Source organism: Vibrio algivorus, assembly GCF_030161215.1.
Taxonomy (GTDB): domain Bacteria; phylum Pseudomonadota; class Gammaproteobacteria; order Enterobacterales; family Vibrionaceae; genus Vibrio; species Vibrio algivorus.
The window spans coordinates 1-230,686 of sequence record NZ_BSPV01000008.1; the positions used below are offsets into that span (position 1 = coordinate 1).

Genomic DNA, 230,686 nt, shown 5'->3' on the forward strand with positions numbered 1-230,686 from the left:
CATCGAGTGGTTGGTATTGATTCACATCCGTCACGACGGTGACATCGCCATTTTCATTCATGGTCGGTGTCATGGTGATGTCGAGGACTGGGTTACCATCGCCATCCACACCAGTGATGGTGATCACACCATTTTCATCGGTGGTCATGTTGAAGGTGACCGGATCGCCATCGTTGATGGTGACTTCTGACATCTCATTTTGTAGGGCTGCTTTGCCCGCTTCACTTAAGCGCAGGCTAGACGGATCAATATTGTCATCTGGAGAGACTATGGTGACTGAGCTTGACCCGTGTACAGGATAGGCATTACCCACGTTTGGATTTTCTAAATCACCTTCATTGATAGTGACCTCGTCACTTACATTCGCAGCATTTTCACCATCTTCGATCTTGATAACTATCGTACCGTTGGCAGTATCACCGTCATCATCTGTCGCGGTAATACCTAAATCTAGATTTGTTATATCATCTGCATCCTGATCAAGAGGTCCTGTCACTTGAACGGTATAAGAACCATCGGTTTGAACTTCAACAGTTAAAACTGGTTCACCATTAATATCAGTAACCGTTAAAACATTACCATCAACGGTATATTCAGTTGGCTCACCATTACTGGTTAACCCTTCAAGTGATGGTTGATTTGGATCGAAAACAATAGTAGCTATTTCATCACTACCGAGATCAAGTGGTACCTGGCCATGGGTAATGGAATCAAGATCGTCCGACTCATTGACGACTGTACCAGGATCAGTACCAAATTCTTCATTGGCACCATCATTGACATCAATACCAACATTAATAGGCTCTTTGATTTCATTACCGTTGATATCCGTACCTGAAACAGGGAATTCAATATGAATATCATCCCCTTGGTTGCTCACCATACCCGCAGTGTCGCCTGAAATGTGGTCAATAGGTTGGTTAACGATTGTAGTAATAGAAACGGTTAAATCACCATTTGGTAGCGCGATGAAGTCGACATCAAACGAAACGACAATCTCACCATCTTGCATACCTGTGAAAGTATTGGTTTCTGCATCGTAACTAAATTCAACAGGTTCACCACCAGATGTGATCTCAGCATTTAATTCACTAAGTAAAGAATCTACACTTTCTTGAGGGATATAAAACGAATCAGGGTCAAGAGCATAAGTCCCTTTTTCAACGACAACAGAAGCCGTGCTTTCGGTTGGATAGCCGACACCACTGTCTAAATCCCCTTCAGTAACTTCAACATCAAGATTTATACCACCTTCAGCAATAAGAACAGCTCGTTCATCTTCTTCATCACGGTATTCACGCTCAAAACCTTCAGTATCGTATCCAGCTTTAGTTAAAACAGCGTCGTAATTATAGTCAACAGATATGAAAGAGTTATTAGCAGTGTTTCCCGCAGCTTGACCTGCAGCTGGTGCTTCTGCTTCTTGAGTTGGATCTTGTCCTGCCAAGATACTTTGTTGAATGGCTGCAATATCATCAGTTTGATTTGATTTAGAATCTTGTTCGTCCGAATTACCAAGATTCATAATATCTTGACTAGGATCTTGCTGGTTCATTACTGAGCGTTGGATATTCGCAATATCCGATTCAGTAAAATTCGCATTTTGTGCATTTTCAGCATTAATCTGAACTTGTGGTCCCAAAGTAGTCACCACAGGTCCGGTTGCATTTGGCACAATAGAAACCGTCGATTGAGAGTCATGGATATGTACTTGTTGTCCTTGCCCCGAGACAGTTGCATTCGCCCCTGGAGTCACCAATAAAACCTCATCAGGCTTCAATTGATAATTTCCGGTAACCAATACTGCTCCCTGACCAGCTTTAATGACAAAAACTGAACCATTTTCAACGTTAACGTTGGTGACATTTGAAGAAGGAATTTGATTTTCCATAGAGCACTCAATCTTATATTTATAGGAATTTGATTTTAAACCAGCAATAACAAGCTTAGACAAAGCTAAAAACATATTTCATCATATTAATGAAAAGTGCCAAATTATAGCCTTGCAATATATAGATAAAACTATTCTAAATTATATCACTCACTGTAGTTTCATTCAATTTGTTCACACTTGAGTCACTATAAAACGTGATACTTTGATGTAGAAAGAATCGTTTTAAAATCAAGTAATTCAAGAAATAATTCAACCATGAATACAGGTGACTTAAAACATAATTCCTATATGATATACTGAAACAAATACCATCAATTCATCGCAATGATTTGTCTTGCAAAATTAATGGTAAAAACAGTTAGTTATCAATATAAAATTAACTTAATACCATCTAATGGTTAACAAATTGCGCTTGCTCTTGGTAATTCAATGAAAAAAAAACTCACAACCGAACAACTCGACTTCGTCGATGACAAATCGTCAGCACTAATGCTCAGCACCACCTATACGACCAAGATTATGCTCTGGACAATCGTGGCCTTTTTCATTATTGCTGTCACCTGGGCATCTCTGACTAAACTTGATAAAGTAACCACAGGGAGCGGTAGAGTTATTCCCTCAACTCAGATGCAAGTGATACAAAACCTTGAAGGCGGCATTGTTAAACAAGTCATTGTTCGTGAAGGTCAACCAGTTAAAAAAGGCCAACGCCTACTTTTAATTGATGACACACAAGCTCGCTCTGATTTTCAAGGTAAAGCTTCTGACATTGCCAATATGCAAGCGGATCAATTTCGCTTAAAAGCACAAATTGCCGCAATTAAAATTGATAAGCAAAAAGCGAAGCAAATGAATAGTTGGGAAGATAGCGTTATTATTGATGAATCACTTGTTCCCTCTTTTGATAAAGATTTTGCCCAAAAACACCCTATCTTAGTCGCTCGCCAATTGAATGAATATCAAGGTAACGTCTCGAATCTAGAAAACCAATTATCAGTTGCAAGGCAACAAGTCACACAAAAGCAACGTGAACTAGATGAAAACCGATCTCGTTATCGCAATCTACAAAGTAGTTATAATGTAGCAAATCACGAATTTAAAATTACAGAGCCTTTAGCAAAAGATGGCGTGGTTCCTGAAATTGAATTATTAAAATTACGACGCCAGCTTATCGATACTCGCCGTGATCTGACTTCAACTAAAATGCAGATCCCTGTAGCAGAGTCAGCTGTTCATGAAGCTATATTAAAATACCTAGATATTGCTTTGAACTATCGTAGTGACAACCAAAATGAATTGAATAAGGTTAGTGCTCAATTATCTAGCCAAAGTGAATCTCAAGTTGGCTTGCAAGATAAAGTAAACCGTACCGTCGTCACTTCTCCTGTTACTGGTACTATTCAAAAGATTTATATCAATACTATCGGTGGTGTTATCCAACCAGGTATGGATCTAATCGAAATCGTACCGACAGAAGATACGTTACTGATTGAAGCGAAAATTGCTCCTCAGGATATTGGTTTCTTACACCCTGGATTACCAGCGTTAATTAAATTTACTGCCTACAATTTCTCTACCTACGGTGGTCTTGACGGTACTGTTGAAACAATCAGTGCAGACACTATACAAGATGACGAAGGTAATAGTTTCTACCAAGTTAAAATTCGAACGCATGAAAGTGTGTTAACCAGTAAAGACGGAACATCTCTACCAATTATTCCGGGTATGACAGCTTCCGCCGATATCATTACTGGCCAACGTACAGTAATGGGTTACTTATTGAAGCCAGTTTTAAAAGCCACTGATTCAGCACTAAGAGAGTAATAACTATCATCGAGTTGTCATAATGACTTCTGCAAGCTGGTTTGCACCCAAAAAATCATCCGCTCTCTCTTGGTCTATTGAAATAATTATTAAATGAGAAATGATATGACATTATATAAACAGTTATTAACTTGGAGTAGCGGAGCATTCATCGCTATATCCATAGTGTTATTTACTCTTGAATTCCAGCACACGCGTAACGATTTAATCGAGCAGCAAGCAGTTCAGTTCAATGACACATTAGATGCTGCCACTTTTGCTCTTTCACCTTATTTGCAGGGCGAGGATACAAAAGAAGCTCAGACTATTATCAAAAAGATATTTGATAACTATAACTATCAATCAGCTACTTTAGTATCAATCACATCTGGTGAATCAATTAATTTTGACTTCAAAGAGCCAAAAGATTCAGCACCTGGTTGGTTTATAACATTATCGAATATTGAACCTGCACAGAAAACGGTACAAATCACCTCTAATTGGCAGCCATTAGCCAACCTAAAAGTGATCAGTCGCCCTACTTTTGTTTATGAAAAATTGTGGAATAACACTAAATCTATTCTTTTTGCTCTAACATTTTGTGGTGTAATTCTAATTGCTGGGCTATCGCTAGTCTTTCGTCGAATTTTAATGCCATTACAGGTTATTCAAATTAGCGCTCAAAATCTTGCTAACAATAAATTTGATGAAGTGCTTGAAACCTCTAAATACCAAGAATTAAACGATGTCGTTTCAGCGTTTAATCAAATGACCAAACAACTTCGTGCACACTTTGAACAACAATCAGAAGAAGCAGACAAGCTACGTGTTCGTGCATACCAAGATCCAGTATCTGGACTTGCTAATCGAAAATACATGATGACTCAACTTGAATCTTGGATTGAAAGTGGTGCCACTGGTGGTATCGCCCTTCTCAACGTCGACCAACTGGATGAAGTGTACTCAAAAGAAGGTTATGCCCAAGGTGATGATCTGACTCGTAGTTTCGCTACATCATTAATGGAAATTTCTTCTGATGAGTTCAATATTGCTCGTCTAAACAATTCTGAGTTTATGCTATTGGCACCCAATACTTCCGATGAAGACATGTTAGAGCTTGGCCGTGCAATGCTGAATCGCGCTGCAGAACTGCAAAATGATCCGCTTGACGTTGCCCCCCTTCAAGCAGCAGTGGCTTTAGTTATGAAACATACTAACGATAGTATTTCAGAATTACTTGCTCGTGCCGATAATGGGCTTGTCCAAGCTCGTGCTAACCGTGAAGAACCAATATTCTTAGTTCCTGCAGATAGTCATGAAAACCAACCAAGTTTTGGTAAGCAACAATGGAAAGCCATTGTTGATGAAGCTATCGCAAATAAACAATTTACATTTAGTTATCAAAAAGCCATCGACAGCAATAACCAAATGATGCATCAGGAAGTTTTTGCAGCCATACAAAAAGACGATACACGATACTCAGCAGGTCAATTTCTAAGTGCACTTGAAAGCCTAGATAAAGGCCAAGACTTCGACATGCACATCATTGATGCAGTATTTGAACAAATCGATATCTACGATCCAAAATACCCAATCGCGGTTAATTTAACTCAAAGCAGTGTTAATGATACTGGCTTTATGCGCTGGCTAAACCAAAAAATGGAAGCCAACCCAGAATACGCTGATCGTGTACTCTTTGAGATTCCTGAGATTTGTTTTATAAAACAACAGGATAACACTAAGTTATTGTGTAACATTATTTCTTCACACAAGTATAGTTTTGGTATCGATAACTTTGGTCATAACTTTGGCTCAATTGGCTACCTCAATGCCTATCGCCCTGCTTATGTAAAACTGGATTTTGCCTACACAACTCAGATAGATGATAACGAAAAAGCAGATGTTGTTTTCTCCATTGCACGTACTGCGACCAATTTATCTATCACGACTATTGCTTCTCGCGTAGAAACAATGGAACAAAAAAACAAACTGATCGAGCTCGAACTTGGTGGATTCCAAGGTTTTGTTACTGAGCAAATTAATAATGTCACTGAAGGTCAGGCATAATGAATACAATAAAAGATCCGCTATTAAATTCACTCGCTTATATCAGTCGTTATTACGGCCAGGCAAACTCACCTGACGTACTCGTTGCAGGTTTACCACTTAAAGATGGCTTACTCACAGTACACTTGTTTCCTCGTGCTGCGGCAACCGCTGGCTTGAATGCTAAACTCGAACAATTACCGCTTAATGATTTACCGCCATTACTTTTACCAGTGGTTGCATTACTTAAAAATGGTGACGCATGCGTTATCCTGTCTGTCGATTACGAAAAAAACGAAGCAGAAGTCATTCTGTCACAAAACGATGACAGCACTCCAGAATGGATTCATTTAGAAGAGCTAAATAAGCAATACACTGGCCAACTGTTTTTAGTTAAAAAGAGCTTCCGTTATGACGAACGTTCACCCGAAGTTCTGAAAAATAACGATGGCCACTGGTTTTGGAGCACAATGTGGCAGTCACGTAAAATTTACCGCGACGTGTTCATTGCATCAATATTAATTAATATCTTTGCTGTAAGCGCCCCACTATTTTCACGCTTGGTATATGACAAAATTGTTCCTAACCTAGCTTACGACTCACTTTGGGTATTAGCTGTTGGTGTTTTCATCATCTTCATTTTTGATTTTATTTTGAAAATGATGCGCAGCTACTTTTTAGATGTTGCGGGGAAAAAATCAGACATCCTGATCTCTTCTAAGATCTTTAGCCATGTAATGGGAATACGCCTAGAGTCTAAACCACCTTCTGTTGGCGCTTTTGCAAGACACATGCAAGAGTTTGAATCAATTCGTGATTTTTTCACTTCAGCCAGTATCACTACCTTAATCGACCTACCCTTTGCTGTATTCTTTATGGTAGTGATTTTCCTCATTGCAGGCCCACTTGCAATTGTGCCACTAATCGGTGTTCTAATTTTAATTGGATACAGCTTTATGGTACAAAAGCCTCTACGCCGTACCATTGAAGAGGGCTCTCGCCTTGCTTCGCAAAAAAACTCAAATCTAGTTGAAAGCTTATCAGGGCTAGAAACACTAAAAATGTTCGGCGCAGAAAGCCAATATCAATACCGTTGGGAAGAAGCCGTTGCCCACATGGCAAACTGGAGCCTGAAGTCTCGCCGTTTAACAGACTCATTACAAAATGCTGCGGGTTTTGTTCAACAATTTTTGAATGTGGCCATGATCGTTGTCGGTGTTTATCTTATTGGCAATGGTGATTTAACCATGGGTGGTTTGATTGCCGCTACCATGCTAAGTGGTCGTGCCGTTAGTCCTATGATTCAAGTCGCCATGTTATCAACGCGCTATAACCAAGCAAAATCTGCGATGGGTATTATCGACAATTTAATGCAAATGCCAACTGAACAAGAATCTGGTAAGCGTTATATCCACCGCCCTATTATCAAAGGCAAGATCCAGTTTGATAATGTAAACTTCACCTACCCGAACGCAACCTCGCCTTCGTTGAAAAATATCAATCTAACAATTAATCCAGGTGAGCGCGTAGGTATTATCGGTCGTATCGGTTCAGGTAAAACGACACTAGAGCGTATATTGATGGGATTATACCAGCCGACTTCAGGCACGGTTTTAATTGATGATACTGATATTAAACAGTTACATCAGATTGATATTCGCCGTAATCTAGGTTGTGTACCACAAGATATCACTTTGTTTTACGGTAGCATCCGAGACAACATAGCACTTGGCCGCCCTCTTGCTAGTGATAAAGATATTATTCTTGCCGCTGAGCGGGCAGGCGTAACAAGCTTTACGCAAAAAGACAGTGCTGGCTTAGAAAAACAAGTAGGTGAAGGTGGTGCTGCGTTATCTGGTGGTCAGCGTCAAGCAATTGCGATTGCTCGTGCACTATTAGGTAAGCCACCCGTTATGATCATGGATGAGCCAACCAGTAGTATGGACAATCGCACTGAAATGTTCATCAAGCGACAATTACGTAACTTTAGTAAAGATGAGACACTGCTCTTAATTACTCATAAAACAAGCATGCTAGACTTAGTAGACCGTTTAATAGTAATGGAACAAGGCCAAATTATTGCCGATGGCCCTCGAGATAAAGTTTTGCAAGCGCTCCGCTCTGGGAAGTCACAAAAACCAGCACCAGCTACTGCTAAAAGAGCAGCAGCTCAAACAGGTAATAACGCACCTTCAACTTCCGAACAGGAGTCAAGCGCTGCGAAACCAAAAACACCAGGCAATATTGATGTTAAACCGACATCAAGCGCGGCTTCCAGACACACAACGGCAACGGTTCAGAAAAAGACTACGGTTCAAACAAGACCTATTTAACAAATATACAACTAATTTATTCGCATGATTTCGTCTAGACTGATAAGATTCAAACAAAATCATGCGTTTAAATTGATATATTTAACACCATCACTCAGTTAAACGGTATATAATTTGTTATAAATACCCTGTAAGATCGTGTGAATAAAAATTTTGTCCGTTTTCGGCTTTATGTAACCCTTTCCTTAGCGCTTAATTATTTAGCATTAAGAGGATGATGATGATAAAAACTCCAAAGATAAATAAATTAACCGTTTTCCTTGGTTGCCAATTAATCGCTCTGCCAACTTTCGCGCAATCTCTTGAGCAAGCGATTGCAACGGCATTAGCAACGAACCCAAACATCCAGTCAACCTACAATGAATTTATCAGCCAAAAAGAAACAAGCCGAGCATCAACAGGTAAATACTTACCATCTGTCGATCTTGAAGCTGGTGTAGGCTATGAAGATTATGACAATAGCGCTGGCTCTCAAGGCGAATATAACCCTCGTTACGCTCAAATTAGTATCCGCCAATTAATTTGGGATGGTTCTAGCACCTATAACGATATTAAAAGAACAAAAGCTGAAGCTGAATCTCAACGTTACCAACTGCTTGCCGATGCTCAGGATATGGCACTATCTACGGTTGAAGCTTATATCGATGTCATTCAAGCTCAAGAAGTGGTTACCTTATCCCAAGCCAACCATGATGTGCATATGCGCATCTATCGTGATATCAAAAGACGTACTGATTCAGGTTTAAGTTCAACTGCTGATCTCATTCAGGTTGAGGGTCGTGTAGCAAAGGCCAATACCAACCTGCTTTCCGCTCAAAGTAACCTTAATGACAAAATTACGGCATTTGTAAAAGTGGTTGGCTCTTATCCTCAAGATTTAAGAAAACCTAAAATTGATGAGACTTACGTAGCTAAGTCGTTAAATGATGCTCTTGAAAAAGCTAAAGCCAATAACCCAACGATGTATTTGGCTTACCATGATGTACAAGCAGCTCAATATCAATACGAACAAACTAAAGGCACGATGTTACCAACATTTACTGTAGAAGGTTCACAAAAATATGGTGATGAGCTAGACGCATCAGATGGTGACACAGATGAACTCAAAGTAATGCTAAAAATGAACTACAACCTATACAATGGTGGTAGTGATGCGGCAGACAGCCGTTCAGCTGCTAGCCAAATAAGCAAAGCAAAAAACATTCGTGATAACGCCTACCGCCTATTAGAAGAAAGTACTCGCTTATCATGGAGTGCGAAAGAACTGGCAGGATCGCAAGAAAAATTCCTTCAACAGCACGTAGATTCTGCAGCAAAAACCATCATTGCCTATGAAAAGCAATACAAAATCGGTAAACGAACCTTATTGGATTTATTAAACACCGAGAATGAATTATTTGAATCTCGTAAGGCTTATTTAGCCGCGCATTATTCTGGCATTGTTGCCGATTATCGCTTATTGAATTCAACAGGCTTACTTCTGAATGAATTACGTGTTGCCATCCCTGATGAATGGGCTCGTTCGTCTAAATAAGGAAATATTATGAAAGCATTGACTCTTTCTTTATTGGTTTTACTCTTGGGTGCATGTTCAAACCTAGAATCTGATCCACCGCCAATCGCCTTTCATTCAAAAGACCTGAGCGATTCTGATAATGACGGTGTGATTAACGCACGCGATTTATGTGCTAATACTCGTAAAAATGCCGTGATTGATAACAATGGTTGTCCTACAGTTGTCCATTCAGAAGAAGAAAATAAACTACACATTTTATTTGCTAATGACTCAACCGTCATTCCTGCCGCTTACGATAAGCACATTAAAAGTATGAGTAGCTTCTTGGACAAATATCCACAAACTCATATTGTCCTTAACGGTTATGCTAGCCCAGTAGGCCCAGCAGAGCACAACAAATATCTCTCTATACATAGAGCAGCGAATGTCTATAAAGCCTTGGTTGCTGCCGGCGTCAGCCCTAAGCGCATTCAAACCGTAGGTTACGGTGACAGTGATCCAATTCAAGCAACATCGAGAGAAGAAACTATGACATTAAGCCGTCGTGTTACCGCCTCAGTGGTAGGGATGGATAGCAGCGTGGTAGAAAGCTGGACTATCTATGACCAACGTAAAGACTAAGAGCGCTTTTCTCTCTTTTTCACTTACCGCGTGTCTTTTCTTCATTTTGTTAATCATTTCAGTGAGGGCTTCGGCTCTCACTGATGTTGAGCAAAAAATCATCACCTTCAGTCATGAGCATTTTGGACAACGTGCTGGCTTACGAATAAAAGCATGGTTAGAGCTCACCCATCACTTACAGAATCAATCCCTACCCCTCCAGTTATCCGAAGTAAATAACTTTTTTAATCAACTAGTGTTTATTGATGATATAAAATTATGGGGTGAAGACGATTATTGGGCAACACCGGTACAATTTCTTAATGCCGGCGGTGGTGATTGTGAAGATTTTAGTATCGCCAAATATTATACCCTGCGAGAATTAGGGGTAGATGATGAAAAATTGCGCTTAATCTATGTAAAATCGCTGACATTAAACCAATTTCATATGGTCCTTGCCTATTATGAAACACCAAGTTCAATGCCTTTAATTTTAGATAACATTGATGGCGAGATAAAACCAGCCAGTCAAAGAAGCGATCTCGTTCCTGTCTATAGTTTTAACGCAACCAACTTATGGATCACAAAGGGAGGCGTAACCGGAAGCCAATCAGTACCGGCCGGTAATGTCTCTAACTTAAGTATGTGGCAAAAATTACGTAAGCGAAGCCAGCATGACACTCATCACCCTATTATAAACTTGGATCAATGATGCTATGAGTCTATATAATAAATTTCAAATTTGGTTATCAATAACCTTCTTAATATTGACGACATCGGTTTTTGGCCTACTACTCCACTCTAGCCATACTTACCTGAAAACTCAGCAAAAGATTGAGATGACGAACATGATCAGTGCATTAAATATTGCGCTAACACCATTCATTCATAACAAAGATAAAGTGGGATTAGAGTCCGTCATTAATGCCTCTTTCGATAGTGGGTTCTACGGCTCTATCACACTTAAAATAAATGATAACAATAGCCAAATTCAACGTAAAACTCTCAACCAACAATCTGACTCACCAGAATGGTTTCAACAAATCGCACCTTTTGAAGAGCTAACAGAATCTCGCGTATTAATGGATGGTTGGATGCAAGCAGCAACCTTAACCGTCACAAATAATACGGCAACAGCTTATGACCAACTATGGGCGCTGACTTTACGCTTGCTCACCGCATTTATCATTAATTCATTACTCGCTGCAATTTCGATGATTATCATACTTAGAGTAATGTTCAAACCATTGAAAAAAATACAAAAAAGAGCTAACGAGATTAGTTTACATAAGTTTGGAGACCCGATTCCTCAAGTAAATACTCGTGAACTATCAGATGTGATACAAGCGATTAATTACATGAGTAAACACATTGAGTCTCATTATTTGCAGTCTGCAGATGAATTAAAACGCCTGCGTATGCGAGCTTATCAAGATCCAGTTACTGAGTTAAGTAATCGTGAATTTTTCATCACTAAACTTGAGCCATGGCTAACTTCTAGCACTCATGATCACTGTGGTTTGTGGTTAATGAAAGTCGATGTAATAGAAGATGCGTATAAAAACAAAGAATTTGATAAAGCCGATAGTATGGTTAAAAAACTTGCTCAGAAGTTGAATTCACTTGTTGATGAAAGAAGTACTTTTTCTCGTTTTAGTCGCTCTGAGTTTATTTTACTCGTCCCTCATTGCAATTATGAATACTTACAACAAGTATCTGAAATGGCGCTCAACCTAACTAATGAATGGCTGCCAAGTGGCTCAATAAATCACAGTTCGGCATCCATCGGTATGATGATTTTGCACGATCAAACCGATATGAAAACCGTTTTTACCCAACTTGATAATGCATTAACCCAAGCTCGACAACAAAGTGGTTTACAAACCTTCTTATTCAATAAAGATGCCATCTTACCTGAATTTACAAAGGGCAAAATTGAATGGCAGGACTTTGTTAAACAAGGAATTAAAAATCAGCAGGTAAAAATTCGACTTCAACCTGCTATTAATAAAGAGCAAGTTATCTTGCACTACGAGGCCTTTGCTTATCTTGAAGTCGACAATATTATATATACAGCCAATCATTTTATTACAGCATTAGAAGATAGTGATGTGGCCTATCAATTCGACAATCATGTATTAAAACTTGTAAGTGAACAATTGGCTTCTAACCCAAGTAAGTCACCTATTACGGTTAATATCAGTAAAGATAGTCTCCATAATGGCCAATTCGTTGTTTTCTTAACTCAAATGCTAAAAGCTAATCCTCACCTTAGTGATACCTTAGTATTTGAATTTCCGGAAATTTGCTTCACTAGGCATCTTGAAAAAACCAAAGTCATTACTCAATTACTAGTTCAACATTCGTTCAAATTTGGTATTGATAACTTCGGTCATAGTTTCAGCGCTATCGATTATCTACATCAAGTTCAGCCGACCTATGTCAAATTGGATTTTTCATATACCAACCAATTAGATGATCCGGCTAACTATGATGTTCTAGCCTCCATGACTCGTATCGCAAAAAGTTTAGAGGTTGGCATGATTGCAACTCATGTAGAAAGTTTAAAGCAAATTGAACAATTAGCTGAACTTGATATTCAATGTTTCCAAGGATTTATCACCGATAAGCTAGAGTTAAAAAGTAATTAAAAATCTAACAAATAGCAGTAAAAATAAAACTCCCTGATAAAAATATCAGGGAGTTTTAGATTTTCATGATTAAAGCTTTAGATATTAAGCGCAATTAATCATCAGCTTTTAAAACGACATCATCAATAAACACTTCTGTTTGAAGAGCAACATCGCCATTCATATCGATGTTTTCAGTGCTGCTTAGATGAGTAAGCGCATAAACTTCCAGCGTTGTATTACTGCCAGAATTAAAGGCTAATTCCACTTTACGGAAATCATTCGTATCATCACCATCAGAGTCGATATCATCATTCGTAAATGTCTTCGTTCTTACGATGTTACCAGCTAAAGAACCAACCCCCATATCTTTAACACCCAACTCAAGTACGTTTGGCGACTCATCGCCTTTCTCATCACGGTAGTAAACCGTCAAAAGATACTCGGTGTCTGGTTCAATATTTGGAATAATTTGGCTTACACCAGGTCCTGCTTGTAACGTTGAGGTTTCATTGATTGAAGGATAAAATAAACGAAGAGAACCTGGATCACCAGAAGCAGTAATATTCGTCGCTTCAACCGCCCCTAAACCTAGATCTGGCTTAGCATGCACTAACCAAGCACCACTGCTGTTACCATTTAAAGCAAAACGAGTAAATGCACCATCAGCCACTTTTCCCATAGCCGGCACTGGCGTAGTATTGACAGGTGCTTTATCCGAGTTAGAAGAACATCCGGCAAGTACCCCTGCAATAGCTAAAGCTAAGTAAATTTTTCTCATATTACATTCCCTTTCACACTAGATGAAATTGTTAACAAACCAGTCGTTTAAGCCAAATTATAGTTAACTAAAATACATTGTTCATAATTCCTGCCATTCTAGCGAAGTTTATAGAAAATATCTTCCATTATTAAACAGTTAAATTTAAATAGAAAAATATTTAACGAGTGTCCACCAAACTGACCTTGTCACCACTACAGATAAAGAACTAGGATATCTGTGATACCCTAATTACTCCAAAATATTCTTACAAGCGTTTTGAAACATAGCCACATAATTTACTTTACGGTTTTCATCAAAACCAATTGTAAGAAACGAAATAGATAAATCCACAATATAGGAAATAATTATGATTCTGAATGCATTTAACCTGGAAGGTAAAGTCGCTATTGTAACCGGATCGAATACTGGTTTAGGTCAAGCTATCGCGTTAGGTCTAGCACAAGCTGGTTGCAATATAGTTGGTGTCAATCGTAGTGCGCCAGAAAAAACAATCGATCTAATGAACGACGGTAACCATATTTTCCTTGATATCCGAGCGGATCTTCTAAAACAAGATGGCATTCCCAAAATTATTGAAAAAGCACTTGCTGAATTCGGAAAAATTGACATTTTAGTTAACAATGCGGGAATCATTCGTCGTGAAGATGCTATCGAGTTCTCAGAGCAAAATTGGGATGACGTTATGAGCGTCAATTCTAAAACAGCCTTCTTTATGTCTCAAGCAGTTGCTAAGCAGTTTATAACTCAAGGTACCGGTGGCAAGATTATCAACATCGCTTCTATGCTGTCTTTTCAAGGTGGTATCCGAGTACCTTCTTATACTGCTTCCAAAAGTGCACTTATGGGAATTACACGTGCAATGGCAAATGAATGGGCAAAATACAACATCAATGTAAACGCAATTGCCCCAGGCTACATGGCCACTAACAATACTGCTGCGCTACGTGACGACGAAAAACGCAATACCGCTATTCTTGAGCGTATTCCCGCGAATCGCTGGGGCAAGCCAGAAGATATAGCTGGGCCTTGTGTATTTTTAGCATCTGATGCTGCAAATTACATCAATGGCTATACGGTTGCTGTTGATGGAGGTTGGTTAGCTCGTTAATAACATTAAAATAATTTACTCAGTTCCTATCGGAGAATCCCCATGAAAATCGCACTAATGATGGAAAACAGCCAAGCTGGCAAAAACGCAACTATTCTTAACGAACTAACAAGTGTTGTTGAGCCTCTCGGACACACGGTCGCTAACGTAGGAATGAGAGATGAAAATGATCATCACTTAACGTATATTCACCTTGGTATTCAAGCTAGCATCCTACTTAACTCGAAAGCGGTTGATTTTGTTATTGCCGGTTGTGGTACTGGTCAAGGAGCAATGATGTCACTTAACCTACATCCAGGCGTGGTTTGTGGTTACTGTCTAGATCCATCAGATGCTTTCCTATTCAACCAAATCAACAATGGTAATGCACTTGCCTTAGCATTCGCGAAAAACTTTGGTTGGGCTGCTGAGCTTAATGCTCGTTATATCTTTGAAAAAGCATTTATGGGCCCACGTGGCGAAGGCTACCCGGTAGAGCGTAAAGAACCTCAAGTTCGTAACGCCGCTATTCTAAATGAAGTGAAAGCTGCAGTTTACAAAGAAAAATACCTCGATACATTACGTGCTATCGATCCAGAATTGGTGAAAACTGCCGTAACCGGTGAGCGCTTCCAACAATGTTTCTTTGACAACTGCCAAAATGATGAAATCAAAGCATTCGTTAAAGAGGTTTTGCATAATTAGTAGAAGCCCCTTTCTAAGAGATCTTGAATGTTCACCATCAACACATCGTTATATACGGGCTTTAATTTTCTGATATATCTAGACATAAATAACCCCCAATGTTGGTGTCCAACTATTGGGGGTCAGTTCATACTGCCTGCTGGGGCTTATTTCATTATTTGGGCGGGTGTCTACCAGATTAAATACCCAACGCTTGACCACCGCCAATTTGAACAGTTTCAGCAGTAATGAATGATGCATCTTCGCTTACTAGGAATGAAATAACAGAAGCTACTTCTTCAGGCTGGCCTAAACGACCAAGCATAATGCTGTCTTTCCAAGAAGCGAAAACTTCTGGCTTAGTGGCTTTAATTTGAGCATGGAATGGCGTATCAATAGTACCTGGAGAAACTGCATTGACACGAATACCAGCAGGAGCAAGCTCTTTAGCCAGTGCGCGAGTTAAAGTATGAACCGCGCCTTTAGAAACACCGTAGATACCAGCACCAGGGCCACCAGCATTCCAACCAGCATTTGAAGTGAAGTTGATGATTGAACCGCCTTCTGCTTTCTTCAAGAACGGAATTGCCGCACGAGAAACAAAGAATGCGCTATCAAGGTTAAGTGCCATAACAAAACGGTAGAAATCAGTTGTCATTTCTTCCATTGGACTACGACCACCAAGGCCACCAGCATTGTTAACAACAACGTCAAGTTTGCCGTATTTTTCACCAATTGCAGTAATATTTTCAGTAACCGCTTTATCATCGGTTACATCAAAACCATAGTACTCAGCTTCAATGCCTAGTTCTTTTAATTCAGCTACGCGCTCAGCGCCTTTGTCATCTTCAATACCGTTAAGAACGACAGTGTAGCCATCAGTACCAAGACGTTTTGCAACTTGAAAACCAATACCGCCTGTTGCACCAGAAATAAAAGCAATTTTTTTAGACATAGTCATACTCTCTTTAATCATCCATTTATAAATGTTGCTTGGTGAACGACAATTATCACCAAAACAGTTAATCTTATTGTATGACAAATAATGCTATTTTCAATTTTATTTATCATTGAAAGATCAAAAATGAGATCTCAGCCAAGTATACGGTTTACTAGAAAATCTCCATGATTAACTTAAAAACGTCATTCAAGTATCACTACATTGAAACGTAATACTGGCAAGCCTTACTAGTATTACACAAGGTTTATTCATAGTAACAAAGGTGATATTGAGTGAATCCCACTCCATTATTAATGTCAATTTCGTGATCTATGTTGTTTAAGTCACAGAAAGCAACTTTATCTTCCTTCATTTGATTGCTAAACCAAATCCATACCTATAGAATTACCTCACTTAGCTATATAATAATACAATTGGAGAGATATGATGACTAAACCTGTTATTGGTTTTATCGGCCTAGGCCTTATGGGCGGCAACATGGTAGAGAACCTACAAACTCGTGGCTACCAAGTAAATGTAATGGATCTTAATAAAGACGCTGTTGCAGCTGTTCTAGCTCGTGGTAACGCGGCAGAAGCATCATCTGGTAAAGAACTTGCTGAAAAAAGCGACATCGTAATGCTTTGCCTAACAACGTCTGAAGTTGTAGAAAAAGTAGTATACGGTGAAACAGGTATCCTAGCGGGTATGTCTGAAGGCAAAACGCTAATCGACTTTGGTACTTCTATTCCTGCTTCTACTAAGAAGATTGGTGCTGATCTTGCGGCTAAAGGCGCAGGTATGATCGATGCTCCTCTTGGTCGTACTCCAGCTCACGCTAAAGATGGTCTACTAAACATCATGGCAGCTGGCGATATGGAAACATTCAACAAAGTGAAACCTGTTCTTGATGATCAAGGTGAAAACGTATTCCACTTAGGTGCTCTAGGTTCTGGCCACGTTACTAAGCTTGTGAACAACTTCATGGGTATGACTACTGTTGCAACTATGTCTCAAGCATTCGCAGTGGCAAAACAAGCCGGTGTTGACGGTCAGCAATTATTCGACATCATGTCAGCTGGCCCATCTAACTCTCCATTCATGCAATTCTGTAAGTTCTACGCAGTAGACGGCGAAGAAAAACTAGGTTTCTCTGTTGCAAACGCAAACAAAGACCTTGGTTACTTCCTTGCACTATGTGAAGAGTTAGGTACTGAGTCTCTAATCGCTCAAGGTACTTCTACAAGCCTACAAGCAGCTGTTGATGCTGGTCTTGGCCAAAATGATGTGCCAGTTATCTTTGATTACTTCATGGGTTTGAAAAAGTAATCAATTCATAACGCAATAGCTTGATAACACATTTAAGCTGCAATATAAGCGATTATATTGCAGCTTTTTTATGCACCAAGTAACGGTAGGTGCTTACGTTGTTGATAGGTTAACGCTAACTCGAAACAATGCTTAATGGCTGGCTCGGGTAATGGTTTTAATAATGACAACACTATTGCTCGGTTTCCTTGAAACTCCAGTACTTCACCATACAACTCTCGAAATGTATCAATTAACTTAGTTTGGCAATGAAAGAAAAGGTAATAATGATTGGGTGATTTTAGTTTCCAATCCATTCTTATCGGCGTTCCCATTTCGGTACAGTAGCTTGGCTCACCCCATTTAAGAGACTCCTCCACCTCACCTAACTCGAGTTCAGAAGCCACTTTAAAGACAAGTGTTCTCAACTCCTCTAACCGAAATCGAGCACTCTCAGGATACTCTTCAAAACATTCTTTAATTAGTTTGTTCACTTGTTTCCCTAAATATCCAAATAACTTCACGGTGCGAGTTTCAGATTTACCACCCGATCTTTAAGTAAGAAGAGTCTATACCTAAGTAACTTGAGTATATACCCAAGTTACTTCAAGATGCAGAATTCAGAGCTATCATCCAAGCTCTTAGACAAGGAAGACTTATGCGGAATGTAAACACCTTTCAATTAAATCTAACACTGGCTAAGAGCTTGGATGAAGCTCCCAAAAGGCAAGTTTAAACAAGTTTTATGCGGCGTTAAATTGAACAGAGATAGAATCACTATGATCATATTCAATTTGCCTTGCCTAAAACTTGTTTTAATCTTGCTGAAACTCGCATCTTGAGGTTACTGGGGTATAGACGTAAAAAAGCACTGAACGGTAAACCGAACAGTGCCCTTCTTTCTAATGGGTATTAATCAGCTAGTAGCTAAATTATTTACCTGTGTATGTACCGTGCGATTTTTCTAGTTTATAGAATGTTGCTTGAACATAATCATCTAAATCGCCAGAGATGTTTTGATTATATACGCCAGCTTTAAAGTACATGTACTTACCACCCACATCATAACCACTTTCACTCATGTCAACGACTTGTTGTACGTCTTCTTTACCGTCACGCTTAACAGTAACCGTTAGAGTATTACCTTTAACTTCAATGCGGTAAGTGAATTTTTCACCTAAAGCAATACCATCATCACCAATTTCGCCCGTCATGCCACCTACAAGGTCATAGAACGCATCAGTACCTTTTAATGTATTTTCATGAGCAAAGTAAACTGTACCTGTGTTGTGGTTTGGTAGTTTACGGTAGTACAAACGAATTGGCTCATCATCTTGGTCATGGATCTGACCAATGATAAAGCGCCCTACTTGGCCTGCTTCACCTGTAGTGGTTGTGTGATCGACTTTTAATGTTGCTTCAAGTACACCATCAACGCCGCCGGCTGCTTTTTGATCTTCAACCGGTGCTGAGCTAAATACCCAGTTATTTTTGTTTACACCTTTAGTTGAAATTGATTGATCACCTTTACGTAGCATTTCGCGCATTTCAGTACGTGCGTACTTAGTATTCTTCGAAGTACGTACACCTTTAATGAAGGTTTTAAATACTAAACCACCATCATCCGCTGTGTAGAATACATCTGGGTGTTCATAACCGTTGGCTAAGTTCCACTCTGAAACATCATCAGGGCGACCGTTGCCATCATGGTCAAATGGTTGAGATAGGTACCATTCGGTTAAGTCAAAGTTTTGGCTTGGCTTATTGCCCGCTTTTGGCGTTGCTGGCAAACCTGTAGGCGCAGATAGTGCACTTCTTGTGTCACATTTAACCGTAGTGTCACATGGGTAAACCGCCGGCGCACCGAAGTTTCCTTTACGTAAATCTTTACGTGCTTCTTTCTGTGCCGCTGCATCTGCCGCCATTTGAGCGATCATTGCTTGTTCTGCTTTAACTACATCATCTGTAATTACTTCTGACGTAGGGCAAGAGTTCAATGAACAGTTGACTGCTGCAAATTCTGTTACACTGTTCCAGTCATTGCTACTGTTACCGTGACCAACATATTTAACATAGCGAGCTTTTACAGGTTCAAAATCAAAACGTTCTAAACCAACTACACGGCCTGAACTTTCTTGACCTTCCAAAACTGGTGACCAAGTTTTTCCATCAACACTGACAAGAACATCAAATTTGGTTACACGCTCGTTACCTTTACTGAAAGCCGCGCGCACAGCATCAAATTCATGTACCGAGCCGTAATCAAACATCGCCCACTCACCGTCACCATTTGCAGACCAACGAGTCGTAATATCTTGGTCAAAAAGACGATCAGGACCATTACCATCATGGCTACTTGCTTCAATGGCAGTAGGCGTCAAAATTGCAACACGCGGGCCTTCTTGTTTTGCTGCCATTTCCGCGGCTTTTTGAGCATCGGCGCCATTAGATGAACAGCCCATTGCTAATACAACAGATGAAGCTAGCAAGCTTTTTAGAAAAATATGTTTCATCTCTATATCACCTATAAAATGAGGTTAAAAAATCAAAGGTTTATCAATTAAATTTTTATTTACTAAATGAATCAAACAACACCATTCTTTCATAATCTTATAATACAAATAAGCGGGTAAATATAAAAACGAGACCAAGATCAGCTATTGCAAACGATTTAAACTTAAAATTTTGGATTAGATCTTAAAATTGATAAACGAAGGAAAAAATCACTCCTAAGCAAGCTCAAGATACAAACGTCAGCAAGAGTAAAACAAGCTTTAAGCCAGGAAGATTTGAGTAGGAATGGTATACACCTTTCAAACAAATCTGACGTAGTGTAAAGACTTGGATGAAGCTCCAGAAGGACAAGTTAAAGTAACTTGGGTATAAGCTGATATGTTATCCAAATGCATTGCCTCCCACTGGCACCGTTTGCTTATTAAAAATTTCTTCAAGTTTAATTTCATGCTCTCGATGACCAAAAATGTTCACTATTTGAGCAAGATAAAGTTCCGCACAAGATATCGCATCTATTAATGCATTGTGAGCAGGGTAAGCCGGTAAATGATGCTTTAACCTAACATCCGTTAACTGATAGCTGCATGTTTCAGGGTGCTGAATATAAGTTAAACATTTCTCGATTTTTAGGGTATCAATCCACACAATTGGTAGCTGAGCAATACCAAACTTTTGTTGTACATAGTGATCAATAAATTGCTTTTCCACCACCGCACCATGAACCAACACTACTTTGCCGCGCATCATTTCAAAAAGCTTATCCATGGTTTGGTCGAGTTCATGCCCACCTTCGAGCATTTCAGGCACAATATGATTGATGACGGCACTTTCTGAACTAATACCATCTGAACGGTTTAGGTAAACATGCCTTGCCATTTCGACATCAATTTTTGACTTATACAGTGGAACCGTACCAATACTCAGAATCGAGCTTTTCAAAGGATTCAACCCTGTTGTTTCAAAATCAAGCGCCAAATAATGCAAAGAATCAATCGGGGTGCCCAGTTTAGGAACTGGATAAGAAAGTAGCTGACGTAAACCATCTGGCCATTGCTCATTAATAGAAATACGTTTGCGAGCATCTTCAATTTTGGTCAAAGGGTGACCAAATAACTGCGACTTTATATTCTCAAACATCTATTTGCCTTATTGGATTATAAAAACATTCATCTTCATTAAACGAACAAAAAGCCAGCGGGTCAATTCGCTGGCTTTCGATTGTTATAAAGAAATATGACTTTCTTTATCGCTTAGAGTAGTAACTTACGATTTAGAATCTGCTTCAATTTGAGCATCTTCTACTTTGTTGTCTACAGCTTTCACAAGCAATAGACCAACACCTAGTACAATCGCACCACAAAGAACAAACACGAAGCGTCCCCATAGTGGGTTTGGAATAACGAACATTGCCATGACACCGATACCTGCAACACTGATTAGTGTGCCTAGCATACGACGCTGTTTGTTATCTAGGTTTTGTTGTTCTGCACTTTCGTTTACTAACGGTGTTGCAAGGTTAGTAAAGAATAGGTCAACGTCTTTCTCACGGTGTGGAGCCAGTTTCTTATAAAACAGCGTTGATAGCATGAAGAAACCACCCGTGAATACAATGTGACCAATCAAGCCAATTGCAACTTTCAAGTCAGACCATTCACGCTTAGTTAGCTCTTCTAGACCGAACCATGCTGATACGTGGTCTGCAGTGATAACGAAACCTACGTAGTAAGAAACGAAGCCACCGACAACTAGCGTACCCCAACCTGCCCAGTCTGGAGTCTTACGGATGAAGAAGCCAAGGAATGCTGGAATCGTCATTGGGAAGCCGATTAACGCACCAACATACATCATTGTGTCAAATAAGCTTAGACCTTTCAGCGAGTTGATGAAAAGTGCAACCATAATAATCGCTAGACCAAAGAAAGTAGACGTGATTTTAGAAACCAATACTAATTCTTTTTCTGATGCACCTTTACGCAGTACTGCTTGGTAGAAGTTTTTAACAAAGATACCAGAGTTACGGTTCAGACCTGAATCCATAGAAGACATGGTCGCAGCAAACATTGCAGCAATCAGTAGGCCAACCATACCGATAGGCATGTATTCTTGTACGAAATACAGGTAAGCGAAGTCAGCCGCTTTACTACCTGCTTCAGGGTATTGTGCAGCTAAGTCTACACCTTGACCTGCGATGAACCAGCTAGGCATGAACCAAATAATTGGTCCCATAGTCATCAAGATACACGCTAGAAGCGCCGCTTTACGTGCGTTTTTAGAATCTTTTGCCGCAAGGTAACGGTAAGAGTTAAGCATGTTGTTAGTAATGCTGAACTGCTTCACGAAGATGAAGAATGCCCAGATACCAAAGATGCTTACATAGTTAAGGTCACCACCTGTCATGAAAGAATCGGTTGGGAAGTTGTTCACGATGTTAGTCACACCGCCACCTTGAATCATTGCAACAACCGCAGCAGTAACTGTTACCGCCATGATAATAACCATTTGCATGAAGTCAGATGCGATAACCGCCCAAGAACCACCAGTTACTGACATGATAAGTACTACCAGACCAGTTAGGATGATTGTTGTATTCATATCAAAGCCGAAGATACCAGAAGCAATGATTGCTAGACCATTCAACCAGATACCTGCCGAGATAACACTGTTCGGCATGCTTGACCAAGTAAACACTTGCTCATTACCACGACCAAAGCGCATACGAATGGCTTCAATTACCGTAATAACGCGTAATTGACGGAATTTCGGAGCGAAGTAAACGTAGTTCATTAAGTAGCCAAATGCGTTGGCAATAAAGATAATTGCTACTGCAAAACCATCGTTATAAGCTTTACCTGCTGCACCCGTAAAGGTCCATGCACTAAACTGTGTCATAAATGCCGTAGCACCAACCATCCACCAGAGCATGTTACCACCCCCACGGAAGTAGTCACTGGTGTTGCTAGTAAATGTACGGAACATCCATCCAATTGCGATTAAGAAGAGGAAGTAGATTCCGACAATGGCAGTATTTAAATCAAGTTCCATCGTGATATCCTTTTTTTGTAATTTTGATTTCCAGAACAATATAACCAACAAAAAATCTATTTGTAGTACAATATTGCCATTGCGTGACCTTCATCGACTTTCGCCCCTCCGATTTTGTATGACAAGTGATCTAAGTCAATAAAATCATTTCATCCTTACTTACAAATCCTTACTTTTAAATAGGCATATCTCACGAACCTATTTGATATAACCACTTATATAAGAACCCTTCCATCTCTCTCATAACCTTATGAAATATGAGCCTTTAAATATAATTATTCCTAATCATTAGAGCGATTATTTAGAAATACTAGCGTTCAAATATCATGCAAGATTTTTAAAATGATCAAGGACACACTTTTTTAAATTGGATAACCAAGGACGTTATTGAATAGTAAAAATTTCTACCGCCTCACATTAAGTAATACAATAATAAATTAAGTTATCTACATATTGATTTGAAAGGTACTTCCATTCCTTCGTCAATTTTCCTTATCTGAAGGCTTGGATGATAGTTCTAAATTCTGCATCTTGAGGTCACTTAGATATAAAATGAATAAAGGAGTCTTAACATGAAAAAGATAGTATTAGGTTTAGCCGTGAGTTCATTATTAATGGGTTGTGCATCGACTTCTGATGACACCGCATCAAGCGCAACAACCTCCGCTCAAACTGGCAGCTTAATTCAAGATGGTCAACTTACAGACTTTAGAGCAAATAGTGGCAGTAGTGATATTTGGGTAAAACATGCAGACAAAAGCGCTGGCCTTGGTGATGTTGGTAGCTCAAAAGACACAGCCTTTGATGATGAAGGCTCAGCTCGCATACGTTTTGTGAGTGCTAATGATGACTTCACTGCAACTCCTGGCTTAACACAACAAATATCAGGCTTAGCTAAAAACACGGACTACACCCTTTCTTTCTATTATTACGACAACAAAGGTAATAACTCTCCAAGTGAAGTTGAAGTGGGTTTAAAAGATTCAACTGGAAAAATTATTGCCTCTAAAACCGTACATGCACGTGATGTAGCACAAAACCCTTCTGGCAGCGTAAAGAGTGGTTTTAAGTTAACTACCCTAGATTTCAATTCTGGTAGTAATACAAATGCACAAGTCTTCTTATATATGTCCATCACCGATCCAAGCCAAATTGATAAAAATGGTGATATAGGTAAACAAACTGAAGTTCGTGTGGATGAATTCAAAATCACCAAAAAATAAGTATTTCATTAAATTCTTAATGAAGAATCTTCCATAAATCCTTATAGAATCAAGGCCATACAACTGGAAAGTAAAATTGTAGAGCCTTATTTTCATCAAAATAAAACCATTAATTTGTTTATTTAGATCACACTTTTCGATCTAACCACCTTAAAAATATGAACTATTTAAAATAAGTCGATCTGTTTCACATACACCAGCTTATAACTTATTTATATTGTATTTGTATTATTTAAGTTCAATAACACAAATAAAGAAATGAGAATGTTCTTCCTTTTGCGATAACTTTGTTGGCTCATTTCACAGTGACACAATTAAAAACCATAACTACACAGGACGTTGGATATGTTCAAATTAAATAAAGTTTTACTTGCCACTACTGCCGCTCTACTTGCTACGACAGCAGTTAATGTAAATGCTGCTTCTGTTGATATTCGCCATGAATACAAACATGACACTGAATCGAATAACAACCGTATCAAAATTGGTGGTAGTACTAAGACTGACCTAGGTACTCACTACTATAGTGTTGAAATGAAATTCAATGGCCGTGATGGTACTTATGGTTTTGATGATTTAGAGCGTGGCGATTCAGAAGTTGTTTATGAATTTAAACACTATGTAACAGACAAGTTCTACGTACAACCAGGTATGCCGATCACTATGGGTGAAGAGCGTGTCACCTATAAACCACAGCTACGTATTGGCTATGATTTTGATTCTGGTATCACAACTAAATTACGCTACCGCCATGAGTTCCGCGACTTTACTTCATCAAAAGAGAATGGTGAAACATGGCAGAAAAGTAAAGTGACTGCAAACCTAGATTACACATGGAACAATATGATCCAATTTGGTTTTGAAGCTAACTATGAAAAAGCGCATGAAGGCGATAACTGGATTTTGTACGATAACAAAACTTGGAACTACGATTACAACCTAAAAATCGGTTACAAAAACGAAAGCAACTGGCGTCCGTATGTTGAGTTCGGTAACGTAAGTGAAAGTAGTAAAACAGATGCTCGTCAGCTACGTAGCCGTGTAGGTCTTACTTATAGCTTCTAATCATTCTTAGAGACTGCACAATATTTAAAGCCAGACATTGAGTCTGGCTTTTTAGTATCTAATAACATGCTAAGTTTATTGTTTAATAAATGACATTAGAGAAACAACCCTATCCCACTTCCTCTTCATTAGCCCTCGACCCATGAACTTAACGGTCAAGGGAAAGTTGCGTGGGTAACTAAATAATATATACCCAAGTAACTTCAAGATGCGAGTTTCAGCAAGAATAAAACAAGCTGTAGGCAAGGCAAATTGAATATGATCATAGTGATTCTATCTCTGTTCAATTTAACGCAGCATAAAGCTTGTTTTAACTTGCCCTTCGGGAGCTTCATTCAAACCTTTATGCCGCGTCAGATTGGTTTGAAAGGTGTTTACATTCCTTCGCCAATCTTCCTTGCCTAAAGGGTTGAATGGTAGCTCTGAATCCTGCATCTTGAAGTCACTTGGGTATAAGGCGGGTATAAATTAAGCGTACGAATAAAATAGCGTACGCTTAATTTGAGGTATTATTTTTAATTATGATCAGTAGATAACGAATAGAAAGTTGCTTGAACGTAATCACTATCATCACTGGTATTATTTTGGTTGTACACGCCTGCTTTAAAATACATATATTGCTCTGCATCATCATAGCCGCTACCGTGCATATCAATGGTTTTGCTCACATAAGTCTTATCTAAGCGAACAATAGTGACCGTTAACTTATCCCCAACCACTTTAATTTGATAACTAAATTTCTCGTTTAATTCGATACCATTAGACGGATTACTTGCAGAATCACTTCTACTACCGATGATTTCATACCAATATTCACTACCATTTCGAGTTTCGTGAGCAAAATATATCGAGCCTTTAGAATTATTAGGTAATTTGCGGTAATACAAACGAATAGGTTCATCATCATTGGCATGTATTTGACCAACAATTACTCGACCAATTTGATATTTATCACCTGCCGTAGTGACATGGTTAACGGCTAAGGTTGCGTTTAAAACGCCATCTACCCCACCTGCTTTAGCTTGCGCTGAGCTTGGCGCAGATGAAAATACCCAATTATTTTTATTGACACCTTGAGTCTTAATACTCGTATCACCGGCGCGAAGCATACCTCGTAACTCTGTTCGAGTGTAACTAGTGTTAGTTGAAGTTTTGGGTGCATTAACCCCAACTTTAAATACCATACCGCCATCATCTGCGGTATAGAATATATCTTCTACTTGATAACCATTTTGTAGTTCTTTTTCATAAATACTGTCAGATTTACCATTATTATCTAAGTCAATCGGCACGCCTAGATACCACCGACTTAAATCAAAGTTATTGGATGGTGGTAACATTGGATTTAAATTAAAACTACTCGATGGTAGTACTAATGAATCAAAATCAGGCTTCCCTTCATTGCTATCGTTTTCTTCATCGGTAACGTTACTATCTGAAGAACTATTACTAGAGTCGGATGAAGAAGAGCCCCCACCACACCCAGCTAAAATAGCGGATATAGATAACATTAACGCTGTTTGTCTCAACCATGGCTTCATTGGTATTTCCTTTATGAAAGATCACACTAAAATGCCTCTACGGGCAATAGCGAATCTATTTAATAACATTCAATAATAATCTTTCAAAACCAGAATTTATCATACAAAAAGATCACCATAATGTGATATTAATAACATAAATCTCAATATTAACCTTGTTCAGATCATAACTAATTAATATTTGACACAGATCACCAAAAAAACAAAATAATCATTAAAAATCAACCACTTGATAATTAAATACCATCCTCACATTTATATTATTTCATCTTGTAAATTTATTTATCTTCAATGTAGATCACGAATTCAACATCAATATCAAGAAACATTTGTATTATTAAATTATAACATTCAAAATTATAAACACATTAATCAATAAGTGATGAAATCAAAGATAGAAAAAACATTTTTGACACAAGCATGACTTAACGCATTACGTAAACGATTCCGAAAAAACTATTTTAAAGGACCAGGAAAACAGAAAGGTTCGACTAACTATTAGGATGATAATTATGAAATTAAAACCAATTGTACCTCTAATGTCATTGATATTTGCTGCCACACTTACAGGTTGTAACCTTGATGGTTCTAGTAGAGATTCAGACAGCTCTAGTGGCGGTGATAGCTCTGGTGGTGGTTCTGTCGTTGAAACATCCCCTTTAGCTGGCGGTTATTGGGAGATTGGATCTGATGGTACTGCTACCCTTAGCAATAAGGCAACAACATACGCGGCTGGTGACGATTTACCTAATGTTTATACATTTATAAATGGTGCACAATTTTATTATGATGATGATGCGACTCCAGGTACATATACAGTAATCGAAGGTAAGTATACTGATGACCTTGATGCCGGCACATTTTCATTCACTTATTACGGTACAGCGCCAAGCGGTGAAGATGTAACAGGTTCGTATACTGTTACTGATGGAGTATTAACCATTGATGGTGGTAATGCAGGTATTTTAACAGGCTCTAATCATAAAGATGATACTACAGTTACTACAGCCGTTACTGCAGCAAACGAAAGTCAAGGGATTGTTGTACCAAATCAATCGGCTCGAATTATAGATACAAACCTCGGTGGTACAACGGATGATAATGGAGAATTGAGGGTTAAGTTTTCTGATAGCGCAATTGATATAAACCCAATATCAGAAGGCGCTGTAAAGGTTGATATTTTACAAAAACTACAAACTGTTGATATTGGAACCAATGACGTTGATAATTCAATAAATATTGTAATGTACGGCTCAAATACATCTAATGGTAATCAACGTGGTGAGATAATTCTAACCAGTGGTGGCGACGTTAAATATCGTAAAAAGGACAAAAATCAAGAAACTGTCGGTACATATACTCGTGGGGAAAAATTAAGCATTGAAGCAACTTGGTCTGCTGGTGATTTTTCCTTTACCATTAATGGCGTAGATTATACAGCAGGTACAGACACACCTGAGTCAGGAGAAGTTACTGTCGTAACAATTAAACTCGGTAATTCATCAAAATACTCAGAAGATGAAGTGTTGATTGATAATTTACAAATTTTATCTGGTAGCACCGTTGAATTTTCTGATGATTTTGAATCATACAGTTCTGGTGAAGTCTTAGGTGACGGTGAGAATGACCCATATAGTAGTTCTAGTGCTGAAGCAACCGTTGTTGCTGAATAATAAACACTTATTATAAATAATATCTTAACTAAAAGGACGCTCCCGCGTCCTTTTTAATACCTTATAAAAACTCTAAAATTAACAACCTCAACTACTGATAATTAAAACCAATTTTATCCGCAGTTGAGGCTAACGATTCTTGATTTAATACCCCACCGAACCAAAGCGAAGTTTCGCTGCGTCTTGCAAATCAGCAATAATCCTAAACGCATCTTTTAAGTGCTGGCGTTCAAAGCTACCGAAGTTATTCGGGTCAATGTAACTATCTGGAGCTAAACCATGTTTTAGCTGCTGTAATTGGTGGTTATAACGAAACTGAGCGATAAAATGATATGAACCTATAATATTCTTATAGGCATCCTCACTTAAGATACCTGCCTCTTTCGCTGCTGCAAAACGACTTTCAGTATTCGATGAATCACACTCAACGGCTAAACCATAAATACGCGCTAAATCGATAATTAAATTAATTGCGTACTTTTTAATATTCAGAACTTTGGTTTGTTCACCATTCTTTTCTAATACAAAGCTATTAAAAATCCCTAACGGCGGATTGGTATTCACTGCATCTCGAACCAATGCTGGCAAGAAACTATTATTTTGTTTAATATTTTTATGCATTTCATCGCGTAGTATTTTGGTAAATTCGCCATTACCATAAATCGAACGAATTTCTAAAAATACACTAATATTCAATAAGCATTCATATTCAGGGTTACTCACCCACTTCTTATAGTATTCTTTCCATACTGATAATGGTTGGCACCACTTCGGCGTAGCTGCCATATATTTACCAGTACACAGAGGGTAACCACAGCGATCTAGACCATTTGATACATAAGCACCTAAATGTCTGAAATAAATTTTATCGCTATCGGTCGCGTCATCTGAAAGCACTAACGCAGTATCTTGATCTGACGTGATATTCAACTCATTACGAGCATGAGATCCCGCACTAATCCAGTTGAAATCACAAGGCGGCTCACCAAGCTTATCAATAGCAATTTGAATTAAACGGCGCGTATAAGCATCCATGATCATCGACATCACTTTGCCAATGATTTCAGAGGATACTTTGCCTTCCACTAGGGCTTCAAAAATGGCTTGGCGTTCCAATGTGAGTTGGGATAACTCAGACACACTGTTGGTATATTTAATCTTTTCGATTAAAAATATGGCTTGCATACGGTGATTTTGTACCAAGTGAGTAGTGGTCAATAACCCCACAGCTTGACCATCTTTCACCACAGGAATATTACGAATGTTGTATTCCATCATCATAGAGGCTGCTTCTAGAATCAAAGCATCTGGGCTTAACACCAATGGATTCGGTGTCATTACCGTTTTGATAGGATCTTGCAACGGTGCTTCTAGTGCAATCACGCGCTTGGTCATATCACGATCGGTAATCAAACCGACAATATTGCCATTTTCATACACAACCGCACACGAACAACGTTTTACAATTCGCATTTCATGAGCCACATCTTTAATCGACATGTTGGCATTAACGACGGCAATCACACCACTTGCGACATCCCCCACTCGTTTTATAAACAAACCTTTATCTTTATTCGACCACACCACATCATGAGCGGTAGTTAAACGGACATCGGCTTGAGAGGCAAAGTACTCTGCATATTCAGGCTTACGTTCAAACAAACGTAGTAGTGCCGAATGAGGAATTAAGTAAAGTAATGAATTTTCTAGTGCGGCGGCAGTATAACGATTATCTTCGCTTGTCGTTTCGCCAAGGAAAGTAAAACCAAAGATGTCGTCTCGGCCTAAGCGAGAGCGCAATTGACCATCTAACTTTCTTTGCTCCATTGCACCTGTTCGCACAATGTAGAGGTATTTTTCAGATGGGTCACCACATGGGTCAATGACTTCACCACAGCTGACATAAGTAATTTGAACAATACTCGCAAGCTCTCTAATAACATCCGCAGATAGGTTATTAAAAGGCTCTATGGTCGATATATATTGTTCTATATTGGCAAGAAGTGAGTCATTCATAGATACCCTCTATTTTATATTATTGTAGTATTTAACTAATTACTGAATTATATACCTATAAAAAAAGCAGCGGAATCAACTTCCACTGCTTAAATGACAAAAGTTTGAACTAGAAACTTTTATACCCGTCGTACTTGAAGCTGCAACTTTGTTAGCAGCCTTAATCCCCTATCTTTTTATAAAGAAAGCCATCGATCAGCCATGCTCATAGGGTCTTATTACAACTCCAATTGCTTTGGATATTGATAAAAATACGAATTTCTTAGTTTAACTCTGGCAAACGGTGTTTAGATTCTTGCAAGTGGTTTGCTGAACAAGCTCTCGCTTTATCCGCATTACCCGCCATGATAGCTTCGTAGATATCACGGTGTTCTTGCAAACATAGCCCACCTTTTTGCGATGAGTGTACAATGAAGTTTTTGTACATCGTCATCAAAATATTACCAAATGGTAGGTAGAAATCATTACCCGTTGAGTTAAAAATCAAGTTATGAAAATGCATATCTACTGCTGTCCATTCTGCCTGATCAAAAAACTCTTCTTCTGCTTTAGCTGCGACATCACACATTCTTTGGAAGGTTTCAGATAACTCAATTCGTTGTTCAACAGTAGCATTTTGCGCAGCAAGCGCGCAGGCTTCTGGCTCAATCGCACGGCGTAAACCTAAGAACTGATGAAAGAAGATCTCACTATCAATAATGCCATCCATCCACTCAATTAGCTGTGGATCAAGAAAGTTCCAATTAGCACGAGCGACGACACGAGTACCAATCTTAGGGCGCGACTCTAATAAGCATTTTGAAGTAAGTAGCTTAACCGCTTCACGAAGTGCGGTGCGGCTTACGCCAAACTGCTCACACAAAGCCATTTCACCAGGAATAATTGAACCTTGTGGTAATTTCCCAGACAAAATGCCACGTGCGATTTCACGTGCAACTTGCACATGCAAACTACGCTTAGAGCCTGAAATTGAATTAAATTCATTCGTCATCATAATTCTTCTTATATAGATTCTTGTCTTATTTATGGACATTGTATCACTATAACGCCCCTGCTCCAGTATTTAAAAACAAGCTTTAGGTGATATACGTCACTTATTTATAGATAGTCACCTTATTCTCAAAATATTGTCCTTTCATCACTTTCGATCAAGCTCACATTATTCGCCAATAATAAGCAAATAAGTACCTCATAAATTGACGCAATTTAGTAATATTGTATTATTAATACTCTTGGGGTACTAAATATTCGCTTTATCTGTAGTGTTCTCAAGATGCCTACTTTATTTGTCTTTTACTTTTAAAGTGGTGATATTTTATCGCTCGAGTAATTTGACACGTTGGAATTCGTTATATTGCCAGTGCTTTACTGGCTTTTTTCCATTTTGAGAGAGACCTAATGACCGAAGAAAGTTTCAGTTTCACCCCTATGACCTATCGGCTTAATGTCTATATCGCTCAACAAATTGCTAGCCAAATTATCTGTGGCCAACTGCCTGTCGGGTCAAAGTTGCCTAATGAATTAGATTTATGCCAACGATTTGGTGTCAGTCGTACCGCGTTAAGAGAGTCGATCAAATTATTAGCGTCTAAAGGTTTAATTACTTCTAAACCTAAAGTGGGAACTTTTATCCAACCACGTAAATACTGGCAGTTTTTAGATCGCCAATTACTTGAATGGCTCAAAGACAGTGAAGATCCTCAACATTTTTTAAAACAATTCTTAGGCTTACGTAAATCGATTGAACCTGCTGCTTGTGCATTTAGTGCTGAATTTGCGACTGAAGAACAGCGTGATCGTTTAACGACACACTTCAATGCAATGGAAAAAGCGAGTAAAAATAAAGATGCCGATGCTTGGACGTTAGCCGATCTGAATTTTCACGCTTTGATTTTCCAATCAACCTCCAATGACTTTTTTACCCCTTTTGGTAATGTGTTAACCACGGTTTATCAATGTTTCTTTAACCATACCTCGGTAAGAGGACATTTTTGTATTAAAGAGCATCGTGCGGTTTATCAAGCCATTATGGACAAAGACCCAGAAGCTGCCAGAATGGCTTCTAATATCTTATTGAAAAATAACCACGAGTTGCTGTCGCTCAACCCTGCGTAGCCGACTCTTTGCCGTTTAAGCATCTAGTTTAAGCGTCCATTAAAAAAGCTCATTTCATACTGACATGAAATGAGCTTTTTAGTATTTGAAACCTCTCGTTTTTAAGAGCTAACTTCCCAACAGAAATTTATTGTCCATTCGAAATAATAGTCTCCTCCGTCACTTGTCTTATCGCCAAACGGCTTTTATACAGGTGATTGCCTGCCCACAAGATCAAGCCGCCTATCACAATGAAAGTTAGCATATCGTAACCGGTTTCAAATATGACACCGACTAAAATAATCAGCGCACCTAATACTTGCGATAATCGCCCTAAATAAGCACCTTGTTTACCGTCAACCAATGCTTCTTCTTGCGCACTAATGGGTGTAGCAAGGTTATGATAAAACAGTTGTAATTCTTGCTTACGCACACCTTGAGGCTCTTTATAGAACAGAGAAGATAAAGCAAAGAAACCACCGGAAATTACAATTTGTGCCACCAGCATCGCCACAACCGTTAAATCAACACTTTCACGATGAGTAAAGGCATCTGCACTAAATAACGGCAACAACCAATTCACATCGAACACAAACTGCATAAAGCATGATACTAGCAGTCCTACAACCAAGGTTGCCCAAGCAGACCAATCAGGGGTTTTAACAAACACTAATGCCAACAATGATGGAATCACCAAAGGCATTTGCAGTAATGCGCCAAATAGCATCATTAAATCAAAGAAGCTGTATTCTTTTATCGAAGCAAACAACAAGGCTGCCCCAATTGAGATTACCCCATTAAATAAGGTAGAAATCTTACTCATACGCATTTGCTGAGTTTCGGTTGCCTCAGGATTAATCACCGATTGATACACATTACGGACAAAGATCCCTGCATTCCGGTTCAATGCAGTGGTCATTGGCGCAATCGTCGCGGCAATCATCGCGGCGAGCACTAAGCCAAGTACTCCTTGCGGCATATAGTTTTGGATAAAGAACAAATACGCAGCATTGTTAGCGCTTGCACCTAGATTAGGATAAAAAGTTTGTAAATCGACGTGCATGGTTGCCGTCACCCAAGGTGGAATAAACCACATGATTGGGCCAATCACAAACATTAAACCTGCCACCCAAGCTGCTTTTCTAGCTTCTTTTTCATTAACGGTGACGAGGAAACGGTAGCACGACATCGCATTGTTAGTACCCATGGTTTGTTTGGCCATAATAAATACCACCCACACCACAAATATCTGCCAGTAATTGATATCGGTTCCCATAAAAGATGGAATTTCAGATTTCTCAATTAATTCAACCGGACCACCAATATAAATTAACGCGTAAGCACCTACGGTTAAGGTAATTGCCATGAGCAAAACCAATTGGATAACATTGGTTGCAGACACTGTCCAAGAGCCACCACTCACGGCAATAAAGGTCACTAATATACCAACGCCAATAATAGTGATATATAAATCGATATGAAAAACTGCGGCAACAAAGATAGCTAAACCATTAAGCCAAATTGCTGCTGAAATGGTGGTTAAAGGAAATTGCAACCAGGTAAATACTTGTTCCGATGTTTTACCAAAACGTTTACGGATCACTTCCATTGCAGTATCAACACGTAATTTTCGATAACGGGATGCAAAGTACATGGCCGCCACAAAGAAGCCTAAGGCATTACCCCAGAATAGAAACAGTACTGCTAAGCCATCTTCATACGCTTTAGCTGCTGCTCCTGTGAATGTCCAAGCAGAAAATTGCGTCATAAAGGCGGTAGCCCCTGCCATCCACCACATCATGGCACCACCACCGCGAATAAAGCCAGAAGAGGTTTTAGCAAAACGTTTAAATATAAAAGCGGCAACGATAATAAAAACAAAATAGCCTGCAATGATCGAAATATCTAAACTATCCATTGTCGAAAAATACCTCATAGTAAACAGAAAAAACCGGAATACCCAATACCTAGAGACCAAGGTATATAGACATTCCGGCTTAAGTAAGTTGATTTAGAGCTCCGTTGCCCTTAAGAACAACTTATAACTGAGCCGTTGCTCCCGTCCATTGGTATTGTACGCCGTTGAATTCAACTTTGTGCTCACCTTCTGGATTCGGCTTATTAGAAATCGCAAATACGTACTTCTTACCGGTCGTCAAACTGATTTCAACGACAGTCCCCGTCGCGTTATGGCCAATAACCTGAACGGCTTCAACCAATCCGCGAGCACCAACAGAAGCTTCGATGGATTCATTAAAGTAACCATGCGTTTCGAGTACTGAAGCAAACACATGATCTTTGGCTTTTTGACGCAAGATCAAAGTAGGCTCTGAGCGTAAGTTGAAATCAGGGTCATTAGCACCAGTGCGTGCAAAGATCACTTGACTGCCTGTTGGTGCTGCAGAGACTAGGCTGTAGTAGCTAGAATCATGTAACCAACTAACTAATGAGCTACCTTCCACATTACCTGAAGCCACGTTCCACAGGTGCTGATAACCATCTGAATCACCTAATGGACGCAACTTGCTTTCCGTTTGGTAGTCAAAATCGGTTCGAATGATTTGTCCTTTATGGTGGTAAGGCAGATCGTATTCATGTTCCGTCTCTGCAGTAATACGGTATACGTCAATCACAAGTGGTTTTTCAAATTCTTCTAGCTCAGGCAGTAATACGCTACGTTGCATATCAACACCTTCGTAGTACTCAGAAATAGTACCGCTCATCGCTTGGAATTTTTGATCTTCGGTTAAGAAAAAGTGCTTCTGACCGAATTTAGATTCCGCTAAAGCCGTATTGAAGTTATTTTGCGTTTTTTGGTCAACGACAACTGTGTTATGTGCCACAGTTTGCTTACAGTAAGACTTATTTTCTGGAATATAACGACCACCAAATTTTGGCTCAACGTTTACCCAACGACCAAACCCATAATCATGCAGCACTTCATTACCACGGTTAAACACACTTAGATGTAAGCCATCGTAATGACCATGATCTAATGCTGAATGATATTGGTGATCGGAACCATGTTGACCAAACCAAATTAGTGCCATGGTGTCATCATCTTTAACATCACGATGACGAAGAATACTCACACCGCCTTTCTCACCTTGTGGGCCATCTGTCATAAACAAGCTGCCCCAGTTGAAAGGTTTGATGTCATCTGCTGCTTCAACGGCTTGAGATAGAGTAAGACCTGCTTTATGTACCCAGACATTTTGTTGGTGACTGGCCATACCCAACAATACTTCAGTTTGCTCATAGCGGTGGTAACACACAGACGTTGCCATGATCACACCTTCATCATTAATACTGATGGTTTTTGATGAATCATTAAGCGCAGGTAGAGTGCCATCTGGAAAAGCGGTTTTAAATACTGCGTATGACGTCGTTTTGATCACTGAATCGTTAAATTCATAAATGCCCAACTCTGGCTGACGACGCTCAATTGCTTCGGCAAACAAGTAAATTGGACGCAATGAGAAGCGGTGATAGTACGGACCTTCCATATAGTAGCCATCTGGCGAGAACAACTGATCCAGTTGAGCCAAGAAGCCACCGCTCACTTTATCAAGCTTCAAACCGTATAGTGCTTTATCAACAGATTCTTGGTCATTGATGGCGTAACCACAAATACCTACTGCCGCAACGGCCCATAGACCGTGGTTGTGCACAATGTCAAAGTCATGACCGTAAGTCACTACAAACATGTGGATCATGTGTTTGAACAGGTCATCTTCAATCTGACGTTTTTGCGACTCTTCAAGCGTGTGGTAAACACAGCTATATGCACATGATGAGTACAGCATCCACATATTTTCATTCAATGTTTGGTGGAACAGTTTACCTGGAGGGTTACTGTCGCGGCTTACATTGCTTTCAAGTGTTGGATACACAGTAGCGTAAGCTGTTAGTAGTTCAACAATGTAGTCACGGTATTTTTGCTCACCAGTAATCAGAAATAAGCGGCCTGCTAAGTCCATATGAATATAGTTTTGCTTGTGACGATTATGCTCATAACCACCACCTTCACCATGTCCTGGCACTTCAATACCCACATTTGCCATATATGCATCTGTTTGAGCAATATCGCGAGCCAGTGCATTACCTAGCAGAGTATCTTTACCTAACTCTTTTGCCAGTTCAGCCGCTTCTTCAAAATTCATTAATAATGGTTGGTAATTCATGATTCTTTCCTACTTCTTAAATCTGGATGGATGATTTGGCTTATTTCACTTGTACTTCTAATGAATAGAAGCCATTCCATTGATAAGTTTTGTCATCGACTGAAATTTGATGCACAGTGGTATCTGTCGCGGCTAATTGATTGCTTACCATAAAAGTAACCACCGATTGTTGCGTTTCAATTTGAATCACAGATCCAACCTCATTATGGGCAATCACACGTACGTCTTGAACTTGACCACGAGCATTCACTGATTGTTCAAACTCTTCGTTAAAGTAACCATGCGTTTCTAAGACTGATGCAAATAAGCTTGATTGGCCTTTAGCACGTAAGATAAAGGCAGGCTCACTACGTAAGTTAAAACTTGGATCATTAGCGCCAGTACGTGTGAAAATGACTTCACCATCATTGTTCGAACTCGTACCTAACCAAGTGTAGTAAGTATTATTTTGTAGCCAACTGACTAAAGCACTGCCTTTAACTTCTCCACTTGCCACATTCCATAGATGTTGATAACCGAAGTTGTCACCTAGTGTGTCAAGCTCTTGGTGGGCTTGATAATCAAAATTAGTACGAACAATTTGACCTTGATATTGGTGTGAGTAGTCAAACTGATGTGTTTTGTTATCTTCTGCCGTTAAGCGGTATAAATCGAGCAGCAATGGTGCTTCTAGTTCATCCAGTTTTAGCATGAACACACTACGCTGCATGTCGAAATCTTGGTAATGATCATTGGCAAAAGCGCTCATACCATTCACTTTTGCATCTTCTACTTTAAAGAAATGCGGCAAGCCATGAACCGTATCTGCTTCATCAATTGAGAAGTTATTTTGGCATTTCTCATCAATCGTCACAGCGTTATGTGCAATGGTTTGACGGGCATAAGATTTATTCTCATCAAGGTAGCGGCCACCGAACTTAGGTTCAACATTAACCCAACGGCAGAAACCATATTCACGTAACACTTCTTGACCACGGTTAAAATAACTAATACCTAAAGTATCAAAGTGACCATGATCCATACCATGTTGGCCATAGTTCATCACTAATTGGAAGACATCTTTGGTTTCATCTTGCATACGGATAAAACCTTGTGCACCGTTATGACCCGCTGGGCCTTCATTTAACTCCACACTTGGGAAAAATGGTAAACCAATATCATCAGGACGCTCATTTTGTGCTTTTTCAAACGCACGAGATAACTCTAGACCACACGCATGCATCCATACTTGGTTTTGAATTTTCGCCATACCAAGCAAGTTATCATCTAAACCGTAGTGCTTGCTGTATAAGCTCACCGCGACTTGTACGCCCATATCGGTAATGCCCATTGTATGAGATGAATCATTTAACGCTGGAAACTCACCATTTGGATAAGCGGTAGCTAAAAGTGTTTGAACCGTATTACCAATCACTTTGTCTTTAAAGTTATAAATATCTAGCTCAGGCATGTGACGGTGTAAAACTTCTGCAAACACACATAGAGGACGAATCGCAAAGCGGTGGTAGTAAGGACCTTCCATGTAGTAACCAGAAGGGGCAAATAATTTAGAGATTTGCGCTAAGAAACCACACTCACCCATTTCTTTTTTGCCAGCGTTAAAGTTATCTAGACCAAATACGGCCATTTCTAGATACTCACGTTTATCAATAGCTAAACCACAAATACCTACCGCGGCAACGGCCCACATACCGTGGTTATGAATACGGTCAAAATCATGGCCATATTTCACGGTAAACATATCAAGCATAGGTAGGAATAAATTGCTTTCTACATGATTACGCTCAGTAAGCGACATAAATCCTTTCACACAAGAATACGCCAAGCTCGAATACATTAGCCACATGTGTTCATTTAAGATCTGGTGGAATAAACGACCCGTTGGGTTGGTGTTTTTTTGAATATGGAAATCGAATTGCAAGTATTTGTCAGCATAGATAGTTAATAGTTCAGCTACAAAACGAGCGTATTTTTCTTCTTTAGTTACTAGATAAAGACGACCAGCAAGGTTCATAAAGTTATAGTTTTGCTTATGGCGATTGTGTTCATAACCACCCGCTTCACCATGCCCAGGTACGTCGTAGCCCAGTGTCATAAAGGCATCAACATCTTTTTTAATGGTCGCAATAGTGTTACCCATCAAACTGTCACGGCCGACTTCTTTCTGTAACGCTTTCACTTCTGCAGTGTTAAGCAATACAGCTGATACTTCATTTTTCATCTTAAACCTCAAGCGACAATACAAATCTAATTAAATCAATTACACCAAAAGTAATACAATAAGGCTTGAATTTCATCTTTGTTTTTACTAAACGAAGATATGAGTCACATTTATAAACAACGATAACCCTGTGGTTTATCTAGCCTCAAACCTTGATAATTCATGCGTAATCCTATTTTTAATCGTAGCGTTATAAGAATTTATTTGACTTAGGTCACGAACATTTAGGCTTATTGTATTACAAATTGATTTTTGCGCTATGATGTACCCATTAATTGAAATCGAAATGAATAAAAAAATTATATTGGAGAGGACACATGAGCATATTCTCAAGCAACTTTTTTAAGTTTGACGAAAACGAGTGGGAAGTTTTAGGTGGCGGTATTAAGCGTAAGATTGTTGGCTATACTGATGACCTTATGGCCGTTTATGTTCACTTCGAAAAAGGTGCCGTTGGTGAACCTCATAGCCATGAAATCCATGACCAAATTGGTTATGTTGCTGAAGGCAGCTTTGAAGCAGAAATTGATGGTGTTAAACAAGTGCTGAAAAAAGGTGATGCATACCTTGCTCGCAAACACTTTATGCACGGTGCCGTTGCTCTTGAAGAGGGCAGCGTATTACTGGATGTATTCTCTCCAGTACGTGAAGATTTCTTAAAATAACAGCTTGGATTAGGTGAACAAATGACAACATTCAATATTGCAGTCATTGGCGAATGTATGATTGAACTGCAAAAATCAGGCGAATTCCTAACGCAAAAATTTGGTGGTGATACGCTTAATACTGCGTTGTATCTTGCTCGCCTAACCAAACACACTGCGATTAAAACAAGCTACATTACCGCGCTTGGTCGTGAAGGCTTTAGCCAAAACATGATTGATAGCTGGTCAGAAGAAGCGATTAATACGCAACACATTCTTCGTTTTGAAAACAAGCAACCCGGTATGTACTACATCGAAACCGATGACACTGGTGAGCGTAGTTTCTATTACTGGCGTAATGATGCCGCGGCAAAATACATGTTTGACCAAGCGGAGAGCGCTCAACTGATCGAAACATTATCAACCTTCGATGCAGTCTATTTAAGTGGGATCACACTCGCTATTTTGACTGAGCAAGGTCGTGAGCAGTTATTCACATTACTTAGCAAATTGAAAGCTAATGGCAGCAAAGTTATTTTTGATAATAACTTCCGTCCAAAATTGTGGGCATCGGTTGAAGAAGCTCAACAAGCGTATCTTAAAACACTATCGTTCTGTGATATTGCCTTATTAACATTCGATGATGAACAAGATCTCTTTGGTGACGACAATATCGAACAATGTATTGCTCGTACTCAAGGTCAAGGCGTTAAAGAGATTGCGATTAAACGTGGCAGCAAAGATTGTGTTGTTGTAGAAGAAGATAGCATTCAATACGTTGCGACAAAACCGGTTGATAACGTGGTGGACACGACTGCCGCAGGTGACTCATTCAGTGCTGGCTATTTAGCTAAGCGTTTAAATGGTTACAGCGCAAAAGACTCTGCCCTATCAGGTCATAAAGTAGCAGGCACCGTTATCCAACATCAAGGCGCGATTATTCCAAGTGAGGCAATGCCTGATATCGGCTTATAAATATACTCTTCGTATTTGAAGCTGCAACGTCAATTATTTTGAGTATATAAGAACGCTATTTATAAAAGATCGGTTGAATAAAAAACCAATCTATAAAATTTAAGGATTTGAAAATGTCTAAATTAGATCAACAACTTGCTGACTTAAAAGTCATTCCAGTGATTGCATTGAACAAAGTTGAACATGCCCTTCCTCTGGCGAAAGCATTAATGGAAAACGGCATGCCTTGCGCAGAAATTACTTTTCGTACTGAAGCCGCAGTCGGCGCAATTAAAGCCATGCGTGAAGCCTACCCTGAAATGCTAATTGGTGCAGGTACGATTTTAACACCTGAACAAGTTGACCAAGCAATAGATGCTGGTGTTGATTTCATTGTAAGCCCAGGCTTAAACCCAACAACGGTTAAATACTGTCAACAAAAGAACATGCCAATCGTTCCGGGTGTTAACAACCCAAGCCTAGTTGAGCAAGCAATGGAACTGGGTCTTAAAACCGTTAAGTTCTTCCCAGCTGAGCCATCTGGTGGCGTTGGTATGTTGAAAGCATTAACTGCGGTTTACCCAGTGAAATTTATGCCAACTGGCGGTGTTAGTTTATCAAACATTGATGACTACCTATCTATTCCAGCTGTACTGGCATGTGGCGGTACTTGGATGGTTCCTACATCTCTTATTGATAACGAGCAATGGGATGAACTAGGTGCATTAGTTAAAGATGCTGTAGCCAAAGTTAACTAGTTTAAATATACCCAAATAACTGGGTATAAAAGTAATTGTATTTCCTAAGTACTAGAAGCTTATCATTCTCACCCCGAATGATTTTTTGCCCTGACTCCCCTGTCGGGGCTTTTTTTATCCACTTTATTATAATTCATTCATTCGAATCGACGATCTTTTTACCAACTGACATGGTACCACGACTTTCTTATACTCCATCGAGTCGGATGATTTATCTAATCGATTTAGTAACAAGGTTGCTGATTCAACACCGAGTTGATAAGAGTTTTGTTGGATAACACTAATTGGCACTTTAAACATATCTACCATTGGAATTTCATCAAATCCCAAAATAGAAACCTGTTGGGGGATCTCAATTTGATATTCACCGAGTACTTTAAGTAAATCTACGGTAATTGCCAGATGTTGGGTAAAGAATGCGGTTGGCGGATTCTTTACATGTAGCTGCTCAATAGGAGAAATCTCAAAGCCGGCTTTACGGTCCCAAATATTAAGGAGTTCCTTTTCGAAAGGAATCTGATGTGCCTTCAAGGCTTCCAGATAGCCTAAATAACGCTCTTTTCTTGATACACTTGATTCAAAATCTTGAGTCATAAAGCCAATACGTTTATGGCCTAATTTAATTAAATGCTCTGTAGCTTGTCTAGCCGCTTGTTTAAAATCCGATAACACTATATCTGTTTGGCAATGTTGATACTCTAATTGGAATTGAACAACAGGGTAACCACTGGATGTGTACTGATTAATTAAATCGGAATTTTTACCGGTTGAAGTAATAATAATACCATCAACACACATTTGTCTTAATGCCAACAATGACCGCTTTTCAATTTCTTCATCAAAATCAGTGTTATAAATTAAAACGTTGTAACCCGCTTGCTTACAGAAATCATCAATCCCACGCAAAACTCGACTGGTATTAAAGCCCGTAATATCTCGTACAATCACACCGATCGTTTTGGTTTTATCGCTTTTTAAACTTCGTGCAATTGGATTCGGCACATAATTGAGTTCTTCCACCGCCATACGGATCTTTTCTTTTGTCTTTTCAGACATATGGCTATAGCGACCATTTAAGTATTGGGAAACCGTACTTTTCGATACCTTGGCCTGATTTGCCACATCAATCATTCTAATTTTAGTCATTATTATTTTTTGTTAACTGGATCAACTTGGTTATTTGACATCCTATCTGGATCCTTTACCCTAATCAAGTAAACCGGTTTACCAAATCGATTTGGTAAATTAAAAGATATCTTCTATTATCATCACAGCTCACGAGGTAAGTAATGAATATTCAAGACATTAAAGTATTTGTTTGCAGTCCAGGAAGAAACTTCGTTACCGTAAAAGTCATCACTGAAGATGGCACTTACGGTTTAGGCGATGCAACAGTCAATGGACGCGAGTTAGCGGTTGCCACCTATCTAGAAGAACACGTTGTTCCTTGCCTAATTGGCCGTGATGCACACAGTATTGAAGATATTTGGCAATACCTATATCAAGGTGTGTATTGGCGGCGAGGTCCGATTACTATGGCTGCAATTGCTGCGATTGATATGGCATTGTGGGATATAAAAGGCAAAGTCTCTGGCTTACCTGTTTATCAATTATTGGGTGGTAAATGCCGTACTGGTGTCAATTTGTATGCCCATGCCAATGGCGAAAATATTGACGACACATTAGATAAGGTCCAAGAGTGTATCGACCAAGGCTTTAAAGCGGTCAGACTTCAATCCGCCATTCCTGGATTGTCTGAAACCTACGGGGTACTAGGCGATAAAAAAGATTATTTCGAACTGCAAGGCAATCGCCCTTTACCACCAGAACAAGAATGGTCAACAGCAAAATATTTCAAACTCATTCCTGAATTATTCAAAAAAGCTCGCGAGCGTTTTGGGAATCAAGTTCACTTCTTACACGATGTCCATAGCCGACTCACGCCTATCGAATCTGCTAAATTAGGTAAGATGCTAGAAAAATATAACCTGTTATTTTTGGAAGATGCTTCGATTGCCGAAAACCAAGAAAACTACAAACTTATCCGCCATCACACCACAACACCTCTGGCTTTAGGTGAGACTTATAACACCATTTGGGACTGTAAAGACTTACTGCAAAATCAATTGATTGATTATATCCGTGTCGCCGCAACACATGCTGGAGGAATTACTGGTGTGAAAAAGATCTCTGACTTTGCAGCAGTTTACAATGTTCGTACCGCTCCCCATGGTGCCCCGGATCTTTCTCCGATTTGTTTTGCAGCACACATGCACTTAAATATTTCAACCCATAACTTTGGTATTCAAGAATTCGTTGGGTTTGGTAATGAAGAATCAAAAACCATTTTTAAGCATGGAATGACTCTCGAAAATGGCATGGTCTTAATTGATGATGCTCCAGGATTAGGTGTTGATTTTGATGAAACCAAAGCCTCAGAGTTTCCTTATAAACGTTCATATTTGCCTGTCAGCCGTTTAGAAGATGGCACTTTATGGCATTGGTAATTTTTAACCTGCATTGTAATCAAACTAAATACATCTATTACGTAGAATATTAGAGGGCACCATGAGAAAAAAACTGAAAGTATTGGTATTCGGTACCGGATTTGCTGGACAAGGTCATGCGCAAGCTTTTCGTGATGCTGGTGCTGAAGTAGTAGGCATTGTTGGCCGCACCCCAAAAATTGTTGAAGACGTCGCGAAAAAAATTAACGTGCCTTACTTTGGTACCGATTGGAAACAAGCATTAGAAACTTGCCAACCGGATATTGTGTCGATTGCAACGCCAGGTGGCGCTCATGTGGAGCCTATCAAGCAAGCTATCCAATTTGGCTGCCATGTCTTTTGCGATAAGCCATTAACGGAAGGCGGTGATTCGGCGCAAGAGTTGTATCGATTGGCCGAAGAAAAACAAGTGAAAACGGCTTTTGCGGCAAGCTTCCGTTATATGCCACACATCATGCAAGCTAAAGAATTAGTGGCTCAAGGCTACATTGGTGAGCCTCGTGAAGTTGAGTGTATTTCGCACTTTAATCTCGACCCTTACATTCCTTTTGGCTGGTCACATACCATCGAAAATGGCGGTGGTCGTTTAAATAATAACTTCACTCACTTAATGTCGATTGTCACCTCGGTAGTTGGTGAAAACATTTTAGCGGTACAAGGCGAAGTCCGTAACGATATGCCGAAAGCGCCAGTGGTTTCAGGGGTACATAATTTTACCGAACGTCGTAACTTCATTCCAAAAGACATCAATGATCCAAACCTAGAATGGAAAGACTGTAATGTAGAGTGGTCTTATACGATATTAATGAAGATTGAAAGCCGACTCCCTGCTGCTCAACCGGTTTCTGTTCTATTCAAACATGGAGGCTTAACTCCACGCTTTAATGAAGACCATATTGTTTTCCACGGCAGCAAAGGATCGATTTACATCAAAGGTCACTATGGTAATGGCCCACTGTATCTATGGGGTGAAAACAAAGAATGGGTAGAAGTTGAATTGCCACAACATATTGCGGATGAACTGCCTAAAATCGAAGATGATACCCAAAGAAGTTGGACTCACTTAGCGAAACAATTAGTGCAGGATTTACAAGGCGAAAACGTAGAACCGTATCAAGGTTTTAAAGAAGGCGCGGAGTACCAACAAATCATCGACCACATTCGTAAAAATGATCGTTGGTTAGATTTGAACTAAAATCCATTTCTTAAGATAAATCATAAGCAAAAAAAGCCCCACGATAATGTGGGGCAAAGTACTTCAACCTATAAGAGCAAATCAGTGGAGCATAGGATTAAAAATCTTCTATTGATCAAGCGTTAACTTGTAGAAACTTACTTTTGTGTAATCACCAGCCTCTATACCATTATTAGTACATTGAGATGAGCCTGTATTACATTGATTGTATGCACCTGCTTTAAAGTACATCCAATCTTGCGCGTAGCTAGTGTCTTTCGCTTCACCTGGGTATGGCTTGCTTAAATCAACATCAAAAGTTTTAACGATTTCAGTTGGCTCACCAATATTCTTTTTGAAGGTTAAGTGCATAACATTGTTTTCAACATTAACATCGTAAGAGAAGACTTCTCCTAATGCGATACCATCTTCTGGTGATGGATCAGACTGTTTTAAACGATTATGACCAAATACATCGTGTTTGATGTCTTTACGGTCCGCTTTACTTTCTGGATTTGTTTCATAATTCCAAGAAAGTGAGCCTAGATCATGGTTCGGCAATTTACGGTAAATAATCTTTAATGGTTCATTATTTGAGCCATGAATTTGGCCAATAACTACCGCATGTGCGCCAGATTTTGAATCATTACCACTGGTGCTCACCCAATCCACTTTTAACACTGCTGATAAATGACCACCAATGGCGCCGTACTCTTTGGCATTATCATTAGCAGCAATCGCAAAGTTATTGTCTGGTGCTTTATACTCTTCTCCTAGCATCGCACGCAATTCCGTACGAGCATTCTTACTATTTGGAGTTGTTACAGCATGGTTTGGCACGCTAAATACCATCGCGCCAGATTCTGGATCAGTAAAGAACCAATCTGGATGTGAAAATGGTGGAACATGGTTATTTAATTGTTCTTTTGATAATTCCATCGTCTTACCTTGACGCTCTGGCTTATCATCTGGGTACGGTAAGTTAATCTTCCACTTAGATAAGTCAAAGTTTTCAGCTGGCGCTTTATTTACATCAAGCTGCTTAATTAATTCTGCTTGGGTTGCAGTCGGAACAGCCATGGTTGCCGATGTAGAATTGGATTGTTCCGCCGTCGAACAGCCCGCCAATAAACCTGCAACAACCAATCCTAAATATACTTTTTTCATTTTAGATACATTCCCCTGAATTTTTAGATAATAAATGCGTCACTAATGCAAAAACTATAACCTAATATTGTATTACTTAATGTGAGGTAAGTAGATTTCTAACACCTTCTTCCTGCTACAAGCGACTGAAAAAGCAAGGGAGTTTATCTAAAATAATCGCTAAAGCCTTAATTTATCTAACATCGACACAACTAACACCGCACCAATTAATCATACAAATAAGTTCATTTTTGTGATCTTTCTCAGAAATTAGACGAGTAAAAAATAAGAGCTTACCCGTAAGTAAGCTCTTAATTACTTAATTTCCTACAGCCTAATAGCTTTCATTTTAATCACTATTATTAGTGGCTATAATTATCATGAGTATTGTTTAGCTCATAGAAAGTAGCTTTCGCATAATCATCATCATCACTCGTGTTATCTTGTAAGTAAATGCCAGCTTTAAAGTACATGTAGTTACTTGCATCATCATAACCACTACCACTCATATCAACCGTTTCCTTAGCTAATTGAGTACCATTTTGGCTGATAGTCACAATTAATGAGTCACCGGTAACTTTAATAGAATAAGAGAACTGCTCATTTAATTCGATACCACTCGATGGATTACTGGTGGAATTCAAGTCACCGTTTGAACTCACCATTGAACCTAATAAGTTGTACCATGTTTCATCCCCCCCATCAGATTTTGAGGTTTCATGTGCAAAGTAAATAGCACCTTTGCTGTTACCTGGAAGTTTATGATAGTAAAGGCGAATTGGTTCATTACTTTTCGCATGAATTTGCCCTACGACTAAACGGCCAACTTGCTTATCATCAGATGATGTTGTGGTAACATGATTTACGGCTAATGTTGCTTTCAACTCACCATCAATTCCACCAAAATCAGATTGCTCACTCGAAGAAATACTTGAGAACGCCCAATTATTCTCTGTACCACTGGTCGATTTTGAAGTATCACCACGACGTAACATTTCACGCAGTTCAGTGCGAACATATTTAGTGTTTTCTGAAGTTTTATAACCTTTCACAGGCGTGTAGAAGACCATTCCACCATCTGACCCAGTATAGAAAAAATCATCTTCATAACTTGCGGCTAATTCATTTTCTTTAATGGATGTCGCGTAGCCATCACCTTCATCTAAAGGAATACTTAGATACCAGTCTAATAAATCAAAATTGCTTGAAGGTGCTTTACTTGCATCTAAGTCAAAATTCGAACCTGAATCAGTACCAGAATCCGTTCCAGAGCCAGATCCAGTATCATCACCAAATGCTTGAACTTCCATGATGTTAGTCCAATCACTACCAGCCGTATTATCAAACACTTTAATTCGAACCCAACGAGCTTGAACCTCATCAAAGTCATACGTTTCTAATTGTGCAGACGTTCCTGAACTATTTCCTGAATACACTTTAGTCCAAGAATTACTTGAATCATCAGCGAGCGTACGAATTTCAAATCGGTTACTTAATTGATCGCCTCTGCCCCAAGCAATTTTTACATAGTTAAGGCTCTTAACTTCCCCAAGATCAAGCACCAAATTAACCTCGCTGCCAGAATCATAAGCCGCCCACCGCGACTCCCATTGGGTTGTACCATCAATCGCTTTAGATGCAGGGTAATTACTATGAGCACCTCCCCAATCTGAAGCTTCCACAATATTGAGTTTTGCTGCATTGGCAGCTGAGCTAAGCGTAATTAATGCTGCTAATGAACTTATTTTTGCTATTTTTCCAAATGACTTCATTCTATTCACCATTTATAAATATTATTGTGAATATTGATATTTCAATTACAACTTAAATATTGGTCCATCAATATTTATCCTTTGCTATATCTATCGAGCAAAGAAGCAACCAATTTTGATACATACTCATTTTGGCTTGCTCAAATAAAATAGCAGCCAATAATTTACTTGCTCACATCAAGATCACAGTTTAAATAATTTAATACTACAAAATAGAACTATCAGTAATAATGAATATTAGGTTTGAGATATAAAAAAACCATCACAACCATTACTTACATAGTGTATTCAACCCAATAAAAAACAATAAAACCATTGTGGAATAATTCATTTCAGTACTAATTTAACCCAGATCACAAATGTGACTAAATGTAAGATGCCGGTCAAATTCTGAACTCTTATTTATTGTATTACAAAATTACATAACTAAACTGAATATCAAACTACAACATAATAAGGACGTTACATGAAAAAGCTGATTTTACCTCTTGCTATCGCGGCCCTCTTTACTAACTTTTCTGCTTCAGCAAAAACCTTAACTCTTGGCCATGCAATGTCACTAGACAATGCAGCCCATAAAGGCATGGTTATCTTTGCAGATAAAGTAAAAGAGAAATCGAACGGAGATCTTACCGTCAAAATCTTCCCAAATGCGCAGCTTGGTTCAGAGCGTGATCAAGCAGAACAAGTTGTGACGGGTGCGATAGATATGGCAAAGATCAATGGTTCACTAGCGGAGTCATTCGAGCCAACATTTAAAGTTATCTCTATTCCATTCCTATTTAATAGTCCAGAACACATGCGTTCGTTCATGCGTAGTGACTCTGCCGAAGAATTACTTCAATCAAGTAAAGGTAAGGGTTTCATTGGCTTAACGTTTTATGATTCAGGTTCACGTAGCTTCTATGCAAAAAAACCCATTAAAACTCCTGAAGACCTTGCTGGTTTAAAAATTCGCGTCCCTGAGTCTCCAACCATGATGAAAATGATCAGCTTACTTGGTGCTAAGGCTACGCCACTTCCATTTACAGAAGTGTATACCGGCTTACAACAAGGTGTTATTGATGCGGCGGAAAACAACGTTTCTAGCTTAGTTGAAATGCGTCACAGTGAAGTTGCCAAATTCTACTCAATGGACCAACACACCATGAGCCCTGATTTGATCATTATCTCTGAAAACACTTGGGCAAATCTAAGTGAAGAAGAGCGTAAAATCATGAAAGAAGCGGCGGCTGAATCTCTAGAAGAAGAAATTAAAATCTGGGATCAAACAGAAAATGCCAACGTTGAAAAAGCCAAAAAAATGGGCGTAACGTTTGTTGAAGTCGATAAAGCAAAATTCCAAGAGAAAGTAAAACCTATGCTGGATGATGCGAAGAAAGATCCAAAACTTAGTTACTTCATCGATAAAATCCAAGCGATTAAATAACTCAACATCGTACTTTTATCATGTTTGCTCAATTGAAACGTTAATTTCAATCGAGCAAACAGCTTTTGATAGCATTAAGGAACGCATATGTTTGTTCTGCTTAAAAACTTAAGATCCTACCTAGATAAATCCATATTAATCTTTTGCGGTTTTGCATTACTGGCTTTAGTTGTAACGGTGACTTGGCAAGTATTTAGTCGATATATATTAAATGATCCAAGTTCATTTACTGATGAATTATCCCGATATTTAATGATTTGGTTAGGTCTCCTGGGTGCCAGTTATTTATTTGGTAAAAGAGGACATTTAGCAATCACATTGTTAGCGGATAATATTCCACCAAAAATGAACACCGCTCTTCAACTTTTTATTAATCTTCTTGCTTTATCTTTTGTTTCCCTTGCCATGTTAAAAGGTGGCTGGGCGTTAATTGGCCGTACTATGCAGCAATTTTCTCCTGCTTTACAAATCCCAATGGCCTATGTGTATTTTATTTTACCCTTGTCCGGCGTTCTAATTGTTTTCTATTTAATACTCAACATTTTAGAACCTTTTATTAAAGAATCTCACTAAGGTCACGTGAATATGGATATTTCTGTTGGTTTTTGGCTGTTATGCCTGTTTTTAACCATGATTGCGCTCAGTGTGCCGATTGCGATTGCAATTGCGATGTCTTCACTGGTGATCATGTACACCATTCTTCCTTTTGATGTTGCTTCAATGACCGCAGGGCAAAAGATTGTCACAGGGGTCGATAGCTTTAGTTTACTTGCTATTCCATTCTTTATTCTGGCAGGCAATATAATGAACCGAGGTGGTATTGCTGGCCGGTTAATAAATTTTGCTAAATTGTTAGTTGGCCGCCTTCCTGGCTCTCTTGCTCATGTTAATATTTTATCCAATATGATGTTCGGTGCAGTATCTGGTTCAGCGGTTGCGGCAGCTGCAGCGGTAGGTAAAACACTTGCACCTGAAATGAAAAAAGAAGGTTATGACAAGGCTTATTCGACAGCTGTTAACGTGGCCTCTTGTCCTGCGGGTCTACTCATTCCACCAAGTAATTCATTAATTGTCTTTTCAGTGGTCAGTGGTGGTACTTCAGTTGCCGCTTTATTTATTGCCGGTTACGTTCCAGGCATATTAATGGGATTAAGCTGCATGATTGTTGCTTACATTATTGCTAAGCGTAAAGGTTATGACAAACATGCTGTCGAGCGTCACACCTTAAAACAAATCGCATCAATTGTGTGGCAAGCAATACCTAGTTTAGGTCTAATCTTCGTGGTTATCGGCGGCATCATTGGGGGGGTATTTACAGCAACTGAAGGCGCGTGTATCGCCGTTCTTTACTCTTTTATTCTATCATTGTGTTATCGCACGATCAGTTGGCAAGATATTAAGCAAATCAGCATTGAGACCACAGAAATCACAGGCATCATGTTGTTTATTATCGGTGCTTCTACCATCATGTCTTGGGCAATGGCGTTCACTGGCTTACCTGGAATGATCAGTGATTGGATGTTATCGATTTCTGACAATCCGATCATCATATTCTTACTGATGAATTTGATTCTATTGATTGTTGGTATGTTTATGGATTTAACACCCGCACTATTAATTTTTACCCCGATCTTTATGCCAATCGCAGCACAACTTGGTATGGACCCGATTCATTTTGCCATGATGATTATCTTTAACTTATGTATTGGTATTGCCACCCCACCTGTTGGCACCGCTTTATTCGTCGGTTGCAGTGTCAGTGGTGTCAAAATTGAAAAAGTGATTCGAGCCATTCTTCCATTCTGTGGCGTGCTAATTATCACCTTATTGCTGATTACATTTATTCCAGCATTAAGCTTATTCTTACCTAAATTCTTTGGATTAATTCATTAATAATTAAAGTGTTATTAAAATTATCCCTAATGAAATATATGCCTAAGTAACTTCAAGATACGAGTTTCAGGATCTTGACGTTACTTGGGTATAAGCCCGGGAGAATAAAAAGTTTTAAAAAGTGATCTTGCGCTTCTTTCCCCTCTGTAATATGTGACAAAACTCACCATGATTTCTTTTGTATTATTATAAGATTTTAATGTCTAGTCATTCATTAGATATCAATACTCAAGAACAAAAAACAATTAAAAACATAACGTTAAATAAGGATAGAAAATGTTAAAAAAATTCCTCTGCATGTCGGTTATCCTAGGCTGCTCAGCAAACGCAATGGCGCAAGCCGCTCCAGTACCAGCTGACAAGTTTGACATGATGAACTGGAAAATTACCGTTCCAGAAGATAGAGATAAAAACGGTAAGATTGATGAAATTGAAGGTGTAGCGATGTTCAGCTACTCAAACCCGGACTATTTCTTTTTAGATGACGATGGCAACATGGTTTTCCAAGTTCAAAATAAAGCTATCACAACATCTGGCTCATCAAACGCTCGTTCAGAACTACGCCAAATGCTACGTGGCACCGATCTTACTATCGATGTCAAAGCTCCAGCAAATAACTTCGCTTTAGCATCTCATCCCAAAGCAAAAGAATATGGTGCTGTTGGTGGTAAATTAGAAGCAACCTTAAAAGTAAACCATGTTGCTACTCATGCTAATCAACCAAATAAACTTCCTGCCTATTCAGTGGTTGTTGGACAAATTCATGCCAACAAAGATCCTAAACTAATGGAAGCAAACACTGGCTTTGGCTATGGTAATGAACCTTTAAAAATCTTCTACAAAAAATGGCCAGATCATGATAAAGGTTCTGTATTCTTTAACTACGAGCGCAACTTAGCAAAAGATGATCCAAACCGTATCGATATTGCCTACCCAGTTTGGGGCAATACTTGGGAAAACAAAGATGATCCTAAAGATGCTGGTGTAGCACTTGGGGAAGAGTTTAGTTATGTAGTGGATGTTGAAGGTAACATCATGCACTTAACTTTCACTTCGAAAAACCACAAGACCGTTGAATATAAAATCGACCTATCTAAAAACCTGAAGCCTGACGGCACAGTTGATGAGAAAGATAATCCACGTGGTTACGCAGAAGATTCTTTCTACTTTAAAGCCGGTGCTTATGGCCAATGTAGTGTGAAAGATGATGAAGGTTTCTGGTCTCCAGGTTGTGCAGGTACAGGTGACTTCGCAACTGACGTGAAGAATGGCGACTACAACAGTGTGACATTCTCTAAGTTAGAATTAACATCGCATAAAAAATAGCGACTATTAACAAACTTAAGTAGTCAATAATCAATACAAAAATGGCAAAGACTCATCACGTGTCTTTGCCATTTTTTATGGTGATACATTCACTATTGCTGAACTATTCTAAACGAGGTAAGCCAATTTTACCCTCTTCATTTCAACTAAAAAGCACCGATATTTAACATATTAAACATCGATACTTTTTTGAATGTTTAACTTTCATTACCTTTCTGGTTAATGATTATATTGATCTGGGGAATGATGATTTCCGTCAATCAATTGATCATCAACCTGTGGGCTATCCATACCATGCTCCATCCCCTTACCACCATGGTCATCAAATACCGCATGTTTATCATGCTTATCATGTGCTTCATCTGCTAATGGATTAGCGAAATGATCTAAGCCTTCATGGGCAAGCACATCATGGACATGATCCGCCAACGGGTTATGGTCAAACTTTTGGTCTAGTAAGGATGCATCATGCTCGGCCTTAACCTCCGCTTTATCAGCATGATTTGCACCTACCATTTTAAGATAACTATCCACTGGCGTATTAACATGTCCATGTGCCTCATCAGCATTATGTTGAGGGTTATGAACCATCGAATCATCTACATTTTCCACGACTAAGTGCTGTGGTTGACTGTGATCATTTAATGTGTGTTTATCTTCCGTCACATGGTGTTTAGGCTGTAATAAGTCCATATATAAGCTTGCTGCATCACTTATTCCTTCATGAGAACTGGCTGGATGATCAGCTGGCGCATCAGTGGAATCTAATGTCGCAGTAAACGATGATGTTTCTGTGGTATCTGGAACATCATGACTCGTTGATGATGGTGGCGTAAATGCTAGCTCATGTTCACGAGGATCACCTGAAATTGTATATTTTACATCATGTGATTTCAGATCGAATTGTTGATAAATAACACGACCAGCAAGCACATCATCATAGGTAAATGAACCTTTATCGTGAATTGGTGTTTCATGACCTTGAGCATCTTGTAATACAAACTGCCCCCCATCATCTTTATTACTCCCATCATGTGCTGGAGCGGTAACTAAAGTAATGGTTGTACCTTTATCAGTACTCGTCAAACCAAAATCAGCTAATGCCATTATATGCTCAACAGGCTGAGTGGCATCTACCGTAGAAGCTAAATGAACCCCTCCCTGTGCAGATTCATGTACAACTGTTGGGACACCACTTTCATCTGCACCATGAATAGTAACAGTGATCTTATGCGGTGTACCATCTGCCGAATGGACGGTCACAGAGTCGGTTCGAGTCTCTCCTGCACTCAACTTCTGGATTTCAGGGTTATCATTGTCTGCAATATACATCCACTCCCCTTGATCTAAAATCATGAATGAACCAAAACCATGATCACCTTTAATATCGATTTGTGATTGGAAGTGAGCTTCACCAGTATCTGCATCAGCAACATCTAAATGTCCGTGTGCGGATAAGGTGTTAGATACTGCTGCGGCATTAATGTTAAGATCTTCTGTGATGGAACCACTATCCGTACCTGTAATTATCGCCGCATCATTAGTCCCAGTCAGATGGAAGGTAATCGCATGCGTTTGTGTACGACTTTCCCCAGAAGAATCAGTACAAGTAATAGGTATAACAATATCCAGTTTCTCACCTGCCGCTAAATAATTATAAGCTGGATCTGAAGGATCAAATGTATAGGAACCATCAGTAGGGTCAAATGTAAAACCAGCAACTTGAGGCTGTGCTGGGTCTAACGATAAGGTAACCGTATCACCATCATCCGCATCCAAAGCATGTAACTGACCAGAAGCAATATTGTCACTTTCATCTAGAGTATAACTGTCTGTACCAAGCAAATAAGGATGGTCATTCGTTCCCGTAATATCAATGGTTAATGTGCTATGACTCGTGCCACCTTCTCCATCCGTTACCGATACAGGAATGGAAATAGTTTCTGATACGCCTTTTGCTAAATGCTGATAACTAGCATGACTCGGGTCAAAACTCCATGAGCCATCGGAATTTAATGTAAAGCCATCTACTGCTTGTGATGCTGTGTAAGTTAAATGCTGGTTAGCACCTGTATCAAAATCATTAGCTTGTAGATGCCCAGTAACCATGGCTGCATCTTCAGTAACTGAAATCGACGGTATCGCAGTAAAAACAGGGATATCATTAGTACCGGTAATGGTAATGGTTAAAATTTGTTGTGCGGTATTACCAGCAGCATCGGTGACTTCATAAGTATACGAGTCAGTCACCGTTTGGCCTGTAGGTATTGCTTGTACTGCTGGATTAAGATTATTTAAATCAAAGGTATACGAACCATCTGCTTGCAAATGCAAAGTACCGTAAGTGCCAATTTTATCACCCGCATTAGTGACCGTTAGCCCTTGCTCATCATTGGTTAATACATTGCCATGAGTAACCCCTGCCGCTTGGTCCTCAGTGGCGGTATCGGTATCTGAAGCAGTCGTAGCATCAGTATCTACCGCGTAACTCGTACTTAATCTATTAACACCACTAGCATTGCCTGCATTATCATGTGCAGCGAAACTCGCACTGTATGCATGATTTGCCGCTAACTCACTGCCAGGGATATCAATACTAAATGCACCACTCGAATCCACCGAGCCTTGATAATCTTTACCACCTAAGTGAATTGTCATCAAGTCTCCTGAAACAAAGTCTTGGCCAAGCACACCTCCAACACGACCTGTAACCGCAACAGTACCGGTGGATTCTGCGGCATTAATCACATTATCAGAAGTAATCTGATCAAACATCAACGGAGGCATTGGACGATCTGTGTCTAAGCTAATTGTTAAAGGTGAGGAAGTAACACTATTACCCTGCGTATCGGTTACCACCGCGGTGATGTCATGGTGACCATTTGCAGTCAATTCATGCGCAGCATCCGTAGTTAACGTCCAAGTGCTACCCGATACTTTAGTTGCCATCCCTAATGAGGTAGAGCCATCAAACACTTCAACTTGTGTTACATCAGAATCAATCCCTGTTAAAGTGAAGGTTGGTGTCGTGTCGCTCGTTAAGTTATCACTATGGTTACTACCCGAATCACTAGCATCAACTAAATCAACCGTTGGGACGGTAATGCCCGTATCCACTGTCACAACCATGCCAGAAGAATCTATCCCTGTTGCCGCTGAAGGTGCTGTCGCCGTTGCCGTCAACGAATGCGCATCACCGCTATTGCTACCACTTAATGCAGATGTAGTGACTGAATAATCTCCATTTACATCACTGGTTGTGGTCGCAACCACTGTTGTGCCATCTTTAATTTCCACCACCGAAAACGGTATATCAGTATGTCCTGTAATCGTTGGCGTGGTATCACTGGTAATTAAATCAGTTTTATCACCGCTGTTACTTGCAGGATCGAGTGATATGGTCACTGCATTGGTAGGTGGCGTTATCGTTGGTAACGTTGGCATTGCATCAGTTACAGTTGGTGGAGTCTGTACTTGTGCAGCCACTACGGGTGGATTACCTGATGTAGTCGCCGCTGTCACCGTTGCTGTTGGGTCAAATTGAATGAACTGACTCATCGCCGCACCACTAGAATCCGTGACGACCACTTCAAAAACTTCATGCCCAGAATAAATACCCGTTGCGGGATCGAATGCCATGCCCACCGCACTACTATGAGGGGCATAGGTATAAGCACCGCTTACTGTATCAATGGTTAAATCCCCAAATTGGCCATGTACAACGGTGGTATGCGCAGTACTGTCAACAACACCATTTGGTGAAGAGTATGTCAGTACATCACCCACATCCACATCTGAACCGACAAGTGTGCCCGTAATATGTGTCGTTTGAGTGATAGTTAATGTTGGCGCATCATTGGTATTATCCACTGTTAGCGCAAAGCTGGTGCTAACCCGTGCCCCCTGACTATCCGTCGCGGTAACGGTAATCGGGAGTTTGCCCACATCGGCATTGCTTGGTGTGCCACTAAAGGTGCCCGTTGCCGCATCAAAATGCAGCCAACTTGGTAACCCTGTCGCTGACAGCGTTAAGTGATCACCATTATCCAAATCGTTAAAAGTATCCGATGGCAGTGCAAAACTAAAGGCCGTATCTTCCGTGGCACTTTGGGCGGTAACCGTATGCGTGATCGTTGGCGCATCATTGGTACCGACAACATGAACCGTGACCACTTGTTGCACCACACCACCGTGACCATCTGAAGCTTGAACAGTAAAAGGTAAATCAACCGTCTCATGCTCTGCTAATGATCTAGCTATACCTCCGCTACCGCCTCCACGGAAAAACCATCGCCCATCATCACTGATAATAAAAGTACCATAAGTACTCTTACCTGGATTAAGCGATCCTGTTGGATTCACTATTTCCCATTTAGGTTGATCATTAGTGTCAATATCTGTCGCCACTAATTGCCCTTGAATCAGAGTAGAGCCATGAAGCCTCGCTAATAGCGTGTTTTCAATAACTCCACCAGGAGCGATAACCGGCGCATCATTGGTGCCGGTAATATCAATCACTAACTGTTGAGTATCGGTTCCACCATGTCCATCACTGACCGTGATAGGAATTGATACCATTTCTGAAGCACCTGCTGCAATATGTTGATACGCAGCATGGCTAGGGTCAAAATCCCAAGTACCGTCACTGTTTAACGTAAAACCATCAACAGCATTCGCAACCGAATACGTTAAATGTTGAGCATCGCCCACATCTGGGTCCGTTGCTTGCAATTGCCCACTCGCATGGGCACCATCTTCGGTGACGGCTACTGTCGATATTGGCGTTAACACCGGCGCATCATTGGTATTATTGACCGTCAGAGCAAAACTGGTACTGACTTGTGCACCGTGGCTATCCGTCGCAATAACAGTAATCGGGAGCTTACCCACATCAGCATTGGTTGGCGTGCCACTAAAGGTGCTCGTTGCCGCATCAAAATGCAACCAGCTTGGCAACCCTGTCGCTGACAGCGTTAAGTGGTCACCATTATCAACATCTTTAAAGGTATCTAATGGAAGTGCAAAACTAAAGGCCGTATCTTCCGTGGCAGTTTGTGATACAACAGTGTGAGTAAGCGTTGGTGCGTCATTAGTATTATTGACCGTCAGAGCAAAACTAGTACTGACTTGCGCACCATGACTATCCGTCGCGGTAACGGTAATCGGGAGTTTGCCCACATCGGCATTGCTTGGTGTGCCACTAAAGGTGCTCGTTGCCGCATCAAAATGAAGCCAGCTTGGCAACCCTGTCGCTGACAGCGTTAAGTGATCACCATTATCGATATCATTAAAGGTATCCGATGGAAGTGCAAAACTAAAGGCCGTATCTTCCGTTGCAGTTTGTGAAACAACAGTGTGAGTAAGCGTTGGCGCATCATTGGCGCCATGAATTGTCACGACAATTTTATGACTCGTACCATCCACAGTTGTCACAGTAATAGAATCGGTATGGGAATCGTTTGCACCCAACTCTTGAATTTTAGGATCATCATTATTTGCTGTGTAAATCCAGAACCCTGAAGGAGTGATTGAAAAATCACCAAAACCATTGTCGCCGACTACACCAGTTTGATCCTGAAAATGAGCTTCATTTGAATCCACATCAGTAACCGCTAAACGCCCTTGTATCGTTAACTCATGGATACTTGGGTCTGTAGCGTTTGGGGTGACATGTTGATCTTCTGTTATAGAGCCATGCTCAGTTCCACTGATCACCGGTGCATCATTGGTGCCGGTAATATTAATCACTAACTGTTGAGTATCGGTTCCTCCATATCCATCACTGACCGTGATAGGAATAGATATCGTTTCTGAAGCACCTGCTGCAATATGTTGATAAGCAGCATGGCTAGGGTCAAAATCCCAAGTGCCGTCATTATTTAACGTAAAACCATCAACAGCATTCGCAACCGAATACATTAAATGTTGAGCATCGCCCACATCTGGGTCCGTTGCTTGCAATTGCCCACTCGCATGGGCACCATCCTCTGTAACGGTCACTATAGATATTGGAGATATAATCGGAGCATCATTGATATTGTTAACCGTCAAAGCAAAACTTGCCTCTACGTGCGCACCATAACTATCGGTTGCGGTAACCGTAATCGGAAGTTTACCAGCAACATCTGAATTGGTTGGCGTGCCACTAAAAGTGCCCGTTGCCGCATCAAAATGCAACCAACTTGGCATGCCTGTTGCAGAAAGCGTTAAGTGATCGCCATGATCGACATCAATGAATGTGTCTGCCGGCAAAGTGAAAGTGAACGGCGAATCTTGATTCGTCGTTTGCTCAGCAATCGGCAGAACCCCCTGGCTATGGCTAACAACGGTTGGAGCATTATTAACCCCCGTAATATGGATGGTTAGTGTTTGTGTTGTGCTTCCACCATGACCATCGCTTACTTTAAAATGGAAGGTTTCTGTTGCCTGCTCACCTTCCGATAATGCTGTCGCATCAGTACTACCAATACGATATACCCATTGGCCTGACGGAGATAAAGCAATATGTCCGTACTCACCTATATTTGGAGCAGAATGTGTTGATATGATTTCCCATTTAAGAGCATCACCAGTATCCACATCCGTCGCTGTCAACTGACCTCTCACTAAAGATAGTGAAGTAAGCCCTGTATCTTCATCAAAACCATGACCACCATCAACCATTGTTGAGCTCACCACAGGATTGTCATTGGTGCCGGTAATATTAATCACTAACTGTTGAGTATCGGTTCCACCATGTCCATCACTGACCATCACAGGAATCGACACGGTTTCTGAAATACCAGCGGCAATATGTTGATACGCAGCATGACTAGGATCAAAATCCCAAGTGCCGTCATTATTTAACGTAAAACCATCAACAGCATTCGCAACGGAATACGTTAAATGTTGAGCATCGCCCACATCTGGGTCCGTTGATTGCAATTGTCCACTCGCATGAGCACCATCTTCAGTGACCGCCACTGTCGATAGGGGCGTTAACACCGGCGCATCATTAGTATTATTGACCGTCAGAACAAAACTGGTACTGACTTGTGCACCGTGGCTATCCGTCGCAGTAACCGTAATCGGGAGCTTACCCACATCAGCATTGGTTGGCGTGCCACTAAAGGTGCCCGTTGCGGCATCAAAATGCAGCCAGTTTGGTAACCCAGTCGCAGAAAGCGTTAAGTGATCACCATTATCGATATCATTAAAGGTATCCGATGAAAGTGCAAAACTAAAAGCCGTATCTTCCGTGGCGCTTTGGGCTACAACCGTGTGAGTGACCGTTGGAACATCATTGGTGCCCGTCACATGAATGACTAAGTCTTGGGTGCTGCTTGCCCCCTGATCGTCGGTGACCGTCACCGGGATGGTCACATCTTGCGACGATCCTGCCGCTAAATGGGCATAACTGGCGTGGTTTGCATCAAAACTATAACTGCCATCGGCATGTAAACTAAAGCCATCCACTGGCTGCGCAATACTGAAGGTCGCGGTGGCATGATCATCCACATCGCTGGAAGTAATGGTGCCGCTGACCGTACTGCCTTCCGCCACGGTTTTGGCACTGATGTTGGTAATAACCGGTGCATCATTGGTGCCGGTAATCGTGATGGTCAAGGTTTGGGTGGCCGTGCCCCCCGCGCCATCGGTCACCGTCACTGGAACCGTCACAACTTGCGTATCGCCGGCAGCAATATGCTGATACGCCTGAACGCTCGCATCTAATGTGTAGCGGCCATCGGCCTGTAAGGTAAAGCCGGCCGGCAGCGTCCCCGTGGCCGCGTAGGTCGCACTGTCACCGGTATCGATATCGGTTGAACCTAATTGACCCGTTACCTTGGTGTCTTCATTACCGTGGTTAACCAAAGTTGCTGAGGTAAAGGTTGGGTCATCATTAGTACCATGTATTGTCACAATAATTTTATGAGTCGTACCATCCGCAGCTTTAACATCAATAGAATCAGTTCTCGTATCAGTGACACCCAACTCTTGGAGTTTAGGATCATCATTATTCGCAGAATACCCCCAATGCCCTTGCTGTGTAATGAAAAATGTACCAAAACCATTATCACCAAGTATAGGTCTTTGAAATACAAAATGATCTTCACCTGAATCAATATCTGTTATGTCTAAATGTCCTTGTATTTTTAGCTCATGAATACTTGGATCTTTAGGATTCGAAAATACATTTTGATCTTCCGTTATAGAGCCATGATCGGTGCCCGCAATCACGGGCGCGTCATTGGTGCCCGTCACATGAATGATTAAATCTTGGGTGCTGCTCGCCCCCTGATCGTCGGTGACCGTCACCGGAATCGTCACATCTTGCGACGATCCTGCCGCTAAATGGGCATAACTGGCGTGGTTTGCATCAAAGGTATAACTGCCATCGGCATGTAAACTAAAGCCATCCACTGGCTGCGCAATACTGAAGGTTGCGGTGGCATGATCATCCACATCGCTGGAAGTAATGATGCCGCTGACCGTACTGCCTTCTGCCACGGTTTTGGCACTGATGTCGGTAATAACCGGTGCATCATTGGTGCCGGTAATCGTAATGGTCAAGGTTTGGGTGGCCGTGCCCCCCGCACCATCGGTCACGGTCACTGGAATGGTGATGTCTTGGGAATGGCCTGCCTCTAGGTGCTGATACGCCTGAACGCTCGCATCTAATGTGTAGCGGCCATCGGCCTGTAAGGTAAAGCCGGCCGGCAGTGTCCCCGTGGCCGCGTAGGTCGCACTGTCACCGATATCGGTGTCCGTTGAGCCCAATTGCCCCGTCACACTCGTGTCTTCGTCGCCACTTTGTGTCAACGTCGCAGTGGTAAAGACGGGCGCGTCATTGGTGCCATTGACGGTGACGGTAATGGTGTGCGCGGTGCCATCGGCTGAGGTGACCGTAAAGGTATCGGTCAGTGAGTTCGTGGTGCCGCTTGGGCTTTCGCCCAACGCTTGCACCTCGGCATTGCTGTTATCTAAATGGTAGGTCCACGCGCCGCTGGCATCAATGTCTAACTGGCCGTGATTTCCTGTCCCCGTGATGCCACTGGCGGCGGTAAAGTGAGCTTCACCCGCATCCGCATCGCGGATGGTTAAGGTGCCCGACGCCGTTTGTTGACTCTCTTCTTGCGCCGTACCCGTATCGGTGCCCGCAATCACGGGCGCGTCATTGGTGCCCGTCACATGAATAACTAAGTCTTGTGTACTGCTCGCCCCCTGATCATCGGTGACCGTCACCGGGATGGTCACATCTTGCGACGACCCTGCCGCTAAATGGGCATAACTGGCGTGGTTTGCATCAAAGCTATAACTGCCATCGGCATTTAAACTAAAGCCATCCACTGGTTGCGCAATACTGAAGGTTGCGGTGGCATGATCATCCACATCACTGGAAGTAATGGTGCCGCTGACCGTACTGCCTTCCGCCACGGTTTTGGCACTGATGTCGGTAATAACCGGTGCATCATTGGTGCCGGTAATCGTGATGGTCAAGGTTTGGGTGGCCGTGCCCCCCGCACCATCGGTCACGGTCACTGGAATGGTGATGTCTTGGGAATGGCCTGCCTCTAGGTGCTGATACGCCTGAACGCTCGCATCTAATGTGTAGCGGCCATCGGCCTGTAAGGTAAAGCCGGCCGGCAGTGTCCCCGTGGCCGCGTAGGTCGCACTGTCACCGATATCGGTGTCCGTTGAGCCCAATTGCCCCGTCACACTCGCGTCTTCGTCGCCACTTTGTGTCAACGTCGCGGTGGTAAAGACGGGCGCGTCATTGGTGCCATTGACGGTGACGGTAATGGTGTGCGCGGTGCCATCGGTTGAGGTGACCGTAAAGGTATCGGTCAGTGAGTTCGTGGTGCCGCTTGGGCTTTCGCCCAACGCTTGCACCTCGGCATTGCTGTTATCTAAATGGTAGGTCCACGCGCCGCTGGCATCAATGTCTAAGGTTCCATGATTACCGCTGCCTGTGGTACCACTTACCGCAATAAAGTGATCTTCGCCCGCATCGGCATCACTGATAGTCAAAGTGCCGCTGGCGGTTAATTGACTCTCTTCTTGCACGCTGCCGCTATCAACGCCACTGATCACAGGCACATCATTGGTGCCGGTAATATTAATCACTAACTGCTGAGTATCGGTTCCACCATGCCCATCACTCACCGTCACAGGAATCGACACTGTTTCTGAAATACCAGCGGCAATATGTTGATACGCAGCATGGCTAGGATCAAAATCCCAAGTGCCGTCACTGTTTAACCTAAAACCATCAACGGCATTCGCAATTGAATACGTTAAATGCTGAGCATCGCCTACATCTGGATCTGTCGCTTGTAATTGTCCTGCCGCATGTGCGCCATCTTCTGTAACAGTCACTATAGATATTGGAGATATAACCGGCGCATCATTGATATTGTTTACCGTCAAAGCAAAACTTGCCTCTACGTGCGCACCATGAGTATCGGTTGCTGTAACCGTAATCGGAAGTTTGCCGGCAACATCTGAATTAGTTGGCGTACCACTAAAGGTGCCCGTTGTGGCATCAAAGTGTAGCCAGCTTGGCAACCCTGTTGCTGAAAGGGTTAAATGATCTCCATGATCGACATCATTGAATGTACCTGGTGGTAAAGTGAAAGTGAACGACGAGTCTTGAGTCGTCGTTTGCTCAGCAATCGGTAGCCCTCCCTGGCTATGGGTAACAACAATTGGAGCATTATTTATACCCGTGACATGAATAATAAGTGTTTGTATAGTGCTTCCACCATGGCCATCACTTACTTTTAAATGAAAGGTTTCCGTTACTTGTTCACCTTCCTCTAATGCTGTCGCAGCAGCACTACCAACACGATATACCCATTGACCTGACGGAGCTAAAGCAATATGTCCATAATCACCATAATGAGGATCTGAATGAGTGCTTGATGGCATAAGTTCCCAACTCAGTTTATCTCCCGTATCTATATCAGTTGCAGTTAGCTGCCCTTTCACTAAAGAGGCCGGTAAGTTTCTTAGAATAGTATCAGTGCCATGACCTCCATCTACTATTGCTGAGCTCACCACAGGATTATCATTGGTGCCGGTAATCGTAATCTCTAATGTTTCTGTCGACGTATTACCTGCTACATCCGTTACTTCATAAGTGTATATATCGGTTGTTGTTTGACCATCAGGCAATGCTTGAATACTTGGATGTTGATTATTTAAATCATACGTATAAGTGCCGTCAGCATGCATGTGCACTGTACCGAAAGCTCCTTGTAAATCCCCAGCCTTTACAACCATTCCTGATTCATCATTGCCCAATACATTACCAATGCTCGCAACACCAGCAGTTTGATCTTCTGTCGCCGTACCAGTATCCGCTACCGTTGTCGCGCCGGTATCAATTGTCACATCTAATGTTGGGGATAATATAGGAGTTGCACCCGCGACACCGGGAGCGGTCGCTTCTGCGTGTAGGTGATGTAGTTGCCCTGCTTCTGTACCACCAAGCACTGAAGTAGCAACAGCGTAATCGCCTTTATCATCGGCAATCACAGTGCCGACTTTGGTGGTACCGTCAAAAATATTCACTGTTGAGAACGGAATATCCACATGTCCGGTGATCATTGGAGTCGTTACCGATGTGATGTCATCACTATTCGTTCCCGTACCTCCATACGTATCACTGGTACTTGCCAAGTCAATAGTGAGAGAAGCCGTTGGTGGCGCTGTTAATATTAGCGGGGTCGTTGATGGTGTGGTTAGTGTAATAGTCGGGGGAGTTGGTGCTCCTAGTATTATCGTAACCGGTGCATTAGGCGTTGTCACCGTAGGTCCGGCTACCGTTGCACTCACATCAAAGGTAATATATTTAGTATCCGTACCACCATGGCCATCAGTTACTTGTACTTCAAACACGTCGTGACCAGTGTATTGACCAGTATTATGGTTATACGACATCCCTTTAACTGTACCTGGCGTTTGCGTATAAGTGTAATCACCCGTCGATGGATCGATACTCAAATGACCATACAATCCTATACTTTGTGTTGTGGAAAAAGTATGTGTATCGGTCGTATCAACGTCAGTTTCAGTTAACTTACCTGTCACCAAATTAGCCGCATTCGGTGTCACTGTTAGCACAGGAGCATCATTGGTACCTGTAATACTCACAACGACATCATGAGTCGTGGCACCATCTTTCGATAAAACATGAACTGTATCGGTAATTTTCTCACCAGAAGCTAATGATTGGATGCTTTGCAGGGTGTCATCAACACTATAATGCCAATGCCCTTGCTCATCGATTGTAAACTCACCATATTTACCCATTGCTGTCTGAGCATGGAAATACGCATCCCCTTGGTCAACATCAATAATATCTAGTTTGCCTTGAGCATTAAGGTGATGGGCCGTATCAATGTGTTGGTCTTCAGTTAATGGCTGGCTATCAACACCAGAAATAATTGCCTTATCTTCATCACCTTTAATAGTGATAGAGATTTGATGAGAGTCACCATTAACTAGATGAATGGTAAAAGACTCATGTAAAGTTGTCGTACTCTTAAGCGCTTGAACCGCTTGTTGACCATTATTAACACTGTACTCCCAGTGACCATTAGCATCTATTTCTAAAGTGCCATATTGGCCAGATAATGTTTCAACCACAACTCGGGTATCCGTTGGAGCTGTCGCAGCAATGTTCAAATTACCTGTCGCGTGTAACTCACCCGCTTGAACATTATGGTCTTCTATAAGAATGGCATTATCGGCACCAGAAATCGTAACTTTTGCAATCTGGTTATGACCTTGAGTAATGGTTAATTGCTGTTGATGTACTTCACCTTTATGGGTCGCATGAATGGTAAATTGTTGAGATTGGCCCGCAAGCGAATTAACTGAAGGAATAAAGGTAAATGCACCTGTAGGCGCTAATCTAAATACTCCAAAACTACTGACATGGTTCTCAGCTATACTATAAGTAACATCAGGTTCACCCGTTGTTGGAATTATTTTCCCTACCAAAGGCTGTGGTTCTTGCGTTAGATTTGTTTCATTTCCTGCCACTGGGGTATTGATTTGCTCTTTACTAACAACAGTATCTACTTCAACTTCTACCTCAGTGTTTGGCGACAAATTATTCACAAAAGCCGCTTGTGACCATGATTTATCAGCTACATCATCATTTTTAGTCTTACTAGCAATTCTATCATCTGCATTACCACGCAATGCTTCTGCTTTTAACCGTTGAGCATTTTTATCTAATTTCTTTATTGCCTCTTTACTCGGCTGCTCTTTTTTATTTTCTGATTTATTCTTTTTGCGATCTTCCATGATGTACCTCTATAAATCTCAGTCACGATCTTTTAAACATCGATAACTGGTTATCTTTCACCAAAAGCAGTAGTTATATTTGTATATACAGGCTTCCATAAATATTCAAATACTGTTTTTTCACCTGTCACAATATCTGCTTCACCGGTCATCCCAGGAATCAATTTAAATTTATCAGGATTATCAAAATAATATGGATGAGCAATTGAAATTCGGACTTTGTAGTACACCCCTCCACGTTCATCAGCATCAGTCGTTGGAGAGACTTTTTCTACAATACCTTCAAGAGAACCATATCGACTGTAATCAAATGCATCAATTTTAATCCGTACTGTTTGACCAATATGAATAAAACCTACATCTCTAGGGGATAATTTCGATTCCATAATGGCTGTTTTAGTCGTCGGTACAATGATAGCAACCGTTCCGCCCGGCTGAATAACACTACCTTCATTGGTAGTTGGAATGGATTGAACAATACCATCGACGGGTGCTCTAACAGTATTGTCCTCTAGATCAAAATTAGATGACCGTAGGCGCGCTTCTGTTGTAATTAACTCAGTTTGAGCTTCGGTACGTCTTTCACTTACATCTGATTTATAATCCGTTTTCTTCTCTTTAAGTTGCTCATCTAAATGAACCAATGTTTTTTCTAAAACAGATTTTTTCCCTAATAACGATGTCAATTCTCGCGTATAAGAAGCTAATTTTTGTTCCTGATTATTCCTTTCCATTTCAGAAATTGCTTGTCGGCTAGTTGTTGAGGCCATCAAATTCAACATATGACGTGAGTGAGCAATTTGAGAGCGTAATGTGGGTAATTCATTATTAATACTGTTGATCTCTTCTTGAGTTTTCCGGATTTCAGCTTGAGAAACAGACACTAATGATGCTTCTTTTTCTAACATTTCCTGAAAAGCTTGCTCATGAGTTTTAACTAGGCTAGGAAATACCTCAACGAAGGCCGAGAAATCAGGTTGTCTTTCTGATAAAAAAGCATTGTAACGCTCAATTCTTAAAATAAAGTTGGCTCGCTTCGCTTCTAATTCATCTTTTAGTGACTGACTATCAACCGATACAAAATTCACCAAAGCCTGACCTTTATTGACAACATCCCCTTCTGCAACCAAAACAGATGAAATCGTACCACCATGTTTATTTTGGATGACTTGCTTATGTCCAAGAGGGACAATTTGACCATGGGTTTTGGCTATTTCATTGACATTAGTAAAGATAGACCAAATGAAAAGACTAAAAGTGGCTAAGCAAATAACCAATATGGTGGCTTTAATAATTTTACGTTCTGTTGGTGCTTCTATAGCACTAGAAAATTCAAAATCAGGCCAGATTTCCGGTGCACTGTTTTTCTTCTCATTCATGAGTAACATCCATATCAATTTCCGTTGCGGATTCAGGCTTTATTGCAGGGCCCGCGTACACTAAATTTCCTTTATCTAACACGACGACTTTATCTGCCATCGAAATCAATTCCGGATCATGAGTCGTAAATACCATCGTTTTACTACCTTTAAGTGTAGTAATTAATTCTTTAAAATAGTTTTTAGTTCCAGCCGGGCAACTCGATAGTGGCTCATCCATAAGCCAATAATTAGCATCTTTTAATATTAAGCGTGCCAAACTAATAGTACTCGCATCTATGGAACGCATCAGAAGATCATAATCACTAAAATATGGTGCATTTATATCGCCATTAACACTATAAAGTAGGGGTTGAGCGCCTGCTTTTAATAAGGCTTGTTTCACCTCTTCATCTGTCGCCTCTGGTTTCACAGTACGAACATTATCCGCTAAGCTTCCAACCACTAAGTCAGTCTCAGCTGGTGAATAAGAAACCCAACGACGAAACACCTGTGGGTCATATTGTCGAATGTTTTTACCATTAACCGTAATATATCCACCTTGTGGCTCTAATACGCCAAGCAAAGAAAGTAATGCACTTGTTTTTCCACATCCATTAGGACCAATAATCGCAACAACTTCACCTGCTTCAATATCAAAACTTACACCAGATAAAGCCGGTTGAGCTTCAGCGTTATAACGTAAAGTAAGTTGCTTAATACTCACAGAAGGAGAAACATCGACATTAGGAATATCAAGCCTTAATTCATTATTCTCCGTATTCACCATCATAAAACTATCAAATTGACGGATGGCATTTCCCAACATGGTAAATTTCAAAGAAGATGAAAAAACCATTTGAGCAGGGCCTGTAATTCGCCAAATTAACATCACACAGGCAATTAGTGCTCCTGGTGAAATGTCTTGTTCAAGGACCAAAAAAACCCCTACAAAAATCGTAATAAGTGCAGTTAGCATACTCATCATTTGACCAACAGCTGCATTCAAACCATTCCGTTTTGCAAATAAAAAGTTTTGTCGACTATTCTCTTGATTCATACGTTGAAGCCCTTTCACCCAACCATGAATACTGCCACCTGATTTTAATAACAACACATTCTTAGATAACTCAATCATCACATCTTGATATTGATTCGATACCGTTGGCAAAGCATTATTGGTATAACGAGTCACCAGTTTCATGATGATAAAATTTAATAACAACATACAAATTGGTACGAGCACTAACCAACCACTTAATAGTGCAATGGCGATTAAAACAACCAGCGTAAAGGGTAAGTCGATTAAAGCTGTCCCCGTAGGACCAATTAAAATTGAACGTACTTTTTCAGCATTTTTCATGCGGTTAATATGGTTAACCATGCCAACACGGCTCAGTAGCATTAATGACATCGACATCAAACGATGGAAGGTTAAGTTTGATAAATCCCTTGAGAATCGGTTTCCTACTGAAGTTAAGATATAAGCTCGGTATAACTGACAGATGAGATAAATAATAACCGCTAAAGCAGCACCAACGGCAATTGGGATAATAATATTTGAATTTTGAGCACCAATAACACGGTCATAAACTGCCATGGTAAACAGAGGAATACTCAGACCTGTCAGTGAAATAAATAAACTTAAGAAAAAAACGGGACGATACCATTTAGAGCGTTTACTCATTTCTCTCGAAAATGCTTTTAAATTTAACTGTTTTGATGGCAATCGCTCAATAAATACAGCCATCGCATTTACATCCAGATCAGCCAGCTCACATTTTATCCACTTTTGAGTATTTACAGAAAAGCATTGCAAATCATCATTACGGCGCCGATATAACTGAGTTCCACCCGAGCGCCCAATCAAAATAAATGGGTATGGCGTATCTTGGACATTTTGTCGAGTAACATGGTCTGTCACATATCCCACATCATACTTTTTCAGCTGTTCAACAAGCCCTAACGCATCCAAAGTATCTAATTCTGGGTTAGCTTTGACATTCTTCTCTTGAGCATTTAATCCTAATTCTTTAAGCCAAAACTGCAGGACCACTTTAAGATTCTCACTTGAATCTCTACCACCTAATGATGACTTGGAATGATTTGACATAGTTGCATCAGCCATTGCATTCACTTCTATTTTGTTATCTTTAGATTCCATCGGCATCTTACTGATCCTCTGTCCGTTCTATAGTGCAATGTCCATCCCAATCAATTGAAATATGACAGTTACATGCCTCAATCAGCTTTTCAGAATAAGAAGCTACAATAATCGTCATGAATTGACGTTGCTCTAATAACACTTGAATCATTCGTTGCTGGCAATCCAAATCTAACGACAATTGAGGTTGCTCTAATAACAAAATTGATGGTTTTTGAACTAAGGCTCTCACCATAGCAATTAACTTAATGGTTCCTTTGTTAAATATCTCAGTACCACTTTCCGTTATTTCAGTTTGATAACCCGCGGCTAAGTCACCTATAGAAGCAGATAAACCCAGTTGCTCTGCTAAAACAACTGCCTCATTCTCTAATTCTGGGTGAAATAGCGTTAAGTTATCTAACACGGTACCTGCAAATAATGTGGGCCATGACGGTACATAAATGACAGCAGAGCTATAATCTTGGTAATGATATTCATGGATATCCTTTCCACCAATGAATAGTTGCCCTTCTTCGGCTTGCTTTAGCCCCCCAATAGAAGCCACAAACAAACTTGCAAAAGTTAAAGGATCAGAATGCAAAGAAACGAGATCATTGGCTTTAATTTCAAGTTCATCAATATCAAGTTTTGCAACGGTCTCATACGATTTATAATTCTTAAAACAAATTGGACCTGAAGGGAAAGATTGATCATCCAGTAAATCAACATTTCCTTTGAATGGTACTTCTGGAAGATCCATTAATTCTTGAACTTCTTTTCTTGCTACATCTGTTACCGCTAAACGGTTATATAACCCAATTAAAGAACTAAGCGGAGCAACAGCTCTACCCGCTAAAATGGAACATGCTGTTAACCCACCAGTCGTTAAATCACCTGCTAATACTGACAAACTCCCCACCAAAATAAGCGTTAATGTCGTACCTTGAGAAGCAAGCCCAATAAAAAGTTGCAACTTGGCGGCTAACCAATCCGCATGTTGTTGAGCTTGAGCATATTGATAATTAGATTGACGATAAGATGAAGATATTTGGCTTTCTTGTGCTAATGCTTTCTCTGTAGTTAAACCTGAAAACACTTTGATAAACACACGAGAGCGCTGACTTTCTGTTAATGACAAACCATAAGTGACTGTTTTTAGTTGGCGACCTATGTATAAAACGATCAGGCCAACGATCAACCACACCATAATAGGGATAAGAACTAAGCTTCCGCCGATATAGGCAATTAAGCCGATAAAAACCAGCGCAAATGGAAGGTCAACTAACGAAATCATGAACTGACCAGAATAAGCATCCCGCATATGACCAATTGCGGTAAATCCATTATAGATGCGGCCAATACCCATCTGAGCTATATGCTTATAGTCTCCTTTAAAGAGAGCATAAACACTTTTCTCTACCGTTTTTTGTTCAAAATTTGCAGCCGAAGAAGCTAATAACCAACTGCGCATATAACGTAAAAATGCTTCCACAATAATGGCAAGAGCCACACCAATTGCAAGTACCATAGCCGTCCCATAACTTTGATTAGGGAGAATGCGGTCATAGATTTGTAGCAACGCGAAAGGTAAAGCCAGTGATAATAAGTTAATAAACGTTGAACTTAACACTAGCTCAGAAAAATGAGGTACTTTGATGAATGACTTATTAATCTGCACGGTATTATTTGACCTTCTGTCTATACCCTAAAACAAGCATGGTATTGGTATCGTCCCTGAATAAGTTAATATTATTCCAACTTATAGAAAATGTTAAACTTTTTGTACGATAAAAGCCCCCTACATTTAAGCAATGTGATGTCTAACCTCTGAAATAGTCTACACTTTTTATAATCAACCTCCATTTAACTCTTCATCCTCGTTAACAAATAGACCAAGAACTATTGACCCAATAAATCTGAATTTAATAACCAATTAAGTCACAAATAACAACTAACATAGATAAATCCAGTTAAACGAGCTTTAAAATCGATGTTTATAAACATTTAATGAAGGGGGAAATAGAATCATTGCATGGCTCATTTAGAAGTATCTGGCAGACAAATCTAACACTTTCATAGCTTCAAACGAAAATACCCACTTTGATAACTAAACATCAAAATGGGCATTATTTTTACTAAATCAGCTTTATAGATTAATTGTACGCACCACTTGCATAGTGCAACTCATAACTGTGGCTGTAAATTTCAAGAATATTACCAAACGGATCTTCCATGTAGATCATGCGGTAAGGCTTTTCACCAGGGTAGTAGTAACGTGGTGCTTTCATACGTTTTTTACCACCAGCAGCAACAATTCGTTCCGCTAAACCTTCCACATCTGGGTCTTGTACACAGAAATGGAATACGCCGGTTTTCCAATATTCAAAATTATCTTCAGGATTTTCTTGGTTTTTAAACTCAAAAAGCTCAACTCCCACTCGGTCACCCGTTGACATATGTGCTATACGAAAACGCTCCCAACCTGCGCCAAATACATCAGTACACATCTCACCGATAGCAGAGTCATCTTCAACCACATCCGTTGGCTCCATAATCAAATACCAACCCAGTACTTCGGTATAGAATTTAACCGCAGCTTCAATGTCTGGTACAGAAATCCCAATGTGAGAAAACGTTCTTGGGTATGTTTTATTTTCCATTGTATTACCTCATTTATTTCATCGTGTGTGCTTGCTTAAGGTAAAGATTAATCAAGTCGGTTTACTTTTAAAAATTATCAATTATTCTTATTTTAATAATTATTTGTTATTGAAGGCTCAGCATCATGTTAAACCCAGTATGGCTACACACTTTTAAAACCTTAGTCGATGTTGGTCACTTTACTAAAACCAGTGACAAACTTTTTATGACACAGCCAGGTGTGAGCCAACATATTCAAAAGCTTGAAGCGGCATGTGGACATAACCTACTGATCCGATACAACAAAACATTTGAATTAACCGAACAAGGACGACAAGTTTACAATTATGCTCAACAGTTACTTATCAATGAAAATGCATTATTAGATTCTCTAAATATCGATGACCCATACCAAGGAGAAATCAAATTGGCATGTTCTGGCTCTTTAGCACTGTCTTTATTTCCAAAGCTGCTCGAACTCCAAAAACAAAATCCAACACTTGTCGTGCATTTAGAAGTAGCTCCTAACCATAAAATTTTGAATGAGGTACAAAGCAGCAATATTGATTTAGGTATCGTCACTCACAAGCCACAAGAAAGCTTCTTTGAGATAGATAAACTCGGTGTTGAGTCATTGTGCCTTGTATTACCGAAGGATCACCAAAACAAACCGATTACCGCAGCACAACTGAGCTCATTAGGTATGATACGCCACCCAGATGCGGATCATTACTTATCACTCTATTTGCATCGATGTGGTGAGAAAAATTGGCAAGATATTGAAATTGAAAAAATTAAGACCGTAAGCTACATCAATCAACTTAGCCAAATTTTACTCCCTATCGCTAAAGGAATGGGATTCACTGTGTTACCCCAAAGTGCTGTAGACAGCTTCTATTTAGCCGATGAGGTTACGATACATAATCCAACAAACAGAGTAACTGAATCTCTATATTGCATAGGAAAACGGCACAAACAAAAACCAAAGCGAATCACTATGATTCTTGAACATTTACAGCAATGGATAAGTGACTAACGCAAAAATAGGCTTAATAGTTGGTTACCTATTCACTACCTTTGTTGATCTGCTCAACTTCAAGCTCATTTTTAGTTTGGGAGACATTTGATCTCTAGCCCAGGGATCGCCCCGTTAACGATTGGGGGGGGGGGGACACTAAAAGATTATTTCATCGAAGAAAGTATATTATGGATTTCTGATAAAGAATATATAAAAGGCGATAATAGCCGATTGATAATATTGCCAAGCATAGCAATAGATATTTTGAAGCAATACATTCAATACCTTGAAAACCTCAATAAAAACTCAGTCCCTGAACAACATAATACTAAGACCAAAATTAAGAGCATTTTAGATGGAGATGAGCATCTATTTTTCTTTTTTACTCATGTCGACCAACTAGAAAGCTTTAAACCTAAGTACATTTGGAATGTGCAAATGCCACTCGGTGAAGTAAAATTACTTCAGGCAAACTGGGGAAAACACCAAATCAAGACATATCTCCACACTTATGGCATTCCTACCGAATACATTGCAGCTTGGATGGGACATTCTCTAGGTAAGTTACTCTTACACGGCCATTTTAGATCATTATCTAATGACGGCCCTCAATTGATAGTAAAAACATTACTACCATTTTTTATCATTATATTTGGCGTCTTAATGCTAGTAATATACATACCTGAAATTTCAATGTCTCTTCCACAACTCATGGGATTGATAAAATAAAATCCCACATAATGGGAATAATAAGAACCAAATATATAGATTCATCACAATATTATATTTTACTTTTTGTTACCTTTCACATAAATGTAAGAGGTAACTATGTCTAATAACCAAGCATTAAATAAAGCTATAGCTGTCATTGATGCAGTAGCAAATGGTAACTGCCAATTAAAATCTATTTGTACAGAAACTGGGCTTCCCAAATCAACCGTTCATCGAATCTTACAAGGATTAATTGAAGCAAGGTATATTCGGGAAGTCAAAGGTATAGGCATAGTTCTTGGTACTAAAATGATTCAACTAGGAAACCGGGCTCAAAAAGACATGCCCTTAAAAGAAATCGCTCACCCTATTTTGTGTAAGTTAGCTGAAGAAACCAAGGATACAGTCCATCTTGGCATCAAGGATGAAGATCATATTTTTTACCTAGACAAAATTTCTGGCTATCGCGCCATTGAGTTAAGGTCGAGAATTGGAGATCGTCTACCTCTTGCTGCTACAGGTATTGGTAAGTCGCTGATGATTGACATGCCAAAGACTGAGTGGTTACGCCTGATAAGAAAAGAAACACACTTAGATGTAAATGCTATGATTGAACGTATGGAGTCTTATTCAAAATATGACTATAGCTTTGACTTAGAAGACAATGAAGAACTGGTTCGATGTGTCGCAGTTCCTGTTCGTAATAAATACCAAAATATAATAGCGGCTATATCTGTCACTAGCATTAAACCTTATATGCCTGATGAACGCATGGAAGAATTAATCCCTCTTCTGCAACAGTACAGTCAGCTTATTTCTCAGAAGTTAAACTAAAAAAGGTTAATGAAAAGTCCAAAAATTTTTGGACTTTTCACGATTCTATATTACTTACATTTTTTAAATTCAGCTACGAATTTCTTAGCCCGTTGCCTGATTTCATCGTCACTTAAATCAGGCGTATAAAGTGAAGAGCCTAAACCGAAACCTTGAGCACCAATTTTTATTAGTGGCCTCATGCTTTCCTCAGTTGGATTAATGCCTCCTACAGGAAAACATAATGTTTCCGGTGGAAGTACCGATTTGAGCGCTTTAAATCCATCTATTCCTACTTGACTAATAGGAAAAAGTTTCAATCCTGTAGCCCCTGAAGCTAACGCTGCAAAGGCTTCGGTCGGCGTAACCACACCAGGAAAAGTTACACAATTTGCCGCAGTAGAGAGTTTAACGACTTCTTCATTATAGTTTGGTGTTACAATCAAATTTGCGCCTGTTTCAATTACTGCTTCGGCTTTCTCTAGCGTCGTAACAGTTCCTGCTCCTATTAAATAATGCGGTCCAAATTTTTCAACTAAACTTGCAATACTCACTAATGCATCAGGGCTATTAAGTGGTACTTCAATCATGGTAAAACCTTCATCGATTAAAATTTGCGTTACTCGTACTGCATCTTGAGGTTTAACCCCACGAATAATTGCCATCAAAGGTAGGTGTTCATCTAGATTAAATTTACTCTTTCCCATTTTCTACTTCCTGTTTAATATTTAACATACCTGCTAAAAATGTTTCATCTCCATTTATCATTTCACTATTTATCGATAATATTTTACAGGCTTGATAATAGCATTCGCATAATTTATCACTACCGACCAAGTAAACACTTGAATTTGAAATATTGTTAAACTCCTGACCAATAAGTATTCCTGATAAATAATCAAAAACTTCATTTTCTTCAATATTGTTGAACAATCGATGCGTCCTTGCATTGAAGAGTTTATTGGTTAAATTACCATTTTGGCTTTCTAAAACTCCACGCTTAAAAGCTGCTTCTGATTCTATTTGCGTAGGGAGTCCTCGTCCTAATATTGAATGCTGACTCAGCAATGAGAATAACTCTCCAGTCATATAAGTTTTAAATTCTTGAATGCATCCTTGTTTTATTTTTACATGCTTGCTATGAGTACCAGGGAAAATAGCAAAAGATTCAGTGTCATTAAGCAAAATATCCAAACCAAAAATTTGGACTTCTTCTCCTCGCATCACATCGTAATTATCCAGATCGCTCACGATATTTACACCTGGGATCACAGTTGCCATAGCTCCCCAAGGGAGTCTAAAAGACTTACTCCCCTCAACTAAATCATCTAAACTAGCAGGAGCTTGAACATAAGGTACTTCAATCCACCCTTGTGCCGAACCGACCATTCCCGCCATGAAAATAGGTAACTGTTGGTACTGACCTATCCACTGTAGCAGTACCTGCTCTAGTTCTTGCGCAAAGTTTCCTTTCTCAACTTGTAGTAAACCTAGTTTTTTCTCAATTTTATCGACTAATTTCCCTTCTTCATTCATCGCAAAGGCACGAAAATTTGTAGTTCCCCAATCAATAATTAACCAATTCACATCTTTCATTACCAAGCTCCCGTAAACTAATTAACTTTATATTGATTTAGAATTTCACGATTAACTTCAACACCAATTCCAGGTTGTGAAGGTATCTGAACTTTACCTTCAATCATTTTAATCCCATCGAAGATTAAATCTTTGCGGAATGGGTGTGAAGATTGGTCGAACTCCAACATAGGTTCAATAGGATTTAGTGATAGAGGAGTTGGTGGTAAAGATGCCATAAATTGTAAAGAAGCCGCAATACCAATTCCAGAACCCCAGACATGGGGAATCATCATGGTTTGACTTGCTTGTGCCAGAGCCGCTATTTTCTTTCCTTCAGTTATACCGCCCGAAGAACATAAATCTGGTTGAATAATATCCAACGCTCGATCTTGCAACCAAGGTTGATACCCCATTTTGCCAAAGACTTGCTCACCAGCTGCAATATAGGTTGCTGACATGTTTTTTATTTGTTGATAACCAACAAGATCTTCAGGTGCAAGTAATTCTTCCAGAAAATATAGGTTCAAATCTTCAGTGTGTTTTATAATACGGCGGGCAACTGCAGTATTATAAGCAGCATTCGCATCTGCCATAATTCTAACGTTATCACCGACTGCCTCTCGAATTGCACGCATGAATTTAATGTCTTCTTCGGCACCAAAACCTATTTTAAGTTTAAAGGCACTAAATCCAGACTCTACATAGCGATGCGCTTCTTCGATACTAGCCTCTGGATATTTTGCATTGGCAACACGGTAAAACCCCGTTGCATATGGCATAACTTCATTTCGGAATGCCCCACCAATTAATTTATGAATTGGTTGATTTAATGCTTTACCTAATATGTCCCATAGCGCGATATCCACACCACTAATAGCATTAACCGCGGCCCCTCCTTGTCCATAAGGACGAGTTATGTTGTACATTTCCTCCCATAGCACCTCGACATCAAATGGATCACGACCAAGTAGTATTGGCTTGAATACCTTTTCAATGAAAGCCGCGGCAATATGAGGTGATTGAAGCCCATGGCATAAAGATTCTCCCCAACCACTGATTCCATCATCTGTAATAATTTCAACAATTAAAGAACTTCGATTTGTGACCCAACCTTGTGAAAAGTAAAAGGGTTTATCTAAAGAAACAGAAATTGGATAAACAACTACATTTTTAATGTTCAAAATTTACCCTTAATATCTTTCAACCATTATTTAATAACTAACTCTAATCCTCCTCCTTTTTAATAAGAGAAACAATCTAGTCGAAGAAAGTTCCCATAAGATGGAACTTTAATTATCTAGAACAAAAAATAGATCATTATCACAAAAATAATTTTCACTTTTAATAATACTTAATCCACTTTCTACTAAATGGAATTTTCTATGTCCCCATATTTGTATATTAATGGCCAGTTAGTTAATAGCCACCAACAAAAGACAATATTTAATCCAGCTACTGATGAAAAAATATCATCTATTTATATCGCTGATAAAACCATTGCAGATCAAGCTTTAAATTGTGCTAAAGATGCAGAGTTTAATTGGGGGAGATTATCCATAAACAAACGTATAATTTGGATGAGAAAACTAAGATCTGAGTTTATTAAACAAGAGGAGTATTTAAGAAATTGTGTCCACCAAGAAACAGGGAAAACCTGGAAAGATACATTAGAAGATTTTCAATTATTAATCGACAGCATGGAATTTTATTCCAAAATATCCTCAGATTATTTAGCAACGGAGACTGTTATAGATGATACACATTCACATGCTATTATCAAAATACCTGTTGGGACCTGTATTGCTTATTTAGCTTGGAATTTTCCTTTGCTTAATATTGGCTATAAACTGGCACCAGCAATGGCAAGTGGATGCCCAATAATCATTAAGCCATCAATCCAAACCCCTCTGTCAGCTTATGCTGTAGGAGAAATATGTCATTCAATAGGGTTACCTAAAGGCGCGGTACAAATTCTTGCTGGTGATGATATAGAACTAGGAAATCATATGTCATCTTCAACTATTCCAGCGATGCTGACATTGATCGGCTCTACCAATACAGGTTTAAAAGTCATTGAAAAAAGTACAACTTCAATTAAACACTTTTCAATGGAGCTAGGTGGTGATGCACCATTTATTATTCTTGATGATGCCAACCAAGAACTTGCTGCAGATATTTTACACAGCATAAAATTTACCAATGCTGGTCAAACTTGTGTTTCAGCAAATAGAGTTTTTGTCGCAGACTCTATCTTAGAGAGTTTTATAGAAAAAGTTTTACAACGACTCAATACTATTAAATTAGGTTGGCATAGAGATAGCGATGCAACTATGGGGGCTCTTATTAATAAAACAGCAAGAAATCGCATTCATGAACTTGTTGTTGATGCTTTAAATAAGGGGGCAACATGCCTATCTGGGGGGGATTTTTCACCAGAAGAAACAGGATCTTTTTACCCTCCAACTTTATTAGTAAACGTGACAGCTGACATGAAAATTTACCAACAAGAAATTTTCGGTCCTGTTATTGCTATATCTTCTTTTAAGAACATACAAGAAGCCATTAATAAAGCTAACATGACCAAATCTGGCCTAGCCTCTTATATATTTACAAATGATAGTTCAATTCAAAAAGTAATGACTGATGAATTAGACTTTGGTGAAGTTCATGTAAATGGGATTAAATATTCTATTGAACTTCCTCATACAGGAATAAAACAATCAGGCATAGGTTGTGATTGTTCTAAATATTCTTTAAACGATTTTACTGCTCTAAAAAGAATTAGTACCCCTTTATAATAAAATATTAACTTGAGGTCTTACAATGTTAACCAACAATACATCTAGTCTCCAAAATCGGAGTAAAACGACTAAAAAACGATATTTCATCGTGTTCTTACTCTTTATCACTGTCATTATTAATTATCTAGATCGTGCCAACCTTTCTATTGCAGCTCCTGAAATGATGAAAGAACTAGGCATCACAAATCAAGAATTAGGTTGGATATTTTCAGCTTGGGGTTGGGCTTATGCTGCTTTGCAAGTTCCGTGTGGCTGGCTAGTTGATCGCTATAAACCCAAAGTATTATTAACCATTTTCCTTGGATTATGGTCGATAGCAACGTTTGCCATAGGATCTGCACATACATTCTTTGTGATCGCTGGCCTTCGCTTCATTGTTGGTATGCTAGAAGCCCCTAGTTACCCAATTAATAATCGCGTAGTCACCGCTTGGGTACCTGAGAGTGAAAGAGCATCTTCGATTGCCATATATACATCAGGCCAATTTATTGGGCTTGCATTACTGACTCCTGTATTAGCCTGGATTATGACACACTGGGGCTGGTCCGCTGTATTTGAAGTTACAGGGGGCATTGGTCTTATTTGGGCAGTAGTCTGGTACTTCAAATATGATGAACCTACTGATTATAAAGGTATATCGGAAGCAGAACTAAAACTTCTAAAAGATAATGGAGCGGAACCAGAATTAGGCAATAATGTTGATAGCAGCTCAAACGATTTCTTTAAAGACTTTCTGTTTCTGATTACCCGAAGAAAATTCATCGGTGTGTGCATCGGTCAATTTGCCCTTGGTAACGCAACCATATTCTTCCTCACATGGTTCCCTACTTACCTCGTCGAGTACCATGGAATGGACTTTATTAAAGCAGGGTTCATGGCTTCACTACCCTTCCTATGTGGCTGTATCGGGGTATTATCTTCAGGTTTCTTCTCTGATTACTTATTACGCAAAGGGTGTTCGTTAGCAACTTCCAGAAAGACTCCTATTATCTCTGGCTTGATTTTAACATCTGCCATTATTGGTGCTGAGTTCTTCCAAGATCCACTAGCTGTAACAGTTTTTATGTCTATTGCTTTCTTTGCTACTGGCTTAGCATCCATTACTTGGTCATTAGTTTCTTCTATCGCGCCAAAACGTTTGATAGGTTTAACTGGTGGTACGTTTAATCTAGTTGGAGGAATATCGGCAATCGTTGGCCCAGTGGTAATTGGTTACTTATCAGCTGGATCCGACAGCTTTATGGCCCCTCTCATCTATATTTCCAGTGTCAGTATTATCGGTGCTCTCTCTTACATACTTATTGTGGGGAAAGTTGAACGTATTGAAGATTATAAATAGTTAATAAGTGGTATATAAAATGAAAATTTCAGACATTAAAACTTATATAGTTCAATCCGGTATTCGTGATTTTTTAATTGTTAAAATTGAAACCGATGAAGGCATCTTTGGCTGGGGTGAATCAGGCTTTTCAAGCCGAGAAAGAGTCGTCGTCGAAATGGTGAAATCTTTGGCAAAAAGCCTTATCGGACAAGATCCTATGAATATTGGCCGAATTTGGCAAGAGTGCTATCGTTCACATTACTTTGAAGGGAGTAGAGTAACAACAGCCGCTATCTCCGCTATAGATATTGCTTTACATGATATCAAAGGAAAAGCTCTTGGGGTTCCTGTCTATCAATTACTAGGTGGAAAACAAAGAAATCAAGTTAAAGCATTTGCCACCGTTCCTAATTGTGACACCGAAAAAGATGCCATTCAGATGGCATTAAAGTTCAAAGAATTAGGATGGGACTGCATTCGCTTTGTTGCTGCTGGCATAGATCATGCTATTCAGAAGAACTGTATGGTCTGGGAGCCAAGAAAATCTATTGCAGAAACAATTTCTTTGCTTATCAATGCTCGTGAACAACTGGGGAATGAGATTATTATTGGTCTAGAATATCATTCTCGCCTCAGCGTTGCAGAAGCCGCTAGCTTCTGTCAAAAATTACCACAAGGTACATTAGACTTCGTTGAAGAAATTATTCGTGATGAAACGCCCGAAGCCTATCAAGCATTACGTCAATTAACTGACATCCCTTTTGCTATAGGGGAAGAATTTTCATCTAAGTGGCAATTTTTACCTTATATTGAAAATGATATTCTGCAATTTAACCGACTAGATATTTGTAATGTAGGAGGCTTCACTGAAGCACTAAAAGTTGCCGGTTGGAGTGAAGCTCATTATATAGATTTGCTATTGCATAACCCACTAGGCCCAATATGCACTGCCGCATCTATTCACTTAGCCGCAGCTATACCTAACTTCAGTCATATTGAATGTAGCGCCTCACCATTAAATAATAGTGTTTATGGCTATAAAGACTCTGACATCTTCACCTTACAGCCTAAGTTAATTACAAATGCTTACGAAGTTCCTGAACAGCCCGGGTTAGGCATTGAAGTTAACGAGGACAAGTTAATGTCAGCCAGCATTGCTGACTGGGAAGCTCCTCATATTTATCGTACTGATGGAAGCGTACAAAACTGGTAACTATTACTCAAGAAGTGGTATGCATTAATAACTAATTCATTTGTCCTTATTGTTATATGTAGTCGTCTATCGCGACCTTTTTCTAAGTTAGTTTGTACTAGTTTTACTCAATCAATTTTTTGGTGTTTCAATCTGCATAGTGAAAATGCCATGATCTGGAACGGTAAGATCAATGAAATTGGATATAGTTTACAAACTGGTGATCTAGTGATTATTCTGAATTTGGTAAACCAATTATTTCGTCACTGTAGTGACATCAATATTTAATTAATGGGAATGTTGTATGAAATGTTATCAGATGTACGTTGATGGGCAATGGATCAACGCGAAAAACGGTAAACTTGATCAAGTATTAAACCCGTCAACGGAAGAAATCATAGCACAAATTCAAGATGGTGATGCAAACGATGCTGAGTTTGTACTATCAGTGGCTAAGAAAGCCCAAGACAGTTGGAAGCGTAGACCTGCTCGTGAACGTGCAGAACTTTTACGCAAGTTTGCACAAGAAATCCGCAATCAACGTGAATTTTTAGCTGAATTGTTAGTTAAAGAACAAGGTAAGTTGTATAAAGTTGCTTTAAGCGAAGTCAATGTAGCTGCTTCATTCATTGACTATGCTTGTGATTGGGCACGCCAAATGGATGGTGACATTGTCCAGTCTGATAATGCAAATGAGCATATTTGGATTCAAAAAATCCCTCGAGGTGTGGTGGTTGCAATTACAGCTTGGAACTTTCCATTGGCTTTAGCAGGTCGCAAGATTGGTCCTGCTTTAGTAGCAGGTAATTCTATAGTCGTAAAACCGACGTCTGAAACGCCTTTAGCTACTTTGGAACTTGGCTACATTGCTGAAAAAGTGGGCATTCCTGCTGGTGTTTTAAACATAGTCACTGGTGGTGGAGCTAGTCTTGGCGGAGCTTTAACTGCGAACCCTATCACCAATATGGTGACGATGACGGGTAGTACACCAGTTGGTCAACAAATTATCAAGGCCTCAGCAAACAACATGGCCCATGTTCAGTTAGAGCTGGGTGGTAAAGCGCCATTTATTGTGATGGATGATGCAGATCTTGAGCAAGCTGCGGCTGCGGCATTACATTCACGCTTTGATAACTGTGGTCAAGTTTGTACTTGTAATGAACGCATGTATGTTCATAACAGTATTTATGATGATTTTATGTATATTTTTATGGAAAAAGTGAAAGCGATTAAAGTGGGTTGCCCAATGCTTGCAGATTCAGATATGGGTCCTAAAGTTAATGCTCGTGAGCTTGAACACATGGAAAAACTAGTTGGTCAGGCCCTAGAAGAGGGAGCAACGCTGGCCCATGGCGGTAAACGTTTAACTGAGGGAAAATTTGAGCGTGGTTATTGGTTTGAACCAACGGTTTTAACTAATGTTAAACAAAATATGACAATTGTGCATGAAGAAGCTTTTGGCCCGATTTTACCCGTGATTAAATTTGACACTTTCGAAGAAGTGATTGGTTATGCTAATGATAGTGAATACGGCCTAGCAACCATGATTTTTACGCAAAATATTAAAAATGTGCACCGCTTAACTCATGAACTTGAGTGTGGTGAAATCTACGTAAACCGAGGACATGGAGAACAACATCAAGGTTTCCACAATGGTTATAAGCTAAGTGGCACAGGTGGGGAAGATGGTAAGTATGGCTTTGAGCAATACTTAGAAAAGAAAACTTTCTATGTGAATTTTGGTTAGCCATCACTAAGCTCTAATTAACCTGAGCTGCGGATAAGAAATGAACTAAATGCCCAAGTCGCGATCAGATCGTTTGTCGAGAACTATCAATCGCAAGGACTTGGGCATGATTAATTTAGAAGCTATTTATACTGATGTCGATGATTTTTGTTTACTTTTTATTCCTCAATGGGAAGCCCACTTAATTGAATCAGGGCTTAAGCAACGAAGAAGGCCTTCTAAGTTAAGCGAAGTGATGACGATTGTCATCAGTCTGGATACCGTGATTTCAAAACTTCTATATAAATCATGTCATTAAATATTGGAATAAATATTTTCCCTCCCTCGTAAGCTACACAAGAATGCTCAAATTACTGCAATCTGTACTTGTGCCGTTAAGCTCTTTTCTTACTCAAAGGAAATCAAAACCGACTGGTATCGCCTTTATTGATTCAACAAAACTACAAGTTTGTCATAACTTACGAATCCCTCGACATCAGGTTTTTGACGGCATTGCTGAACGAGGACATGGAAGTATGGGATGGTTTTATGGATTCAAATTACACCTCATCATTAATGATGAAGGTGGCATTCTCGCAGTTAAAGTTACTGCAGGTAATGTTGATGATAGAACTCCTGTCAGTGATATGTGCAGAGATTTATGGGGAAATCTCTACGGAGATAAGGGCTATGTATCTGCAAAGTTGCATAATGAATTAGCTCAAAAGGATATTAATTTTATCACTGGCTCTAGGAAAAACATGAAACCCAAAGCTATGAAACTATGGGATAAGTTAATGTTACGAAAGCGCTTTATTATTGAAACCGTGTTTGACCAATTAAAAAACATCTCCCAGATAGAGCATACTAGGCACAGAAGCTGTATTAGCTTTATGGTAAATTTAATCGCAGGATTAATTGCTTATAGTTTTCAAGAAAAAAGCCGAGTATTAAAGTTACTCGGCTAGAAAAGCAATTTCTTATGCAGATCTGAGGTTAATTAATTTATAGCGACCGGAAGCCTAATTGGTTTCCGTTTTTTTGCTTTAAGCATTGGCTTAAGTAAGACAAACTCTTTTGATGGTGCTAATACTGTGGCATTATGTTCAATAAAGTACTGTCTAGTTTTTTGATTATCCGCAATCTCTATTTATCCTTATAATTGTTAATATGTTAATAATAATTGTAAATGACTCTAACAGAACACCGCCTATAGAACCGACCCAAAAATTATTAATTAGCCATACGATTGACCCCAACATTAAACCAAAGCGCATCATAATCCCGGTAAAGAAAAATAAAGCGACTGTACTAATCACCGTTGATAAAATAGGTAACCAGTCCATTAGTGATTCTGCAACGAAAAACCCAACAAAAACTGATACAACAATAAAGAACAGCGCTACATATTTCGATAATATTTTTAAGGAAATTAAAGTTCTAACTGTTGAAATAGCAGCCATTAGACATGCAGTATAAGAATCTAACATTATATAATGAACAGACCTAAAAGCAGTAGAAGTAGCCATTAATACTTTAAGAGAAACATCCTTTTTTTGGTAGAAACTAAACAACCCAAAGAACAAACTACAGTAGCCAAGAATTTGTGCAATATTAAAAATCTCAGTCATAAGGTCGTATGTCCTTTATAATTATAGCTCTCAATACAGATAGAGTGTCTAAACTGCATTGTAAAAATTAGTAAGATTACACCTACTACCATAGAAGTATTATGAAACACTATTATAATACAATAAAGGTTTTAAATTGGATCAATTTAAAACCTTTATACATTCATTAATCAATTACTTTATCGTAAAATACTTGATACACCCTTAACCAAACTGGCAAGTTCATCCCATTGATTATTATCAATTAAGTCATTCGGAACCATCCAGGTACCACCACATGCGAAAACTTTAGGAATAGACAGATAATCATGAATATTTTTAGGTGTTACACCACCAGTTGGCATGAATGTCACAGGATAAACTGCGGTTAAGGCCTTTAACATATTAACTCCACCAGATGGTTCTGCAGGGAAAAACTTCAATGTTTTTAACCCTAACTCCATTGCTTCCTCAACTAAACTAGGGTTATTAACACCAGGTATAATCTCAATACCACGTTGTTGGCAATATTTTACAATCGTAGGATTCAATCCTGGACTCACAATAAAATCAACACCAGCATCAATTGCAAGATCCACTTGTTTTTTATTTAAAACAGTACCTGCACCAATCAGCATTGAGGGAAAAGCATCTCGCATATTTTTCATTGCTAATGCGGCATCTTCAGTTCTAAATGTAACTTCAGCACAAGGTAAGCCGTTATCAATTAAAATCTCTGCTAATTTTACAGCTTTAGTAGCATCTTTTATAGCAATAACAGGAATCACTTTAATTTCTGATAATTGCTTACATAAATTAATCATTGCTCGTGTCCTTATAATAATGGCATAGCATTCGTAGGAATAATTGCACCAGGATATTGAATAACAGTTCCTGCTAGTAAATGGCCTGCAAGCGCTGATTCTTGTGGTGTTCCCCCGGTTAAACGCTTAGCTAAATACCCTGCACTAAAAGAATCTCCCGCGGCTGTAGTATCAACGACAGACAATATTAGATTTGCAGGAACTTCAATAAAATCTTCATCCTGTGTAACAACAAAGCAAGCTTCTGCACCACGTTTCACTACAATTTCACCAACCCCTAATTGCTGAGTCCGTTCTATTGATTGTTGTTCATTAGTATCACCATAAAGTGACTCTTCATCATCATAAGTCAAAAATGCAATATCAGTTAATGAAAGAATTCTTTCATAAACTTCTTGAGTTTGTAATTTAGATACCCATAGTGTTGGTCGATAATTATTATCAAAAGCAATTTTTCCATCGCCTTTTTTATATATAGTTAAAGCTTCAAATAAAATATCTAAGCAATCTTCCGGCAAGATCGCTAAACTTATCCCACTTAAATATAAGAAATCTGATTGCGATAATAAGTTTGCTAGCTTTTCAGGTGTATACTCTCTGATCCAAAATCTAGCAGCCGCATCATTACGCCAATAATAGAAGCTTCTTTCTCCATCTGGTGATGTTTCTATTGCATACATACCGGGCAATTTTGTATCAGAAATATAAATAGATGACGTTGTTATTCCTTCTTTTTTCCACGAATCAATCATACTACGACTAAATGGGTCTCTTCCCATACCTGTTAAATAATTAATATTCACATTTAAGTCTTTAGTCTGACGAGCAAGATACAAAGCTGTATTCAAGGTATCTCCTCCAAAACTTTGTTTATAGAGTTCACCTGATTTTTGTAACTCGACCATACACTCACCAATGACCGCAACACTTTTAACTTTCATAATTATCTCACTTTTTAACCATAATAATTTACATTCAACTTTATCGACGTTCTTGATTAATACTTAATTAAAATAAAAAAAGCACCTGAATTTCAAAGTATAACGAAATCACAAGGTGCTTATTGATAGGTTATTACCCCCTGAAAATTAATTAATTGGGACTTTAACAATTGCTTTTTTAATCTTCAACGTGTCATTAACTTTACATAATGGGCGGTGTAATTCTCTTGGTGGGAAAATTGCGAACTCATTAGAAGAAAGTTCAATAAAGTTTTCAGAACTTACCTCATCAATAAAAGCAACATCATTTTTTAATTTATGATCAGTCTCTGGTTTTTGTAGCGAGTGACCAATGATTTCTTTGCCTTCTAACAATATTTGAACATCCATATATTTATCATGGTATTCACATTTACAATCACTTAATGGCTTCGTTTCAGCATAAGTGATAATCACAAATGATTCTGGCATTGATAATTCAATTTTACCCATTTCACCTTTATCAGCCAAAGCCATAGCTTCTTCAATTAAAGCCACAATAGGTTGATCAACACATTGTAATAATTCTAAACGCTCTACACTTCCACTAATCATATTAACTCACCAAATAATCGTAAACACCAGGGGCAACTGGAATACCATTTTCATCACAATCTTTAGCATATTGTACTTGAGGATCATTCGGAGCTAACACGCTTTCTCGACCAGGAACAGGTTTTACCGCTCTTAGCTCGGTCACCATCTGTAACATCATAGTTGCAAATAAAGCATTACCTAATTTATTCGGATCAATAACAATAACAAGAGAGGCAAGTTTACGCATTTTATCGTAATCGCCGTACATACGAACGATATGATTTGAGAAGTTTGCTCCCATTAATACACCAGTTAAAGCATCGATAGACAAGGCAATACCAGAACCTTTATGCCCACCAAATGGCAAAAGATTTTCCACTTTATTAGGATCTGTTGTCTCATTCCCATCTTTATCAATTGCTAAGCCAGTACCAATTTTGGAACCTGTTTCTTTTGCATGTAATAGCTTGCCAAATGCTGTAGCACTTGTGGCAAAGTCAACAATCATCGGCTCCGAGCCTTCAACAGGAAAACCAAATGCAAGTGGGTTGGTGCCCAAGAAGCGCTCTGCACCACCATATGGTGCAACACATGTGTCTGTTTGTGTCATGGCAATGGCAATCAGACCTTGAGATGTAGCTTGCTCTACAAAGTAAGAAAGAGCTCCACAATGTGATGTATTCTTTACACTAACAAAGCCAACACCAGTTTCTTTTGCTAATTCGATACCGTGATCAGTAGCGGCAATTAAAGCTGAATGCCCCATTCCATCATCAGAATCAAATATAGCAACAGACGGTGAAATTTGTTCAATAAAGAAATTTGGGGCTTTATTTAATCCACCTGCATTCAATCGTGTACAGTAATGCTCTACTCGCATCACACCATGTGAATGTACTCCTGTACGGTCAGCATGAATCAGCACATCCGCTACTTCATCGCACGTTTTTTCATCTAAACCTGCATTGCTTAATTTTGAAATTACCAGTGATTTTAAGCGGATTGCATCTATACGTTTCATTGACATTTTATTATCCTCTTAAAAATTAATTACGCCTTTAATCATTTCTTTATTATTTACAACTTCAGTGCTATAAATATTACCAATCGTTTCGAAATCAAAGGATTTATTAATCATCATATCTGCGGATATTTTTTTATCAGCCATTAGGCCCAACACAGTTTCAAAATCATCAATGGTTGCATTTCGACTACTTAGTAATGTTGTTTCTTTTTTATGGAACGTTGGATCATCTAACTCTAAATTACCAATATATAAACCAATGAAAACAATCTTTCCACCATGTCTAATCAATTCAACCGATTTAGACATTGAGTGTTTATTACCCGTTGCATCCATTACCGTATCAGCAAGAACACCACCAAACATTTCACTTAAATTATCAACGTAATTATCTTCCATTGGGTTAATCGATTTAACTCCAACACTTGTTTCAATATGAGCTCTACGAGAAGCATCAATATCAGCCACGACTACATTTGCGCCTTCAGCCTTTGCAATGGCAGCTGCGGCTAAACCAATAGGACCAGCACCAACAACAAGTACATTTTCATCGTTTTTAATATCTGCACGACGCGATGCATGTGCACTAATTGCAAAACACTCGACTACTGAAGCAGCTGAAGAATCAACACCTTTTGGAACTTTCACTAAGTTGTTTTCTTTTACTGCAAGATATTCTGAAAACCCACCATCTTGGTGTACACCATAAAGAGAAACACTTTCACAACAATTCGTTCTGCCATCATGACAGGCAGGGCATTCGCCACAAGGTACACAAGGAATCACAACATAACGTTCACCTTGTTCAATCTTTGAACATTCCTCACCTAAATGCGCTGCAGTACCGCAAATCTCGTGCCCTAAAACGCGCGGATAGCTAAAGAATGGTTGATTACCTGTGTATGCATGAATATCAGTTCCGCAAATGCCAACAGAGTTAATTTTTAGCAAGACCTCATCAGGAGCTGCTTTTGGTTGACTACGTTCTACATATTCAATTTTATTTGGCTCAGTTAAGATAAGTGTTTTCATTATTTTGTCTCCAATAAAGTATTTAATAAGCCTTCCGCACCACTTTCTTCAATAGTCATAAACATATTACGGATGACTTCCAACAACTCATTATTTTCAATTAAAGATTTAGGGAAAATATCTTCTAAATTAATCAATTTATTAAACTTTTCCTCTGCACTTTGCGCATCATTTAATGTCAATTTTATTTTTTCTTGTAATGGATCAATAAATTTTTCATTTTGGGAAACATATTGCATCCAAGCCGCAATCATTGCTGGTGTATATTTGGCTATTTTCCCACGATTAAATAATTCAAGAATTGGTTCAATTCCTCTCTGTACTATTTTTTGAGAGCTATCTTGAATAATCTGTGCTGTCATATGACGTACATTTTCATTACTAAAACGATGCAGCAATAAATCAGCGTATTTTTCCAAATTCTCATTTAATTTTGGAGATAAAGATGCAGCTTGATCTTCAATCATCATTTTTCTTACAACTGCCCGCAATTTGGAATGCTGCATTGTTTCGAAAATATAAGTAATTCCCATCAATTGACTCATGCATGAAAGAAACGTATGAGAACCATTAAGCATCCTTAGTTTCATTTCTTCGTAAATAGCAACATCATTCGTAAATGTCGCACCAGCTAAGTGCCAGTCTGGTTTTTCACCTACAAATTGATCTTCAATAACCCATTGACGAAACTCTTCACAAACAATACCAGTCAAATCTCTTCTACCCGTTTCTGATTCAATTAAATCTAATGATTCTTCAGTAATAGCGGGAACAATACGGTCAACCATACTTGATGGGAATTTGACTTCATCTCTTATAAATTTAGCTAACTCAGGGTCTAATTCCGTCGAGAAATCCATAATAGCATCAGCTAATAAAACGCCATTTTCAGAAATATTGTCACACGATAGAATAGTAAATGGCTTTAAGCCCAATTCCCTTCTACGCTTAATTGCAAGCGTCAACAGACCAATAGCTGATTTTGGTGTATCAATGCTATTCAAATCATATTGAATCAACTCATTCTGCATATCTAGCTTTCTAGTTTGCATGTTGGCACAATAACCTTTTTCAGTAATAGTTAACGTAACCACATTAACTGAGCTTTGACATAACATATCAATTGCAGGTTGAATACCCTCTTTCGGTGCATGAACTGCTTCCGTAATAGTTCTAACAAGACGAGAAGTAGTTTGTTCAGCACTCGTTTCAACGACTGTAAAATTATTCGAATAATCAATCATGTAATCAGTTATAGTGGAATCACCAAATAAATTAATTTCACCAATACCCCAAGTCGCTTTACCATCTTGAGCAAGTTTTTCATTCATTAAATCGTTATAAACTGCTTGATGCCCACGATGAAATGCACCGAATCCAATATGGACAATCCGAGTATCCATTTCACTTTTGTCATACGTTGTTTGTAAAATCATTTTCAAGCCTTCATTATCAATGACCAATGCATAATTTATACACCTGTGGAGCACAAATTTCCACACAAAAACCAACCAAAATATATAAATTGGTAAACCAAAAAACTCAACGCAAGTCAAGGCACTGATTTTTAAGTGAAAAATAAAAAAACAAGTTATCAGGAATTATGAAGTTTGTGATCAAACACTAACAATCATTGGTTTTTTGGTTGACCGAAAATAAAGGTAAGAGTAAATTCCAACTATTAAAGTTACCATTTGATAAAAGTTTCTCTTGCTTGCCTTTTGTTTCTGTTCTTCATGAAAAGGTCAACCAATTAATCACTTATGAACAAAATACATTATTTAAAAGGGTAATAAATGAATACTCACATTAAACGTATTGATACCAAGCTCTTTCATGTTCCTTTAGCAGAAGTTTTAACTGATGCTAAACATGGAGATCACACTCACTTCGAATTAATCACCACAACCATCACATTAGAAGACGGCTCTCAAGGTACCGGTTATACCTATACTGGTGGAAAAGGCGGATTTGCGATAAAAGCGATGATCGATCATGATTTAGCTGAAATATTAAAAGGTAAAGATGCATGCAATATTGAAGATATCTTTGATTTTATGGAATGGCATTTACATTATGTTGGTCGTGGGGGAGTAGCATCATTTGCAGTCTCAGCTATCGATATTGCTTTATGGGACTTAAAAGGCAAGAGAGAAAATCTACCTTTATGGAAAATGGCGGGAGGTAAGGACAATACTTGTAAAGCATACTGTGGAGGGATTGACCTTGCCTTCCCGTTACCTAAATTATTAAACAGCATTCAAGGCTATCTAGATTCAGGCTTTAATGCAGTTAAAATAAAAATTGGTCAAAAAGATCTCAATGCAGACATTGCTCGTATTAAAGCAGTACGCGAGTTAATTGGTCCCGACATTACTTTTATGATAGATGCCAACTATTCATTAAGCGTCAAAGATGCTATTTGGTTATCTAAACAAGTTGAGCAATATGATATCACTTGGTTTGAAGAGCCAACTCTTCCTGATAACTATAAAGGCTTTGCTGAAATTGCAGACAATACTTCAATCCCACTCGCAATGGGGGAAAATTTACATACCATTCATGAATTCGGATACGCTGTTGAACAAGCAAAACTTGGATATTGCCAACCAGATGCTTCAAATTGCTGTGGTATCACGGGTTGGTTGCAAGCAGCAGACCTTTTAACTCAACATAAAATTCCAGTTTGTAGCCATGGAATGCAAGAGTTACATGTTAGCTTAGTATCCGCTTACGAGAAAGGCTGGCTAGAAGTTCATAGCTTTCCAATTGACCAATACACAACTCGTCCTTTAGTTGTAAATAACTTTAGAGCAGTCGCATCTGATGAGCCTGGAATTGGCGTCACTTTTGATTGGGGTAAGCTCAACGAATATGAAGTTAAATAATTGATGAACACAATGCCGAAACTCATTATATTTCGGCATTACCATCCTCAAAAACCCACCTATTTCACACCTTTAAACAAAAAAAAGTGTAGAATACTAATTTAATATCCACCCAAAAAAGCCACGAAAACTATGTCTACAATTAAAGACGTCGCAAAAGAAGCAAATGTTTCAATTGCAACCGTTTCTCGAGTCATCAATAAATCGCCTAAAGCAAGTAAAGCTTCGATTGAATCTGTTACATTAGCGATGAAGAAATTGGGTTATAGACCGAATGCGGCTGCGAGAGCTTTAGTCAGTCAATCAACTCAAACCATGGGTGTTCTGGTTGGTGATGTATCAGATCCTTTCTTTGGTTCAATGGTAAAAGCAATTGATACCATTGCATGCCAAAAAGGCAAACATTTACTCATTGGTAATGGGTATCACTCCGCAAAAAAAGAAAGAGAAGTTATTGAGTTACTGATAAATAATCGTTGTGAATCTCTTGTAATACATAGCAAAAGCTTAAGTAGTGAAGAATTACTAAGTTTTGCAAGGGAAGCGCCTGGCATGGTTCTAATTAATCGATTTATTCCAGAAATATCAGACCGATGTATTGCCTTAGATAACCACCGTGGCTCATACCTTGCGACTGAGCTATTGGTTAAGAATGGTCATAAACATATCGGTTATATTTGTTCTAATCATGACATAGAAGATACCCACCAACGTAAAGCTGGCTATCTACAAGCGTTACAAGATAACGACCTCATTGCTTCAGAAACTTATATTGAATATGGGAGTCCCGATGAAGAAGGTGGTGAGCGTGCAATGACGAACCTTTTAGCAAAAGGGTTACCCATAACAGCAATTGCTGCATATAATGATCACATGGCTGCTGGTACATTGTCTGTATTAGAAGAAAATAATTTCACCATTCCAACTGATATATCAATAATTGGTTTTGATAACAGTCTAATTTCTAAATATTTAAACCCTAAACTGACCACCGTTCGATATCCCATTCAAATGATGGCAGAAAAAGCTGCTTGTTTAGCATTAAAATTAGCCAATAACATAGAAGCCAAACCTGATACAACAATTTTTGCTCCCACACTTGTTAAGCGATCATCCGTTAGAAATATCACGTAACCATTTACCCTGACTAATCAGCCTTTATATTCTTACTATAAAGGCGATCACATCGTTTAATGTCTATTTAAAGTCCAACATTTGTTCACAAAAACTAAATGTCATTACTACCGCTTGTATGTGCCTTCCATTAGATCAAAGTCACACGTTGAATTGTAAACGTATTCATCGATCACATAAATAGATTCTATTTTAGAACATCATTTTATATGTATATACATTAAAATTGTTTAAAATATATTCAGGATTAAATATTATGAAGAGATCGTTTACACTATCAGTTATCACATTAGCTTTACTAGGCTGTAATGGCTCAGGAGAAAGTAATAACAAGGATTCCTCAGGAGCAACCACTAACAACAAAAAGGTATCTACTAGTTCTCCTGGCTCGCAAGCGATGACCAGAATTACCGATATTTCTCGTTTCGGTTATGAAAGTCAAAGCTATGATCCTACTAACCTTGCTGACTTACCTGTTCCGGCATATGCTGGTGAAAATATGGAATGGCAACAAAAGAATGATCTATCCGATGATTTTGAATATACCTTTCCTGCAACCACAAATCGCTCTAATTTTGGTGGGGAAGAAAATAACAAATGGTATAATTTTTATCATCAGGAATGGGATGGTCCAGGCGCAACATATTGGCAAGAAGATCATGTCGCAGTTCAAAATGGAAATCTAGAAATAAGTGTCTCTCGCAATAGTCGAACGGATAAGCAAAATAAACCCGGCGTCACTGCTGGTTGCATATCTTCCCATCAACAAGTTCAATATCCTGTCTTTGTAGAAGCAAGTGTTAGCTTAGCTGATATCTCACTAGCTTCTGCTGTATGGCTATTAAGTCCCGATGACACGCAAGAAATTGATATTCTGGAAGCTTATGCCGGTGCAGCTAATGGGAACGATTACTTCTCTAAAATGATTCACTTGAGTCATCACTCTTTTATTCGTTCACCATTCCAGGATTATCAACCAAGAGATGAAAACAGTTGGTGGAAAAGTGACATAAGTGGTTATAACACCTGGGGAGAATATGGCTGGAACGGCGGCGCTCGCCAATACATTCAAATTGGTGTTAACTGGGTTAATCCTTTCCATTTTGAATACTATATTAATGGTGAATTAGTCAGGGTTGTTTACAATAATGCCTTTGCAACTAAGCAATATGGTGAATGGGTATACTCATACCCTAAAGTTGATAGTAATAATGAATTAATTATAGACGGTTATCAAAGTGTCGATGTCTATGCAACAAGTACCAATGATTTTGACTTTGATACATTAAAGTCAGCAAGTGACCTATCACCTGCATCAGTCATTGATCCACTCAACTATCAAGATGGTAAAGGTTTCTATAAACCAGCCGATATTATAATCAATATGGAACTGCAATCTTGGTGGATTAATGATCCAACTGATGCAGAACTAGCTGATACTAGTGGTAAAAATAAAACATTAGTCGACTGGGTTCGAGTATTTAAACCTATCGAAACATAGTTTATAGCATTGCCCTCAATGTACTTGAGGGCTGCTTATTATAAAGAGTAAATTTATAAAAGTTCTTCTTTTTATTTTAGTGATAGAGACAATTTGTAGTTATCAATAAAAGATCTTGCGTTTCTACAAATCTCTTCATCAGTAAGTTCCGGCTTGTATAAAGAATCACCTGACGCACCAAGTCCAAGATATGGTTTCATACTTTCTACCGTTGGATTAATCCCACCAACAGGAAAACAAGCTGTTTCATTTGGAATCACTGATTTCAATGCCTTAAAACCATTTAACCCTATAATAGATATGGGTAAAAACTTTAATCCTGTAGCTCCAGCCGCCAAAGCTGAAAACGCTTCTGTGGGTGTCACAACACTGGGAAGAGTTACACACCCCGCTTCTACGCAAATCTTAATAACTTCTTCATTGACATTAGGAGTCACAACCAAACTTGCACCAACTTGAATGACATCCTTCGCTAAGGACGCCGTAGTCACAGTACCAGCTCCAACTAAATAATCTTCACCGAATTCATTAACTAAAAGTTTTATACTTTCTAATGCATCAGGGCTATTTAATGTGTAAACATCCCTTTTTTAGTGACACTCAAAATTAGAGTTTTCTCGTTGCTGTGATTTGACCAAGTATTCCCACGAGGTTAAATCATCCAATGGGTCATGTGGCCGTTCATGGTTATATTCGTTTAACCAATTTTCTGTTAATTCACGAACTTCATTTAATGTTTTAAAGACATACATATTCAAAATGGCATCACGGTATGTTCTGTTAAAGCGTTCTATATATGAGTTCTGTGTTGGTTTCCCTGGTTTAATAAACTCGAGCTCAACACCGTTGAGCTCAGCCCAATCAGCTAATTGGGAATACCCTCATTTGATTCGCATGGACGGTAGTGTTCAAAATTGGTAAATCTATTATTCACCAGCTCTGGAGAGCTATACTTCCAGAGCTCTTTTTCTCCCTATAAATTCATATATAAATATAAAACTCACAACAATTCGGAATTAAACTACAAAAACCCTACACTCACCCAACAGATCACACATAATTGGATTACCAAAATACATAAAAATATCACTAATGATCAACTCTTTATAAAGAATAAATTGAAACTAAGAAAGTGAAAAAATCCTACCGCCTCTCATTACGTGCAAAAACAGAATGTGATCCAGCAAACAAAAAGCAACACTCCATACCAAAATAATAAATTGGTATTATAAGTGTGATTGTAATCACGACACGTATGAGTGTTTGTTTGCTAACTTCTAGAACCATTCATTTATTAAATAATTTAACTGGCCATACATAGATTTAGTGATACATAAAGGGGCAATATGAAAGTCAATTATAATAACAACCCTAGAGACTCTAGGACATATGATACCGAGCGATTACGAGATGAGTACCTAACGGAAACGATGTTCAAAGAGGATGATATTGTTTCTGTATATAGTCATATTGACCGAATTGTTATTTTAGGTGTATTACCAAAAAATGAAGATTTAGAACTTGACAGGTTTATAAATAGTAAAGATTTTGGCGTGGATTTCTTTCTACAGCGTCGTGAGTTCGGACTAATAAACTTAGGTGGAAAAGCGCAAATAAAAACTAAAAGCGAATCTTATGATTTAGATTACTTAGATGGACTATATTTAGGAATGTCTACTGAAAATGTGGAGTTTTGTTCATTAGATATTAACAATCCGGCACTACTCTATTGCATTAGCGCACCAGCCCATCATAAATATCCTTCTCGCATCATTAAACAATCGGAAGCTAATTATATTGTTCTTGGCGTTCAAGTGCATTCAAATGAACGTATTATCCGTCAATACCTTCATCCAGAGGTATTACCAACATGTCAATTATCAATGGGTGTCACTTGCTTAAAAGAAGGCAGTGTATGGAATACGATGCCTCCACATACTCATGAGCGTCGCATGGAAGCTTACTTCTATTTTGACGTAAAACCTCAACAAGTTGTATTTCATATGATGGGAGAACCAGAAGAAACACGTCACGTTGTCATGAGAAATCATCAAATGATTTTATCACCAAGTTGGTCTATTCACTCAGGCTGTGGTACTCAAAATTATAGTTTTATTTGGGGTATGTTGGGTGAAAATCAAACTTTCGATGATATGGATTTTGTTGATATGAATACCATTAAATAAATCAAATTTCATACCATAACGGAGTATATCAATGAAACATTTAAAATTATTACCTCTTACTATCGCTTTAACCGGAGCGCTTGGCTTTCTATCATCAGCCCAAGCAGCAACTGAAATTAAAGCCGCATTTAACCAGTCTGATAAACATCCTCAATATCGCGCGCTTGCAGAATTTGGTAAGAAATTTGAATCTGAAACTGATGGCCGCTATAAAGTGTCTATTTTTCCTAATGAACTTTTAGGTGATCAACGTGCATCTTTAGAATTAGTTCAAAATGGTGCGATCCAAATGGCAATTGTCGCTAATCCATTGGTTGAAAACTACAACAAAAATTTCAGCGTCATTGGTTTACCTTATGTATACACCGGCTATAACCATCAAGAAAAAGTATTCACATCGGGCGTTTTAGACGATCTATTCCAAGAAACAACCAAAATGGGTTTCGAAATTGTCGCAGCCTACACTGGTGGCGCACGCTCAGTCTATTCAAAAGCCGGTCCCGTAAATACAATTGCTGACATGAAAGGTAAAAAGATTCGGGTCATGCAGTCAGACACTATGATCAAAACTTTAGAGTGTATGGGTGGCCAAGGCGTTCCGATGGGTCAAGGTGAAGTTTACTCAGCTATTCAACAAGGTGTTCTTGATGGCGCTGAAAATAGTGAAATTACTTATTACGATTTAAAACAATATGAAGTGGCAGGTTATTACTCTGCAACACAGCATTTAATGGTTCCTGATTTGGTAGTAGCAAGCACGACATTTTTAGACAGTATGCCAAAAGAAGATCGCGACCTATTTAAAAAGCTAGCAAAAGATAGCGTGAAGTCAGAATTTAAATTATGGAAAGATCAGATCAAGGTGTCGATAGAAGCAGCCAAAGCAAAAGGCGCTAAATTTAATACCGTGGATATCCAACCGTTTGTAGACAGTTGTAAACCATTACAAAATGAGCTGATCAAAACACCTCAACAAAAACAAATATTCGAAAAAATCACATCTTTACAATAAGTCCATCATTAGGGTCAGGACATAACTGACCCTCTTTTTCTGGGACAACAACATGAACAAAAATTTCAACACTTTGATTCAGCGATTAGATAGGCTCAAAAACACCATTGATCAGTGCGTCTCATGGTTCCTGATCTCTATAGTGGGTAGCATGACGATACTTGTAACCTATCAAGTCATTGTTCGATACATTTTCAATAGTCCAAGTGCATTTAGTGAAGTACTGTCTCGCTATCTTTTTATTTGGCTTATTTTATTTGGAGCTGCTTATGTTTTTGGTCTAAGAGAGCATATGGCAATCACTTTCATCAAAGAAAAATTTAATAAAAAAACTCGAATAATTATTGAAATGGTCATCGAACTCGTCACTGTTATTTTTGCTTATACCGTAATGATATCCGGCGGCTATAGCAGCGCAGCTCGCCAAATGTGGCAAATTGACTCAGCTCTACAGATCCCAATGGGGACTATTTATTCTGCAATCCCCATATCCGGTGGTTTGATCTTTTTTTATTTTATATTCAATGAAATGAAATTACTGAATACTCTGCTTAATGATAAGGAAGTAGTATAATGGATTTAACATTGATGGCCTCACTGGTCATGTTCATCGGAGTATTTTTGTTACTGGTCTTAGGCGCGCCCATTGCCATTGCCGTCGGAATATCCTCATTTGCAGCTATGACTTGTATTTTGCCTTACCAGGGAGCATTGACAACTTCCGCACAACGTATGTTTGTTGGATTAGACTCATTTGCCTTATTAGCAATTCCATTTTTTATATTAGCGGGCAATATTATGAATAATGGCGGGATCGCTATACGTCTCATTAATTTTTCTAAAATAATTAGTAATTTTTTTCCGGCTCCCCTAGCTCAAACCAATGTAGTATCAAACATGTTATTTGGCTCCATCAGTGGTTCCGGAGTAGCTTCTTGTGCTGCTGTTGGCGGTGTTATGGCACCCATTCAAAAAAAAGAAGGTTACGATCCAAAATTTACTACCGCAGTAAATATTGCCTCTGCCCCAACAGGGATGTTAATCCCTCCATCTAACGCTTTAATTGTTTATGCAACGGTAGCTGGTTCTGTATCCGTTTCTGCGTTATTTATCGGTGGTTATGTTCCTGGAATTTTATGGGGGCTAGGAATTATGGTTGTCGCCGCTATTATGGGTAAACGTCTTGGCTATGTGGGTAAAAGCTCGCTATCACTCAAAGAGTGTGTCGAAATTACAATAGCAGCATTACCTAGTTTATCTCTAATTGTAGTTGTCATTGGTGGCATTCTTGGTGGAATATTTACTGCAACCGAAGCTTCAGCAATTGCAGTAATGTACTCAATGATGCTCGGCTTTGGTTATCGACAACTAAAATTAAGCGATTTGCCTATTATTTTTTTAAATACAGCCAAAATGACTGCTATTGTCATCTTTATGATTGGCACCTCTTCAATCATGTCTTGGGTGATGGCCTTCACCCAAATACCAAGCATGATCGCTGATGGCTTATTACTACTCACTGATAACCCTATTTTGATATTACTCATTATCAATGTTGTTTTATTGTTTATCGGTACATTTATGGATCCCACACCTGCGGTATTAATTTTCACCCCTATATTTTTACCTATTTGTATGGATTTAGGAATGGATCCAATTCAGTTTGGTATTTTAATGATCTTCAACTTATCGTTGGGCACCATTACTCCACCTGTCGGTCCAATACTTTTTACTGGCTGTAAAGTTAGTGGCATTGGGATTGATTCCATTATTAAACCGCTAATCCCATTCTTCATCGTTATTTTTATGATTTTAATGCTAGTGACGTACGTCCCCGCTATTTCGATGGCTCTTCCTACCGCATTTGGGCTAGTTATGTGAAATTGTTGCCTGAAAAGTAAGAATGTCGCTGTTATTATCTAAAGTTAGGATTATAAATTTAATAATTAATCTCAGCACAAATAAACAATAAACTAAATGCCCAGGCCGCAATTTGATCGTTTATCTAGAACTATCAATTGCAAAAACTTGGGCATGATTAATTTAAAAGCTATCAAGAACGGCAATCTCTGCTAGAGCAATATGAATCGGCGCATTTATCACAGAAGTTATCCTGCTAACGCTACGGCCCCTGAAAGCCAAGATATCACTGATATGCAGCGATGGTTAGTAAGCGCATCATTGTAATGATCCAGTTTTTGTGGAGACTTTCTAAGCCACTTTTTGCATTTTTTGGTATTTTTCATGCGGTGTTAAGTAGTTCATGCCGCTATGTATTCGTTTATAGCTGTAAAAGCGTATGTAACTCTCAACTTCAGTGACAATTGACTGGTGATTAATAAAGCTTAATCCATTCAAATGTTCTGATTTTAAAGAACGGAAAAACGTTTCATTACTGCATTATCCCAACAACACCCGCGTCTGCTCATGCTTTGTGTGATATTCAACGCCTGTAGCCGCTGCCGATAAACTCGCCAACTAAAATGAACCCTTGATCCGAATGCACAAGTAAATGACTTGTGTTGGTCTGCCGTTTTTGGATTGCGGAATTCAAAGCCGCTAAGGTTAAGTTAGTATCAGGTGAGCGTGATAATGAATACCCAACCACCTCTTTTGTCGCGAGATCTAATACGCAAGCCAGATAATCTAGCGAGTTGTTTTTCCAAATCTTGTATACGTTGCTGCTCTGGCGTTAATGCCGTTTTATTTGTAGGTGTTATGCTTAACATTTCTTCTTTACATTGTCGCTTCCATCGAACAACTGCCGATGAGTAAGCACCATTGATTTCTTGAATTTGTTGGCTGGAGTAACCATCTTCAACCATCACCTTGGCATACTCAAGCTTTTGCTGAGTTGTGATTTGCACTCGTTGTTTTGATGACATATTTGTTCCCCTATAAGGGGGAATCATTATAAGGCCTAAATACTCTCCAAGTGAACCGTATCACTACAGAAAAAGGAACCGCAGTGTCAACAATAGTGACTCCTTTCAAGAGTCCCTAAAAGAAAATGGTGTTAAAGATTGTATGAGCAGTGTAGATAATGTTATCACAAAACGATTTTTTAGAAGTTTAAAATCTGAGCGAGTCAATTATCGGCATTATAACACTCAACATCAAGCCATACGCAGCATCAAGTCATAAGTGACATTATTGATAGATTTACGGCAATAGTTCTATCAATAAACACAAATAATTTATAGTAGTATTAATTCACACTAGAGATGATCATGCTTACAAGAAAATAGGGAAATTCAACCAATACCAATAAGTGTCAACTTGATAGGTAAATTTACCAGACCAAATGGCGCGATTTTATTGTGAGTAAAATATTAACTGTGGACAATTCCAATTGACCACAGTTAGTATTTATAAATTGCTTTAATATCATATACTAATACAAAAAATAACTTTCTATTTATATTAGTAATTACATTTCTCGTATTTCATCAACATAATCTTTAGCCCAAGAATATTTCTTATACATATTTTCGTATAAAGGTTCCATTGCTTTCTGATTCCACGCAGTGAATTCTTTAGATGGAGTTAACACTTCAACACCATGGTCAATAAAATATTGTTTTGTTTTTTCATTATCCTGCACCACTAAATCCCATGATTCTTGGCTATAATGCGCCGCTGCATCAAGAACAATTTTCTTTTGCTCCTCATTAAGGTTGTCAAAGAATTTTTTATTCATCCCTAAGTTTAAGGCTGTAAACATGTGATTAGATTCAATAATATACTTTTGAACCTCATAAAAACCTTGCGCCTTAATTAAACTCATTGGATTTTCCTGAGCGTCAACAACACCTTGTTCAAGAGCTGTAAAAACTTCTGTGAACGCCATTGTTTGAGCATTAACACCTAATAATTTAGACATTTCGACAAATGTAGATACATTCGGAATTCGCATACGAACTCCTTTATAATCTTCTGGTTTCTCAATTTTTTTATTTGAAGAAATAACTCGGAATCCAGATGCTGAGTAAGCCAAATGCTTCACCCCATAATCACTAAATACATCTGCTATTTCCATACCCACATTGGAGTCTAAAACCTTTCGAGCATGATCATAATCACGAATTAAAAAAGGTGTTTCAGTGAAACCAAGTCTAGGATCCAAATTCTGCATCAAAGAACCAAATAAAATAACTTCGATGGTTCCATTTCTTACGCCATTAATCATTTGTTCTTCGGAGCCTAACTGAGCATTAGGAAATATTTTAACGTCAATTTTCCCTTGTGATTTTTCTTCAATTTCTTTTTCAAAATGCTGTAATGCTATGTGTTGTGGATGTTGTTCATTAAAGTAATGCGCCACTTTAATAGTTGTTGTGTCATCCCCCCAGAATGCTTGTGCAGATATAGAGGATAAAGCAACACTTGAAGCTATAAATGTTTTTTTTAAAAGTTTCATATTGATTTCCTTGTTTAACCTAATAACTCTATTGGGTAAGTTATAATTTTAGGGAATAAAATTAGCAGTAACATAACTATTACATGCACTAATAAAAATGGTGCAATTCCTTTTGCTAGCTCTCCTATTTTAATATTTGAAATACTTGCTCCAACATAAAGAACGGTTCCAATTGGTGGGGTTATTAAACCAATACTTAGATTGATAACCATTAATACACCAAAATAAATAGGGTCAATACCATAAGATATGACAACCGGTAATAATACTGGAGCAAATATTAGAATAGCTGGGATTAAGTCCATCACGCAGCCAACGAGTAGTAAGAAGATCATAATAATTAAGAGAATTATCATTGGTGATGATGAAATATCTCTTAAAATTGCAACTAATTCTTGAGGGATTTGTGCTATCGTAATGGCATATGCAGATACCATTGCAGAAGCTGCAATAAACATCACAATACCTGTCGTTTTAGTAGTTGAAATGAAAATGCTCATCAAATCTTTCAGTTTTAATTCTTTATAAAAGAAAGAAATTATTGTGGCATAAATTGCAGCAACAACACCGGCTTCTGTTGGTGTGAAAATGCCACCTCTCAAACCCACAATGATAATGACCGGTAACATTAAAGCCCAGAATGCACTCAGAAAGGCTTTACCACGCTCGCCCCATGTTTTTCTATCAAAAACAGCAATCTCTGTATCACGGTATAAGTATCGCCACATAAACCATAAGCCTAGGCACATTAGTAAGCCTGCTGGAGCACCTCCGATAAACATTTTAGTGATACTGACACCACCAATAACACCAAATACAATCATTGGAATTGATGGTGGAATTACCATCGCAATAATACCTACAGCACAAATAATTCCGGTAGAAGAACGCGCTGAATACCCTTTCGACATCATCATTGGAATTAAGATAGCACCTAATGCTGCTGTATCAGCGACAGCAGATCCCGACAAGCCAGCAAAAATTAAGCCCGCGATGATAGCAACATAACCTAAACCACCTTTAATGTGGCCAACCAAAGATAAAGAAAAATCAACAATACGCTTGGAGACTCCTCCTTGCTTCATAATTTCGCCAGTTAAAATAAAGAAAGGTATCGCCATCAATGAGAAGTTATTTGCACCATTAATAAAATACTCGGCCATAATTTGATGGTCGTACAATCCCATAGTCGCAAGCATAATTGCAGCAGAGCCTAACATGGCAATTGCAACGGGCGTTCCACTAAATAAAAGTAGAAATAAAGAGATTAAGAAAAGCCAAATCATGAGTTGACTCCTTTTTTAGAAAATATAGATGCAATAATTGTTAATAAAAGAATTGAACATGCAACAACCCCAGCAATATAGATAATAGGCGTAGGAATGCCGGTAGAAGGGAGACCCTGATCTTTAGTTAAAATAATCAGCTTTGAACCACCTATAATCACTGAAATCAAAACAAATACTGTTATTAGTCTTTGAAATAAAAAGACAACATTACCTATTACACCACTTAACCTTGAAGTCACAATATCAACTTGTAAATGATCCCTATCTCTATTTGCAATCATAATTCCTAAAAAAACGACCCACACGAACGCGATTCTTGCGATCTCTTCAGACCATGGAAGGCCAGAATCAAAAAAGTATCTTAATAAGACATTCATAAAAACTAAGGTAACCATAATTAACATTGAGATTATGGAAATACCATTTATTAACCTGTTTATTATATTTTTCATATCACACTATCCATCCTAAGCAGTGAAGTTATGGCAAGTTCAGCTACAATATTCGGACCAGTCTAATAGCCCTATAGATTGTTAATCAATAAACCCAAACCATACTAAGGCATCACACCTATGAATAATAATTACACCTTTAATTTTCCTGAGCAATAGGTCAACATGCACGGTGTATTAATTCTGTTACCTGTACATCAATAAAACAAAATTGGACAACCAATTTAGTGACTTAGATCAACCTAAATGGTTCGGGGAGGGATGAAAGAAATGTATGGATCAAGAATTTAATAGACGATATCAGAGAGCATAAAGTTCCTCTCTTTAATTTGCATATTAAAGAGAGGAACTTTACATATTGATAACTATTTATTTTTACGACGTAATAAGCCCATTATTGTCAACATTAATAATCCAATCCCACCCAAGCTACCGCCGCCTGTACGAAGATTGGACTCAAAAGTACCACCAGCATCTGTGTCACCAGCATCTGTGTCACCAGCATCTGTGTCACCAGCATCTGTGTCACCAGAATCTGTGTCACCAGTATCGCCTAGATTACAACCAGACCCCACTGTTGAACTTCCATCAGACAAACGCAGGTTATCAATAAAAACTTCGACATCATTCACTGTTCCGGCATTACCAAAGTCAATAACTGATATATCAGATAAATCTATTGAGCCTGTATTATTTCCATCTACATATGAAAGATCGATGGAATAAACATCTGTTGTATTGGCGTTAATTGTCATCCAATGCCACGCATCGTTATCATTACTATCTATCAGTTTTATAAGCAGTTCAGCTGTTTCAGATGAAGTATTAATCGCATCAAAAGAAATATGAGTTACTTGGCTAGCATCTATTGGCGATGATAACGTCAGCTTCATAGGATTCCATTGATTAGTAGAGTCATAATTGACTTTGAGCGACTTTTCTCCATTTGTACATTGATCCAGACTAATAATATTGGATATATTACTGGTTGAATCAACAACATCACCAGCACTAAAAACTTCAAATGATTCGAATGGAGACTGTGCCAAAGCCTGCCCGCTAATAATACTTAAACCTATCGCGAATGATAAAGTTTGCTTTTTCATAAAACCGTCCTTATGTTTTATATCTATATGAGAATTCAGCCCTTTCTATCAAAAGGGCTGGTTTAATATTTATTTTGAAAAGCGTTGTTGATATAAATTAATATTCACCTGTTTGGCTGCTTCAACTAACTCTTCATATGGTTGATCGGCAATAGTGACAAAACCAATGTTATAGTTTTCACCGTCCCAAGCTCGACCTGTTGCTGGTGAGTCAAGATATTGGAACCAATGTGCGCCAACAAAATATGGGTTATCAATTACAGACTCCATATAATGGGTATACATATTGGCTCGCTCAGACTGGCTAGCAGCACTGACAATGCCACCATGATATAATCCAGAATCAGTTGAACCAAAGTGGAACTCACCAATCATGCTAGGCATATCCAATTCAGCTAAGAACTGTTGGAAATGTGCTTTTGTATTATCTGTAATATCGTTGGCATAAAGGTTATAACTCATTACATCAACGTATTTAGCTGCTGCTCTTGCTATTTCAGGTGTTAGCCCCCAATCAGAAAAGCGTGCGCCTAAGTATAAGTGGTGAGGTAATACTCTTTTGATTTCTTTTTTTACAATAGAGAAATATCGCTCACCTAATATTTGTAGAAGTTCAGAATAATCTGTTTTCATACCAGGTTTTAATTTTTCTCTATAATCAAAAGACTTTTCAAACTCTCCCCAAGAACCAATATCAGTCGACCAAGCATTATTTAAAGCCGCAATGGTTTTATATTTAGATTTCAAATGTGTCGTAAACGCTTTTTTGACATAGCTTTCCTTGGCATCGTAGCTCAATGCATTAATGATTAACCCATAATGGTTAGCTTCATTCATGACATTTCCCCAGCTGATTTCATTGTCGACAAACGTTCCAACTAACCAAGGATCATTATCACTGACTTTACTTGCAACCCGTTCTGCCATTTTTCGAGTACTTTCTTGAAACTTTGGATCAAATGGATCATGAATAGGCCCCCAGTAGTCATTGCCAGTGCTAATTCTTTGATAATCACCCGTAATCCAACCATGGGCTTCATAAGCAACTTTCCCATTGTCGTAAAACATTGGATCAATCCAATTGCCCAATGTTGTAAAGCCCCAATCTCGCATTCTTTCTAATGTGACATCTTTCCATATTCTCATCGTTTCTTCTTTCGAAATGTCATATTTACGCATTAAATTTGCTCGATAAAAGCTGAAAACCTCTCCTTTTTTTAACGCACCCGAATGCACATAGGTCGCATAATCGTAATTACTAGCTAACGGATCATCCTCTTCTGGTAACCAAGTAAACATAGAATGTCGCAGTTCAGATGGTACAAAACGGCCACTACGCTCATCAGGATTCTCATAATCAACGCCTGTAATCGTCACAGTGTCATCCATTCGAACATTATCTAAGCCTGTCATAAAAAATAAATGCCCTTCAGGATCAACGAGTGACCATTTTCCATCGACTTTTTCTGTTCGGAAAAAGCCAGTTGCCTCTAATTTTGGTCCATCTTTCCATCCACCAAATTTACTTCGGTCGGCCAGTAGTTTGGCGGTTTTCAGGCTTTCTAAGTCCTTTTTTCCTTGTTTTTTCAACTCATCTATTGAATGAATTTTTTCGGGCCAATCTGCATGGGTAGACTGACCAAATTCATCAACGAGACCTGCATATCGAGTAGCATCCGCATTTAAATTAGGAATTAGGCGGACAGAATCTAGAATAATACGAGTGTCTTTTGTTGGATTTTGTAAATAAAGTTGGATTGATTTGATATTAGAAAGGTTTAACTCTGTTTCACCCCACCCATAGCTAATTTTTTGGGCATTATAGGATTTTTTAGGCGGCTCACTTCTCATACCCGAAACTAACTTTCCGCTTAACTGAGACAATGACATATAGTAGGTATTCATTTCGTGGGGTGCGAGAGTCATATATGCTGACATACTATCTGTCACACCATCCGCCGTGCCACCCCAGTTTTTATTTTCAGCCTGATCTACACGAACAAACATTTGAATAGGTTCATTCGTCGGATTTTCAATATCAAATGCTAGGTTAAAATCTTGTTCTTTTGACCAATCCCATTTATCTTTTGGTGCTAACGTAAGGTTTGGATACGCATTCTCTGATGAATATTGCACCTCTATTCCTTGTCCTTCCGCTGTATCTACTGTTTTAACACTGGTTGACACACTGCGTTCAGATATATAACTCGCTTCACCACTATCAAAATCAGTAATGACTTTCACTGTAGGCACAGGGCCAACATCAATGATTTGTTCTTTAGCTGAAATAAAGTCACCCGTTGCATCAATTAATTCAAAATTATCAAGCACAACTGTTTGTGCATCTATTGGGCCTTGAACAAACACTTGCAATTCAACTAATTTCCGTAAATCTAGCTGGTCTCCATCCCAATAGTTATTTAATTTTCGCTTTCCACCGTTAAATAACATCTCAACGGTTTCCGTTTCGCCCGCAGGGATACTGATAGCATAATTTAACTGATTAGTTTGTGCTCCCAATGAGCCAATATTATCTACAACTTTAAATATAATATTTGCTGAAGTATCACTTGGATTTGTTACATCTACCTTAAAACTACCTTTGGAATTCCAATTCCAAATACCTTCACTAGGTACTATTTTTATATTAGGCCAAAACTTAAATTTATTAACTTCAGAGACTTCATCAAAACTAATTTTTAAAGCATTTGAACCTGCGGTAACACCTTGATCCATTATTTTTTCTACTTTGGCATGAGAAACGGCAATATTGTTAAAAAAAGAATCCGATTCAAAGTCAGGGAGTGAGACAGGGATATTATCACCATCAACGGTTTGTGTTTCTGGCGCTTTAGTGTGTTGACATCCATAAGTTGTCATTAACACACTAGCCAACATAATAGCTATATATGATTTTTTCATTATGGGCTACCTCTATTAGTTATAAATATCAGCAACCTACAAACCTCATGTCAAAGGTTGCTGATCTACATCAAAATGGGAAAACGTTACCACCAAGCTTCGAATTGAACGCCAAATGATAAAGCATCGGAGCTCCCCATTGGAATATCACCATCAATAGCCCAACGGTCATAGACTTTTGATTCAACATTCATATCTGCATAGGTTGCATATAAACGAATGACAGGTCGATCCCAAAAACTGCCTCCAATGTGTAAATTTTGAGCCAAAGTCACTTTATAACCATCATTGGTGCCATCATCTGATTTATTAACTCCTTTTAAATCAACAAATTCATAACCAGTTTCAATTTCTGTTGACGTTCTCTCATTCCAAACATATGTCCCACGGACAACAAATGTATTCCAATTTGATTCATATAGTTGTGTCCCTGCACGCGCTCGAGCTTCTTCATCAAATTTTGCATTTTCATGTTGTGCAATATAGTTTAATCGAACAGAGTCTGTGAGCTCTTTATAACCTTGGAAAAACGCACCGAATTGGTCAGTCGCAAGCGCTTCCCATGAGCCTCGTGTTAATGATCCTGTAGCATTACGACTATACCGAACAAATAACTCGTCCCAATTTGTCCAATCACCATAACGTAACTTAGCCGCAGCTTGGTAGCCATCAGGGTTCATATCTTTATAAGTACCATTACCTGATGGATGTTCTTCATCTCGATTCGGCCCCATATATGTTCCGTAATTAGCATAAAGGTTAAGTGATAGATTTTCGGCTAATACGATGTCACGTAATGAAGTACTAAATGCGATCATTTCACCAGAGTCATCATCACCACCAGCTGGACCTGCTCCATTGGCACCTTCATCATATAAATTACGAGTCACCCCTAAATAAAGGTTACCAATTCCTATATCAATGTTATCTATACCAAAACCAGCACCATCGCTTGATAACGGCTGTGAGTCAGTTAAAAAGGTTTCTACACGCCCATAATAGCGCTTACCAGCCCAAAATGTTGCAGAAGGATTAGTTGAAATAACACCATCTGCAACCACATAGAACTCATCTAAAGCCAATTCTGTACCATAAACAATGTTAGCGTTTACACCCCAGTTCATATCATTTTTAGCTGCGTAACCATAATCAAAATGCATCTCGACCCAATTTGATTCATTCCCTAAACGACCAGCTGAAGTATCAGTATAAGTATTACCTGGTAAACGAAATACATTACTTCCTGTATTTGCCCAGTCATATGCCGTTTTATTTAAAACAGGATCATTTGTAATACCAATACCTGCTTTAGCATAACCATGGTAATTCATTCCTTCTTCAATTGCCGCGTTAGCCGAAAGCGATAATAATAAAGAGGCACTCAATATAGAGTATCTAAACTGCTTGTTCATTATATTTCCTTATTTAAATGTGGTTATTTATTATTCATTGCCAATATATTCATTTAAAAAATAACAAATTGTTCATATTAAATTAGTGATATATTTAACATTTTGATTAAGGTTAACCAGGACAGGTGTAAACGTTTAACATAAAAAGGAGAAAGAAACCAATAAGTACTTAATAAACAATAATTTGCATAAAAAACGTAAACATAATGAATTTTCATAAATGTGCGGCAAATCACCAATTGGTTAATAAATGATAATTAACATGTAAATCAATTTGCAGATTGGCCGTTCTTAGTTTACGTTGACTTAATCTTTTGTAGAGGTGTGTAAAGATGTCAGAAATTAAAAAACTCAGTTTAGCTTCGCAACGTGCAATTGACCGCGGTTATGATAACCGTGGCCCAGAGTGGCTAATAGAATTTGAGGTCGAAGAATTAAAAGGTGATTTCGCTTTTGAGGAAGGCGTCATTCGTCGTGATCCTTCTGCCGTCATTCAAGTTGATGAGCATTACCACTGTTGGTATACCAAAGGTAAAGGGGAAACCAAAGGTTTTACTGGTAACCCTGATGATAAAGTTTTTCCATGGGATCAAACCGAAGTATGGCATGCAACATCATCAGATGGGTACGTATGGAAAGAGCAAGGATCCGCAATTCAACCAGGTCAACCCGGTCGTTATGATGATCGAGCTGTTTTCACACCAGAGGTACTTGCTCATGATGGTAAATATTATTTAGTTTATCAAACAGTGCAAGCACCATATACCAATCGTCAATTTGAAGAAATTGCTATCGCTTGGGCTGATTCTCCATATGGACCTTGGAATACATCTGATGCGCCAATTTTAAGCCCTGAAAAAGATGGAGAATGGGAAGGCGATGAAGACAACCGATTCCATATAAAATCGAAAGGCAGTTTTGATAGCCACAAAGTACATGATCCTTGCCTCATGTATTTTAACAATAAATTTTATCTTTATTATAAAGGTGAAACCATGGGTGAAGAAATGAACATGGGTGGCCGTGAAATTAAGCATGGCGTAGCTATTGCAGATAATATACTCGGCCCTTATATCAAGTCAGAGTTCAACCCAATTTCAAACTCTGGTCACGAAGTCGCAATATGGCATCAAAACAACGGTATAGCGTCATTGATCACGACAGATGGGCCTGAAAAAAACACCATTCAATGGGCATCAGATGGTATCAATTTTCAAATTATGGCCCATATCAAAGGCGCACCTGAAGCTTTAGGTATCTTTCGCAACCTAGAAGAAGGCAAGTTGCCTGATCCAGGTCTGGAATGGGGTCTCTGCCATAAATATGATAACTCTTGGAATTGGAACTTTATTTGTCGCTATCGCATCAAACGCCAAATTTTAAATGCGGGTACCTTCCAAAACAGTAATTAATTGGTTAGTTAAAACCTCACTGTTTGTTCACCACCTAGGTATATCAGTGAGGTTATCTTCTCCACATTGAAAAGGTTTTCATATTAATCATGAGAACCTTTTTTATTTATAGCTCTTTCGCTTCTTAGAGGATTTAACGATGAACTCACTAGATCAGCAAGCCAGCCGCTATCAGTCATTATTTAATCATAATTGGCAATTTCAACTCAATGAGATTCCACAAGAATCTGCATGGGAAGAAATTCAACTACCTCACGACTGGAGCATTAAGCAGGACTTTAATCCAGAGTGTGATGGTGCAACTGGTTATTTACCGGGAGGAATAGGCTGGTATAGAAAAGACTTTGATAACCCTCTTTTTAATATGCAGCGCAAGGCTTTTTTAGTGTTTGATGGCATTTATAATCATGCCACAATTAGGCTCAACCAACAGGAATTACACTATCAGGCTTATGGATATGCCCCTTTTGTACTCGATATTACCGACTATTTACAAGCTAATAACCAATTAGAAATCCAAGTCGATCGTCGTCGATTTATTGATAGTCGTTGGTATACCGGTTCTGGTATTTATCGTAATGTTGAACTAATTACAACCCAAGATATCTATATCCCAATTTGGGAAAACCAGTTATGCTCAACAGTCATTGATGCAAATACAGCCTTAATACAGCAAAGCTTACAACTCCAGAATGATCAGCCAGGAAATGTAGCACTCAAGATAGATACTAGTGTCTTTTGGGAGAACAATTTAGTAGCTAATAAGCAACAACAAGTAACTTTAGCCCAAGGTTCCCACTCCATTATGTTAGACCTACTACTCAACACACCTAAACTTTGGTCCCCAAGTTCACCCTCTCTGTACCAAGTCCAAACTCGTGTGTATCAAGGCAATATAATAGTTGATGAGGTTCAAACCAATATCGGTATTCGAGATATTCATTTTTGTGCTGATACTGGTTTTTATCTCAATGGCCAATCAATGAAGATCAAAGGAGTGTGTTTACACCATGATGGTGGACTTGTCGGGGCCGCAGTCCCTAGAGAAGTTTGGATACGCCGACTAACCAAACTCAAGAAAGCTGGTGTTAATGCAATTCGTATCGCACATAATCCAGCCTCTGTTGAACTTCTAGAACTCTGTGATCAACTTGGTTTCTTAGTCCAAGATGAATTTTTTGATGAATGGGATTACCCTAAAGATAAACGTTTCAATATGGGTAATCAGCATGACGATTTTGAATCACAAGGCTATAGCTTTGATTTTCAAATTAATGCTGAACGAGATTTGAAAAATACATTAAAAAGTCACTTCAACCATCCTTGTATTTTTATGTGGAGTATCGGTAATGAGGTTGAATGGACATATCCAAGAAATGTACAAGCAACAGGATTTTTTGATGCTAAATGGGATGGTAACTACTTCTGGAGCCTACCCCCTCATACTCCACAAGAAATCAAACAAGCTCTGAGTGACTTACCTCAGCATCAATACGATATTGGTCAAACCGCAAACAAGCTGTCTCAGTGGGTTAAAGAATTGGACACCACTCGGCCTGTCACCGCCAACTGTATTCTTCCTTCCGCCAGCTACTTATCCGGTTATGCAGATGCACTTGATGTTATTGGTTTTAGCTACCGTCGTGTTATATATGACTACGGTCATGAGAACTACCCTAAGCTGCCTATTATCGGGAACGAAAACCTACCTCAATGGCATGAATGGAAAGCAGTATTAGATCGTCCACATGTCGCAGGGCTATTTTTATGGACAGGCATTAATTATATGGGAGAAAGCCATAATCAATGGCCAATGCGCACCACAAACAGTGGTTTACTGGACGCAGCAGGCTTTGAAAAGCAATCCTACTACTTATTCCAATCATTATGGACTGAACAACCTATGGTGCATATTTCAACCCAACAAGCGAGTAAAACTGACTTCATTATTGATCCTTCCACTTGTAGCGCTAAAGCTACTGATCCCAACGCATGGAAACAAGCCCTTTGGGTATGGGAAGAACGAAATCAACATTGGAATTACTCACAAGATGAATGGATAATTGTTGAAGTTCTGTCTAACTGCGAACAAGTGGAACTGTGGTTGAACAATCGCTGTATTGGTCAACAGTATCTGCCTGAACAAGAAGACCGTTTTTTCCGTTGGGCTCTTCCTTTCCATAATGGACAATTAATCGCAAAAGGCTTCAATGAGGGACAAATCGTTACTCAAGAATTTATTTCAACCAGTAATGAGGCAACTCAAATACAAATTATAGATGAATCCACTCATAACTCTAATCTGAAACAACTGGTTATACAGTTAGCAGATCAAGATAATAACCCTGTTAGACATCAAGAAAAAAACATCAAAGTAAGCACAACATGCGGCAAGATCATAGGGGTAGATAACGGCTCAGCCTCAAGTATTCAACCTCATAAGATTCATACATCGAAAGAACAATGCATCACGACTCACCAAGGAAGAGCCTTAATCATTATAGAAATGGAGGCCACACACTCCAATCTTGAACTTACCGTTGAACTTGATGGTACAAAAAAAGTACTCTTTTTGTAGTTCAAATCCACCGGTCATTCATCCCCAAAAAAGCATCACCATTTCTGGTGATGCTCTATATTTTTGCATTATGAATCGATATTTTACGAACGACTTAACGCTAGTTCAATTTCTTCAATACTCTTGTTCTTAGTCTCAGGTAATAAGAAGAACAAGACCACTAAACCTATCAATGAAAAGCCTGCATAAGATAAAAATGTATTTGCTGCCCCCATATTCGCCAGTTGCCATGGGAAGAATTGTTGAATTAAGTAACTTGCAATACTAGTCACTAATGCACACATAGGAATCGCAGCACTACGTACTGAATTCGGGAATATTTCAGAAAACAACACCCACATAATTGGACCAATAGAAATATGGAAAGCGGCAATAAACGCTAATATACCGATTAGTACTAATACAGGGCTTATATGGATAGAAGCCTCAATAATAGTTGCTTCGACTTTCTTCAACGTTGACGTATCTAAAACACTTGAAAGTGCCTGTTTAAATTCAGTATCTTTCTCAAAAGACTGATTGATTAATGGCTCTAATGGTGCCGTATCCATAACTGTAGATAAACTTTGTACTGATTTTTCTGTCACCATATAACTTGCATTATTAAAACCATACCAACACATCGTATGACTAATCACTGCTGCAGTTAACCCAAGAACAATAAGTGGTTTTCTACCTACTTTATCAATGAACAAGATAGCAAATAGTGTAAAAATAAAGCTGACAATACCAACGTATGTCGCTTGCTGGAATGCAGCATTACCACTGAAACCAATTTGTTCGAACACTGTAGGTGCATAGAACAAAATTGCATTCATCCCTGTAATCCCCTGCACAATTGCGATTGTCACTCCAATTAAGACCATTTTACGCATACGTGTAGAGAACAAAGCATGAATCTGATGTAAATACTTTGGTTGAGAAAAGTTTTCAATACGAGAACGAATATCTCTATATATAGCACTGCTCTCTTCTTCGTTTTGGTAAAGCTCAACTAGAATAGCTTTAGCTTTTGCATCTTGATCTTTGGAAATCAACCAACGAGGGGACTGCGGAACTTTAAACAATAAGATAAACCAAATTAGTGCGGGAATAATTTCTGTCGCAAACATTGTACGCCAAATATTCGCCTCAGAAAAAAACAAGCTTCCTTCCGAAAGATTTGAGACTAAAAAATAATTGATAAAGTATGTAGAAGATAACCCCAACACAATACTTAGTTGATTGGCTGAAACTAACTTACCACGAACTCTATCTGGAGAAATTTCACCAATATACATAGAAGCAATAGATAATGAACAGAATGCTAAACCACCAATAAACCGTGCAGCAGTAAGCATTTCAAAAGAAGTAGAAAGCGCTGAGCCAATAGCTGAAAATAAATACAATCCAGCAATACCTATCAATGTATGTTTGCGACCAAATTTATCACTCAACTTACCTGCAATTAAAAGAGCGATAATCGCCCCTAAACTTGGTGCACTAACGACAACACCTAGTTGCATATTAGTTAAATCAAACTCAGCACTGATATACCGAACAGTTCCCGAAACCACTGCTGCATCTAAACCAAAAACAAAACCGCCTAATGCGACAATTAACGCATAAGTTACTGCTTTCGAATATTGTGTATTCATTTTATTTACCATTTAGTTAAACGATTACACTAACAATACCCTAATTGGAAAACCAATTTGTAAATTTGGATCACACATTAATGAAGGCAATCAAATTTCATCAACTTATTTAAAGAATTATAAATTGTTTGTTAATTTCATACCTTAGAAATAAAAATAGAGACCGAAGCCCCTATTTACAACAAATTCAATGGCTTATTGTTCACCTCAAATTACCATACCGTCTTTGGTATAAGCTTCTATTTACTTCTTTTGCCGCTTCCACCAATGGTTTATAAGGTGTGTCGGTAACTGTCACAAAACCAACATTATAATTTTCACCATCCCATGCACGTCCAGTTACAGGCGAATCCATGTATTGGAACCAATGGGCTCCTATAAAGTACGGATTTGCGATAATACTTTCCATATAATGCTTATATGCATCAGCACGACCTTGTTGATCATCTGCACTCACAATCCCTGGATGGAATAAGCCTGAATCAAGCGCTCCAAAATGGAATTCACCAATAATACTTGGTTTATCTAACTCCTCTAAACGACTCCAATCTCCTTTTGATTCCAAGTCCTTGGCATAAAGATTATATGACATTACATCAACATATTTAGCGGCAGCTTTAGCTGCTTCAGGAGTGATACCCCAATCAGAAAAACGAGAGCCTAAGTTCAAATGGTGTGGCATGACTTTTCGCATCTCTCCATTCACAACTTTAAAATATTGATCAGCAAGAACAAAGAGCAGTTGACTGAGATCTTCTTTTACTGAAGAAGTATAATCGCCTGTAAAATTAAACCCTTGTGAAAACTCATCCCAAGATTTAACTTGTATCCCCCATGATTTGTTCAATTTATCAATTGAACCATATTTATCTTTTAATACCTTATCGAATGCTTTTTTAGCTGAGCTTTCGCTTTCTTTCATTTTTAGCCCAGAGACTGCAAGTGAATAATGGTTTGCATCTACCTCGGTATTCCCCCAACTTAATTCGTTATCGACAAAATAACCGATACACCACGGGTCATTTTTTACTTCATCAGCTACATTCTTTGCCATTTCTGCTACTGATTTTCGGAAGTCTGGATCAAACGGGTCATGCAATGGTCCCCAGTAATCATTACCAGTACTAATCTTTTGGTGTTTTCCTGTAATCCAACCGTGTGCCGTGTAAGGTACTTTTTTATTGCCATAGAAAGCGCTAGGCTCTGACCAATTCCCCAAAGAGGTAAAGCCCCAATCTTGCATGCGAGCTAAGGTCACATCACGCCACACATCATGAGTTTGAACTTGTGTATCAGTTCCATATTTACGTTGTAAATTCGCAGCATAAAAACTGAACACTTCACCATGTTTCAATGGTCCAGCATGTACCATTGGGTTAAAGCTATAGTTATCAGCAAGTTTGTCTTTATAATCGGGTAACCAAGTAAACATTCCATGTCGTAAATCTGATTTCACAACACGTTTATCGGTATTTTCTATATACCCACCTGTAGAAATTTCACTTGGGCGGATGATACTCGTATCAATATCTTTTGCATCAGCAAAGTCCACACCAGTAACGGTATAGCTATCATCAAGACGAATATTATCTAAACCTGTAACAAAATATAAGTAACCTTCAGGATCGACAAGAGCCCACTTATCTTCTATTTTTTCAGTACGGAAATATCCAGTCCCTTTTAATTTTGGCCCTTCTTTCCACCCTCCAAACTTACTGCGGTCAGGCATTAATGTGGCAGATTTAGCTAATGCAAGGTCTTCTTTGCCATGTTCTTTTAATTCTTGTTCGTCATAAACTTTTAATGGCCAATCTTCTTGTGTGTATTGTCCAAATTTATCAACTAAACCTACGTAGCGCTCTGTATCAGTGCTTAAATTTGGTATTAAGCGGAAGTTATCAAATTCTAACTCCGACGTCGTTGTAGGGTTCATCATGTAAAGCTGAAAACTAACGATATTAGATGGGTTTAATTGCCCTTCTCCCCAACCAAAAACAACTTGAGTCGCAGCAAAAGATTTCTTAGGTGGTTCACCTCGCATACCCGAGCTTAAACCCTCAGCTAAGTCTTTGAGTGTAAAATAATAGGTTCCATCCGAGTTCGGTGCAATTTGTACATATCCAGTTCGGCTATGTGCTGAACCATTTGATTGACCACCTAGTTTCTCATCAAGATCATCGTCAACTCGTACAAATAGTTGAACACCACTCTCACCTAAGTTTTTTGCATCAAAAGCCAATGCAGCATCACCATGATGAGACCAATCCCATACTTGACCTTTTTTATTTCCTGCTGAAAATTTAACTGTAGGATATGCATCATCGGTTGTATAAGTAACTCGCAATGCTCGCCCTGAATGGGAAGATATTGATTTGATTTTAGTCCCCGTATGTCGCTCAATCTTGGCCATATCTTCAGAATTTTCAAAATTTGCGACAGTCAATAAACTAGGGATCTCGGTTTGAATAACAGTATTTGTACGTGCTTGAGATTTAACAAAGTCTCCAGTCCCTTCAATATAATCGATTGAATGGATAATGACTTCTTGTTGTTCTATTGGACCCACTGCATAAAATTGAAATTCAGCAATATTTTTCAAGTCAAGCTCACTACCACCGCGGTAACCCTCTAATCCTCGCGCTGTACCATTAAAAAGAAAGTCAACTGTTTTAGTTTCACCAGCATCTAAATAAATAGGCAAATCTAATTGATGTGCTTCTGCCCCCATAATTCCAATACTATCTGCGACTTTCAATTCAAATCGCACCTTACGATCTCCTGGGTTTTCTAATTTAAGTTTCAGACCACCTTTATTAAGCCAATCATATGTCCCTGCAATTGGGTGAAGCTTGATATTAGGCCATTTTGAATTTGCTTCATCTTTAGAAACAGCATCAAAATGTACTTTTAAAGCATTCCCTTGCTTAGCATAAGAAGTAAACGATGTTTCTGTTTTATCCAAAAAAGCATCATCCGTTAATTCGATTGGTACACTAATACTACTTAAATCTTCTTGTTTCTCAGCTTTTGTCTCAGCATAAACTGGTGTTGAGGTCGCCGTATAACTTGTTATCAATACCCCTGATAAAACAGCTAAGGCGATAGAATCTATCTTAAAGTTCACGATAATATCCTTTTGTTTCAATAGTTATTATAGGCTTACCAATCCCAGCCCTAGAAAGGTAAACGTTTACATTATGAGTAAATAAATGAAATATTTTTGTGATCAAGTTAAAGTAATTTATTGAAAATATAGAAACTGATTTTTTTAAAAATTTTAGTTAGTATAAAAAATTTGTAATCAAGTTTTATGAACACTTAATCTTATTTATTTTTTTGAGTGAACGTGTAAACATCCCTTTTTTAGTGACACTCAAAATTAGAGTTTTCTCGTTGTTGTGATTTGACCAAGTATTCCCACGGGGTTAAATCATCCAATGAGTCACGTGGCCGTTCATGGTTATATTCGTTTAACCAATTTTCTGTTAATTCACGAACTTCATTTAATGTTTTAAAGACATACATATTCAAAATGGCATCACGGTATGTTCTGTTAAAGCGTTCTGTATATGAGTTCTATGTTGGTTTCCCTGGTTTAATAAACTCGAGCTCAACACCGCTGAGCTCAGCCCAATCAGCTAATTGGACTGAAATAAATTCAGGTCCGTTATCCATTCTTATCTTTTCTGGATAACCCCGTCACGCAATAACGCGATCAAGCACTCGAAGTACGCGAGCTGTAGGTAAGCTCAAATCGCTCTCTATTGCGAGTACTTCACGATTAAAATCATCCAATAGATTAAAAGTACGAAAACGTCGACCGCACATTAATGAATCACTCATAAAATCCATAGACCAGCACACATTAGCTTTTTCTGGTACGCAAAGTGGTTCAGGGTTTCTGTTTGGTAATCGTTTCTTACATCAACGGCGCATATTTAAATTTAATAAACGATACACGCGATGCACACGTTTATGATTCCATTTATATTGCCAACGTCTCAGCGTTTTAAATAGCTTACTAAAACCATAAGCAGGATAACGTTCAACAGCCTTTTGAAGAGCACAAATGAGTCCATCATCTCGATGAGGATTTGATTGATACCGATAAACTGAGTCGCTAATGCCAACAACTCGGCAAGCTCTGCGTAAGCTAACATTATGTGCTTTTCGCACATAATCAACGAGCTCACGGCGAACCGATGGTTTTACAGCTTTTTTCAATCACATCTTTGAGAATAGAATGGTCTAAACTCAAACCGGCATACATCTGTTTTAATCTACAGTTCTCTTCCTCAAGCTCTTTTAGCCGCTTGATATCTGAGCTTTCCATGCCACCGTATTTCGATTTCCAATTATATAATAAGTGGCGTCAGCAATACCGTATTCACGGCAAACATCCGATACTTTCCGACCTGCTTCCACTTCTTTTAAGGTCTTAACGATTTGTGATTCTGTATAACGTGACTTTTTCATAATGGTTCTCCGTTTAAGTCAGTTTAAACGCGAGAACTCTAAATGGAAATGCACCTATTTTAGGGGATGTTTACAATGTTAACTGTGGCCAAATAACTAATTTAGCAGATAGAAATAGAGAACTCTTTGACAAGGATTCCTGAAGGTTTGCTGTCACACAACATTGTACAATGCTGTGTTTCAATTCTCTGATGTATTTAGACATAAATAACCCCCAATGTTGGTTGTCCAACTATTGAGGGCCAGTTTTAAGTTTGAGATTTTTGTTTAAAATAGCGTGAATAAATACAAATAAATTAACCGAAATTCACATAGAAGGTTTTCTTCTCTAAGTATTGCTCAAAACCGTACTTACCATCCTCACCACCAGTACCACTCAATTTATAACCATTATGGAAGCCTTGATGTTGTTCGCCATGGCCACGGTTAACATAAATTTCACCACATTCAAGTTCATGAGTTAAACGATGGATATTTTTAATATTTTGAGTACAAATCATAGTCGCTAATCCATAGTCACTATCATTAGCGTATCCAATAGCTTCTTCAAAAGTATCAAACTTGATCACAGGCAGAATAGGTCCAAAAGCCTCTTCATGTACAATCGTCATCTCTTGTTTAACATTGGTAAGCACGGTTGGCTCAAACCAATAGCCTTGCGAAAACTCACCACCAGTTAAACGCTTACCGCCATAAGCTAAAGTAGCACCTTCTTCAATTGCTTGAGCAACAAGTTGCTCCATATGCTCAAGTTCTCGTGCGTTAACTTTTGGCCCCATATCAGAATCCGAATTCATGGGATTTCCCACCTTAATGCCTTTTACTTTTTCCATAAAAATCGACATGAAATCTTCATAAACGGCGGAATGAACATACATACGTTCATTACATGTACAAACTTGACCACAGTTATCAAAGCGAGAATGTAATGCTGCAGCAGCGGCTTGTTCTAAGTCAGCATCATCCATCACAATGAAAGGGGCTTTTCCACCTAACTCCAATTGCACATGAGCCATATTATTAGAAGATGCTTTAATAATTTGCTGACCAACAGGTGTACTACCTGTCATTGTCACCATATTAGTCATAGGATTGGAAGTTAACGCACCACCAAGGCTTGCCCCACCACCTGTCACAATATTAAGAACACCAGCAGGAATGCCAACTTTTTCTGCGATATAGCCCAACTCTAATGTGGCTAATGGTGTCTCAGATGTTGGCTTAACAACAATCGTATTACCAGCGACTAATGCTGGGCCAATTTTTCGGCCCGCAAGAGCTAAGGGGAAATTCCAAGCAGTGATAGCCACAACGACACCGCGTGGGATTTTCTGAATCCAGATGTGTTCATTTTCATTATCAGATTGAACAATATCACCGTCCATTTGACGAGCCCAGTCACAAGCATAATCAATAAAAGAAGCGGCAACATCAACTTCACCTAGAGCTACTTTTAACAATTTACCTTGTTCTTTAACTAAAAGATCCGCTAGAAACTCACGTTGATTACGAATTTCTTGAGCAAACTTTCTCATTAATTCCGACCTTTCACGAGCGGGCTTTCGTTTCCAACCTTGTTGAGCAGTTTTAGCCACAGATAACACAAATTCTGCATCATCAGCATCACCATCTTGTATTTGAGCGATGATTTCTTCTGTCGAAGGATTAAGAACTTGATCTAATTTGCCATTCTTTGCATTGATCCACTGACCATCAACGTACATTTGATAACATTTCATATATAGCTTCCATTAACTAATAAATCACATCACACCAATGGTGGACTAAATAAAATTGGTTTAATATATTTTACATAATTACCATACCAATTTTTCGTGAGCAACATCAAACTTTCTCCTTTATTAGGATATTATTATGATTCAAAAAAAGACTAGGCTTAACATTGATATTATTTCAAAATAATAATTAAATAGAATTATGAAAGGGAAGTAGATAATAAGGTCGCAAAGACATGCGACCTATAATCGTTGATTTTTCAATTAGTTGCTAATACATTGCCCATCTTGATTAAAGATATGGCACTTCCTAAGTTCAAACCAAAGTGGAATAGTTTCATATGCATTCACTTCTTTATCACTTGGAAGATGTACTACGAAACCTTCTTGGTATACATATTGACCAAATAAATAAGTACTATTACCTAATCGCTCAACCACCTCAGAAGTAAATTTAATGCAAACTTCTCCTTTTTCTTTCATATTTAAGTGCTCAGGACGAATACCTAACTTCAAAGTTTGACCAGCAAGCTCATCACCTAAACCAGCGAAAGGCATATCAATAACCTGATCATCTGGTAACTTAACAACCAAACTGTCAACCGTTACTCGTTGGACATTTACGTCAATAAAATTCATTTTTGGTGAACCAATAAAGCCGGCCACAAACATGTTGGTTGGTTTTTTATAAAGATCTAAAGGCGAACCGACCTGCTCAATCCTTCCATCTTTCAATACAACAATCTTATCAGCTAACGTCATAGCTTCTACCTGATCATGCGTAACATAAATCATTGTCGTATCTAATTCTTGGTGTAAGCGAGCAATTTGTAAACGCATTTCAACTCTTAACTCTGCATCTAGGTTTGATAGTGGCTCATCAAATAAAAATGCTTTAGGGTTACGAACAATCGCTCGTCCAATTGCAACACGTTGACGTTGACCACCAGATAACTCTTTAGGTCTACGTTTTAACAATTCTTCTAGCTGCAATGTTCTTGCAGCAATCTCAACTTGAGATTTAACTTTATCTTTAGCTACACCATTCATTTTCAAGCCAAAACCCATATTTTGCTCAACCGTCATATGTGGATATAACGCATAAGATTGGAATACCATTGATATTCCCCTCTCTGCAGGCTCAACATCATTAACTAAAGTGTCGCCAATATATACATCACCATCAGATATCGTTTCTAATCCCGCAATTAAGCGCAATAATGTCGATTTACCACAGCCTGATGGGCCAACGAATACCACAAACTCACCATGGTTTATTTCTAAATCAACACCATGGATTGTTTGTACTTTACCAAAGCGTTTTTTTACATTTGATAACTTTATGTCTGCCATAACTACAAGCCTTTAAAATTCAATTCCAGATAAAACTAACAACCAAAAAACAAAAACACAAGGCTATTGGTTAACCTATTAACACTATTTATATCCTATTTGTGATTTGCCGCATATAAACAAGAAATGAATAAAGACAAACTGTGTAAACGTTTTACTAGTTTGAGTTTTGTCACATTTACTAACCCAAACAACTGCTAGTCTAAATTCAAAGTTTGATAGGTTTTGTAAGAGTTCATTTTCTTATATCCATTTATCAAGCAAAAAATAAAGAGGATGAGATTGTGAGAATAGACAAACGACTATATTTTTTAATACCAGCATTATTTTTATATTTAACATTTACAATATACCCAGTTATGCAAGGTGTTTCCCTATCCATGACACAATATGCGGGTATAGGTGAGGCTAAGTGGATTGGTTTGGAAAATTATCAAGCTATATTTCAAGATCATAGATATCTACAAGTACTTAAAAATACTTTAGTTTATGGCATCACTGTGGTTATTTTTCAAAATGGTTTAGGTCTGATCTTTGCCTCTATTCTCTATAATATACCTAAAGTTCGAAATATGTTAAGAACGGCCCTTCTTGTACCATCAATGCTCTCTCTTGTGATTGCTGGTTACATTTGGCAGTACTTATACTCACCTTTAGGTGGGGGATTAAACGAATTACTCGCTTCTATTGGTCTTGGTAACTTCCAACAAGTTTGGTTAGGTGATTCACAAATAGCCATTTTTTCTGTTGCAGCTGTACACGTATGGATGTTTGTTGGTTACTCAACAGCAATATTCCTTGCAGGATACGCTGGCATTTCTTCCGAAGTAAAAGATGCGGCTCGAGTTGATGGGGTATCTCCAATCAAATCATTCTTTTATATTGATATTCCTCTACTTGCCCCTGCAATTACAGTAAATATTACCTTAGCAACTATTGGTACATTAAAGTCATTTGAATACCCATTTATTATGACTGGTGGGGGGCCAGATTATTCAACCATGACATTAGGCTTACGTATTTTTATGCTTATCTTCCAAGAGTTTAAATATGGTATGGCTGCTGCACTTTCCGTTGTAATGATTGTATTTGTTGCACTTATTACTATATTGCAAAACAGCTACTTACGCTCAAGAGAGGATAAAATATAATGAACAACATTACCTCAACTGATACTCAAAATATGGTGGGCACTACTGTGGAAAGAACTCACAAAAAGAAATTATTAACGCCGCGTAATATTAAGCAAGGTTCGTTAATTGGGCTTATGTGCCTCATTACTACAGTTATTCTATCGCCAGTTGTCTATATGATCTTTATGTCTTTCCGTAGCCGTAAAGAAATAATGTTAGAGCCTTTAGGCTTACCAACAGAATTACATTTTTCTAATTATGTAAATGTCATATCAGACATGAACTATTTTGGAACAGTAATGAATACGATTGGAATTACCGTTACGACAATTATTGCAGTAGCTATTCTTTCATCTTTAGCTGCTTATCCATTAGCTAGGATTAAAGGTAAATTAACTAATACTGCGTATATTTTCTTTATGTTAGGTATGGTGATACCACCCTTTGCTGCTCTAACTCCGTTATATTTATTTATGCGCGACCTTGGCTTATTAGATACCTATATAGGCTTAGTTATCGTCTATACTGTGGGTCATTTACCATTAGGTGTATTCTTTTACACTAGCTTTATGAAAGCTATCCCTAAAGAATTAGAAGAAGCCGCAACTTTAGATGGAGCAACATTCTTAAAGACTTATTGGTACATAATTTTTCCAATGTTGAAACCAATTACCGGCACCCTAGCGATTTTTGTCACTCTTGGTGTTTGGAATGATGTTGTAAACCCACTGTTATTTATTACTTCCGAAAGCAAATTAACCATTATGCCAGCGGTATTACGTTTCTTAGGGACCTATTCTGTTGACCCTACACAGCTATTCCCAGCAGCAGTTTTAGCCTCTTTACCGTTGCTTATCGTATTCTTTGCTCTCTCTAAACAGATCGTAAATGGCATGACTGCAGGGGCAGTTAAATAAATTAATGAAGATAACAGCAAAGTGATTTGCATATAACAATAGGACAAAAAAGATATGAATTTAAAAACTCTCTCTTTGTGTTGCGGGTTAGCGCTAACGCTAGGAACAAGCACTCTTACTTCAGCTGCCACAACTCTAGAAGTATCCAGTTGGAAAGGCGCAGGAACAGAAGTCGCTGGATTTCCGGATATTATTGCTAAATTTGAAAAAGAAAATCCTGACATAAAAGTAAAGCTTAATTACATGGCTCGTAACGATATGATCACAAGTATTCCCGCTCGTTTTCAAGCAGGAAATCCACCGGATGTTGTAATGGTCGATCGTGAATTTATCCAGCATTGGGGGGGGAATGGTCAACTTATGAAACTTAATGACCAACCCTTTATTAATCGCATAGAACCAAGCTTAAAACCCTATCTTGGTTTAGGTGACTCTGCATATTATGCCATGATGCAAGTTTCCGGTATGGGCGTTTATGTCAATGACGATTTGTTTAAAAAAGCGGGCATAACTCAATACCCTCAAACAATTGATGAGTTAACTAAGGTTTGTGGTCAATTAAAACAAAATGGAATTAAACCAATGTTATTGGCTGCCAACAATGGTAGTTGGACTCCATATGTTTATTTCTTAGCTATGGGATTAGCGAACTCTGATACACCGGATCCAGAAATGATTAATCGTTTAGTCTCTGGTGAAGAAAAATTTGCGGATAACGCTTCTTTCAAGCAGGCCTTTGAAGGGATGAAAAAGATTGTAGAAGCGGAATGTATTCAACCTAAGATCAGTGCAGGTACTGACCCTTGGTCTGTCGCACTTACGACTTTCCAATCTGGGCGAGTTGCAATGTTACCACAAGGGTTATGGAATATAGCTCCATTCCAAAAAGATGGATTACCAGAAAACTTTAGCTTGCATCCATTCCCTAGTATTAATGGCCAAAAAGCAATTGTAATGGACTATACCGGAACCGGCTGGGCTATTCCAAAAGATTCAAAGCATAAAGATGCCGCTAAAAAGTGGGTAGATTTTTGGATGCAAGATGCCAACTTATCAACTTATGTAAAAGCAGACACATCAATTACAACTCTAAAAAATGGAACCAATGGTGTGCCTTCTCTTGCCAAACCATACCTTGATGCTCGAAATGCGGGACACAAAGTAACCTTCCCTGTTGGTACCGTTGGTGTTGATTTAGGTGCAGAAATGCCAAATGACATCACTTCATTTATGTTAAATCCAAATCAAGATTACAACAAAATTCTACAGCGCTGGGATGCTCTAGCAGCGAAAGATCGTCTAAATCAAGCGCGTAAGAATAATTAGTTTAAACCCAAATAAAAAGCGGGCTTGAGAGTTCGCTTTTTATTACCTACTTGCCTATCGCTTTGCGTGTAGTTGGGCAAGTTTCTCTACAACCATATCTCACAACTTAGAATCAATTTTTTTAAACCGCACATACTTGTTTTTCTTCAGTGGTGTTAAACACTTTTTCGTGCTTATTCAAATATTGATGCCAAGTGAATTAATACAACAAAAGGATGTGTATAGATGAAACTCAAAAAACTATCGCTCTATTGTGGACTAGCTTTATCTTTCAGTAGCCCTACTTATGCTGATATAACCACTCTTGAAGTTTCAAGTTGGAAAGGAGCTGGTGCTGAAGTGGCTAACTTCCCAACAATTATTGAACGGTTTGAAAAAGCTAATCCTGACATTAAAATTAAACTTAACTACATGGCCCGCAACGATATGGTTACGAGTATCCCTGCTCGGTTCCAAGCAAGAAACCCACCAGATGTCGTCATGGTTGACCGCGAATTTATTCAGCATTGGGGAGGGAATGGCCAGTTAATACCACTTAATGATCAACCATTTCTCAATAGAATAAAACCTGAGCTTATCCCATATCTTGGTATCGATGATAAAACTTATTACGCTATGCTACAAATTTCTGGTATGGGTGTTTTTGTCAATAATACATTATTTAAAGAAGCTGGTATTTCACAATATCCACAAACTATAGAAGAGTTAACTCAAGCGTGTACAAAGTTGGATTCTCATGGTGTTCAACCTATGTTGTTAGCTGCTAATAATGGTGGATGGACTCCTTTTATTTATTTCTTGGCAATGGGCTTAGCAAACAACGATAAACCTGACCATACTCTGATTAATGATTTAATGAGTGGGAAGAAAAAGTTTTCTGAAACCCAATCATTGAAGAATGCTTTTGAAGCATTCCGAAAAATGATCGATGCCAAATGTTTCGATCCTAAAATCAGTGCAGGAACGGATCCTTGGTCAGTTGCATTAACCTCCTTTCAATCAGGCAAAGTAGCAATGCTTCCTCAAGGCTTGTGGAATATTGGCCCATTCCAAAAAGATCAATTGCCCGAAAATTTTAGCTTGCACCCATTCCCTAGCATCAATGGCACTAAGGCTATTTCATTAGATTATAATGGTCCTGGCTGGGCAATTCCAAAAGATGCAAAACACAAAGAAGCAGCAAAAAAATGGATCGATTATTGGATGCATGATAAAAACCTAAGCTTATATGTGAAAGCCGATACTTCTATTTCTACCTTGAAAAATGGCACATCTGGTATACCTCCATTAGCAAAACCTTATGAAGATGCTCGTGATGCTGGAAATTTTGTCACTTTTCCAGTAGGAACACTTTCTGTAGAGTTAGGTGCTGATATGCCAAATGATATTACTTCTTTCATGCTTAACCCAAAGCAAGATTATATGAAGATAATGCAACGTTGGGATAAAATGGTAGAAGATAAATAAGAAAATATTAAGTTATTCTCGAGCGTCAGCGCTCGAGAATAACTGAGTTAATAAATAAACTGATAAATTGTTTTATGTCTATATGGCTGACCCGGCTGTAGAAGTGTATTACTTGTTAACCACTCAGGGTGATTAGGTGAATCTGGTAAACACTGGGTCTCTAGGGCAAATCCCGAATAATTTTCATACACCGTTTCTTTTCGTCCTGGGCAATTATTTAAGAAGTTTCCCGAGTAAAACTGTAAAGCTGGTTGGGTTGTTTTAACCTTCATCACAATAGAATAATCCGATGAAGCTGCTTTGGCGACTACATTAGGGTTTATATTATTACAAAAATCAAGCAAGTATGAATGGTCATAACCACCGACTATTCTTTGTTCTGGATCAGTTAAAAAGTCTTGCCCTATTTGTTTACAGCTTCGAAAGTCTAAGCCTTTATTCTCAACAGTATCAATATAATTTAATGGTATTCCATACTCATCAGTTGGAAGAAACTTTTCAGCAAGAATCAATAATTCATGCTGGCGACAATCCATTTTCTCATTGTGCCCATCTAGGTTAAAGTAGGCATGATTCGTTAAATTAACTGGTGTAGTTTTCGTTGTAAATGCACGGTAAGCAATTTCGACTTCATTTTGTTCCGTTAGCCTATAACTTACAGATACGTCAAGCTCTCCAGGAAAACCTTGGTCCCCGTCAGGAGAAATTAACGAATAAATTACTTGAGTGGCACTTTGAAATTCAACAGACCACCTACGTTGATCAAATCCTTCTACCCCTCCATGTAGACAATATCGTTCATGGTTTTTATTTACATGATACTCAACGCCATCTATTGAAAATTTGCCATTATTGATTCTATTAGCAAACCTTCCAACAGTGGCTCCTAAATAACATTTTTGTTGATAGAATTTATCTAAAGTATCAATACCTAATAGAACTTCCCTATTGCTGTCTTCTAACGGTACTGTACAGCTGAGCCAAGTGGCACCAATATCCATGAAGGTTGCTGTCATTCCCTTATTATTTGTTAAAGTAACAAGGTTACTGACCGCTCCATCTTTTGCCTTACCTTCTTGCATTGTTTTATATAACGAATAAACTGATTTGGGGTAATTAAGTGATTTTTGTTTCATTACAACCATCTCAATTGATTAGCACCATCCATTGCTTTACAAACATAGATAGTTTCTTTTAAACCTGTCAATTTTTCATATTGAGATTCAACAGCTTGTTTCACCGCATCCACAAGAAATGGTGGAACTAAGGCGACCACACAACCACCAAAACCACCTCCAGTCATTCGAACACCACCTTGATCATTAATAACCGTTTTTACAATATCAACAATCGTATCCACTTCTGGACAAGTAATTTCAAAGTCATCTCGCATAGATACGTGTGATAACTCCATTAATGTAGATAGTCGTTGCATATCATGTGACTTAAGCGATTCAGCAGCTTCAAGCGTACGTGTATTTTCCGTAATAACATGCTTTGCGCGCTTTGCAACAACTGGATCAAGTTCGGCTTGACGCTCTATAAACTGTTCAATCGTTACATCACGTAGAGCTTTCACTCCGAAGAACTCAGCCGCTTCTTCACATTGCTGGCGGCGAGTATTGTATTCACTATCAACTAAGCCACGTTTCTTATTGGAGTTAATGATCACTATTGCCATGTCTTCAGGCATTGATACAGCTTGTGTTTTTAATGTTCGACAATCAATCAACAACGAATGGTTACGTTTACCTTCCGCAGAAATTAATTGATCCATAATCCCACAATTACAACCAACAAATTCATTTTCAGCTTGCTGACCATTCAATGCGATTTCTTGTTGAGTAATATTTAAATTATAAAGGACTTTAAATGTCTGTCCGATCACAACTTCTAAAGCTGCAGATGAGCTAAGCCCAGCACCTTGTGGAACGTTACCCGATACTGCAATATCTGCCCCCCCAAATGTATAACCTCGTTTTTGTAAGCAGTCTATGACACCACGAATATAATTGACCCACATTGTATCTTGATCAAAAACCAAAGGTTCAGAAATATCAAATTCATTAACTTGATTGTTATAATCAACAGCGATGACTCGAACAATTGTATCCTCTCGATTATTAGCCGCTACAATCGCTTGATAATCAATTGCGCATGGTAGAACAAACCCATCGTTGTAATCTGTATGTTCACCAATTAAATTCACTCGTCCAGGAGCTTGGATAATATTTCCAGCGGAATAACCAAATACGCTTTCAAAAGCACTTGATACAGCTTCAATCAGTTGTTTTGAACGTTCTGTCATACTTAAACCTTTATTTTATGGGTCAGCTTAAAAGCAACCTTTACAATTTATTAATTAAAGAGTTTTGATATCTGAGGATACTCACTCTACTTCATATTCCATTATGCTTCTTTATAGTGCTTATCACTTACTTCACGTAAACGTTCAGCGGCTTGCTCTGCCGTCAAATCACGTTGACTTTCTGCGAGCATTTCATAGCCAACCATAAATTTTTTCACTGTGGCAGAGCGCAATAATGGTGGATAGAACAAAGCATGAAGTAGCCAATGCTCGGTACTCTTATCGTCTTTTTCTAAATCATTATCGAAAAATGGTGCATAGTGCCACCCCATTGAATATGGGAATGAACATCGAAATAAATTATCATAACGAGAGGTTAATTTTTTAATCGCTATTGCTAAATCATCCCTCTGCTCATCAGTAAGATCACCCATTCTTTGAGCAGGAACTTTTGGTAATAACATCGTTTCAAAAGGCCAAGCAGCCCAATATGGAACAACCGCTATCCAAAAATCGGTCTCTAAAACCGTTCTAGAGCCATCTTTTAACTCGGCTTGGACATAATCAATCAATAAGTTTGATCCATATTGCTCATAATATTCACGTAAGTATTTATCTTTACGTTCAATCTCATTGGGTAAAAAGCTATTTGCCCAAATTTGGCCATGTGGATGTGGTTGAGAACACCCCATAACCTCACCTTTATTTTCAAAAGCCTGAACCCATAAGTAAGATTTACCTAGCTCCTCTATTTGTTCATTCCATGTATCTATAACATTTCGTATTTGTACTACTTTAAGTTCTGGTAATGTTTTACTATGATCAGGAGAAAAGCAGATAACACGGCTCAATCCTCGCACTCCTTGAGTTTTAAACAAAGGGTTATTAGACTCTGGTGCATTTGGTGAGTCAGGCATTAGTGCCGCAAAGTCATTTTGAAAAACATAAGTTCCTTTATAGTCAGGATTAGCATCCCCAGAAATTCGTGTATTAGTAGGGCATAGAAAACAGCGCTCTTCATACGGCTTAATCGAATCAATTACTGGCACTTCATCCTGACCACTCCACGGCCGCTTTGCTCTATGTGGCGAAACTAATATCCATTGACCTGTTAATGGATTATATCGGCGATGCGGGTGATCAACTGGATTAAATTCAATATTTGACGTCATGTTTTTACACCTTTAATTATTAGTCTTCATAACCATTTGGATTGCTCGATTGCCAGCGCCATGTATCAACTGTCATTTCTGCTATCGTTCGCTTTGCTACCCATCCGAGCTCTTTTTCTGCCTTTTGAGTACTTGCCCAGCACTCAGCTATGTCACCAGCACGGCGTGGTTTAACTTCATAACCTATATCATGGCCACAAGCATCAGAGAAAGCATTAACAACATCCAATACACTACTGCCGGTACCTGTCCCTAAATTGTATATATGTAAACCAGATTTATTTGATAAGTAGTTTAATGCTGCTAAGTGCCCATCAGCCAAATCTACAACGTGTATATAATCCCTAACACCAGTACCATCTTGAGTTGGGTAGTCATCACCAAAGATCGCTAACTTATCTCTGCGCCCAACCGCAACTTGCGCAATAAATGGCATTAAATTATTGGGAATACCTTGAGGATCTTCTCCCATAATTCCACTGCTATGAGCTCCTACTGGGTTGAAGTATCGTAATAACGTAATACTCCACGTACCATCCGATACAAATAGATCGCTCAAACATTGCTCAACCATGTGTTTACTACTTCCATAAGGGTTTGTTGTATTCCCAGTAGGGAAGTCTTCTGTAATCGGAACGGTTTCTGGATCACCATAAACCGTTGCAGAAGAGCTAAAAATTATCGTTTTTACATTTGCTTTTTTCATACAACGAGCAAGAACCAATGAACCATTCACATTGTTATCATAATATTCAAGGGGCTTCACTACTGATTCCCCAACAGCTTTTAAACCAGCAAAATGAATTACCGCATCAATATCATGTTTTGAAAATATTGAATCTAAAAATGCTTCATCTCGGATATCCCCATGAAAGAATAAGGGCTTACAACCTGTTAATAGTTCAATGCGATTTAAGACTTCTTGTTTACTGTTTGATTGATTATCAATAATCACGGGTTCATAACCATTTTCAATCAATTGCACACAAGTATGACTACCGATATAACCTAATCCCCCAGTCACTAAAACTTTCATTGCAATGTCCTCAATTAAGAATTTCTGAACCACAATAATAACAACCTTCATTTACTCACTTCTGTGATCTCCTCCAAATATATGTAATCGTTTCCACAGAAAATGGATAATTTAAATAATACCTTCTATAGAATTAATAAAAAACAAACAAATATTTTTCTTGATTTAAAAATAATTACTTATAATTCAAAGGTATATAATTTATGTTTTTGGAGTGTGATCTAAAGCTAATCTCATAAATCAAGGACGTAATACTATATAGGGAATGTGTAAAACGCTTACAAACATTCAAGTTATACCATATCTTAGTGAATTCAAAATAAATAAGGGATATTAAGGAGGTAGTAATGGCATTGGACAAAACACACTTTATTGAAAGAAATGGTGAAAATTACATTCCTCTTTTTGAAAAAAACATGGAAACGTTTCCAGATGGATTTAAATTTAAAAATGTCATAGCGAAAAAGAGAGATAAAGCTGTAGAAATTCACTCAAAAAGTAAAGAACATATGTATACCAGTATGGATATCATCCCAACTATGGATGAAGTCTGGGATTGGAGTCAATTAGCAAACTTTTGTTTTGCTTTTAATGCTCACAACATAGGGCGTCGCTCAAGTCAGGTGTTTATTAATATTTTTGATCATAAGGGCCAAATGCACAGCAGAAGTATAAATATTGCAGGACAGTCAAATCATACATACCTAATTGAATTAAAAGGAGAATATTTAAACGGAAAGACCAACTATTATTCTGGTTTTCGTTCCAATCCAGCGCCTTGGAAGCATGACAGTATTTACGCTACATGGATGTGGGGGGAAATGAATTTAGATCTCACTAACATCCAAAGAATAGAATTCAGTATCAATGGTAGCTTAATTGACCATACTTTACTGCTGAGCCACTTCCGACTCTTAGAAAGCCCTAAATGTAACGCTAAGTATTTAACGAATATTATTGACCAATATGGTCAAAACGCCCACTTCGAATATCCAGAAAAAATTCATTCAGACCAAGAATTAGCGCATAAAACACAAGAAGAATTAAAAGAACTATCTAAAGGATCCCTCCCCAATCGTTCACGTTTTAGTGGTTTTACAGGTAAAGGACAATATAAAGCTACAGGTTTCTTTAGAACTGAGAAAATTGATGGTAAATGGTCATTAATTGATCCTGATGGTTATCCATATTTTGCAACAGGCTTAGATATTATACGTTTAGCAAACTCATACACCATGACTGGTGTTGATTATGACCATAATACTATTCAACAACGTAATGCAGACGACCTCACACCAGAAGATTCACTTGAAAAACTTGAAGTTTCAATGGATTCTAAATCAACGGCAAAAGTTCTCAGTGCAATAAGAAGAGATTGTTTTCAATGGTTACCTAAATACGATGAACCTTTAGGGCAACATTATGCCTATATGAGAGAGTTATTTGAAGGCGCTTTAGATCAAGGTGAAACATACAGCTTTTATGCGGCTAACCTTCACCGTAAATATGGTAATAATTTCATGCAAAAATGGCGTGATGTTACTATCGATCGCATGCTCAACTGGGGCTTTTCTTCTTTGGGAAACTGGACTGCACCCGATTTTTATTCAAACAAAAAACTCCCTTTTTTCGCAAATGGATGGATTATCGGTGATTTCAAAACAGTAAGTAGTGGCGATGATTTCTGGTCTCCATTACCAGACCCTTTTGATCCATTATTCAAAGTTAGAGCTGAAGCAACAGCTAAACAAATAGAAAATGAAATCAATCAATCACCTTGGTGTGTTGGTATATTTATTGATAATGAAAAAAGTTGGGGGCGTATGGGTACCATTACTGGTCAACATGGTATTGCTATTCATACATTAACCCGTGATGCATGTGATAGCCCTACAAAAGCAGTATTTGTTAAACTGCTTCAAGATAAATATGGAAAAATTGAGGCATTAAATAAGGCTTGGTTAACCAATATTTCAAGTTGGGAATCTTTAGCAAGTGGCGTTAACAACCTTCTGCATAATGAAGCACAACTAGATGATTATGGGATGCTATTGGAAGCATATGCCACAGAATATTTCCGTATAGTTAATGACTCGTTAAAAAGAAGATTGCCAAATCACTTATACTTAGGATGTCGATTTGCCGATTGGGGTATGACTCCTGATGTAGTACGTGCTGCAGCGAAGCATTGTGATGTAATTAGTTATAATTATTATAAAGAAGGCCTACACCCAGAAGCTTGGGCATTTTTATCTGACATTGATATGCCAAGCATTATTGGTGAGTTTCATATAGGCGCAAAAGATACTGGTCTGTTTCATCCAGGATTAGTTACTGCAGATAACCAAAAAGAAAGGGGAGAAATGTACCAAGCTTATATGAACTCTGTTATTGATAATCCATACTTTGTTGGTGCACATTGGTTTCAATATATAGATTCACCGATTACAGGCCGTTCATACGATGGCGAAAACTATAACGTAGGTTTTGTTTCTATTACGGATACACCTTATGAAGATATGGTAAAAGCAGCAAAAGATGTTCACAACTCACTCTATAAACGCCGTTTTTCATGAACAGATTCAGATACTTTATGAAGTTTTCCAATTAAATTGATCATAATCAATAGTGGCTAACAAAATTAATCTTTTGTTAGCCACTTTAAATCTCACATATAATGTTAATATCGCTATATCGAATGTTAGATAGCCATATCCATAGAGAAAAAATAGTCATCTAAATCAGCTTCTACGCCATTATCTGAACTTGCAATTTTTAGTAACTCTTGTTTAGAGTTCTCAATATGTTGCCACACAGCTTGCTTTGCTTCTTCCGGTGACTTTCTTTGTAGAGCCATAAAGATTGTTTTATGATCTTGTAACCAACTCTCTTTTAATCGAGGTTCATGCAAATATTTATCATTTAACGCTTTCCAAAGGGGGTTCTCTACACGGACATTTCGCCACATTTCTGCTGCTTGATTAATTAACACTCTATTTTGTGTAGATTCAGCGATTAAACAATGAAACATACGATCCAATTCTTCAAATTTCTCACTATCACCGTTCAATTCTTGAACTTGCATATCCAGCACTCTTTTCAATTCACGTAATTCGTTAATTTTAATTTGAGAAGCAGCAAATGCAGCAATGTTAGATTCAATAATTTGACGAGCTTGCAACAATTCAAAAGGGCCAACATCGTTGTATGGAATGACCGTACGCTGCGTAATTTTTTCAGGAGAATCGATAAAGTATATCCCTGCACCTTGTTTAACAACAACTAGCCCCTTTAATTCAAGCATAATGATTGCTTCACGAATTGTCGCACGACTACTATCAAATCGTTCACTTAACTCTCTTTCAGAAGGTAGTCTTTCCCCTGCCTTAAAAACACCAGAGTATAGTAAATCTTCAATTTGTAACCCGACTTCATAGTATCTGCGTTTTGTTTTCTTTTTATCCATATCACACCTATTTAAATCAACCAATTTTGAAAAAATTGTTAAGTAGATTAATCATATCAGCAAACCAATATACACACACAAAGAAAAACAGCAAAGTTGTAACTCATTCTATAAACTTTGAAGAACATCAAATAATCATACAAATAGAAAAACTTAATATTCACAGCAGTCGTAGTTCAAACTTCACCTTGATTACAGCCGTAAAAATCACGATACACGACATAAGCAATGCTTCATTTTTGTCTCATCTGTGGCCTTGATTTCTGTAGTAAAAGCTCCGTTTTTAGTTCAACTAAAGTAGTTTGATACTAATTATAACCATCCGTCGTTGAACATCTTACAAAATATTTAGAATAAAGTTCCTAGTATTCTTGAGAGCAATATTGTTAGCCTTTATTTGAATGATGAATAAGAGGCTTGTCTTCTTGACACTTAGCTCAAGCAAGCTTAAAGCGTACTTCATCGAACTTATTTTCATCAGCATCACTCCTCAAATAAGCATCTGTTACAATGCGGCCAACATCAGTTGACCACTTACGTTTAATTAACTAATTTACAAGAGAATAAATGATTTTCTCTATACTCTTTTCTAAAGTGAACAGAATCCAAGATGTATTTCGAGCGGTTCTATGAATTCGACACTGAGTAAGAATACCAACAATACTCATAGTAACTGTTTCTAAAAACTCATGCTCACGTTGATAGTGGTGTGGCCACATAAAAGCTCTTTCTCTCAATAACCAGTAGATCTCCTGCTTGAACTCTTCAATTTCTTCGAGTGTTAATTTATCGAAATCTTGGCTTTGAATAGTATCAAAGCACAAACTAGTGCAATGAATAGCTAAAGGAGAATAATTCATCACCCCACCTCTGTCTGCAATAAGGCTTCAAAGGCAGTACCATCTCGACGCATCAAATTCGGCACGTAACGTGAGTACACTCGAAAGAGCATTGTCGCCGTAGTGTGTCCCATTTGGTTTGCAATCCACTCAGGTGACTCACCTGCCGCTAATAATAAAGTGGCATAAGTGTGCCTTGTCTGATAGGGATTCCTTGCTTTCAAGCCTGCCCTTTTTAGCGTTGGATACCAAACAGAGCGAGACACAACTTGATAATTTAATGGAAGTCCTTTCTGATTGGTAAACACAAAAGGCTGCCTTGGTTTGCACGTTGATTTTTGAGACTTTAGAGCCGCTACAACTCGTGTTGGCAAATCAATTGTACGATAGGAACTATCCGTCTTTAACGAGCCTACAACTCCACGAACAAGGCTTTGTGACACAGTGAGCCGCTTATTATCTATATCTATTTGCTTCCAAGTTAATCCATCAATTTCACTACTGCGTAAGCCAGTAAAGAAGCGAACGATATAATAATTCTTATATTCATCAGGGGCAGATTGTATGACTCTCTCAACTTCTTCAAAATTAAATGGGTCGACTTCCGTTCTCGGCACTTTTAAAGCTTTAATATTGCGCCATGGCGAAATAAACTCATATCGATCAGCGGCTTCATTAAGGATCATTCTTAACGGTGTCATTATATGATTAATCCGTGATGGGGATAGCTCCTTTCCTCTTCGTCCTTGAACTTTGGCGAGAGCAGTTCGAAAAGAAAGAATATCTTGTTTAGTGATGACGCTGATCTTCTTCTTACCAAATCTAGGTAGAATGTGATTATTCAACACCCCTTCTACGTCTACATAGTGACCAACTCGCCATTCAACTTGTTTTTCGGCAAGCCAAGTTTTACTAAACTCTTCAAATCGCGGTGAATTAGGACTTTCAAAGAATTCCTTCGCTGTCTGTTTCTTCTCATCTAGAGCACTATACTTTTTAGCATTATTACTATTTGGAAAATAAGATGAGTACTTGAAGGTTCCTATTACAATCTCTGCTTCGATTCGTTTTAACAAATTCTGTAATCGTTTATGGTTAGCAGGCGTATCAAGTAATTGAGTCTGCTCACGACACCGATTCCCAAGGTACCGAAATTGAAGCACCAATTTGTTATTTCTAACATTAATCACTCCCATAACAATTTCTCCTTATAACCCTGTAATTAAAGAATCTATTGTCATACCATTCAGCATTTCTTCTTCAACTCGCTCCCAAAGGAATAGAATTTTTCTACCGCCAAATGGACGAACATAATGCACGCCTTCAAATAAAACGGAGTCTTTCAACTGCTCTCGAATTGTACGGTCATCATATTTAATTCGCTCAGCAAGCTCTTTAGTTGTCAGATACGTCAAACTCATCGTATACTCTCCTGAAAGGTTAATTTACTCACAAGAAAGCTTAATGCTCTCCTGAAGAACAAAATGTAGCACAACAATTATCTACTGAAACCATTTTTGACCCGCAGGAGGTTATTTTTATCGAGAGGGGAACATGATTAAGTGTCATCTATCTAGAATACTAGGTGAGAAGAAACTAAAAATTGCTGACGTTTCAAGGGATACAGGTATTAACAGAGGAACCATTACTCGCTTATACAATGAAACAGCGACAAGAATTGATCTTGAAGTGGTTGATGCTCTTTGTAGCTACTTGGAAGTTTCAGTTGGAGAATTATTCGAACAAAACAAAATCGATTAGTTTTTCTAATATTGGGCTGAGGATTGCGGCTTGTCCTAAAAATCTGGCTGAAAAATAGTAGTGGCCACCAGATGGCCACCGTTTGGCCACCGAACCAATTTAGCGAGTTTGAACGGGGATAACGGAAACACAAAACCACTCAATAAAGAGTGTTAATTTTCAATGCGTTACGAGGAATTTTAACTAGAAAAGATTTGGAGCGTGCGGCGGGAATCGAACCCGCATCATCAGCTTGGAAGGCTGAGGTAATAGCCATTATACGACGCACGCTTACTAGGTAAGCTGTCTTTGGAAGACGGGAGTTACTATGCCACAACCGAGATAAAAAAAAAGCCCTTTTATGCACATTTTTGTTTAAGTGCGCACAATATAATCAATCAATTATTGTAATGGACATAAACATGGAAAACCGTATAAAAAAACAGCACTTATAAAAAGATAAGTACTGCTTTGAAATAACTTAACCACTAAATGGAAGAATATTTATTTTATTTTTTCGGCTTGTTCTGCTTCTAGCCAAACCATAAACACTCCCCACCAGAGTGACAAGATGACCGCTCCTAAGAATAAGCCTATAATTCCAGCGAACATCATACCCCCAAGGGAACCGATAACGACAATGGGCATCGGCACAACTGAGCCACGTCCCATTAAAATAGGTTTTAAGATATTATCCGCAAGGCCCGCTAATAGTCCCCATATAGTAAAGATGATGAATGAAGTCGTATCTGCCGTCATATACATATAACCAAATAATGGTAATAGAGGAAGAATAGCCGGGAGCTGGGCGATACACAATACGAGTACCAATAAACTAATTAACCCTGCAGCAGGTATATGAAAAGTAAATAATGCGGCGCTGATAATAGCACTTTGAATAAATGCAACACCGATAACGCCAACCAATACACTACGAATAATATTTGCCAACATATTCGCCCAATGCTTACCATGATCTCCGGCACTACGCTCAAACACTTGAGTCACAACATTCGAAATCGGTTGACTCGCAGCCATGAAGACACCTGCAATCACCAGTGATAATAAAAACATGATCAAGCTACCTAGCCCACTACCAAAGGTTGATAGCATTTTTGTCAGCACCATTTTAATCTGTGGCAGAAACTGAACTACCAGCTCTTTAATATGCAGCGTTAAATAGGTCAGCCCATCGAAAATTCTCTCTCCGACTAAAGGCCATTCTTTTATTGCTACATTTGGTGTCCATGCTTTTAATTCACCTGATGTCACCATATTGGTCAAATACATCAATCCGTCATAAATAGACGTTGAGATCAGCGCAAAAGGGACAATAAGGATCACAATGCTAGCAACAGTGACAATAGTTGCGGCAACGGTACGATTACTTTTTATACGAGTGGTTAAGAGATTAACAACTGGGTTCAATGCAACAGCAATGACTGCCCCCCAAAGTACCGGTAAGATAAAAGGTTGAACAATGTGGTATGTGCCCCACACCAAAATAAAGATCAAACCGATACGGATGGCAGATTCGACCATGTTATTCACAAACACGCGAGAAGCTTCATCAATGGGCTTCATAAGGATCAATTCCTCTAAATTGAATAAATATATCCATAGTAATTGGAGCCACAATAAGGCGAATGAACACCATCAACAAAGTTGCAGTCTCAACTACCAAGGGTTAAAGAAATAACTTATTAAAAATATAGGGCATTCTGCCCCTGAAAACACTTAAACGTGACTTTTTCACTCAATAATACATTTAGAAAATGCAAAACCTCTCCCCAACTTGAAATGGACAGAGTGAAAATCAAATCTAACGCAAAATCGGATACTTACGTAATAAGGTAACAAGTACTAGCATCGAAACAAAACCGATAGCAGAAGCAACGTACCCAACATTGGTTAAGCCTAGGTGGATAATCACTTTCCCACCCAATAATGCGCCCGCGCCTATACCTAAGTTAATAATGCCTGAATACATCGACATAATAACTTCAAAAGCATCGTTATCAATGTTGAATACTTTTACTTGCATGGTAACCGGAACCAGCATCAAAACGATTCCCCACACAAAGATCAGACTACTGATGCCCCATTGAGAAAGAGCCACCGCATTCAGCATCAACAAGCAGATGATCAATAAGACACCACTGACGACTAATAACTTGGTATTGTGCTGCTCACCCCATACACCAAAAATCACACTCCCCACGATCCCAGCACCGCCAAATAGTAATAGTAAAAAAGTCGTAAAGTAGCTATTAGCTTGCCCAACTTCATGCATGAAAGGTTCAATGTAACTGTAGCTAGTGTAATGAGCAGTGAAAATCAAAAAGATAAACAAATATGAACCAAGTAGTACTGGCTTTTTAAATACCGCAGACAAGCTCTTCAAACTGCCCAATGACACACTAGGTAAAGCTGGCAACAAGCGGGCTAGGATGATCATCATGGTAAAGGCAATCACGCCAATCACACCAAAGGTGGCACGCCAACCAAACCATTGACCAATCAAACGCCCAAGTGGTACGCCTAAAACCATCGCCAAAGAGGTACCTGTTGCTAATACACTCAACGCAAAAGTCTTTTTACCAACAGGTGCCACTCGAATCGCAATCGCGGCGGCAATCGACCAAAAAATCGCATGAGAAAGTGCGATGCCAATACGACTTATCACCAAGACCGGAAAGCTCCATGCCACCACAGATAAAATATGGCTGGCAGAAAACACACCAAATAAGCACAGTAGTAATGTCTTGCGTTCAACCTTACGAGTAAGCAACATTAGAGGTAGTGAAAACAACGCCACCACCCAAGCATAAATAGTCAGCATCCAGCCAACTTTCGCCGTGGTAATATCAAAACTTTGAGCAATATCGGTTAAAATACCTACAGGCACAAACTCGGTGGTATTAAAAATAAAAGCACTAAAACCCATCGCCAATACTCGTAAATATTGTTGATGGCGAGGTACTCTTTCGGTCATATTTAAGATCCTGCAGATAAAGTCGACACGTGATTTAAGTCACATATTTTAGCACTGTATTTTTTAAATAGTGTGAGGAGATGAAAAATATTTTGGCCTTTATTTTCATTATGTATTAAGGCGTATTTTTTACAAAAAATGAGCTTTATTATCACTTAACCTCATTTAGTCATAATAATGCTTATTTTAATATGTTTTTGGAATTTGGGCTTCTTGACCTAACGGAGTAACATATCACTCCTTTTGTGAATTTCTTCACATACTCATTTTACAATAAGGTCTGTTATGGCTTCGGCATTTAAAGCCACATTTCGCTCGCTAAAATTTTTTAACTACCGTCTATGGGCTATTGGCGCATTAGTCTCTAACATCGGTACATGGATGCAACGTACCGCTCAAGATTGGTTGGTATTGACAGAGTTGACTCACCATAATGCCACCGCTGTCGGTATTGTGATGTCTTTGCAATTTGGCCCACACGCATTATTGCTACCATTTTCAGGTTACATTGCCGACCAATTTGATCGTCGAAAAGTGCTGATCATCACTCAATCATTATTAGCTCTATTACCATTATTACTCGGCATTCTCACCTTAACCGGGCATATTGAACTATGGCATGTGTATATTTTCGCGTTTATTTTGGGATGTACGACAGCCATTGATGCACCTGTCAGGCAAACCTTTGTCACCGAGCTAGTCAGTGATAAAGATCTGTCCAACGCCGTCGCTCTAAACTCTACTTCGTTTAACTCAGCTCGCATGATCGGCCCCTCTTTGGCCGCATTGCTTATCGCAGGCATTGGCACTGGTTGGGTATTTATCGTTAATGCACTCTCATTTATCGGCGTAATTTTTTCTCTCTTTCATTTCAAACTTGATGAATTACATCCAAGCACACGTAGTGCCAAAGGCCCAGGAGCATTATTAAAAGGCTTCCAATATTCATGGAACCGCCCTGACCTACGTACCATTTTCTTTATGCTATTTATGATTGGCACCTTTGCGCTTAACTTCCCAATCTTCATTTCAACTATGGCAGTGAAAGTATTTGATGTTGGGGTTGGGCATTTTGGTTTATTAACCACATTAATGGCGGTAGGTTCGGTTGCAGGAGCATTATTCTCAGCCCGAAGTGAAGGGCCGAATATGCGATCTTTAGTCGTAGGTTGTACAGTGCTCACCATTGGATTCGCGGTAGCTGCGATTAGCCCCAATTATTGGCTATTTGGCGCGACACTTATGTTAATAGGTATTTCAGTGCAAACCTTCAATACATCCAGTAATAGTTTATTACAGCTAACTACCGAACCAAGCATGCGTGGCAGAGTGATTGCGATACGTATGGCAATTGCAATGGGATGTACGCCTATTGGAGCACCAATTGTTGGTTGGATAGCCGATCATTACGGCCCAAGATGGTCGCTCGCTTTAGGTGCATTAAGTAGTGCTATGGCGGCATTAATTGGTGGGTATTATTTTTATAAACAGCGTAAAAATGCAGATAAACCAAGCAAAATTTGATCCTCCGATTTTTATAAATTGAAAACCTAAAAAATCCGAGCCATTTGACTCGGATTTTTATTATTAGGGACAGGGCTTAACGGCTAAGCATCTGCGCCTTTTGGCGGCAAGAAAGCCTGTGTTTCAAGTGCATCACCTATCCACTTTTCAACTTTAACTAACGCTGAGTTTGCAGCACAGCCATTACCTAAACGTGAAGTTGGAATATCCAAAGTCAGAACATTTGGCCCACCGTTACGGCAAATACCCAATTTAGGATCAAAGTCTGGCCATGCCCCTTCATGGATACACACTGAACCTTGCTTAATGCCATCAGTCACATCAGCACCCGCTAAGACTTGGCCACGTTGGTTAAACACTCGAACAATATCACCTGTTTTAATGCCGCGTTTTGCCGCATCATCTTTGTTGATAAGGATCGGCTCTTTACCAGCAATCGCATACTCTTTACGAATATCAGCATAGTTGAACTGACTGTGTAAACGGTATGCTGAGTGCGCGGTCATTAACTGTAACTCACCTTCTTTAGCAGAACCTGTGTATTCAGTTGGTTCCAACCAAGTTGGGTGAGCTGGGCAATCTTTTAAACCGTAACCTTCCAGCGTTTTCGAGTAGATTTCAATCTTACCACTTGGCGTACCTAGTGGGTTCATTACAGGATCTTGACGGAACTCCGAGAAACGCACAAATTTGGCTGCTTCTTCATTCCACTTCATTTCTAGGTATTCATTCGCTTCCCAGAACTTGGTGAAATTAGGCATTGGCACACGTGCATTACGCCCACCTTTTTGTGCTTTCTTATAAAAATCACGCAGCCATTCCATTTCTTCGCGGCCTTCGGTATAAACGCGGCGGCCTCCCTTAAACAGATATTCAGACAGTGATGCAAACACTTCAAAATCACTTTTAGACTCACCTTGAGCTTCAACAGCTTGCCTCATTGGCGCAATAAATTGATTACTGTAATCACCAACCATCGTCATATCATTACGCTCAAAACTGGTCGTAATTGGGAATACGATATCAGCGTGTTTGGCTGCCGCCGTCCAGTAAATTTCATTAATTACCACAACATCTAATTTATTCCACGCTTTAACTAGACGATTAGTATCTTGATGTTGGGTAAAATTCGCACCACCCGATGTCCATAACATACGAACATGTGGGAAAGTACGAGTTTGACCATTGTGCTGATACTCTTTTCCTGGATTTTCCATGGCTTCAACAATACGAGCGACAGGGAATGCGTTGACCACACTACCTACATCAATACCTGCAGTAAACTTCTCATCTATAGTGGCTGTCATTGCTGGTAACACACCTGCATCACGGGCAGGATTACCACCATTTGAATAGTGGTATGAGAAGCCAAAACCGCCACCAGGTAAACCGATCTGGCCTAACATAGCGGCCAGTGTCGTGATCATCCAATGACGTTGCTCACCAAACTGTTGACGTTGAATACCCCAACCCGCCATCAGCATAGTGCGATTTTTCGAAAAAATATCCGCCAATACTTCTATTTGTTTCGCGGAAACACCTGTGATCTTTTCCGCCCAAGTAGAATCTTTAACGATACCGTCCGTTTCACCTTGAAGATATTGATTAAACTGAGCAAAACCTTGCGTATATTTGTTTAAGAAGGTTTCATCGTGTTGCTTATTTTTCACTAAGGTATGGGCGATCCCCATTGCCAACGCCACATCGGTCATTGGGTTTGGTGCGATCCATTGTGCATTTTCACCAAAAAACTCAATTGTTTCAGAGCGCATAGGATCAATAGCAATCACGGTCTTGCCCGATTTTTTCAGTTGATGGAAAAATTCTAAACCTTGACCATCCGCCGCTGTCCACGCTATTTCCAAAGTATTAAGAGGGTTCATTCCCCAAAGTACCACAACGTCAGAATGCTCCAACACTACAGGGTAAGTCGTTTGTTGCTCATACACTTCAATTGATCCCACAACATAAGGCATGATGACTTGCGCCGCCCCCGTTGAGTAATCACCTAAATATCCAACATAACCACCTGATAGCGCCATATAACGTTGAAGTAGAGTACGTGCATCATGCAAAACACCACTTGAACGCCACCCATAAGAACCCGCATAAATCGCTTCTGGGCCGTAAGTATTACGAATACGCATATGTTGCTCATGAGCGAGTTTAAGTGCTTGCTCCCAAGAGACACGAACATATTCATCTTTACCACGAACACCCGTTGGATTTTCGGGGTTCTCAAGAAACCCTTTACGGACCATTGGATAATTAACACGTGCTTTAGTATAAACTTGAGAAGGACCAGTCTGTTGCAAATGATTCACTACAGTTTGTGGCAAAGCATTCGTGGTTTCGACTAATTTACCGTCTTCCACTTTGGCTTTCAAAATACCCATTCGACCAGCCGTGATCACATAACCACGCTCAGAAATATTTGAATTGGCAGAAGCTGGCAACGGTACAATGCTACTGATCGCTAATGCTCCAGCTGAAGCACTCGCACCTTTTAAAAACCCACGACGGGAGATATTCATATTGCTCATCATTCTTACTCCTGTCCTTTCATGTCTTTCGCATGGTATTGGAAGAATTTAGTCAAAATCTCTAAATTTGCATCTGAGATATCAGTACGCGACCCCATGGTTTTTACCACTGATGGCCATGCGTTCATGGTAAAGTGATCAGCAGGGATCTTCGCGTGACAGGTAGAACAATAAACATTGTCTAAATCTTTTGCGTACTTCCACATTGGTTCGCGTGACGCTAAAACAGGACTATCAATATCACCTGTTAACGTCGCACTACGCCACTCATTACCATAATGATCTTGTTCATATTCACCCACTTTCAATGCTTTTTGACCATCTTCAGTTAAGCTTGCAAGAATGGCACGCTTACCATTATCAAAATACAGAATTTGTTCTGCACCTTTCATTTGATAGCCAGATACTGTCACTGAACGTTTCGTCCCATCAGCTTTATCAACCGTTAACGCTGTTGTTGGATTAATAGTGGCAAGATCACCCATTTTAATAGAATTCAATGCATATACTTCTTTTGCATCTGCTGGCGTATTTTTTGCTATATCAACAAGATGATCAAATTCAGATGTATCAAGCTTCATTTGTGGGGCCATATGTGCAACACCTTTGTGACAATCAATACAGGTTTGACCATCTTTTTGTGCTGCCATGTGCATTTCACGTGCACCTTTTGGCTGATCGTAAAGCTCCATCGCATCAAAACTATGGCAAGAACGACAGGTTGCAGAATCATTCGCTTTCAACTGATCCCATACCGTCTGTGCCATTTCTAAACGGTGCTCTTCATACTTTTCATCAGTATCAATTTTACCCGTCACAAACTCGTGATAAATGTCTTTAGAAGCACGAATTTTCGTCCAAAGGTAATCAACCGTGTTGTGAGTAGGAATATGACAATCGGCACATTCAGCTCTCACACCTTTACTATTACTGAAATGCACCGAACCTTGATACTCATGAAGAGGTTTTTCCATAGTGTGGCATGAGACACAGAATTCAGTGGTAGAGGTGGCATGAAGCACTGCTTGGGTCCCCCCAAAAGTGATCCAGCCAATTACCACACCGATAATCACGATGATGGCAATAGATGTTTTTTTCATAATTATTTTCCTTATTTGCCCACAAGTTGGTTTCGCGCGGTGCGAATCTACCACTAAAGGATAGGTTCAGAAAGTAAAATTTAGCAAATTGAATATTAAATTTTATTGTTAACACTTCCGATTAAGTAACTGTTCTTATTAAGGTTAATTTAATAGCCATAAAATGGATGAGTATTTACATTAATCAAACCATAAACTTTCACTTTCTATCTCAAAAATAAATATTTTAAAAACCACTAATGGGAATTTTTAACATCAATAACGTATCGAAATTGATATCGATTATTTCAACTAAGTTCTACATTGCCTCTGAATCACATTATTGTTACTTTCAGCTCTCACACATAACTGTTGGCGAAGTTACTACTATGTCTTTTCTAACCAAGCACAAATACACACTCTGCGGTATACTCGCTATCCTATTATGGAGTTCTCTCACCGCATTAATTCGTGATATCTCTGAATTATTTAGCCCAACCGCGGGTGCAGCAATGATTTACTCTGTGAGTACTGTATTTCTGTTTGTCGTAATGGGAGTTCCGCGCCTCAAGCAATTTCCAAAACAATACTTGATTGTTGGTGGCATTTTATTTGTCATTTATGAAATTTGCTTAGCCCTATCACTTGGTTTAGCTAATAGCCGTCGCCAGTCAATGGAAATGGCGATCATCAATTACCTATGGCCTGCGTTAACCATTTTGCTCAGTGTGATTGTCAGTAATAAAAAGGTGAACCCTTTGCTCTATCCAAGCATTGCGCTGGCATTTATTGGTGTCGCATGGTGTATATCGGGCGAACAACCATTATCCATAGCGCTTATCAGCCAGAATGTTATTGGTAATCCTATTCCATACCTACTCGCTTTTTCTGGCGCATTGATTTGGGCAGTCTATTGCACAATCACTAAAAAAATGAGTAATGGACAAAACCCTATTTCTCTATTTTTTATGGCAACGGCTACCTCCTTATGGATCAAATATGCCATGGGTTCAGAGCCTAGCTTAACTTTTACTTGGGAAAGCTCCGTGACGGTGTTGATAGCTGGTATAACAATCGGCTCAGGTTATGCTTTATGGAATCATGCTATTGTTGGCGGTAATATTATTTTGCTAGGTACGCTTTCCTACTTTATCCCAATCTTTGCCACGTTATTTTCTGCGGTGTACTTAGAAGTAAGTCTCAGCCACTCATTTTGGCAAGGCGTTGCATTAGTTACCTTTGCTTCTCTGATGTGTTTTTTTATTACTCGAGAAAAGCGTTCAAAACCTTTGCCTACACAAAACGCTTAGCGATAAACCGTTAATGAACTAACAATAATTAGGTGAATTTTATTCATCCAACCAAACATGTAAGGAATCACTATGTCTATTCTCGCCGATGTGCCATTTTCACTCTTAGAATTAGCACCCATGCGCCAAGACTCAACGGTTGGAGAAACACTACAAAAGAGCCTTAAATACGCACAACTAGCCGATAAGCTAGGCTATAACCGCTTTTGGCTTGCTGAACACCACAACATGGCAGGGATTGTTTGCGCAGCAACGTCAGTTTTAATTGGTTACATTGCTGGCGGCACCAACAACATCCGAGTGGGATCTGGCGGTATTATGCTTCCCAACCACCCACCACTGGTGGTTGCCGAGCAATTTGGCACATTAGAAAGTTTATATCCGGGTCGAATTGATCTTGGTTTAGGACGAGCGCCCGGTAGCGACCAAATCACCAGTCGTGCTCTTAACCGTGATGAAAAGCGTGCCGATGAATTTCCAATCGAAGTCGAAGAACTGCAAACCTTACTTGGCCCTTACAACGGCTTTAGCCAAGTTCGTGCCATGCCCGGTGAAAATACCAATGTGCCAATTTGGTTACTTGGATCAAGCTTATTTAGCGCACGCCTAGCCGCAGAAAAAGGACTACCTTATGCCTTTGCTGGCCACTTTGCTCCCCGTTTTATGCATGATGCAATAGAGCTATATCGTGCAGAATTTCAACCATCAGAAGTTCTTGATAAACCTTATGTAATGCTTGGTTTACCACTAGTCGTCGCCGAAACTGATGAAGAAGCACAATATTTATCAACGACTACGAAACAACGAGCGTTAGCGCTTATTCGTGGTAAAGAATTATGGCTACAACCACCAGTCGACAGTATGGATGAGCTATGGAATGAACAGGAAAAAGCTTATGTCGATAATTTTTTAGCTTTATCGATTACCGGAGGCCCTGCGACGGTAAAACATCGTTTAGAAATGATGATCAAACAATTAGGCATAGATGAATTTATTTTTACCAATGATTTGTATGATCATGAAAAGCGTTGCAAGGCGATAGAGATTTTAGCGGAAATTAAAAAGGCATAATAAAAATTAAGGCAGGCAATGGTTCATACATTGCCTGCTGATCTTTCGTGGTTAAGTTTTGTTCGAGACAGAACTATGACTTAATAAGCCTAGAAATATAAAGCAGTATTACCGCTCCAACAGTTGCTGTCACTAGTGATCCTATCAATCCTCCTGATGATAACCCCAACAAGCTAAAAGTGAACCCACCAACCACAGAGCCCACAATACCAATGACAATATTGCCTATTGCGCCAAAACCTGACCCTTTCATAATCTGACCGGCCAGCCAACCTGCTATCGCACCGATAATTAAAAACATAATAATATTCATAGCTACTCCTGTTGCTGAAATGATAAGTGTGCTCGTTAATAACAAGCGTAGTTGATTATCATAAAAAAAAGAGAATTTTTAAGGTGTTGTCGTCAATATCTTATAGATAATGAGAAAAGAAATAACAAGAAATTTGAAAATTGTCATCATAAGGTGGCCAAATACTTCATACATACTGGCCACCTTATGCGGTAGGAAGGCTATTGGGATTAAGCTAATTTTTGATTAAAAAAATCGACGGTTCTGCTCCACGCTAATTCCGCTTCTTCTTCCGCATAACGACCAGTTGAATCGTTATGAAAACCGTGTTGAGTATTAGGATAAATATATGCTTTGTAATCCACTTTTGCAGCTTTTAAATCTTGCTCATATTCAGCCCATGTCGCATTTACACGCTTATCTTCACTAGCAAACTGAATAACCAGTGGTGCGGTAATATTGGGGCGAATTGATTTTTCCGCAGGCGTGCCATAAAACGGTACCCCTGCGCTTAAATCATCGCCAATAGTTGCTGCAAGCATATTGGTAATATAGCCACCAAAACAGAAACCCACGGCACCTAATTTGCCATTACTGCGTTCACTCGATTTTAAAAACTGAGCAGCGGCAATAAAATCTTCTTCGATTTTGGCTTTATCTAGAGAGCTTTGCATTGAGCGACCTTCATCGTCATTGCCCGGGTAACCACCTAAACTGTAAAGTGCGTCTGGGGCAAATGCGATAAATCCAGCTTTGGCTAAACGGCGTGCCACATCTTCAATATAAGGATTCAAGCCACGGTTTTCATGGATCACCAAAACAACGGGAAGCTTTCCTTCTTTATTTTTTGGTTCCACATAATAGCCTCTCCCTTCCCCATAACCTTTAGGTGATGGAAAAGTTTTATAACTGCCTACAATTTCAGGATCGTTAAACGATACTTGTTCAGCTAACGCATAATTCGGCAACAAAGCTGAAGTCAGTGTCGTCATGGTAAAACCTAAAGCAACCAAACCGCCTAAACGTGAAAAAAATTCGCGTCGGTCAATCAGTCCGTGAGCATATTCATCATACCAATCAAATGCTTCTTGTGGGATGGGCCTTGAATCCGTCATAGCTTTACTATCCTTATCTAAATGAAAGTTGGTTGTTTCTTGCACTTTGAGAATAGAACTTATTTAGTGTTTTATCTATATCATTTACATTCAGAAAAGAATTATTTGTATGATAAAAAAAGGCACCACAATGGGTGCCAAATAAGTATAACAACTGAATTTAATTAAGAGAGTACTTGCTAGATCTTCGCACCATCGCTTACCCAATCAACCACTAATGCCCGCTCTTCATCTGTCATCTTAGTTAAATTACCAAGTGGCATAACACGAGTCTGGACTTGTGATTGAATACGTGGTGCATTAGTTTGAATTTCTTCCGGTGTATCAAGTACAACTCCCGCTGGTGCCGTTGCAAACATATTGCTGGTAGGCGTTGCTGAGTGACATTCCACACAACGGTCATTCATGATTTTTTGTACTTGAGTAAACACTGAAGCTTCCGCAACTTCGGTACTCGCTTCATTTGTACTTGCCGTTTCTGATGCGCTATCAGTCGTAGTTGCAGCTTCTTGTTGAGCAACAGGAGCACTTGGTTCAGATAAGCTAGGCATCTTGTTTGACGTCACAAATGCAAGACTGATCATACCCAATACCGCAACCGGTACTGCCCACGCAAACTTCTGACCACCATGACGAGTATTAAAATAGTGACGAACTAAAATACTGAATACTGCTAAGCAAGCCAAAATCAACCAGTTATATTCCGAGCCATACGTGCTTGGAAAGTGGTTACTGATCATAATGAACAATACTGGCAATGTTAGGTAGTTATTGTGGCGAGAACGCAATAGACCTTTGGCTGGTAGCGCAGGATCGGGTTCGGTACCATCTTCAATCGCTTTCACTAGGTTACGTTGTGCTGGCATGATAACGAAGAATACGTTACCTACCATGATAGTACCGATAATAGCACCAACATGGATGTAAGCACCACGGCCACTAAACACTTGGCTTAAACCATAAGCAGCTCCAACAAGGCAAGCAAACAGCACAATACCTAATAGCAATGGCTTTTTACCTAATGGCGAATCACACAATAAGGTATAAATGATCCACCCACCCACTAGCGAAGCGATACCAATACCAATTGCCGTACCGACACTTAGGCCAGAGCCCGGAGCAATCAGATAAATATTGGCATTAAGGTAGTACACTACACCAAGTAGTAACACACCAGTGATCCAAGTAAAGTAGGCTTCCCACTTAAACCAGTGTAGATTTTCTGGCATTTGAGGGGGCGCTAATTTGTATTTCTCTAGGTGATAAATACCACCGCCGTGAATGGCCCATAAATCACCAGACAAGCCAGTTTTTGGGTTAACACGGTTTAAGTTATTTTCTAACCATACAAAGTAAAATGACGCCCCAATCCACGCGATACCAACGATCATGTGAACCCAACGAATCGCGAGATTGAGCCATTCCGTAATATGCGGATCCATAATTTTCTCCTTAAACTGTTCCTTGTCTAGAGCATACGTAACCGGGATATGGTGAACCGGTATGCTCTTCAATAGACGGCTAAATAATCAACAACCTATTTGCGATAAATTTGTTTAATTCACACTCGGTAAATTATCCAATGACAAAATAATTTCTGTTGATTGTTCAAAGTACACTTCATCACAGTTATTGCCTTCACCAGCACGATCAATAATTAAGAATTGATCATCTGGTTGCAATGCAAGCACTGGATGGTGCCAAACCCCTTTGTGATAATTGACACCTTGACGACCATTGCTTAAAAATGCTCTCAACGCTTGTGGCTGCAAATCTTCTCCTTTCTCAGCCACCACAATTAAATATGGGTGACCAAGAAGTGGAATAAATGCTTGAGAGCCCAAAGGATGACGTTCCATCATTTGGATATTCAATGGGTACGTTAAAGGGGTTGCCTGAAAAATACTGATGATGGGTTCACCACCGTTATCTGCCACATCCACGTCTGCCATACGGTGATAGCGTCTTGTTGAGCCATTGTTGATCATAAAGTAATCGCTGACTTCTTTATCAATCACATCGCCAAAAGGTTTAAATGCCTCTTTGGTTAATGGTTCAACTTTAAGTGAAATTGCGGTGTCTACAGTCATGATATCCCTTCCGTTCTTTTATGCTCTATTGAGCCCTATTGTATTAACCTCAATACTATTCAATACCGCTAAATAGCGTTGAGTATGGGCACAGACAGTCCTCATTCCCTTTTATGATTTACATGTCTTCCGCTTTATATATTTGTTTGTTACATGTCTTGAAGCCGAAACGAAGCGATCTTATTGATCTGTGCAATCGCAGTTGCAAATTCCGTTTCTTTATCGTTGTTAATTCTCTCAGCAAATGATGCCAAGATTTGGTGACGGTTCGCCCCTTTTACCGCCATGATAAAAGGGAACTCAAAACGAGCTTTGTATCGCTCATTAAAATCGGTAAATTGTTCAAACTCTTCTGGCGTACATTGGCTAATACCCGCCCCAGCTTGCTCTGAAGTCGATGCTGCGGTTAACTCACCATTTACTGCAGCTTTGCCAGCTAAATCTGGGTGAGCATTAATAAGGTCAAGCTGCTCTTGAGGATTGGCATCTAGCATAGTTTGAGACATTGCTGTATGCAGCTTTTCAATCTGATCAAAAGAAGAATCCAGACCTTTATCAAAAGTACGCTCAGCAACCCAAGGACTGTGTTCATAAATATCAGCAAAGGTTTCGACAAATTCTGCTTTGGTCATTTGGCTTGGTTGGCAAGTTTTAAATAGAGTCACGGTTCCTTCCTTATATAATTTTATGAATACCAATTACTTAACAAGATCAGGGTGTGGATGACATTCATGCCAGTGTTTAGCGATATCTAAACGGCGGCACACCCACACCTTGTCATGCTGTTGCACATATTCCATAAAGCGTTTTAAGCCTTGAATACGACCTGGACGACCAATCAAACGACAATGCAGACCAACAGACATCATTTTTGGAGTTTCTGCACCTTCTTCATACAAGGTATCAAAGGCATCTTTTAAATATTGAAAGAATTGCTCACCAGTGTGAAAACCTTGATTAGTCGCAAAACGCATGTCATTCACATCAAGCGTATAAGGGATCACCAGTTGAGGTTTCGGGCCTTCGGTATGCCAATATGGAAGGTCATCATCATAGGCATCCGAGTCATATAAGAAACCACCTTCTTCGGCCACCAGCTTACGAGTATTTACGCCATTACGGCCAGTGTACCAACCATACGGACGTTCACCTGTGATTTCCTTAATCACATTGATCGCTTTTTGCATGTGTTCACGCTCGGTATCAATGTCAATCTTGTGGTAATCCAACCAACGGTAACCATGGCTGCAAATTTCATGCCCAGCATTTACCATTTCTTTAATGACTTCAGGATGACGCTCGGCTGCCATACCGACAACAAAAGCGGTCAGTGGGTAGTTAAATTGCTCAAACAACTTCAGAATACGCCAAACACCTGCTCGACTACCGTACTCATAAATAGATTCCATACTAATATGACGAGCATTAGGGAAAGGCTGTGCACCAATGATTTCAGAAAGAAACGCTTCTGATTCATCATCACCATGTAAGGTACAGCGTTCACCACCTTCTTCGTAGTTCAACACAAATGAAACCGCTACTCGAGCCTCGTTCGGCCACTGAGCATCAGGCAAATCTTTTCCATACCCGATTAAATTGCGTGGATACTCACTACCCATGAACTTCTCCTTTTAGTGTCATCCTTGAATACTTTATTCTTCGTACTTAAAGTTGCAGCTTTCATTCGCTCCACTGCCACTCTAATTACTTTAGGTATCATTAATCTGAATTAAATTCGTACACATTAAAAGTATACAACCTAAACCAGAAAACAGCCCTGAACATTTGTTTTATTGATTGTATACAATTATTAAAACATGGCAAATATTTTTATTCACAACATGTTAACCTGCGCACTATTTTAAGCCCAAAACAAAATTAAACTGACTTTTAAGTCAAGAATATTAAACTTTTTTTTACTAGATGATGAAAACCTACAGATTAAAAAATTTATATTTAAAATCATTAAATTATAAATATATTATGAAGTTCTCATTCACCTCAACACATGATCTAGTGCCAATTTTTTAAGCTCTCACCTTTACGGAACACAATGTTGTGTACATAATCAACTTCAAGTGATCACATTTTTATAACAAAATATTTTTCACTCACTCAGCATTAACTAACCATTTATTTTAACAATCAAGAAGCAGAGCTAATTATGGGAAAACTGACAACACATGTTTTGGATACGGCAAATGGATTGCCGGGCTGCGATATTCAGGTCGAACTCTTTCGCATCACTGAACAAGGGGCACAAAAAATCAAAACCGTCGCCACCAACTTTGATGGAAGAACCGATTCACCTTTATTAGAAGGTGCCGATTTTGAAGTGGGTAAATACGAGCTTATTTTCCACACCGCAAGCTACTTTAAGCAAAAAGGGGTAACGCTGGATGAAGTGCCATTTCTGGATGATATTTCAATCCGCTTTGGTATCAACGATCAAGACAGCCACTACCATGTGCCGCTACTTTGCTCCCCTTACAGTTTCTCAACCTATCGCGGTAGCTAATTTTCGCTGCCAACATACATTCAACATAGTGCCAGTTAGCTGTCGGCACTCGTTTAACTTGGGTAATTTATAACTTTCGCATGGAGAGCAGGATGTCCTCCAAGGCCCCCTCTACAAGGAAAAGTACAGTGGAAAATTCAAACAGCGAAACCTTAACCACAAATCAGAGCGAGCAATCCAACCAAAACTCAGGGCTACTCGAACGTTGGTTTAAACTCAAAGAACATGGCACGACCGTTAAGTCTGAAATCATTGGAGGCTTAACCACCTTTGCCACCATGGCCTACATCATATTTGTTAATCCATCGATTATGGCGACTTCTGGTATGGATGCAGGCGCGCTATTTGTGGCAACTTGTATCGGGGCAGCAATTGGCACCCTATTAATGGCATTTTATGCTAATTGGCCTGTAGGTCTGGCACCAGGTATGGGGTTGAATGCATTTTTTGCTTTTACCGTCGTTGGTGAAATGGGTTATAGCTGGCAAGTCGCACTAGGCGCAGTATTCATTTCAAGTGTGCTATTTGTTGCCATGAGTTACAGCAGCTTGCGCGAATGGATTATTGATAGTATTCCGCACAGTTTACGCTACTCAATGACCGCTGGTGTCGGACTATTCCTTGGTCTGATTGGCTTAAAAACTGCAGGTATTGTAGTCGAAAGCCCTGCAACACTAGTCTCGCTTGGCGACTTCACTCAACCTAGCGCAGTATTAGCGGCACTATGCTTTTTAATCATCAGTGTACTGAGCGAGCGTAAGATATTCGGCGCGGTATTAATTGGTATTTTCAGCGTCACCATGATTGGTTTTTTCATGGGTATCGTCGAGTACAATGGTATTTTTGATACCCCACCTAGCCTAGCACCAACCTTTATGGCTATGGATATTTCAGGTGCATTAGAAATTTCAATGATCAGCGTTATTTTGGCTTTCTTATTCGTTAACATGTTCGATACTGCTGGTACTCTAATGGGCGTAGCGCAACGTGCCAACCTGATGAATAAAAACACAGGGAAAATTAAAGATCTACGTAAAGCTTTAAAAGCAGACAGTGTGGCGAGCGTTGCTGGCGCTTGTGTAGGTTGTCCACCCGTGACCAGTTATGTAGAAAGTGCAGCAGGCGTTGAAGCTGGTGCTCGAACCGGTCTTTCCTCTGTAGTGGTTGGCTTATTGTTTATTGCGGCAATCTTTGTATCACCACTGGCCGGCATGATCCCAGGTTACGCTACTGCGGGCGCATTAATTTATGTCGCGTTTGTAATGATGAGCAGCATGCAACACATTAAGTGGAACGACTTCACCGACGCTGCCCCTGCTGCCATCACAGCATTAATGATGCCACTAACCTTCTCGATTGCTAATGGTATTGCGCTAGGCTTTATTACCTACACAGTATTAAAAGTCGCAACCGGAAAACAAAAAGATGTCTCAATTTGTATGTACGCATTAACGGCAGTCTTTGTGGCTAAATTGATTTTTATGTAAAAAGCCATACATTATTGAAACCAATTAAAGCCAGTAGTGTGGATTCCATACTACTGGCTTTTTTTATTGTTCCAAGTTGGTTTCTAACCCAATAAATCACTATCAATAGGAAAGTTTTTTTATAATTTCAAACTCCTATCCATGAAGAAATTAGCGTTCCCATGATGCAACCAAAATATATAGAAATTTAAAAGTAAGATAAGATTAATTTTAAAAACCATCGACACCTAAATCTTTTTGTAAGTGCTCTGGAATTTTAGAAACATCAATTTCCGAACCTCCTTTATTTAAAACAGGGAATTCAAAACATAATTTACAAAATATTGAATAGATTAATTTCATACCAACCACCTTTAAAATTAATTAGCTAGTTATCATTGATTATTATTAAACTTTAGAATAAGTTTAATGCCATTAATTCTTGTCACCAATGTGTTTCTACTAAACACATTGTTACCGTGAAGGAACAATTAAATGATTGATTCATATATTGAATTACTAACTTTTTCATTAGTATGTAAAACGCTATCGATCACAGAAGCGGCAAAGGAGCTAAACAAATCCAAAGCTCATGTGAGCCGTCAACTATCTAATCTAGAAAAGAGAATAGGCACGACGTTGTTTTACCGAACCACTCGGAGTCTTACATTAACTGAGAATGGATTGGCACTTAAAGATGATGCTCTTTCATTATTAAATATGTCAAAAAACCTAGACTATAAAGCCTATACAGTCTCTCAAGAAATATCAGGACGGTTTTGTATTACTATCCCAACATCGATTGCCACATCGATATTCCCACTAATCATTTTAAATTTAAAACAGCAGTTTCCTAAAATAACATTTGAAATCATTGTTAGTAATAATGTAGAACCATTGTTAGATAAAAAAATTGATATGGGGATAAGGCTTGGTATTACCAGTGATGAATTAATCGCACATAAAGTAGGTGAGTATCAAACTATTTTGGTTTCATCTAACAAGAGCGATGAGAATAAAGAAAACAAAGATTTAACTCTCATCATTGATTCTTTTTCATCTAAAGGCAGGCTTTATATAAGTAGTATAAATAAAGAAATCAACATCAATGAATTTAAAGACGTTATTTTTGTCAATGAAACCGCTACTCAGCTGTCTTTAATTCAAAATGGGCTAGGAGTTGGGTTGGTTCCTTCATTTGTACTTTCTGGTATCGGGCAGTCTAATTTATTTCGAATTCGCTCGGAGTATTGCAGCAAGCCTATCGAAGCTTATATTACTTATCCATATCAAACGCCATTACCAGAAAAACTAGCAGCTGTATCCGCTTTCCTAAGAGAGGAACTACATCGATACATGAATAACAAATAAATAACCTCAGCTGCGGATAACTAGAAGTCACTCAATACAGCACTTTAGACGTCTAACTTCGTTAAAATCAACGCAATAGGCCAGCTATTGACTTATGATTTTGCCTTGTTATCCATCCCAAATTGCAGCATTGAGAGAAAGTCATCAATCCTAGATACCTGACAGATATTTTTATCACTTTTATATCAGTGAGTTAGGTTAATTATTGTGACACTCTTATCCGAAGCTGAGGTTAAATACCAGTATGAGACGAGTGATGTCTTTCTCGAATACAACGTAAAATATCGTTTTTGTTGGCATGCTCTACCAAAAATGATTATTGCTACACTGGTGGTAGCTGAATCCTAACCAAAATCCAACCTACTTCAAACAATTTACTTATGATCTCACCCACCCACCAAAAAATTGATCCAAATCAAATTTGACCAACAAAAGCTGACGTAAGTTAACAACATGTTAATCACTTCATAAGAGGGAAGTATATGAAGCTAAAGCAATGTGAAAGGTGTTACACAGACGTATGCTTAGATGGAAAATGGTTTCATCACGATCACTTAACCACCAAAGCCTACATGCTAAAAGGTGGACTAAATCACGAAGTTGAGTTAGCCAAAATGCCGACAACAGAAGATGAACTAATCGAACTCATCAATCATTCTACTCGATTGAACTAACACCGATTCATTATGATGTTATACCCACATAACTTGAAGATGCAGAGTTCACTTGGGCATCGTTAAAAATGCTGATACAACTAAGCCAACTTAGGTATATCTAGTTGGCTTTTTTTTGTTTGCTTTAACCTTGTTGGCTTCTCTACTACCACATAATTGATAACTCACTCACCAATTTGAAATGCCATGCGAGACGCCTTATTCATAATAATATACATTAACTTTCTATTAACACATTCAAGTAAGAAATAAATCACGTGCTACAGGTTAGATATTAATCAGATAATTATTCCTATTGAGTGATTCAAAATACATTTTTCTTGCATAAAACCACACAATCATTAGTATATTTACCTAGTGACAATTAATGCAGATTGGAAGCATGACTATTCAAATTAACGCTATTGATAAGTTTTATGGCTCAAACCAAGTTTTACACAATGTAAGCTTTGAGTGTAAAGCCGGTGACACCTTAGTTTTATTGGGCCCAAGCGGAGCTGGAAAAAGCTCATTACTACGTGTTTTAAACCTATTAGAGATGCCGGATAAAGGTACGCTTTCTATTGCGAATGAATCGTTTGATTTTTCTACTCAAATTTCAGAAAAACAAGGTATGGCACTACGTAAAAAAGTCGGCATGGTCTTTCAACAATACAATCTATGGCCTCACATGAGCGTGTTAGATAATTTGATTGAAGCGCCAATTAAAGTTGCCGGCATGAATAAAGCTGAAGCAAAGAAAGAAGCGATAGAGATCTTAACCAAGCTTCAACTTGCCGATAAAGCGGATGCTTGGCCGCTGCAATTATCAGGTGGTCAACAACAACGTGTAGCCATTGCTCGTGCATTAATGATGAAACCTGACGTGTTGCTTTTTGATGAACCAACGGCTGCGCTTGATCCTGAAATCACTTCACAAGTCGTCGATATTATTAAAGAATTAAGCAAAACTGGCATCACGCAAATTATCGTGACTCATGAAGTCGATTTTGCAAAAAAAGTTGCCAGTCATTTATTATATTTAGAAAAAGGCTACGTGGTTGAACACGGTGATAAGAGCCACTTCACCAACCCACAATCTCAAGCGTTTGCTGATTATTTAAAACATTAAAACCTAATAATAAAAACATTCAACTAGTTAAAAAATCACAGATATAAATGGAGTTATACAATGAAAAAAATTCTACTTGCTAGCTTAATTGGTTTTGCTTCAACTCACGCAATCGCTCAAGACGAAATCAAATTTGCCACTGAAGCCACTTACGCCCCGTTTGAATACATGGATGACAACAACCAAATTCAAGGTTTTGATATCGATCTTGCTAAAGCATTATGTGCAGAAATTGAAGCCAAGTGTACTTTCCAAAACCAAGCGTTTGACAGCTTAATTCCAGCACTTAAATTTAAACGTTATGATGCAGCAATTTCAGCTATGGATATTACCGAAGCGCGTCTAAAGCAAGTGAGCTTTACTAATGCTTATTATGATAACGCGGCAGCTTTTGTTTCCGTGAAAGGTAAAATTGCAGACCAAGCAGGGTTAGAAGGTAAACGTGTTGGTGTTCAAAATGGTTCAACCCACCAAAGTTACCTAGTTGATCAAATGCCAGGTGTAACCGCAGTGCCTTACGCAAGCTACCAAGATGCATTTATTGATATGCAAAATGGCCGTATTGATAGCGTATTTGGTGATACCGCAGTTGTAGCAGAATGGTTTAAAAAAGAAGCTGACCTAGCTTACGTTGGTGAACCAGTTACTAACAAACAATACTTCGGTAATGGCTTCGGTATTGCGGTAAACAAAGACAATCAAGAGTTGGTAGACCAACTGAATGCAGCACTAGAAAAAGTGAAGCAAAATGGTGAATACAAAGCGATTTTTGATAAGTACTTTGCTAGCAAGTAATAAACAATCTTGAAGACTAAAGAATAGTGAATAAATGATGTTCTCAGGTTACTCTTTGGCGTTAATTGACGCTAGCTGGCTGACCATTCAGCTAGCCTTTACCAGCCTTGCTGTTGGCTTGGTGCTTTCTATGATCTTTGCAGGTGGCGAGATGTCACGCTTAAAATTGATCTCTTGGCCAACCACGGCTTTGGTAACGGTAATTCGAGGGTTACCTGAGCTTCTTGTTGTTTTGTTCATTTTCTTTGGTTCAGGACAAATTTTATTCTATATCACTGGCGAATATATCGAGATCAGCCCCTTTCTTTCAGGGGTGATCGCGTTATCGCTTATCTTTGCATCCTATGCTGCTCAAACCTTACGTGGCGCACTTAAAGCCGTCCCCAAAGGACAAGCAGAAGCAGCTACCGCTTTAGGTTTATCAAAACCACGCGCTTTTATTCGTATTGTTCTACCACAAGCGGTGCGTCATGCCCTACCCGGTTTAACCAACCAATGGCTAGTGTTATTAAAAGATACTGCGTTAGTTTCTCTGATTGGCGTAACGGATTTATTAAAGCAAGCCCAACTAACTTCTGCAGCCACACACCAAAGTTTTACTTGGTATGCAACGGCAGCTGCAATTTATCTCGTGATCACATTAATCACTCAACGTGTTATTGCCATTCTCAATAAAAAATATCAATTACAAGATGCTAATATGGGTTCAAGCAAACCTAAGAAGAAACAGCCACTAGGAGCACAATCATGAACGAACAACATGTTTGGCAACTACTTGATGGCCTACAAACTAGCATCGAATTAACTGCCGTCGCTTTATTAGTCGGTTGTACGTTGTCACTATTGATGACCATGACGTTAATTGTACGTCTACCAGTGATTCATTGGTTCAGCCGAGCTTTGATTACCTTGTTTACCGGCACGCCTTTATTAGTACAAATATTTCTTATTTACTACGGCCCCGGTCAATTTGAGTGGATTCGTGATAGCTTTTTGTGGAACTGGCTAAGCCAACCTTGGTTTTGCGCCATGTTAGCGTTAGCACTAAACACCGCAGCTTATAGCACCCAACTATTTAAAGGTGCATTTGATGCCATTCCATCTGGCCAATGGCAAGCCTGTCGCGCATTAGGTATGAACACTAAAACCACACTAGGTGTACTACTACCGTATGCCATTCGCCGTGCTATTCCAGCTTATTCCAATGAAGTGATTTTAGTATTTAAAGGTACATCGCTAGCCAGTACTATCACCATTATGGATTTAATGGGTTATGCTCAACGCATTAACGCTCAAACCTACGATACATTGACGGTATTTGGTATTGCTGGCGCATTCTACTTAATCGTCAATGGCACCTTGTCGCTGATATTCCGCAAAGTAGAACAAAAAGTACTGGCATTTGAATCACAAAGTCATTAGGGCCTGCTGACCCTAATATAATGCGAGTTTCAGCAAGATTAAAACAAGCCTTTACACTGCGTCAGATTCGTTTGAAAGGTGATTACATTCCTGTACGAATCTTTCTTGTTTAAAGGCTTGGATGATAGCTCTGAATTCTGCATCTTGAAGTTACTTGGGTATAGATTTCACTGAATAGAAAACTAATTCAACGCGACTTCAACATCCGACTCTACTTGGCACGAACATGCTAAAACAAAGCCATTATCAATTTCATCGTCAGTTAATGTAGCGGTACTAGTGCGAGTAAACGCACCTTTTACTACACGGCACTTACATGAACCACAAATACCACTACGGCATGCTGCAATCACGGGTACTTTGGCCGCTTCTAGAGCATCAATCAATGCGCTACCAATTTTCGCTTCGGCTTGAGCGCCAAACGCTGGTACAAATACGGTAGCATTACTGATCGCTTGGGCTTTATCAGCATCACTACCCAATGTTACTTCAAGATTCAGCGCAACTTCCGGCTGTTCTGATTCGGCTGGTGTGAAGCTTTCTTGATAGAAGTTATCCATATTCATGCCTAGCTCAGATAAGTTTTCTTGCATCGCCGCCATAAAGCCAATCGGGCCACATAAAAATGCGCTACGCTCTGCGATATCCGGGCAGAACTGTTTTAAAGCCGCTTGGGTTAGACGCCCTTCTAAATATTCAGAACCTTGTGCATTTTCTAACATCACATCAAAATGAAAACGTTTATGTGAGGCTGCCATTTCAAGCAATTCTTGATGGTAGATCACTTGTTCAAGTTCAGTTGCAGCATGAATAAAGTGAATATCCGTTGTGTCTGTTTTATCCGATAGCAAAGTTTTTGCCATCGACATAACCGGTGTGATCCCGCAACCTGCACTCAACAATACAATACGTTTGCCATGTGGTTGCTCTATATGAAACTCTCCGGCAGGTTTTAACACTGAAACCGTTTGACCTTCTTGTAAAGAATCAACGATATAGTTGGAAACTTTGCCATCAACAACCCGTTTGATGGTCAATTGTAATTCGCTTTGATTCGGCATTGAACTTAATGAATAGGCGCGGTATTCCGTCTTACCCTCTACCTCAATACCAAGCGTGATAAATTGACCGGGAATGAAATCAAATGTCGTTTCTGAATCCTGATTTTCTGCCACTAAGGTGACGCTAACGCAATTTGGCGTTTCCTGCCATTTACGTTGGCAAATAAAGGTCGCGGGTTGATTGTCTGGCCATTCAAATTGGTTCATTTAATTCGGTCTCTCATAAACTTTACAAATATAAACGTCATTTCGAGCAATCATGGTTGGCACCCGAAATGACGTCAATTACATAGCGCTAAAACAATTACGCGACTTTCTCGCCCAAGATTGTTTTCATATCCGCTTCAACCGTTGAGATTCCACGTAGATCAAACTTCTCTTGCATGACCGCCATTAGGTTATCGGTCAAGAACGCCGGTTTAGTTGGACCGGTGTAAATACCCTTAATACCTAGCGCAAGAAGAGTTAATAGAACCACAATCGCTTTTTGTTCGAACCAAGAAAGCACTAAAGTAAGCGGCAGATCATTCACACCACAATCAAACTCTTTCGCCAATGCAAGCGCTAATTGAATTGCTGAGTATGAGTCATTACATTGACCAACATCTAATAGACGAGGGATGCCGTTGATTTCACCGTGTTGTTCTTTATTAAAACGGAACTTACCACAAGCCAGAGTGAGAATTAGGCTGTCATCTGGCGTTTGTTTAGTGAATTCATTAAAGTAATTACGTTCTACTTTGTCACCATCACAACCACCCACTAAGAAGAAGTGACTGATGTTGCCTTGCTTCACTTGATCGATAACTGCAGGTGCCGCTTCCATCAAGGCATTACGACCAAAACCAACCGTGATCATGTGTTCAATTTCATCATGCTTGAAACCTTCTTGCGCTAATGCACATTCAATGACTTCAGAGAAATCATCACCCACAATGTGAGTCACATTTGGCCAGCCTACAATGCTACGTGTAAAGATACGGTCGTTGTATTGACCGACTTCTGGGTTTAATAGGCAGTTAGACGTCATTACGATTGCGCCAGGGAAGTTAGCAAATTCTTTTTGCTGGTTCTGCCAAGCACTGCCGTAGTTACCCACTAGGTGCGGATACTTGTTTAATTCTGGGTAACCGTGCGCTGGCAACATTTCACCATTAGTGTAAACGTTGATGCCTTTGCCTTCAGTTTGTTGCAAGATTTTTTCTAGATCATGTAAGTCATGGCCAGACACTAAGATACATTTGCCTTTTACGGGTTTAACGTTCACTTGAGTTGGTGCTGGGTGACCAAAGGTTTCTGTTTCACCACGGTCTAAAATTTCCATGATTTTGTAGTTCATCAAACCAATTTGCATAGAGCAATCAAGTAGTGCTTGAAGATCTTGAGGCTCAGAGCCTAACCAAGCCATGATTTGATGATATTCAGCAAAAATTGCTTCATCTGTTTGACCAAGTACGCGTGCATGCTCCATATAAGCTGCCGCGCCTTTTAGACCATATAGAGATAATAAACGTAATCCCATTACATCTGGATCAACCGTTTCATGACCGCGGTTTACTGCTGCAAGAGGCGCGTATTTTAATAATTCTTCACGCTCAGTTGGTAATGCAAATTGAGCCGCTGGCGTTAACTCAGGTAGTGCTTCATTGGCTAAAGTTGCCGCCGCACGTACTTTTTCTTCTAGACGTAATTTGTATGCATAAGCTTGATTTGAAAATTCAACGATACGGTCTGCATCGAAGTTCACATTGGTCAAGGTAGAGAAGAAAGCTTGAGGTGCCCACTCATCGACCTCTGTATCCACAATATTAAACTTGCGACCAAGATCCGCCCAGAAAGACACACCTTGCAATACATAGACTAAGATATCTTGCAGGTCAGATACCTCGCTGGTTTTACCACACATACCTTGAGTGTAAGAACAGCCATCTCCAACCGGTGTACGGATCGTTTGCTCACATTGAATACAAAACATAATTTAAAGCTCCAGTAATGATTAACATCATCGCCCCTATCATTTGGGACTAATAATAAATTCATTCCTGTATTGCACTTTGCATGCCAACTTTTAAAGTATTGATATATAAGTATTTAACAAAAATTTAACCATGACTCATGTTGTTATAATCACAACAGCCTGATGTAATTATAACAACAAAATTCAACTAGAGAGAATACAAGCCAAATAAGCCCTCTTACTGCACGTAAAATGAACATGCAATAAAAGAGCGATGGTTCATACCCAAGTGACTCAAGGTGCAGAATTCAGAGCTATCCTCCAAACCTTTAGGCAAAGAAGATTGACGAAGGAATGTAAACACCTTTCAAACCAATCTGACGTGGCCTTGCTTAAAGCTTGTTTTATTCTTGCTGAAACTCGCACCTTAAAGTTACTTGGGTATATATTTATGGCGTATCGGGTACTGCAATCACTTGATAATGTTCAGCTTTTAATCCCAACACTTCTGGTAGAGAAGTACCCACTGAAATAGATGACCAAGTTCCGGTCATAATTCCAATAAACATTGCGATGGAGAAACCTTCAAGCGGTGTACCACCGAGTAACCATAAGGCTGAAACAGTCAATAACGTTGTCCCTGAGGTAATCATGGTACGATTAAATGTTGCTGCTATTGCTTGATTATTAATATCAGCCGTGGCGACTTTCGGTTTCATTCTCAACAACTCACGGATACGGTCAGCAATGATGATGGAGTCATTCAACGAATAACCTAAGATAGCCAGAATAGCCGCTAAGACGGTTAAATTAAATTCCATCTGGCTTAACGCAAAAAAACCCAGTACAAACACCACATCATGCAATAATGCCACCAGCGATCCTAGCGCTAAGCGCCATTCAAATCGCACACTTAAATACACCATGATACACAACAAACAGACCAGCAAAGCCAAACTACCTTGCTCTGCCAAATCTTGACCAACTTGCGGACCAACTATACTGGTATTCAACACTTTGGTATCTGCATGCAAAGGTGCGAGTAGTGTTTCAATTGATGATACATTCTGCTGAGAGTTATCAGGAATACTGTAACGAATAATCCAACGCCCTTGCCCTTCACCAGAAACCACACTGACTTTTTGACCTAATCCGGCTTCTAATAATGGACTCAATTCACTGCTGGTGATCTGTGGGTTCAATTGAACTTCACTCACTACGCCACCAGTAAAATCTAACCCCCAGTTAAAGCCTCTTGTGGTAATGAAAAACAACGCAACACACATTAATAAAATCGAAATTACGCTAGTACCATAGCGCCATTTATTGGCATTTTTCATATTGATTAATTTGCTCATGATTAAATACTCACATTACGGCGGGTGTCTTTACCCCAAAACCAATTGATCATTGCGCGAGATGCAAAAATACCCGTAAACATACTAGTCAGTAGTCCGAGCCCTAGCGTTAAAGCAAAACCTTGTATAGGTCCATTACCGATGCAATACAACACGATAGCGGTGATCATGGTGGTAAAGTTCGCATCGAAAATTGTACTAGTAGCACTACTAAATCCATCATTTATCGACTTGGCCAAACTATTACCATCTTTTAATTTGTCACGGATCCGCTCAAAGATAAGCACGTTGGTATCTACCGCCATACCAACAGTAAGTACTAACCCTGCAATGCCGGGTAAGGTCAATACTGCGCCGGGAATCAAAGCCAGCAAGCCAAATAACATCACCATATTGGCTAATAATGCGATGTTCGCAATCCAACCTAATCGGCGATACCAAACTGCCATAAACAGCAATGTCATCCCTAAACCTAGAGCTAAGGCAGAAAAACCGTTGGTAATATTTTCAGCCCCAAGTGTTGGCCCAATCGTGCGCTCTTCTACTATGGTTACAGGCGCAGTCAATGAACCCGCTCGGAGCAGTAATGCTAAGCTTTGTGCATCTTGCATTGAACCTGCTCCAGTAATGCGGAAGTTAGACCCAAGTGCCGATTGAATGGTCGCAATACTAATGATTTTATTGGTTTGTACGACCTCACCTTTTTCGTTACGTGAATATTCGCTATACGCTGTTGCCATTGGCTTACCAATATGACGACCGGAGAAATCGGCCATCATTTTTCCACCTTGGTTGTCCAAGCTAATGTTTACTTCTGGCATCCCCATTTCACCGAAATTAGCCCGCGCATCAACAATATGTTCACCCGTTAATACTGGTGATGACTTAACGCGAACCAATTGATCATTTTGATCTGGCAAGGTTTTTCCGCCCTCAGATGGATTACTCAGTACTTCATAAAACGCCAAGCTTGCCGTTGCACCAATAACATTTTTAGCTTGAGCAGGATCTTGTACACCAGGTAATTCAATACGAATATGTTGCTCACCTTGCCTTTGTATTGATGCTTCCGTAATGCCTAATTCTTCAATTCGGCTACGCATAATCTGCAAATTTTGTTGAACCGTTAGATTACGTAACGCGACACTTTCAGCTTCCAAACGAGTTAAAGTAATCTGATTATCCTTACTGGTAACTTTCCAGTTCACGTATTGCCCATGAATAAAGTCACGTAGCTGTGATACTTGTTTCGCACTAGCAAGTGTCACAGTCAATCCATCCTGTGAAATATCACTAAATTTTGCTCGACGTAATTGGTTATCCATCAAGAAGTGACTAATCCCTTGCTGCATTTCATCTATTTGATTTTGGTAGACTGAATTCATGTCCACATCAAGCAGGAACTGCACCCCACCACGTAAATCTAACCCTAGTGAAATCGGTTTAAAACCAAGGCTAGTTAACCATTGAGGCGCATTAGCCACCGAAGCTAAAGCAACTTGAATACCATTGCCTTTTCCCTGTTGGCCTACCATCTCAAGTAATGCTTTTTTGGCCTGTGCCATTTGCTCTGGATCTGACAAGATGATCCAAGTTGTCGTTTTATCTTGCTTGATTTCTTTTAAATCAATCCCTTGTTTAGTAAGCGTTTTCTGTATATTCAATGGTTCAAATTGGACGTTATTTACCTGATTAGTTTTATTGTTCAACTCACTGCCTTGATTAATCTGCAACGCAGGAGATTCACCAAACCAAGAAGGTAAGGCACTTAATAGCATGATCGAAATGGTGACAACCAGCACCGCATATTGCCAATAAGAGTATTGGTTTAAGGTGCGTCGAACAGAGGCACGGGGTTTATGTACATTCATTTTATTTACCTGAATAGCTCATCAACACTCAATTTGAAACATCGAGCGTTTATGATTCAGCGACAAGCTCTAGTTCTTCTACGCCATATAAAGACGTAAAATAATGAAATAGAACCATCGCAAAGTAGCCGAGAAATAAAGCTATTACGGAACTAATCTTCACGCAAAATAGCCAAATAATAACGACTGTAACTTAAGCTTGAGAGTTAGGAATCACTCAAAGCAGGTTAGGCAAATAAATGAGCGTATTGTTGAGGGATATACTGTAGGTTGCTGTCTTTCCAAGCAGAAAGCCGCAATGTGTGGGAATTAATGTGCATCATCCACTGATGCTGAGGTGTAAAACGTTCAACATAATGTCGAGCACTTGAAGCAAATGACACTTCTGAAAATTCAAAAACTTTCACATAATCAGGCGTCAGTTCATCGCTGTTAAAATTACCGTGGGCGAATCTAAGAGAAAAGCCATTAACATAAATTGGATGGCTTAAATCACTCGAAGAAGTGAAATCGAGAAAATGAGATAATATAAGGCTAGATATGCTATGTGAATTCGACACAGGCAAGGATTCAACCTTGCATGTTGGAGACTCGCCTTGATCAAAAGAAATGGTATCTGACGAGATAAGTTCAAAAGAACTGGAAGCTGTCGAAAAATCAACCGGTTGTAAATGAGAGATGTGCTCAGCCTTGGCGGGAGTAATACCAACCAAGCAAAAACACAATAACAGAAACCGAATTACGCTCACATTTAGCTCTTCAGAAGTAGATTTTCCAACAGAATGGGGCTTCACAAATAAAATATCAATATGTATATCGATTTTTGATTAATTTTTTTGTATTCATCATTGAGCCCCTACTTCCATATTGTATCTATAGCCCTAACTTCTTGCCTAGCTTATACAAATTCCCACGATCAACTTGTAGAAACTTCGCAGCTTTCGCCCACACACCGTCATTTTTCTTCAAGGCATGCTCAATCAATTGTTTTTGATACGTTTCCACGGCTTGTCTTAAAGCAATAGGCTCATTGGGCATCATTAAGCTAGATTGTGAGGAGTGTTGACGCTTAGGAATATCAACAAATTCACTGGTAAAATGCTGTGGCTTAATCAATTCATCTTGATCTTGAACCGCATGGAGACCTGCACGCATCAAGGAATGTTCAAGCTCACGAACATTACCTAACCACGGCTGTTTTTCCAATAGCGTCAAAGCTCTAGGGTGAAGATGCAGGGTTTTAATCTGGAATTGACTACGAATTCGGTCGAGAATATGCCCTACTAGAACCGCAATATCTCCTTCTCTTTCACGCAGTGGTGGCACATGAATTGGGAAGACATTTAAGCGATGAAAAAGGTCAGAACGGAATCGTTGTTCTTCTACTTCTTTATGAAGGTCTCGGTTGGTAGCAGCAATGATTCGAACATCAATAAAGCTGTTGTGATCGGCCCCGACTCGTTGTACTTCCCCTTGTTGAATCACACGTAATAACTTGGCTTGCAATAAAATTGGCAGCTCACCGATTTCATCTAAAAAGATAGTACCGCCATCGGCCAATTCAAATTTACCCGCACGGTTTGAATTGGCGCCAGTAAACGCGCCTTTTACGTGACCAAACAACTCACTTTCCGCAATCGATTCTGGTAGCGCCGCACAGTTCACATACACCATGGGTTTATCACTACGACGGCTTTGCGCATGAACCTCATGGGCCACCAGCTCTTTACCAGTACCCGTTTCACCACTGATCAACACCGCATAATTTGATTGAGAAACCATCTTAATACTATTACGCAGCTGAACAATTTGTGGGCTCACTCCGACAAGCTTTCCACCTTTATCACGCGCTTCATCGATCAATAATTGATTAATCGAACGTTGCTGATGATTAGCCTTCTCAAGCGCATCAAATAAACTGATATTACGAACAATACCTGCCGCAAGAGCTGCAAATGTAGCAATGGTTTCATCGGTGACTTTTTTGAATGCGCCAGAGGCCAAGGCATCAATCGTCAATACGCCAACCAAAGCCTCCTCAACATACAAACTGCACCCCATGCAAGAATGCACATCAATACTTCCTTCATCATCTTCGCTGAGTAACCCATCAAAAGGATCGGGCAAACTTGAGTTTTCAGGAAATCGAACCGGTAGTCGGCTTTGCATGATCATCTCTAATCTTGGATTCTCATGAGGTGCAAACTTTCGTCCCAATACTGCCATTGATAAACCATTAATTGCCACCGGCACTAAATTTTGTGCATCATCTAAAATAAATAAAGCGCTCGCATCACATGGCAGTACTTGCTGCAATGCATCGAGTAACTTTTGATAATGCTGGTAAGTCGGCTGATGGGCATTAAGGTTAACGGCAATATTGAGCAAAACCTGTTCGATTGACTGGGACATGTTAACTCTCTTAACAAATTTATTATTGGGTATTATTTTCTCACTATATCAGCGATGTAAAATTAACAACACACCTTCTTAGTGAAATTTCATTAAACCTATAAAAATCAATAAATTAAAATGTGGCACGGAAAGTGCTAGGTTATTAGTAATATTCACCATATACCCAAGTAACTTCAAATTACGAGAGCACTATTGATGATAAATATCACCGACAAAAGTAAAGAAGAGAAAATCCTGCCCATTTTACGTTTGGGATTTAGACCATTCTTTTTATTCGGCAGTTTATACGCCGCGATTGCTATCGCGGTCTGGGTCTACGCATTCCAACATGGTCAACCAAGTGCCCTACAAGTTCCAGCATTATGGTGGCACGTGCATGAAATGATATTTGGCTTTGCCATGGCAATCGTCGCGGGTTTCTTATTAACCGCAGTACAAAACTGGACAGGAGTTAACGGTACTAAAGATAAACGCCTAGGCTTTGTGTTCTTACTTTGGTTATTGCCTAGATTACTATTTTGGGCTCCGGTTCCGTTGTGGTTAACCTCTTCAATTGAAGCGCTCTTTTTGGCGGTAGTTGCCTACGAAATATCGATTCGAGTGATTAAAGGAAAAGGCTATCGCAACCTGATATTTCTGCCCTTCTTTGTATTAGCGATTGCAGCGAACTATGCCAGTTATGCCACCCTTCCTTTTACAGATCAGCAAGGCATGCCACCGTTTCCAAGCATTGCGGTATGGCAAGCAATGATCTGGTGGTTCGTTTTGCTGATTTCGATTATGGGTGGACGCGTGATCCCATTCTTTACCGCACGTAAAATGCAGTTTGAAAAACCACCTGCGGTAATCTGGTTAGATGCACTGGCGAACACACCTTTAGTGATGCTGTTTATCCTCAGCTTTTTTCCGATTACCTTTAACCAAATTGGCCCTTACTTAATGGTCTTCGCCGCGGTTTTTCAAGCGATTCGATTCCTACGTTGGAAGCCTTGGACTACCTATAAAGAGCCTCTCGTTTGGTCACTACACGCCTCGTATGCTTGTATTCCAGTCGGCTTACTTTTTAAAGCATTCGCCTTATTTAACCTACTGCCTAATGGATTGTTTTTTGCCCACAACATGATTCATGTTTTTGCCATTGGTGCGATAGGTGGGGTCATTCTAGCGATGATCGCTCGCGTGACTATGGGGCATACCGGACGTGCCATTTATGAAGGCCCAAGTATGTGGCATGCGTTTTTAGCGGTGGTCGTCGCAGCGGTGATTCGTGGATTTGGGGTAGCAATTTGGCCTGAGCATTTGTTTACCTTTGTGAATATTTCCGCCGCACTGTGGATCTACGCCTTTGCTCTTTTTGTTTTTAAATTTGGCAAAATGCTTCTCACACCACGAGCAGATGGCCACCCTGGTTAACTCAACCTCAAATTGGAATAACTTAAATATCAAAAACAACAAAGCTGATAGTTATCTATCAGCTTTGTTCACGTAGTGTTAACGCTTTTTCACCACCACCGGATAACGGTTTACCCTTAATTCCTTGATGAATGTCGATGGGTTAGCATTGTGCAAGATCCACACCTTTTCTTTGGCTCGGGTCATCGCTACATAGAACAAGCGACGTTCTTCTGCATTAGGGAACACATCACCGGTAGATAACAGCGCATCATGCAAATGCTGCTGACGCTCAACCGCTGGAAATTGCCCTTCATCGACCGAGACAATTACGACATAATCCGCTTCTTGTCCTTTGCTGGCATGGCAAGTTTTAAATTCAATATCTAAATGTAGGTTGCGTTTTTGTAGCGTCTTTAAATCACTCGGCTCATGATAATGATTTCGACCTAACACCAATACTTTCTTACGTGATTTCACTTGGTTATTTAAGTCACCTAAAATTGCTTCTAGCGTATGCATTGGCGCAATCGTCACTGCTTTTTGTTTTTGTTGCTTATGACTATTCAAGGTTTTTTCTAATTGGTAAGGGTTAGCTTGAATAAAGCGATTCGCCACCTCACCAATTTGGTTATTAAAGCGATAAGTCGTATCTAGGTAGTGGTTCTGCGCATTAGGGAAACGCTTCTTAAAGCCGGTGGTTAAGTTTACATCCGCCCCTGCGAAACGATAAATCGCCTGCCAATCATCGCCGACTGCAAACAATGAACACGGTTGCTGAGTGGTGGTTTCACCCAGCTGGGTTTTGTGAACATTACCATGGCAAATACTGGTTAATAAATCTAAACGGTTCGGCGAGATATCTTGGTATTCATCGACCATCATAAAGCGCCATTGCGATTTAAATTTACCATTGCGCGCATATTGAGTTGCTTTAGAAATCATACTGTTGAAGTCGATTTGATTATCTTCTTTCAGCATTTTTTGCCACGCTTGATAACACGGCCAAGCCAACATTAATTCGCTGTTTAGCTGCGGGTAGTTCTCTAATTCAATTAAACGTTCTTGCAACTGTTTTTTCGGTAGTTGTAAAACAGAAAGTTGATCAACTTGTTGCTCTAGCCACGCCAACAATTTCGGGTTTTCAACATGCGAACCGAGTTCCACATCCCCTTTCAAAAAGGCAATTGGCCATTCAGCTAAATGCTTTTGCCAACGCTTAAAGTTGGTTTCCGTCATCCAGTGTGTTTTTAACCATTGAGAGAACCAAGCTGTCTTTTGCGCTGGCGTAGTGGCGAGGGGTGAGATTTCAACCTGACTGCCTTCAACCGATTTAATAATATCTAAACCTAATTGATGGAAGGTTTGTACTTTGATCTGAGCGCCTTGTTCAGCAAACTTTTCTTTGATGCGCTGTTGCATTTCTTTGGCAGCATCTCGACCAAATGCCACCAGTAGCATTTCTTCTGGTTTTGCTTGTCCACTCTGTAATAAATAACCTACTTTCGCCATTAAGACACTGGTTTTACCTGAGCCTGCGCCCGCAAGAATCAGAGTATGATCATCATTTAATAATACCGCACGTTGTTGGGAAGCATTAAGTGGTGAACGTTCACATTCTTGGAAGTAAGGTTTCCATTCGATCTCTTGATTGGCAAGCCAGGTTTGATTGCGCTGCTCTAATGAGGCTTTAGGGTGAGTGAGCCAACGTTTCAAACCACTCATTAAAGAAGGTGCGTGGTGCTGAAATTGCTCATCATCTTCCCATTCATTATGACTGGGGAAAATATGAATCACTTCTGGCAGAGATAGGTCTTTTTTCGACAAATCATCCGCGATGCCCTGCATCCAAAACTCAAGCGATGAATGCGTTAAATAACCCGGTTGATTGACTAGTTCTTTTAACTGCTCTAACCAACTTGGTAATAATTCTGCTAATGACTCACTTTGATTCAACTGCCAACGACGATATTCCGCCACAACCAATTGAGCAAAGTGTTGGCAATCAAGCCAAGGTAAGCCTTGAGCGAGCCATTGAATTTGTTCAGCTTCCTCTTCTTCATGAGCATGAAAGTACAAATTGCCCCAGATTAAGCCTCGCTCTACGGTAACTTCACCATTCCATGCTGCAAATGGGATCTGCAACTCATCAGTTGGCGAAGATAACGTAATACACTGATCTTTTACTTCAACTTGTTGGTATTCATCTTGAATAAAAAATTGAGCAAAACGGCTAGCGCTTAATTGCATGAACTTTCCTTATGCGATCAGTAAAGTTTTGAATAAGAGGATAGCCCAATATTCTAACGGGTTTTAGTTTGAAAGGAAGAGGGCTAGAGCCATCGCTTTTTTAAACTTACAATAAAATGAATAAAAATTCATCAGGCTGGCTCAAAACTTGCTTACAATCAAACAGAGCGAAGTTTTTTTGCTGTTATTACAACAGAATATAGTTTGCGTAGCGAAAGGCCTCTATACTCAAGTGATTGGATATAGACTATAACTTCACCTAGGACAATATCGCGCTTTATGACGAATTCGATGCAACAACTCCGACATTATTGGTCTGATAAAACCGTTAACTACTGCATTCGAATTCTTATCTCGCTTCTAGGCGTAGTATTGCCTTGTTGGTATTACGATTACTCTACTGAAATTACACCACTGATCTTAGGTATCATCGCCGCAGCTCTCGCAGAAACCGATGACAACTTCATGGGGCGAATCCGGGCGCTGATCTTAACTTTTATCTGCTTTGCGATTGCTTCATTTTCAATAGAAATTCTGTTTCCCTATCCACCATTATTTGCCATAGGCCTGTTCGCCAGCACCTTTGGTTTTATTATGCTCGGCGCGATTGGCCCACGTTATGCCAGCATTGCCTTTGGTTCATTACTGATCGCGATCTACACTATGTTGGGTTATCACTTATACGACAACATTGTCTATCAACCTACTCTCTTGTTAGCCGGTGCCGCTTGGTATTACCTACTTTCAATGTTGTGGCAAATATTTTGGCCAATGCAGCCAGTACAACAAGGCTTGGCCAATGTATTTGAAGAACTCGCTAACTACCTTGAAACGAAAAGCTCGTTATTTCACCCTGTTTCTGGTTTAACCCCACAGCCTTATCGCATCCTAGAAACTAAATTAAATTCAGCAACCGTTAATGCTTTAAACCAAGCAAAGAGCACCCTGCTCACTCGCTCCAAACGTGGACATGTTGATGGCCCAAGTGACCGTTATTTACAACTGTACTTTTTGGCGCAAGATATTCATGAACGCATCAGCTCGACCCATTACCGATATCAAGATTTAGCCGAGCATTTCTCGCGTAGTGATGTGCTGTTCCGCTTTAAGCATTTAATGCAAACTCAAGCGAAAGCCTGCCGTGAGATCTCTGAAGCATTAGAGGCAGGGAAAGCCTATAAATACGATGGCGATTCGATTTGGGCGCTAGATGAATTGCAGTTATCAATGCAATATCTAAAAGATCAAAACCGCCCAGAGTGGAAGTACCCATTAAGCCAACTTTTCTACCTATTTAATAATATGGTAACTGTAGAAAAGCAGCTATCAAACGTCAGCAACCCTGATGCGTCTAAGTTTACGCCAGAAAACACCAGCGACGAAGCCAACGACTACTCACTACACGACACAACAGCTCATACACCCAAAGTCATGTGGCAACGTATTCGTAATAACTTGAATAAAGACTCAATGCTGTTCCGACATGCACTACGTATGTCGATTGTATTAACCGTAGGTTATGGGGTGATTCAAGGATTAGGGCTAGAGCGCGGTTACTGGATCATGTTAACGAGCCTATTTGTATGCCAACCTAACTTTAGCGCCACCAGACAAAAACTTACCGCGCGAGTTATCGGTACCATTGCAGGGCTACTAGTCGGTGTACCATTATTAACCTTGTTCCCTTCACAAGAAAGCCAATTAGTCTTTTTAGTGTTATCTGGCACGCTATTTTTTGCCTTTAGAATGAATAACTACGGCTCGGCAACCGCTTTCATTACTTTACTAGTATTATTTTGTTTTAATCAATTAGGTGAAGGCTATGCAGTGATCCTACCCCGTCTTACCGATACCTTAATTGGCTGTGGTTTAGCCGTATTCGCGGTACGTTATATTCTGCCGGATTGGGAAGCCAAAAAACTTCATAGAGTGATGTCAGAAGCGGTACAAACCAATAAAGATTATCTTGGCCAGATCATTGCTCAATATCGAATTGGTAAACGCGATGATGTTAATTATCGCCTTGCACGACGTAACGCCCACACTATGGACGCATCTCTTAGCACGACCATCAGTAATATGCTAGCAGAGCCAGATAAATATAAAAAATATATTGATGAGAGCTTCCGCTTCTTAACGCTGAATCACGCCATGCTCAGCTATATTTCAGCACTCGGAGCACACCGTAAACGCATAGACGATCCTGAAACTCACCTTCTCATTTTAGAGGCTCACAAAGGGATTCACGAAAGTTTAGAGCAACTTGAGCAGCAGCTTTATTATCATAATGGTGAAATTACCTTAGATTCATTCAATAGTGAATTAGATAAAAAATTAAGCGAATGGCGAGAAGGCGATGAAGAAACCGTACGTTTGATCCTGCAACAACTACATTTAATCTACCGCATGCTGCCTGAGATGTACTCGCTAGCGAATAAGTTTTCGGTGAGATTGCCAGTGGCAGCGATTAGTGGTGATTAAAGGGATATTGAGTAGAAGCGTGCTAGCAATGATCGGGCTAGCACGTTTTTGGGCAAAAACGATTTAGAGTTATTGAGCTAAATCATTTATTAGATTAAGTGAAGTATCTTGACACCTTAAACGTTTGTTAGGTTTATTTTACATATGACATTGCTTCATCAATGGTATTTCGGCTAAACAACCTAGAACTGACATCACTTGTTTTAGAAACTTGCTTGTAATGATATATGTGAGAGTCCTTGCTACACAGCCAATTGCAGCGAGAAAATATGTCGTACTGAGCATCTTGAGACAACTCCGAAACCAACTCATGGTCACTCACAAATATCATCTGTTCAGAGTTTACAACTTTTTCTATTGTTTCGAGCTTATTACCGAGAGAACTAATTTCTTTTTTCAGTTCAGCGTCTGCTTTCTTACGTTCAATGGTTTCTTGAAGCTGAAGTCTAAGCATAGTTTCAACGTCGAAGTCTTCGGTTGACGGAACAGAAGTGTTATTTAAGCTTGGGTGCTGATATTGCCCTTTTTCCAATACTGCAGGAAGAACATCCTCTAAAACCCATTCTTGAAACTTTAGACAGGCTGGGGAGTTATCCTGCAGTACACAACCCGCAACAGCCCCGCTTTGGTTACATAGGTATTAGGGTAAGCTTGATCTAGATTCTCTGGAAGATCTGTGCGCGTATGAATTTCTCGAGGAAGCAAGTGTGTTATATGTGCTTTGAGTAGAGTGATAATACTCTTAGAGTTCTTGTCTGGGTCTAATACACTATTTTCTCTCTGTATAGCTCTTACAACGTCATACAGTGAAAAATGTAACTTTCCATCATAGGTAACAGTTCGAATACCCTCTTCTTCACCAGCTGCACTGTCGTAAGGCAGTAAAACTTCGGACAAACTCATTCACTAAACCTCATTTTATGATTCTCGTTTGATATTACATTTATCTCAATAATAGGACAAGATCGACAATGCTCATTTTAAACCTAACGCAAAGCGCACCGGCGACCTTGGCGCAGCGAAGCGGAGACAAGGGCGTCCGAGTGCCGCGTTTTGTTAGCCATCATGACTTGCTGCGCCCAAACTCTCATTTCTATCCATTATCGAAAAATATTCAGAGTATGACGAAATTTTGGTGTACGACTCCAATTTCTCAATAGTTTCTTGTGGATGCTTTAGACTGATATTTAACCAAAAAAACATTACCAGAACCGCACCGAATATGGCAGACAATGATGATAGAAAAGCACCTTTCAAGCTAAATAACACTGGAAAAAAATTGTCTAGGGAAATATTGAAACTCCCTTCAGGATTTACCGGCATAAAGCTTAATGGATATACAACCCCCAAAAAAAACAACATCGTTACTAAAATCAGCGCGTAAGTAATTTGTGGCGACGACTCGGGGTTACCTTTTATCGAATCAAGCATATCCGAAGCTAGACGCATATGATGCCTAGCCTCCCTAGCGACGCTATCGATCGCATCTCTCTCTTTTTGAAGGTTTTCTATCAAGTCCATGTTCAACGATGAGAAGTTGGGAAGCTTTTGAGGGGCAGGTTCGAGATACGCAAATCCTGGATTTAGTTTTTGGTAGGAAGCAGCGCGCTGCCTAAGTGCTTCTCGCTCGGCGTCTAGCATTGTTTTATGCCTTTCTATTGCCAAAGAAATTCTTTCAAGAATTTCCTCGCGTGGCGAAAAGTCCGAAAAATTCAATTGATCGAAATACTGTTCTGGAGAGAGGTAATCTTCGTCTTCAAAAAGCTCCTCTAGTTTTTCGTACTGTCTATTATTTGTGTGTTTGTTATACCATCTGAAATACAAGCCATCAGCAGCATCGACGGCCCTTCTGCACTTAGTCAATGTATCTCTGCACTTGTGCACTTTCTCTGAATAGGTCGACTGATTGCTAAGAATCTTGGTTATTATAAACGCACCAAATATACCTACAATGGCTGCCGATGACTGTGATAGTGAACTAAAGAACCAATTCCAATCCATAGCTAAAAAGTTCCTGCTTGATGGCTAACAATTTAATAGACGGAAAAAATCCGTATAGTCTTTCCGTCTATCATTCCATTCGTTTTTTCATTCAACAAGCTAAATAACTAAATTTATTCATAAAGTATGAACTTATCTCATATTAACTCAGCATAAAGTGCGGAAATGATCCGTATAGTTCACCAAAACCAACTCATGATGAAGAACTGTGGATTTACTCAGTACTCTTTCTAACTTAAAACTATGCAACATTATCAACATTTAACATGATGAAATATCTGGAAAAGATAATAATTGAAGTACTTGTAAGAGGACAGGTTAACTCGTAAAGGGGCATAAATAAGTTCATCACATCAACCCTGCCCTCCCTTAGCTGTAAATCTTGATGCCAAGTATTTTTCACTGGTAAAAGGAGGGAGTGATTTATGATCGCTTTATGTTTAGTGGTATACGCATAAAGAAAACAATTCCAACATTCGCTGCGTGATAAGTAGATTATAAAGTTGTTACTTCCCCCACAAAAAACCTCAACATCTCCCGGTATTGCTGTTCTGCTTTCTCTCGTTTAACTAATTGAAACCGAACCTTTGTACCCGGAGGACATTGCGCCAGCTTACTCACGCTCATTCGAGTCAGGCAGCCAATTTTAGGATAACCGCCTATGGTTTGGTGATCAGCCATTAACACAATTGGTTGGCCGTCGCTGGGGATTTGAATTGCGCCGAGTGCAATACCTTCCGAAATTAAACCTTCACCATCATATTCAACACGATCACCGGATAGCCGGTACCCCATGCGATCACTGTTTGGACTCACGGTATAAGTGCCGTTAAAAAACTGCTGTCGGGCGGTTTTAGAAAACTGTTCATATTGATAAGTAGGCAGCATATCTAGTATGCAGGGAGTCGTTGTGGCAGCTAATTCTGGATAATGTGGAATAAACTCAGTTGGGACTTGGCGTAAGAGATCATGCTCAGCTGCGCGATAAGCAATCACATCACCTTTGGTTAACGGTTCGCCTCCCCCATGTAAGCCACCAATTTCATCACGCACGACAGTAGAGCAACTATCTAGTGCTTGGTTGACTTCAAAACCATGCTGAATCGCTAAATAAGCGCGCATCCCTTGTCGGGCAGTTTTACATCTTAAAATTGAACCCGCTTCAACATAGTAACTGGCCCAAGGTTTAAGCGGTTTACCATCAAGCTCGGCGGACATATCGGCACCAGTCATCGCCATTTGTGTCGGGTGGGTAAACTCACATTGAAATAAACCGAAAGTAATCTCAATTTGCGCGGCATTCACATCATTACCAAGTAGATGATTTGCCCAGTGAAAGGCATGTTCATCCATCGGCCCACCGACTGCCGCTCCAACGCCTTGAAAGCCCATTCGTCCAGTATCTTGCAATAAACTTAATGGTCCAGCATTGATTACCCTTAATGTCATGATTTAGCCCTCTTATCCGTATCGATCTGTTCACTGGTATTAAGATCTCCACCCATATCGATAAACTGTTGTCGTGAAATGGCTTTAAAGCGAACCTGAGCACCAATATAAAACAGCGACAAGTTCTCTCGTTCAAAATCCACTAACGAGATTGGAGTACGGCCAATAATATGCCAACCACCGGGTGAGGCTTTGGGGTAAACCGCAGTTTGCTGTTCAGCTATTGCAACACTTCCTTTTGGGACTCGGGTTCGAGGGGTGCTTTTTCTTGGCATTTGTAAGCGGCTGTCTAAATTTCCTAAATAAGCAAAGCCGAGCGCAAACCCAATCGCATAGACGCGGTAACTTGTTTGACTATGTATTTCTACGACTTCCGGCCATGACAAACCACTATGAGCACAAATTTCAGCCGCATCTAACGCAACTTCTTCACCATAATAAACAGGTAATTCAATCTCTAAATGCGGTAATGGCCTGGCGGTAGAAGAAGACTGACTCAGTAATATCTCGACTTGCTGCTGAAAGTCGCTCATCCCTGTTTGTAGGATGTCGACAGTAATGAGAATCGAATGATAGGAAGGAATCGCATCCAAGATAAAATTGCCCAGCGAGTTTTGCAGGGCATAGAGGGCTTGAGTCACTTTTTCTGAGGTTTCAGCATCTATAGTGTTAGTAAAATACACCATAATGGTATTTTCGCTGATTATTTGTGTTTTCATGCGATTCCTTGCATTTTATTTGCCATCGTACAAGATCACTTACAACTTGACTGTAGCATTGGATCTTTCATAATGAATCGAATTTTAAAATTTCCGACAAGGTAGTGGTATGTCTCATTCGAAACTCAAAATTGATATTATTTCTGACGTGGTCTGCCCATGGTGCGTCATTGGGGTTCAACACCTTAAAGATGCCGTAGTGAAAAACAACTGGCAAGATCGTATCGATATTGAATGGTATCCGTTTGAGCTAAATCCAGATATGCCACCAGAAGGCGAAAATTTACGTGAACATATTGCGAGAAAATATGGCGCTTCAGCTGAAGAAAGTGAACAGAATCGCCAACGTTTAATCGAATTTGGCAAATCGGTCGGGTTTGAATTTAACTTTACCGACGAAACCCGAATCTACAATACTCGCCAATGTCACATCTTATTAGACTACGCTCACTCAGTAGGCTTACAAACTCAGCTTAAAATCGCTCTTTTCACCGCTTACTTTACAGATGGTAAAAACATTTCTGATACTGACGTATTACTGAATATCGGCGAAAAAGTTGGCCTAGAAGTCGATGAAATGCTCGCTTATCTACATGATAGCGCTGAACACGATAAACTAGATGTGATTGAAGACCAATGGCGTGAAATGGACATCTCTGGCGTGCCAACGATTGTGTTTAACAATGAAAAAGGCTTAACCGGTGCCCAAAGTGTCGAAAGCTATGAAGAAATGTTAAGGCACTATCTTGGTGAAGATTCTTCTAAAAAATAGCCTTTCTAGAACGTCACGACTATTCACTACCCCTTGAGCAAAAACGTTCAAGGGGTATTTTTTATTCTTCGCTAAGCTACTACTTTCTTTTGACGATAAAATTCATCACGCGAGTAGCAAATTTACCGTAGGGAGGAGCCATAAATTTTATAAAAGAGAAATTGGCTTGATAGAACACAGGGCGCATTTTGGAAAAGGTTAAGAATCCTTCGTAACCGTGATAATGCCCCATCCCGCTGCCACCAATACCACCGAACGGTAAATCATGCTGGGCGACATGGAATAACGCATCATTGACACTGACACCACCAGACAACACCGACTGTATATAACGATCAACTAACGCTTTATCATCACTAAATGGGTAAAAGGCTAGCGGGCGATCTCGTTGCACAATGTAATCGATGACTTCCTGTGGTTGTTGATAGGTTTTCACCATTAAAATAGGGCCAAAGGTTTCTCTTTGCGCAATGATCGTATCGTCACTAGCATCTAGAATAAGCGTTAAAGGAAATTTACGTGTCGCGGCATCAGCATCCTGTTCGCTTAAGTTGATTATCGTTGCCCCTTTGGCTTTTGCCTCTTCCACTGTATCCATCAAACGTTGGAAGGCCTTGTCATCAATAATCGATGTGAAATCTTTATGCTGAATATTTGGACAATGTTTTTTCACCCACTGTTGAGTACTCTTAATAAAATCTTCACGTTGGGTGTGATGAACAAAAACATAGTCGACATTGGTACATATTTGACCTGCATTGAATTGCTTAACAAACATGATGCGTTCAACGGCTTTAGTCATTGAATAGTTAGGATCAATAACCGCCGGAGATTTCCCCCCTAATTCAAGCGTGACTGGGGTTAGGTTTTCAGCACAGGCAGCCATCACTTTACGACCCGTTGCGCCAGACCCCGTAAACATCAAATGATCAAAAGGGAGTTTCGAAAACTCAATCCCAACAACCCCTGTTTCAGTGAAAAACTGGAGCTTTTCTGGCTTAAAATATTTTGGTGTGAGTGATTTCAATAACTCCGTTAAATGAATCGAATTTTCCGACATTTTCACCATAGCTCGATTACCCGCAGCAAAAGCCGCTGATAAGCCGGAAAAGCTTAAGTTAATCGGGAAGTTCCAAGGTACGATAAAACCCACAACCCCAACAGCTTGTGGAATCACTCGGTTTTTCGCTCCAAGATAAACGGTATGATCAACCTTACGTTTTTGAACCTTCATCCATTTTTTTAAGTGCTTAATGGTTGATGAAATATCATCTGCAACCGTGATCACTTCTGCAAATAAGGTTTCATGGTGAGATCGATTTCCATAGTCTTTATTGATTGCCTCTGAAATCGCTTCTCGGTTATCCATTAATAAACTTTTTAAGTTTTCTAAATGCGCCTTACGTTCTTGGTAGCTTTCCTGACCATGTTGATTGAATGCTTGTTTTTGCTCATACAGAGCTTGCTGTAACATGGTGCGAACAACTTGGCAACTGTCATTTGAAGACGTTTCAACTTGCTCAATGATTTGATTCATTCTCTATCCACTCCTTGATTGAATTTTTATACCATTCGTACTTGAAGCTTATATCCAATACGTATTATTACGGCTGCCACTTTGCTTTCATTTTAGCAATGGTAGTCGGCGCTATATCATGAATACTACCGTAGTTTTCTCGACATACATGGATTACCAATTCAACCTGACAGCGTTTAGCAATGTCTTGGTAGGCTTTCATTTCCCAGTGACGAACGAAGGTATTCGACACAATTACTGACTGACCTTGCTTTAAATGGCGTTCCGTTTGTTGCTGACACCATTGATGAGCTTGTTCGATCTTTAACGGGTTAAAATAATACTTTCCATCCGCTTCAACAAAATACATATCCGTTTCTAAATGTACTGAGCCTTGCTCTTGCGATAACTGCTTAGCTAAGGTGGATTTCCCCGAACCCGGCAAACCACGAATAAGCATTAATGTTTGAATATTGCTTGATTCTGACAATATATTAATCCCAACCTTCTAATTGATACTTTTCAATTAACTCATCAATATCTTCTTGAGTTGGCATTTTGCCATGATCAATCGTTTTGATCACTCTGCATGGATTACCTACTGCAATCACATTGTCTGGAATATCTTTTGTTACCACGCTGCCTGCGCCAATCACACTATTATTGCCAATGGTTACGCCACCTAACACAATCACCCCCGCACCAATCCAGACACAATCACCGATGGTAATCGGATCACCACAAGCGAACGGTTCAATACGTTCACGTAAAATAATAGGATGACTTGCTGCGCAGAGCTGTACATTGGGCGCTATCAACACATAATCACCAATAGTGACTGGTGCGATATCAAGTACCGTTAAACCGTAGTTAATAAACCCGCCTTTACCAATGGTAAAGTTTTTCCCCATATCGCATAAAAATGGCGGTTCAATATGAGTACCTTGGTAGTCATTCAAAATTTTACCAAGTAATTCTTTTCTCAGAATCTGCTCTCGTGGTCGGGAATGATTAAAGTCATAAAGCCATTCTTTGCATTGCATTTGCTGCTCGATCAATTCACTATCAATCAAAGTTTTTACGGTAAAATCATTAATGGTTTGGGACATAGTGGCCTACTAATATAGAGTCTATACCCAAGTAATTGGAGTTGCATTGAGGCGAATGAACGCCGTTAACAAAGCTGCGACTTCAAATACGAAGGGTATAACTTCAATTTGGATGAAAACGATATGGATAAACAACAAATAACCATCTGTGGCTGCGGCTGGCTTGGGCTAGCACTGGCAAAATCTCTGGTTCAGCAAGGCTTTGATGTCTATGGCACTAAACAATCTGATATCGATGCTCAAGCATTAGCTACCTTTGGCATTCAAGGCTTGCCGCTGGTTTTACCCGTAGATATAAACCAACTAGACAATCAGCAGCAAGCTGCCCTACAACAGGCTTTTGCCTCAGATCTACTAGTAATCAATGTACCACCAGGTCGTTACCCTAATAGTGCCGAAGATTTCAAACGAAAAATACAAAGCTTATCGCATATTGCAAAACAAGCCGGCACTAAAAAGATATTATTTATCAGCACCACAGGGGTTTATGCTGGCTGCCAAGGTGAAATCACCGAAGATACTCCGACTCTACCGAATACTGAATCGGGTCATGCACATGTGTGGTTAGAAAGTTGGTTAAGGGAAGAATGGCAAGATAACCTAGTCGTGTTGCGTTTATCGGGCTTAATCGGGCCAGATCGTCATCCTACTAAACATATTGTCAAACGCTATGAATCAACGAAGCAGCCTTTAGAAAATGGATTAACACCAGTAAACCTGATTCACCAATATGACATTATTAGTGCTATTTCTCATTTACTCGAGCAATGGCCTGAGCGCAAAGTATTACACCTCGCAGCTCATTCACACCCTAGCCGTTCAGAATATTATCAAGCCATGGCACAACATCTAGGCTTAACCGTTCCACAGTTTGTCGAGAACGGCGCACAAAATAAATGGATAAATGCTCAAGCAAGTTGCCAAGCGTTAAATCTCACATTGCAATATGATGAATTAATGCAATTTAAGCCTTATCAATAAGCTTACTCTAAATAACAAATCAATCTCTAAGCAGAATACAGAACTAATAAATATGCCAACTTTGATCACTTTTATTATTGCACTACTCGGTGGGTTAATCGGTTATTTAACCCATATTCCTATTGGTGAAATGCTAGGGGCAATGCTGGCCGTTTTAATCACAGGTCGCATGTATCCAAAACTTTCATTTCCCAAGCAGATGCTCACTGTTATTCAAATTGTGTTAGGCATAAGCATAGGCGCAATCATCAATATAAATGATTGGTTTGCAAGTTTGAGTATTGGGGTCTTAATTGGGCTTTTATGTTGTATGTCTAGCCAGATCGTTATTGGTTATTTTTGGCTAACCAAACGTTGTCATTGGAGTCGCTCAGAAGCTTTTCTCGGTGCGGTTCCCGGCGCTCTGGCTGCAATCATTGTAATGACTGATGCGCAAGAAAAACCCTCCTACCGCGTCATTTTTACCCACTCAATTCGACTTATCTTTTTAATGGTGCTAGCCAGTATTATTGCGCTATTTAATCAAGCAACAACCGAAGCACCTACTGAGTTACTGACTCAAGTACAAACTGCCTCTTATCTACTTTTATTTGGAATTAGTCTTGCTGCACTCGCTGCTGGAATGCTACTCGATAAAATCGGTATACCTGCACCATTTATGTTAACCGCCATGCTACTCACCGCAGGGTTAAATTCAGCATTACCCCAATACACTTATCAAGTACCAGAGCTATTCTTATTAATTTCAATGGCATTAATTGGTGGCTTTGTTGGGTTAAGAATGCAAGGAATTACACTACAAGAGACCATCGACAGTGTTCGCTCTGGTGTCATGGTGACGTTACTCAGTTGCGGTGTCACCTTAGTCATGGCACTGATCTTTAGCCAATTACTCAATATCTCCTTTTCAGTATTGGCTCTATCTTGGGTTCCGGGCAGCTTAGAGTCGATGACAGCAGTTGCAATACTACTGGGATTAGAACCGGCTTTTGTGATGATGAATCATATTATTCGCCTTACGCTTTTATACCTACTACCTGCTTTTCTTGGTGATGTATTAAAAGAAAATAAAGCCTAAATTAAGGTTTTTGATTGACTGAATACAGCGCACCAATTAAGTCGGATTGAGTGATGATGCCACACAACTTTTGTTCGCTGTCTAATACTGGAATGTGATGCAGGCCAATATCTGACAGCAAAGGTACTAATGCCACAATATGATCGGTGTCTTTCACTGCTATCACATTGGTGACCATAAGATCCTTCACTTTGTTATTCACTTCTTTACGGTGTTTGCGCTTCACTAACATACGGTTTAAATGCTTTAACAACCCAGAATAACTTGGCACCGTGAGGTTCTTCAGAAAATCGACACTGGATATCACACCAAGTAATTCACGCTCTTCATTCACCACAGGTAGCATACTGATTTTGTGTTTATGCAGTATTTTCCAAGCCGCACCTAATGGCATATCCGCCGACGCAGTGATCACATCCGCAGACATAATATCGCGGCTTAAAATTTCCCCACTACGACGTTGATAAGCGAGTTTTTGCGCTTGTTGGTAAATGGTTTCTAATTCTTCTTGGCTGACCGCCAACACACTATCAAAACTATTAATGGCTTGGCGTAAATCATCCGCTTGCAGCCCTAAACGTTTCAATGGTGTTTGATCATGATGAAGATGCACCGGATCATAATTCGTCGCAGGTTTGAGCCAGCGCTTTTTCAATATCAAACGTGATAACAACTGACTGGCAATAAAGAACACCAACACGTTTAAACAAATAGGAAGCAAAATATCCGCCCCGACTTCACTATGCTGACTGGCTAACACCGGCACTAATGCCGTCGCTGCGGCAGGTGGATGCATACATTCTAAGATGTACATCATCATCAACACACAAGCAATGGCCGTGGCAGCCAGCAATGCCAAATCAGCAATAAAAAAGCTCAAAACCAAACCAATACAAGCCGACATAATATGACCAACTAAAAACGGCCACGGCTTGGCTAACGGGCTAGAAGGTAACGCAAACAAAATAACCGAAGACGCCCCCATCGAGCCAATCAGCACCATCTTAGCATCACTACCTTGCACATACTGGCTGATAATAACCACCAAAAATAACGCACAAAACCCCGTAATAGAGACTTTAATTCTTTCGATTAAAGGAATAGCAGAAATGATTTGTCCATTGGCATGGTCAATGCCTAACTGAGATAAGAACTTGGATAATGCGCGTTGATATTGTTTGATAATAAGTTGCATTGTAAATGTATCAATTTATGAATGAGCCGCAATTGTATACATTCTTGTAACCTAAGAGCAACAATTAAACAGTAAAAGCAGACAGCAAGACCGACTCCAAAGCAATATAGACTGATGTGTTATGACAAGGGAAGGCAGGACGGAATGATGCTCACCTCTATACCGCCAGTCTTAATTCTTAAATCTCAAAAAACTCTTTATTGGAATCGTGCGTCTCTACCCATTTAACGCTTTGTCTAGCTTCAAAGTACAGTTGCAATCCGTAATAATTTAAATAGCATTGTGGACCGCCTAGGTGAGCGAAAGCATCAAAAAAGGCATCTTCTTGTTGGCATAGTGCCGGTAAGGTGAGGATCTGGTTTTTAAGTGCCCATTGGATGGATTCTACCGTTGCGACACCATCGCCAACATGAATGGCTTCTATTCGAGAGTAATCCCCGGCGAAACTGGTTTGTCTTTCAATCTCTTGTTGATCGTCAAGTTGCTGGCGAACTTCATCAAGAATCTTATCTCGTTGATAACCAATAATCGCTTTATTAAGTTTGGCAATTCTTAGCGCGTAATCGAGTTTTTCAGGCCCAAGCAGCTCAACTAAGCTCGGCAATAGCTCTTTATCTAAACGCAATGATTTGATCAGGTGTTCAATGCAAGTATTGAGCGACATATAACGCACCCCATCAAACTCGAAGCCGTAGGTTTCATCTTCACCTTCCACGGGAATGCTATCAACCGCGACAGCCCAACCTTGGTAAGAAAGTCTATCTCTCGCTATTTCATACATTTTCCACGCACTTTCACCAAAGCCACCAAGTAATGCGCCTGAGAATTCAGATTCTTGTAATTCTTGTTCCGTCCAATTTTGGCCGATAGCAAGATGATCAGAATACTTGTCCATTAGAGAACGCTTTACGTGATCTCGCACTGCCCAAATTGATGATACATCACTCGCGACTCGAACAGCCGCACATTCTTCACAAGCAGGAATGCTCATTGGTTCATGGGCTAAGAAATGAATATTTTTGGGGTTTCTAGGTAAATCGAAAGCCTTTGCAGCTGGCTCGCCACAAAACCAGCAGGTATGTCTGAAATTAAATGGAATATCGATGTAAGTATATTGAGACATAGAAAACCTTACTGACTACTGCATTAAAAAGTTGAAACGAAAAAGATAGCGTTCTAAAACGTCAAAGGGCTGAGATTATCAGCCCTTTACTTAATATCCAAGTGCGTTGACTTAGGTATTAATCTTCAAACTCTGTTGTATGTTCAGGGCGCAATTGACGCTGCACACCAAATAAGAAATTACGTAAGATTTGGTCTTTACACTCACGATAATGCTTATTGTCTGGCTTGCGGAAAAATGCACTTAGTTCATGTTTACTCAAATTGAAATCGACCAATTTTAGCGTTTCTAAAATATCTTCAGCTTTCATATTCAGTGCAATACGCAACTTCATAAAAATCATATTATTAGTTAGGCGGTTTTCAGGTTGAGGCTGTTCACCTTCTCGCTTACCACGCTTGGTATTGATGAGACCGTTAAGGAAAATTGCTAACTCTTTATCGGTACACTTTACAAAATCCGCATCTTCTTCTTTCTTTAGCCAAGCGCTTATTTGTGAACGTGAAACTTCATGGTCTGCAGCTGCGTAGATGGCAATCATCTCTGCATCTTTAAAATCAAAAGCGTAGCGAATACGGCGTAAAATGTCGTTATTAGTCAAAATCGTTCCTAAGGTTAAATATATAACCCAAGTGACTTCAAGATGCAGAATTCAGAATTATCATCCTAACCTTTAAGCAAGGAAGATTGGCGAAGGAATGTAAGCACCTTTCAAACCAATCTAACGCTGCTTAAAGCTTGTTTTATTCTTGCTGAAACTCGTATCGTGAAGTTACTTGGCTATAATAATTTCAATAAATAAGGGCTGCACATCTGGCAGCCCTAGAATACTCATTCATTTTAGCAGAGTTACAGATAGCCACCTATCTATATTCTCAGTCGAAACCTATTTCGCCGTTACAGTCACCATGACTAATTTGCCATCGACACGGACTGGACCATCTTCTTTGGCACCAAGTGTGTACTCAAAAACACCTGTTTTCATGCCACCAGCTTCACCATGAAGCATCAGCATTAACATATCCCCTGACTTAACAGGTTCCATTAAAATCGCAGTGACATCATGATTTTCACCGCTTTTCACAGGAGAATAGCCGACAACAGGACCGGGCTTCATATCTTTATCGGTTCGATGTACCACTAGCCAACCATTGGCATCAGCATGAATTTTTTTCGCGGTGACAGTACCACCAGAAACATCCTGGTCATCCCCCCAAACTTTATTATCGGCAAGCGCTAGAGGCGTAACACCCAGTAATATCGCAGCTAAACTGATCTTTTGTATAAACTGATTCATGTTCAATTCCTTGTTTCTAACAAAATGTAAAGAAACGACGGCAGACTGTTTCTCGGTAATCAGTAGACAATACGTACCACCTAGAAAGCGGTTCACTTTTTATTCAATAATTTTTCCTCTTAATAAAAAGGCTCGCTATATAACGAGCCTTCATCATCAATACTAAGTGAACTTATAAGATCCCTGTAATGGCGATTCCTAAGCCTACCCTTTGTTGATTTTGGTTATAGTCAATTAAGCTACTGCCATAACCGGCTGAATATTTGGCGTAACCACGAACTTTGCCCCAAATAGGAAAAGTTAATCCTAGCTCAGCATAGCCTTTATGGGTCGAAAAATTTTCACGGCCTAAAAATGAAAACTCTAAATCATTCCACTTATACACGCTGGTTAATTCAAAATGCCCCATAAAATCTTCAATATCTGGGTTGTCATCACCACTTGAGTCATTAGGGTCACTTTTTTCGCTTTCAGGAATACGCCACCAAGGTTGTAGCGCAATTAAGAAGTTATCTTTAGCAAAGTAAAATTGAGTATAAACACGGTTCCAGCTACGAGATAAGTTCTGTCTTTGGCCATTTGATTCATGCTCTATGCCAACTCCAAAAGCGGTGGTACCACCAAATGGTGTCCAAGCGGTTGGAGTCACATAAAAAAGCTCTGGTCGATAATTGGTTTCACGAAATGGGCGAGAAATTTCATCGGCATAAACCTGCCAGAATGACTTCAATGTCATGCCAAAAAATAATCCATCACCTTCAAACATTAAGTCTGAATAATTTAAAGGCACTTTAAAGCTAATTTGAAACTCAGCCTCTGCATGCTCAAGTCCTTCCGACCAGTCGGTACCTTCATAAGCTTTGTCATTGATATTATCGCTATAAGTAACAGGTAGAAGATAATTCAAACGGTGAGCGGTCATAACAAAAGGCTCAAAGGCCGTTTCACGTTCAGTTTCGAGACGGTTAACTGCTAAATTTTCCTGCTGATTCTTAACCGAGTCAGTTTGGGAAACCATATCCAATTGACATTCATCTCGGATATTTTGAACCGTTTTTTCCCCTTGTTGCAGTTTGATTTTATCTAATAAACATAAATCATAGGCGCTTGACACACTATCTTCTGACACTTGACGTGATTGTTCAGGATCTTCTGCCCATACCAATGGCACACAACACACATTGAACAACAAAACTTGCAGCGAATTCAGTCTCATGACTTATCCTTGTTCATTATTTGAAAACCAAATTAGCATACCAAGTTAAATTAATAATTTATATGAATGACGGCTAGTTATCACAAAAACCAAACATTATTTTGCTTATTATTAATATACCCAAGCCACTTGGGTATAGATAAATTGTGAGGTTAATCGACACAAAATTAAGGCGCTTTTACTTCGCCTGACCTTTCAGGCAAATTAAACACAATGGAATGTGATTAGGATTACCCAATGAAAAATAAAAGCTGGCTATTATTTGTTGCAGCCGCGGCAATGACTTCGGCAACGGCTTATGCTGATGTCATTATTACACCAATGGTTGGTTATACTTTAGGTGGTGAAGTCGAAGATTCTAATGGTAATGAATATGACTTAAAGGGAAGCGAAAGCTACGGCCTATCCATTGAAGTGCCCGTTGAAAATGGCCAGCTCGGACTATTCTATTCTTATCAAGATAATGAGTTGGAATCTTTAGATTATGACTCGTCAATCCAATACTTGATGATACAAAGCCGTTTAAATATGCCCATCAATAATAACGCATTAAGTTACTTAGGTGTCGGCCTTGGGGGCTCTTATACCGATGTAGACTGGGCCGATAGCAAGTATGGTTTTGCAGCAAGTATTTACGCTGGGTTGGAATACAAATTTACCGATAATTTAGCGTTAACTGGACAAATACGTTGGTTAGGTACAATCGTCGATAATGATTCACAAAGCGCCTGCTATGCAAACCAAAGTTCAAGCAATTGTTATATTAAATTTGAGTCAGACTGGATGAACCAATTCCAGTCTAACCTTGGTATGGTATTTCGTTTTTAAGGATAAGCCGGAATCTAAGCTTTATAAGCTAAGTCACCATAAATATACGTCGCATGCACCGTTCGGTCATCACCTAAGCTCATGAGTACGAATAGCTTCTCTTCTAAGGTTTTGGCTTGCTGCATGCGAAATTTCATTAAGGTGGTTGCACTTGGTTCTAGCACCACAAAATCGGCTTCTTTTCCGACTTCTAAGCTACCAATTTTATCATCAAGATATAGGGCTTTCGCACCACCTAATGTCGCTTGATAAAGAGATTTCACAGGATGTAATTTCTTTTGTTGTAGCTGCATAATTTTGTAAGCTTCACTCATGGTTTGCATCAGTGAAAATGACGTACCTGCACCCACATCAGTCCCCATTCCGACTCTAATTCCAAACTCTTCAATGCGGTTTAAATCAAATAAACCTGAGCCTAAAAATAAGTTAGACGTTGGACAAAAGGCAATCGCCGAGCCTGTATCCGACAAACGCTGACATTCGCAATCCGATAAATGAACCCCGTGCGCAAAGACCGACCTTGGGTGTAATAATCCGTGATGATCATATACATCTAAGTAGCCTTCTCGCTCTGGAAATAAAGATTTCACCCATTCAATTTCTTGTTTGTTTTCCGACAAATGAGTGTGCATGTAGACACTAGGGTATTCTTGCAGCAACTTGCCCACCATATCGAGTTGTTCTGGCGAACTGGTCGGCGCAAAACGTGGTGTAACTGCATAAGATAAACGACCATTATCATGCCACTTTTCGATCAGTTCTTTTGAATCTTGGTAGCCGCATTCTGGTGTATCCGTTAGGTAGTCTGGCGCATTACGATCCATTAATACTTTACCGGCGATCATACGTAGGTTACGACGCTTGGCTTCTTGGAAAAATACATCAACCGATTGTTTGTGGACCGTACCAAAAACTAACGCTGTCGTAGTGCCATTGGTGGCGAGTTCATCTAAAAAGATTTTCGCCACTTTAGCGGCATATTCAGGGTCTTTAAAACGCTCTTCTTCTGGAAACGTGTAGTTTTCTAACCAATCTAATAATTGTTCACCATAAGAAGCAATCATACCGGTTTGAGGATAATGAATGTGTGTATCAACAAACCCTGCTGTGATGATTTTATCTTGATAGTTAACCATCTCTAGCTCGCCATTTTGCTTAGCCAGAGTTTCAACATAATCACCTACATCGATAATCAGGCCGTTTTCAACCACCAGCAGACCGTCTTCAAAATAACGATAAGCTTGCTCGACACCCACTTCACTTGGGTCGGCAATCAGCTGAATAATAGAACTGCGATAACCTGTTTTGACTTGTGACATTCATTGATTCCTTTTCTTCAATCCTTCGCCTATTAGGTGTATACCCAAGTAACTTCAAGATGCAGAATTCACTTGGGTATATTCCTTTTTGTCGCTTAACCTGCTAAGACATTATTCTTTAATGAAAGATGATTTAACGGGCGCTTGGCTTCTAATGTTTCACCTTGATAATGAGCAATTAGCTCACCCGCCACAGAAACGGCAATTTCCGCTGGGTGCTTTCCTTTGACCATTGAAATCCCGATTGGACATTGCATTTTTTCAATCATATCTTGCTCAAAGCCACGATGGGCTAACCGCATATCAAACTTTTTGCGCTTCGTTTGAGAGCCTATCATGCCGAAATAACTAAACTTATCGTGAGTTAATATTTCACGCGCTAAATCAAAATCAAGCTGATGATTATGCGTCATCACTAAGTAGTAACTATTGACTGGCATGAGCTTAATTTCACCCACCGGATCATCACTCACTAACTTATGCACATTTGGCGCAAGTTGTGTTGGGAACTCGGCTTCACGTTCATCAATCCAAGTGATTTTAAATGGCAAGGTTTGCACAATATTCACTAACGCTTTCGCGACATGTCCAGCACCAAACAGCACTAGATGATGTTGATTAAAACCAATCGGTTCAAAGCTCAAGGTTGCCATACCGCCACAACATTGCCCTAAGCGTGCACCTAGGTTAAAGCGTTCGATATGGATTTTATTATCCGTTTGCCCATTGCCAATCTTCATCAACATTTCACGAGCCATTTGCGTGGCAAGGTGCTCTAAGTGACCGCCGCCTATCGTGGCATAAAGCTCTTTACGAGTGACGATCATCTTAGTTCCAGCATCACGAGGCACTGAGCCTTTATCTTCCAATACGGAAACCAAAATACACTCTTCACCTTGTTGCTCTAACAAGGCGAGTTGTTGGATCCAAGAGACTTGGCTAGTCGGGTTCGAATGTTCACTTCCATAACTAGACATAGCTATTTCCTTGTAATAAGCAATGAAGCCGTCATCCTAAATAGCGACGAAAGAGCGAAGTTCAGGATCTCCATCAGTAGTCGGTAGTAGTTAATCAACCAAAAACTTAAGGAGATTCCAAACAGCTCGTCCCTCGCTTTTGGAATGACGCGTTATTTATTACGAGTATCAAAAACACCATAAACTCATTTAGGCTTGTACTCGATGGCTCTCTACTAAAGCCGCTTTAACCGTAGAACTCCCCGCTCTCGCCTTCTCCATTGCCCATAGCACTCGCTCTGGTGTGGCTGGTGTATCAAGGTGTACCGTCACTCTTTCGCCTTCTTGAGCATTTTCTAATGCCACGGCATGAACGGCATCTTTAAGTGCGCTCCAGACCGACATTCCTAGCATAAACGGTGGCTCACCGACTGCTTTCGAGTTAAACACGGTATCTTCTGGGTTACTGCGGTTTTGTACAATATTGGTTCTAAAGTCAATTGGCATATCTGCAATAGCAGGAATTTTGTAACTTGCAGGGCCACTGGTCATTAAGCGCCCTTTTTCATTCCACACTAATTCTTCTGTTGTCAGCCAACCAACACCTTGTATAAAGCCACCTTCTATCTGCCCAATATCGATCGCAGGGTTTAGCGAGGCCCCTACATCATGCAAGATATCAGTACGTAGAATTTTGTATTCACCAGTTAAAGTATCGACAATGACTTCTGAACATGATGCGCCATAAGCAAAGTAATAGAATGGACGACCACGCGCTTTTTCATGATCATAGTGAATCTTTGGCGTACGGTAGAAACCGGTGCTCGACAACGAGACTTGGTTGAAATACGCCTGTTGAACAAATTCAGCAAACGGGATCAATTGATCGCGCACTTCCACGACACCATTATTGAATACCACTTCTTCTGGGGTGACTTTGTAATGATTTGCAGCAAACTCAATCAAACGTGCTTTGATCGTCATCGCAGCATTTTGCGCCGCTTTACCGTTCAAGTCGGTACCCGAGGATGCCGCCGTTGGCGAAGTATTCGGTACTTTGTCTGTATTGGTCGCAGTGATTTGAATTTGGTCGATATCAACACTGAACTCTTGTGCGACAATCTGCGCCACTTTGGTGTTCAGCCCTTGCCCCATTTCAGTGCCGCCATGGTTCAAGTGAATACTGCCATCGGTATAAATATGAATAAGTGCGCCAGCTTGGTTTAAAAACGTCGCGGTAAACGAAATACCAAATTTGACAGGCGTTAATGCAATGCCTTTCTTCAAGATTGGGCTATTGGCATTGAATTCCTCTATTTCTTTACGACGCTTTTGATATTCACTGGTTTTTTCTAGCTCTTCAGTGATTTCTAGTAAACAGTTATCTTCTACCTTTTGATAGTAGTGAGTCGTATCTCGGCCTTCTCCGCCATAATAATTTGTTTTACGAATTTCCAGCGGATCTTTACCAAGGTAATGAGCGATTTCATCCATGATGTGCTCAATGGTCATCATGCCTTGCGGACCACCAAAACCACGGTAAGCGGTATTCGAAGCAGTATTGGTTTTACAACGATTTCCCACTACTTTTGCATCGCCGAGATAATAAGCATTATCCGAGTGGAACATCGCGCGGTCGACAATAGAGTGTGATAAATCAATTGAATAACCACAATTACCTGAATTGATTAATTCTGCGCCATGAATGCGTCCATCATCATCAAAGCCAATACGGTATTGGTTATAAAATGGGTGACGTTTACCTGTCATCACCATATCATCATTACGCCATAGACGGATCTTAGTCGGCTTTTGTGTCAAACTCGCAATTACCGCGGCAATACAAGCAGGAGCATTAGCTTGAGTTTCTTTCCCCCCAAAACCGCCGCCCATACGACGCATATCCACTACCACTTTGTGCATCGCAACGCCCAGTACTTCTGCCACTACTTTTTGGATTTCGGTTGGGTTTTGCGTTGAGGTATAGACAATCACACCACCATCTTCAGCTGGCACGACACTACTGGCTTGAGTTTCTAAATAGAAATGCTCTTGACCACCAATATTCAACTCACCCTCTAATACGTGCTTGGCGGAAGCGAGCGCTGCTTGATAATCACCACGCTGTTGCACATGGGTTTCATGCACAAAGTGTTTTTTCTCAAGCGCTTCTTTAACATCCAAAATAGCGGGTAGTGATTCAAATTCAATCTCAGCTGCTAAGGCCGCTTTACGTGCGGTTTCCATATCTTTTGCTGCTACTGCAATGATAGGTTGACCATAATATTCCACTACGCCATCAGCTAATAATGGATCGCCAGGAAATACGGCGCCGATATCCAACTCACCTGGAACATCTTTACTGGTAATCGCAATCTCTACACCATCAAATTCGTAACAAGGATCAGTATTAATACTGACAATCTTGGCATGGGCTTCCGTGCTTAAACGACAATAAACATGCAGTTGATTAGGAAACTCTAAACGATCGTCAATATAGACCGCTTCACCTGATACTTGCTTATCTGCACTATCATGCTTAACAGATTTTCCCACACCTGTTTTTAGATCTTGCTTATATTGTGCGAGCAGCTCGTCGTAGCTTAATTTTGGAGAATGATTAGACATAAGACGTGACCCTCGTTTCAATGCTGTGTTGCTTAAAGTTATGACTGTTTTGCTGTGATATAACTTTAGTTTGTTGCTCTAGGAAAAAGCGTAAAAGCATGTTGCTCGCGGTTTTAGAGCGATATTCTTTACTGGCCCTAAAATCAGACAACGGCTCAAAATCTTGCGCTAACTGTTCCATAGCCGCTTCGACTGTCGTTTTATCCCATGCTTTACCTATTAAGGCTTTTTCACATAAATCTGCGCGTTTTGGTGTCGCCGCCATACCGCCAAATGCCACGCGAGCATCGATTACTACACCACTTTCAATGGTGAAATTAAACGCGCCACAGACGGCAGAAATATCATCATCAATACGTTTAGATAGCTTATACGCGCTGAAATATTGAGTGTTATTTGAATCCATTGGTTTTGGAATAATGATTTGCTCGATGAACTCGGATTCTTGCTGAACCGTCACTTTGTAATTAATAAAGTATTCATCAATGGCGACTTCTCGAATTTGCTGCCCTTTTCGTAATTTCAGACGGGCATTAAGTGCAATAAGAAGAGGGGGCGTGTCACCAATAGGAGACGCATTGGCAACATTACCCCCAATAGTGCCTTGGTTTCGCACTTGCAACGACGCAAAGCGGTGCAACAAGTGGCCAAAATCTGGGTAGTATTTTGCAAGTGTGCCGTAACAATCGCTGATCGGCATATTGGCACCAATCACGATATCTTGTTCGGTTTCACGAATGGTTTTCATATCCGCAACGCCAGTAACGTTAATCAGTGTTTCAATCTCACGGTGGAATTGCGTAACTTCTAGAGCGAGATCGGTGCCACCAGCGACCAATTTTGCTTTTGGATGACGCTCGTATAATTCAGCTAATTCATCGATAGTGGTTGGTGAAAAACTGGTTAAATTACCCAACACTAGAGGCGCGGTTTTAGATTCAATCTTCTCAAGTTTGGCGATAGTTTGTTGTTCAAGCTCGGCAAATTGATCAAGCAAAGGTTGGTCTGAACTTAACGATAAAGCGGCATCGACAATAGGACGATAACCGGTACAGCGGCAAAGGTTGCCCGCCAATGATTCCATCACATCTTCTTTATCCGCACTTGGCTTATTCTTACTCAACGCAAACATCGACATAATAAAACCCGGAGTACAGTAGCCACATTGAGAACCATGAAAGTCCACTAATGCTTGCTGTACTGGGTGAAGTGATTGTTTGTTTTTAAGATCTTCGACCGTAATTAACTGTTTACCGTGCAATGACGATACAAAGGTCAAACATGAATTAACACTACGATATTGCAACTTGCCATCGACAAGCTCACCAAGTACCACTGTACATGCGCCACAATCACCAGAGCCACACCCTTCTTTGGTGCCTGTCTTATGTAACTCGGTTCGTAGGTAATTTAACACTGTCATATTTGGTGAAATGTTAGTTTCACGCTTCAGTGTTTGATTGAGTAAAAACGTAATCAAAGTGCTTCTCCTGTACTCACTTATCGGCTATTTGCGAACGGTTTTTTATCGTACCGTTTAACCTATAGCTCACTTCCTGTAGATTGAGTATTGGATTTCTTGACTCATAGGTCAAGTTTTAGTGATCACATTTTTTAAACAATTTTGCAACACTTTGATTTTAAGATATAAAAAAACCGCTGATAAACAACGGTTTTATTAATTACTCAATTTTTGAATAGTATTACGATTCTGAAACCGTTTGATGTTGTACTTTTGAGGCATTCACCAACAACACACCAACAACCAAAACAATTGAACCACATAATAGGAACAACATACGTCCTGTCATTTCATTTGGTAGTAGTGCCATTGCTAAAACACCAAATCCAGCAGTACAGATTAATCGACCTAGCATAGAGCGTTGTTTAGTATCTAAATCATGCTGCGCTTCACCACTTGAAACCACCGGAGTGTTCCAGTTTTCGAATAGTCTTTCTACTTCAGCTTCACGCTCTGGAGTGCGTCCTCTGTAGAAAAGCATCGTTAGCAAGAAGAAACCGCCAGTAAATACAACGTGTGCTGCAAGGCTTAATGCTACTTTCAAGTCAGACCATTCACGTCCGGTCAGTGCTTGTTCTAAACCGAAGAAGTGTTCTACATCGTGTGCTTGTAATGAAATACCGAAAACCCAAGAAACGATACCGCCGACAATCAAAGTTGTCCAAGCTGACCAATCTGGTGTTTTACGAATCCACATGCCTAATAACACTGGAATCAACATTGGGAAGCCAATCAACGCACCCACATTTAACACGATATCAAATAAGCTTAAGTGACGTAATGAGTTAATAAACAAGCCAATCGCAATGATAATAAAGCCCATCACGATAGTGGTCGTTTTACTCACTACCACCAATTCTTTTTGTGAAGCATTTGGACGAAGAATCGGGCTATAGAAGTTCATCACAAAGATGCCTGCATTACGGTTTAAGCCAGAATCCATTGAAGACATTGTCGCGGCAAACATTGCTGACATAAGCAAGCCAACCATACCCGCTGGCATCATGTGTTGTACGAAAGCAAGGTAAGCTGCATCATTGCCCACAGCACCATACTCAGTGGCAAAGTTAGGCATAAATGCACCAACATACCAAGCAGGTAAGAACCAAATTACAGGGCCAATAATCATCAATACACAAGCAAGGCCAGCCGCTTTACGAGCATTTTCACTGTCTTTTGCACATAAATAACGATAAGCGTTAATCGAATTATTCATTACACCAAACTGCTTGATGAAGATGAACACTACCCAAAGAACAAAGATGCTCATGTAATTCAAGTTGTTACCAACAAAGAAATCGCCTTGGAAGTTATTTACAATGTTAGTAATACCACCACCTTGGAAGTAAGCAGCAACGGCACAAGTAATGGTTACCGCCATGATCACCAGCATTTGCATAAAGTCAGAAGCAACAACTGCCCAAGAGCCACCGGTTACAGACATAAGCATAAGAACTAAGCCTGTGACGATAATCGTTGCTTCCATTGGGATATCAAAAACTGCCGCCACAAAGATAGCCAGGCCATTTAGCCAAATACCCGCAGAAATTAAGCTATCTGGCATACCGCCCCAGGTAAAGAACTGTTCTGAAGTTTTACCAAAACGTTGACGAATAGCTTCAATTGCAGTCACTACACGAAGCTGACGGAATTTAGGCGCGAAGTACATATAGTTAACAAAGTAACCAAATGCGTTTGCTAAGAATAAGATTACGACAACAAAGCCATCGCTATAAGCGCGCCCTGCTGCTCCAGTGAAGGTCCAGGCTGAGAATTGAGTCATGAAGGCAGTAGCACCTACCATCCACCATAACATCTTACCTCCCCCCCTAAAGTAATCACTAGTAGAGGTAGTAAATGTACGGAACATCCAACCAATCGCAATTAGAAAGAGAAAATAGGCAGCAACAACAATAGTATCGACAGTCATTTCTTTTGACCTTTAAAATAATTAAATTAACTGATTGCTAGCCTACCTACTTCGCTAACCATTTTGTAGTACAAATAGCATTAAACATGATCTAGTGCATACTTTTAATGTGCGACACATCAAGAGTTAGAGATATATACATCAATAACTTACATATATATGTGAAATAGATCCCATTAAAATCAAGCGCTTATTGTATGATAAATAAAGCGAGTAAACCTTAGAAAAGATAAATGCATTGACACAAAAAAATCCGATATCAAGTGGTTTTTGATATCGGATTCAGCACAAAGTAGAAATGAAACGGGTTTATTAAAATTAGTTAAAGAACCAAGAAACTAAAATAAACGCCCCAAATAAAAAGGAAGAAATCAAGGCCAGTGAACCACCACCTACCGTATAAGCTTTATCTAGTGACGCAATCTTAAAGGTTGGTTTACGAACCTGTATCACCATAGCTAGGGGACCCCAGATAGCAAGGAAGACTAAAGTCACTCCCGCGTATTCGAGCATATTTAAAAACTTATTCGAAAATAAACCCGTTACTATCAAAGGCAAAATAAAAGTTAATACGAAAAGCACTACTGACGTGACTGTCCCTTCTTCTAATTTGGTTCTTTTTACAAGGCCAGCAATCGCATCTTTATTTTGATCAAACAATGCCATCGACACACCAAGGAATGAGGTCACTAAAGCCAAAGCAGAAAAAATAGCAATGATGGTTTTTAGTGCACCAGATGAGCCGCCAAATGCTGCGATAAGTTGTGAAATATCATCAAATTGACGAATTTCCGCGGTACCTAGGTTGCCGATAATCGCGAAAAGCCAAGTTAGGTAACAAATCAGCGGAATCACAGATCCAAGTAAAACCATATTGCGAATCTGCTTTGGTGTCGCTTCTTTGTTGTACATAACAAGCGATGGAATCACTACCATAGAAGCAAAACTAGTAAAAATAGTGGTGCTGTGTTTAACCACATCTTTCCATAAGAAATTTGGCGTTTGCTCTAGGTACTCAATATGAATATTGGTAAAAAGTGTCACCACAACAGTAACCAACATAGTGATCATCAAAATAAACAAAACACGGTTTAATATATCGATATACGATTTACCCGCGATGATTACAACCGCCATCAAAAAGGTAAATACCGTATAACAAATCGACTGAGGGACATCAAAACCGATACCCGCTAATAAGTTATGGAACAGATCACCAATACCGAGAATGTAGGCAACTAAAATACAAATTAGCAGCATATAAAAGAAGAAGTTGATGACGAATTTGCCACTGGTTCCCAAAGATAGTTGGGCAACACTATTCATGCCACCATTTTGATCGGTTTTGGTACATGCTTCTGTTAGTAATAAAGTGCCATAAGTGGTTCCCACAAAGATCACTAACATCAAAATTAAACTGACCGTAAAGCCAAATTGAGCTAATGCCATTGGAATGCCTAACATTCCGGCACCTAGTGCTGTTCCCGACAAAATCAAAGAACTACCGAATAATTTCATATTCACTGCATCGGTCCTTTTACATTGGTTAGCTTATATACCCAAGTGATTTCAAGGTACAGCACTCAGACTCAGAGCTATCATCTTGATGGTTATTTGGGTATACGACATAGCATCAACAGAGTAATCCGCTGATTTTTTTAAAAATTGAATATATAGGGTATTTTTAAGACGCGCAGTGTAACAGAATATTTTGCTTTATGAGGAAGGACTAGTGAAAATGTGGAATTAAAACCTATTTACCTGCTTAACTTTAAAATATTAGTATATGAATCTAAATTGGGAGTACAAATCAGATTTAAGCATTGCCTATTGACTTAAATTTAGAATCTATTTTCAATTAGGCCAACATTATCATTGACCTCATCAATTAAATTCATTTTGTTATATGTTTGAAAGGTACTTACATTCCTACGCGAATCTTCCTGATTTAAAAACTTGGAGGGTAGCTCTGAATTCTGCATCTTGAAGTCACTTGGGGATATATCTCAAATTACTTCAGAATTTTGTGGTAACACTAACTTTATGGATTTAGGCACAACTTCAAATCGAATATGTTTAGTCTCGATAGGCTCACCATCTAAATTAATTGGCATAGCAGACTTTGATTGCCACTCAGCCCAAGGCACACTAAACCGTTTTACATATTCCCCACTTAACTCTGGGCTAAACATTTCCTTTATTGTTTGAATCAAGCTTTCTGCGGGAGTTTCTAGCCAAGCAACCACATCCATTAAACCATCATTAATTTTTGCATTAGGGGCTAATTGTTGTCCGCCTCCGGCTTGACGCCCATTACATATCGCACTAACAATAACTCGGCCGGTTAAGGTGTGATCAGGAATGGTTAATACTCCATCATTTGGTTTGAAGTCTAAAGTTTTTAACAAACCATGAAGTGTGTATGCCCCACCACCAAGAAAGTTTTTTAATTCAACAGGAGTACTTGCCGTCACGTAAGCACCAAAACCGCCACTGGCTACATTCATAAAGTGCTCATCATTAGCTTTAATACAATCAACCGGCACGGCTTGACCATTTAACGCTAACGACAACGCTTGGGAATAATCTGCGGGAATGTTGCAAGCGGTGGCAAAATCATTAGCGGTACCAAGTGGTAGAATTGCTAATTCAGGGCGCTGAGCTTCATCGAACTTCATCATCGCATCCACGACTTCTTTCACAGAGCCATCGCCGCCGCCAATCATGATTCTCTGACAACCTTCTTGAATGGCTTCACGCACAAAACGCTCAACATCTCCCCCTTCCCAAGTCACCCTGACTTCAATAGATCCAGATTCTCTCGCTTGGAAGATCGATTGTCGCAGTAATTCAATTCCTGCTTTTTTGCCATTTAAAATAAGTCTAATATTCATATGCACCTTGATTTGTTATGAAAACAAAAATGCTTTCACGCCAGACAACATAAATTGAGCTCCCATTGCAATCACAATCACCCCCATATAACTCGTGACCATTTTCTTAACCATAGTTGGCTCTTTTTGCTCTTTAGAGAAAGCAACAAACGCCAATAGCACGAATAGAAGCACTAACATTGCAACTATAACGCCAATAACCGCAATGTAAGGAATCAGTGATTGATGGTGAGATGCCGCGACGGTAATAACCCCTGTAATGGTGCCGGGACTCGCAGCAAACAGTACTAATCCTGTCGTTTTATGGCTTGTGGAAGTGGAAAGTTGCTCTGTTGGTGGGGCTTGTGATTGTTGTGCGGAAATGATCATCTGCACACCAATCCAAATCAAAATACCACCACCAGCACACGAAAACGCTGGCAAAGAGATGCCAAACGCATGCAGTACTGATGTGCCGGCAAAGGCCGCAATCAACAAAACAATTGCAATGGTAAATGCAGCTTTAATTGCTTCTTTATACTGTTGAGGCTTGCTCTGCCCACGCGTGGCATCGGCAAACATTTGCGCACAAATGGCGGGGTTGACCAAAGCAAGTATAGTGATAATGGCTTGGGTATAGTGCTGCATAACAACCTTTAAGGAATACGGTAAGTACGACTATTTTAACCGTTGTTAGAATTAACGCCACAGCCTTTTAAGATCATTGAAGTTAAGAACTCCGCTGCTTCATCGTAATCCTTACGAGCCAATTTATTTTTATTCATCACCCGACAAATCTGCCAACCAAAGTCCGCATACGTTTGCGTCGCCGCCCAAATAGTAAACATTAAGTGGTGGGGAGAAACGGTATCCATTCTGCCCTGATCAATCCATGATTGAAACTTTGCAATGATCATTTCTGACTGCTGCTGTAATTCATCTTCAATATCTTTTGGTAAGGATTGCCCGCCAGACATCACTTCATTAGCAAATACCTTGGAGGCATAGGCATGATCGCGCGAGATAATCAGCTTGGTCTTGATGTATTCGGTTAGCGCTTCGATAGGATCATCAAGCTCTTGAATCGGCTTAGATGATTGTAGTAAAGGCACAGTCACACTTTCGAGTACCGCACGATAAAGGTTATCTTTGGAATTGTAATAATAATAGATATTTGGCTTAGGAATGTTGGCTTCTTTGGCAATGTCTGCCACTTTAGTTGCCGCGTAACCGTGTTTAGCAAAATGCTGGCTGGCCGCTTCAATAATGACGCTTTGATTTCGTTCTCTCACCTTTGCCACTTAGTCACTCCCGTCTTGTTGCCAAAATCCGTTGTGATTAGTGTTTTATCATAGCGAGCAAGAAATTCATCCTTTTTTTCCAACCAATTAACCAAAAAGAGACGTCAAGTCACTTGGGTCTAAAAAGTCCCGAGCGGCATCATTACTTCATTAATCCGTCGCACACAAAACTAAGATTAATTTTTCAGCCACTCGGGGCGCACTAAAGGAGACAAAAAGTGCGGTAAAAACTGAGTTTTTGCGGGATGAAAGGTTTATTCCCAAATATAAACCAAACATGCCAGTTCAATGCAAACACTCAGTTATAACGAAAATAGTACTGATTAATATACCTAAAGTAATTGGAGTTGCAGTGAGGCGACAAGTGAATGAGGCCCCATGAGCATAGCTCGCCTATGACTTTCTTTAATAAAGACACAGGGGGACGAATGAACGCCGTCAACAAAGCTGCAGCTTCAAGTACGAAAGGTATAGCTATTCACCACGAATATTATGCTTACCACGCGCTTCAATGGCTTTGATTAATGCAGAGTGATCCCAGTTAGAACCATCCATCTCCGCACATTCACCAAATAATTGTTGGGCGGTCGCGGTATTAGGTAGATCAAGACCTAGTTGCTCAGCACCTGTTAACGCAAGGTTTAAGTCTTTTTGGTGAAGTGAAATTCTAAAGCCTGGGTCGAACGTGCCTTTCACCATGCGCTCGCCATGTACTTCCAAAATTTTAGAGTTGGCAAAACCACCCATTAATGCACTACGTACTCGTGCAGGATCCGCTCCGGCTTTTGAAGCAAAGACAAAGGCTTCGGATACCGCTTCAATATTTAACGCAACGATGATCTGGTTAGCGACTTTACAAATTTGGCCTGCTCCATTGTCACCAACTAGCGTAATGTTTTGCCCCATCACTTCAAATAGAGGTTTTGCACGCTCAAACGCCTCCTCACTACCGCCGACCATGATGGTCAGCGTGGCATTAATAGCTCCAACTTCACCACCAGAAACTGGTGCATCAAGGTAATCTGCACCACATTCTTTAATTTGTTTTGCAAACTCTTGAGTTTCAATTGGCGCAATCGAACTCATATCAATCACGAGCTTACCTGCTGATAAACCCTGCGCAATACCATTGTCACCAAATAGAGCATCAGCAACATCTGGCGTATTTGGCACCATAGTAATAATTACATCAGCTTGTTGTGCTGCTTCTTTACCACTGTGCACAACTGTTGCACCGCCATCGACTAGTTCCTGAGGTGGCGCAATGAAATGGTCAGAAACCACAATCGAATAACCCGCTTTCTGCAAGTTAATCGCCATTGGTTTGCCCATGATACCCGTACCGATAAATGCAATTGTTGGTGTAGTCATAATCTCATCCTTAATATTAATTCTGTTTTTATATTCGAAACTTTTGAGTATGGATTGCCTCAATTAAGACAACGATGTCATCCACGACAGACCTTCTTGTGTGGTCGTCTTCGGCTTATATTCACAACCAATCCAACCGTCGTAACCAATGCTATCTAAATGGTTAAACAAGAATGGATAGTTGATCTCACCTGTGCCCGGTTCATGTCGCCCTGGGTTATCGGCTAATTGAACATGTTGAATTTGGCCAAGGTGCTCACTCAAGGTTGGTGCTAAATCACCTTCCATAATTTGCATGTGATAAATGTCGTATTGGAAATTCAAATTATCGCTGCCTACCTTTTTAATGATGTCGAGAGCTTGCTGAGTATTGGTTAAGAAAAAGCCCGGAATATCGCGAGTATTGATGGCTTCAATAATCAAGCTGATACCATTTTCTTTCAGTGCCCCGGCGGCAAAACGTAAATTGCTAACAAAGGTTTCTTCTGCTTGTTGCGCCGTCACACCATCAGGCACGATACCCGCAAGACAGTTCACTTGGTTGCAATCAAGCGCTTTGGCATATTGAATTGCTTTCGCTACCCCTTGCTGAAATTCATCAACTCGATTGGGATCAACCGCAATACCGCGATCGCCTGCTTGCCAATCACCAGCGGGTAGGTTAAATAGCACTTGCTTTAGGTGGTTAGATTCCAACACACCTTTAATCGTGCTAGCTTCAAAATCGTAAGGAAACAGATACTCTACTCCCTGAAAACCGGCTTGTGCTGCTTGTTCAAAGCGTTGTAAAAAATCCACTTCGGTAAATAACATTGATAGATTTGCCGCAAACTTAGGCATATCCTTCTCCTTTTTCTGCAACTAAAAAGAAATATTCAAGCATTGAAGAAGCTGTCAATACGGCAGCCCTTCAATGATGTATTACTGGTTAAAGGTAATCGCGGTTGGGGCGTCACCTTGCTCTCCGGCCAAGCTTTCAAACTCATTAATGCCGTCGATTTCTACACCCATTGCGATATTCGTCACACGCTCTAGAATGAATTCCACGACTACTGGTACACGGTGTTTCGCCATCAGTGCTTTGGCTTCTTCAAACGCAGCTGGCGCATCTTCAGGATTACGAACACGAATCGCTTTACAACCTAACCCTTCCACAACCGCCACATGATCCACCCCATAGCCTTCCATTTCTGGTGCGTTTTGGTTTTCAAAGGCAAGCTGTACACAGTAATCAATATCGAACTGGCGTTGCGCCTGACGAATCAAACCAAGGTAAGAGTTGTTCACCACCACATGAATATAAGGCAGGTTGAACTGAGCTCCGGCAGCCAATTCTTCGATCATAAATTGGAAATCGTAGTCACCAGAAATCGCAACAATCGGACGATTTGGATCGGCGGCGCGTACACCTAAAGCAGCTGGAATCGTCCAACCTAATGGGCCAGCTTGACCACAGTTGATCCAATGACGAGGTTTATACACATGTAAGAACTGGGCTGCGGCAATTTGCGACAAACCGATTGTGCTGACGTAACAAGTATCTTCCCCAAACGCTTTGTTCATTTCTTCATAAACACGCATTGGTTTCATTGGTACTTCTTCAAAGTGAGTTTTACGCAGCATGCTTGATTTACGCTCAATACACTCACCAACCCAGCTAGAACGATCTTTTAGCTTTCCAGAGGCCTTCATTTCTTTTGCAACTTCTAAGAACAGCGTTAATGCCGACTTCGCATCTGACACAATGCCAAGATCAGGGCAGAACACGCGCCCAATTTGCGTCGGTTCAATATCCACATGCACAAACTTACGACCTTGCGTATACACATCTACTGAACCGGTATGACGATTTGCCCAGCGGTTACCAATACCTAATACAAAATCAGACGCTAACATGGTGGCATTACCGTAACGGTGTGAAGTTTGTAGCCCTACCATGCCAGCCATAAGTTCATGGTTGTCTGGAATACTGCCCCAACCCATTAGCGTTGGAATAACCGGAACATTTAAAATCTCAGCAAGTTCTTGCAACTCAGCACTTGCCCCAGCATTAATCACGCCACCACCTGACACGATCAAAGGCTTGTCCGATTCTGTTAACATCGTCAGCGCTTTTTCTACTTGGCTGCGAGTTGCAGTTGGTTGATACGGCTCAAGCGGCTCATAAGTATCGATATCAAACTCGATTTCAGCCAACTGCACATCAATCGGTAAATCGATTAATACTGGGCCCGGACGCCCTGAACGCATGATGTGAAATGCTTGTTGGAATGCACGTGGCACTAGCGCAGGCTCTAAAACCGTGGTCGCCCATTTGGTAACTGGTTTGGCAATCGACTCAATATCTACCGCTTGGAAATCTTCTTTGTGTAAACGAGCACGAGGAGCTTGGCCGGTAATACATAAAATTGGAATCGAATCTGCAGATGCTGAATACAGGCCAGTGATCATATCGGTTCCCGCAGGGCCAGATGTTCCTATGCATACCCCAATATTTTTATCATTAGTTCGGGTATAACCTTCAGCCATATGCGAAGCACCTTCTACATGGCGTGCCAGTACATGATCAATCCCACCAATTTTTTTCATCGCTGCATAAAATGGGTTTATTGCCGCACCAGGTACACCAAATGCGATATCCACCCCTTCTCTTTTCAATACTTCCACTGCAGCTTCAATCGCTTTCATTTTAGCCATAACTCAACTTCCTTTTGATATTGTATACAATTAAAAATACATGATTCAGTCTAGGCTCGACAATTTGAATTGTGCAAATAAAAAACAAAAATATTTTCAAATAAAGTGTAAATATTGAGTTAAAGCACTGGTTATAAAGAAATTAAAACTGATCCGACCAAGTGTTGTACATTTTGTTTGAGTGCACAAAATGCTAAATAAACTTTGATCTTTTGTGAAAACGAGGATATACCTAGACAAGAAATTAAAACATTAATGTACACAATCTTGTTTAAATAAACACAAATACAAGAAATTCGTAGATAAGATTCATACCAATCAAATTAATTAGATAATTAGTAAGATTGGTATCAAAAACTCAAAATCACCCCAACGTTTTTGGGTTTACCCGTATTGACTGCTCGTACATGTTCATAAAGGAGACGATTATGCACAGCACTGAGGACCGTGAAACAGACATGCAATCCCAGCAATCGCGCGCGATTAATGTGGTTGGTGAATTATCAACAGAACAACAAAAGGCCATTCTTTCTGAACCTGCTTTAGATTTTCTGAATGCCTTAGTGACTAAATTCAGCGCGCCATTAGAGCAAGCGCTACACCTAAGACGTGAACGTCAAAAGCAATTTGATGCTGGTGAACTTCCTGATTTCCGTGAAGACACCAAAAACATTCGTGAAGATAAAAACTGGAAAGTCGCTCCGATCCCAAAAACATTGCAGGATCGTCGAGTAGAAATCACTGGCCCAGTTGATCGCAAGATGGTGATTAATGCTCTCAATTCAGGGGCAAAAATCTTCATGTGCTGTTTTGAAGATGCGTCTTCTCCGACGTGGGAGAACATGCTAGATGGGCAAGTCAATTTACGTGATGCCAATGCTGGCATCATCAGTTACTACGATGAGAAAAAAGATAAACAATATGACCTAGTTGCAGAGCCTGCACAATTATTGGCTCGCCCTCGTGGTTTGCACCTACCTGAGCGTCATATTGAATATAACGGCCAGCCAATTGCTGGTTGTTTAATGGATTTTGCTTTGTACTTCTTCCATAACTACCAAACTCGCGCTCAGCAAGGCGAAGGCGTGTACTACTACATTCCTAAGTTAGAAAGTATGGAAGAAGCCAAATGGTGGGATGATGTTTTCCGCTTTACGGAAGAGTACTTCAAGGTAGAAATTGGCACTATTCGCGCAACAGTATTAATTGAAACTCTTCCTGCGGTATTCCAAATGGAAGAGATGTTGTATGTGATGCGTGATCATATTGTGGCCATGAACTGTGGCCGCTGGGATTACATTTTCAGCTACATCAAGACATTGAAAAATCACAAAGACCGCATCTTGCCAGACCGCCATAGTGTAGGTATGGACAAACCGTTCTTGAACGCTTACAGCCAGCTATTGGTGAAAACTTGTCACGCTCGTGGCGCCTTAGCAATGGGCGGTATGTCAGCCTTTATTCCAAATTCCGATCCTGCGGTTATGCAGCAGGTACTGACCAAGGTTGAAGAAGATAAAAACCGTGAATCTTCTAACGGTCATGATGGTACTTGGGTTGCCCATCCGAAGTTAGTTGATGTGGCAATGGAGATTTTTGATAACAAATTGGGTGGGCAAGTCAATCAAATGGATTTTGACAGCAGCCATGTAGGTAACATTACTGCAGAACAATTACTCGCACCATGTGAAGGGCCACGTAATGAAGAAGGCTTACGTAAAAATATTCGTATCGCACTTTATTACATCGAAGCTTGGATCAGCGGTGTAGGTTGTGTACCAATCTACGGCCTAATGGAAGATGCAGCAACGGCAGAAATCTCTCGCGCTAGCATCTGGCAGTGGATTAAACACGGCGTAAAACTAGACGATGGCCAAGTGGTAACAGAGGAGTATTTCCGAACTCTGTTGGCAGAAGAGTTAATTACAATTAAACAAGAAGTTGGCGAGCAACGTTATGCTCAAGGACGATTTGAAGAAACGGCCAAGATGTTCGATACCTTATCGACCCAAGACGATTTTGCAGAGTTCTTGACTCTACCGAGCTACCCGCTTCTTTGTTAATAACCACAACTTACAATCACTCTCTGCTCTAATCGAGCCAAGTATGTGAGCAGGGAGTTTTTGTAAGTTATACCAATCAAATTAATTCGCTGATTAGAAATTGCGAAGCAAAATGCCGTTATCTAGGCTTTTCGCAAGCAATAATAATCAGATAAATAGTGCGATTGGTATTTATTAATAGAGGATTCTGATCATGAGTTTGACACTGCAACAAGCATTAAGTATCACCCAAGGTGCGTTTAGCACCGCATTAGACTTAAAAAGTGCTCCACTCACTGTGGCTGTTTTAGACAGTGGTGGCAAACTGGTTTCCCTACAACGGCAAGACGGCTCTAGCATGATGCGGCCAGATATTGCCATTGCAAAAGCATGGGGAGCCCTTGCATTAGGATGCTCATCTAGAAAATTGGCACAAGATGCTGATGTCCGGCCAGCTTTTATTTCAGCCATTAATGTACTGGCTCATGGTAATATGGTTCCTGTTCCAGGCGGTGTGCTAATTCGTAACGAATCAAATCTGGTTTTAGGTGCTGTAGGTATCAGTGGTGATTTATCAGATTTAGATGAAAAATGTGCTCTGGAAGGCATTTTGCATGCAAAGTTGTATTCATCTGACACTTAGATAAACTAAGGTCTATAATGTACAATCTATGGGCGTTGTTATTCTATACCCACCACTTTTCAGCAGATTAGGCCATGACTAAATTAACTAAGTTATCGAATACCAAAATTCAAGCGAAAGCCAATAATCAAACTCAAGATGATGTGGTGTACTGCCACATCTTTGATGCGATTCTAGAGCAACGCTTACCTCCTAGCACCAAACTTAATGAAGAATCGTTAAGTGAGATTTTTGGTGTTAGCCGAACTATTATTCGTCGTGCATTATTACGTCTATCTTTAGAGCAAGTCGTCGATATCAAACCTAACCGCGGCGCGACGGTTTCTGCTCCAACCATAGATGAAGCAACTCAAATTCTAAAAGCACGTGAAATTGCAGAGCTCGCGGTAACAGAACTAGCAACCGAAAACTGCAACCCTCAACAAATGCAAGTTTTACGTAATCTAGTGACTAGTGAAAACGAAGCAATTGCAAATGGCGATGTCGGTCGTGGTATTCGTTTATCCGGTGAGTTTCATATTGAGTTGGCTAAAATGGCAAAGAACGCACCGTTATTGCACTTCTTGCGCAGCCTTGTTTCTCAAACCTCGCTCTTAATTGCACAGTATGAAGGCAGTAATAACAGCAACTGTTCTCAAGATGAACACACCAACCTACTCAATGCAATTGAAGCCGGTGATAAGCAAACCGCTATTCATCTAATGGAACATCACTTACAACACATCAAAGCTAACCTAAACTTAACCGATGATGCAACTTCTAGCGATTTGCATGTCGTGTTTTCAAATGTCATTCGCTCACGTGCATAATCAAGCGTTTGCTTAGCAATATTCAATAGAATGACTAAAGGCAGAGTTTAATCACTCTGCCTTTCTGATTTTGTGGGAGAGGGATAAAGAGTCGTGTTAATGATCTTGAGCATTCTCTGAAAGTCGTTTTGGGGGGAAATTAGTTTCCGAAGATCAAACATTACCGATTCATTAATAACTGTAAGTATATAAGCTCGTTTAGCTAATTACCCGGTATCAATGGTAAAGATCAAGTTGATAAGGTTTTCTAATTTCAAAAGCATACCCCAATATGCTGACATCATTATTTGGTTAGTTTTTTATTTAGCTTTTTCTCGATGTATTCAACACAGTATTTCTCTATTCTCCATTCTTCTTGAGAAGAGATATTGATATAGTTATTATTACTCATAATCCCTTTCATCATTCCACGATATCTATTTGAAAGAACTGGAGAGCTATTAGACCAACAGTTCAATGAGTATGATAGAAAATAAAAAGCCGAATCTTTTTCTTTTCTTTCTAATAGCACTTCAAATAACCATAACGATGCATAGCCCAAATTTAACAACTTATTATATGGGTCTTTTTTAAAGATAAGATAAAAAGATTTATAGTAGCAAGTTAATGCATTGCCATATTCTTTCTTTATAGACAGGCACTTACCAACATTACCTAACTGCGTACTTTCATCATCATCAAGAATACTATTGGTATCAGTCAGCTCATTAAGATCTTTATTTTTTAGGAAGAAATCCAATGCTTTATCCACATCTTCTCTGTTCTCACTATCTCTATGAGACAAAGCAAGAGTATGGTTTATTTGATAATTATCTTCTTGTCCAGCGCGCTTCAACAAATAATTAGCTTCCTCACAAACATTTATTGCATCTCTATATTTCTTATTAAACCAAAAATCATAAGCTTTTATTTCACACAATTGAATATAGTTACTTTCTTTCTGTTCTATTATAGATGAATAACTATCAATTATGTAACTTGATAAAGCAGAGTCACCAAATTCAACACTTGACTTAGCAGTGCATTTTATTAATGCTTCAATACCTGTAATTTTTGAAATGGATTTCTTACTCCATGTAATGCTTCTAAACAACAAGTCAGAAACACGCAAATACTCTTCAATATAACCAGCTGAACACATTGATTCTTGTACATCTAGCAAACTGCTAACCGCACTTTGATAATCTTGTGCATTAATTGATAATTCAGCTTTTTTCGTAAAATTAGTGAACTCTTGAAAGCTAAGGTTTACACTTAACTTTTCCTTTAAAATTACAACCCATTTGTCATAAAACTTGACTAGATAAGATATGTATTTATTTCTTTCTGAAGGTGGGTAATTTGTGGTTACAAACTCTTTAACCAATGGATGTAATTCAATGTAATCACTATTCCTCTTTTCTACAATTAAGTTGAAGCTATATAAAGACTTTAACGCTCGTTGGTAATTTTTATAATTAAGCTCATCACGTAGAATTTCTGAGTAATCTTCTTTCGTTTCTGCTACAACTGACTCAGCTAGGGTTCTCAGCACTAACTTGTCTCGATCATGCAAAGAATTCCATACACTGCTCAAAACATTCTTTGAAAGGATTGATGTATCATTTTGATTTATTTTACTACCATTGCCTATCGATTCTAGAAAATTAACTAATGCAGACTCACCTTTTTTAGAATGCGCTATTATTAGGCTCAACCATAGAGCATGCCCTTTGGTTAAAGTAAACGATTCTTTTGCATAATTAATAATTTTTTCTTTTTTTATGCTCGAACCAGCTTTTAAAAAGTACTCAATTGTATTTTCTTCCGTTAAACCAGTTAAATTTAACTGAATAAACCTTGGTTTAGCAAATTGAATAAACGGCCGACAAGTAAATATGAACTTGGAATTATGCTCAGTTGCCATAGACATTTCAAACAGTTCTCCCACTCCATTAGTAGGCTCAAAGTTTTCTAAATCAATATAACTATCTATATTATCTAATACAAAGACCGCCTTTTTATTACCAAGCTTTCTAAAAAATATCTGTATTAACTCACTGTCAGAATGCCCAATTAGATCATTAACTGTAGAGTTAGGGCTGACATTTAATATCATTGATATTATCTTATGCTGAAACTTATGCTCTTGCTCCTTAAAGTCTTTCCATTCAGCAATGTCATAACTGTCCTCATGTTTGAGGTATTGAGATGCTAGCGCAGATTTACCCCCACCGCCAATCCCTGTAATGAAAACAACTTTAAAATAGTCAGACTTAAGAGTTTCTAGTTCTTCAACTCTACCTACCCAGCCAGTTACTTCTGGTGCAATATCACTCCCATCAATCTCTTTAGAAAGTAAAGACTCTTGTCTCTCTATTTTATCTACAGTTGCAGGTTGAGATTTAGGGTTATTAACTTCTGCTAGTTTGTCTAAAAAAATAGACAAATTATTATAATTCTTGATATTGACACATTCGATATTTGGGATTTTTTTATCTTCAAAGTTTCGAATAACACTTTGACTATCTGACACAAAAAAGTGATTAGGCCCAAATGAATTCTGTAATTCAGAAATATTATCAAATAACTCTGTTACATACGGATCCGAGAACGAAAAGCCAATAAAAAGGACATTATATGTTGAGAATATCTTTTTTAACTGAAAAGTTGAAAACCTTTCATAGCTATACAAATCCTCATACTGCGCGCTAAATATAATACAGTTATCGACTTGCTGAATATCACCATGAATCTTTAGAACAAAATTACTATTTGAATCTATCTTGCTAAGGTTATAGTCACTAGATTGTGTGACTACATTTACATCAACATTTCCTTCAATTAACTTGTCAAAATTAGTAGTGACAAATCGACTACTAATTAACCCTATTTTCTTATGGAGTTCGCTGATTTTTTTTTGAGAAAGCTTATTTTCAAAGAAATCAAATATTCTCTTTTTTTCATTTTTAACTTTATCCAACACTTCTAAAGGCTCAAGAATCCCAGAATCAAGAGCATCAATATAAGCAGATGCTTTATTTATATATTCTTTATTATGTTCAAGAAGCTCAATAACTATATCCTTCCAATTGGGCAAACCACAATTTACAGATAGACCTGCGCCAACGAAAATGACCAACTTATTATTTTTTACTGCTTCATTTAGCTCTTGAGGTACTTCAAACTTCATCTTCTTACACAGCTCTTAAGTCAAAATTGAACACATTGGCTCTATAGCCTTTATATTGTGCATTATGCTAACACAGTCTCATGTAAGTTGCGTAGATTGCCTCAATAGACTTGTGGAGTAGGCATTATTTTAGGGGATAAATACGTCCCATTAACTACTAACAAACTACATAATTAAGATATAATTTGTTCTCAAATTTTTCTCCTTCCCCAGATAAAAAATATAAACCAAATATGTAATGCTTAGACTGTGATGGAAAAATACCCTATCTCGGAATGCGGCATCAATAAGTCATTCACATCCCCCCCCCTCCTTTGGCTGTAAATCTTAATACCAAATATTTTTCATTGGTAAAGGGAGGGAGTTATTTGTGATCGCTTGTTGTTTAGTGGTATCTGCGTAAAGAAAAAACATTCCAATATTGCGCGCGTGATTAGTAGATTCCGGCTCTCGCTTAGGCTCGGTTGGAATGACGCGCTAATAATGTGCGGTGAATCTTAGGTAGATACTGCAACTACAAGCGACAAAGACTAGCTCTTCCCCTTGGTAGATGATGTCACTTGGCAGCAGAAGTCGATATAAGGGGAAGCGGGGATAGGGTTGGTTACGCCAAACTACTTTGAGGCACCAAATAAGTAACTCACATCAACCCTCCCCCCCCTCCCTTGGCTGTAAATCTTGCTGCCAAGTATTTTTCATTGGTAAAGGGAGGGAGTTATTTGTGATCGCAACCTTTTGGTCGAAGAGTTTATTACTCTCCGTGGGTTTTCATTACGTTTTTTATTATAGGTAACTTGGCATTACTTATAATGTAAACGATTTTGTAAGCGAGCTTTCAATGCACCATCAACTAAACCTGCTGCATGAACTTCTAAATCACGCCAATCTTGCTCAGTAAACGCTTGGTAGGTTTTATCAATTAAGCCTTGTTTCATTTCATCCGACACAAACGCCGCTTCTAAAGCACATAACGTAACATCTAATAATTCCACACGATTAAAGCCAAAGACCGTTTGTGCTATATGGTATTCCTTAGCGACATCTGTACCAAACAAACCCGCATCATCGGTATTAATCGACAAACGCACACCCTTTTCATACAAACGACGCAAAGGGTGATTATCGAGTTTTTGTTCAAACTCCGTGACCAAAATTCGGTTACTGGTTGGAGCAACTTCTAAGGTAATGTTTTCTGCAATCAGTTGCTCAATCAGAGCGTCATCTTTAATTGCTGCAATACCATGACCAATACGTTTTGCGCCAAACTTTAAGGCATCACGAATGCTTTCAGGGCCACGGATTTCACCTGCATGATAAGACTTAGGCAATGGGATATTGTCCACCAGCTCATGAACGTAGATGAAATCTTCAAATTCACCTGCCATCTCATTACCAGCAATATTGAAACCAGTGACAACTTCACGCGGGTTTTGCGCGATAAAGTCTACACTCAAATCAAGATGTTCTAGACTTAAATGTCGTACACCACAGCCTTGCAGACGTGTTTCTGTACCATATTCATCTTTTACTTCATTAATTGCACGTTCAATGCCATCCATAAATTCGTGGTATTTATCTGCGTTCAACGACACCGTGCCATTTTCATCTTCTTCACAACATAAATGAAAAGCAGATGTGATCATTTCACAGTAGATCATCCCTTGTTGTGCATTGCGACTCAGGTAGTCTTTCATGATCAAGTAGTAGTCATCAGCATCACGGACTAGATCAGCGACGACATCATAAGCTTTTACAAACTCACCAAAATCCGTTTCATCGTATTGATAACGGCCGTTCGGGAACTCAGCTTTATCATAAGCGCCATCGGCATAGAGAAAATCATCAGGCAATGACACTCCATGTTTTTTAGCCAAGATCAAAGCCATTTCAGGCGTTACAGAACCTTCAATATGTTCATGTAAAATTACTTTAGGAAGCGTAGTAGTCATGATGTTATCTCTATTGATTAATCTATTTTTCGCACCTTACCGTGCCATTTTATTAATGCAACTGTAGAGTATTAAAAGTTACGTACTGAAACACAGCAAACGTTTTCGGTACCGTTATTGAATATAGGTAAAAATCTAAGCTAGAGAACTTTCCTATTTTATTCCTAGGCTCATTTATCCTGTATCATAAAATAATTCTCTTCATGAACTTCATCTGCTAAGTCAAACTTACATTCAAGAAAAAAGCTCAGATGTTGCCACCTGAGCTTTCAAACAAGGGCTATTTACACTGTAAAATCAACGCTTAGATTGACGTTGTTCTGCTTTCTTCTGAAGCTTTAATTGACGCTTTTGCTCCATAAGCTTAACTGCATCACCGCCAACATGCTCTTCACCGCGTTGCTTTGCCAATTGAACTTGTTTTTCTCGTTCACGGAAGCGCTCAATTTGCTCATCAGAATGCGTACCAAAACATTTAGGGCAGCTTACGCCTTGCTCAAACTTCTCATTTTGTTTGTCTTCATCTGTGATCGGTAAACGACACGCATTACAAAGTTCATATTCACTTTTTTCTAATTGATGATTCACCGCCACTCGGCCGTCAAATACATAACAATCACCTTTCCATAAACTGTCTTCTTCAGGTACTTCTTCTAGATACTTTAGAATCCCACCTTCAAGGTGATAAACCTCATCAAAGCCTTGCTCTTTTAAATAAGCAGTCGATTTTTCACAACGAATACCACCAGTACAAAACATTGCAACTTTCTTATGTTTTTCCGGATCGAGGTTTTCTTTTACATAATCAGGGAATTCTCGGAAAGTCTCTGTATTAGGATTAACCGCACGTTCAAAGGTGCCGAGTTCGATTTCATAATCATTACGTGTATCCACTACAAAGACTTCAGGATCAGCAATTAAATTATTCCAATCTTGCGGCTTAACATAGGTTCCAACGACTTGTTTCGGATCGATCCCTTCAACGCCCATAGTGACAATTTCTTTCTTCAGCTTCACTTTAGAGCGATTGAAAGGCATTTCTTGGTGATAAGACTTTTTATAGTTAATGTCGGCTAAGCGAGCGTCTTGACCAAACCATGCTAATAAGGCATCAATCCCTTCACGAGAAGCTGCAACCGTGCCATTTATCCCTTCATGAGCCAATAATAACGTACCGCGAATGGCATGTTTTTCCATCAATTCTAATAATGGTGATTGCAGCGATTGATGATCCTTGAGCTCGACAAATTTATATAGAGCACAGACAACAAATTGACTCATGGAATTCCTTACGTAACAGATACAATTTGGCGCTATTGTACTTGAGAAAGATCGCGACAAATACTTACAATTTATAAGCCTATTAGGCAATTTTAACCACTTAAGTAAATTTGCCGTCATAAGTTGTTATAAACTCGTTAATTAACCTCGTACACTATCGTAATTATTTATAAATGAACTAGAGTTAATTGGTGTGCAACACAGTATTAAAAGAAAATGAATTTCTTATTTCCATTTCACTAAGGAGTGAATATGACTAAAACAAATTGGTTGAAACCATTCGCCATTGCCTCTTTTTTCGCACTAGCTCTTGCAGCTTGTGATAACAACTCAGCCGATAATGCAGAAGAAAACGTTGATACTGCCGTCGAACAAACCCAACAAATGGCTGACGATGCAGGACAACAAATGGATGAAATGGCAACTGATGTACAAGAGTCAGCATCTGAAGCTTCTGATCAAATGGGTGAGCAACTAGACCAAGCTGGCGATGCAATGTCTGATCAAGCCGATGCGGCTGCCGATAAAGTTGATGAAATGAGCAATGACATGTCCGATCATGCCAATGACGCTCAAGATTCAATGGATGACATGGCAACGGATGCAGGTAACGCGATTGAAGATAAATGTGAAGACATTAAAGAAGGCGTTAACGCTGAAGATACAGATTGTTAATCACTCTCAAGTGAACCTATTATTTTAAATCCCCCCTAGGGATCAAAAAGCCACTGTATGCTGTATTTAGCATCAGTGGCTTTTTTATACCCAAGTCTCTTATTTTATAACCAAGTGACTTATTTATAACCAAGTCACTTAGCGATAAAGATCGCGACTATTAATGGAAAATGACATCTTGCTCAATTTCCACCAACATCAACCCCGCTCTTAAACCCGGTCTTACTTTAGGATTTGGAAACAATACCCACTCTGTCGGCTGTTGTACTCGGTAGGTTGTATCTCGATCAACGGCTAATATTTCATCTTGCTCGAAAGCGGTAAAGTTTTTCACATCATCGCTAAAGTTCATGGTAAAGCTTTCAGATAACTTGGTTAATTGTTGGGAAACTTGGTACACCTTTAGCTTTGCGGTAGTCGATGATGGCGGTAAACCTTGGCTTACCAACTGCCTTAACCCATTATTGATACCTTCAAATTGTGATAAGTCGTTTTGCCCAAAGGGTTTGGCTTTTCCCAACTCTAAAGTACAACTATCTGCCCTACAGTGCTCGCTTGAATAATAAGAGAATGTGGCACTCGGCTCTTGATTTAATACAATGGCTTCGACTCCCGAACACGACAACCAATCACACACTTTTTGGCTATATTGCCCACTATCTTTATAGGGTAATAGTGCAAAGCGAACATGATGTGATTCTCGAATAGCGGTATGCAAATCAAAATGAAGTTTGCGACCTTTGCTCGATTCAAAAAACTGTGCCGTTAACGCTTCAAGTTGCTCCGCTCTTAACGTTTCAGCGCACGGTGGGTAATTTTTATGATGTTGGCTAAATAAACGATTCATATCGATATCGTTGTAACGCTCACCATTACCCATTGCTTCTGGGTTACCCAACATTATCATCAGTTTCACATTGAGTTTCAGCCGACTGTTGAGCAAATCGCCCACTAGTTGATCGAGCAATTCTATCGGTGCAGTTTCGTTACCATGCACACCGGCCGATAATAAAACATGCTCTAGCTGATTTATCTCACCTTGATTTGGCTCAATGACCATTACACCATGATCAAGCCAATACCAATTAATGTCCCCTATCGTTCCGCTAGTGATAAGAGGCGCTTGTTGCTTTAAGGTACTTGCAAGAAAGTTATCCATCACACTCACATCCTCATATTACTGCTGAAATGGATAAATACTGCCTAGTGCGAGAATTTGCGTCAGCTCATCTAATGCTTGACGGTTTTCATTCAGCAATTGTGGATCAGCTAAATCGGCTTCGAGTAGTCGGTCTCGATAAAAACGCTCTACCCAAGTATTTAACGTATTAAACAACTCATCATTCATTAATACTTGTGGAGTCACGGCTTGCAGTTCGGCTTCAGTTAACACTACTCGCTGACGCAAACACGCCGGCCCTCCTCCATTACGCATACTTTCACGCAAATCGAACACTTTCACTTCATCAATTGGTCCATTCGAACTGATCAATTCAGTGAGGTAATTCCACACATTGGTGTTTTGACGAGACTCTTCTGGCACGACTAACATCATCTTGCCGTTCGATTTAGTTAATAACTGGCTATTAAAAAGGTAGGTACTGACGGCATCTTGTACCGAAACTTGCTCTGTAGGCACTTGGATTGAAATAAACTCGGTTTGTTGTAATGACAATTTTTGTTTAATTTCATCAAAAGCCGCAGTCTGATTCAAAAAAGCCTGATCATGATGAAAGAGTACGTTGCCATTACTGACGGCAATAACATCATTATGAAAAACGCCTTGATCAATAACCTCTGGGTTTTGCTGTACAAATACCGTTTGTTTCTCGGATAAACCATGCAATCTTGCAACTGCTTGGCTAGCTTCTAAAGTCTGTCTTGCAGGATAACGAGTCGGCTCTACTTGACCACCGTAGGCTTGCCTACCATAAACAAAGACTTCAACACCTTTCGCGCCGTATTCACTACATAATCGATTATGGTTAGCTGCACCTTCGTCTCCCATTACCGACTGCTGCGGCAAAGCATCGTGATGCGCAAAGTATTGTTCGTTATTAAACATCGCCCGAAGTGTGGCACTGGTGGTATCCGCTTCGATCGCGCGGTGAAATTTATTATTGAGATTAGCGGCCGTAAAATGCGCTCGGCCATCTGCCGTATCGACAGACGGAGACATAGTGGCGGCATTGGCAGTCCACATGGAAGATGCAGAACTTACTGCCGACAATAATTTAGGCGCTTGTTTAGCTACATTGGCAAGAATTTGTTCATCGGATCCGCTAAACCCCAACTGTCTTAAAACCGGGATATGCGGACGCTCTTGTGGTGGTAATACGCCTTGCTTAAACCCCATATCACTCAAGGCTTTCATTTTTAACAAGCCTTGTTGAGCGGCCAGTTTAGGGTTAGAGACTGCACTTTGGTTACTGGTTGAGGCCACATTACCAAATGACAAACCTGCATAGTGATGAGTCAGCCCCACCAAACCATCAAAATTGACTTCATAAGCTTTCATATCAACGTCCTTACCCAAATGTTAAACCAGGAGATAATTGTTCAGGTAAAGCAATGTTGTCACTTTCAAGTGATGCCATTGGCCATGCACAATAATCCGCTGCGTAATAAGCACTTGGACGATGATTCCCCGATGCCCCTGTTCCACCAAATGGCGCAGCACTTGAAGCTCCAGTTAACGGCTTGTTCCAATTAACAATCCCTGCACGAGATTCAATTAATAATTGCTCATAATGATCTCGATTTGGTGAAATTAATCCCATTGATAGACCATAACGTGTGCTATTGGCGATCTGCAGTGCTTGATCAAAAGTTTGATAACGAATAATCGTCAGTAGTGGGCCGAAATGTTCTTCATCTGCAATCCCTTCTACACCGGTAATTTCCATGATCCCCGGAGTCAACAGTGCAGCTTGGTCATCGACTTGCGTCATTTCTAGTAACGAGGTGGCACCTTTCTTTAGTAGATCTTGCTGAGCCGCGAGTAATTGTTTCGCCGCATGCAGAGAAATCACACTCCCCATAAACGGCGCAGGTTCGGCATTCCATTCCCCAACACCAATGTCTTTACTCACTTCAACTAAGCGCTTAATAAAGGCATCCCCTTGCGTGCCTTCTTTCACCAGTAAGCGACGTGCACAGGTACAACGTTGACCTGCCGAAATAAAGGCCGATTGAATCGTTAAATGCACCGCCGCATCCATATCTTCAATGTCTTCAACAATCAGCGCATTGTTACCGCCCATTTCGAGGGCCAATACTTTCTCTGGTTGACCGGCCAATTGGCGGTGTAAGTGATAACCCGTATTCGCACTACCAGTAAATAACAAACCGTCAGTACCATTATGTGAGGCTAAAGCTTCACCGGTCGTTCTACCACCTTGTACTAGGTTAATGACCCCATCAGGTAACCCCGCTTTTACCCACAGTTTCAAGGTTTCTTCAGCAGTCCAAGGCGTAAGCTCACTTGGCTTAAACACAATAGTATTGCCGGCTAACAATGCCGGAACAATATGCCCATTCGGCAAGTGTCCTGGGAAGTTATAAGGTCCAAATACGGCTAGTACACCATGCGGACGATGGCGCAGTACTGCTTGTCCGTCTGGCATATCAGTCGATTTTTCACCGGTTCTTTCATGGTAAGCTTTTAGTGAAATAGCCACTTTACCGATCATAGCGCCGACTTCGGTTAAGGTTTCCCAATATGGTTTGCCAGTTTCTTGTGAGATGACTTCGGCTAAGTGTTGTTTGTTTTCACCCAGTAATTGAGAAAAGGTTTCTAACAACTCAACACGCTTCTCAAGTGGTGTTCTCGCCCAACTAGGGAAAGCAGTTCGCGCGGCATTAATGGCTTTATCTACATCCTGAGCGGTCGCTTCTTGGCCTTGCCAAATCACCGCATTATTCGCAGGGTTGGTTTTATCAAATGATTGACCCGTTGCATTACACCATTGGCCATTAATGAATAGATTTGGATGAGACATTACGAATTCTCCTTTGGAAATAAAGTGACTGCGCGGATCACATCACCCGCTTTTACGCCGAGTGCTTCTGCGGCGTGGGAAGGAATACAAATAGCTTGTTCTTCAAATGAAACTTGCCCTAATACGGCTCGGTAATTTAAGAAATCTTGATTAGCGAGCAAGTAAACCGAACTATCTTGCGATATCGTTGGAGATTGAATAGAAACAGGCCACAACTCACTCTCTCTCACCGCTCGAATATCTTCAATTCGCGCCTCTAAGGTTGGGCCTGCATCGAAGATATCCACACAACCTTCATATTTCATACCTTCACTATTTAATATAGCGGCAGCCGGTTCAGTTTGAGGATGTACTTTACCAACGACGTCTTGCGCTTCTTGGGTTAAGAATTCAACATACATAGGGTGTTTTGGCATAAGCTCAGCAATAAAGGCTTTCTTGCCCATACCAGAGAGATGATCGGCTTCTGCAAAATCCATACTGAAGAAATGTCGACCTAGACTTTCCCAAAATGGTGAGCGGCCTTGCTCATCAGAATAGCCTCGCATTTCAGCAATTAATTTGTCAGAAAAGCGGTCTTGAAAATTCGCCATAAACAGAAAGCGAGCTTTAGATAAAAGGTAACCATTTTGGCTGTGACGGTAGTCAGGATCTAAAAAAAGCGTACACAGTTCACTGTAGCCGGTATGGTCATTACTTAGGAAAAGCGTTGGCATGCTACGATAAACACCCAACTTTTTAGAGGCATGTACTGTCGTGCCTACCCGGTAATTATACCAAGGTTCATCAAGGCCAATGGCAACTTCAATGCCACTCACCCCCACGACCTTGTTAAGTTCAGTATCTTCTAAAACAAACAAGTAACCTTGCTCTTCAAGCTGAGCATGTTGATGCCAAGTACTAAGCATGCGTTCAATTCGTTGCTCAACTCGTTCTTCATTTTGCGGTAGTGAAGTAAAACCAACCCCCGTTTTGCTAGCAAGCTCTACAATTGCGGCTCGGTCTTCCAATCTGACCGGTCGAATTATCATCATATTAATATCCTTGTACTGCCAAAATTCCATTTATATACCCAAGTGACTTCAAGGTGCAGAATTCAGAGCTATCATCCAAGTCTTTAAACAAGGAAGATTCGCGTAGGAATGTAAGCACCTTTCAAACGAATCTGACGCAGAGTAAAGGCTTGGATGAAGCTCCCAAAGGGCAAGTTAAAACAAGCTTTATGCTGCGTTAAATTGAACAGAGATAGAATGACTATGATCATATTCAATTTGCCTTGCCTAAAACTTGTTTTAATCTTGCTGAAACTCGCACCTTGAAGTTACTTGGGTATACAATTGTTCTATTTCTTAGTGTTGCTACTTTTATTCTCTCTGTGCCCAAACGCCTAATTAGTCACAAATGTCGCATAAAGAATCAAATTGCAAAATATACTATCTACAAATCCATTATTTGCAGAATTTTAAACATATTTATAACATCTTTTATAAACAGAAGAACTAGCAAAACATGATCGAAAACACAGATCAAAACTTTATATTTTTAGGCACCAAAGAGACAAGGAACGAATACGGAAAGGAAAAATAGATATTAATTTACAATAAATGAATAAGATTTCGCTTTATGGCATTTAAAGACAAACTTAGCAGAAAAGCTTGTCTTTATTGGAAATCATTCAGTAAATAAGCGAGCAAAGAGCGCTCAACAAACAAAGAAAATCACACAAGGCTCTGGATATAGGCAGTTAAAATGTTATGCACCAAAGCGTGTCGCTTCAAAACGATTTAAAAACTTATGTAAGAAAAAGCACACCATTAAAGTGATCACAATCGCCACGCCAATACTACTCATTCGATATAACGCGCTGAATATCAAATCACCATTGGGGCTTAAATACTGGCCAAATAAAATCCCTAATGTCGTCATTGCGCCAAAACCTGCACCAGAACCACTTGCCTCTTTGACATGAGCTTGGCTAAAAATCATCAAGCCAATCCAAAGAAGCGGCACCACGAAAATCAGCATGTTCGACCAATCATATAAAATAACTTGGACGGCAATCCCAAAAGTCACACCTAGAATAGTTCCTATTGCCCGCTTACGTGCATAACCTAACATTCCATCCCAATTCATAGGAAACAATAAGAGTAAGCTCGTTGCTTGAGCCGACATTGAATCTTGTAAGTCGAGGACTTGAAAAACAATAAATGACAAGGTTGCCATGATTGATCCTAACAAGGCTTCATGGCGCATACGATTGGCATTTTTTTCAACCGCAGGCCTTGCTGCTCTAGGTTCGACATCAGGCCACAAGTGCATCATTAAATAGGCGATCATCAACGAAGTGCAAGATGAAACGATATTATCTGAAATCAACACTTCAATATTGGTAGTCGGAAAGCTAGCAAAGTGAAGCATGATACTTAGGTTGATAACTCCAGTAGCGCCAAATAAAAATAAGCTACCTTTGCTCATAGCCATAAAACGATAGAGGAACATCAAAAAAGCCATCAGCGTCATCATAGCGGGGCGATCTCCAAGCATGCCAGCGATCAACCCAACTTCAACGGCAGAAACACAAGCAGAAGCCAAAACCTGACGCACCACATGCATATTGACCTGGGGAATAAGGCCTAATAATAAAATCGGTGTGACGGTATAAAACACCCCATTTTGCCAACCGAATAATTTGCAAATCAAAAAGCCTAATGTTGCGCCAGTGGCTATCCGCAAACATTGCCTAACATCATTAGCGTTTAATGGATGATGACGAAGTAACAACATACTCACCGCCCCTAATAAACGTAATGCAAGAAACTGATGAATTTAATTTGAGCCTTAGCCAATAACGCAAAGAAACCATTATCAGGAATCAATTGAACCGTGGTTCGAGCCCCTGCTGCTGCGGGAAAGTCCAATGGATTCACCAGTTTCAAATGCAAACGTAAACGTTGAGCATCTCGTACCCATCGGTCTGAAGACGTAGGAGTAGCTAACTGACCATTCGCATCAAACTGACCAGAACTCACCCCAGCATCAATACTTTCTACTATGGCATCAAATAACTGCCCCGGACGGCCATCAAAAGCCACAATCGCATGATCGCCTTGATGAGTATAAGCAATATTTTTTTCACGGAAATCGGCAATAATATCCACTTTTTGTGACACCAAAGCCAATGCAGGGCTGCCTGCACTTTTAAAACTACCTTCCTGCAAATGCAAGTTAGTGACTAGGCCACCTTTCTCCGCTATTACTTGAGTATAAGAAAGATTTAATTCCGCTTGTTTTAGATGATTTTTAGCCTGACGAATACTTAAATTTTCTTCACCATCCAGACCACGGCTGACTTTAATTTTTTCAAGCTCTGCTCTTGCAGCAAGTAAATTGGATCGTGCCGATTTGGCATTACTAACGGCCTGATCTCGCTCTTGCTGTGATACGCCATGATTTTTCAATAAATTAACCATACGTTTAGCTTCACGATTTCTCTGCTCACTGATGCTCTCAGCGGCATGAACATTTGCTTTCGCGGCTTCAAGTGCCGCATCTAATTCTTGGTTGTTTTGTTTGGCTTGTTCTAGTGATAAACGCGCTTCATCGACCGCTAACTGAAAAGGTGAAGAATCAATTTCAAATAACACATCCCCTTCTTTTACCGTCTGATTATTATAAACATTCACATGCTCAATACGCCCACTGACTTGCGGAGCCACTTTGACAATCGAGCGTGTCGCCATCGACTCAGTGGTTACTGGCATTTTTAAATCGGCAACTAAGAAATAAATGAAGATGAAGGCAAAGCCAAACATGGCGATACGCACAAGGCGTGCAAACTGTTGATCTGGGGACATAACACTCTCTAATTTGTTAAGTAGTATTTTACTCTCACTCTTTTAACTGCTCTAACGCATTACGACTAATCTGCTCAACCACAAATTCAAACTCTTGTAATTGCTGCTCAGAAAGCCCTGATAATACTTTTTTACGGACATCGAAAATTCTAGTCTCCATCTGCTTCAAGATGGTTTCCCCCTCCTTAGTCAAACAAACTAAACGGGCTCGTTTATCATTTGGACAGGTCTTGCGAATAATCAGTTGCTGTTGCTCTAATTGGTTAAGCGTTCTCATCAATGAGGACAACTCTATTTCTAACCCTTCAGCTAAACATTTTTGACTAATGCAATCACCAAGTTGACGCAACTTCCATAAAGCACTCCACCTAGGATGAGTCAATCCTAGAGGGCTTAATTCGGCATCAGCAACCATTCGCCATAACCGAGTTAAACGGCCTAATCTCTCGGCAAGAGGTAAGTTTTGGAGATGTTGTGTATCAGAAGAATTCATAGCATTCATACCGAGTTAGATAAATCGCAATTTAGTTAGCAGGCTAAGCAATTGGTACAGCATTATAATTATTTAGCATGCTAAGTAAAGTCTTCGTGTTCTTTTCTTTATAAAAAAGCAACATTTAATCTACATTATAATTATTAGCTGTTGACATAAGTCACATTTAGTTACACTTTGTAATATATAAGCGTGAGCTATTTATCGCTTTCTTAATCACAGGGAGTTTGTTTCTATGACGTTTTTCTCGCTGCTGTTCATCTTGGTTGGCTTATGTCTCACTATTGGTGGTGCATGGCTAGTTTCATTAGGTGGCAGTTTTTATTATTTAATCGCAGGGCTTGCATTACTTGCATCTGGTGTATCTATTTGGCAAAAAAAGCGCACAGCCTCACACTACATTTACGCAATATTTTTACTATTCACGACCTTATGGGCTTTATTAGAATCAGGAATTGATTGGTGGCCATTAGCAACGCGGATGGGACTACCACTATTACTGGCAATTCCATTATTGGTGACATTTAAGAAAGCTAACCGCCCTTCAACGCTTTCTCTTTTAGTTATTTGGGTTATTAGTAGTGTGATTACTCTAGGTTCAATCTTTAACACCACTCACGATGTTAGAGGAGACTTATCCACTGAGGTTATCAATTCAAATCCAGATATGGGTGGAATCAGTGATGATGCGTGGACAAGTTATGGTAGAAATAACTATGGTCAGCGTTATTCTCCACTGGACCAAATTACACCTGAAAATGTTGCTCAACTTGAACCTGCATGGCAAATCCAAACCGGCGATGTAAAAGGCCCTAATGACGTAGGTGAAACCACCTATCAAGCGACGCCTCTTAAAATCGGTAATACACTGTATCTCTGCACGCCTCATAATTGGCTCGTGGCATTAGATGCCGATACGGGTAAAAAACAATGGATTTTTGATGCCAAAGTGCCAGCAGAAAGTCAGCGTCAGCACCAAACGTGTCGCGGTGTATCTTATTTACCAGCTCAAGACTCATCAGAAAGTATGACAGTAGCGGCACAAACACCGAATATGAGTACACAAGATTTGCCAAGTACTCAATGTGATGCCCAGCTATTCTTACCAACTTCAGATGCACGATTGATCGCCATCGATCCTAAAACAGGTGCTCGTTGTAGTAACTTTGCAAAAGATGGCGTACTCGATCTCATGGCAAATATGCCATATAAACAAGATGGCTATTACTACTCAACTTCACCACCTATTGTGACTAACGGAGTGGTTGTAGTTGCAGGTGCGGTCAATGATAACTATGACATCAACTCACCATCTGGCGTTATCCGCGCTTACGATGATAAAACCGGTAAGCTCATTTGGAATTGGGATTCCGCCAACCCAGATGACACGGCACCCATTGGTGAAGGTGAAACTTATTCAGTCAGCTCACCAAATAGCTGGTCAGTCGCCAGTGCGGATGAAAAACTTGGGTTAATTTATTTCCCAATGGGTAATCGGACTCCGGATCAACTTGGTATGTACCGAAATGAGAGTGAAGAGAAATACTCCAGTTCAGTCGTTGCCCTTGATGCAAAAACTGGCCAAGCTAAATGGGTACAACAATTTGTTCACCATGATTTATGGGATATGGATACGCCAGCCCAGCCAAGCTTAATCGATCTCCACACAAAAGACGGAATACAACCTGGTTTGGTGGTTCCAACGAAACAAGGTGATGTTTATGTATTAAATCGAGCAACCGGTGAACCAATTCAGCCTATTACTGAAAAGCCTGCACCACAAGGTGCAATGAAAGGTGACTTCGCATCGAAGACTCAACCAGTTTCGGCGCTTAGCTTTAACCCACCAGCATTAACGGAATCAAACATGTGGGGCGCAACCTTGATTGACCAGATGATTTGCCGAATTCAATTCAAATCATTGCGTTATGAAGGTCGTTACACGCCACCATCGGAACAAGGTACCATTGTTTATCCCGGTAACTTTGGCGTATTCAACTGGGGCGGGATTGCTGTCGATCCTAAACGTCAAGTGATGTTTGGTATGCCACTTAACCTCGCCTTCGTTTCTACCGTAGTAGATAAAAAAGCAGCTGGTTTCTCAGAAGAAGGCAGTAACACTGGTGAACATGGTGTTAATGCTAACCACGGCGCACCTTATGCCGTTGAGCTAAAACCATTTCTATCTCCATTAGGTGTGCCTTGCCAGCAACCCCCTTGGGGCTATGTTGCCGGTGCGAACTTGGTAACGGGTAAAACCGCATGGCAGCATAAAAATGGAACCATCTATGATATGACCCCTCTCCCACTACCAATCAAAATGGGTGTACCGGGAATTGGTGGGCCAATTATTACTGGTGGTGGCGTCGCATTCTTAGGCGCATCGGTTGATAATTACCTCCGTGCTTACGATCTCACATCCGGTAAAGAGCTATGGAAAGGTCGACTCCCTGCCGGTGGGCAAGCAACTCCAATGACTTATCTAAATAATAAAGGTGAGCAAATGGTGGTGATTGTTGCTGGTGGGCATGGCTCTATAGGAACAAAACCGGGAGATTATGTACTTGCTTACAAATTAGCAAATTAAGCTTCATCGTAAACTCGAGTTAACTAACCATTAAGCAACCTCCGGGTTGCTTATTTTTTGCCTATATTTACACCAATAACCATAAAATATGAATAAATAGATAACTATTCTTCATTCATTTCATATTCTTTAGTTAATAGTCTCCAGAAATTCAGGTACATTTATATACCCAAGTAACTTCAAGATGCGAGTTTCAGCAAGAATAAAACAAACTTTAGGCAAGGCAAATTGAATATGATCATAGTTATTCTATCTCTACTCAATTTAACGCGGCATAAAGCTTGTTTTAACTTGCCCTTCGGGAGCTTCATTCAAACCTTTATGCCGCGTCAGATTGGTTTGAAAGGTGCTTACATTCCTTCGCCAATCTTTCTTGCCTAAAGGTTTGGATGATAGCTCTGAATTCTGCACCTTGAAGTCACTTGGGTATATACTCAAGCAACATCAATATGCAAAACTTACTTAAGATCAATGATTAAAGGATATAATCAGCCGTGCAGGAACATTCATTTACACTGCTTCATAAACCACTAGATCCCAAGCAAACTCCAAAAAAGATCTGGCGCAGATTCACTTGGATGTGGCCCTGTTTACTTTTCATTTCGGCAATTGCTAGCTACTTCTTATATAAAAATTACACTCATAAACTAGAAGAACAGATTCTACGTGGAGAGAGTAGTTTCATTAGCACTACCACACAGTTGCTACAGAAAGAAATTCAGCAGCAGATGATGATCTTGCAAATGACGTCAAAATCAAAAGTTCTGTCACAGTACTTTTTGGCGACGACAGAAGCAGAACGAGCGGCA

Annotated in this window: 170 protein-coding genes, 1 tRNA gene and 5 pseudogenes (1 of these 176 cut by a window edge); 70 read left to right on the forward strand and 106 right to left on the reverse strand. The window is 39.5% G+C overall.

The genetic code is table 11. From position 1 onward, the window contains the following. Window positions 1–1,891: retention module-containing protein (locus QQJ93_RS11445; protein ID WP_284186091.1), on the reverse strand; the 1,891-nt coding region annotated here is incomplete at its 3' end. A 432-nt stretch (window positions 1,892–2,323) separates the two neighbouring features. Between QQJ93_RS11445 and QQJ93_RS11450 the strand changes: the two genes are divergently transcribed. The 7 genes from QQJ93_RS11450 to QQJ93_RS11480 all read left to right on the forward strand — a co-directional run bounded on the left by QQJ93_RS11450 (window position 2,324) and on the right by QQJ93_RS11480 (window position 12,843). Beyond that, the gene (locus QQJ93_RS11450; protein ID WP_089123623.1) at window positions 2,324–3,718 is read left to right on the forward strand and encodes an HlyD family type I secretion periplasmic adaptor subunit; all 1,395 of its coding nucleotides are present in this window, start codon (window positions 2,324–2,326) and stop codon (window positions 3,716–3,718) included. A 105-nt stretch (window positions 3,719–3,823) separates the two neighbouring features. Then, window positions 3,824–5,764 carry a bifunctional diguanylate cyclase/phosphodiesterase gene (locus QQJ93_RS11455; protein ID WP_160117519.1) on the forward strand — a complete coding sequence of 647 codons (1,941 nt, stop codon included), beginning with the start codon at window positions 3,824–3,826 and terminating at the stop codon, window positions 5,762–5,764. A gap of 8 nt (window positions 5,765–5,772) precedes the next feature. Continuing rightward, window positions 5,773–8,076, forward strand: a complete 2,304-nt coding sequence (locus QQJ93_RS11460) for a type I secretion system permease/ATPase (RefSeq protein ID WP_089124500.1) — start codon at window positions 5,773–5,775, stop codon at window positions 8,074–8,076. Window positions 8,077–8,296: 220 nt separating this feature from the next. Beyond that, window positions 8,297–9,610, forward strand: a complete 1,314-nt coding sequence (locus QQJ93_RS11465) for a TolC family outer membrane protein (protein ID WP_089124501.1) — start codon at window positions 8,297–8,299, stop codon at window positions 9,608–9,610. Window positions 9,611–9,619: 9 nt separating this feature from the next. After that, the gene (locus tag QQJ93_RS11470; RefSeq protein ID WP_089123625.1) at window positions 9,620–10,213 is read left to right on the forward strand and encodes an OmpA family protein; all 594 of its coding nucleotides are present in this window, start codon (window positions 9,620–9,622) and stop codon (window positions 10,211–10,213) included. Continuing rightward, complete coding sequence (locus QQJ93_RS11475; RefSeq protein WP_089123626.1) at window positions 10,194–10,904, forward strand: transglutaminase-like cysteine peptidase; 711 nt, start codon at window positions 10,194–10,196, stop codon at window positions 10,902–10,904. Before QQJ93_RS11470 ends, QQJ93_RS11475 begins: the two co-directional genes overlap by 20 nt. A gap of 4 nt (window positions 10,905–10,908) precedes the next feature. After that, entirely contained in the window at window positions 10,909–12,843 is a 1,935-nt protein-coding gene (locus QQJ93_RS11480; protein ID WP_089123627.1) for a bifunctional diguanylate cyclase/phosphodiesterase, read from the forward strand. Between the two features lie 94 nt (window positions 12,844–12,937). On the opposite strand, the gene QQJ93_RS11485 is transcribed toward QQJ93_RS11480, so the two are convergent. Then, entirely contained in the window at window positions 12,938–13,603 is a 666-nt protein-coding gene (locus QQJ93_RS11485; RefSeq protein WP_089123628.1) for a hypothetical protein, read from the reverse strand. 349 nt (window positions 13,604–13,952) lie between these two features. On the opposite strand from QQJ93_RS11485, the gene kduD reads away from it, so the two are divergent. Both kduD and QQJ93_RS11495 read left to right on the forward strand, forming a co-directional pair. Beyond that, a complete protein-coding gene (gene kduD / locus QQJ93_RS11490) occupies window positions 13,953–14,714 on the forward strand; it encodes a 2-dehydro-3-deoxy-D-gluconate 5-dehydrogenase KduD (RefSeq protein WP_089123629.1) in 762 nt (253 codons plus the stop codon). Window positions 14,715–14,756: 42 nt separating this feature from the next. After that, a complete protein-coding gene (locus QQJ93_RS11495) occupies window positions 14,757–15,398 on the forward strand; it encodes an RpiB/LacA/LacB family sugar-phosphate isomerase (RefSeq protein ID WP_089123630.1) in 642 nt (213 codons plus the stop codon). A gap of 178 nt (window positions 15,399–15,576) precedes the next feature. On the opposite strand, the gene QQJ93_RS11500 is transcribed toward QQJ93_RS11495, so the two are convergent. Then, on the reverse strand, window positions 15,577–16,332 hold the full coding sequence (locus tag QQJ93_RS11500; protein WP_089123631.1) for an SDR family NAD(P)-dependent oxidoreductase: 756 nt from the start codon (window positions 16,330–16,332) through the stop codon (window positions 15,577–15,579). Between the two features lie 432 nt (window positions 16,333–16,764). Here QQJ93_RS11500 and QQJ93_RS11505 point away from each other — a divergent pair, with 432 nt between their 5' ends. After that, window positions 16,765–17,646 carry an NAD(P)-dependent oxidoreductase gene (locus tag QQJ93_RS11505; protein WP_089123632.1) on the forward strand — a complete coding sequence of 294 codons (882 nt, stop codon included), beginning with the start codon at window positions 16,765–16,767 and terminating at the stop codon, window positions 17,644–17,646. A gap of 68 nt (window positions 17,647–17,714) precedes the next feature. Here the strand turns inward: QQJ93_RS11505 and QQJ93_RS11510 are convergent, their stop codons facing one another. The 4 genes from QQJ93_RS11510 to QQJ93_RS11525 all read right to left on the reverse strand — a co-directional run bounded on the left by QQJ93_RS11510 (window position 17,715) and on the right by QQJ93_RS11525 (window position 23,181). Further along, window positions 17,715–18,119 carry a DUF1801 domain-containing protein gene (locus tag QQJ93_RS11510; protein ID WP_089123633.1) on the reverse strand — a complete coding sequence of 135 codons (405 nt, stop codon included), beginning with the start codon at window positions 18,117–18,119 and terminating at the stop codon, window positions 17,715–17,717. A 438-nt stretch (window positions 18,120–18,557) separates the two neighbouring features. After that, entirely contained in the window at window positions 18,558–20,138 is a 1,581-nt protein-coding gene (locus QQJ93_RS11515; RefSeq protein ID WP_089123634.1) for a polysaccharide lyase family 7 protein, read from the reverse strand. Between the two features lie 382 nt (window positions 20,139–20,520). Continuing rightward, the gene (locus QQJ93_RS11520; protein ID WP_089123635.1) at window positions 20,521–21,276 is read right to left on the reverse strand and encodes an exonuclease domain-containing protein; all 756 of its coding nucleotides are present in this window, start codon (window positions 21,274–21,276) and stop codon (window positions 20,521–20,523) included. Between the two features lie 126 nt (window positions 21,277–21,402). After that, window positions 21,403–23,181 (reverse strand): sodium:solute symporter family transporter, encoded by a 1,779-nt coding sequence (locus QQJ93_RS11525; RefSeq protein ID WP_089123636.1) that lies wholly within the window; start codon window positions 23,179–23,181, stop codon window positions 21,403–21,405. A 572-nt stretch (window positions 23,182–23,753) separates the two neighbouring features. Between QQJ93_RS11525 and QQJ93_RS11530 the strand changes: the two genes are divergently transcribed. Beyond that, window positions 23,754–24,404, forward strand: coding sequence for a hypothetical protein (locus QQJ93_RS11530; protein ID WP_089123637.1), 651 nt, complete (start codon window positions 23,754–23,756; stop codon window positions 24,402–24,404). A 345-nt stretch (window positions 24,405–24,749) separates the two neighbouring features. Further along, window positions 24,750–25,469, forward strand: coding sequence for an oligogalacturonate-specific porin KdgM family protein (locus QQJ93_RS11535; protein ID WP_089123638.1), 720 nt, complete (start codon window positions 24,750–24,752; stop codon window positions 25,467–25,469). 515 nt (window positions 25,470–25,984) lie between these two features. Here QQJ93_RS11535 and QQJ93_RS11540 read toward each other — a convergent pair. Next, complete coding sequence (locus QQJ93_RS11540; RefSeq protein WP_089123639.1) at window positions 25,985–27,010, reverse strand: polysaccharide lyase family 7 protein; 1,026 nt, start codon at window positions 27,008–27,010, stop codon at window positions 25,985–25,987. 512 nt (window positions 27,011–27,522) lie between these two features. Here QQJ93_RS11540 and QQJ93_RS11545 point away from each other — a divergent pair. Beyond that, complete coding sequence (locus tag QQJ93_RS11545; protein WP_089123640.1) at window positions 27,523–28,683, forward strand: hypothetical protein; 1,161 nt, start codon at window positions 27,523–27,525, stop codon at window positions 28,681–28,683. 144 nt (window positions 28,684–28,827) lie between these two features. Here the strand turns inward: QQJ93_RS11545 and QQJ93_RS11550 are convergent, their stop codons facing one another. Both QQJ93_RS11550 and QQJ93_RS11555 read right to left on the reverse strand, forming a co-directional pair. After that, complete coding sequence (locus QQJ93_RS11550; RefSeq protein WP_089123641.1) at window positions 28,828–30,699, reverse strand: DUF294 nucleotidyltransferase-like domain-containing protein; 1,872 nt, start codon at window positions 30,697–30,699, stop codon at window positions 28,828–28,830. A 262-nt stretch (window positions 30,700–30,961) separates the two neighbouring features. Further along, on the reverse strand, window positions 30,962–31,690 hold the full coding sequence (locus QQJ93_RS11555) for a FadR/GntR family transcriptional regulator (protein ID WP_089124502.1): 729 nt from the start codon (window positions 31,688–31,690) through the stop codon (window positions 30,962–30,964). A gap of 407 nt (window positions 31,691–32,097) precedes the next feature. Between QQJ93_RS11555 and QQJ93_RS11560 the strand changes: the two genes are divergently transcribed. Beyond that, entirely contained in the window at window positions 32,098–32,814 is a 717-nt protein-coding gene (locus tag QQJ93_RS11560; protein ID WP_089123642.1) for a FadR/GntR family transcriptional regulator, read from the forward strand. A 127-nt stretch (window positions 32,815–32,941) separates the two neighbouring features. On the opposite strand, the gene QQJ93_RS11565 is transcribed toward QQJ93_RS11560, so the two are convergent. The 3 genes from QQJ93_RS11565 to QQJ93_RS11575 all read right to left on the reverse strand — a co-directional run bounded on the left by QQJ93_RS11565 (window position 32,942) and on the right by QQJ93_RS11575 (window position 39,198). Next, the gene (locus QQJ93_RS11565) at window positions 32,942–34,711 is read right to left on the reverse strand and encodes a sodium:solute symporter family transporter (RefSeq protein WP_089123643.1); all 1,770 of its coding nucleotides are present in this window, start codon (window positions 34,709–34,711) and stop codon (window positions 32,942–32,944) included. Between the two features lie 121 nt (window positions 34,712–34,832). Then, the gene (locus tag QQJ93_RS11570) at window positions 34,833–36,977 is read right to left on the reverse strand and encodes a heparinase II/III domain-containing protein (RefSeq protein ID WP_089123644.1); all 2,145 of its coding nucleotides are present in this window, start codon (window positions 36,975–36,977) and stop codon (window positions 34,833–34,835) included. A gap of 40 nt (window positions 36,978–37,017) precedes the next feature. After that, a complete protein-coding gene (locus QQJ93_RS11575) occupies window positions 37,018–39,198 on the reverse strand; it encodes a heparinase II/III domain-containing protein (protein ID WP_089123645.1) in 2,181 nt (726 codons plus the stop codon). A gap of 317 nt (window positions 39,199–39,515) precedes the next feature. Between QQJ93_RS11575 and QQJ93_RS11580 the strand changes: the two genes are divergently transcribed. From QQJ93_RS11580 to QQJ93_RS11590, 3 genes are all read left to right on the forward strand, one after another. Then, a complete protein-coding gene (locus QQJ93_RS11580) occupies window positions 39,516–39,863 on the forward strand; it encodes a cupin domain-containing protein (RefSeq protein ID WP_089123646.1) in 348 nt (115 codons plus the stop codon). A 21-nt stretch (window positions 39,864–39,884) separates the two neighbouring features. Next, complete coding sequence (gene kdgK, locus QQJ93_RS11585) at window positions 39,885–40,817, forward strand: 2-dehydro-3-deoxygluconokinase (protein WP_089123647.1); 933 nt, start codon at window positions 39,885–39,887, stop codon at window positions 40,815–40,817. Between the two features lie 113 nt (window positions 40,818–40,930). Then, entirely contained in the window at window positions 40,931–41,554 is a 624-nt protein-coding gene (locus tag QQJ93_RS11590; protein WP_089123648.1) for a bifunctional 4-hydroxy-2-oxoglutarate aldolase/2-dehydro-3-deoxy-phosphogluconate aldolase, read from the forward strand. Between the two features lie 126 nt (window positions 41,555–41,680). On the opposite strand, the gene QQJ93_RS11595 is transcribed toward QQJ93_RS11590, so the two are convergent. Beyond that, window positions 41,681–42,700: a LacI family DNA-binding transcriptional regulator gene (locus QQJ93_RS11595; RefSeq protein ID WP_089123649.1), complete on the reverse strand. Its 1,020-nt coding sequence runs from the start codon at window positions 42,698–42,700 to the stop codon at window positions 41,681–41,683. A gap of 143 nt (window positions 42,701–42,843) precedes the next feature. On the opposite strand from QQJ93_RS11595, the gene manD reads away from it, so the two are divergent. Together manD and QQJ93_RS11605 are read left to right on the forward strand one after the other, a co-directional pair. Beyond that, window positions 42,844–44,061: a D-mannonate dehydratase ManD gene (manD, locus tag QQJ93_RS11600; RefSeq protein WP_089123650.1), complete on the forward strand. Its 1,218-nt coding sequence runs from the start codon at window positions 42,844–42,846 to the stop codon at window positions 44,059–44,061. 61 nt (window positions 44,062–44,122) lie between these two features. Further along, window positions 44,123–45,256, forward strand: coding sequence for a Gfo/Idh/MocA family protein (locus tag QQJ93_RS11605; RefSeq protein WP_089123651.1), 1,134 nt, complete (start codon window positions 44,123–44,125; stop codon window positions 45,254–45,256). Window positions 45,257–45,364: 108 nt separating this feature from the next. Here QQJ93_RS11605 and QQJ93_RS11610 read toward each other — a convergent pair whose 3' ends face one another. Together QQJ93_RS11610 and QQJ93_RS11615 are read right to left on the reverse strand one after the other, a co-directional pair. After that, complete coding sequence (locus tag QQJ93_RS11610; RefSeq protein WP_089123652.1) at window positions 45,365–46,402, reverse strand: polysaccharide lyase family 7 protein; 1,038 nt, start codon at window positions 46,400–46,402, stop codon at window positions 45,365–45,367. 341 nt (window positions 46,403–46,743) lie between these two features. Next, the gene (locus QQJ93_RS11615; RefSeq protein ID WP_284186092.1) at window positions 46,744–48,153 is read right to left on the reverse strand and encodes a polysaccharide lyase family 7 protein; all 1,410 of its coding nucleotides are present in this window, start codon (window positions 48,151–48,153) and stop codon (window positions 46,744–46,746) included. 466 nt (window positions 48,154–48,619) lie between these two features. Between QQJ93_RS11615 and QQJ93_RS11620 the strand changes: the two genes are divergently transcribed. The 4 genes from QQJ93_RS11620 to QQJ93_RS11635 all read left to right on the forward strand — a co-directional run bounded on the left by QQJ93_RS11620 (window position 48,620) and on the right by QQJ93_RS11635 (window position 52,801). Continuing rightward, window positions 48,620–49,582, forward strand: coding sequence for a TRAP transporter substrate-binding protein (locus QQJ93_RS11620; RefSeq protein ID WP_089123654.1), 963 nt, complete (start codon window positions 48,620–48,622; stop codon window positions 49,580–49,582). Window positions 49,583–49,678: 96 nt separating this feature from the next. Continuing rightward, on the forward strand, window positions 49,679–50,155 hold the full coding sequence (locus QQJ93_RS11625) for a TRAP transporter small permease (protein WP_416376236.1): 477 nt from the start codon (window positions 49,679–49,681) through the stop codon (window positions 50,153–50,155). A gap of 12 nt (window positions 50,156–50,167) precedes the next feature. Next, entirely contained in the window at window positions 50,168–51,475 is a 1,308-nt protein-coding gene (locus QQJ93_RS11630) for a TRAP transporter large permease (protein ID WP_089123656.1), read from the forward strand. A gap of 297 nt (window positions 51,476–51,772) precedes the next feature. After that, window positions 51,773–52,801: a polysaccharide lyase family 7 protein gene (locus QQJ93_RS11635; protein WP_416376237.1), complete on the forward strand. Its 1,029-nt coding sequence runs from the start codon at window positions 51,773–51,775 to the stop codon at window positions 52,799–52,801. Window positions 52,802–53,020: 219 nt separating this feature from the next. Here QQJ93_RS11635 and QQJ93_RS11640 read toward each other — a convergent pair whose 3' ends face one another. The 5 genes from QQJ93_RS11640 to QQJ93_RS11660 form a co-directional block, all read right to left on the reverse strand. After that, window positions 53,021–66,100, reverse strand: coding sequence for a VCBS domain-containing protein (locus QQJ93_RS11640; RefSeq protein ID WP_089123658.1), 13,080 nt, complete (start codon window positions 66,098–66,100; stop codon window positions 53,021–53,023). 50 nt (window positions 66,101–66,150) lie between these two features. Further along, the gene (locus QQJ93_RS11645; protein WP_089123659.1) at window positions 66,151–67,479 is read right to left on the reverse strand and encodes an HlyD family type I secretion periplasmic adaptor subunit; all 1,329 of its coding nucleotides are present in this window, start codon (window positions 67,477–67,479) and stop codon (window positions 66,151–66,153) included. Continuing rightward, entirely contained in the window at window positions 67,472–69,628 is a 2,157-nt protein-coding gene (locus tag QQJ93_RS11650; protein ID WP_089123660.1) for a peptidase domain-containing ABC transporter, read from the reverse strand. The genes QQJ93_RS11645 and QQJ93_RS11650 overlap by 8 nt, the downstream gene beginning before the upstream one ends. 1 nt (window position 69,629) lies before the next feature. Further along, on the reverse strand, window positions 69,630–71,282 hold the full coding sequence (locus QQJ93_RS11655) for an ABC transporter transmembrane domain-containing protein (protein WP_089123661.1): 1,653 nt from the start codon (window positions 71,280–71,282) through the stop codon (window positions 69,630–69,632). Window positions 71,283–71,757: 475 nt separating this feature from the next. Next, window positions 71,758–72,264: a lactoylglutathione lyase family protein gene (locus QQJ93_RS11660; RefSeq protein ID WP_089123662.1), complete on the reverse strand. Its 507-nt coding sequence runs from the start codon at window positions 72,262–72,264 to the stop codon at window positions 71,758–71,760. Window positions 72,265–72,389: 125 nt separating this feature from the next. Between QQJ93_RS11660 and QQJ93_RS11665 the strand changes: the two genes are divergently transcribed. From QQJ93_RS11665 to QQJ93_RS11675, 3 genes are all read left to right on the forward strand, one after another. Further along, entirely contained in the window at window positions 72,390–73,280 is an 891-nt protein-coding gene (locus tag QQJ93_RS11665) for a LysR family transcriptional regulator (protein ID WP_089123663.1), read from the forward strand. Window positions 73,281–73,367: 87 nt separating this feature from the next. After that, a complete protein-coding gene (locus tag QQJ93_RS11670) occupies window positions 73,368–73,991 on the forward strand; it encodes a hypothetical protein (RefSeq protein WP_089123664.1) in 624 nt (207 codons plus the stop codon). 99 nt (window positions 73,992–74,090) lie between these two features. Beyond that, window positions 74,091–74,807 (forward strand): IclR family transcriptional regulator, encoded by a 717-nt coding sequence (locus tag QQJ93_RS11675; protein ID WP_089123665.1) that lies wholly within the window; start codon window positions 74,091–74,093, stop codon window positions 74,805–74,807. A 50-nt stretch (window positions 74,808–74,857) separates the two neighbouring features. Here QQJ93_RS11675 and QQJ93_RS11680 read toward each other — a convergent pair whose 3' ends face one another. Genes QQJ93_RS11680 through QQJ93_RS11690 form a run of 3 tightly spaced genes read right to left on the reverse strand, consistent with a single transcriptional unit; the run spans window position 74,858 to window position 77,545 of the window. After that, window positions 74,858–75,493 (reverse strand): 2-dehydro-3-deoxy-6-phosphogalactonate aldolase, encoded by a 636-nt coding sequence (locus QQJ93_RS11680; RefSeq protein ID WP_089123666.1) that lies wholly within the window; start codon window positions 75,491–75,493, stop codon window positions 74,858–74,860. Beyond that, complete coding sequence (locus QQJ93_RS11685; RefSeq protein ID WP_284186093.1) at window positions 75,480–76,382, reverse strand: 2-dehydro-3-deoxygalactonokinase; 903 nt, start codon at window positions 76,380–76,382, stop codon at window positions 75,480–75,482. Before QQJ93_RS11685 ends, QQJ93_RS11680 begins: the two co-directional genes overlap by 14 nt. Before the next feature lie 17 nt (window positions 76,383–76,399). Continuing rightward, entirely contained in the window at window positions 76,400–77,545 is a 1,146-nt protein-coding gene (locus QQJ93_RS11690; RefSeq protein ID WP_089123668.1) for a mandelate racemase/muconate lactonizing enzyme family protein, read from the reverse strand. A 201-nt stretch (window positions 77,546–77,746) separates the two neighbouring features. Between QQJ93_RS11690 and QQJ93_RS11695 the strand changes: the two genes are divergently transcribed. The 5 genes and pseudogenes from QQJ93_RS11695 to QQJ93_RS11715 all read left to right on the forward strand — a co-directional run bounded on the left by QQJ93_RS11695 (window position 77,747) and on the right by QQJ93_RS11715 (window position 84,398). Then, window positions 77,747–79,162 carry an aldehyde dehydrogenase family protein gene (locus QQJ93_RS11695; protein ID WP_160117520.1) on the forward strand — a complete coding sequence of 472 codons (1,416 nt, stop codon included), beginning with the start codon at window positions 77,747–77,749 and terminating at the stop codon, window positions 79,160–79,162. 25 nt (window positions 79,163–79,187) lie between these two features. Beyond that, the gene (locus tag QQJ93_RS11700; protein ID WP_089123670.1) at window positions 79,188–80,504 is read left to right on the forward strand and encodes an MFS transporter; all 1,317 of its coding nucleotides are present in this window, start codon (window positions 79,188–79,190) and stop codon (window positions 80,502–80,504) included. A gap of 19 nt (window positions 80,505–80,523) precedes the next feature. Then, entirely contained in the window at window positions 80,524–81,699 is a 1,176-nt protein-coding gene (locus tag QQJ93_RS11705; protein ID WP_089123671.1) for a mandelate racemase/muconate lactonizing enzyme family protein, read from the forward strand. Between the two features lie 283 nt (window positions 81,700–81,982). Next, the gene (gene aldA, locus QQJ93_RS11710) at window positions 81,983–83,425 is read left to right on the forward strand and encodes an aldehyde dehydrogenase (RefSeq protein WP_089123672.1); all 1,443 of its coding nucleotides are present in this window, start codon (window positions 81,983–81,985) and stop codon (window positions 83,423–83,425) included. 106 nt (window positions 83,426–83,531) lie between these two features. After that, window positions 83,532–84,398: pseudogene (locus QQJ93_RS11715) on the forward strand (IS982 family transposase). Window positions 84,399–84,537: 139 nt separating this feature from the next. Here the strand turns inward: QQJ93_RS11715 and QQJ93_RS11720 are convergent. The 7 genes from QQJ93_RS11720 to QQJ93_RS11750 form a co-directional block, all read right to left on the reverse strand. Continuing rightward, window positions 84,538–85,035, reverse strand: a complete 498-nt coding sequence (locus QQJ93_RS11720; protein ID WP_089123673.1) for a YgjV family protein — start codon at window positions 85,033–85,035, stop codon at window positions 84,538–84,540. Between the two features lie 179 nt (window positions 85,036–85,214). After that, window positions 85,215–85,838 (reverse strand): bifunctional 4-hydroxy-2-oxoglutarate aldolase/2-dehydro-3-deoxy-phosphogluconate aldolase, encoded by a 624-nt coding sequence (locus QQJ93_RS11725; RefSeq protein WP_089123674.1) that lies wholly within the window; start codon window positions 85,836–85,838, stop codon window positions 85,215–85,217. 11 nt (window positions 85,839–85,849) lie between these two features. Next, complete coding sequence (gene kdgK, locus QQJ93_RS11730; protein WP_089123675.1) at window positions 85,850–86,779, reverse strand: 2-dehydro-3-deoxygluconokinase; 930 nt, start codon at window positions 86,777–86,779, stop codon at window positions 85,850–85,852. A gap of 147 nt (window positions 86,780–86,926) precedes the next feature. Beyond that, the gene (locus QQJ93_RS11735) at window positions 86,927–87,373 is read right to left on the reverse strand and encodes a NanQ anomerase/TabA/YiaL family protein (RefSeq protein WP_089123676.1); all 447 of its coding nucleotides are present in this window, start codon (window positions 87,371–87,373) and stop codon (window positions 86,927–86,929) included. 1 nt (window position 87,374) lies between these two features. Further along, window positions 87,375–88,382 (reverse strand): Ldh family oxidoreductase, encoded by a 1,008-nt coding sequence (locus QQJ93_RS11740; protein ID WP_089123677.1) that lies wholly within the window; start codon window positions 88,380–88,382, stop codon window positions 87,375–87,377. A gap of 12 nt (window positions 88,383–88,394) precedes the next feature. Then, a complete protein-coding gene (locus QQJ93_RS11745) occupies window positions 88,395–89,411 on the reverse strand; it encodes a zinc-binding alcohol dehydrogenase family protein (protein ID WP_089123678.1) in 1,017 nt (338 codons plus the stop codon). Beyond that, on the reverse strand, window positions 89,411–90,847 hold the full coding sequence (locus QQJ93_RS11750; protein WP_089123679.1) for a mannitol dehydrogenase family protein: 1,437 nt from the start codon (window positions 90,845–90,847) through the stop codon (window positions 89,411–89,413). The genes QQJ93_RS11745 and QQJ93_RS11750 overlap by 1 nt, the downstream gene beginning before the upstream one ends. Before the next feature lie 360 nt (window positions 90,848–91,207). Between QQJ93_RS11750 and QQJ93_RS11755 the strand changes: the two genes are divergently transcribed. From QQJ93_RS11755 to QQJ93_RS11765, 3 genes are all read left to right on the forward strand, one after another. Continuing rightward, on the forward strand, window positions 91,208–92,299 hold the full coding sequence (locus QQJ93_RS11755) for a mandelate racemase/muconate lactonizing enzyme family protein (RefSeq protein ID WP_089123680.1): 1,092 nt from the start codon (window positions 91,208–91,210) through the stop codon (window positions 92,297–92,299). A 132-nt stretch (window positions 92,300–92,431) separates the two neighbouring features. Continuing rightward, on the forward strand, window positions 92,432–93,433 hold the full coding sequence (locus QQJ93_RS11760) for a substrate-binding domain-containing protein (RefSeq protein ID WP_089123681.1): 1,002 nt from the start codon (window positions 92,432–92,434) through the stop codon (window positions 93,431–93,433). 256 nt (window positions 93,434–93,689) lie between these two features. After that, window positions 93,690–94,934, forward strand: a complete 1,245-nt coding sequence (locus tag QQJ93_RS11765) for a LamG domain-containing protein (protein ID WP_089123682.1) — start codon at window positions 93,690–93,692, stop codon at window positions 94,932–94,934. 71 nt (window positions 94,935–95,005) lie between these two features. Here the strand turns inward: QQJ93_RS11765 and QQJ93_RS11770 are convergent. Together QQJ93_RS11770 and QQJ93_RS11775 are read right to left on the reverse strand one after the other, a co-directional pair. Next, window positions 95,006–95,497: pseudogene (locus QQJ93_RS11770) on the reverse strand (beta/alpha barrel domain-containing protein); the annotation flags it as partial. A gap of 27 nt (window positions 95,498–95,524) precedes the next feature. Continuing rightward, window positions 95,525–95,803, reverse strand: a pseudogene (locus QQJ93_RS11775) (integrase core domain-containing protein); the annotation flags it as partial. A gap of 477 nt (window positions 95,804–96,280) precedes the next feature. Here QQJ93_RS11775 and kduI point away from each other — a divergent pair. The 4 genes from kduI (at window position 96,281) to QQJ93_RS11795 (ending at window position 100,013) form a co-directional block, all read left to right on the forward strand. Then, the gene (gene kduI, locus QQJ93_RS11780; RefSeq protein ID WP_089123684.1) at window positions 96,281–97,120 is read left to right on the forward strand and encodes a 5-dehydro-4-deoxy-D-glucuronate isomerase; all 840 of its coding nucleotides are present in this window, start codon (window positions 96,281–96,283) and stop codon (window positions 97,118–97,120) included. A gap of 31 nt (window positions 97,121–97,151) precedes the next feature. Further along, complete coding sequence (locus QQJ93_RS11785; RefSeq protein ID WP_089123685.1) at window positions 97,152–98,132, forward strand: TRAP transporter substrate-binding protein; 981 nt, start codon at window positions 97,152–97,154, stop codon at window positions 98,130–98,132. Window positions 98,133–98,283: 151 nt separating this feature from the next. Then, a complete protein-coding gene (locus QQJ93_RS11790) occupies window positions 98,284–98,706 on the forward strand; it encodes a TRAP transporter small permease (RefSeq protein ID WP_284186094.1) in 423 nt (140 codons plus the stop codon). Then, window positions 98,706–100,013 carry a TRAP transporter large permease gene (locus tag QQJ93_RS11795; protein ID WP_089123687.1) on the forward strand — a complete coding sequence of 436 codons (1,308 nt, stop codon included), beginning with the start codon at window positions 98,706–98,708 and terminating at the stop codon, window positions 100,011–100,013. The genes QQJ93_RS11790 and QQJ93_RS11795 overlap by 1 nt, the downstream gene beginning before the upstream one ends. Window positions 100,014–100,343: 330 nt before the next feature. Here the strand turns inward: QQJ93_RS11795 and QQJ93_RS11800 are convergent. The 7 genes and pseudogenes from QQJ93_RS11800 to QQJ93_RS11830 form a co-directional block, all read right to left on the reverse strand. Next, a pseudogene (locus QQJ93_RS11800) lies at window positions 100,344–101,017 on the reverse strand (IS3 family transposase). A gap of 545 nt (window positions 101,018–101,562) precedes the next feature. Continuing rightward, the gene (locus QQJ93_RS11805; RefSeq protein ID WP_089123688.1) at window positions 101,563–102,552 is read right to left on the reverse strand and encodes a TRAP transporter substrate-binding protein; all 990 of its coding nucleotides are present in this window, start codon (window positions 102,550–102,552) and stop codon (window positions 101,563–101,565) included. Between the two features lie 14 nt (window positions 102,553–102,566). Beyond that, entirely contained in the window at window positions 102,567–103,838 is a 1,272-nt protein-coding gene (locus QQJ93_RS11810) for a TRAP transporter large permease (protein WP_089123689.1), read from the reverse strand. Next, window positions 103,835–104,293 (reverse strand): TRAP transporter small permease, encoded by a 459-nt coding sequence (locus tag QQJ93_RS11815; RefSeq protein WP_089123690.1) that lies wholly within the window; start codon window positions 104,291–104,293, stop codon window positions 103,835–103,837. Before QQJ93_RS11815 ends, QQJ93_RS11810 begins: the two co-directional genes overlap by 4 nt. Before the next feature lie 365 nt (window positions 104,294–104,658). Further along, window positions 104,659–105,399 (reverse strand): GlyGly-CTERM sorting domain-containing protein, encoded by a 741-nt coding sequence (locus tag QQJ93_RS11820; protein ID WP_089123691.1) that lies wholly within the window; start codon window positions 105,397–105,399, stop codon window positions 104,659–104,661. Window positions 105,400–105,468: 69 nt separating this feature from the next. Continuing rightward, entirely contained in the window at window positions 105,469–108,321 is a 2,853-nt protein-coding gene (locus QQJ93_RS11825) for a beta-galactosidase (RefSeq protein ID WP_089123692.1), read from the reverse strand. An 86-nt stretch (window positions 108,322–108,407) separates the two neighbouring features. Next, complete coding sequence (locus QQJ93_RS11830) at window positions 108,408–109,733, reverse strand: carbohydrate porin (RefSeq protein WP_089123693.1); 1,326 nt, start codon at window positions 109,731–109,733, stop codon at window positions 108,408–108,410. A 332-nt stretch (window positions 109,734–110,065) separates the two neighbouring features. Between QQJ93_RS11830 and QQJ93_RS11835 the strand changes: the two genes are divergently transcribed. Together QQJ93_RS11835 and QQJ93_RS11840 are read left to right on the forward strand one after the other, a co-directional pair. After that, window positions 110,066–111,145 carry a glycoside hydrolase family 117 protein gene (locus QQJ93_RS11835; protein ID WP_089123694.1) on the forward strand — a complete coding sequence of 360 codons (1,080 nt, stop codon included), beginning with the start codon at window positions 110,066–110,068 and terminating at the stop codon, window positions 111,143–111,145. A 139-nt stretch (window positions 111,146–111,284) separates the two neighbouring features. Then, window positions 111,285–113,723, forward strand: coding sequence for a glycoside hydrolase family 2 TIM barrel-domain containing protein (locus QQJ93_RS11840; RefSeq protein ID WP_089123695.1), 2,439 nt, complete (start codon window positions 111,285–111,287; stop codon window positions 113,721–113,723). A gap of 83 nt (window positions 113,724–113,806) precedes the next feature. Here QQJ93_RS11840 and QQJ93_RS11845 read toward each other — a convergent pair whose 3' ends face one another. From QQJ93_RS11845 to QQJ93_RS11865, 5 genes and pseudogenes are all read right to left on the reverse strand, one after another. After that, entirely contained in the window at window positions 113,807–115,360 is a 1,554-nt protein-coding gene (locus tag QQJ93_RS11845) for a sugar porter family MFS transporter (RefSeq protein WP_089123696.1), read from the reverse strand. 202 nt (window positions 115,361–115,562) lie between these two features. After that, window positions 115,563–118,484: a beta-galactosidase gene (locus QQJ93_RS11850; protein WP_089123697.1), complete on the reverse strand. Its 2,922-nt coding sequence runs from the start codon at window positions 118,482–118,484 to the stop codon at window positions 115,563–115,565. A 239-nt stretch (window positions 118,485–118,723) separates the two neighbouring features. Further along, window positions 118,724–119,836, reverse strand: a pseudogene (locus tag QQJ93_RS11855) (IS3 family transposase). 296 nt (window positions 119,837–120,132) lie between these two features. Next, on the reverse strand, window positions 120,133–121,575 hold the full coding sequence (gene aldA / locus QQJ93_RS11860; protein WP_089123698.1) for an aldehyde dehydrogenase: 1,443 nt from the start codon (window positions 121,573–121,575) through the stop codon (window positions 120,133–120,135). A gap of 261 nt (window positions 121,576–121,836) precedes the next feature. Next, window positions 121,837–122,925, reverse strand: coding sequence for an ABC transporter ATP-binding protein (locus tag QQJ93_RS11865; protein WP_089123699.1), 1,089 nt, complete (start codon window positions 122,923–122,925; stop codon window positions 121,837–121,839). A 284-nt stretch (window positions 122,926–123,209) separates the two neighbouring features. Here QQJ93_RS11865 and QQJ93_RS11870 point away from each other — a divergent pair, with 284 nt between their 5' ends. From QQJ93_RS11870 to QQJ93_RS11885, 4 genes are all read left to right on the forward strand, one after another. Then, a complete protein-coding gene (locus QQJ93_RS11870) occupies window positions 123,210–124,076 on the forward strand; it encodes a carbohydrate ABC transporter permease (RefSeq protein WP_284186095.1) in 867 nt (288 codons plus the stop codon). Beyond that, window positions 124,076–124,975 carry a carbohydrate ABC transporter permease gene (locus QQJ93_RS11875; protein WP_089123701.1) on the forward strand — a complete coding sequence of 300 codons (900 nt, stop codon included), beginning with the start codon at window positions 124,076–124,078 and terminating at the stop codon, window positions 124,973–124,975. Before QQJ93_RS11870 ends, QQJ93_RS11875 begins: the two co-directional genes overlap by 1 nt. Before the next feature lie 54 nt (window positions 124,976–125,029). Next, the gene (locus tag QQJ93_RS11880; protein WP_089123702.1) at window positions 125,030–126,301 is read left to right on the forward strand and encodes an ABC transporter substrate-binding protein; all 1,272 of its coding nucleotides are present in this window, start codon (window positions 125,030–125,032) and stop codon (window positions 126,299–126,301) included. Between the two features lie 225 nt (window positions 126,302–126,526). Next, the gene (locus QQJ93_RS11885) at window positions 126,527–127,768 is read left to right on the forward strand and encodes an ABC transporter substrate-binding protein (RefSeq protein WP_089123703.1); all 1,242 of its coding nucleotides are present in this window, start codon (window positions 126,527–126,529) and stop codon (window positions 127,766–127,768) included. A 47-nt stretch (window positions 127,769–127,815) separates the two neighbouring features. On the opposite strand, the gene galM is transcribed toward QQJ93_RS11885, so the two are convergent. The 4 genes from galM to galE all read right to left on the reverse strand — a co-directional run bounded on the left by galM (window position 127,816) and on the right by galE (window position 132,284). Further along, window positions 127,816–128,904, reverse strand: coding sequence for a galactose-1-epimerase (gene galM, locus QQJ93_RS11890; protein ID WP_089124503.1), 1,089 nt, complete (start codon window positions 128,902–128,904; stop codon window positions 127,816–127,818). Continuing rightward, entirely contained in the window at window positions 128,904–130,076 is a 1,173-nt protein-coding gene (galK, locus tag QQJ93_RS11895) for a galactokinase (protein WP_089123704.1), read from the reverse strand. Before galK ends, galM begins: the two co-directional genes overlap by 1 nt. Window positions 130,077–130,177: 101 nt before the next feature. Beyond that, the gene (locus QQJ93_RS11900) at window positions 130,178–131,248 is read right to left on the reverse strand and encodes a UDP-glucose--hexose-1-phosphate uridylyltransferase (protein WP_089123705.1); all 1,071 of its coding nucleotides are present in this window, start codon (window positions 131,246–131,248) and stop codon (window positions 130,178–130,180) included. A 19-nt stretch (window positions 131,249–131,267) separates the two neighbouring features. Beyond that, window positions 131,268–132,284, reverse strand: coding sequence for a UDP-glucose 4-epimerase GalE (gene galE, locus QQJ93_RS11905; protein WP_089124504.1), 1,017 nt, complete (start codon window positions 132,282–132,284; stop codon window positions 131,268–131,270). 347 nt (window positions 132,285–132,631) lie between these two features. Here galE and QQJ93_RS11910 point away from each other — a divergent pair, with 347 nt between their 5' ends. Further along, the gene (locus QQJ93_RS11910; protein ID WP_107981148.1) at window positions 132,632–134,860 is read left to right on the forward strand and encodes a beta-galactosidase; all 2,229 of its coding nucleotides are present in this window, start codon (window positions 132,632–132,634) and stop codon (window positions 134,858–134,860) included. 125 nt (window positions 134,861–134,985) lie between these two features. Here the strand turns inward: QQJ93_RS11910 and QQJ93_RS11915 are convergent, their stop codons facing one another. The 4 genes from QQJ93_RS11915 to QQJ93_RS11930 all read right to left on the reverse strand — a co-directional run bounded on the left by QQJ93_RS11915 (window position 134,986) and on the right by QQJ93_RS11930 (window position 138,010). Next, entirely contained in the window at window positions 134,986–135,750 is a 765-nt protein-coding gene (locus QQJ93_RS11915) for an FCD domain-containing protein (protein WP_089123706.1), read from the reverse strand. A gap of 548 nt (window positions 135,751–136,298) precedes the next feature. Beyond that, window positions 136,299–136,610 carry a hypothetical protein gene (locus tag QQJ93_RS11920; protein WP_089123707.1) on the reverse strand — a complete coding sequence of 104 codons (312 nt, stop codon included), beginning with the start codon at window positions 136,608–136,610 and terminating at the stop codon, window positions 136,299–136,301. Continuing rightward, window positions 136,610–137,785, reverse strand: coding sequence for a site-specific integrase (locus QQJ93_RS11925; RefSeq protein ID WP_089123708.1), 1,176 nt, complete (start codon window positions 137,783–137,785; stop codon window positions 136,610–136,612). The genes QQJ93_RS11920 and QQJ93_RS11925 overlap by 1 nt, the downstream gene beginning before the upstream one ends. A 12-nt stretch (window positions 137,786–137,797) precedes the next feature. Then, window positions 137,798–138,010, reverse strand: coding sequence for a hypothetical protein (locus tag QQJ93_RS11930; RefSeq protein ID WP_089123709.1), 213 nt, complete (start codon window positions 138,008–138,010; stop codon window positions 137,798–137,800). Window positions 138,011–138,143: 133 nt separating this feature from the next. Here QQJ93_RS11930 and QQJ93_RS11935 point away from each other — a divergent pair, with 133 nt between their 5' ends. Beyond that, on the forward strand, window positions 138,144–138,350 hold the full coding sequence (locus QQJ93_RS11935; protein WP_089123710.1) for a helix-turn-helix domain-containing protein: 207 nt from the start codon (window positions 138,144–138,146) through the stop codon (window positions 138,348–138,350). Window positions 138,351–138,545: 195 nt separating this feature from the next. Here the strand turns inward: QQJ93_RS11935 and QQJ93_RS11940 are convergent. The 3 genes from QQJ93_RS11940 to QQJ93_RS11950 form a co-directional block, all read right to left on the reverse strand. After that, window positions 138,546–138,620 (reverse strand) — tRNA-Gly (locus tag QQJ93_RS11940). 213 nt (window positions 138,621–138,833) lie between these two features. Beyond that, window positions 138,834–139,913 carry an AI-2E family transporter gene (locus QQJ93_RS11945; protein ID WP_089123711.1) on the reverse strand — a complete coding sequence of 360 codons (1,080 nt, stop codon included), beginning with the start codon at window positions 139,911–139,913 and terminating at the stop codon, window positions 138,834–138,836. Window positions 139,914–140,151: 238 nt separating this feature from the next. Next, a complete protein-coding gene (locus tag QQJ93_RS11950; RefSeq protein ID WP_089123712.1) occupies window positions 140,152–141,324 on the reverse strand; it encodes a sugar transporter in 1,173 nt (390 codons plus the stop codon). A 285-nt stretch (window positions 141,325–141,609) separates the two neighbouring features. Between QQJ93_RS11950 and QQJ93_RS11955 the strand changes: the two genes are divergently transcribed. After that, window positions 141,610–142,848, forward strand: coding sequence for an MFS transporter (locus QQJ93_RS11955; RefSeq protein ID WP_089123713.1), 1,239 nt, complete (start codon window positions 141,610–141,612; stop codon window positions 142,846–142,848). Window positions 142,849–142,931: 83 nt separating this feature from the next. Here the strand turns inward: QQJ93_RS11955 and QQJ93_RS11960 are convergent, their stop codons facing one another. After that, window positions 142,932–145,391, reverse strand: coding sequence for a molybdopterin guanine dinucleotide-containing S/N-oxide reductase (locus QQJ93_RS11960; protein ID WP_089124505.1), 2,460 nt, complete (start codon window positions 145,389–145,391; stop codon window positions 142,932–142,934). Window positions 145,392–145,396: 5 nt separating this feature from the next. Further along, complete coding sequence (locus QQJ93_RS11965) at window positions 145,397–146,491, reverse strand: NapC/NirT family cytochrome c (RefSeq protein WP_089123714.1); 1,095 nt, start codon at window positions 146,489–146,491, stop codon at window positions 145,397–145,399. Window positions 146,492–146,859: 368 nt separating this feature from the next. On the opposite strand from QQJ93_RS11965, the gene yddG reads away from it, so the two are divergent. Then, complete coding sequence (gene yddG / locus QQJ93_RS11970; RefSeq protein ID WP_089123715.1) at window positions 146,860–147,780, forward strand: aromatic amino acid DMT transporter YddG; 921 nt, start codon at window positions 146,860–146,862, stop codon at window positions 147,778–147,780. Window positions 147,781–147,852: 72 nt separating this feature from the next. After that, complete coding sequence (locus QQJ93_RS11975; protein ID WP_089123716.1) at window positions 147,853–148,851, forward strand: LLM class flavin-dependent oxidoreductase; 999 nt, start codon at window positions 147,853–147,855, stop codon at window positions 148,849–148,851. A 73-nt stretch (window positions 148,852–148,924) separates the two neighbouring features. Here the strand turns inward: QQJ93_RS11975 and QQJ93_RS11980 are convergent, their stop codons facing one another. The 6 genes from QQJ93_RS11980 to puuE form a co-directional block, all read right to left on the reverse strand. Next, window positions 148,925–149,164, reverse strand: a complete 240-nt coding sequence (locus tag QQJ93_RS11980; protein ID WP_089123717.1) for a GlsB/YeaQ/YmgE family stress response membrane protein — start codon at window positions 149,162–149,164, stop codon at window positions 148,925–148,927. A 209-nt stretch (window positions 149,165–149,373) separates the two neighbouring features. Further along, window positions 149,374–150,258 (reverse strand): dienelactone hydrolase family protein, encoded by an 885-nt coding sequence (locus tag QQJ93_RS11985; RefSeq protein ID WP_089123718.1) that lies wholly within the window; start codon window positions 150,256–150,258, stop codon window positions 149,374–149,376. A 179-nt stretch (window positions 150,259–150,437) separates the two neighbouring features. Then, window positions 150,438–151,700, reverse strand: coding sequence for a urate hydroxylase PuuD (locus QQJ93_RS11990; protein ID WP_089123719.1), 1,263 nt, complete (start codon window positions 151,698–151,700; stop codon window positions 150,438–150,440). Between the two features lie 114 nt (window positions 151,701–151,814). Further along, entirely contained in the window at window positions 151,815–152,348 is a 534-nt protein-coding gene (locus QQJ93_RS11995) for an ureidoglycolate lyase (protein ID WP_089123720.1), read from the reverse strand. Between the two features lie 149 nt (window positions 152,349–152,497). Continuing rightward, complete coding sequence (gene uraD, locus QQJ93_RS12000) at window positions 152,498–153,013, reverse strand: 2-oxo-4-hydroxy-4-carboxy-5-ureidoimidazoline decarboxylase (RefSeq protein WP_089123721.1); 516 nt, start codon at window positions 153,011–153,013, stop codon at window positions 152,498–152,500. Window positions 153,014–153,046: 33 nt separating this feature from the next. Continuing rightward, complete coding sequence (puuE, locus tag QQJ93_RS12005; protein ID WP_089123722.1) at window positions 153,047–153,967, reverse strand: allantoinase PuuE; 921 nt, start codon at window positions 153,965–153,967, stop codon at window positions 153,047–153,049. Between the two features lie 545 nt (window positions 153,968–154,512). Here puuE and uraH point away from each other — a divergent pair. Together uraH and QQJ93_RS12015 are read left to right on the forward strand one after the other, a co-directional pair. Continuing rightward, window positions 154,513–154,866 (forward strand): hydroxyisourate hydrolase, encoded by a 354-nt coding sequence (uraH, locus tag QQJ93_RS12010; protein WP_027695732.1) that lies wholly within the window; start codon window positions 154,513–154,515, stop codon window positions 154,864–154,866. Between the two features lie 128 nt (window positions 154,867–154,994). Then, a complete protein-coding gene (locus QQJ93_RS12015) occupies window positions 154,995–156,353 on the forward strand; it encodes an NCS2 family permease (protein WP_089123723.1) in 1,359 nt (452 codons plus the stop codon). A 210-nt stretch (window positions 156,354–156,563) separates the two neighbouring features. Here QQJ93_RS12015 and QQJ93_RS12020 read toward each other — a convergent pair whose 3' ends face one another. Continuing rightward, on the reverse strand, window positions 156,564–156,695 hold the full coding sequence (locus tag QQJ93_RS12020) for a hypothetical protein (protein ID WP_284186096.1): 132 nt from the start codon (window positions 156,693–156,695) through the stop codon (window positions 156,564–156,566). Between the two features lie 132 nt (window positions 156,696–156,827). Between QQJ93_RS12020 and QQJ93_RS12025 the strand changes: the two genes are divergently transcribed. From QQJ93_RS12025 to artM, 6 genes are all read left to right on the forward strand, one after another. Beyond that, window positions 156,828–157,703 (forward strand): LysR family transcriptional regulator, encoded by an 876-nt coding sequence (locus QQJ93_RS12025; RefSeq protein WP_089123724.1) that lies wholly within the window; start codon window positions 156,828–156,830, stop codon window positions 157,701–157,703. Between the two features lie 482 nt (window positions 157,704–158,185). Continuing rightward, window positions 158,186–158,377, forward strand: a complete 192-nt coding sequence (locus QQJ93_RS12030) for a hypothetical protein (protein ID WP_089123725.1) — start codon at window positions 158,186–158,188, stop codon at window positions 158,375–158,377. 382 nt (window positions 158,378–158,759) lie between these two features. Then, entirely contained in the window at window positions 158,760–159,488 is a 729-nt protein-coding gene (artP, locus tag QQJ93_RS12035) for an arginine ABC transporter ATP-binding protein ArtP (protein ID WP_089123726.1), read from the forward strand. Window positions 159,489–159,548: 60 nt separating this feature from the next. Then, window positions 159,549–160,283 carry an arginine ABC transporter substrate-binding protein gene (locus QQJ93_RS12040; protein WP_089123727.1) on the forward strand — a complete coding sequence of 245 codons (735 nt, stop codon included), beginning with the start codon at window positions 159,549–159,551 and terminating at the stop codon, window positions 160,281–160,283. A gap of 34 nt (window positions 160,284–160,317) precedes the next feature. Continuing rightward, on the forward strand, window positions 160,318–161,034 hold the full coding sequence (gene artQ, locus QQJ93_RS12045) for an arginine ABC transporter permease ArtQ (RefSeq protein ID WP_089123728.1): 717 nt from the start codon (window positions 160,318–160,320) through the stop codon (window positions 161,032–161,034). Next, a complete protein-coding gene (gene artM / locus QQJ93_RS12050) occupies window positions 161,031–161,705 on the forward strand; it encodes an arginine ABC transporter permease ArtM (protein ID WP_089123729.1) in 675 nt (224 codons plus the stop codon). The genes artQ and artM overlap by 4 nt, the downstream gene beginning before the upstream one ends. Window positions 161,706–161,887: 182 nt before the next feature. On the opposite strand, the gene QQJ93_RS12055 is transcribed toward artM, so the two are convergent. From QQJ93_RS12055 to norR, 6 genes are all read right to left on the reverse strand, one after another. Continuing rightward, on the reverse strand, window positions 161,888–162,973 hold the full coding sequence (locus tag QQJ93_RS12055) for an FAD-binding oxidoreductase (protein ID WP_089123730.1): 1,086 nt from the start codon (window positions 162,971–162,973) through the stop codon (window positions 161,888–161,890). Between the two features lie 97 nt (window positions 162,974–163,070). Continuing rightward, window positions 163,071–164,741, reverse strand: coding sequence for a hydroxylamine reductase (gene hcp / locus QQJ93_RS12060; RefSeq protein WP_089123731.1), 1,671 nt, complete (start codon window positions 164,739–164,741; stop codon window positions 163,071–163,073). Window positions 164,742–165,172: 431 nt separating this feature from the next. Beyond that, the gene (secF, locus tag QQJ93_RS12065) at window positions 165,173–166,081 is read right to left on the reverse strand and encodes a protein translocase subunit SecF (RefSeq protein WP_284186097.1); all 909 of its coding nucleotides are present in this window, start codon (window positions 166,079–166,081) and stop codon (window positions 165,173–165,175) included. Window positions 166,082–166,083: 2 nt separating this feature from the next. Continuing rightward, window positions 166,084–167,952: a protein translocase subunit SecD gene (secD, locus tag QQJ93_RS12070; RefSeq protein WP_089123732.1), complete on the reverse strand. Its 1,869-nt coding sequence runs from the start codon at window positions 167,950–167,952 to the stop codon at window positions 166,084–166,086. 227 nt (window positions 167,953–168,179) lie between these two features. Next, a complete protein-coding gene (locus tag QQJ93_RS12075) occupies window positions 168,180–168,746 on the reverse strand; it encodes a hypothetical protein (RefSeq protein ID WP_145981763.1) in 567 nt (188 codons plus the stop codon). Window positions 168,747–168,825: 79 nt separating this feature from the next. Continuing rightward, the gene (gene norR, locus QQJ93_RS12080; protein ID WP_089123734.1) at window positions 168,826–170,364 is read right to left on the reverse strand and encodes a nitric oxide reductase transcriptional regulator NorR; all 1,539 of its coding nucleotides are present in this window, start codon (window positions 170,362–170,364) and stop codon (window positions 168,826–168,828) included. A gap of 198 nt (window positions 170,365–170,562) precedes the next feature. Between norR and QQJ93_RS12085 the strand changes: the two genes are divergently transcribed. Further along, window positions 170,563–171,780, forward strand: coding sequence for an NnrS family protein (locus tag QQJ93_RS12085; RefSeq protein WP_089123735.1), 1,218 nt, complete (start codon window positions 170,563–170,565; stop codon window positions 171,778–171,780). A gap of 78 nt (window positions 171,781–171,858) precedes the next feature. Here QQJ93_RS12085 and helD read toward each other — a convergent pair whose 3' ends face one another. After that, window positions 171,859–174,009, reverse strand: a complete 2,151-nt coding sequence (helD, locus tag QQJ93_RS12090; RefSeq protein ID WP_089123736.1) for a DNA helicase IV — start codon at window positions 174,007–174,009, stop codon at window positions 171,859–171,861. A 291-nt stretch (window positions 174,010–174,300) separates the two neighbouring features. Here helD and yccS point away from each other — a divergent pair, with 291 nt between their 5' ends. Further along, window positions 174,301–176,490 carry a YccS family putative transporter gene (yccS, locus tag QQJ93_RS12095; RefSeq protein ID WP_089124507.1) on the forward strand — a complete coding sequence of 730 codons (2,190 nt, stop codon included), beginning with the start codon at window positions 174,301–174,303 and terminating at the stop codon, window positions 176,488–176,490. A gap of 573 nt (window positions 176,491–177,063) precedes the next feature. On the opposite strand, the gene QQJ93_RS12100 is transcribed toward yccS, so the two are convergent. The 4 genes from QQJ93_RS12100 to pxpB form a co-directional block, all read right to left on the reverse strand. After that, window positions 177,064–177,393 carry a BRO-N domain-containing protein gene (locus tag QQJ93_RS12100; protein ID WP_089123738.1) on the reverse strand — a complete coding sequence of 110 codons (330 nt, stop codon included), beginning with the start codon at window positions 177,391–177,393 and terminating at the stop codon, window positions 177,064–177,066. Between the two features lie 153 nt (window positions 177,394–177,546). After that, window positions 177,547–178,491 (reverse strand): hypothetical protein, encoded by a 945-nt coding sequence (locus tag QQJ93_RS12105; protein ID WP_089123739.1) that lies wholly within the window; start codon window positions 178,489–178,491, stop codon window positions 177,547–177,549. A gap of 495 nt (window positions 178,492–178,986) precedes the next feature. Next, window positions 178,987–179,940, reverse strand: a complete 954-nt coding sequence (locus QQJ93_RS12110) for a 5-oxoprolinase subunit C family protein (RefSeq protein ID WP_089123740.1) — start codon at window positions 179,938–179,940, stop codon at window positions 178,987–178,989. Then, entirely contained in the window at window positions 179,937–180,659 is a 723-nt protein-coding gene (gene pxpB, locus QQJ93_RS12115; RefSeq protein ID WP_089123741.1) for a 5-oxoprolinase subunit PxpB, read from the reverse strand. The genes QQJ93_RS12110 and pxpB overlap by 4 nt, the downstream gene beginning before the upstream one ends. A 109-nt stretch (window positions 180,660–180,768) precedes the next feature. Here pxpB and QQJ93_RS12120 point away from each other — a divergent pair, with 109 nt between their 5' ends. Further along, window positions 180,769–181,431, forward strand: coding sequence for a DsbA family oxidoreductase (locus tag QQJ93_RS12120; protein ID WP_089123742.1), 663 nt, complete (start codon window positions 180,769–180,771; stop codon window positions 181,429–181,431). 79 nt (window positions 181,432–181,510) lie between these two features. Here QQJ93_RS12120 and QQJ93_RS12125 read toward each other — a convergent pair whose 3' ends face one another. The 3 genes from QQJ93_RS12125 to QQJ93_RS12135 form a co-directional block, all read right to left on the reverse strand. Further along, window positions 181,511–182,968, reverse strand: a complete 1,458-nt coding sequence (locus QQJ93_RS12125; RefSeq protein ID WP_089123743.1) for a coniferyl aldehyde dehydrogenase — start codon at window positions 182,966–182,968, stop codon at window positions 181,511–181,513. A 67-nt stretch (window positions 182,969–183,035) separates the two neighbouring features. After that, complete coding sequence (locus QQJ93_RS12130; RefSeq protein WP_089124508.1) at window positions 183,036–183,407, reverse strand: ATP-binding protein; 372 nt, start codon at window positions 183,405–183,407, stop codon at window positions 183,036–183,038. A 34-nt stretch (window positions 183,408–183,441) separates the two neighbouring features. Next, on the reverse strand, window positions 183,442–184,056 hold the full coding sequence (locus tag QQJ93_RS12135; protein ID WP_089123744.1) for a sugar O-acetyltransferase: 615 nt from the start codon (window positions 184,054–184,056) through the stop codon (window positions 183,442–183,444). A 123-nt stretch (window positions 184,057–184,179) separates the two neighbouring features. Between QQJ93_RS12135 and QQJ93_RS12140 the strand changes: the two genes are divergently transcribed. After that, window positions 184,180–185,037 carry an NAD-dependent epimerase/dehydratase family protein gene (locus tag QQJ93_RS12140; protein ID WP_089123745.1) on the forward strand — a complete coding sequence of 286 codons (858 nt, stop codon included), beginning with the start codon at window positions 184,180–184,182 and terminating at the stop codon, window positions 185,035–185,037. A 22-nt stretch (window positions 185,038–185,059) separates the two neighbouring features. Next, complete coding sequence (locus QQJ93_RS12145; RefSeq protein ID WP_348542215.1) at window positions 185,060–186,115, forward strand: AbrB family transcriptional regulator; 1,056 nt, start codon at window positions 185,060–185,062, stop codon at window positions 186,113–186,115. A 1-nt stretch (window position 186,116) separates the two neighbouring features. Here QQJ93_RS12145 and QQJ93_RS12150 read toward each other — a convergent pair whose 3' ends face one another. The 5 genes from QQJ93_RS12150 to QQJ93_RS12170 all read right to left on the reverse strand — a co-directional run bounded on the left by QQJ93_RS12150 (window position 186,117) and on the right by QQJ93_RS12170 (window position 190,946). Beyond that, entirely contained in the window at window positions 186,117–187,310 is a 1,194-nt protein-coding gene (locus QQJ93_RS12150) for an HPP family protein (RefSeq protein WP_089123747.1), read from the reverse strand. A 178-nt stretch (window positions 187,311–187,488) separates the two neighbouring features. After that, the gene (locus tag QQJ93_RS12155) at window positions 187,489–188,433 is read right to left on the reverse strand and encodes a hypothetical protein (RefSeq protein WP_089123748.1); all 945 of its coding nucleotides are present in this window, start codon (window positions 188,431–188,433) and stop codon (window positions 187,489–187,491) included. 118 nt (window positions 188,434–188,551) lie between these two features. After that, window positions 188,552–189,034, reverse strand: coding sequence for a YehS family protein (locus QQJ93_RS12160; RefSeq protein ID WP_027695202.1), 483 nt, complete (start codon window positions 189,032–189,034; stop codon window positions 188,552–188,554). Window positions 189,035–189,319: 285 nt separating this feature from the next. Continuing rightward, complete coding sequence (locus QQJ93_RS12165) at window positions 189,320–189,730, reverse strand: DUF7282 domain-containing protein (RefSeq protein ID WP_089123749.1); 411 nt, start codon at window positions 189,728–189,730, stop codon at window positions 189,320–189,322. A 172-nt stretch (window positions 189,731–189,902) separates the two neighbouring features. After that, complete coding sequence (locus QQJ93_RS12170; protein ID WP_089123750.1) at window positions 189,903–190,946, reverse strand: phospholipase A; 1,044 nt, start codon at window positions 190,944–190,946, stop codon at window positions 189,903–189,905. Between the two features lie 237 nt (window positions 190,947–191,183). Between QQJ93_RS12170 and QQJ93_RS12175 the strand changes: the two genes are divergently transcribed. Further along, window positions 191,184–191,774: an outer membrane protein gene (locus QQJ93_RS12175; protein WP_089123751.1), complete on the forward strand. Its 591-nt coding sequence runs from the start codon at window positions 191,184–191,186 to the stop codon at window positions 191,772–191,774. A 14-nt stretch (window positions 191,775–191,788) separates the two neighbouring features. On the opposite strand, the gene guaD is transcribed toward QQJ93_RS12175, so the two are convergent. The 12 genes from guaD to gcl all read right to left on the reverse strand — a co-directional run bounded on the left by guaD (window position 191,789) and on the right by gcl (window position 208,371). Next, window positions 191,789–193,093: a guanine deaminase gene (gene guaD / locus QQJ93_RS12180; protein ID WP_089123752.1), complete on the reverse strand. Its 1,305-nt coding sequence runs from the start codon at window positions 193,091–193,093 to the stop codon at window positions 191,789–191,791. 95 nt (window positions 193,094–193,188) lie between these two features. Beyond that, on the reverse strand, window positions 193,189–194,070 hold the full coding sequence (gene xdhC / locus QQJ93_RS12185) for a xanthine dehydrogenase accessory protein XdhC (protein ID WP_089123753.1): 882 nt from the start codon (window positions 194,068–194,070) through the stop codon (window positions 193,189–193,191). 189 nt (window positions 194,071–194,259) lie between these two features. Next, on the reverse strand, window positions 194,260–196,677 hold the full coding sequence (gene xdhB, locus QQJ93_RS12190) for a xanthine dehydrogenase molybdopterin binding subunit (RefSeq protein WP_089123754.1): 2,418 nt from the start codon (window positions 196,675–196,677) through the stop codon (window positions 194,260–194,262). Then, window positions 196,670–198,157: a xanthine dehydrogenase small subunit gene (gene xdhA, locus QQJ93_RS12195; RefSeq protein ID WP_089123755.1), complete on the reverse strand. Its 1,488-nt coding sequence runs from the start codon at window positions 198,155–198,157 to the stop codon at window positions 196,670–196,672. The genes xdhB and xdhA overlap by 8 nt, the downstream gene beginning before the upstream one ends. Before the next feature lie 223 nt (window positions 198,158–198,380). Then, window positions 198,381–200,129, reverse strand: coding sequence for a sodium:solute symporter family protein (locus QQJ93_RS12200; RefSeq protein WP_089123756.1), 1,749 nt, complete (start codon window positions 200,127–200,129; stop codon window positions 198,381–198,383). A 318-nt stretch (window positions 200,130–200,447) separates the two neighbouring features. Further along, the gene (locus tag QQJ93_RS12205; protein WP_089124509.1) at window positions 200,448–201,647 is read right to left on the reverse strand and encodes an amino acid permease; all 1,200 of its coding nucleotides are present in this window, start codon (window positions 201,645–201,647) and stop codon (window positions 200,448–200,450) included. A gap of 488 nt (window positions 201,648–202,135) precedes the next feature. Then, window positions 202,136–203,023 carry a lipid kinase YegS gene (yegS, locus tag QQJ93_RS12210; RefSeq protein WP_089123757.1) on the reverse strand — a complete coding sequence of 296 codons (888 nt, stop codon included), beginning with the start codon at window positions 203,021–203,023 and terminating at the stop codon, window positions 202,136–202,138. Window positions 203,024–203,038: 15 nt separating this feature from the next. After that, the gene (locus tag QQJ93_RS12215) at window positions 203,039–203,650 is read right to left on the reverse strand and encodes a MarC family protein (RefSeq protein ID WP_089123758.1); all 612 of its coding nucleotides are present in this window, start codon (window positions 203,648–203,650) and stop codon (window positions 203,039–203,041) included. A 35-nt stretch (window positions 203,651–203,685) separates the two neighbouring features. Beyond that, a complete protein-coding gene (locus tag QQJ93_RS12220) occupies window positions 203,686–204,303 on the reverse strand; it encodes a TetR/AcrR family transcriptional regulator (protein WP_089123759.1) in 618 nt (205 codons plus the stop codon). A gap of 474 nt (window positions 204,304–204,777) precedes the next feature. Beyond that, the gene (locus QQJ93_RS12225; RefSeq protein WP_089123760.1) at window positions 204,778–205,674 is read right to left on the reverse strand and encodes a 2-hydroxy-3-oxopropionate reductase; all 897 of its coding nucleotides are present in this window, start codon (window positions 205,672–205,674) and stop codon (window positions 204,778–204,780) included. A 63-nt stretch (window positions 205,675–205,737) separates the two neighbouring features. Then, entirely contained in the window at window positions 205,738–206,514 is a 777-nt protein-coding gene (gene hyi / locus QQJ93_RS12230; protein WP_089123761.1) for a hydroxypyruvate isomerase, read from the reverse strand. Between the two features lie 81 nt (window positions 206,515–206,595). After that, on the reverse strand, window positions 206,596–208,371 hold the full coding sequence (gene gcl, locus QQJ93_RS12235; protein ID WP_089123762.1) for a glyoxylate carboligase: 1,776 nt from the start codon (window positions 208,369–208,371) through the stop codon (window positions 206,596–206,598). A gap of 458 nt (window positions 208,372–208,829) precedes the next feature. Here gcl and aceB point away from each other — a divergent pair, with 458 nt between their 5' ends. The 3 genes from aceB to QQJ93_RS12250 all read left to right on the forward strand — a co-directional run bounded on the left by aceB (window position 208,830) and on the right by QQJ93_RS12250 (window position 211,865). Next, a complete protein-coding gene (aceB, locus tag QQJ93_RS12240; RefSeq protein ID WP_284186099.1) occupies window positions 208,830–210,434 on the forward strand; it encodes a malate synthase A in 1,605 nt (534 codons plus the stop codon). Between the two features lie 190 nt (window positions 210,435–210,624). After that, the gene (locus QQJ93_RS12245; RefSeq protein ID WP_089123764.1) at window positions 210,625–211,056 is read left to right on the forward strand and encodes a GlcG/HbpS family heme-binding protein; all 432 of its coding nucleotides are present in this window, start codon (window positions 210,625–210,627) and stop codon (window positions 211,054–211,056) included. 74 nt (window positions 211,057–211,130) lie between these two features. After that, window positions 211,131–211,865 (forward strand): GntR family transcriptional regulator, encoded by a 735-nt coding sequence (locus tag QQJ93_RS12250; protein WP_089123765.1) that lies wholly within the window; start codon window positions 211,131–211,133, stop codon window positions 211,863–211,865. A gap of 283 nt (window positions 211,866–212,148) precedes the next feature. Here QQJ93_RS12250 and QQJ93_RS12255 read toward each other — a convergent pair whose 3' ends face one another. The 3 genes from QQJ93_RS12255 to trhO all read right to left on the reverse strand — a co-directional run bounded on the left by QQJ93_RS12255 (window position 212,149) and on the right by trhO (window position 218,267). Then, window positions 212,149–215,037: an SIR2 family protein gene (locus tag QQJ93_RS12255; protein WP_089123766.1), complete on the reverse strand. Its 2,889-nt coding sequence runs from the start codon at window positions 215,035–215,037 to the stop codon at window positions 212,149–212,151. An 800-nt stretch (window positions 215,038–215,837) separates the two neighbouring features. Next, window positions 215,838–216,986: an adenosine deaminase gene (add, locus tag QQJ93_RS12260; protein WP_089123767.1), complete on the reverse strand. Its 1,149-nt coding sequence runs from the start codon at window positions 216,984–216,986 to the stop codon at window positions 215,838–215,840. A 297-nt stretch (window positions 216,987–217,283) separates the two neighbouring features. After that, entirely contained in the window at window positions 217,284–218,267 is a 984-nt protein-coding gene (gene trhO, locus QQJ93_RS12265; RefSeq protein WP_089123768.1) for an oxygen-dependent tRNA uridine(34) hydroxylase TrhO, read from the reverse strand. Window positions 218,268–218,519: 252 nt separating this feature from the next. On the opposite strand from trhO, the gene QQJ93_RS12270 reads away from it, so the two are divergent. Continuing rightward, complete coding sequence (locus tag QQJ93_RS12270; protein WP_089123769.1) at window positions 218,520–218,942, forward strand: hypothetical protein; 423 nt, start codon at window positions 218,520–218,522, stop codon at window positions 218,940–218,942. Window positions 218,943–219,102: 160 nt separating this feature from the next. Here the strand turns inward: QQJ93_RS12270 and astE are convergent, their stop codons facing one another. From astE to slyA, 7 genes are all read right to left on the reverse strand, one after another. Further along, complete coding sequence (gene astE / locus QQJ93_RS12275; protein ID WP_089123770.1) at window positions 219,103–220,101, reverse strand: succinylglutamate desuccinylase; 999 nt, start codon at window positions 220,099–220,101, stop codon at window positions 219,103–219,105. An 18-nt stretch (window positions 220,102–220,119) separates the two neighbouring features. Continuing rightward, window positions 220,120–221,460 (reverse strand): N-succinylarginine dihydrolase, encoded by a 1,341-nt coding sequence (astB, locus tag QQJ93_RS12280; RefSeq protein WP_089123771.1) that lies wholly within the window; start codon window positions 221,458–221,460, stop codon window positions 220,120–220,122. Between the two features lie 10 nt (window positions 221,461–221,470). Further along, complete coding sequence (gene astD / locus QQJ93_RS12285) at window positions 221,471–222,943, reverse strand: succinylglutamate-semialdehyde dehydrogenase (protein WP_089123772.1); 1,473 nt, start codon at window positions 222,941–222,943, stop codon at window positions 221,471–221,473. Then, window positions 222,943–223,977 (reverse strand): arginine N-succinyltransferase, encoded by a 1,035-nt coding sequence (gene astA / locus QQJ93_RS12290; RefSeq protein ID WP_089123773.1) that lies wholly within the window; start codon window positions 223,975–223,977, stop codon window positions 222,943–222,945. The genes astD and astA overlap by 1 nt, the downstream gene beginning before the upstream one ends. A 718-nt stretch (window positions 223,978–224,695) precedes the next feature. Further along, complete coding sequence (locus tag QQJ93_RS12295) at window positions 224,696–225,724, reverse strand: DUF2955 domain-containing protein (RefSeq protein WP_089124510.1); 1,029 nt, start codon at window positions 225,722–225,724, stop codon at window positions 224,696–224,698. Between the two features lie 14 nt (window positions 225,725–225,738). Further along, complete coding sequence (locus QQJ93_RS12300; protein ID WP_089123774.1) at window positions 225,739–226,797, reverse strand: HlyD family secretion protein; 1,059 nt, start codon at window positions 226,795–226,797, stop codon at window positions 225,739–225,741. Window positions 226,798–226,831: 34 nt separating this feature from the next. Continuing rightward, the gene (gene slyA / locus QQJ93_RS12305) at window positions 226,832–227,290 is read right to left on the reverse strand and encodes a transcriptional regulator SlyA (protein ID WP_089123775.1); all 459 of its coding nucleotides are present in this window, start codon (window positions 227,288–227,290) and stop codon (window positions 226,832–226,834) included. Between the two features lie 235 nt (window positions 227,291–227,525). Between slyA and QQJ93_RS12310 the strand changes: the two genes are divergently transcribed. The 3 genes from QQJ93_RS12310 to QQJ93_RS12320 form a co-directional block, all read left to right on the forward strand. Next, window positions 227,526–229,877, forward strand: coding sequence for a membrane-bound PQQ-dependent dehydrogenase, glucose/quinate/shikimate family (locus QQJ93_RS12310; protein ID WP_089123776.1), 2,352 nt, complete (start codon window positions 227,526–227,528; stop codon window positions 229,875–229,877). 234 nt (window positions 229,878–230,111) lie between these two features. Then, entirely contained in the window at window positions 230,112–230,258 is a 147-nt protein-coding gene (locus QQJ93_RS12315; RefSeq protein ID WP_284186090.1) for a hypothetical protein, read from the forward strand. 113 nt (window positions 230,259–230,371) lie between these two features. Continuing rightward, window positions 230,372–230,686, forward strand: partial view of a sensor domain-containing diguanylate cyclase gene (locus tag QQJ93_RS12320; protein ID WP_089123777.1) — the 5' end (the start) only. It continues 1,713 nt past the right edge of the window; only the first 315 of its 2,028 coding nucleotides appear in the window; its start codon is at window positions 230,372–230,374; its stop codon lies off the right edge, out of view.

What these genes read in the sequence shown, in the direction of transcription:
- QQJ93_RS11470 (WP_089123625.1), top strand. Translation starts at nt 9,620, where the DNA reads ATGAAAGCATTGACTCTTTCTTTATTGGTTTTACTCTTGGGTGCATGT.
- QQJ93_RS11570 (WP_089123644.1), bottom strand. Translation starts at nt 36,977, where the DNA reads ATGAATTACCAACCATTATTAATGAATTTTGAAGAAGCGGCTGAACTG.
- QQJ93_RS11645 (WP_089123659.1), bottom strand. Translation starts at nt 67,479, where the DNA reads ATGAATGAGAAGAAAAACAGTGCACCGGAAATCTGGCCTGATTTTGAA.
- QQJ93_RS11925 (WP_089123708.1), bottom strand. Translation starts at nt 137,785, where the DNA reads ATGGGAGTGATTAATGTTAGAAATAACAAATTGGTGCTTCAATTTCGG.
- kdgK (WP_089123675.1), bottom strand. Translation starts at nt 86,779, where the DNA reads ATGAAAGTTAAAAGTGTTGCGGTCATTGGTGAGTGTATGGTCGAGTTA.
- QQJ93_RS12255 (WP_089123766.1), bottom strand. Translation starts at nt 215,037, where the DNA reads ATGAAGTTTGAAGTACCTCAAGAGCTAAATGAAGCAGTAAAAAATAAT.
- QQJ93_RS11935 (WP_089123710.1), top strand. Translation starts at nt 138,144, where the DNA reads ATGATTAAGTGTCATCTATCTAGAATACTAGGTGAGAAGAAACTAAAA.
- QQJ93_RS11630 (WP_089123656.1), top strand. Translation starts at nt 50,168, where the DNA reads ATGGATATTTCTGTTGGTTTTTGGCTGTTATGCCTGTTTTTAACCATG.
- QQJ93_RS11805 (WP_089123688.1), bottom strand. Translation starts at nt 102,552, where the DNA reads ATGAAACTTTTAAAAAAAACATTTATAGCTTCAAGTGTTGCTTTATCC.
- QQJ93_RS11475 (WP_089123626.1), top strand. Translation starts at nt 10,194, where the DNA reads ATGACCAACGTAAAGACTAAGAGCGCTTTTCTCTCTTTTTCACTTACC.
- galE (WP_089124504.1), bottom strand. Translation starts at nt 132,284, where the DNA reads ATGAAAGTTTTAGTGACTGGGGGATTAGGTTATATCGGTAGTCATACT.
- QQJ93_RS12155 (WP_089123748.1), bottom strand. Translation starts at nt 188,433, where the DNA reads ATGTCTCAATATACTTACATCGATATTCCATTTAATTTCAGACATACC.
- QQJ93_RS11495 (WP_089123630.1), top strand. Translation starts at nt 14,757, where the DNA reads ATGAAAATCGCACTAATGATGGAAAACAGCCAAGCTGGCAAAAACGCA.
- QQJ93_RS12100 (WP_089123738.1), bottom strand. Translation starts at nt 177,393, where the DNA reads ATGAGTTTGTCCGAAGTTTTACTGCCTTACGACAGTGCAGCTGGTGAA.
- QQJ93_RS11945 (WP_089123711.1), bottom strand. Translation starts at nt 139,913, where the DNA reads ATGAAGCCCATTGATGAAGCTTCTCGCGTGTTTGTGAATAACATGGTC.
- norR (WP_089123734.1), bottom strand. Translation starts at nt 170,364, where the DNA reads ATGTCCCAGTCAATCGAACAGGTTTTGCTCAATATTGCCGTTAACCTT.
- QQJ93_RS11515 (WP_089123634.1), bottom strand. Translation starts at nt 20,138, where the DNA reads ATGAAACATATTTTTCTAAAAAGCTTGCTAGCTTCATCTGTTGTATTA.
- QQJ93_RS11955 (WP_089123713.1), top strand. Translation starts at nt 141,610, where the DNA reads ATGGCTTCGGCATTTAAAGCCACATTTCGCTCGCTAAAATTTTTTAAC.
- galK (WP_089123704.1), bottom strand. Translation starts at nt 130,076, where the DNA reads ATGACAGAACGTTCAAAACAACTGATTGAAGCTGTATCAAGTGCTTTT.
- QQJ93_RS11980 (WP_089123717.1), bottom strand. Translation starts at nt 149,164, where the DNA reads ATGAATATTATTATGTTTTTAATTATCGGTGCGATAGCAGGTTGGCTG.
- QQJ93_RS12125 (WP_089123743.1), bottom strand. Translation starts at nt 182,968, where the DNA reads ATGAATCAAATCATTGAGCAAGTTGAAACGTCTTCAAATGACAGTTGC.
- QQJ93_RS12250 (WP_089123765.1), top strand. Translation starts at nt 211,131, where the DNA reads ATGACTAAATTAACTAAGTTATCGAATACCAAAATTCAAGCGAAAGCC.
- QQJ93_RS12200 (WP_089123756.1), bottom strand. Translation starts at nt 200,129, where the DNA reads ATGACTGTCGATACTATTGTTGTTGCTGCCTATTTTCTCTTTCTAATT.
- aldA (WP_089123698.1), bottom strand. Translation starts at nt 121,575, where the DNA reads ATGAAATGTTATCAAATGTACGTTGATGGTCAGTGGATCAATGCAAAG.
- add (WP_089123767.1), bottom strand. Translation starts at nt 216,986, where the DNA reads ATGACTACTACGCTTCCTAAAGTAATTTTACATGAACATATTGAAGGT.
- QQJ93_RS12150 (WP_089123747.1), bottom strand. Translation starts at nt 187,310, where the DNA reads ATGCAACTTATTATCAAACAATATCAACGCGCATTATCCAAGTTCTTA.
- manD (WP_089123650.1), top strand. Translation starts at nt 42,844, where the DNA reads ATGAATATTCAAGACATTAAAGTATTTGTTTGCAGTCCAGGAAGAAAC.
- galM (WP_089124503.1), bottom strand. Translation starts at nt 128,904, where the DNA reads ATGAAACAAAAATCACTTAATTACCCCAAATCAGTTTATTCGTTATAT.
- QQJ93_RS11915 (WP_089123706.1), bottom strand. Translation starts at nt 135,750, where the DNA reads ATGGATAAAAAGAAAACAAAACGCAGATACTATGAAGTCGGGTTACAA.
- artM (WP_089123729.1), top strand. Translation starts at nt 161,031, where the DNA reads ATGAACGAACAACATGTTTGGCAACTACTTGATGGCCTACAAACTAGC.
- QQJ93_RS11995 (WP_089123720.1), bottom strand. Translation starts at nt 152,348, where the DNA reads ATGACTGTAGACACCGCAATTTCACTTAAAGTTGAACCATTAACCAAA.
- guaD (WP_089123752.1), bottom strand. Translation starts at nt 193,093, where the DNA reads ATGTCACAAGTCAAAACAGGTTATCGCAGTTCTATTATTCAGCTGATT.
- QQJ93_RS11505 (WP_089123632.1), top strand. Translation starts at nt 16,765, where the DNA reads ATGACTAAACCTGTTATTGGTTTTATCGGCCTAGGCCTTATGGGCGGC.
- QQJ93_RS12225 (WP_089123760.1), bottom strand. Translation starts at nt 205,674, where the DNA reads ATGACTACACCAACAATTGCATTTATCGGTACGGGTATCATGGGCAAA.
- QQJ93_RS11920 (WP_089123707.1), bottom strand. Translation starts at nt 136,610, where the DNA reads ATGAATTATTCTCCTTTAGCTATTCATTGCACTAGTTTGTGCTTTGAT.
- QQJ93_RS11650 (WP_089123660.1), bottom strand. Translation starts at nt 69,628, where the DNA reads ATGCCGATGGAATCTAAAGATAACAAAATAGAAGTGAATGCAATGGCT.
- QQJ93_RS11825 (WP_089123692.1), bottom strand. Translation starts at nt 108,321, where the DNA reads ATGAAAAAATCATATATAGCTATTATGTTGGCTAGTGTGTTAATGACA.
- QQJ93_RS11900 (WP_089123705.1), bottom strand. Translation starts at nt 131,248, where the DNA reads ATGACGTCAAATATTGAATTTAATCCAGTTGATCACCCGCATCGCCGA.
- QQJ93_RS11605 (WP_089123651.1), top strand. Translation starts at nt 44,123, where the DNA reads ATGAGAAAAAAACTGAAAGTATTGGTATTCGGTACCGGATTTGCTGGA.
- QQJ93_RS11985 (WP_089123718.1), bottom strand. Translation starts at nt 150,258, where the DNA reads ATGACGGATTCAAGGCCCATCCCACAAGAAGCATTTGATTGGTATGAT.
- astD (WP_089123772.1), bottom strand. Translation starts at nt 222,943, where the DNA reads ATGTCTCATCCAAATCTATTCATTAATGGCCAATGGTGTAATGCAACG.
- yccS (WP_089124507.1), top strand. Translation starts at nt 174,301, where the DNA reads ATGCAACAACTCCGACATTATTGGTCTGATAAAACCGTTAACTACTGC.
- QQJ93_RS12110 (WP_089123740.1), bottom strand. Translation starts at nt 179,940, where the DNA reads ATGACATTAAGGGTAATCAATGCTGGACCATTAAGTTTATTGCAAGAT.
- artP (WP_089123726.1), top strand. Translation starts at nt 158,760, where the DNA reads ATGACTATTCAAATTAACGCTATTGATAAGTTTTATGGCTCAAACCAA.
- QQJ93_RS11675 (WP_089123665.1), top strand. Translation starts at nt 74,091, where the DNA reads ATGTCTAATAACCAAGCATTAAATAAAGCTATAGCTGTCATTGATGCA.
- QQJ93_RS12175 (WP_089123751.1), top strand. Translation starts at nt 191,184, where the DNA reads ATGAAAAATAAAAGCTGGCTATTATTTGTTGCAGCCGCGGCAATGACT.
- QQJ93_RS12030 (WP_089123725.1), top strand. Translation starts at nt 158,186, where the DNA reads ATGAAGCTAAAGCAATGTGAAAGGTGTTACACAGACGTATGCTTAGAT.
- QQJ93_RS11965 (WP_089123714.1), bottom strand. Translation starts at nt 146,491, where the DNA reads ATGAAAAAAACATCTATTGCCATCATCGTGATTATCGGTGTGGTAATT.
- QQJ93_RS11535 (WP_089123638.1), top strand. Translation starts at nt 24,750, where the DNA reads ATGTTCAAATTAAATAAAGTTTTACTTGCCACTACTGCCGCTCTACTT.
- QQJ93_RS11525 (WP_089123636.1), bottom strand. Translation starts at nt 23,181, where the DNA reads ATGGAACTTGATTTAAATACTGCCATTGTCGGAATCTACTTCCTCTTC.
- QQJ93_RS12170 (WP_089123750.1), bottom strand. Translation starts at nt 190,946, where the DNA reads ATGAGACTGAATTCGCTGCAAGTTTTGTTGTTCAATGTGTGTTGTGTG.
- secD (WP_089123732.1), bottom strand. Translation starts at nt 167,952, where the DNA reads ATGAATGTACATAAACCCCGTGCCTCTGTTCGACGCACCTTAAACCAA.
- QQJ93_RS11840 (WP_089123695.1), top strand. Translation starts at nt 111,285, where the DNA reads ATGAACTCACTAGATCAGCAAGCCAGCCGCTATCAGTCATTATTTAAT.
- QQJ93_RS11790 (WP_284186094.1), top strand. Translation starts at nt 98,284, where the DNA reads ATGACGATACTTGTAACCTATCAAGTCATTGTTCGATACATTTTCAAT.
- xdhB (WP_089123754.1), bottom strand. Translation starts at nt 196,677, where the DNA reads ATGTCTAATCATTCTCCAAAATTAAGCTACGACGAGCTGCTCGCACAA.
- pxpB (WP_089123741.1), bottom strand. Translation starts at nt 180,659, where the DNA reads ATGAAAACACAAATAATCAGCGAAAATACCATTATGGTGTATTTTACT.
- QQJ93_RS11545 (WP_089123640.1), top strand. Translation starts at nt 27,523, where the DNA reads ATGAAATTAAAACCAATTGTACCTCTAATGTCATTGATATTTGCTGCC.
- QQJ93_RS11575 (WP_089123645.1), bottom strand. Translation starts at nt 39,198, where the DNA reads ATGAAAAATGAAGTATCAGCTGTATTGCTTAACACTGCAGAAGTGAAA.
- puuE (WP_089123722.1), bottom strand. Translation starts at nt 153,967, where the DNA reads ATGGGTAGTGAGTATCCACGCAATTTAATCGGGTATGGAAAAGATTTG.
- QQJ93_RS11720 (WP_089123673.1), bottom strand. Translation starts at nt 85,035, where the DNA reads ATGACTGAGATTTTTAATATTGCACAAATTCTTGGCTACTGTAGTTTG.
- gcl (WP_089123762.1), bottom strand. Translation starts at nt 208,371, where the DNA reads ATGGCTAAAATGAAAGCGATTGAAGCTGCAGTGGAAGTATTGAAAAGA.
- QQJ93_RS12310 (WP_089123776.1), top strand. Translation starts at nt 227,526, where the DNA reads ATGACGTTTTTCTCGCTGCTGTTCATCTTGGTTGGCTTATGTCTCACT.
- QQJ93_RS11560 (WP_089123642.1), top strand. Translation starts at nt 32,098, where the DNA reads ATGACCGAAGAAAGTTTCAGTTTCACCCCTATGACCTATCGGCTTAAT.
- QQJ93_RS12120 (WP_089123742.1), top strand. Translation starts at nt 180,769, where the DNA reads ATGTCTCATTCGAAACTCAAAATTGATATTATTTCTGACGTGGTCTGC.
- astE (WP_089123770.1), bottom strand. Translation starts at nt 220,101, where the DNA reads ATGGATAACTTTCTTGCAAGTACCTTAAAGCAACAAGCGCCTCTTATC.
- QQJ93_RS12105 (WP_089123739.1), bottom strand. Translation starts at nt 178,491, where the DNA reads ATGGATTGGAATTGGTTCTTTAGTTCACTATCACAGTCATCGGCAGCC.
- QQJ93_RS11740 (WP_089123677.1), bottom strand. Translation starts at nt 88,382, where the DNA reads ATGTCAATGAAACGTATAGATGCAATCCGCTTAAAATCACTGGTAATT.
- QQJ93_RS12055 (WP_089123730.1), bottom strand. Translation starts at nt 162,973, where the DNA reads ATGAACCAATTTGAATGGCCAGACAATCAACCCGCGACCTTTATTTGC.
- slyA (WP_089123775.1), bottom strand. Translation starts at nt 227,290, where the DNA reads ATGAATTCTTCTGATACACAACATCTCCAAAACTTACCTCTTGCCGAG.
- QQJ93_RS11765 (WP_089123682.1), top strand. Translation starts at nt 93,690, where the DNA reads ATGAAGAGATCGTTTACACTATCAGTTATCACATTAGCTTTACTAGGC.
- QQJ93_RS11950 (WP_089123712.1), bottom strand. Translation starts at nt 141,324, where the DNA reads ATGACCGAAAGAGTACCTCGCCATCAACAATATTTACGAGTATTGGCG.
- QQJ93_RS11990 (WP_089123719.1), bottom strand. Translation starts at nt 151,700, where the DNA reads ATGGATCCGCATATTACGGAATGGCTCAATCTCGCGATTCGTTGGGTT.
- QQJ93_RS12025 (WP_089123724.1), top strand. Translation starts at nt 156,828, where the DNA reads ATGATTGATTCATATATTGAATTACTAACTTTTTCATTAGTATGTAAA.
- QQJ93_RS11885 (WP_089123703.1), top strand. Translation starts at nt 126,527, where the DNA reads ATGAAACTCAAAAAACTATCGCTCTATTGTGGACTAGCTTTATCTTTC.
- secF (WP_284186097.1), bottom strand. Translation starts at nt 166,081, where the DNA reads ATGAGCAAATTAATCAATATGAAAAATGCCAATAAATGGCGCTATGGT.
- QQJ93_RS11540 (WP_089123639.1), bottom strand. Translation starts at nt 27,010, where the DNA reads ATGAAGCCATGGTTGAGACAAACAGCGTTAATGTTATCTATATCCGCT.
- QQJ93_RS11845 (WP_089123696.1), bottom strand. Translation starts at nt 115,360, where the DNA reads ATGAATACACAATATTCGAAAGCAGTAACTTATGCGTTAATTGTCGCA.
- yddG (WP_089123715.1), top strand. Translation starts at nt 146,860, where the DNA reads ATGTCTTTTCTAACCAAGCACAAATACACACTCTGCGGTATACTCGCT.
- astA (WP_089123773.1), bottom strand. Translation starts at nt 223,977, where the DNA reads ATGATGATAATTCGACCGGTCAGATTGGAAGACCGAGCCGCAATTGTA.
- QQJ93_RS11590 (WP_089123648.1), top strand. Translation starts at nt 40,931, where the DNA reads ATGTCTAAATTAGATCAACAACTTGCTGACTTAAAAGTCATTCCAGTG.
- QQJ93_RS11450 (WP_089123623.1), top strand. Translation starts at nt 2,324, where the DNA reads ATGAAAAAAAAACTCACAACCGAACAACTCGACTTCGTCGATGACAAA.
- QQJ93_RS12315 (WP_284186090.1), top strand. Translation starts at nt 230,112, where the DNA reads ATGATCATAGTTATTCTATCTCTACTCAATTTAACGCGGCATAAAGCT.
- QQJ93_RS11640 (WP_089123658.1), bottom strand. Translation starts at nt 66,100, where the DNA reads ATGGAAGATCGCAAAAAGAATAAATCAGAAAATAAAAAAGAGCAGCCG.
- QQJ93_RS12020 (WP_284186096.1), bottom strand. Translation starts at nt 156,695, where the DNA reads ATGAAATTAATCTATTCAATATTTTGTAAATTATGTTTTGAATTCCCT.
- QQJ93_RS11820 (WP_089123691.1), bottom strand. Translation starts at nt 105,399, where the DNA reads ATGAAAAAGCAAACTTTATCATTCGCGATAGGTTTAAGTATTATTAGC.
- QQJ93_RS11745 (WP_089123678.1), bottom strand. Translation starts at nt 89,411, where the DNA reads ATGAAAACACTTATCTTAACTGAGCCAAATAAAATTGAATATGTAGAA.
- QQJ93_RS12040 (WP_089123727.1), top strand. Translation starts at nt 159,549, where the DNA reads ATGAAAAAAATTCTACTTGCTAGCTTAATTGGTTTTGCTTCAACTCAC.
- QQJ93_RS11680 (WP_089123666.1), bottom strand. Translation starts at nt 75,493, where the DNA reads ATGGGAAAGAGTAAATTTAATCTAGATGAACACCTACCTTTGATGGCA.
- QQJ93_RS11700 (WP_089123670.1), top strand. Translation starts at nt 79,188, where the DNA reads ATGTTAACCAACAATACATCTAGTCTCCAAAATCGGAGTAAAACGACT.
- QQJ93_RS11615 (WP_284186092.1), bottom strand. Translation starts at nt 48,153, where the DNA reads ATGAAGTCATTTGGAAAAATAGCAAAAATAAGTTCATTAGCAGCATTA.
- QQJ93_RS12215 (WP_089123758.1), bottom strand. Translation starts at nt 203,650, where the DNA reads ATGCAGCACTATACCCAAGCCATTATCACTATACTTGCTTTGGTCAAC.
- QQJ93_RS11635 (WP_416376237.1), top strand. Translation starts at nt 51,773, where the DNA reads ATGTCGGTTATCCTAGGCTGCTCAGCAAACGCAATGGCGCAAGCCGCT.
- QQJ93_RS12165 (WP_089123749.1), bottom strand. Translation starts at nt 189,730, where the DNA reads ATGAATCAGTTTATACAAAAGATCAGTTTAGCTGCGATATTACTGGGT.
- QQJ93_RS12130 (WP_089124508.1), bottom strand. Translation starts at nt 183,407, where the DNA reads ATGCTTATTCGTGGTTTGCCGGGTTCGGGGAAATCCACCTTAGCTAAG.
- uraH (WP_027695732.1), top strand. Translation starts at nt 154,513, where the DNA reads ATGGGAAAACTGACAACACATGTTTTGGATACGGCAAATGGATTGCCG.
- QQJ93_RS11620 (WP_089123654.1), top strand. Translation starts at nt 48,620, where the DNA reads ATGAAAAAGCTGATTTTACCTCTTGCTATCGCGGCCCTCTTTACTAAC.
- QQJ93_RS11785 (WP_089123685.1), top strand. Translation starts at nt 97,152, where the DNA reads ATGAAACATTTAAAATTATTACCTCTTACTATCGCTTTAACCGGAGCG.
- QQJ93_RS11975 (WP_089123716.1), top strand. Translation starts at nt 147,853, where the DNA reads ATGTCTATTCTCGCCGATGTGCCATTTTCACTCTTAGAATTAGCACCC.
- QQJ93_RS11530 (WP_089123637.1), top strand. Translation starts at nt 23,754, where the DNA reads ATGAAAAAGATAGTATTAGGTTTAGCCGTGAGTTCATTATTAATGGGT.
- aldA (WP_089123672.1), top strand. Translation starts at nt 81,983, where the DNA reads ATGAAATGTTATCAGATGTACGTTGATGGGCAATGGATCAACGCGAAA.
- QQJ93_RS11455 (WP_160117519.1), top strand. Translation starts at nt 3,824, where the DNA reads ATGACATTATATAAACAGTTATTAACTTGGAGTAGCGGAGCATTCATC.
- QQJ93_RS11555 (WP_089124502.1), bottom strand. Translation starts at nt 31,690, where the DNA reads ATGACGAATGAATTTAATTCAATTTCAGGCTCTAAGCGTAGTTTGCAT.
- QQJ93_RS11875 (WP_089123701.1), top strand. Translation starts at nt 124,076, where the DNA reads ATGAACAACATTACCTCAACTGATACTCAAAATATGGTGGGCACTACT.
- kduD (WP_089123629.1), top strand. Translation starts at nt 13,953, where the DNA reads ATGATTCTGAATGCATTTAACCTGGAAGGTAAAGTCGCTATTGTAACC.
- QQJ93_RS11910 (WP_107981148.1), top strand. Translation starts at nt 132,632, where the DNA reads ATGGCATTGGACAAAACACACTTTATTGAAAGAAATGGTGAAAATTAC.
- xdhC (WP_089123753.1), bottom strand. Translation starts at nt 194,070, where the DNA reads ATGTCTAGTTATGGAAGTGAACATTCGAACCCGACTAGCCAAGTCTCT.
- QQJ93_RS11725 (WP_089123674.1), bottom strand. Translation starts at nt 85,838, where the DNA reads ATGATTAATTTATGTAAGCAATTATCAGAAATTAAAGTGATTCCTGTT.
- artQ (WP_089123728.1), top strand. Translation starts at nt 160,318, where the DNA reads ATGATGTTCTCAGGTTACTCTTTGGCGTTAATTGACGCTAGCTGGCTG.
- QQJ93_RS11880 (WP_089123702.1), top strand. Translation starts at nt 125,030, where the DNA reads ATGAATTTAAAAACTCTCTCTTTGTGTTGCGGGTTAGCGCTAACGCTA.
- QQJ93_RS11830 (WP_089123693.1), bottom strand. Translation starts at nt 109,733, where the DNA reads ATGAACAAGCAGTTTAGATACTCTATATTGAGTGCCTCTTTATTATTA.
- QQJ93_RS11760 (WP_089123681.1), top strand. Translation starts at nt 92,432, where the DNA reads ATGTCTACAATTAAAGACGTCGCAAAAGAAGCAAATGTTTCAATTGCA.
- aceB (WP_284186099.1), top strand. Translation starts at nt 208,830, where the DNA reads ATGCAATCCCAGCAATCGCGCGCGATTAATGTGGTTGGTGAATTATCA.
- hyi (WP_089123761.1), bottom strand. Translation starts at nt 206,514, where the DNA reads ATGCCTAAGTTTGCGGCAAATCTATCAATGTTATTTACCGAAGTGGAT.
- helD (WP_089123736.1), bottom strand. Translation starts at nt 174,009, where the DNA reads ATGCAATTAAGCGCTAGCCGTTTTGCTCAATTTTTTATTCAAGATGAA.
- QQJ93_RS12085 (WP_089123735.1), top strand. Translation starts at nt 170,563, where the DNA reads ATGATAAATATCACCGACAAAAGTAAAGAAGAGAAAATCCTGCCCATT.
- QQJ93_RS11500 (WP_089123631.1), bottom strand. Translation starts at nt 16,332, where the DNA reads ATGTCTAAAAAAATTGCTTTTATTTCTGGTGCAACAGGCGGTATTGGT.
- QQJ93_RS11865 (WP_089123699.1), bottom strand. Translation starts at nt 122,925, where the DNA reads ATGGCAGACATAAAGTTATCAAATGTAAAAAAACGCTTTGGTAAAGTA.
- QQJ93_RS11580 (WP_089123646.1), top strand. Translation starts at nt 39,516, where the DNA reads ATGAGCATATTCTCAAGCAACTTTTTTAAGTTTGACGAAAACGAGTGG.
- QQJ93_RS11595 (WP_089123649.1), bottom strand. Translation starts at nt 42,700, where the DNA reads ATGACTAAAATTAGAATGATTGATGTGGCAAATCAGGCCAAGGTATCG.
- kduI (WP_089123684.1), top strand. Translation starts at nt 96,281, where the DNA reads ATGAAAGTCAATTATAATAACAACCCTAGAGACTCTAGGACATATGAT.
- QQJ93_RS11695 (WP_160117520.1), top strand. Translation starts at nt 77,747, where the DNA reads ATGTCCCCATATTTGTATATTAATGGCCAGTTAGTTAATAGCCACCAA.
- QQJ93_RS11565 (WP_089123643.1), bottom strand. Translation starts at nt 34,711, where the DNA reads ATGGATAGTTTAGATATTTCGATCATTGCAGGCTATTTTGTTTTTATT.
- trhO (WP_089123768.1), bottom strand. Translation starts at nt 218,267, where the DNA reads ATGAGTCAATTTGTTGTCTGTGCTCTATATAAATTTGTCGAGCTCAAG.
- hcp (WP_089123731.1), bottom strand. Translation starts at nt 164,741, where the DNA reads ATGTTTTGTATTCAATGTGAGCAAACGATCCGTACACCGGTTGGAGAT.
- QQJ93_RS11485 (WP_089123628.1), bottom strand. Translation starts at nt 13,603, where the DNA reads ATGAGAAAAATTTACTTAGCTTTAGCTATTGCAGGGGTACTTGCCGGA.
- QQJ93_RS11465 (WP_089124501.1), top strand. Translation starts at nt 8,297, where the DNA reads ATGATAAAAACTCCAAAGATAAATAAATTAACCGTTTTCCTTGGTTGC.
- astB (WP_089123771.1), bottom strand. Translation starts at nt 221,460, where the DNA reads ATGAAAGCTTATGAAGTCAATTTTGATGGTTTGGTGGGGCTGACTCAT.
- QQJ93_RS11815 (WP_089123690.1), bottom strand. Translation starts at nt 104,293, where the DNA reads ATGAAAAATATAATAAACAGGTTAATAAATGGTATTTCCATAATCTCA.
- QQJ93_RS12300 (WP_089123774.1), bottom strand. Translation starts at nt 226,797, where the DNA reads ATGTCCCCAGATCAACAGTTTGCACGCCTTGTGCGTATCGCCATGTTT.
- QQJ93_RS12140 (WP_089123745.1), top strand. Translation starts at nt 184,180, where the DNA reads ATGGATAAACAACAAATAACCATCTGTGGCTGCGGCTGGCTTGGGCTA.
- QQJ93_RS11750 (WP_089123679.1), bottom strand. Translation starts at nt 90,847, where the DNA reads ATGATTTTACAAACAACGTATGACAAAAGTGAAATGGATACTCGGATT.
- QQJ93_RS11610 (WP_089123652.1), bottom strand. Translation starts at nt 46,402, where the DNA reads ATGAAAAAAGTATATTTAGGATTGGTTGTTGCAGGTTTATTGGCGGGC.
- yegS (WP_089123757.1), bottom strand. Translation starts at nt 203,023, where the DNA reads ATGAATATTAGACTTATTTTAAATGGCAAAAAAGCAGGAATTGAATTA.
- QQJ93_RS11795 (WP_089123687.1), top strand. Translation starts at nt 98,706, where the DNA reads ATGGATTTAACATTGATGGCCTCACTGGTCATGTTCATCGGAGTATTT.
- QQJ93_RS11520 (WP_089123635.1), bottom strand. Translation starts at nt 21,276, where the DNA reads ATGTTTGAGAATATAAAGTCGCAGTTATTTGGTCACCCTTTGACCAAA.
- QQJ93_RS11930 (WP_089123709.1), bottom strand. Translation starts at nt 138,010, where the DNA reads ATGAGTTTGACGTATCTGACAACTAAAGAGCTTGCTGAGCGAATTAAA.
- QQJ93_RS12135 (WP_089123744.1), bottom strand. Translation starts at nt 184,056, where the DNA reads ATGTCCCAAACCATTAATGATTTTACCGTAAAAACTTTGATTGATAGT.
- QQJ93_RS11665 (WP_089123663.1), top strand. Translation starts at nt 72,390, where the DNA reads ATGTTAAACCCAGTATGGCTACACACTTTTAAAACCTTAGTCGATGTT.
- kdgK (WP_089123647.1), top strand. Translation starts at nt 39,885, where the DNA reads ATGACAACATTCAATATTGCAGTCATTGGCGAATGTATGATTGAACTG.
- QQJ93_RS11705 (WP_089123671.1), top strand. Translation starts at nt 80,524, where the DNA reads ATGAAAATTTCAGACATTAAAACTTATATAGTTCAATCCGGTATTCGT.
- QQJ93_RS12270 (WP_089123769.1), top strand. Translation starts at nt 218,520, where the DNA reads ATGACTAAAACAAATTGGTTGAAACCATTCGCCATTGCCTCTTTTTTC.
- QQJ93_RS11685 (WP_284186093.1), bottom strand. Translation starts at nt 76,382, where the DNA reads ATGAAAGATGTGAATTGGTTAATTATTGATTGGGGAACTACAAATTTT.
- QQJ93_RS11550 (WP_089123641.1), bottom strand. Translation starts at nt 30,699, where the DNA reads ATGAATGACTCACTTCTTGCCAATATAGAACAATATATATCGACCATA.
- QQJ93_RS11810 (WP_089123689.1), bottom strand. Translation starts at nt 103,838, where the DNA reads ATGATTTGGCTTTTCTTAATCTCTTTATTTCTACTTTTATTTAGTGGA.
- QQJ93_RS11480 (WP_089123627.1), top strand. Translation starts at nt 10,909, where the DNA reads ATGAGTCTATATAATAAATTTCAAATTTGGTTATCAATAACCTTCTTA.
- QQJ93_RS11660 (WP_089123662.1), bottom strand. Translation starts at nt 72,264, where the DNA reads ATGGAAAATAAAACATACCCAAGAACGTTTTCTCACATTGGGATTTCT.
- QQJ93_RS11835 (WP_089123694.1), top strand. Translation starts at nt 110,066, where the DNA reads ATGTCAGAAATTAAAAAACTCAGTTTAGCTTCGCAACGTGCAATTGAC.
- QQJ93_RS11735 (WP_089123676.1), bottom strand. Translation starts at nt 87,373, where the DNA reads ATGATTAGTGGAAGTGTAGAGCGTTTAGAATTATTACAATGTGTTGAT.
- QQJ93_RS11960 (WP_089124505.1), bottom strand. Translation starts at nt 145,391, where the DNA reads ATGAGCAATATGAATATCTCCCGTCGTGGGTTTTTAAAAGGTGCGAGT.
- QQJ93_RS12205 (WP_089124509.1), bottom strand. Translation starts at nt 201,647, where the DNA reads ATGAAATTATTCGGTAGTTCTTTGATTTTGTCGGGAACAGCACTAGGT.
- QQJ93_RS11755 (WP_089123680.1), top strand. Translation starts at nt 91,208, where the DNA reads ATGAATACTCACATTAAACGTATTGATACCAAGCTCTTTCATGTTCCT.